We start from the raw sequence: 221,083 nt of genomic DNA, 5'->3' as shown, positions 1-221,083 counted from the left end.
TCAGCAGTTCGGGATCGCATTTCCACAGGATCTTCACGCCCGGATACAGATAGGCCTTGGAGCGCGCCATCTTGAACAGACGGGCCGGGCGGAAATGCGCGCCCTTGCCGAAGATCTGCTCGTCGGGATGGAAGGTGACCATGGTGCCGCGGCGATTGGGGGCGGCGCCCACTTTCACCAGCTTGCCCTGCGGTGTGCCGCGCGAATATTCCTGGCGCCAGAGTTCCTTCTCGCGCGCCACTTCCACGACCAGCTTGTCGGAGAGCGCGTTCACCACCGAGATGCCGACGCCATGCAGGCCGCCGGCGGTGGAATAGACCTTGGACGAGAACTTGCCGCCGGAGTGCAGCGTGGTGAGGATCACCTCCAGCGCCGACTTGTCCTTGAACTTCGGGTGGCGGTCGATCGGGATGCCGCGGCCGTTGTCGCTGACCTGCAGGCTGCCATCCAGCTGTAATGCCACCTCGATACGGTCGGCATGGCCGGCGACGGCCTCATCCATAGAATTGTCGAGCACTTCGGCGAACAGATGGTGCAGGGCGCGCTCGTCGGTGCCGCCGATATACATGCCGGGTCGGCGCCGCACCGGCTCCAGACCCTCGAGTACCTCGATGTCCTTGGCGGTGTAATCGTTGCCGCCCTTGCTTCCCTGTTGAAACAAGTCGTTCATTCTATTCACAGATTCGCTTTAAGGGGTGACTCGCTGTTGGGCCGCAGTATAGTAGGCCCCACGGGTGAAACAACCAACATGCAGTGACAAAGTCAGGGGTGACGATGAGCGAATCGGCACAAAACACGACGCCTGAGTCGCGCGGCGAACCGGTGATCCGCAGCGCGCCGATGCCGGCCGACATGAACGGCAACGGCGATATTTTCGGCGGCTGGGTGCTCAGCCAGATGGATATCGCCGGCGGCATCATCGCTGCGCGCCGCGCCCAGGGCCGCGTCGTCACCGTGGCGGTGGATGCGATGACCTTCCACCAGCCGATCAAGGTGGGCGACATCGTCTCGATCTATGGCCGCGTGATCCGCGTCGGCCGCAGCTCGATGGCGGTGAAGATGGAAACCATCGTGGCGCGGCGGCTCGATCCCACCGAGATCAAGGTGACCGAGGGCGTCTACACCTATGTCGCCATCGACGAACATGGCCGGCCGCGCCCGGTCCCTGAAAAACCATGACCAATGGCCGGACGCATTACGCCGCCGACGAGATCGTCGCCCCCGCACTGATCGCGTTGAAGGCCTGGTATGACGACGCGAAAGGCAGCCGCGCCATGGCGGCGTTTGCCGATCTGCCCGACCTGCAGACCCTGCCCGGTGTGACCGACCTCGCGCTGGTCGAGATCAGCGGCGACGGCCGCTATCCCTATCTCGCGCTGGGCGAGGGCTATCGCCGCACGGCGGCGGTGGGCGGCAGTGGCCTGACGGCCGGCGCCGATGGCGTGGTGCAGGAAACCCGGCCGGTGATCCGCCAGCATTTCGACCTGACAATCCGCCAGGCCGGCAGCTTCCATGTCAGCGTCACCCGCTGGGATGGGCCGAAGATCCTGCAATACGATCGCCTGATCCTGCCGCTGGACGACGGGCAGGGCGGCATCACCCATCTGCTGGTGGGTGAGGTCTTCCTGCGCGTGGCCAAGCCGGGCTGATCCGGCGCTTTTGACCCGTCCTGACGTCTCGCAACGCTTCGTTTTGCTTCGTTTCTAGTTACGCCAGAATAATGGCCCAAATTTTACCCGTTTTAATATAGGCCCTGTCTCATACTGGAACATACAATGAACATGGGCTGATTTCAAGCCGGGGCCGCAAATACCACAGCGACGCGAATAGTCACAAATAGTCGAGGCGATACCCGCGGATGCAGCTGATACAAGCTAGGGCATGGGTGCTGCAGCAGGGTATCGGACGGCGGTGATCGGACTTCACAGCCTGGCGGTCGCAGGGCTGCTGGCACTGGGACTGGCGCTGCCGGCCGGGGCGCAAAGCCCGTCGACGCAGGACGACGAAATCCAGTCGGCCAGCGCGCCCAATCCTGCGCTCCCCGATATTCCCTATGCGGCGATCATCGGCGTGCCGATGCCGACGCCGGTCGGCATCTGGCAGGATGACAGCGGTCGTGTCTGGGTGGAGATCGCGCCCTGCGGCGAGCGGCTCTGCGGCCGGCTGGTCTGGTTCAAATGGCCCGATGGCGACGATGGCCGGCCGCTGGTCGATCTGCAGAACAGCGATGCAGCGCTGCGCAGCCGCCCGCTGCTCGGCCTGACCATCCTGCGCGATCTGTATCGCACGGCGGATAACAGCTGGGAGGGTGGCGCGATCTACAATCCGGAAGACGGTATCGATTATCGCGCGAAAATGTCGATTGCCGACGACACGACGCTGCGGGTGCGCGCCTATGCGCTGCTGCCGCTGTTCGGCAAGACCAAGACCTGGACGCGGATGAAGTGAGCGATCTTTTCCGTCATGCCACGGCTTGCCGTGGCATCCGCGAGTATCCTTTCAAAGCGTTTCATAAAGATCATCCCAATCGGGATTGATCGCATGGATCAGCCGCACCTTGTCGGCCCGCGGCAGCCGCTTGAGCATTTTCTCGCGGCGGATCGCGTCGATGATGGCCCCATGTTCCTCGGCCCAGACCAGTCGCGTCAGGCCGTATTTTTTGCTGAAACCATCGATCAGGCCTTCGCGATGCTCATGGGCACGGCGTGGGAGGTCGGAGGTGACGCCGACATAGATCGTGCCATTGCGCCTGTTGGAAACGATATAGACCCAGCCGCCTGCCATGAGAGATGATTGTCGCGATGGCGAGTGGGAGGCAAGTGCGAATACTCGCAGGCACACGGAGGTATGCGCCAAAGTCGTGGATGCCACGCAAGCGTGGCATGACGGATGAGGTGGGGGTGAGTGGCGAGGCCGCGATGAGGCGGGGCGAGAAACGGTGCGATGTCGCTGTGCCGATGCGTGGCGCGGCTACTCTGCACTCACGCCGGTATACGGCACCGTCGGTGCGGCTGGCGCCAGCGCGTCCCGGCCGGCGCTGGAGATCGAGACGCCGACGCTCATGCCCAGGTAATCGCCGGGGCGACCGGTGAAGCTGCCGGCCACCGGCGTCAGTTCGGCCATGCCGCGCGCCACCGCCACCGGGATCAGGCCGTAGCTGCCATAGGTCTTGTGCGTCGGGTCGAAGGCGATCCAGCCCGCACCGGGCAGATAAATCTCCAGCCAGCCATGGGTCGAGCCCTCGCCATAGACGGCGTCATCCAGCCCGTCGCGCAGCGGATTGTAAAGATAGCCCGAGACCAGGCGCGCGCCGAAGCCGAGCCAGCGCACCGCATCGGCCATCAGTACCGCGAGATCGCGGCAGGAGCCCCAGCCGCGCTGCAGCGTTTCCAGCGGCGCCTGGGTGCCCTGGGCGTCGCGGCTCTGATAGGACACCCAGCCGGAAATGCCGGCATTGAGATCGCGCAGCAGCGCCAGCGTGTCGGTCGCGTCCTTGGCGATGAAGCCGCGCACCCAGTCGCGCAACTTGCCCTGCGGATCGGCATAGAGCGGCTGCGCCAGCGGGCCGAGCGCGTTCCAGTCGGCATCGCTGTAGCGGAAGGGATAGCGCATCGCTGCAGTGGCAATCGGGATCAGCGGCGCGGGCTCGGCCCAGGGAACATTGCCGTGATCGATGCGGATATGGCTGTCGATGGTGAGGCGGTCCGACGCCCAGAGCGGCGCGGCGATGGCCACGGCATTGCCATAGACATCCTCGCTCCAGGTCACCAGGCTGGGCGGATCGGTTTCGATATGGAAGGACAGCAGCCGGTTGGCGGCGCTTTCACGCGGCCGCAGCATCAGCCGATGGCCACCCAGGCCGACCGGCTGGGCGTAGAGATAGGTGGTGCGATGGTGGATGCGCAGCAGCATGTCAGGCCGGCGCCGCATCGGCGCGCAGCAGCACCGCCAGTTCGTCGGGCGTGACCGGCACCATCTGGCGCATGGCGCTGGCTGTGGCGATGGCGGGCAGCTGCAGCAGGGTGGCGGTGCGCTGGTAGGCCGGGAAGGACAGGCTGTCGATCCGCTCTTCTTCATTCACCAGCAAATAGGTGCCAGCCGGCTGCGCTTCATCCAGCGCGCTCAGGCGGAAGGGACGACTGAAGGTGAGGGTGGTCTCCGTGCTGCGGGTCGTCATGGCTGTCCTTCCTGGGCGGATATCTGCAGCCATTTGCAGGCCACCAGCGGCGGCCGCTGCGCCATTTGCGCAACGAAAAGCAGGGTGTAGGGGAATCGCCGTACCAGCCTCTGCCCTATGGGCGGGTGATGCAAGGGTATTCGGGGCGCCTAAATTTTCAGACACCTTCGGCCTGTGGTTGCCGTCTTTGGCGGTTTGCTGCACGCAAAGCGACGCCGTTATCGGCTTTAAACCTGATTTGCCGGCCGAATCCGCACAAGCTGCGAGCCGCAACGCCGTCATGCACCCTCTGGCCTGGCCGTTGCCGGAGACCGGCAGTCATGGCCCCCTATCGACAGATCGCGCAACAGTCCATCAGCCTGTTCACCGGCGCACCGGCTTTCTGGCGCGCCTCCGGTTTCTGGCGCGGCCGTGCCGGCCTGGTGGTCGTCTTCACCGCGCTGCTGGCCGGCTTTCTCGTCGCCATGGTCGCCTTCGAGATCAAGCGCCGCCACGATACCGCCATCGCCACGGCCGAATACCGCACCCAGGATCTGTCGGCGCTGGCCGCCGAACATCTGGCCCGCAGCCTGGAAGCCATCGACCGCACCCTGCAGGAAACCGCGCGCCTGGCCACCCCGCTGCTGGACGGCCATCGCGATGTCGACGACAGCGCCGCGATCGACATCGAGCGGATTTTCGGCAGTGCCACGGCGATCACCTGGATTTCCATTCACAGCAGCGACGGCGTGCGCGTTCTCGGGTCCAGCCGTGCCGGCGCGCGTGGCCTGAACGTGTCGGAGCAGGAGGCGTTCCAGTCGCATGCGGCGGTCGTCGACCTCCGCATGCATATCAGTCACCCCTTCGTCTCCAAGGTGACCCAGCGCAAGTCCGTGCTGGCCTCGCGGCGGGTCAATAGCGTCGATGGCGGCTTCCTCGGCGTCGTCACCGCGCGTCTGGATCTCGACCATTTCACCAAGCTCTATATGTCGCTGGCCCTGGGCGACAGCGGATCGGTGTTCGTCACGCTGGATGACGCCACCACCCTGATCCGCACGCCGGTCGACGACCGGCTGGTCGGCAAGCCGATTGCGCCGCCCGATGTGTTCGCGGGAGTGATGGCGCATGGCCGGGCCGGCACCGTGCATATGCGCAGCCCTATCGACGGGCAGAAGCGCGTGATGAGCTATCGCCGCGTACCCTATAATCCGCTGGTGATCGGCGTCAGCTTCTCGAAGGATGAGATCCTGAGCGTCTGGCGGCGCAACTCGATCATCGCCGCCTCCGTCATCCTGCTGACCGCGCTGTCCATCCTGGTCGGCGGCGTGCTGCTGGCGCGCAGCCTGTATCGCGGCGAACAGCGCGAACGGCAGCTCGATATCGCCAAGCAGGAAGCCGAAGCGGCGAGCCATGCCAAATCGGAATTCCTCGCCATCATGAGCCATGAGCTGCGGACGCCGATGAACGGCGTGCTCGGCTATACGAACCTGCTGTCGGAGTTGGACCTCGATGAGCGCGGCCGTGGTTATGTCTCTATCATCCGCGAATCCTCCACCAGCCTGCTGACTATCGTCAACGATATCCTCGACTATTCCAAGATCGAGGCGGGCAGGGTGACGCTGGAGAGCATGCCGATCGATCTGCATCGTCTGATCGACGACGTCATGGCGCTGAACCGGCCGGCTGCGACGGCCAAACAGCTTGACCTGCGCCTGAAATTCGACCCGCAGGTGCCCGGCCATGTGGTCGCCGATCCCACCCGTCTGAGGCAGATTCTGGTCAACCTGCTGGGCAACGCGGTGAAATTCACCACAGAAGGCAGCGTCGCACTATCGGTCAGTCTGGAAGCGGCGGGCCAGGGACGCAGCAGCGTGCGCTTCGCCGTGAGCGATACCGGTGTTGGCATTCGCGAGGCCGATATGCCCCTGTTGTTTCAAAGTTTCACGCAGGTGGATTCCACCGTCGGCCGCCGCTTCGGCGGCACCGGCCTTGGCCTGGCGATCTGCAAGCGTCTGGTCGACCTGATGGGCGGCACCATCGGCGTGGCCTCGGAACTCGAAGTCGGCAGCACCTTCTGGTTCACCCTGATCTTCACCGATGTGGTCCGGGAGGATGCTGTATCCGGGATGACGCAGCCGGCGGCGGATGATCTGCGCACCGGCCGGGTTCTGGTGGTGGATGACAACCTGACCAACCGCCGCCTGGTCTCGGCGCTGCTCACCCCGGCGGGCAATACGGTGATTACGGCCGCCAGCGGCGAGGAAGCCCTGCACCGGCTGTCGGAAGAAGATTTCGACATCGTACTGATGGACCTGAACATGCCGGTGATGAGCGGGCTGGAAGCCACCACCCGCATCCGCATGCTGCCCGAGCCGGCCGCCAGCGTCCCGGTGATCGCACTGACCGCCAGCGCCATGGCCGAGGAAGTCCTGCGCTGCCGCGCTGCCGGCATGAATGGCCATGTCGCCAAGCCGATCGACGCCGCCCATCTGCTGCGCACGGTCTCGAGCAGCATGCGCAAGGCCGCCTGAGCCATTAACCCCCTGAATAGACTGCGGCAAAAGCGCCGCAGTTGACGCCTGCGCCGCCACCGCTTAAAACCCGCCGCAGCAGGGCCGGCGCAGGATGATCGCCATTCCCTGATCGGCCCTGACGATGATGGGTGGGCCGCTGCTGATATTGCCGTCCCTGATCTCCCGAAAGACGTTTATTCCATGACTGATTTTGCCGGCGTTATTGCGCCGCTGTCGCTTGCGTTGACGCAGCGCGGCTACACCACGCTCACCCCCGTGCAGGCCGCCGTGCTGGAACCGCAGCATGCCGAAGCCGACCTGCTGGTCTCGGCGCAGACTGGCTCGGGCAAGACCGTGGCCTTCGGCCTCAATATCGCGCCGACCCTGCTGCAGGGTTCGGACGGCTTCGAGCCGTTCCGCGGCGGCAATGCCCGCGGGGGCGGCTGGCAGCCGCCGCTGGCGCTGGTGATCGCGCCGACGCGCGAACTGGCGCTGCAGGTCTGCCGCGAGCTGGAATGGCTGTACGAGCCGACCAATGCCCGCGTCGTCTCCTGTGTCGGCGGCATGGACATGCGCACCGAACGCCAGGCGCTGAATGCCGGTGCCCATATCGTGGTCGGTACGCCCGGCCGCCTGCGCGACCATATCGAACGCGGTGCCCTGGATATCAGCGGTCTGCGCGCCGTGGTGCTGGACGAAGCCGACGAGATGCTGGACCTGGGCTTCCGCGAGGATCTGGAATTCATTCTCGATGCCGCGTCGCCCGAGCGCCGTACGCTGCTGTTCTCGGCCACCGTGTCGAAGCCGATCGCCCAGCTGGCCAAGCGCTTCCAGAAGGATGCGATCCGCATCTCGACGGCGGCCGAACGCGAGCAGCATCACGACATCGAATACCGCGCCCTGATGGTGGCCCCGAACGAGCGCGAGAACGCCATCATCAACGTGCTGCGTTTCCATGACGCGAAAAGCGCCATCGTCTTCTGCGGCACCCGCATGGCGGTGAACCACCTGTCGGCGCGGTTATCCAATCGCGGCTTCGCTGTCGTGGCCCTGTCGGGCGAGCTGAGCCAGAACGAACGTACCCATGCGCTGCAGTCGATGCGCGATGGCCGCGCCCGCATCTGCGTTGCCACCGACGTGGCCGCGCGCGGCATCGACCTGCCGGGCCTGGAACTGGTCGTGCATGCCGATCTGCCGACCAACCGCGAAGCGCTTCTTCACAGATCAGGTCGTACCGGTCGCGCCGGCAACAAGGGCATCTGCGCCCTGCTGGTGCCGCATAACCGCCGCCGTGGCCTGCAGCGCCTGCTGGCCGAAGCCAATATCGAGGCGAAATGGGCGCAGCCGCCGAGTGCTGCCGAAATCCAGGCCGCCGACCGCAAGCGCATCCTGAACGACGAAACCCTGCAGGCGGCGCCGAGTGCCGAGGAACTGCCGTTCGTGACCGAGCTGCTGGCCAAGCATGGCGCCGAGAAGGTGGCCGCCGGTTTCCTGCGTCTGCAGATGGCGCGCCAGCCGGCGCCGGAAGAGCTGCTGGACGTGGGCTCGGAAGCGCCGGCCGCTTTCGGGGGGCGCGACGATGCACGTCCGCGCAAGGGCCGCGACGACTTCACCGGCAATGGCGTGTGGTTCCGCATCACCGCCGGCCACAAGCAGAATGCCGAGCCGCGCTGGCTGCTGCCGCTAATCTGCCGCGTCGGCCATGTCACCCGCAAGGATGTCGGCTCGATCAAGATTTTCCATACCGAAAGCCAGTTCGAGATTGCCGCCGGCGTCGCCCAGCGCTTCGCCGACCAGATCGCCCGCGAAGGCACCGGCGAGAAGCAGATCACCATTGCCCGCCTTGACGGTCCGCCCGGCATGGCCGGCGAGACCGGCGCGCCGGACGGCGATGGCGGCAAGAAGCCCTGGACCGGCAAGAAGGCCGGCGGCTTCACCCGCAAGGAATTCGGCGAGAAGAATGCCGCCACCTTCGGCGAAAAGAAGGACTGGGCCGGCAAGAAGCCGGGCTTCGGCAAGAAAGAGTTCGGCGGCAAGCCAGGCGAGAAGAAGAGCTGGGACGGCAATACCAGCCGTCCCTACAAGCCCGATTTCAAGAAGCCGGTTGCCGAGGGCGGTGCCGCTCCGGCAGGATCGGGCAAGCCGGCCTGGAAGAAAAAGCCGGACCACAAGTAGGACTGACCCGGCCGCGTGAAGCCGGGCGGTCTCCATGAGGCTGCCATGCTGCTCACCCTGTTCGACTTCGCCGGGACTTTCGTGTTCGCGCTCTCGGGCGCGACGGCCGGCGTGCGCCGTAGGCTCGATCTGTTCGGCGTGCTGGTGCTCAGCTTTGCGGCTGCCAGTGCCGGCGGCATCCTGCGCGATGTGCTGATCGGCGCGCTGCCGCCGGTCGCCCTGCGCGACTGGGCCTATCCGCTGATTGCCGCGGTGGCCGCGCTGCTGGTGTTCTGGCGCTACGCCCTGGTGGAAAAACTGAAGCATCCGGTGCAGCTGTTCGACGCCGCCGGCCTGGCGCTGTTCGCCGTGCTGGGCGCGCAGAAGGCGCTGGATTACGGCCTCAATCCACTGGCCGCGATGATGCTGGGCGTGCTCAGCGGCATCGGCGGCGGCATGGCGCGCGATATCATGCTGGCGGAAATTCCCACCGTGCTGCGTGCCGAGGTCTATGCGGTGGCCGCGCTCGCCGGTGCGGCCGTGGTGGTGGCGGTGTCAGCGCTCGGCCTGCCGCATCATGTCGGCATCATCGCCGGCGGCCTGTTCTGCTTTGCCGTGCGGGTGCTGGCGATCCGCCGCAACTGGCAGATCGCCGTGGCCCGTCCCGGCGACGACCCTTCGCCGCCAGCTTAGAATTCTTCCCAGGCGCCGTCGTCATCGGCCGGCGCCTTCGCGGCCGGCTTCGGCACGATTTTCAGGGCCGGGCGTTTCGCGGCCGGCGCCGCCGGCGGCTTCACCGTGATCACCTGCGTGACGACCGGCCTGGCGGCCGGACGCGGCGCGGCGGCCTCGTCGAGACGGTAGCGCTGCACCAGCTGCGCCAGCTCCTGGGCCTGGCCCGACAGCGCCTGGGCGGAAGCGGAGGTTTCCTCGACCAGGGCGCCATTGCGCTGGGTCATTTCATCCATGCTGGCGACGGCCGTGTTGACCTGTTCCAGGCCGGCGGCCTGTTCCTTCGATGCCGCCGCGATCTCAGCCACGATGTCGGAGACTTTCTTGATCGCACCGACGATCTCGGCGAGCGAGACGCCAGCCTGGTTGACCAGGGCGGCGCCGGTCTTGACCTGGGCATTCGAGGTCGAGATCAGCGCCTTGATGTCCTTCGACGCATTGGCCGAGCGCTGCGCGAGCGCACGCACTTCCTGCGCCACCACCGCAAAACCCTTGCCGGCTTCGCCGGCACGGGCGGCTTCCACACTGGCATTGAGCGCCAGCAGGTTGGTCTGGAAGGCGATTTCGTCGATCAGGCCGATGATGTCGGAAATCTTCTGCGCGCTCTGCTCGATCTGCGTGACGGCGGTGACGGCGTCCGACACCACGGTGCCGCCTTTTTCGGCCGTATCGCGCGCCACGGTGGCGAGCTGGCTGGCGGCCTGGGCGTTATCCGCATTCTGCTTCACGGTCGCCGTGATCTCGTGCATGGATGCCGCGGTTTCCTCGATGGAAGCGGCCTGGCTTTCGGTGCGCTGGGCCAGGTCCTGGCTGCCGGTGGAAATCTCGCCCGAGGCTTCCGCGATGGTGACGGAGGTATCGCGTAGATTGCCGATGATGCCGCTCATGGCATCGACCAGATCGTTGACCCCACTGCACAGCGTGGCGATCTCGCCGCTTTTGCCCTGCATGGCGATCCGCTGGGTCAGGTCATTGTTGCGGGTCGCATCGACCACGACCTTGACCTGCTGCACCGCCAGTTCGGTCATGCGCGCGGCCAGGATCTGCGCCGTGATGTCGGTAGCGTATTTCACCACCTTGAAGGGGCGGCCATTGGCATCCATGATCGGATTGTAGCTGGCCTGGATCCAGACCTCGCGGCCACCTTTGCCGACACGCTTGTACTGCGCGGCTTCGAATTCACCGCGGCCGAGCTTGTCCCAGAAGGCCTTGTACGCGGCGCTGTCGCGATAAGCGGGTTCGACGAAAATGCGATGATGCTGGCCTTTCACCTCGGCCAGCGTGTAGCCCATGGCGCCGAGAAAATTCTCGTTGGCATTGAGGATCACGCCATCCAGCGTGAACTCGATCACCGCCTGCGACTTGCCGATGGCGGCGATCTGGCCCTGGTAATCGGCCATGACAGCCTTCTGCGCCGTGATGTCGGTGGCGAATTTCACCACCTTGTATGGCCGCCCGCGCTTGTCGAAGATCGGGTTGTAGCTGGCCTGAATCCAGATGTCCTTGCCGCCATTGGCGATGCGCTTGTACTGCGCGGCTTCGTATTCGCCGCGGCCCAGCTTGGCCCAGAAGGCCTTGTATTCGGCGCTTTGCGCATAAGCCGGATCAACGAAGATGCGGTGATGCTTGCCCTTCACCTCATCGAGGCGATAGCCCACGGCATTCAGGAAATTCTCGTTGGCATGCAGGATGGTGCCGTCGAGGGTGAATTCGATGATGGCCTGCGCCTTGTTGATCGCGTCAAACTGCGCACGCAAATCGCTCGCAGCGGAACTTGCGGAAAACTGGAACATCTGGGGGAGTCCTTTTTGTGAATTTACGCCGGGTTATGCCGGTCTCTTTTTCGCCGGTCTCATGCTTATACGGACGATTTATAAGAAAGGATCGGTAGAATTACTAAATAAATACTTTGTTATTAGCAGTATTACCTAAGGTGGTGTAAAACGCAGTGAACAAGCCGGAGTTTTACAGTATTGGTTGAACCCATTACTTTGAGTTGAGGTTGCAGTAATGAGCGCCACTCATTTGCATGGGAGTGGGCAGGGTCGCCGTGGCCATATTGCCGGCGCGGCGACTCAGGCGCTGTCGCGCTCCACGATCGTGAAGCCGATATCGACCAGCTTGTGCTTCGGGTTGTGCCCGGCCGCGCGGGCGACCAGCATTTCCGCGGCGATGCGCCCGATGCCGGCGCCATCGGTGCGCACGCTGGTCAGCGGTGGATCGGTGTCCTTGGCAAACGAGAGATCGCCATAGCCAATCACCTTCAACTGCTGCGGCACCCTGAGGCCACGCGCCTTGGCTTCGATCAATGCGCCGAGCGCCAGGTTATCCGAGCCGCAAAAGACGCCATCGATATCGGGGTGATCGCGCAGCAGGGCGGCAAGGCCGCTGCGGCCGTCGCCCATCGGCGTGGGGGCCGGCGCCTCGATCACCGGAATCGGGCGGCTCTTGCTGCCGAGCTTGCGGAAGGTTTCGCTGAAAGCGCCGGCACGCAGGCGCGCGCGGCGATCATCGGGCGAAATAATTGCCGGCCGGCGGCAGCCGCGTTTGTACAGGTATTCGGCTGCCGCCTTGCCAATGGCCGGATGCGAGAAGCCGACCAGCATGTCGATCGGCTTGTCGGTCAGGTCCCAGGTTTCGACGACCGGAATACGGGCGGCGCGCAGCTTGCGCCTTACATCGGCGGAATGAACGATACCGGTGAGGATGATGCCATCGGGGCGGCGGCCGATCACGGCAGCCAGCAATTCGTCCTCGCGCGCATCATCATAGCCGGCCTGGCCGATCAGCAGCTGATAGCCCTGCGCCTGCAGATGTGCGGCGACGCTTTCCATCGTGGCGGTGAACATGGCGCCGGCAATGCTGGGCACCAGGGCAACGATCAGCTTGCTGCGGTTCGACGATAGCGAGCCGGCCAGCAGGTTGGGGGTATAGCCCTGGCGCCGGATGGCAGCGCGCACTTTCTCCAGCGTCTTGGGCGAGACCTGGTCTGGCGTATTGAGAGCGCGGGAAACCGTGATTTTGGTGACGCCGACCTCGGCCGCGATATCGGCAAGCGTCGGCGTTTTCGCAGTTGCGGTACGGCTTTTGGGCGCGGTCTTCACATTTCCAGTATAGCCAGCGGAATGATTCCGGGGTAGGCTCGGCCAATATGTTACCGGTAACATTTTCCAGCCAGCAGAACAGCCCAAGCCCCATGAACCAGATCGACCTGCATGCCAAACGCCTGATCGGCCCTGTGATCCGCCTGCATCCCGACGACAACGTGGTTGTCGCCCGCATCGACGTGGTGCCCGGTATTCCGGTGGAGGGCGACAATCGCCATCCCGGCTTCCTGATCCGCGACAAAACCCTGGCGGGTTACAAGATCGCCGCCCGTGACATTGCCAAGGGCGAGCCGATCCTGAAATACAACGTCACCGTCGGCTTCGCTGCGGAAGATATCCGCGTCGGCAGCATGCTGCATGGCCACAACACCGAATTCCGTGAGTTCGACCGCGACTATGCCCATGCCCAGGGCTACAGGCCGGTGGAGATGATCCCCGAGGCCGAACGCGCCACCTTCCAGGGTATCGTACGTCCCGATGGTCGCGTCGGCACACGCAACTTCATCGGTATCGTCTCCACTGTGAACTGTTCGGCCACCGTGGTGCATGCGGTCGCCCGGCATTTCACCGAAGAACGGCTGGCCGATTTCCCCAATGTGGACGGCGTGGTGGCCTTCAGCCATGCGCTGGGCTGCGGCATGGAGATGACGGGTGAGGCGATGGCGCTGCTGCGCCGGACGCTGGGCGGTTATATCCGTCATGCCAACCTCGCCGCCGTCGTGGTGATCGGGCTCGGCTGCGAGCGCAACCAGCTCGGCGGCATGATGGAAGAGCAGGGACTGGAGCGCAGCGCCAACCTGGTCACTTTCGTGATGCAGGAGACCGGCGGCACCCGCAAGACCATCGAGGCGGGCGTCGAGGCCGTGAAGCGCATTCTGCCGGCCGCCAACGATGTGAAGCGCACCACCGTGTCGGCCAGCCATATCAGCGTCGGGCTGCAGTGCGGCGGTTCGGACGGCTTCTCGTCGATCACCGCCAATCCGGCTTTGGGCGCGGCCATGGATATCCTGGTGCGTCATGGCGGCACGGCGATCCTGTCGGAAACGCCAGAGCTCTATGGCGTGGAGCACACGCTGACCCGGCGTGCCGTGACGAAGGAAGTGGGCGAGAAGCTGGTGGAGCGTATCCGCTGGTGGAAGGACGTCTATGCCGTCGGCCGCGACGTGCAGATCAACGGCGTGGTCAGCCCGGGCAACCAGGCCGGCGGCCTCGCCAATATCTTCGAGAAGTCGCTCGGCTCTTCCATGAAGGGCGGCACCGGGCCGCTGATGGATGTCTACAAATACGCCGAGCCGGTGAAGACCAAGGGCCTCGTCATCATGGATACGCCCGGCTACGACCCGTGCTCCGCCACCGGCCAGATTGCCGGCGGCGCCAATATCATTGCCTTCACCACCGGCCGTGGTTCGGCCTTCGGCGCCAAGCCGGTGCCATCGCTGAAACTCGCCACCAATTCACCGATGTACCGCCGCCTGGAAGAGGACATGGACATCAACTGCGGCCAGATCCTCGACGGCACCAAGTCGATGCAGGAAATGGGGCAGGAGATTTTCGAGCATATCCTGCGCACGGCATCCGGCGAGAAGAGCAAGAGCGAGCTGCTCGGTGTCGGCGACCACGAATTCGTCCCCTGGCAGATCGGTATCGTGGGGTAGCGAAAACCAACCGCTGAAAAACTAAAAACCGGAGGAAACGACAATGAAAAAAGTCATGCAGGGACCTGACAGGCGTCAGGTCCTCACGGGAACGCTTGCGTCCGCGGCCGTGCTGGCAGCCGGCAGTCTGGCCAGGCCAGCTTTCGGACAAGGCGCTTATCCCAACCGTCCGATCCGTTTTATCTGTCCCTGGCCGGCCGGCGGCACCGCCGATGCCACCATGCGCGCGCTTTGCCGCGTGGCGGCGACCGAACTGGGTCAACCGATCACGGTGGAGAACCGTGCCGGTGCGGCCGGCATGATCGGTGCCGCCGGCATCGCCACGGCGCAACCCGATGGCTACACCATCGGGCAGATTCCTCTGAGCGTGACGCGCTTCTCGCAGCTAGGCAGTTTCCAGCACGATCCGCGCAGCGACTTCACCTTCATTGCCCGCACCGCCGGTCAGACCTTCGGCATCGCCGTGCGTGCGGACTCGCGCTTCAAGACCATCCAGGATGTGGTGGCGGCGGCGAAGGCCAAGCCCGACACCGTGACCTATGCCACGTCAGGCGTGGCGGGGCAGACCCATATCGGCATGGAGGAATTCTGCCATGCCGCCAGGATCAAGATGAGCCATGTGCCCTTCAAGGGCGGCGCCGATGCCCTGCAGGGCGTTCTGGGCGGCCATGTGGAGGTGCTGGCGGATTCCAGCAGCTGGGCGCCGCTGGTGCGCGACGGCCGCTTCCGCCTGCTGGCCACCTGGAGCGAGCAGCGGCTGGCCGGCTTTCCCGATGTGCCGACCCTGAAGGAAAGCGGCTACAACGTGGTGATGCAGGCGCCGAACGGCGTCGGCGCGCCCAAAGGCCTCGATCCGGCGATCACGGCGAAGCTGCGGCAGGTGTTCCGCAATGCGGCTTTAAGTGTAGAGCATACTGAAACCTGCAACCGTCTCGATATGGTGGTGATGTATCTGGACGGCGAGGATTACCGCAAATTCGTTGCCCAGAATTACGAGGAAGAGAAAGTCATTATCGAACGGCTGAAGCTGAAGGAACTGCTGAGCAAGAGCTGACGCTCAGGTCGGCCGCGCTCGCCGTGCGCGGCACAAAAAAAAGCGGGCAGCAGAGACGCAGATCATAACCTGCTCCTGCTGCCCGCAACGTGTCGGTCGGGCGGTTGCGCCCGACCGTGACGGCTTAGAGGCCCGCCAGCTTTTTCTTCATCGTGATGAAGGTCGCATCGTCGTACTTGTTGTCGGCGCCGGCCGCGGAATCAATCGCCCAGCCAATGCCGCCGCCAGCAATGATGTTGCCGAAGGTTGCAGCCGAGGCATGCGATTTCAGGAAGGTGGTGCTTTTGTCATACCCATCGAGCTCACAGGTGACCTCGATGCCATGCTTGGTGCGGTCGATCCGCACGGCGCCCGGCGTTACAACTTTGCCGATCGGCAAGCCGTTCCGCATCAGGTTGCAGGATGCGCCGGCGGGGTCGGTGTTGAATGACAGGGTCTGAGAAGTATCGAAAACAATTCTCGCGTTTCAAGGGAAATATGCACTCATAAAGGGTAAAAATCCGCCATTCCATCCATTGATAAATCTGGACAAAGCCGGCTTTTCCCGCTCGCAATGGCTGTAGAATCAGGCGCGATAATCCGCCTGCTCGCGATCGAGTTCGCGCTTGATGCTCTCCAGATGCAGGCGCGCGGATTCGCCATCGCCGTCGCGCATCTGCCGGTAGGTGGCTTCGGCGATGTCGGGATCGACCGGCACCAGGCGACGGCCGGTCGATTGCGCGATCACCTGCACCTGGCAGGCGCGTTCCAGGTAGTAGAGGTCGTCCCAGGCCTCGGCGATGGTCTTGCCCAGCACCATGACGCCGTGCTGCTTCATGAAGACGATATCGGCATCGCCGACGGCGGCGGCGATACGGTCGCCCTCCGAGGTATCCAGCGCCAGGCCGTTGTAATGGCCGTCGACCTTGGTGCGGCCATAGAATTTCAGCGACGACTGGCCGGCAAACAGCAGCGGCTTGCCTTCGGTCATGCACAGCGCCGTGGCATAGGGCATATGAGTGTGGAAGGCGACGCGGGCGCGCGGCACGTTCAGATGCATGCGGGCATGGATGAAAAAGGCGGTGGCTTCCGGCACGCCGTCGCCCTCGACGACATTGCCGTGGAAATCGCAGATCACCAGGTTCGAGGCGGTCACTTCGCTGAAGGCCCGGCCATAGGGATTGACCAGGAACAGGTCGTCATGGCCGGGCAGCACGGCCGAGAAGTGGTTGCAGATGCCCTCATGCAGGCCGAGCTTTGCCGCCATGCGGAAGCAGGCGGCGAGATCAATGCGGGCCTGGCGGATCGCATCGGTCTGCAGGTCGGGACGGTTATGGCCGCTGAGCGGCCGGGCGTCGGAGGAAAGGGCGTGGGCCATGGGCGGTCCGTTCTTCTGAACTGATATGAGATCCAGTTTCTCACTTTCGTCGTTCCCGCGAAAGCGGGAACCCAGACTGCCGTTGCTCGGGATGTCCGCTTCCGGGGGGATGACGGAATGAATGCTGACAATTCCACGGTTGCCGGGCTGCGACGGCTGCGCCAGACTGGCAACATCCGCGCGACTGGCGAGACAAGGTGGACCACCACCGGGGAACGCGGATGCCGGTCTGCCGCTCGCCTGGGCATCGCTCTGACAATCCGTTCTGCCATGGAGGTGCTCATGTCTGCGCTGCATATCGGTTTCGCGCTGTTTCCCAATCTGACCCAGCTCGACCTGACCGGGCCGTGGGAGGTGTTCTCCAAGCTGCCGGATGCGCAGTGCCATCTGCTGGCCCATGACCTGCAGCCGGTGCGCAGCGCCAGCGCCGGACTGACCATCCTGCCAACCACCCGCTATGCCGATTGTCCGCCGCTGGACGTGATCTGCGTGCCGGGCGGGCCGGGGCATCTGCAGGCGATGGAAGATGCGGCGCTGCTGAATTTCCTGCGCATAAAGGAGAAGACCTGCCGGTATGTCACGGCGGTCTGCACCGGTGCGCTGGTTCTGGGCGCGGCTGGCCTGCTGCAGGGCTATCGCGCCACCACGCACTGGATGTCGCTGCAACGGCTGGGTGCTTTCGGCGCCATACCGGTGGCGGAGCGCGTGGTGACCGACCGCAACCGTGTCACCGGCGGCGGCGTCACGGCCGGTATCGATTTCGGCCTGGCGCTGGTGGCGGTGCTGGCCGGCGAACAGACAGCGCGCGAGATCCAGTTGCAGATCGAATACGAGCCGCAGCCGCCTTATGGCGGCAGCCTGCAGACTGCGGCGCCGGAAACGGTGGCCACTTTGCGCGGACGGCTGGGCGGTTATGCCGCGGCGATGGCGGAGACCGATGCCCGCGCGCTGGCGCGGCTAAAGCCTTGAGAGGAGAAACCATGGAAACGATTCAGCGCAACCCGACCAAGGGCGTCTATGCCGCGACGCCGGATTACATCCACGCCCTGGAGGTGCGCAATCCGACGCGCTTCCTTTACGTCGCCGGCACCATGGGGCTGGACGAGAGTGGCGCGGCGGGCAAGACGCTGGACGAGCAGCTGGTGCTGATCTGGTCGAACCTGCGCACGATCCTGGCCAGCGCCGACATGACGGTGGACAGCATCGTGCGGATCACCAGCTACCTGCGCGATGCGTCCTATGCGGAAGCGAACCAGAATGCGCGCGTAGCCGCTCTGAAGGGACGTGTCGTGCCAACCACCGCCATCGTGGTGCAGACCCTGCTGCCGGAATGGCTGGTCGAACTGGAGATCGTGGCGGCGGCCTAGGCCTTGCCGGTCGCTTCCGCTTCCTGCTTGGTGATATCCTTGTCGGTGAACAGGTAGTCCTTCAGCTGCTTTTCGAAGTCCTTGCTGTTGCGGCGCAGCCATTCGATCACCATGGCGGCATGCTCCATTTCCTCGCGCATGTTGTGCAGCAGGATGGCTTTCAGGGCCTGGTCGTCGCAGTCATCGGCACGCTGGCGATACCAGTCGACCGCCTCCATCTCCTCCATCAGCGAGGTGATGGCGTAATGCAGGTGCAGCGCCTCCTTGCTGAGGCGTTCGCGGGGGACATGCAGGTCTTCGCTGGACATGGGGACTCCTGAGGCTGAAGGTCCCTTTAGAAATGGCCGGAATCCCGCAAAGTTCCTTCTGAGAATAATCCTCAGAAGGCCAAGAGTCAGAAGGCCCGGGTCTCACCGATCTTCATCACCCCGGCCTCATCCGGGTGATAGCCCATGATGGCGGCTTCCTTCGCCAGGCGATCCGGTGCTTCGAACTGCGGTTCCTCGCTCAGCCGTACCGTGCCCCAGTGCATGCCGATCATGCGCCGTGCGCCAACGCGGCGCGCGATTTCCACCGCCTGTTCCGGCGTCGTATGGCTGCCGCGCATGATGCTCTGCGGTTCATAGGCGCCGATCCCGACCAGGCCGAGATCGAAGGGCCCGAGTTTCTCGCCGATCTCGCGGAAGACCGGACCGATGGTGGTGTCGCCCGAGAAGAACAGGCGCTTGTCGCCGGCGCGATAAACGAAGCCGGCCCAGAGCGTGCGGTTGCCATCGAACAGGCCGCGGCGCGAGAAATGGATCGCCGGTGTTGCCGTGACGGTGACGCCTTTACGCTCGACGCTCTGATACCAGTCGAGTTCGGTGACGTCGGTATAGCCCAGGTCGGTGAAATAGCGGCCCAGGCCGAGCGGCACGACGACGCTGATCCTGGTCTTGTTCGGCATCGCATCGAGGGCGGCAAGATCGAGATGGTCGTAGTGATTGTGGCTGACGGTAAGGATGTCGATCGGCGGCAGGGTCTGCGGATTGAGCGCCGGCGGCACATAGCGTTTCGGGCCGAAGCGGTTGAACGGCCCGGCATGGTCGGAGAGATAGGGATCGGTGAGCAGCGTGGCGCCGCCGATGCGGATCAGGAAGGCGGCATGACCGAGCCAGGTGAGGCTGTCGGCATTGTGATGCCGGGCCATGCCGGCCTGCACCTCGGCGGCCGGCAGCACGTGGCCGTCGGGGATCGTTTCCGTGCTGAAGCCAGCCAGCACCATGCTCCACCAGAAGGGCACCAGATCGCCAAAGCCCGGTGGCTCGACGGGGATCGAGTCCTGCGGGTTGCGGAAGCGGCCATCGCTCAGATGGTGATAGGGCTTGTCGGGCATCTGGGTCTCAGTGCGCGGAGCGCAGTTGCTGATGACCATCGCGGTCAGGAGGAGGGCGGCAAGGCGGTGCATGGTCGTCCTGACGCTAGACCGATCTCCCGGCAGGGCAATGCCACATGCAGAGCACAGTGACGACGGTCACTGGATGAAGGCTCAGGCGCGCCCCTTCTGCGCCACGGCGGTGCCCCGGCAGGCCAGGGTGTAGCGCGTGATGAGGTGGCTGCGCGGGCGGTCGGGGAAGCGTGTGCGCAGGGCCTCGGCATCCGCCTGCATGCCGGCTGCGGTGCGCAGGTCGCCGGTCTGGCGCAGGGCAGCGGCATATTCCTGCATGGCATCGGCGAGGTTGGCCGGATCGTCGCCTTCCAGCCCGAGCCGGCGCACCATCGGTACGGCTTCGGCGTAATAGGGCAAGGCCTGGGCGTAGTGCCGGCGGTCGTAGAACAGGCGTGCCAGCTCGAACAGGCGGCGCGAGATCTGCACGCTGGCCGGGCCGCTGGTTTTTTCCTCCAGCGCCAGCGAGGTGAGCAGCAGTTCGCGCGCTTCCTCGAATTTGCAGCCATGGCCCTTCATGCGGCCGAGATTGTAGAGGTTGAGCGACAGCAGGGCCGGCGGCACCTTTTCGGTGCCGGCCCAGACCAGTGCGCGTTCGTAATTCTCTTCGGCCGCAGAATAGTCGCGGCTCTGCTCGGCGCGCATGCCGGCATCATGGTAGCGCGCCATGTTGGTGGTCCCGAAATCCCTGGCGCAGCCGGCGGTCAGCACGGTCAGCACCAGAAGGGCGAGCGATGCCCGCATTGTTGTCTTCCCCCATCGCAAATGGCGACGACCTGAGTCTATGGGCTGAACGGGGCGAACGGAAGGGCAAAAAGAAAGCCCCGCCGGCAGGAACCGGCGGGGCTCGTTGGACACCCGGCTGCTGAAAGCCGTGAGCCCAGGGAAGGTCGTTCTTAGACCGAGTAGTACATCGAGAACTCGATCGGGTGCGGGGTGTGCTCGAAGGCGTACACCTCTTCCCACTTCAGTTCCATGTAGGCGTCGATGAAGTCGTCGTTGAACACGCCACCGGCCTTCAGGAAGGCGCGGTCCTTGTCCAGGGCTTCCAGGGCTTCACGCAGCGAGCCGCAGACCTGCGGAACCTTGCTCAGTTCCTCCGGCGGCAGGTCGTACAGGTTCTTGTCCATGGCCGGGCCGGGATGGATCTTGTTCTTGATGCCATCGAGACCGGCCATCAGCATGGCCGAGTAAGCCAGGTAGGGGTTCGCGCCCGGATCGGGGAAGCGGACCTCGACGCGCTTGGCCTTCTCGCCGGCGCCGAACGGGATGCGGCAGGAAGCCGAACGGTTGCGCGCCGAGTAGGCGAGCAGCACCGGAGCTTCGAAGCCGGGGATCAGGCGCTTGTAGCTGTTGGTCAGCGGGTTGGTGAAGGCGTTCAGCGCCTTGGCATGCTTGATGATGCCGCCGATGTAGAACAGCGCCATCTCGCTGAGGCCAGCATACTTGTTGCCGGCGAACAGCGGCTTGCCACCCTTCCAGATCGACTGGTGAACGTGCATGCCCGAGCCGTTGTCGCCCTTGATCGGCTTCGGCATGAAGGTCGCGGTCTTGCCCCAGGCATGGGCCACGTTGTGCACGCAGTACTTGTAGATCTGCATGCTGTCTGCGGACTTCAGCAGGGTGGCGAACTTGATGCCCAGCTCGTGCTGGCTGTTCGCGACTTCATGATGGTGCTTTTCGACGGTCACGCCCATGCCGGCGATGGTCGACAGCATTTCCGAGCGCAGATCGCCGCCCTGGTCGAGCGGGGCGACCGGGAAGTAGCCGCCCTTGATCGGGGCGCGGTGGGCCATGTTGCCACCTTCGTAGCTCTTGCCCGAGTTGTAGTCTCCTTCGATGTCGTCGAGGTAGACGAAGGTTTCGTTCATCGAGGTCTTGAAGCGCACGTCATCGAAGACGAAGAACTCGGCTTCCGGGCCGAAATAGGCCACGTCGCCGGTCTTGCTGGTCTTGATGTAGGCTTCGGCCGCCTTGGCGATCGAGCGCGGGCAACGGTTGTACGGGGTGCCCTCATGCGGCTCCAGCACGTCGCAGAACAGCACGGCGGTGGTCTGGGCGGAGAAGGGATCGTAGGTGAGGCTGTCGAAGTCCGGCTTCAGCAGCATGTCGGACTCGTTGATCGCCTTCCAGCCGGCGATCGACGAACCGTCGAACATGATGCCTTCCTTCAGGGTGGCTTCGTCGATCATGGTGATGTCGAAGGCGACATGCTGCCACTTGCCACGCGGATCGGTGAACCGGAAGTCAACGTACTTGACTTCCTTTTCCTTCAACTGCTTCACAATGGATTTTGCATCAGCCATGGCTGTTTTTCCTGCTCGTTCTTCCCTGGTTTAAAACGACTCACGGAGGGCTGCCCGTGGCGGGCGATACTCGATGAGATTTGGTGGTAGAGGCGGAGAGTTCCTGCTCCGCCGTCAGACCGCTTCCGCGCCCTTTTCACCGGTGCGGATGCGAATGACCTCTTCGACAGTGGAAATGAAAATCTTGCCGTCGCCGATGCGGCCGGTGCGGGCCGCCTGGGTGATGGCCTCGACGGCCTTCTCGACCATGCTCTCGTCCAGCACGACCTCGATCTTCACCTTGGGCAGGAAATCGACGACGTATTCGGCGCCGCGATACAGCTCGGTATGGCCTTTCTGGCGGCCGAAACCCTTGGCTTCAGTGACCGTGAGGCCCTGCAGACCGATTTCGTGGAGGGCTTCCTTCACTTCGTCGAGCTTGAACGGCTTGATGATGGCTTCGATCTTTTTCATGGGTGCGACAACACTTTGGCCGGAATGGAAATGACGGGGTTTGCAATGCACACTCTATGCCAGCATTAACCCGGGTTTAACCTGCAGGATTCCCCACTATGGTGGGGGGTGTGGGTAAGTCTTCGGGCTTTTTTGCATATAAAATACCCTATTTGATCAATATATAGGCTGAAAATAGCCTAATGTTTCGGCTTTTGCTGGCTAAGGAAGTCGGCGATGCGACCGAGGGCCTCGCTGATGGCCTGATCCGAGGCAGCAAACGACAGCCGGATATAGCCTTCGCCATGGCTGCCGAAGCTGGTGCCGGCGATGGTGGCGACACCGGCCTGTTCCAGCAGCCCATCCTGCATCTGGCGCGCGTTCAACCCCGTTTCGGTGATGTTGGGGAAGGCGTAGAACGCCCCTTCGGGCTTGATGCAGCTGATGCCGGGGATTTTGTTCAGCCCGGCGACGCAGAGATCGCGGCGGCGGCGGAAGGCCAGCCGCATTTCCTCCACGGCATCCTGCGGTCCGGTCAGTGCGGCGATGCCGGCGAACTGCGTCGGCGCGTTGATGCAGGAATGGGTGTTGATGGCGAGCTTGGTGGCCAGTTCGGCCAGCCGCGCCGGCCACAAGCCCCAGCCCAGACGCCAGCCGGTCATGGCATAGGTCTTCGACCAGCCTTCGAGAATGATGAGGCGATCCTGCAACTGATCGAGATACGGGATGAAGCTGGCGTAAGCGCCGTCGCCATCCAGCACCAGGCGCGAGTAGATCTCGTCGGCCATGATGGTGACATGGGGGAAGCGCTGCAGGCCTTCGACCAGTTTCTTCACTTCCGATGCGGGCGCGACGCCGCCGGTCGGATTGGCCGGCGAGTTGACAATGAGCAGCCGCGTGGCCGGCGTGATGCGCGCGAGCAGATCGTCGGCGCGGAAGGCGAAGCCGTCTTTCTCCAGCAGCGGGTAACCGGCGAGTTTGGCGCCGGTGTAGTTGACCAGCGATTCATAGATCGGGAAGCCGGGATCGGGATACATGATCTCGGCGCCGGGTTCGCCGAACATCTCGATGGCGGTGGCCATTGTCACCTTGCCGCCGGGCACCACGACGATGCGGTCGGGCGAGACGCTGACTTTGTAACGTGCCGCGATCTCGGCGCAGACAGCTTCGCGCAGCGGGAGAATGCCATTCGCCGGCGTATAGCCGTGATGGCCGTCGCGCAGCGCCTTGATGGCGGCTTCGACCACATGCGGCGGGGTGGGAAAATCGGGCTGGCCGATGCCGAGGTTGATGATGCTCTTACCCTGGGCCTCCAGGGCTTTCGCACGTGCGAGAACCTCGAAGGCGCTCTCCGAGCCCAGACGCGACATCCGCGCGGCAATCTGCATGCTTTTCCTCCCGCTGTAACCCGTCTGCTTATGCCGGGATTCCGGCGGGCAAACAAGGCAGGGCGACCTCACAAATGCAGGCCGGCGCCTTGCGAGGGCAGGCGGGCTTGCCTAGTGTTCTCAGCCTCATAACACCCTGCAAGGAAATCCCCATGCTGCTCGATGTCCGCACCTATACCTGCCGTCCCGGCACCATCAAGCTGCAGCTCGAACTCTACGAAAAGCTTGGCTTCAAGCCGCAGACCCGCCATCTGGGCCAGCCGGTCGCCTTCATGGTCACCGAGACCGGCCCGATCAACACCTATATCCATATCTGGGCCTATGAGAATGCCGGCGATCGCGAGACCAAGCGCGCCGGCATGCAGGCTGATCCGGAGTGGCAGGCCTTCATCAAGGCGAGCGGCGAGGCAGGGTATCTGATCAACCAGGTGAACCAGCTGATGACCCCGGCGGCCTTCGCGCCGATCAAGCGTTAATCCATACCAGCAGAGAGTACGCGTGATGAAACGCAGTGGCGGTCATATCCTCGTCGAGCAGCTTCGCATCCAGGGCGTCGATACCATTTTCGGCGTGCCGGGCGAGAGCTTCCTCAACGTGCTCGATGGTCTGCATGACCATACCAACCACATGCGTTTCGTGATCTGCCGCCAGGAAGGCGGCGCGGCGATGATGGCCGATGCCTATGGCAAGACCACCGGCAAGCCCGGCATCTGCATGGTGACACGCGGGCCCGGTGCGACGAACGCCTCGGCCGGCGTACATGTGGCCTATCAGGATTCGACGCCGATGATCCTTCTCATCGGTCAGGTCGGCCGCGACATGATCGAGCGCGAAGCCTTCCAGGAAATCGACTATCGCCGAATGTTCGGCCAGATGGCCAAGTGGGTGGCGCAGATCGACGATGCCGCCCGCATCCCGGAATTCATCAGCCGTGCCTTCAGCGTGGCGATGTCGGGCCGCCGCGGCCCGGTCGTGCTGGCGCTGCCGGAAGACATGCTGACCGATGTGGTTGAAACACCGGACGGCAAGGCTGCGCAGCCGGTGGAGGCACATCCATCCGATGCGCAGATGGCGAAATTGAAAAGCCTGCTGCAGGCGGCGAAGAAGCCGATGATGATCGTCGGTGGTTCGGGCTGGAGCGAGAGCGTGCGCGAGCAGGTGCAGACCTGGGCCGGTACCTCCGGTATTCCGGTCGGTGCATCCTTCCGGCGCCAGGATTACCTGGACAACGACTGGCCGAACTATGTCGGCGATGTCGGCATCGGCATCAATCCAAAGCTGCAGGCACGCATCAAGGACGCCGATCTGCTGCTGGTGATGGGCGCCAAGCTGGGCGAGATGACCACCGGCGGCTACACCATGATCGATATCCCGCTGCCGGGTCAGACGCTGGTGCATGTGCATGCCGGCGCCGAGGAGCTTAACCGCGTCTATACCGCCGAGCTGCCGATCAATGCGACCGCGGCCGGCTTTGCCGGTGCGCTGCAGAAGATGGGACCGGTGGATGGCAAGGCCTGGGCCGCCGATACCCGACAGCTGCGCGCTGATTACGAAGCCTGGCAGACCGTGCCGCCGTCGCCCGGCGATGTGCAGATGATGGATATCGTGAAGTGGCTGACCAAAACGCAGGGCGCGGACCTGGTGCTGTGCAACGGCGCCGGCAATTACGCCACCTGGCTGCATCGCTTCCACCGCTATCGCCGTCATACCAACCAGCTGGCGCCGACTTCGGGTTCAATGGGCTATGGCGTGCCAGCAGCAGTGGCGGCCAAGATCGCCAATCCGCAGCGCACGGTGGTGGCCTTTGCCGGCGACGGCTGCTTCCTGATGACCGGGCAGGAATTCGCCACCGCCATGCAGTATGACGCCGCCATCATCGTGGTGGTGGTCAACAACGGCATGTACGGCACCATCCGCATGCATCAGGAGCGCGAATACCCGGCGCGTGTGAGCGGGACGGAACTGAAGAACCCGGATTTCGCGGCTTATGCGCGTGCCTTCGGCGGCCATGGCGAAACCGTGCTGAAGACCGAAGACTTCGCACCGGCTTTCGAACGCGCCAAGGCCTCGGGCAAGCCATCGATCATCGAGATCAAGCTGGATCCGGAAGCGCTCACTCCGCGCATGACGCTCACCCAGATTCGCGAAGCGGCGGTGAAGGCCAAGGCGCATCACAGCGATCGCTAAGATACGACCATGAGAAAGCCGGACGCCTTGCGAAGGCGTCCGGCTTTTTTGTTGCCTACTTCTTCACATTCACGATCACCACGCCGCCCAGCGCCAATGCACCGCCGATCAGGCCGAGCGTGGTCGGCACTTCGCCAAGCCAGAGCCAGCCCATCAGCGTCGCCGTCGGCGGTACGCAATACATGAAGTTGGCGGCGCGTGCGGCCGGCAGACGCGACAGCGCCACCGTCCAGCTGCCATAGGCGATCAGGCTGGGCACCACGCCGAGATACAGCACCCACAGCAGGATGCCGGTGGAAGCTGCCTGCGCCTCGACTGCGGCGCTGGGCAGCCAAGGCAGCAGGAACAACGCACCGATCACCATATTCCAGGCCGAGACGGTCAGCGGCTTGTGGCGGGCGAATAGCGGCTTCTGCACGATGATGTTCACGGCGGTGCATAGTGCTGCGCCGAGGATCAGCAGCGCGCCGGTATCTAGTTGCAGGGTATCGAAATCACCGAGCGCGATTAGCCCGATGCCGGCAAAGGACAGCGCCGTGCCGATCCAGCCATAGATGTTGAAGCGCTCGCCCAGCAGCGCCATGGCCAATGCCGCGGTGATGATCGGATTGACGTTGATGATGAAGCTGGCAGCGCCGGCAGTGACGGTCATCTCGCCCATGTTGAGCAGGGCCGTATAGAGCGCGACGAACAGCAGGCCGCCCGAGACGAAGCGCCAGGCCTCGGCCAGCTTTGGCAGCGCCGGCCGGGTGATGGCCAGGAACAGGGCCGCCGGCAGGGCCGCGATGACGAAACGGGCTGCGCCCAGTTCCAGCGGGCCGAAACCAGCCAGGCCGGCGCGGATGGCGGGGAAGGCCGAGGACCAGGCGATCACCGTGATGGCGACCGCGGCGATGGTGACGGTATCCAGGCGGGGCCGGACAGGGGTGGCGGGCAGGGCGTCGCAGGCGGCGGACATGGCAAAACTCCAGTGGTTCCAGTCCCCTAGACATCGGGCGGAACCAGCTGATTGACAATCGAACAGATCGAGGATCAGCTGTGCGTATGGATCACAGCTTGCCAGCCCAGCTCCCCCCGCTCGATACGCTCCGCGCCTTCGAGGCCGCCGCCCGGCTGGGCAGCTTTTCGGCCGCGGCCGAGACCCTGAACCTGACTCATGGCGCCATCAGCCGGCAGGTCGCCAAGCTGGAGCGCTGGCTCAATGTGCGGCTGTTCGACCGGCAGGCGCGCGGGGTCGGCCTGACGCCGGATGGCCAGCGCCTCTACCAGCGCACGCGCGAGGCCTTTTCCCTGATTGCCGATTATGGCGACCGCTGGACCGATCCGCGCGGCTCAGCCGTGGTGCGGCTCAACTCCATTCCGTCGGTCACCGGCCGCTGGCTGATGCCGCGTCTGGCCGGGCTGGAAGCCGGGCCGCCGCAGCTGCGCGTGCAGCTGTTGATCGATCATCGCCATGTCGATCTGGCAGACGAGGGCGTCGACCTTGCCATCCGCTGCGGTCGCGGTTCGGTGCCGGGCCGCATATCGCTGCAGCTGTTCGAAGAACATTGCTTCCCGGTCGCTTCGCCCGCGCTGGCGGCAAAGATCGGCAAGGGCAGGCCCGAGCGCCTGCTGGATTATCCGCTGATCCATGATTCCAGCGCCACCGGTTGGCGCGCCTGGCTGAATGCCCAGGGGCTGGACTATCGCCCGCGCGCCCAAGACCGCCGCTTCGAAGATTACAATCTTGTGCTGGATGCGGCGGCCTGCGGACTGGGGATCGCGCTGGCGCGGCCGCCGCTGGCTCATATCGATATCGAGCAGGGCCGCATTGCCGCGGTGGATCATCGCACGGCGCTGAACTCCGTTTCATACTGGCTTGACCGGCCGCAGGGGCAGCTGCGGCCCGCCGCGGCTCAGCTGGCCGGACGACTGGCCGCACTGGCGGCGGTGTCGCAGCCGGCGCTGCAAGCATTTCTGAAAGACGACGCATAACGGCGCGGCTAGACTGCGTCGAATAAATCGCAGGGAGGCCGGTCATGGATCGTCGTGTGTTTCTCGGGTCTGCCGCCGCTGTCGTCGCCGGTGCCGGCGCGGCTGTGGCCCAGCATCACCTGCATCTGCCGGAAGCGAAGCCTTCTGTCGCGCCTTATGCCAATCTGGGCCAGGGCGGCGCGCCGCATCACATGACCGGCGAGCAGGAAGCCCAGCGCGTCACGGCTTCACCGGCCCCGCCCGGCGCGCCCGGCCGCTGGTTCACCCGCGCCGCCCTGCCGATCCCGCGCAGCGAAATGGCCTGGGCCACCGCCTGGGACAATCGTATGTACATCGTCGGCGGCTATGGCGAGGGCAAGGTCAACCGCAGCTACAACCATATCTACGATCCGGCGCAGGACCGCTGGTTCGACGGCGCACCGCTGCCGCGCGGCGCCAACCATGTGGCGGTCTGCGCCGATGCCGGCAAGGTCTATGCCTTCGGCGGTTTCACCGAGCAGAATCGCCTGTCGGATGCCAATGCCTATGTCTATGACATTGCCGCCAACAACTGGCGCAGCATCGCGCCGATGCCACGTCCGCGTGGCGCCGCGGCAGCCGTGGTGCTGCATGGCCGCATCCATCTGATCGGCGGCGCTTCCGAGCCGGCGCGCGAACGCGCCAGCGTCGGCTGGCATGAAGTCTACGATCCGCAGTCCGACAGCTGGCAGGCGCGCAAACCGCTGCCCGGTGCGCGCGACCATGTCGGCGCCGTGGCCTTCAACGGCAACATCCATATCATCGCCGGGCGTTTCAACACGTTCGAGTACAACACCGATCTGCATCATGTGTATCTGCCGCAGCAGGATACCTGGGAGACCCGCGCGCCGCTGCCGGTGTCGCGTTCGGGCCATGGCCTCGTGATCTATCGCGACCGCCTGTTCGCCATGGGCGGCGAGTCCGGCGTGATCGCCGGCGGCCAGATCACGCAGGCAAAAGTCTTCGGCCAGATGGAAAGCTACGATCCGGCAACCGACCGCTGGCAGAGTCACGCCGCGATGCCGACGCCACGTCATGCGGTGGGCGCTACCGTGTTGAACGATGCGATCTATGTGGCCGGCGGCGGCGCGGTCACCGGCGGCATGGTGCAGTCGGCCGTGCATGAGGCGTTTACACTGGGCTGACGGGAAAAGCGGGGGTGGGGGTGAAGATTTGGATTTATGCCGCGGCGGCGGTGCTGCTGCTTGCGGGGAGACCGGCGACAGCACTGGTGATGGAGGTGGCTGACACGCATGTCATCCTGTCGGGCTCGGTTGCCAGCGGCGATTACTATAAATTCAACACACTGCTGATCCGCAATCCGCAGGTCGATACGGTGGTGGTGCGCGATTCACCGGGCGGTCACGCGCCGAGCGGCTACAGCATCGGCTCGCTGATCCGCAGCCGCGGACTGAACACCGTGGTTTCGGGCTACTGCCGGTCGGCCTGTTCGCGCATTTTCCTGGGCGGCGTCGAACGCCGCTTTGCCGATGATACGCCGGTCGGGCAGACCTATGTCGCCTTGCATGGCAATTATGACGATAGCGGCCGGCTCAACCTCGCCAATGTCAATGAGCTGCGCCAGTACATCGTCAGGCACAGCGATGGCAAAGCCGACATGGCCCTGATCGAGCGCTGGACCACCATCGCGCAGACCAAGGGCTATATCTATTTTTTCGATTCCAATCGCCTGAAACGGAAGGACGGGATGTCGGTTTTCCTGTGTCAGGGCCATGAAGAGAAGAAATACGAGGATTGCGAAAAGATCGCCGGGAAGACGGGCTACGATCTGGGCATATTCACGGCGACCGATCTGGTGACACCGAAGAAACCGGGATAGGCCGGTTTATTTGATGCCGAAGGCGCGTTTGAAAATGTCGCCGATAGCCGTGCCGATATTGGCGTTCTGCGCCACGCTCTCGTAATTGCCGGTATACAGCTTGGTGATGATCGCCTCGCGCGGCGAGGTTTCCCCGAAGCGCAAATGTACGTGACTGCGCCCTGCATCGGTGACATGAGCGGTGGTCGGCCCGATTTCAGGGATATCGACGACGATCTCGGCATCGCGCAACTGCGGCGCCAGTGCCGGCGGCACTTCAAGCCGGGCGCCCGAGACCGACATGTCGAGCAGCCAGACCGGATAGGTCTGCCCGCGGCAGGAAAGAGTGACAGCCTCTTCGATATCGAAACGCTCCTCGCGGCGCATGCGCGGCCGCTCGACAGCCAGCAGCATGACCAGTGCGAGGATCAGGAGATTCCAGCAGCTCCAGAAGGTATAGAGCGTCGGGTCGCCGCCGTCGGCCAGCCGGCCTTCGACCAGGCTGCTGCGGAAGGCGAGGATGGCGAAGACCGTGAGCGCGAAGACCGTGCCGGCCTCAAGGAAGACCGGCCAGTTGATCTGGATGCGGTCGGTCATCACCCCCTTGCTGGTGACGCGGAACACCTGGGCCTTGCGGAAGATCAGCGCGGTCCAGACCGCCGGGGCAACGCGCGAGGCGCAGACGAACTCCGTCAGGTCGGTCAGGATCGGCATGATACGGCCGCTGGATACCCAGACGAACAGTGCGGTGGAGGAGAAGAAGGCCGGCATGAAATGATAGGCGTAGTCGCCCACGTCAGCGCGCAGGATTGAGATGCCGCCATACCAGTAGAGCAGGGGCGCAAGCAGGCCGAACAGGCAGAAGGCCGGCAGGCTGAGCCAGTAATTCGCTGTTTCCAGGAACAGGAAACGGTGCATGAGGTCGAGGTTGTTGCGGCCGAAGGGGCCAACCTTGACGAACAGCGACTGGATGGCGCCGATGCCCCACCGGCTGCGCTGCTTGATATATTCACCGATGGTTTCCGGCGCCAGGCCGTTGGACAGCTTTTCGTTCAGGTAGCGGGTGACGTAGCCGGCATCGATCAGCTTGAAGCTGAGCAGAATATCCTCGGTGATGGTTTCCATAGGATAACCGCCGATATCCTCGATGGCGGCGCGGCGGGCGACAAAGGATGTGCCGCAGCAGTATGACACGTCCCAGCCATCCTTGGCCGGCTGCAGGGTGTCGAAGAAAAAGCGCTGCTCGTCGACCCAGGATTCCGACAGCATGAAGTTATGCTGCAGCATGTTCGGATTGAAGAAGAACTGCGGCGTCTGCACCAGGGCGACGCGGGGGTCTTCGAAAAATCCAACCACGCGGCGCAGGAATTTCCGCTTCGGCACGAAATCGGCATCCAGCACCATGATGAACGGCGCATTGGTTTCGGTTTTCGAGATGTTCAAGGCGTGGTTCATATTGCCAGCCTTGGCGCCCTTGTTATCGTCACGCCGCAGATAGCGCACGCCCATGGCAGCACATTTATCGCGCAGCCAGTCGCGCCGGGTATCGTCGAGTACCCAGACGTTAAAGTTCGGATAGTCGAGGGCCCGGGCGCCGAGGATGCTGCGCTCCAGCACCTCCCAGGATTCGTTATAGGTGGGGATGAAGACATCGACCGCCGGCATGTCGATCCGGCTACGGCTGTTCTGTTCGTTCAGTTCGGCAGCCGGCGTGTTGTCGCGGTGACGCCAGAACGTCAGCAGGCAGACATAGGTGCTGAAGGCCAGCATCAGTTCCAGGGTCAGGAACAGCATACCGAAGATAAAGTCGGCCGGCTGCGCCATCGGCGGGATGGTCTCGGTGATGCGCCAGTACATGTAGCGCAGGCTGAGCAGAAGGACCGCTACAATGAAGCCGCGCCGCACCAGCAGGTTGCTGGGCCTGACCAGCGGCAGCAGCAGGATCGCGCCGGCCAGCAGGGCGATGCCGGGAACGGCGGCGAGCAGGTTGTTCACGGATCAGCCGAGGGTGAGGAGGCTGCTGAGGCGGCGGGTGATATTGTCGAGCACGGTATTCTTGATATGCAGACGACCGACGCGGCCGACCGGGCATGCTTCGGGCTGACTGACCAGAACCTGCGGGTTTTCCGCACTGGTGCCCGTGGCGAAGTCGACGGCGAAGATCCAGCGCAACTGGTCGACACCCGGCGTCGTGGTGATGGCGAATTCGCGGCGGTCGGCATCCTGATCGCCACGCAGACCGACGAGGCGGGCCTTGTGACTGACCATGCGGCCGTTGCGTTCGAATTCCACCATAGCGCTGTCGCCGATCGACAGGGTCTCGTCGGTACGGCGGTCGCGGGCCACTTCGAAGAAGATGCGCGAGCAATCGGCGACCTGCAGCAGCGGCACACTGGTCCCGATGGTGGCGCCATCGCTTTCCAGCATGCGCCAGAGCACACCATCGGCTGGGGCAACGATGGCGGCTTCGCCCATCTGCTGGCGCCGGCGCTGTTCGGCCTGGAGCTGGCGTTCGACCTGGGTCTGTTCGGCGACCAGGTCGGCCTTGCGGCTGGTCAGGCCCACGCGCTGGAGTTCGATCTCGTCGCGGCGCTGCTGGGAATAGGGGGCGTTATTGTAAGAGTCGGACAGATAAATGCCCTGGTCGGCGGCATTACGTTCCTGGCGCAGCCGGTCGAAGCTGCGGCGCAGCGTCGCCAGTTCGGCCTGTGCCACTTCGGCCTCCGAACGGCGCTTGTCGAGATCGGCAGTGCTGGCATAGCCCTTTGCGGCCAGCGGTTCGATCCGCTTGAACTGGGCATCGAGCAGGCGAGTGCTGGCTTCGGCCCGGCGGATACGCGCTTCGGCTTCGGCGAGCTGGGCATTCAGGTTCGATACAACGGCAGTGCGGAAGTTCTGGCTGTCGCCCCCAAGCCGCTGCAGAAAGGGTTCCAGCGCGGCGATCTGCTGGTCGATGCCGGTAATGCGTTCCACCAGTGCATCATTGTGGGCCTGCAGATTGGCCAGACGCACGTCGCGATCCGGAGAGTCGCGCAATATGGCCAGGGTCTGGCCGCGCTTCACCCGTTCGCCGATCTGCGTCTCGCCATAGCTGATCTGGCCATCGATGGGCGCACGCAGTGTGATGAGATCGGCATTCACCCGCCCGACCGGGACCTGGGCATAGAACACGCCCGGCACGATTGCGTAACCGAAGACGGCCAGCAGGAGCAGTCCAAGGCCGATGCGAAGGATGCGGCCGGGAATGGCAGGCTTGGTTTTGATTTTGGACATATACATGGCGGTTTGCGGGTTTCCAGCGAACTGGACGGAGTCATAGCGTGAGGCTTCTCAACTTCCGGCATTAAAATACCGTAAGTAGTTTTCTGTCTCGGAAACCTTATGGTTAGTGGAAGATTTACATCGGGAATGAATGACTTACCGCATTGCAATCTGAAAGCGGTGTCCTGGCGGCCGACTTTCGATATATCTACTCGCGCGGGTAAAACAGGCGAGGGTCACGGCCCTGCCGGACCCTTGTGCGGCTCTGATTGTTGCAGGTTGAAATATTGTAATTGTGTTCGATGGCGGTCGTGGCCGCCGGACGGAAGCGGGAAACGACATGCTTGCTACCATTGCCCCGGTTGGCGCCCTGCTGCTGAGCGTTGCCTTGCTGCTGACCGGAAACGGGTTGCAGGGCACGTTGTTGCCGATCCGCGCCAGCCTGGAAAGTTTCGGCGCGCTTTCGATCGGCATTCTCGGGTCGGCCTATTACATCGGCTTTGTCGCCGGCTGCATCGCCACGCCGAAGCTGATCCGACGCGTGGGGCATATCAGGCTGTTCACGGCGATGGTTTCGGTTGCTTCGGTGATTCCGCTGGCTCATGCCATGCTGGTGGGGCCACTGCCATGGTGGCTGCTGCGTGCCATGACCGGCATGTGTCTGGCCGGCCTGTATCTGATTATCGAAAGCTGGCTGAACGAACGTGCGACGCCAGAAAACCGCGGCACGATCTTCACCACCTATACCACCGTGAATTTCTCGGTGATTACCCTGGGCCAGCTGCTGTTGCTGGCCGATGACCCGATCCGCTTCCATCTGTTCAGCCTGGCTTCGATCCTGGTGTCGCTGGCGGCCGTGCCGGTGGCGCTGACCCGTTCACCGCAACCTGCGCCGATTTCCTCGGCCCGTCTCAGCCTGCGCGGCCTGTATCGCGTTTCGCCTGTCGGCGTGGCCGGCGTGCTGACCGTCGGTCTTGCCAATGGTGCCTTCTGGGGGATGGCGCCGGCCTTTGCATCCCAGGCCGGTCTCAGCATTCCCCAGGTTGCCTGGTTCATGAGCGCGACCGTAATCGGCGGCGCGCTGGCCCAATGGCCGTTCGGCCGGCTGTCCGACCGCATGGATCGCCGCAAGACCATCCTGCTGGCCTGCGGGCTGGCGGCCGGGGCCGGCGCCCTGATGATTGTCACGTATCTGACTCTGCCGGCGCTGATGATCGGCGCCGGTTTCCTGTTCGGGGTTTTCTCGTTCCCCCTCTATGCGATCAGCGTCGCCCATACCAACGACATGGCCAAGGATGTCGATTTCGTCGCCGTGGCTGGCGGGCTGCTGCTGATCAACGGAGCGGGCTCGGTGATCGGTCCATTGATGGCCGGTGTGGCGATGGACCGCCTCGGTCCCGTGGGGCTTTTTGGCTTCACTGCGGTGGTTCATACGGCGATGGCGGCCTTCGCCGTGCACCGCATGGGCCAGCGTGCGGCTCCGCCACAGGACCAGAAAGCCGATTTCGTGCCGATGCCCTCCACCGCGCCGGTACGGGCGGATCTGGATCCGCGCGCCGATGAGGTGGCCAACCAGGCCGCGAAGGCGGCTTAGGTCTGGCAACGGTCACAAAAAACCGCGCTGGCGGCAGGAAATCTGCCGGCCCGTCGTGTAGGCTGCAGCCATGACGATTCCGAATACAGAACATATGCCTGCCAGCGATATCCCCGTGGCGATGTGGCTGGTCAAAGCCGGGCTCGACGATGGCGTGCCGGCAGACCTGATCACCGAATTCTGCGACCGGCTTGTCGGCGTGGGGATTCCGCTGCAGCGGGTTTTCATTGGCATGGCCACATTGCATCCGCTGGTGCGGGCGCGTGGGTATACCTGGACGGAAAGCGGCGGCCTGATCGGCAACGATGCCATGCCGCATCGCGATCCCGACGACGAGCCGGCGGCCTGGACGGCGAGCCCGCTCCGTCACATGCTGGCCAACGAAGTGGGCGAGATGCGGCGCGCGCTGACCGGGCCTGACGCCACCTTCGATTTTCCCGTCCTGTCCGAATTCGCCGAGCAGGGCCTGACCGACTGGTTCGCCCAGGCCCACAGTTTCGGATGGGCCTTCAAGAATTCGCACCACATTACCGACCGCTATGCCGGCATCGGCATGATCTGCTCCTTCGCCACCGCAGAGCCGGGCGGTTTCGACGAGGATCATCTGACCCGCATGCGCCGCCTGATTCCGCTGCTGGCACTGGCGGTCAAGGCAGCGATCCTGACCCAGCTCAGCCGCGACGTCACGGCGGCCTATATCGGCGGCGACGCGGCCCAGCGTGTGCTGAATGGTGCGATCCGCCGCGGCCAGGCGGAGAAGGTGGAGGCGGTCATCCTCTACGCCGATCTGCGCGGCTTTACCGCCCTGGCCGACCGTCTGGCCATCGAACCGCTGGTCGAGACGCTGAACGCGTATTTCGATTGTCTGGGACCTGCCATCGAGGCCGGTGGTGGCCAGGTGCTGAAATTCCTCGGCGACGGGTTGCTGGCGAGCTTCCAGCCCGACCATCAGAATGCGCCGGCACAGGTCTGCGCCGCGGCCCTGCAGGCGGCGCGGGCGGCGCTCGATGCCGTAGATGAGCTGAACGCGGCGCGCGCCGCCACCGGGCTGCCGGTGCTGGCGCTCGACATCGCCCTGCATGAAGGACTGGTGATGTATGGCAATGTCGGTACCGGAGCGCGGCTCGATTTTACTTTGATCGGTCCGACGGTGAACGAGGCGTCGCGGCTGGAGAATCTCTGCACGGCGCTGGACCGCAACCTGCTGGCGTCTGAATCTTTTGTGCAGGCGGCCGGGCCGGGGACGGGGCTGGTCTCGCTGGGCCGCCATGTGCTGCGCGGCGTGGCGGAACCCCGGGAAGTCTTCGGCCTGCCCTGAACAGGCGGAGTCATGGCAGACAAAAAAACGGCGCCTTTCGGCGCCGTTTCCATTCGCGGATGATCGCGGGCGATCAGAGAACCTTGAGGTTCACCGCCGAGGTCTTGCCCTTCTGGGTGGCCAGTTCGTATTCGAGGTTCTGGCCCTCGTTCAGGGTCGACAGGCCAGCGCGTTCAACGGCACTGATATGCACGAAGACATCTGCGCCGCCGGCAGCCGGCTGGATAAAGCCGAAGCCCTTGGTGTTGTTGAACCACTTCACGGTACCGTTCGCCATAGGAAACTCCTGATAGGCATAGTCAAGGAAGGCATGCCGTCGGCATGCCCGGGTCTGCAGACGACCATGCCTTGCGGGCAGGGCCGGACAACCTGAATTCTGGAGAGCCTGGCGGCTGTCGCGGGGATGAAATCCATCGCGACGACCTGCATCAGCAGGCCAAAATACCGATTGCGGTGTTCATAAAGAAGGCAAGGTGCCTGCTTGTCAACGCATCGGCCGGTTGTCTGGGCAGGCTGGGGGCCAATTGAGGCAATATTGTGAATTCTTTGGCTTTTTTGCCCATATGCGGAAAGTAACCTTGAATTAACGCCGGATGTGCTTATCTTCAGTCCTGGTCGTCAAGACCAACGATGATCGCCGACCGTAAAGTGGGATGCAGTGACCCGCCGGCGTATCATCACCTTACCTTCCCCCTCCCTGACAATCTGAACGCTCTGCAATCCCGGCATCCGCTGCGGATTGTATTGGTGCGTTCACATCGCCGTATGGCAGGATCGCGACAGTTGGGCAATTCGACTGCCCGGGCGAGGGGACGCCTATGGTGTATAATACGACATCGACCACGCGGCGCCTGCTCGCACGCGATGGTCAGGCCCTGGCGGCCGATCTCACGGCCAAATTCCATCATGAACGCCTGCTTGGCTTTGTCGCCCTGTGGTCTAGCGCGATCGAGCCCGGCCGCAAGGTGCCCTCGCGGGAGGCTTTCACGCCGGAGCTGCTGCGCGACTATCTGCCCTATCTTGTCATCATCGGTATGGATGAGACCCGCCAGCGCTATCGTTTCCGTCTCGTCGGCACCGAGGTGGTGGCTATGAATGGCCGCGACGGTACCGGCAAATGGCTGGACGAACTTTATTCGCCCGCCGATATGGCAGCGCATCACACCGTCCATCAGGGCATCATCGCCACCGGCAGGCCAGTGCGGGTTTTCGGCACGCTGGGATTTGTTGACCGCAGCTATATCGCGCTGGAAGCAGCCGTGGTGCCGCTGGCGGCCAGCAAGCCGGACCATATCGACCAGTTCATGGTCTGCATGGCCTATGGTGAAATCCAGCCGCCGCGCCCTTAAACCAGTGCCGCGGCCACCTGATCGGTGGTTGCGGTCCAGCCGACGATGGCGCCCTGGGCACGGATCATCTCGATTGCAGCGGCCTTGAATTCCGGGAAATAGCTTTCGGTGGCGTCTTCCACCAGCAGGCATTCATAGCCGCGATCATTGGCTTCGCGCATCGAGGTCTGCACGCAGACTTCGGTGGTGACGCCGCCAAAGAGAAGATGCGTGATGCCGCGCTGCTTAAGGTCATCCTGCAGGCTGGTGGCATAGAAAGCGCCCTTGCCGGGCTTGTCGATCACCAGTTCGCCGGTCAGGGCGGCCAGCTCCGGTACCAGATCGTTCCCCGGTTCGCCGCGCACCAGGATGCGGCCCATCGGGCCGGCATCGCCGATGCGCAGGCTGGCATTGCCGCGCGTCAGCTTAGCCGGCGGGCAATCCGACAGATCGGACTTGTGGCTTTCACGCGTGTGGATCAATGGCAATCCGGCCTTGCGCCAGACAGACAGCAGCCGCGCCACGGTGGGCACGATCACGCCGAGCCGACTGACATCATTGCCAAGTGCATCGCCAAAGCCACCGGGTTCGATGAAATCGCGCTGCATGTCGATCATGACCAGTGCGGTCTTCTGCAAGGGAAATTCGTAAGGATAAGGTTTGGCGGCGGCGATGCTGGGCATGGTCAGTGCCCTGCCATATGGCGGCCGATGACGGTCAGGTCGGCGGCGGCGATGGCGTCCTCATAGACAATGCGGCCGGAGAACATCACGGCGATGCGATCCGACAGTTCGAACAGCTCGTCGAGATCCTCGCTGACCAGGAGTACGGCAGCGCCACGGTTGCGGGCTGCCATGATCTGGCCGTGGATATCGGCGACGGCGGCGAAATCGAGGCCGAAGCAGGGGTTGGCGGCAACCAGCACATTCACCTCGCCACCGATCTCGCGGCCCAGCACGGCGCGCTGCACATTGCCGCCCGAAAGCTGGCCGATGGCGGCATCCGGCCCTGGAGTCTTGACGCGATAGCGGGCGATAATCTGCTTTGCGGCCTCGCGGAAGGCGCCGGGCTTCAGCCACCAGCCGCCAGCCGCGAACGGCGCCTCGTCAAAGCGGCGGAAGGCCAGGTTCTCGGCCACACTCATGCCGGCGACACAGGCATTGCGCAGGGGCTCTTCCGGCAGGCAGGACAGCTTGTGCCGCTTCATCGCCGCACGGCTGCAGTCAAATGTCTCGCCATGCAAGGCAATGCTGCCATCCACGATCTTGCGCTGGCCGGCGATGGCCTCGACCAGTTCGCGCTGGCCGTTGCCGGAGACGCCGGCGATGCCCAGAATCTCGCCGGCGCGCACGCGCAGGCTGACGCCTTTCACCGCGGGCTGGCCGGCATCGTCGGTCACGTTCAGGGTCTTGATGGCAAGGCGGGTTTCGCTGCCGGCTTCGCCACTGCGAGGGGCGGGATCGGGCAGCTTCTGTTCGCCCATCATCATCTTCGCCATATCGTCGGCGGTCAGATCGGAGACCTTGCCGCTGCCGGCGAATTTGCCGCGGCGTAAAACGGTGACGCTGTCGGCAAAGGCAAACACCTCACGGAATTTATGCGTGATGGTCAGAACGGTGAGCTGCTGCGACTTTGTCATATCGCGCAGCAGACCCAGCACCTCGTCGGCCTCTCCCGGTGTCAGCACCGAGGTCGGCTCATCGAGAATAAGGAAGCGGCGCTTGAGATACAGCTGCTTGAGGATTTCGGTCTTCTGCTTCTCGCCGGCCGCCAGTGCCGCGACCTTGCGATCCAGCGGCACGCGGAAGGGCATGGTGGCGAAGAAAGACTCCAGATCGGCCTGCTCCGCCTTCCAGTCAATGACGCGTGGCAGGTCGGTCCGCGCCAGCACCAGATTCTCGGCAACTGTCATATCGGGGACCAGCGTGAAATGCTGATAGACCATGCCAAGGCCGAGCGTATGCGCCATGCGCGGACTGGAAATCGGCTGTTCATGATTGCTGACCATCACCTGGCCGGTATCGGGCGTGTAATAGCCCATCACACATTTGACCAATGTGCTCTTGCCGGCGCCGTTCTCGCCCAGCAGGGCATGGAAGCTGCCGGCTTCCACCTTCAGCGTCACATCGTCCAGCGCCTTGAGGGCCCCGAACTGCTTGCTCATCCCCAGCGCTTCCAGCGACACGGCGCCGGTGGCGGGCGGAGCGGCCGGATCAGGGACGAACATCACCATCAGGCGATGCCCTCCAGGAAGGCAGCCGAGGTGGCGACCGCACCGAACACGCCGCCCTGCATCTTGATCATCTTCAGCGCGGCGTCGTGGTTGCCCTTGTCGGTGGCACCGCAGCAGTCCTCCAGCAGGATGCATTCAAAGCCGCGATCGTTGCCTTCGCGCATCGTGGTATGGACGCAGACATCGGTGGTGATGCCGGTCAGCACGATATTGCGGATGCCACGCAGGTTCAGGATCAGTTCCAGATCGGTGGCGCAGAAGGAGCCTTTGCCGGGTTTGTCGATGATGACTTCGCCGGCTTTCGGCGCCAATTCGGGGATGATGTCCCAGCCCGGTTCGCCGCGGACCAGAATGCGGCCACAGGGGCCGGGATCGCCGATGCCGGCACCGATACGCTGCGAACGCCAGCGTTTGTTGGCCGGCAGGTCGGCCAGATCGGGGCGATGGCCTTCGCGGGTATGGATTATGTGATAGCCCTTGGTGCGCATGGCGGAGAGCAGACGCTGGATCGGTTCGATCGGCGCGCGGGTCAGAGAGAGATCGTAGCCCATGGCGTCGACATAGCCGCCTTTGCCGCAGAAATCGGTCTGCATATCGATGATGATGAGCGCCGTATTCTCCGGCCGCAGGTCGCCATTCCACGGCCAGGGATAGGGATCGGCGGCGACATGACGGCCGGCATTGGCTGTGGCGGTCTGGTAGGTCATCGGGTCACTCCCAGTTCACCTGGCGCGCCGGCAATCGTGCGGTCGCGTGAGCAGGTCAGGATCATGATCACAAGGGTGAGGAAATACGGCATGGCGTTGAACAGGTAATAACCCTGTGTGATGCCGACGGATTGTAAGGCGGGCCCGAGGGCCGCAGCTCCGCCGAACAGCAGCGACGCCCAGAAGCACAGCATCGGATTCCAGCGCGCGAAGATCACCAGGGCGACGGCCGTAATGCCCTGTCCGCTGGACAGGCCCTCGCTCCAGCTGCCGGGATAGGACAGCGAGAGGAACGAACCGCCGATGCCGGCCAGAAAGCCGCCACTGGCGGTGGCAAACATCCGCACCTGGTTGACGGCATAGCCCAGCGCACGGGCGGCATCGGCGCTGTCGCCGACAGTGCGCACGATCAGGCCCCAGCGGGTGTTGCGGAAAGCCCAGAGCAACACGGGTGCGAGCACCACGCCGATCAGGAACAGCGCGTTGATGCGCAGGGAGTCGCGCACCTGGGCATTGTCGCTCCAGTTGCCGAACGGGATCGAGGGCAGGTTCGGGGCCTGTGGCTGGATGAAAGGCTTGCCGAGGAAGAAGGCAAGGCCGATGCCGAACAGCATCAGCGCGATGCCCACGGCAATGTCATTGACGCGCGGCAGGCTGCAGATCAGGGCATGCACGATGCCGAACACGGCACCGGCGCAACCGGCAGCCAGTACACCGAGCCAGGGCGAGCCGGTGAGGTAGGACACCGCGTAGCCGCTCATGGCGCCCATCACCAGGGTACCTTCCAGGCCGAGGTTGATGCGGCCGCTTTTCTCGGTGATGCATTCGCCAAGGCTGACGAACAGGAATGGCGTGCTGACGCGAATGGCGCCGGCCAGCACCGCCAGCGGTACGCCCCACCAGCCAAGCAGATCGGCGCTCATGGCTTCATCTTTCGCGACAGCCACGGCAGCCGGCCGTACAGCACTTCGCTGGTCAGAATCGAGATGAAGATCAGGCCCTGCAGCACCAGAACGGTGGCGTCAGGCAGGCCCAGACGACGCTGCAACAGGCCGCCGCTGGCGCCGATACCGCCGAGCAGGATGGCGACCGGGATGATGGCCAGCGGATTATGGCGGGCGAGGAAGGCGACGAGAATGCCGGTATAGCCATAGCCGACGATCAGCGAGGCATTGGCCTTGCCATGCACGGCAGCCACTTCCACCATGCCGGCCAGGCCGGCCGCAGCACCGGCGAGGCCGCAGGCGACCAGCACCAGCTTGCCGACCGGCAACCCGACCATGCGGGCAGCCTTCACATTGCCGCCGGCCACGCGCATGGCGAAGCCGAACGTGGTGCGATAGATCAGGATATAGGCGAGCACGCAGGCGATGACACCATAAGCCAGGCCCCAGTGGATATCGGTGCCGGGTATGGTGCTCAGCATATTGGCGTCGCCGATATTCGGCGTGGATGGCTTGTTCAGGCTGGCCGGATCGCGCAGCAGGCCTTCGACCAACTGGTTAAATATGGCGATAGCGATATAGACCAGCAGCAGGCTGGAGATCGTCTCGTTGACGCCGCGCCAGTGCCGCAAACCGCCGGCAAGCGCGATCCATACCGCACCGCCCGCCATCGCGGCCATCGCCATGGCAAGCTGGACGACCAGCGGCGCCGCGTTGGGTAGGGCCTGGCTGATCGCGGCGGCCGCAAGACCACCGATTACCAGTGCACCTTCGCCGCCGATCACCACCATGCCAAGCTGGGCGGGCAGGGCGCAGCATAAGGCCGTGAGGATCAGTGGCGCGGCGCGGGTCAGGGTGTTCTGCCAGGAGAACCAGGAGCCGAAGGCGCCGGCATACATGAGGCTGTAAGTGTCGAAGGGATTGACGCCGGCCAGCGCGACGAAGATGCCGAACAGGACGAGGGCGGCCAGCACCGCCAGCAATGGTACGGCAACGGCCTCGGCACCGCTGCGCAGGATGTCCTGCCAGCGGGCCGTGCCATCGTCGAGTTTAAGCGGACTGGCCTCCACGGCGGTTTACGCGAGGGCGCCGAGCACGCCTTCGACCAGATAGTTCATCTTCTCCAGTTCGATATCGGTCTGGCCGCGCTCGGTACCGGCGGCGATCACCGTGGCGCCCTTGTTGTCCTTGATCGGACCCTTGAAGATCACATAGGAGCCGGCGGTCAGCTTGGCCTTGATGTCGTCGGCATGCTTGCGGGCCTTTTCCTCGACCAGCGGACCATAGGCCGAGGTCTTGACGATGCCTTCCTTGAGGCCGCCGCGCACCAGGTTCGGCAGCTTCTCGCCGCCCTGAACCGACTTGGCGAGCTTGGGATAAAGCGCTTCCCAGTTCCATTCGGCGCCGGTGAGATAGCCCTTGGGCGCGAGCTTGGACTGGTCGACGTGGTAGCCGCAGACCATGATGCCGCGCTTCTCGGCGGTCTCGACAATCACCTTCGGGCTGTCGACATGGCAGGTGACGACATCGACTCCCTGGTTGATCAGGCCGTTGGTGGCTTCGGCTTCCTTGACCGGCAGCGACCAGTCGCCGGTGAAGATCACCTGGGTGGTGACATTCGGATTGGCGAGCTTGGCTCCCAGCGTGAAGGCGTTGATGTTTCGCAGCACCTGCGGGATCGGCTTGGCGGCGATGAAGCCAAGCTTGCCGGTCTTGCTGGTGTAGCCGGCGACGATGCCGTTGAGATATTGCGCTTCGTCGATATAACCGAAATAGCTGCCCGCATTGACCGGGTCCTTGTCCGACCACATGCCGCCGCAATGCAGGAAGCGGACCTTGTCGTACTTTTTGGCCAGCTTGATCATATGCGGGTTGTAGTAACCGAACGAAGTCGGGAAGACCAAGGCGGCGCCGTCGAGGTTGATCATCGACTCCATGGTCTTCTCGACCGCGACGGTCTCGGGCACGTTCTCTTCTTCCAGCACCTTGAAGCCGCCGAGCTTCTTCAGTGCGGCCGCGCCCTGGGCATGGGCCTGATTGTAGCCGAAGTCGTCACGGGGCCCGACATAGATGAAGCCGATCGCGACATCCTTGGCGTGGGCCGATCCGAGCGGCAGACCAGCGGTGAGGGCGGCGGCGCCGAGCGCGGCGCTTCCCTGCAGCATGGAGCGGCGGCTGAGCTTGAATTCTGATGTCATGGCAAATTCCCCCTTGTCCCGTGGCAGAAGTCATCTTCGCTTTATACGGGCAGCAAGAGTTGTGCCGCTTCTTGTGCGTTGTAGAAAATTCTTTGTATCCAAGAGCTTGGCATAGAACGCCCGGCCCATTCGTATACATGCCTGGAGTGATTGTATAAAAAATAGCCAATAATTGAGAATTGTATGCATCTTTTATGCGCCAGTTCCGGGCCGATGGTTGCCGTGGCAGAAACATCGACCGACAATCTGTATACGCAACCGACTCCGGGGGCGGCTGACCGTTCATTTTCTGGCCCTGAGTTTTTCCATGATCCTTGGTATTCCCCTGAGCGAACTCGCCTGGCTTGCTGTGGCGCTGCTGGCGGCTGGCGCGGTGACCGGCGTGCTGGCCGGCGTATTCGGTGTCGGCGGCGGCGCTGTCATCGTCCCGGTGCTCTACGAGCTGTTCATTGTCATCGGGATACCGGAAGACGTGCGCATGCCGCTCTGCGTCGGCACCTCGCTGGCGGTGATCATCCCGACCTCGATCCGCTCCTTCAATGCGCATCGGCGCAAGGGCATGGTCGATATGTCGATCGTGAAAATCTGGGCTGTTCCGGTTGTTCTGGGTGTGGTGATCGGCGGCGTGATCGCCCGTTATGCACCGGCCGATCTCTTCAAGGCGGTGTTCGTGGTGGTGGCCGGCGCTTCGGCGCTGCGTCTGCTGTTCGGCAAGGAAAGCTGGAAAATCGCCGACGACATTCCGTCCAATCCGATCATGCGGGCCTATGGCGTACTGATCGGTATCCTGTCGGCGCTGATGGGGATCGGCGGCGGGCAGCTGTCCAGCCTGTTCATGACCTTCTACGGCCGGCCCATCCACCAGGCCATCGCCACCTCCTCGGGCCTCGGGGTCATCATCTCCATCCCCGGCGCGCTCAGCTACATCTATGCCGGCTGGCCGAAAGCTGCGGAGTTTCCCGACATCACCGCTCTGCAGCCGCCGCTCGCACTGGGCTACGTTTCGCTGCTGGGTTTCGTGCTGTTCGTGCCGACCAGCATCTGGACTGCGCCGCTTGGTGCCCGGCTCGCCCATGCCCTTCCCAAGCGGAAACTGGAAGTGCTGTTCGGCCTGTTCCTGGCGGCGGTCTGCCTGCGCTTCGTGATCAGCTTCTTCTGACCGGCCGGCTCTATCGGAACGCCCGGATTGCGGGTATTCCTTTTTGACTATTCTGCTGGGGTAAGGGGATGATGCAACAGGTCCTGAACGACAGGCGGGCCCTGGTGGGGTTGGTCACGGCATTGCTGGTGACCGGGTTTCTTGCCACATCGCTGGCGAGCTACTTCGTATCGCGCCAGTCGCTGCGCGATGCGGTGGTGCAGACCGAACTGCCGCTCACCTCGGACAATATCTATTCGGAAATCCAGAAGGATCTGCTGCAGCCGATCCTGATCTCTTCGGTGATGGCAACCGACACCTTCGTGCGTGACTGGGTATTGACCGGCGAGCAGCAGCCCGACCGCCTGATCCAGTATCTGCATGACATCAAGGGGCGCTACAGCGCTTTCACCAGTTTCTTCGTTTCGGAGAAGACGCGGAATTATTATCACGCCGACAGCCTGCTGAAGCGGGTGGACGAAGCCGAGCCGCGCGACGCTTGGTATTTCCGTGTCCGCGACATGATTCTGCCCTACGAGATCAATGTCGATCCCGATCTTGCCAATCAGGATACGATGACCATCTTCATCAATTACCGTGTCCTCGACTATCAGGGCAACTTCATCGGCGCCACCGGGATCGGCCTGACGGTGAATGCCGTGCGCAACCTGATCACCGAATACGAGCGCCGGTACGGCCGCACGGTGTATTTTGCCGATGAGCATGGACAGATCGTTCTGGTGGGCGAGGATAATGCTGTTCCCGAGAACGATGTCCGTATGCGCGGCCCGCTAGGGCAACTGATGCCGCAATGGTCGCGGCGCGACGTAAAGACTTTTGAATATGAGTATGGCGGCCAAACCCGCTTTCTCAATGTCCGGTTCATTCCGGAACTGGGCTGGTATCTGCTGGTCGAAAAGGAAGCCGACCGCGATCTCGCCCAGATCCGGCGCGCGCTTTATATCAACATCCTCATCTGCATCGTCATCACCGCGCTGGTACTGGCCGGGACCTGGCTGACCGTAACGCATTTCCAGAAACGGCTGGAAGCGATGGCCACCACCGACCGCCTGACCGGTGTGGCCAGCCGTCATGCTTATGACATCCTGATCGATCAGGCGATCCGCGATGCCCGGCGGTTCTCGCAACCGCTGTCAGCGATCATGATCGATGTGGATCGCTTTAAATCGATCAATGACGATCTCGGCCACACGGCCGGTGACCGTGTGCTCAGCGGCGTGGCGAATGCCATCCGTGCGGCCCTGCGTTCTTCGGACATCATTTGCCGCTGGGGCGGCGACGAGTTCCTGGTGGCGTTGCGCAACTGCGATCTCTTCAATGCCGAAAGACTGGCTGAGGCTATTCGCCAGACGGTGGAGGGCGCCAGTTTTACACTGGATGGCCACAGCATCCAGGCGACGGTGAGCATCGGTGTCGCGCCATTGCAGCATGACGATGATGCGACCGCTTTTGTCGCCCGGGCCGACGCGGCTCTCTATCTGGCCAAGCAGGCCGGCCGCAACAAGGTGAAGGTTGAAGACGCGGTCCAGGCCGCGGGCTGAGCGCTGCCTGCCGGCAGGTTGGCGGACAGGGTGAGATTCGAACTCACGGTACCCGTGAAGGTACGGCGGTTTTCAAGACCGCTGCCTTAAACCACTCGGCCACCCGTCCGTTGCCTGTCGTTATAAGCACTTAGCACTGATTTTCAAGTCGCGCGTCCAACTGAAAAACCGGAACGAGTTGGAAAAACGTCCAACTTTTCCGAGTGGCGCTGCTACTTAGTCGGGTCGGATGCGACAGCCTTCCTATGTGTGATCCGCTCCAGCTTCACGATAGCGTTGTCTGCAAAGTCGTTGTCCGGCCGCACATATCGCGCGACCACGTTGCGCGTGCGGTGGCCGGTGATCGAGCGGATTTCATCGTCGGTGCAGCCGGCCTTGCCCAGCATGGTCGCGCCGCTGCGACGGCAGTCGTTGAATTGCAGTTCCTTCCGCAGCCCGGCGGCCTGGCGTATCTCTGCAAACAGGTGTTGGAAATTGTCCTCGCCATAGGCGCGTTTGTTGCCCTCGCTGACGACGATGGGCCATGCCGCCAAGTCCTGCACGGTGTCGGTCGGCTCCGGCCGCTGCGTGCCGTCGAGCCATTCCTTGAGGTCAGGCAGGCAAGGAATGGAAAGCGTCTTAGCGCCTTTCTGCCGGTCGGTCTTGGCCTGCTTTAGTGTGATGCGCTGACCATCATAGGCTGTCCATTTCAGGGCGATCACGTCACCCTCGCGCTGGGCCAGGTAGTAGGCAAGGGTCAGCGCCAGCGCCATCGAGCGCCGGCCCATCTCGACGGCCTTGGCCCGGAAGATTTCAAATTCCTCGGCGGTCCAAACAACCTCGCGCTCGGCCGGTGTGGCGATACCGTGCTTTTCAAAGGGATTATCTGCGCGCCATTCCTCGTCGCGCGCATAGTTGAAAACGCGGCGGGCGCAACTGTAGACGTGGAACACAAAGGCCGGGCCGTGCTTCGTCTCGATTTCCTCCAGCCATTTCTTGGCAGCCTTGCGGCCGACCATCGCGGCGGGAACGTCGCCAGCCCATGTCTCCAGAAAAGGCAGGTAGTAATCGTAATCCTCTTTCGTGCGCGGCTTGAGCGCGAGGTACTTCTTGCTGGTCTGAAATGCCTTGATCAGCGCCGCGACGCTGTCGGCCTGTGGCGCGGCCTTGGGTGGCGTGCCGGCGTAAAACTCGTCAACGGTCTTGTTCAATTCCTCGGCCTGGCGCATGGCCTCCGCGAGGTCCTTGGATAGTGTGCGCGGCGCGAAGCCAGCAGCGCGCAGAGCAGCCGCCGGCTGCCAGTAGTATCGTTCTTGGCCGGGCTTGCCCTTGCAAACTAGATGGCGGATTTTTTTTAAGCGGCTCATGCGCTCAACCTGCCCAACAATAGGTCTGTGTAATCCTTCATGGTCTTGGGTGCTGGCGCTGCGCTCTGATCGTCGCGGCCGGTCCACGCCTTGACCTCGCTAACGAGGAAGAAATTACCTCCAAGGCGCGGCTTCGGGAAAGAGGAAAATTCCGGGTTGTTCGCAATCTGCTTCCGCAGCCACTGCGCCGACCGGCCGCCAAACTGAGCAGCGGTCTGTGCCCATGTCCAATAGAGCGAGTCGGCCGGCGCGGTCATAGCGTTTCGATGCTGGGGATTGCCGCGCGCCGCGCCTTCACATGCTCGCCGAATTCGGCGAACAAGTCGGGCCGCTCGCTGCGGATCAGGTTTAGCGTGCGCCGGTTGTCATGCAGCCAGGCGGTCATGGCCTCGTTGGACTCGACCATGTCGGCCGCCATGCAGGCGATCTTGAACAGGATCGGCACGGCGCGCGAAAGGGGAACGCCCGGCAAATCCTCGGGCGCGATCTGCGCAAGGGGATTGCCGGGCGCGTTCATGCGAGCAGCGCCGCGCAGTCGGCCTCGATCTGGGCGACGAGCGATCGTGCGTCCTGAATGGCGAAGCCGAGCGCGTCGGCTGCGTCCTTCGCCGAGGCCACGACCTGCGGGTGCGTATTGAAAAAGGCCGAGTAGTCGAGGATTTCCCAGCCGCCCTCAAGGCTGCTGCCCCGAATATAGGCGTGGATTTCAGCTTTGCCTTTCCGCACGCTGTAGTGCCAGCCGAGGTTTTCCCAGACACGCGGTGCCCAGCCGTCGCCGAGTTTTTCGGCGAGTGCTGCGGCTTCCTTCATGGCCTGATCGTAGGCTTTCCGGGTGCATTTGCCGCCGCATGCTGGCGAGCAGTACACCACGCCACGGGCGACAGGGTTCCAGTTGTCGGCCATGCTGTTACCTCGGGGCATAGCCTGCGGTACGCAGCGCGTCCCGCAGGTTGATCATGCCGGCAATCATGTCGTTGCGCTCGGTGTCGCCGTCGGCCAACTGGTTCGCGTGGTTCCACGAAAACCGTTTCGCCATCTGGGCCAAGGCGAACGCCTGGCCGTCGGACAGTTCGCAGGTCACGGTGACTGCTTCCGGTGTCTCGGATTCTGCCGGCGGCGTCGGCGGCTGGACGATCCGCGCCGGCACCAGCGGCCGGGGCTTCGGCCTGGCCGCTTCCTCGGCCTCTCGCGCCTCGGCCTGCTCCGACAATCGCTGGAACAGCGTAGCCGGCTCGTTCTCTGGCGGCTGCGCCGTGTTGGCAAGGGTGGCCTCGCGTGCGGCGTTCGCAGCGCGGACGGCACGCTCCAGCGCCTCGGCTGTCGGATAGCTGGCGAGGTTCTTTACCAGCAGGTCTTGCAGTTCCGCGTCTGCCTCGGTCAGCGCGCGGGCGCGCGTGAAGTCAATCACTCCCTCGCGCATGGCGTCCTTTACAGGTCCGATCAGCTTTTCAACCAAGGCGATGCGCTGCTGCACATACCGCTTTTTAAGGCCGACCTGCTGGGCGATCTGCACGCCATCAAAGCCCAGCGCCTTGATCTTGGCGAAGGCTTCGCCCTCATCCAGTACGTTCATTTCCGCGCGTTGTAGGTTTTCGGTCAGCGCGGCCAGCAAGTGCCCGAGGTCGTCTGTCGTCACCAAAACACAGCGGATATGCGTCGAGTCTTTATTTAGGTCGTTGTTGTCGAGCAGATGGCGGTAAGCGCGGTAGCGCCGCTCGCCTGCCACGATGTGATATTCCCCGCCGACCTGGCGGACGAGGATCGGTTGCAGCAGCCCGCGATACCGGATGCTCTCTGCCAACTCCTGAATGTCCAGCAGGCCGAACGTCTTGCGCGGGTTGAGCGGCGACGGATGCACTTTGCTCCAATGAATGTGCATCGGTATGCCGTCGGCTTCGGTGATAAAGCCGTAAATATAATCGGTCGGCACGCCGCAGATGCGCGCGGCGTTCTGAATGGTCAGGCTAGACGGGTCGTTACCCGCCAGCCTCGCGTTGCGGATCGTGTTTTCCGACTGCCCGGCCTCCCGGAGGAATTCGGTTTCCGTGCGACCTGTGGCTTTGATGATCCGCGACAGACGGTCGAGAATGTTTTCCTGTACGGCTGTCAAAGCACGGCCTCCGGCATTGTGCCCGCGTGCGCGTTGCCGGCTGCGGCGAGCAGATGGGCGACGGCGGTCTGCATCGCATCCGGGCAGCGCCGGAAGTCGTGCAACACGTCGAGTTCTTTCTTGGTCAGCTTGCCGGTATCGCCCGGCTGCGGCGCGTCGATGCCCTCGAAAAAGTAGCTGGGTGGCACGTTCAGGATTTCCGAAAACTGCTGCATGCGGCTTCCGCCGATGCGGTTCAGACCCTTCTCGTATTTCTGGATTTGCTGGAAGCTAAGGCCGACCTTTTCGCCAAGTAGGCTCTGGCTCATGCCGGCCAGGCGGCGCGCGGCATAGAGCCGGCTACCAATAGCCTTGTCGTGCGGGTTGGGCTGCCGGGGTGCAGTCTCGTTCATCGTGTCCTCACAGTTGGAATGTTTCGGCGTCAAAGGCCCGCCGTTCGGCCGGTGTCATGCCGGCATGGCCGGCGGCTACCCACTGGCGCACGCCGTCCACCCGGACGAGCGTTGCGTGCAGAGGAATTCGGACGATCAAGTCACCCTTGCGGCCATCGGCCAGCATGGTCTTGTCGCGGTTGTGATCGAGGGGCGGTGGAAGGTTGCTCACTGCACGGCCTCCTGTTTCTTCCAAGCTGCGCGCAAGGCGGCGTAGGTGCGAAAGCCGCGCGCGCGGGCGATGGCCTCAATAGCTTGGCTGTGGGTGCAGTCAGTCAGCACCTTGAGGTCGCGGGCTTGCTTCTTGATCTGGTCAATGTCGATTTTCTCGGTCATGTGCTGCCCTCAGATTGCGCGCTGTACAGCGGTCAGAATGTCCTCGGCCTGCTGTGGGCTGACCGCGTTGCCCAGCATGAAAATGCCCAGCTTGTTGTTCTTGCTTGGCGTCAGGTGCGGCTCGTTGGGCAGCAGGTAGTCGGGACGAAAGCCCATAGCGGCGAGACATTCGCGCGCGTGGATCATGCGCATACGGTCACCGTCAACGAGCGCCCAGCGTTCGCGCGTGGTGATCGTGCCGATGGGCCGCGACAGGCAGCGGCCAGTCAGCCCCGACCCGCTGCCGTAGTAAGGCATGATGAACCGCTCGCCGAACCTGCGCCGGCCGTCGGCCACGCGCGCGAGTGTCGCGGCGGCGCGGCCCTTCTTTTCAACTGGCGACCACTTAGGGAAATCCCACTCGGCGATGGTGTCGAAACCGACATGCGGTCTGTCCTCCAGCTTCAAGCTGATAGGCTTCCGGCTGCGGGTCAGGATAATGAACATGCGTTCGCGGTCCTGCGGCACGCCGTGGTCGGCGGTGTTGCGGATCACGATGCAGAGCGAATAGCCCAGCGCCTCGACGGCAGAGCGCCAGGCCGGGAACAGTGCCCATTTTAGAAACTCAGGTACGTTCTCGACCGCCGCGCCTTCCGGCCGGTGATATTCAAGCGCCGACACGACAGCCCATGCAGTCGAGCGCGTCGCGTCGTGGTGTGGTCTTTCTTTGCCGCGCGCATACGCATGCCCTTGGCAGGCAGGTGCGGCGAGCAGGAAGTTGTGCCGCGGAACCTGCCGCCAGTCGGCCTGGTGCAGGTCTTGGCATGCGTGTTCGGTGTCGGGATGGTTCGCGGCGTGCGTCTTAACCGCTGCCTGCCAATGGTTCGCCGCCCAGACGACCTTGATGCCTGCAAGCCTGGCGCCCTCGCTAAGGCCGCCTAAGCCTGCGAACAGGTCAACGGCGATCATGCCTCGCCCCCAAAGGTGACGTTGGGCAAGGGTTCGTCGTCTACGCGGCCATGCGCGATGTTGTCGAGGTCGCCTGCCGTGGCTTCCAATTCCTCGGCAATGGCGCTGAGTGTGTCGGCTTCTTCGGGTTCGTGCTGCTCGATGGTACGCAGCAACTGGACGCCGGCTTGCAGGCCGCGCACAACGGCCAGCAGGGCTTGAGCGTTCGCGGGACTCATGCGCGGCCGGCCCGAGCCAGCACTGCCTGGCCCTTGATGTAGGCGGCCTCGTCGGCGCGCTTGCTGTAGGCGCGCACGCCCTGCGCCAGCGCATGGCTGGCAACGCGATGGTCGCTGCTGGTGGTGTTCCAGCGGTCGCGGGCTTCGGTGTCGCCTTGTATGGCGCAAGCCTTGGCTTGCGCGCTGGCTTCTACGGCGAGGGCTTCATGGCCACGCGCCGCGATTTCTGCTTTGGTGAGCTGGTGCCGCTTGGGCTGCCGCGCACGGCGTGCGCCGCGATGGGCTGTAAAGCCGAAAGTGTGCAAGGTGGTATTCCTCTCTCGTCGTCAAACCGACGCGAGTAGGAATACGCAGAAACCGCGTAACCAGTCAACGCAGAAAACGCGTACTAAATATAATCAGTATACGCCAATTACCCGATCCTTAGCCCATGCTCGGCAAAATTCGCGCTATACAGGGCACAGACCAATAGCCAGGCGGCCAATTTGCTGCCCGATTTTTCCGGCGGACAAATCACCTCTGACGTGTCTGGATATACTACCGTATTCATAAGGCTTTCTGCCTCAAGCTGCGGCCCGCCATCGTCATCAACATCGCGCCAAAGCTTGGCAATCGCGTCGCTGACGTTAGCCCAAAGCCGTCTGTTGCTGGAAAACAAGACGCAAACTCCCCATTGTGCCCGCGCGCGGTCGCGCGGCGGCGGGCATGCACACTTGATCACTGTTGCGTGGCAGGAGTGGAGATTCCTGCGGCTCTGGCGAGGGGATATCGCCAACCCCCGCCGTCCTATGGTTGACGAAAATAATATTTCGGCGCGGGCAGGTAATTAACCCTCCCGCATGGGTGGTAGTCAACGCCGAAATTAAGAAAATTGCACCACTTCTACGGATGGTGTGCCGTCAGGCTTGGGGGCGCTTCCCCTTGATGGCGCGCTGACTGTGCGCCTGGCCTCGAATGAACAGGCGCATGCGGCCATAGTCCGGCTTCAGGCCGGCGTCACGGTCTTGCAGCGCGATCAGGTAGAGGCTGGCCGTCAGGTTGACGCGCTGCGCCTGGCTGGTCTTGCCAAGTTCCTTGTAGTTGGCGAGTTCCTTGGCCGTGAAGCCGTCGATTTCGGCCCATAGATCGGTGTCGAATTCGCGCAGTTCTTGCCCGTCTTCCCGCGCCAAGCGCAGCAATTCCGGGGGTGCGCTGGTGATCACCGCGTCCTCGGGTGCGAGCGCGGCAGCGATCTTTCGCACGCGCTCCTGTTCCTCGGGATTGAGGCGGCGATACAGCGACAGCATTGCGCGCTCGTCCTCGGGCAGGTCGGTATTCTGCGGCCCGAACATGAGTTCCAGCAGCGAAACCTCCAGCGCGCCGGCCAGCCGCTCGGCCTGCTCGTCGTAAGCCAGGTCGGTCTTGCCCAGTTCAAGGCGCGATATGGCGTCCTGCGTCACGCCGGCTAAATCGCCGAGCGCGCCCTGACTGTGGCCGCGCAATTCGCGCCAGTAGCGGAGGAAATGCTTGGGAGTCGGGGCAGGCGTGCTCATGCGCGCGATGCTTACGCGTCGCTCGCGTGAAGTATAACACTCAATTCGCGTTAGCCCGTCCATTTCAAATAGACAATAACGCGGAAATTGCGTATTCACCAGCCACGACATATAGCGGTGTTCCTAGTTCGGACCACTAAATACGCGAGGCATGCGTGATGAACCGGGGTAGTCAAAAGCTTTTTTCTTGGAGAACCGAGAAAAACATTTCACAGGACGCCGCCGCTGCCGCTGTCGGCACCATCCAGCAGACTTGGTCACGCTGGGAAAGCGGCGAATGTCAGCCGGGCCGCAGCTACCGGGCCAAGCTGAAAGACCTATGCGGCGTCACCGCTGACGATTTCGACGCCGATCCGATCCCTGCCGGGGGCCAAGCCGGCTTTTCCTCCCTGACTACGGCCGGCGGCGGCAGCGATGCCGCGCCGGCCGGACTTTCGGGAGAGTGACCGATGACCACGCCTGGCAACCCCGCGCAGTTCCACAAGCAGGGCTATACGGGCTGGCTGGTGCGCGACGATGCGCACGGCTGGCGTCTGGTGGTTCACCGCGACCTTGGCGGCGAGGTCGTCACCCTGACCCTGTATCCTGATTACAGGCTCGACACCGTCGAAATCTTTTTCGAGCGCACCGCTGACGCCCTGATTGCGAAACGCGAGGCGCGCGCCGTATGACGACCAAGCCGACAATGGATCAAGTCAACGCCGCTCTGATCGAGCGTATAGACGATCTATGCGAGCGGCTGTTCCCGCACGGCATTAGGGTCCGCAACGAATTCGAGGTCCACGATTTCTCCGGCGCTGCGGGCAACAACCTGCGGATCAACGTCGGCGGCGGCGCGAAGCGAGGATATTTCTGCCACTTCCCAAGCAAGGTCGGCGGCGACAAGCCGTTGAAACTGATCTGCCTGGCCGCCTGCGACGGCGACTGGAAAGAGGCATGGAAATGGGCATTGGCGTATCTCGGTTACACCGACGGCACAACGTCGATACCCAAACCCGACCCGGAAAAGCAGCGCAAGCGTGCCGAGGAAGCCGCTCAAGAGGCCGCGCGCATGCGCGCTCGCGCGCTCTACGTCTTTGACCATGCCAGTCCGATTTCGCGCGGCGATCTGGCTTGGGTCTATCTGAGCCAGGCGCGCGGCATCGACCTCGACAAGTTGTCGCCGCAGCCGAGCGCATTGCGTTTTGAGCCTAAGTGCTACCACGGCCCGACCGACGACAGATACCCGGCACTAGTTTGCCTCGTTGTCGGCGTGATCAACGGCAAGGTCACGCGCATGGGTATTCACCGAACCTTTCTGCTACCGGATGGCAGCGACCGTTTCCGCGATCTGCAAGGCGGCGACAAGCTGTTCTATGGCGGCACTTCCGGCGGCTTCATTCCGCTGTGGCGTGGCACCAGCGGCAAGCCGTTCCTGTCGCCGCAGCCTGACGGCGTGATCGTTGCGGCCGAGGGTATCGAGGACGCGCTTAGCGTGGCGATGGTCAAACCTGAATGGCGCACAGTCTCCGCCATGTCGGTCGGCAACTTCGGAAAGCTGTTGCTGCCAGACCCCGACGCTGCCGGCGAAATCGTTATCGCTGGGCAGAATGACGCGGACGGCAGCGACGCCGCGCGCCTGTTCCCTCCGCAGGTGCAGGCCCTTGCAGACCGCAAGTATGCCGTCCGCGTCGCCAAGCCGCCCGCCGCCTTCAAGGACTGGAACGATCTTATCCGCAACAAGCCGATGACATAGGGGGGCTGCATGCAGCAGGCGGGGGAATTCTGCGCCAAGACCCGGCGCAATCCGAAAATCGGTTACATCGAGAAACATCTAATCGTGCTGCTGCTCAACGGGCCGCGCACCAAGTCCGACCTGATCGAGGCCATATGGGGCGACGATCCAGACGGCGGGCCTTGGTGCGTGAACGGCAGCATGCGCAGTGCCGTCGCGCGCCTGCGCCGTCGGGGCTTCAATCTGACCCGGCCGACGCCTGACACGCTCGCTCTGAACATCGCCGCATAAAAACCAGCAAGTACCAGTGGGGAAAATCCGTGAGTGAAGTTCCGCAAGACGCGCTGCACGCCGCCGCATCTGCCCTCGATGATGCCGCGCCGGTTAAGCCCGACCCGCGCCAGCAGCAACAGCAGCCCAAGAGCGATCAGGAATGGGATGGCAAGGGCCTGCCGCCTGACTGTCCGGTGGTGCCGCTCGGCAAGAGCGAGGGGATTTACTACTACCTCGACTCCGCCTGCCAGTATCGCAGCCTCAAGGCGCGCGACCACAACAAGCTGAACCTCTATGACCTGACCTCGTCGGAAGACGAGGAATGGGTTTACAAGCATTACGAACGCCTCGGCAAAGGCAACCGCCGCACCGGCTGGCACTCCGACGAGTTTGCCGAGAACCTGATGAACGCCTGCGGCAAAAAGGCGATCTGGGACCCTCGCGCGCGCCTGCGCGGTCGCGGAGCCTGGCGCGGCGACAAGAACGAGCTGGTGTTGCATCTGGGCGAAACGGTGATCGTGCGCAGCGCCGATGCGCACACCGTCACGCGGCCAGGTCTTATCGGCTGGTATGTGTATCCATCCGGCCCCGCATTACCCGGACCCGCTGCGAAGGAAGGCAGCGCGCGCGAGGACGCGGCCGAGTTGCTGCGGCTGTTCGGTATGTGGTCGTGGAAACGCCGCGAGGCAGAACAGCCCGAGCGGTTTTCCAAGCTGCTGTTCGGCTGGGTTATGTGCGCCATGATCGGCGGCGCGCTCGACTGGCGGCCGATGATCTGGATTACAGCGCCGTTCGGTTCCGGCAAAAGCACGCTGCAAGACTGCATGGACGCCGTGTTCGGCAAGGGCGGCGTGCTGCGATCTGCCGACACGTCGGCGGCCGGCGTTCGCCAAATCCTGAAACTCGACACGCTGTCGGTGCTGCTGGACGAGAACGAGGGCAGCGCCGATAACAGCAAGATTGACGCGCTGGTGCAATTCGCGCGCCTGGCTGCCAGTGGTGGCCGCATGTGGCGCGGCGGCGCGGATCATGAAGCGGTCGAATTCGTCGCGCGGTCGTGCTTCGCCTTTTCCTCGATCCTTGTTCCGCCCCTGACCCCGCAGGATCGAAGCAGAATTGCGGTGCTGGAACTGGACCCGCTGCCAAAGGACGCGCCGGAGCCGCCGATTGATTTTGAGCGGTTGAACAGCATCGGAGAAACACTGCGCCACCGGCTTGTTAGCCGGTGGCCCGATCTACTCGACCGCATTGCGGCCTTTAAGGCCGCAATGCGGCGCTTAGGAGGACACAGCGCGCGCAGCGCGTCGCAATATGGAACCTTGCTGGCGGCGGCCGATCTCATGTTGAACGACGAGTTGCCGCAGGGCGACGAGGCATGGGCCGAGGCGCTGAAAGGATACAGCCGAGAGGATCTGCACTTTGTAGACGACGAGGATGGCGGCGACGCAATGAATTGCGTGTCGCACCTCAAGACATGCCTTATCGACCTCGGCAAGGGCAGCGAGCGCCGCACCGTTGCGGGTTGGGTCGAGAAAGCATTCGAGAACAAGGAAAGCGTCGAGGACCCTATGGCCTTGTGCAACAAGGCGCTCGGCATGTTCGGCCTTAAGGTCGTTGATAAGGGGCCAAAGCCCGGCCAGGTCTATTGGCTCGCCGTGGCGAACAGACACAGCCAGCTTGCGCGGCTATTCGACTATCCCGGCTCGCCGTGGCGCACGCCGGCCGGCAGCATGGGCGCTTGGGTCCAATCCTTGCGCCGCGTCAGCGGCAGCCAAGCGCACGGCGCAGTGAGGTTTGACGGCGCAGTAATTCGTGCTACGTTGCTCCCGCTTTCACTCATCATCCAGACCCCGACCCCGACGGTGAAAGCAGAATGAACGGGGACGCTGCACGCAACCATGTGTTGCCGTTGGGTCTGGGGAGTTACAGCAGCGTAGCGGTTTGCGTTACGCGCATATCTTCCAGAAATCATAGGCTTGGTGGTCGGTGTAACGCTGCAACGCAGTTGCAGCCGCATCCACATGCGCGCGCGCACACCTATGCATATGTCTCTCTCTCTTTTCATCGTTACAGCGTTACAGATGTCAATAAAGAGAGTCGGCCCAAGGGCTTAAGCCGTAACGCACGGCGTAACGCTCGCGTAGCAGCGAGCAGCAGGCGCGCTACAGCGCCGCGATCTCCTTCCGCGACCAATAAAATATGGGGGTTATATTCGCCATGACCGAACGCGTCGGCCTCAAGACGCATCTTGAGGACGCTCCGATGCCGGCTGATCAGCCGCAGGCGCAGCAGCTAACCTTGCTCGGGGCCATAGGCGGCGCGAGCGCGGCCGATTTGGAAAATCCCGAGGCTTCGCCTCGCGGTCGAGGTCGGCCGCCTGGTGCGAAGAACAAGCGCACGACGGCGATTGTCGAGGCCCTTGGCCGCATGTACGGCCTGCCGCTGGAGCGCGTGCTTAAGACGGCCACGGCCGACACGGTGCGCCTGGCCGCAGAGTTGCAGATGGACAAGGCCGACGTGTTCAAGCTGCAACGGCACTGCGATATCGCGGCGCTGCCCTTCATGCACCAGAAACTGCCGCTGGTGGTCGAGGTCGAGGACAACCGAGCGGCGCTGATCCTCAATCAGGGCGATAGCGAAGTGTCCGCAGAGGACATTGAGATTATCGAGGAAATTCAAGACTTTATCGGCGGAGGCTTCCCGCAGTTGGACGCGCCGCAGTTGGACGCGCCGCAAGATGTGGCGGAAAACGGGGAGAAATCGGAATGATTACGCCGGTTCGGATAACCGTCGGGCTGCTGCCGCTCGACTCCCAGCGCCGCGCCGCGCGCCGCCTGGCCGCTGCTCTCGCGCATCGCACGCGCCGACCGCACGCCAGCCCGCGCCGGTCGCCCCCCCACGCCTGCCAGCCCCCAGTGGCCGGGTCGCGCGCGTATTTTTCCTCGATCTGGAAAAAGCAACCGCGCGCGAATTTAGGATGCCCTTTCACCGGGGGGGAGGGGATGCGATGACCGCAACAGGCATCAACCTTACTCCGGTCGGTCCGGTATCGCGCCAATTCATTTATGACCGCGTGAACATCTGCCGGTTCATCATGGGGCCTTACGGCTCGGGCAAGACCATCGGTCTGCTGCAAGCGATGCTGCTGCATGTGTTCCGCATCAAGCCGTCGCCGCTCGACGGCGTGCGCTACATGAAAGTGATGATCGTTCGGAACACCTATCCGAACCTCAAGGACAAGACGATCCCCAGCTACAGCCAGTGGATTTCCAAAAACCTGCCTGGCTCGAAATTCACCAACGGCCCGCCGCCGCATCACGACGTGCGCCTAGACCTGGCGCTGCGCGACGCAGCCGGCGTCTGGCACAAGCTGGGCAAGGTGAACATTCTCGTTGAATTCCGCGCCATCGGTCCCGACGCGGAAACACCCGAGGACGTGTTCAAGGGCTGGGAGGGCAACCTTGTCATTTTTGACGAGGCCGACCAGATGCAGCCCGACGCGATCAGCCATGCCGTCGGCCGCGTTCTCGCGGGTCGCTATCCTGCTCCGCATCACCGGCCGACGCTGCCGAACGGCGAAGCCGAGCCGGCGGCCGGCGCGGTCCTCGGTGCGTTCAACCCGCCGTCGGTCGCGCACTGGATACATGAGCAATTCGTGGAGAAGCCCGTCGAGGGCTACAAGCTGTACCAGCAGCCAGGCGGTCGCTCGCCCTATGCGGAAAACCGGCTCCGGTCGCCGCTGTCGTATTACGAGGGCCTAGCCCGGACGTGGGCCAACGACCCCGATAAAATCAAGCGGTTCATTGACGGCGAATTCGGCGCCAGCCCCGAGGGTATGGCGATCACCCGCGAATTCCGGGCGTCGTTCATGGTCGCCTCGGAAACTTTCGCGCCGATCCCGCATTTGCCGCTTTATTTCGGTTTCGATGCTGGCGGCACGCCCGCGCTGTCTGTGCGGCAGGTTATGCCCGACGGCCAGCACCGCGGAATGTCGGTGCTGGCAGCGCCGCAGGGCGAATTCTGCGGGCCTGTGCGCTTCGCCGAAATGGTCAAGCAGCATATGGCGATCAGGTATCCGCAATGGCCGCGCCGCCTGATCCGGGCCTATGGCGATCCCTCCGCCGGGTATGGGGCTGACAAGCAGACCGGCGAAAAGACCTGGCTGCAAAAGGTCGGCGCGGAACTGGGGTTCTCGGTGCATCCGTCGAAATGCGGCAACGACCTCGACACCCGGCTTGAGGCGATCCGCTTCCCGATGCGGCAGAACATCGACGGCATGCCCGGATATCTGCTGGACCCCGATTGGTGCAAGCCGCTGATCTCGGCCTATAGCGGCAAGTATGTCGCCGACGAGGACGGCAAGCCGAAAAAGAATGCATCCAGCCACCCGGCCGATGCAGACCAGTATGCGGCGGTCGGCGCTTCCGACCTGGCAACCTTGCGCGGTCGGCAGAATGACCAGCGCACGGCGTGCGTTCCAGTGATGGCCCCCCATGACTTCACCGTCTGATCGTTGCCTTATCGTGTTCACGGATCACGCCGACCCGGAGCCGTCCGACGGCTTCGCCTGGCGCGCGCTGCACCGTGTGCTGTTGTGGACACTTAAGCCGGGGTTTCGGCATTGCTTCGCGGTCCTGCCTGATCCTGCGGGCCTGATCGTGCTGGACCCACGCTCTGACGGGTTGCGGGTTGTGCGCGCGGCGCATGCCTATCTCGATGATCTGCAATTCCTTGCCGACTGCGGCAAGCTGCGGATCGTGATAACCGAGCGGTGCGAGGATCGAGGAATGCGGTTCGGTTATCGGACCTGCGTCGGCTTTATCGAAAATCTCCTGCGTCTGCCGAGAAAACGACACGGCTGGCGTACACCGCATCGCCTATACGTCGATCTCCTACAGATGGGGATTTGCGATGGGCGGCAAGAGTCCGAAACCGCAGCAGGCTGACAACTCCGAACTGGAGCGACAGAAAGCCGAGGAGAAGGAAAAGAACGACGCCACGCTGCGCGCGCGTAAGCGCCGTGGTGCCGGTCTGTCGGCCTTCCGCTTCGGCAGTGAGGCCGGCATTGATCAGTCGGCGCTTGCACTCATGCGCTACGATCCGTCGGCCGGCGGTGGAAAAACCATCGGCTAACCCATGACCGGCGCTGACGACGACAGCAAGAATTTCCGCCGCCGCTACAAGGCGGCGCTTGAGGACGCGAGGCGATGGCACCCGCGTCTGAAAAAGGCGTATGAACTTCTGTTGCCGGCGCATTACCCCACGTTCAACGAGGGGCAAATTCCCGACAACGCGCAGGTCTATGACGCCGTCGGCGCTGACGCCGTCGAGCGCCGGGCGGGCGATCTGCACGACAAGCTGTTCCCGATGTTTGAGGAATGGGCAGATTTTGCCGGCGCGCAGGATACGCCGCCGATGAAAGCGCGGGCCAAGCTGTTGCGCGAGACGTTTCACGCGGCAATCGAAGGGTCCAACTTCCACACCGAAATTCAGACCTCGTTGCAGGAATGCGTTGTCTCGCTGGGCTGCGTACAGGTCTGCCGAGGGCCTACGCTCGACAAGCCGTTGCGTTTCGAGACGGTGCCGCTCGGTGAACTTTGCGGCGAGGACGGCCCCGACGGCTCGATTACCTCGACCTGGCGGACGCGCAAGGTGCAGGTCTGCTCGATGCAATGGCGCTGGCCTGGCATCAAGCTGACCGCGAAGCTGCAAGAGGACCTGCGCAAGGACCCGTACAAGCTGATCAGCGTGGTAGACGGTTTCGTTTACGATCAGTCCAAGCAGGACTGGGAACACCGGGTCTGCCTGGCCGATGATGAGGACGCCGCGCCGCTGCTGTTGCAGCGTCACCCAGTCAATCTGCGTCTGGCCTTCCGCATGGGCCGCTCGCTCGGTTCCTGCCTCGGCTTCGGTCCCGGCCTGCGCATCCTCCCGGATGCACTGACCGCGAACAAGGTCAAGGAACTCACGCTCAAGAACGCGAGCATTGCCGTTACCGGCATTTGGCAGGCCGACGACGACGGCGTGCTGAACCCGGCCAACATACAGCTTAAGCCGGGCGCAATCATCCCCAAGGCCGTCGGTTCGTCTGGCCTCCAGCCGCTCAAGCCGGCTGGCAGTTTCGACGTGTCGGCCATCGTCCTCAATGATCTGCACGCCCGCGTCGAGCAGGGTATTGCCGGCCCGCTGCCGCCTGAAAGCGCCAAGTCCTCGCGTCGGACTGCCGAGGAAGTGGCGACCGACGAGCGCCGTCATTCGCGCATCGACATGCCGAAAACCTTGCAGGTCAACTCGGAACTGCATGAGCCGCTGGTGCGCGCCGTGCTGTATGTCCTCGGTGATCCTGCAATGGCCGGCTCGCGGTATTTCGTGGAGCGCGAGTCCGTGCCGACCATCTGGCCGGTATCGCCAATGGTGCGCATGCGCAACCAGGCCAAGGCCCGCAGCATGCTTTCGGCATATGCGAACCTCGCCGCGATCAACCCGGAACTCGCTGCCAAGATTGTCGATGCTGACGGCTTCGGCCGTTGGTATCTCGATTGGGAAGGCTTCCCGGCTGAACTGATCCCAGAGCCGCAGCCCGAGCCGCCGCCGCCGTCGCCGCTGGAAGAAATTGCCGGCGCTGTTGCTGCTCCTGCCGCCAACGCTGCTGGCAAGGTGCTGGGCGAAGCCGCAGCCGAGAACGTAGTTGGGGCGATGCAGCCATGAGTGCCGCCGCCGACATTCCGCGCATTGCCGCCATGCTGTTCAGCAGCGGCCCCGGTGCCATTTACCTCGCTGATCTCCGCAAGCGCACGATTGAGCGCGAGCTGCCCCCCGGCGTCAGCGAGGCAGAGTTGCGTGACCTTGAGGGGCAGCGTCGCTTGGTGCGGATCATCGAGAACCAAATCAAGCAAGGCAACAACCCGCCGTCACCCCCGGAGGCATGAGCATGGACCCGAACACCAATCAGAACGATGACGCTGGCACTGGCGACGTGCCGGACCTGACCAGTTTCAATCCCGGCAGTGATGCTGCTGACAACGCGGGCGGTGCGCCCGATGCGGGCAAGCCGGCAGGCGACAAGCCCGCCGGCGACAAGCCGGTTGCCGGCGCTCGCACCTTCAAGGCTGCGGACGGTTCGGATATCGAGGTCCCGCTTGAACTGTGGGATGTAAACGCGAACGACGGCAAGGGCGGCGTGAACGTCGAGGCTGCGCTGAAACGCGGCGCGGACCTGCGCGGCAAGCTGGGATTGCTGGGCCAGGCTCCAAAGGGCCTCGTCCTCAATGTCGCCGACGGCCTCAAGGATCAGTTTACCGCTGACGACAAGCACCCGCTCGCGGTCGCCTTTGATAAAGGCATCAAGGAAAGCGGCGGCGTCATTACGCAGAAATTCGTTGACGACATGGTCAACGCCTTTGCGACGATGGAAGCCGGACGCGAAACGCCCGAGGCGAAAAAGCAGGCCGAAATGGCGGCCGACGTTGAACTGATCCGTGGCGAGAATACCAAGCTTGCGCAGGAACTCGGCGCGAATGCTCCGGTGCGGATCAAGGAACTGGATACCTGGCTCGGCGCAACCTTCGGCCATATTCCCGGCTTCGCCGAGGAAATCAAGATCACGCGCGCCTCGCGCGACGGGACCATGCTGCTTATGGCGGTCCGCGAGAAGCTGATGAACGCCAACGCGGCCGGCGGTGGTGGTGGCGGCAACGACATTCCCGAGCCGCTGACCGAGGACGATCTGAAAGCGATGCAAGCCGATCCCCGCTACTGGAAACAGAAAGACCCGACCTTCATGGCGAAAGTCACTGAAGGCTGGGAACGGCTCACCAAGAAATCCGCGTAACGAGTAAGCGGCGCTGCCCTCCGTGGCTGGACCGGCGCACAACGCTCTGAAAAGCCCGCCTGGCCGCAGCGTTATGCGGCCCGTGCGCAGCGGCTTTGCCGGCTGCGCCTCCGGGCTTTCTCTTTGGCAAGACCCCGGCAGTACCGCTCGCTGCTCGGCGCGATAGACGGGCGCAAGCATCAACTGTCTGCAAACCGGAGATAACCAAATGCAGCCGACTATCGAACAGTCCTTTGTCCGTCAGTTTGAGACTGACGTACACCAGGCGTATCAGCGTCTGGGCGCGAAGCTGCGCCCGACGGTGCGATCCAAGAACAAGGTTAAGGGTGCCTCGACCACTTTCCAGAAAGTCGGTAAGGGCACTGCCAGCACCAAGGCCCGTCACGGCAAAGTGCCGGTGATGAACGTCGATCATGGTTCGGTCGAGGTCCTTCTGCAGGACTACTATGCGGGCGAATGGCTCGACTCGCTGGACGAACTCAAGGTCGGCCACAACGAGCGCGACGTGATCGTGAATGCCGGCGCTTACGCGCTCGGCCGCAAGACCGACGATCTGATCATCCGTTCGCTGGACCAGTCGGCCAACTTTGCCGGTCTGGATACCGACGGCCTGACCAAGGCTAAAATCCTTACCGCGTATGAAATGCTCGGCAATGCCGACATTCCCGACGATGGCGAGCGTTATGCCGTCGTGGGCTGGCGTCAGTGGTCGCAGCTTCTGGAAATCCCGGAATTCGCCGACGCCGACTATATCGGCGACGACGATCTGCCGTGGAAGGGCGCGCAGGCCAAGCACTGGCTGGGCACGATGTGGATGGCGCATTCGGGCCTGACGCTGAACGGCACGGTTCGTAACTGTCACTGGTATCACAAGACCGCCGTGGGCCATGCCTCCGGCCTCGACGTGAAATCCGACATCACCTGGCACGGCGATCGTGCGGCGCACTTCATCAACAACATGATGAGTCAGGGCGCCGGTCTGATCGACGGTGCCGGCGTGGTGACGCTGCGCTGCAAGGAAGCCTAAGGGCTTCCTTGTTCCTCTCCGCTGCTCAATCTCGAAAGGAAACCTGAGCATGTTCGTTCGCAAGAACCTCGCGGTGCTGGCTTATGCCAACGGCTTTACGCTGTGGCACTACGCTACGCCGGACCTCGCCGCTGTGGTCGATACGCAGGGCTATTTCAACCAGGCCGCCGAGTGCCTGCGTCCGGGTGACTTCATCCTCGCCAACGTGGGCGTCGGTGTTGCCCCTGCGCAGGGCATTTTCGCCGTGGCGACCAATGCCGGCGGCGTCGTGGACGTGTCGGACCTGACCGCTGTCGGCGCTGCCGATACCGACTGACGAAACTGGGGCGGCTTCGGCCGCCCCAGTCCTCATCCCGTAACGCTTTCCGAGGATGCCATGAGCCGCCGCAAGCCTGCCCAGCCCGAACAGCAACAGACCCCGCAACCGCCCGAACAGCAGCAGGCCGCGTCGCTTTGCGCGCCGGAAGCCGAAACGGAACTGCCGCAGACCAAGCCGCGCATTCGTCGGTTCAAGACTGCCAAGCTGTCGTGGTTCTCGGCCTGCAATGCTTAGTCAGCTTGAGCAGGTCAACGCCGCGCTGCTCGATCTGGGCCTAGACCCAATCGACGACCTGAACGCGGACAATCCCGCATCCGAGGCAAAGGTTGCCCGTCGGCTCTATCCGATTGTCCGCAACGGCCTGCTGTCGGTTCATCGCTGGTCGTTCGCAACTGAAATCATTACGCCGACGCGGCTGCCGGTAAGCAACGAGATTGTCTACTACCAGTTTCCCAACGACTGCCTGCGCATCGTCGCCTTGCGCAATGGCAAGAGCAAGGTTCCGTATCGGCTCGAAAAGCCGCTCCGCATCCGTGCTGATACTGAGGCCGACGAGCTGGTGTTTATCAGCCGCGTTGACGAGGCATTGGTGCCGCCGTTTTTCGATAATCTCTGCATCACGGCGTTGTCGCACCGCTTCTGCCTCCCGTTGACCGAGAACGATACCCGCCGCCGTACCTTGGCCGGTGATCTGGAAAAGGAACTCGCGCGCGCCCGCCTGGCCGACAGCCAGCAGAACACGCCGGAGAAGCTTGACGATCAGGGCGAACTTATCGAGGTGCGCGCGTGACGCGCATCGCTACAAATGTATTCTCGCGCGGTGCGCTCGACCCCGACCTGTGGGTGCGCAACGATCTGGAGATTTACTACAAGGCCGCGCAGCGCATCGAGAACATGGCGAGCCTGCCACTCGGTGGCGTCTGCAACCGGCCTGGCCTGCGCACTGTAGCCGACCTCGGCCCCGACACGCTGGAACATCGTCTCCAGCCGTTCACGTTTGACGCAACGCTCGGGTCTACCCAAGCCTATTTGCATATCTTCATCGCCAACAAGGACCGCATTTTCCACGGTGACGAACAGGTCGCCGAGATTGATACCCCTTGGGGTGCGACCACTATCAAGGAATTGGATTTCGCGCAGGCGTTGGACACCATGATCTGCACGCATCGCAGCGTGCGGACCAAGCGGATTATCCGTCAGGGTAAACACGACGCTTGGAAGCTGGATGACGCGCCTTTCGAGAATATCCCCAACTTTGAATTCGGCCGTGTGTTCCCGCCGCTGTCCCTGTCGCTCACAAGCAATATCGGCAACCCGACTGCGACGGCCAGCGGCCCGTGGTTTGAGGCTGCCGACGTGGGCAGCACCATTCAGTCGGGCCTCGGTACGGCCTCGATTACGGCCTACCTGTCGCCGACGCAGGTCACGTTGTTTGCCTCGACCGGCTTTGCCGGCGTGAACTTCGGGCCTGGCAACTGGTCTTTCGACAAGTCCACTGCCGGCACCAAGAACGAGCCGGTATGGTCCGAGCGTCGCGGCTGGCCCGGCCTTGTCTGCCTGCATGACGGGCGCGGCTATTATGCCGCGTCAGCGTCGCGGCCCAGCACTCAGTGGGGGTCCAAGGTCGATGCATATTATAACTTTGCGACGACGGACAAGGCGCTCGATGACGAGGCGGTCGAGGCCACGCTGACCGAGCAGAACCCGACAATCCGCCGGCTGCAAAGTCTCGGCCCGTTGTTCTCGTTCACGTCGGCCGGCGTCTACTCGGTCAATTCCTTCCCGGTCACGCCCAAGGACTTTGCGCCGGCAAAGCAGACCTCCATTCCTTGCGCGCCTATCACGCCGCTGGAGGTCGAGAACGCGCCTGTATTCGTGCGTGCCAATGACGGAGACGCCGACAGCCAGCTTTATGAACTGGTTCTGTCGAGCGACGACACCAACGGCAACGCCAAGTATAAGGCAACCAATATCGCGCTGCATTCCGCTTCGATCATTCGGACGCCGGTCGTGCAGATTTCATACGCCTCCGGCACCGACAGCAACGCAGCCAATCAGCTATTCGTCGTGAACGGCGACGGCACGCTTGCCGTGTTCAATACGAGGCGTGACGAAAATATTGGTGCGTGGACGCTCTATACCACTGACGGGAAATTCCGCGGTGTCGCTGTTGTCGGCTCTAGGGTCTATGTCACGGTCGCTCGTTTCGGTCGCCTGTATCTTGAGCGTTTCGACAAGACTATGCGCTCCGATGCTTCCAAGACGCTGTTCGCCGATGCGCCTAAGACTGCATGGACCGGCCTTGAGTATCTGGCCGGCAAGGTGGTTGTTGCCTTTGGTGATGGCAAGCCGATGGGCCGCTACACCGTCGGCAACGATGGCGTTCTGAACCTCTCTCGTCCTGTCTCGGAACTGCACGTCGGCGTGCCTTTCACTTGGCGGCTTAAGCTGCTGGCCGATGAGGCGAAGGACTCGGAAGGGACGATGGTCGGTCGTCTTTATCGCGTCGTCAGCGTCAACGTGAAGGTGCGCGACACAGCCGAAATGTACATCAACGGCAGGCCCGTCAACTTCGCCAAGTTGCCGACAACCGACGCGCCGATCCCGACCTACACGGGACACATTGAGCAAACGCTGCTCGGCCGCACGCTCGGCGGCGATCCGAACGGCTGCGTTGAATTCTCGGGCATCAACTGTCTGCCCGCGCTTATCCAATCTGTTGTTCGTCACATTGCCGCATAGGAGTTGCTGTCATGGGTGCTAAGACTGTTCTGCCGCTTGTTGGTATCGCCGCTCTTGCGGTGATGACGGGCGGTTTCGGTCTGGCCGCTGCGCCTGCTGCCGCAGGCGCAGCCGGTGCCGGGGCCGCAGCGGGAGGCGTCGCCGCCGGGGAAGCCCTCGTTGGGGCTGGCGCGCTTGCCGCTGCGGAGGCCGGCGCTGTCGGTGCAACTGCCGCTGGAACGGCTGCCGCCACTGCTGGAACTGTCGCTGCGGCCGAGGGCGCGGCCACGGTCGGCAGCATGGCAGCGGCCGACGCGCTCGGCCAGGCGGCGGCTGTCGGCGCTACGCAGGCGTTCGGCTCCGGCGCTGCTACGGCTTCCACTAGCCTCTGGTCGCAATTCCTCGCCACTACCGGCCTGACCACGAAAGAGGCCATTGGCCTCGGTCTGTCCGGCACCGGCAGCGCCTTTAATGCTGTCAGTCAGTCGCGCCAGGCGTCCATGCTGGAAGCCTCTGCGGAGGCGGAGCAGTCCTACCGCGACCGCGCCGAATTGCTGGATGACATTGCGGGCGAGCAGGAACTTGCGCGCGGGCTGGCGGCGCAGAACGCGTTGTATGGCGCTGCCGGCGTTGAGGCCGGTTCCGGTTCGCCGCTCTCTGTCGCCTTGGCGACGCAGCGCCAGGCCGAGCAGGGTCAGCTTGCGACGGGTGCGCAGTATGACAATGCCAACGCCGTCGCGCTGCTTGAGCGTCGGTCTGTCCGCCGTTCGCGCCAAATGGCCCCGCTTAGTGGCCTGCTGCAATTCGGTGGTGACTTCGGCAAGACCTATCTCGGGCGGGTGTAATCATGGCGCTTCCTTTGTCCTATCGCGGCTCCAGCGTTCCGCGCCGGATCGGCTCGCCGTATGCGGCGCTCGGCAATCTTGGCAGCGTTGACAATGTCGGCAATGTCCTCGGCCAGCTTGCCGACGGGTTTATCCGTTCCGGCGCTGGTGAACGGGAGCAGCAGATTGTCGAGGTGGCGTCTGCCGAGGGCACCCGTGAGGGCCTGGCTGCGGCTGCTGCCGGCCGCGCGCCGAACATGCGGCGCGGGACCTCGGCTGGTGATGTGGCGTATTCTCGCGCGCTGGCGACCTCGTTCTTTGCGCGCGGTCAGATTGCGATTGACGATGCTGTTGCCGGCGCTGCGCAGAAACACTCGAAAAACCTTGACGGATACAACGATGCGGTTTCGCAGCTTCGGCCGCAGATACTTGCCAGCGTGCCGCCCGAGGTCCGGCCGGATTTCGAGTTGTACGCCGACAAGCAGATTTCCGATTTCCGTCTGCGGGTCGCCTCTGCGGTCAAGCAGGACGCCGAGGGCAAGGCGAACGCCGTCCACCTTGAGACATTCTCCCGAGCCAATGACCGCGCCGCCGCTGCGTGGCGCTCTGGCAATGTCAAGGAAGCCGAACAGCAAGACCTCGCTGCCCGCTCTGCTATCGAGAACCGTTCTGACCTGACGCCCCAGCAGAAAACCAAGGCGTTCCTCGATCTGGAAACCGATGGCCGCAAGCAATTCCTGCTGGGCGGTTTCGACCGCGCCAAGTCGCGCGGCCTCGATGCTGCCGAGCAGTATATCAAGGTTGTCCGCGACAACCCGGCCGTCGAGCCTGGCCTGCGCAACAGCGTCTCCGATTGGATGACTGCCCATCTGTCCGACCTGCGACGCGAACAGCGCGAGACGGAACACGACAACAAGGTGAAGGCCGACGACGCCCGGCAGCGGTGGCTCAGTGATTTCACCCTCAACTTTGACTCCGGTAAGGTGCGCGAAAGCGAAATCGAGACGGCCTATCAAAACGGCCTGCTCAAGCCGAACGAGCGCACGGAATTCCGTCAAAAGCTGACCAAGCGCGAGGGCGATTTTGGCCGTGTCGAGGCGGCCCTTGCCGGCGGGCGCGCGCTCGACCCCAAGGAAGGCGACGACCGCCGCGCCGTGGATGCGCATTACAAGCGCCGCACCGCACTGTGGGGTGAACTTGACGAGGGCAAGCGCGCGAGCGCGGAACTGGATTATGTCGGCAAGGTCGGCGTCGTGCCGGAAACCTTGCACTCCCGGCTGCGTACTGATCTGCGGCAGACTGATCCAGCGCGTATTGCGTCTGCTGCATCCTTCATGGATCGGCTGTTTGCCATCAACCCGGCTTTCCGAACCGATTTCAGCGACAACGAGCAGCATGTTGCGGACGCGACCGCCGTCCGCATGCGGCTGGGCGAAGCGCCGCAGCAGGCCGCACAAGCAGCCCTTGCCGCCATGTCTGTCAGCCCGAGCGACCGCAAGGCCCGTCAGGACGTGTTCAAGGAAGAAAAGCCCGAGGTCGCCCGGAAGTGGATCAAGGGCAAGACCACGGGCGGGCTGTTCTCGCCGCTGCCTGGCAATGTCGAGGACGCCCTAGTCGGCGATTTCACGGCTGCCTATGAGCAGGAATTCATGGCGCAGGGCAACGCAGACGTTGCCAAGGAACTTGCATGGAAGCGGGTCAAGTCGGTATGGGCAGAAACGAGCGCCGACGGTAGCGGCAAGCGGTGGATGCGCTATGCCCCTGAGGCGGTTTACGCCAACGGGCAGGACCCCGGCTGGATCGGCGAGCAGTTGCACGCCGATCTTGCGCGGGTCTCGATGTTTGACGGCGACGCCAAGGGCCGCGTCCGGCTGGAGCCGGAGCCGATGGCTGCCTATCAGGCGACGCAGTCTGGTCGGCCGCAGCCGTTCTACCGCGTCATGCTGAAAGGCGCGGACAACGCCTGGCGGCCGATGCTGGACGATAAGGGCGAGTATCTGCGCTGGCGGCCCGACTGGGAAAGCAGCCCGGCGCGTGGCCGCCTGAAATCCGCTGCGGCCAAGACGCTCGGCGCGAGCAGCGCCAACAAGCGCGATGCCGTCGAGAACATGGACGCGCTTGCAGCGCGCAACCGTGCTGTTGCACCAAACCAGCAGGACTAACCCATGCCTTTCCTGAACGATCTGCCGGCCGATCAGCAGCCGGTCATTGCAGCCACACCTTTTCGCATGCCCGAGCAGCGCGAGCCGGACCTTGGGTTCGGCGACGTGATCGGCGCGGCTTTCCGGCAGGACAACTTTATCGGCTCGGCTGTCGCTGCTGCCGGTCGGCCCGGCGTCGCCGCGCCCCTCAATCCCGAATTCGACGCGCTGCCGATGCTGGAGGACAAGTATCTCCGCCACGCAGCCGTGTTCGCCGAGGCCAACAGTCCCGATGATGTCGCCGCGCTCAAGCGGCGTATCGACGCCGAGGACGAGGACCGCCGCCTGATCTCGTCGGCCGGTGTCTCCGGCATCGCGGCGTCGCTTGCAGCCGGCGCACTCGACCCGATCAACTTTATTCCAGTCGGCGGACAGATTTACCGCAGTGGTCGTCTCGGCATGTCGGCCGCCAGGTCGGCGCTCTCGCTCGGAACTGCCGGTGCTGTCGGTGCCGCTGTCAGCGAAACGGCCCTGCATGCGACGCAGCTTACCCGCACCCCGGAGGAAAGCGCCGAAACCGTCGCGCTGTCCGCTGTTCTGCTCGGTACGCTGGGCGGCGTCGCGCCGCTTGCCATGTCGTCGCTGTCCCGCGCTCGCGGTCATGCGCCGGCCAGCCTGACGCAGGCCGTCGAGATTGCCGAGCGTGAGGCCGCCCGCGATCTTTCGCCGATGCCGGCCGGCACGCCGGACCCGCTAGTCGAAACGCACGGCGTGCGCATTTCTGCTGCCGACGCCGAGGCAAGCATTGCGGCCGAGCGTGCGGCGCTCAAGGCTGCCTATGACGAGGTGAAGGCGCGGCCCGATGGTCCCGCCGATGACCCGCTTGTGCTGATCCAGCCCAAGGATATCGAGGGCACGATTATCTCTCGCGGCGGTTTCGACAAGCACGGCGCGGCGGAGGTCACAGGCTCCGGCTGGGGCCTGGTCAAATTCATCTGGCGGCATGGCGAGAAATCCAACAAGGCCAAGCAGGTCGCAGAGGCCGACGTGCTTGGCTTCCCGAACATCATTCGTGAATACGAGCCGAGCGTGCGCGGTGACACCCGCGAGTGGGTCGTGCAGCGCGCCGATGGCGAGCGGGTCGTCTATGCGGATCGGAAATTCGTGGAGGATGGGCAGCGCCGGACGGTGACTATTCACGTCCTCGAAAAGCCGGATAGCAAGGCGCTGTCGCCCAAGCTGGACACCGGCCCCGCTGGTTCTCCCGGCCGAACTGTTCAAGGCCCGGACGGGGATACCTCTGCGGCGTCTTTTGCTCAACAGCCGCAGCGCCAGCAGGGGCCGGCAGAACCTAATATAGGCGCTCCGCCGGCCGGGAACAAGGCCGGTTCTGGCAGCCTGTCCGCCGCTGATCCCCGCGAAAACGTGTTGCATGAGCGGCTGAAATCCGCCCTAGGCGTGGAAAAGGCCGTTGCCTTTCAGTCGCCTATGATGCGCCTGGCTACCTCTGCCTCGGTTAAGGCCCGCCAGGTCCTCCAACTGGTGGCCGAAACGCCGTTCTATTACGACAAGAACGCGCTCGGCATAGCCTCGCCGATCTCGGCCGAAACGCGGGTCAAGTTGCGCCAGGCTCCGTTGGCTGCCGCGCTGGCCGATCTGGACAACGCCTGGCTCAAGCATCGCGGTATCGAGGGTGGCCGGCGACGGCGCGAAATCGCCGACATGATCCACGCGCCCGAGCAGGGTCAGCTCACCCGCAAGGCGTTCCTTGAGGAAGTCGGCCGCGCCATGCGGCGCGGTGACGATCACCAAATCCCAGAGGTTGCCGCCGCTGCCCGCAGCCTGCGCAAGCAGATTTTCGACCCGCTCAAGAATGACGCGATCCGCGAGGGCCTGCTGCCGGAGGACGTGTCTGTCGATACGGCGGTCAGCTACCTTAGCCGCGTGTACGATATCGAGCGCCTTAAGGCCCGTAAGCCCGATTTCGTGCGCGTCGTCGGCGGCTGGCTGGAGCGCGAGCAGGCAGACAAGTCGGCGCTGCAATCCCAACTCAAGACGCTGGACGCCGAGCGCGACGACCTTGTGCTGCTGCTGGACCGCACCGAGGCCAAGATTGCCCGCCGTGAAAGCGCGCTCGGCCGCGTGACCGCCAAGGCCGAGGAGGCCGGCCGCGCCCTCAAGTCGAATGTCGAGCGTCTTTTCGATCTGGCCGACCGCCGCGACGCAGCGGTGAAGCCCGCGGCGCGCGAAACTCCGCGTTACTCAGCCGCTGTCGGCGAAGCCGAGGCGCAGCGTTTCGCGGCAACCGATGCCGGCAAGGCTGCCGCATCTGCCGATCTGGAAAGCCGCCGTCTGCGCATCCGTGCCAATGAGGCGTCCTATCAGAACCGCCGGCTGTCCGAGCGGACGCAGGCTTTGCATGATCGGTTGAACGGTATCACGCATGACGCCGAGGCATTGCGCCTGTTGCGCGACGATGTTGCCGCGCGCCTGACCGACAATGGCAAGGCTATGGACGGCATTGTCGAGAAGTGGCCCGGCAAGTCCGACACACCCGAGGCCATCCTTAAGGCCGACACGGGCCGCGAGCGCATGGAACTCGATGACGTGGCCGAGCAGATTTACGACCACATTCTGCGCGCGCCTGGCGGCCGGGCGCCCTATGAGGCTGTGCCTGTTGTTGCCCGCGTCGGTGATCCGTCGGCGCGCGGTCCCATGAAGGCGCGAACCTTCAATATCCCGGACGCGCTGATCGAGGACTTTCTTGTCAGCGACGTTGACGTGATTGCCCGCCACTATACCCGCACGATGGCCCCGGACGTTGAACTCAAGCGCGCCCTCGGCAGCATCGACGGCGTGGAATGGCTGGGCAGTATCCGCGACGACTACAACCAGATGATCCGCGACGCCGGCAGCGAGAAAGAGCGCGCGGCGCTGGAAAAGCAATCGGCGCGCGCGGTGCGTGACGCCGAGGCGCTTATACAGCGTTTGCGCGGAACATACGCTGCGCCTGCCGATCCCGACCACTGGGCTGTTCGGACTTCGCGCATTGTGCGCGATTGGAACTATCTGCGCATGCTCGGCATGATGGCGACCAGCGCAATCCCGGACATGGCGCGGCCGGTGATGGTCTACGGCGTGCAGCGCGTGTTGGGCGATGGCCTGGCCCCGCTGCTCAAGGACCCCGCCGCGTTCAAGCTGCTGGGCAACGAGGCGAAGCTTGCCGGCGTTGCGCTGGACATGGTTCTCGACAGCCGCGCTTTGAGCCTGGCTGACATAGGCGACGACTACGGCCGCCTGTCGAAATTCGAGCGCGGTCTGAAAGCGATGGCAGACAGCTTTGGCGCTGTCACGCTCATGGCTCCGTGGAATGCGGCCATGAAACAGTTTGCCGGCGCTGTCGCCAGTCAGGCGTTCATTGACGGCATCCGGGCTGTGGAGAAAGGCGCGGCCGATGCGGCGATGATCGAGCGTCTGGCGATGGCCGGTATTGACGAGGGCCGCGCCCGCATGATCGGCCGCCAACTCGCCAAGCATGCAGAGGACCGCTCCGGGCTGGTGTTGCCGAATACCGAACGCTGGACCGACGCGGCAGCGGTCGAGGGCTTCCGCGCTGCCATCGCCAAGGATGTTGACCGGGTGATTGTCTCGCCAGGTATCGGCGACAAGCCGCTGTGGATGTCTACCGAACTCGGCAAGCTGCTCGGCCAATTCAAGTCCTTTGCCTTCGCCTCGTCGCAGCGCGTTGCCGTGGCCGGGTTGCAGCAGCGTGACGCCGCCGCTCTTAACGGCGTCCTGCTTATGACGGGTCTCGGCATGCTCACCTATGGCGTGCAGGGCACGCTTGCCGGGCGTGAACTGAGTGACGATCCCCGTATCTGGATTTCTGAGGGTATCGACAAGGCCGGCTGGACCGGCTGGCTGTACGACGTGAACAACATAATTGAGAAAACGACACGGGGCCGCATCGGCGTTCATGCCATTACAGGCGGGCCGCCGATCTCCCGTTATGCCAGCCGCAACGTGATCGGGGCGCTTCTCGGTCCTAGCGCCGGAACCGTCTCTGACGTGGTGCAGGTCTTGGGTGGCGCGGCTGCGCGAGAATGGACCGAGGACGAGACGCGAGCCGTGCGACGCCTGCTGCCCTACCAGAACCTGTTTTACCTGCGCCGGCTGATTGACGGCGCGGAGGCCAATATCAACGACGCCTTTGGGGTGCCGGCGAAATGACCTCAGAGAACCCGGTTGCGGCGATCCCGCCGCGCATCCAGCTTCTGGGCGACGGCGTCAAAAAGGAATTCGATTTCCCGTTCGCCTGGCTGGACGCGGCGCATGTCAAGGTTTGGGTCGGCAATCTGGCGTCCCCTGAAATCGTGGTCGAGGGCAGCGGCGCGGCCGGCTCCGGCAAGGTGCGGTTCGCGGAAGCGCCGGCCCTCAATGCGCGGGTTACGATTGCCCGCATGATGGAATTCGAGCGTAACGCCGCCCAGCAGGACCGCGTTGTCGAGGGCGATCTGAACGCCCTGACGATGATGGTTCAAGAGGTCGCCGACGCTGCCAGCCGTGCGGTGTCGTCGCCGCCGTATGACGACCCCACTGCGCCTATGACGATCCCTGCCGCCGAGCAGCGCGCCGGTCGCGTGCTGGCCTTTGACGCGCAGGGCAAGGCCATCCCGAGCGATCTCACGCTCGATGAGTTGCAGGCCGGCTCGCAAGCGCCAGGCCCGCAGGGTCCGCCCGGCCAGGTCGGCGCGCAGGGCGTGCAGGGTCCGCAGGGCGCGCAGGGCATCCAAGGTCCGCAGGGCCAGCAGGGCGTTGCCGGCCCGCTGGGGCCGCCAGGCCCGCAGGGGCAGCCTGGCCCGCAGGGTCAGCAGGGCTTGCAGGGTCCGCAGGGCCAGCAGGGCGCGCAAGGCCCGCAGGGACCGGAAGGCGTTGCCGGTCAGTCTTTCGTGCCCGACGCAGTCGGCACGCTCGCCGCTCGTGCGGCACACGATGCAGAGCCGGCCGGCTTCGCCTATCTGGCGGCCGATGCCGGCCTGCTGTTTTTCAAGCTGTCGGCCACTGCTGCCGACTGGTCCGACGGCGTCTATTTCGGTCGCGGCGAACAGGGTCCGCAGGGCATTCAGGGTCCGGTGGGTATCCAAGGCCCGCAGGGCGTGCAGGGGCCGCAAGGCGTGGACGGGCCGCAGGGTGTGCAGGGCGTCCGTGGCCTGACCTGGCGCGGCGCGTGGGCGGGCGCGACGGCCTATGTCGTTGACGACGCCGTGCAGCACAACGGGCATTCCTATATCGCGGTCGCTCCGAGCGTCGGTGTCGCGCCGCCTGGCGACGGTTCCAAGTGGCATGTACTGGCCGCCAAGGGCGACCAAGGCCCGCAGGGGCCGGTTGGTGCGCAGGGCGTGCAGGGCCTCAAGGGCGATCAGGGCGACCAAGGCCCGCAGGGCGTTCAAGGCCCCGTCGGTGCGACTGGTGTAGGCGTGCCGGCCGGTGGCGTTGCCGGCCAGGTCCTCGCCAAGTCCGGTCCCGCCGACGGCGCGACGGAGTGGCAGGCTCCGCCTTGGGTCGCCAAGGCTGGCGACACGATGACGGGCGCGTTGAACGTTCCCTCGGTTAAGACCGCTGGCACGACCGCGCTGGCGACCGGCGTCAAGCTGGCCGACAACACCGACGTTGGTTACGCGATCCTGCACACCACGCGGACGACGGTGCAGGAAGATGCGATTATCGCCAACTGCGCCGGCATCATCCCGACCGGCAACTGCTTTTCCAATCCGAACTGGGCGATGCCCGACGCCAACTGGTGGACGTGGGGGTTGGCGATCACGCGCGGCAACCCGCAAGGCTGGGATTTCGTCGGCGGCGTGCAGACCCGCAACGATCCGGTGCCGACGGTCAATTCCAAGATTTTCGGCGCGTATGCGCTGCATCATGTCGAGGTTGGTTTCGACGTGCAGCGGCGCAATGGCAACAACTGCAATTGCGGCCCGACGAACTGCTATTCCAACTGCAACTGTCAATGCAACTGCGCGTGTGACTGCAACTGCGGCGGGTCGAGCATGTGCTGCTGGCTGGAGGGAACGCAGGTCACTATGGCCGATGGCACGCTGCGGGGTATCGAGCATGTCCGCGTCGGCGACAAAGTGCTTGGCGCGTTCGGCGAGGTCAACGAGGTTCTGGCGCTCATGCCGACCACTGTTGGCAACCGTGCGCTGTGGCAAATCAACGACGCCCTGCCGACCACGTCTGACCACCCGCTGCTGGGGCCTGGCAACCGCTGGCACGCGGTCGAACCGGGCGAACTCGGTCAGGGCATGGGCGCAGTGCATGATGTGATCGAGGCCGGCGGGTTCGGCGATCCGATCACCGGCCAGGTGGTGCGTGACTACGCCATGCAGGACTGCGGTATCGACAAGCTGTCGGTCGGCTCGACGTTGTGGCGCGATGGCGAATTCGTGCGCGTTGACCGGCTGGACCCGATCTGGCTGCCGCCGCTGACGCCGCTCTACAACCTCGCTGTCAGCGGCAGCCATACCGTTCGCGTCAACGGTTATGTGGCCTCGGCCTGGCCGCGCGGCGATTTCGACTATGCGACGTGGACGCCCAAGGTGTGACATGCCCGGCCGCTATCTCTTTCCCATCCTCACAATCCCGTATGTGGTCGATATCTATGTCAGCGATCAGCAGGCCACTATTCGCCTGCTGGAGAAGGCGACCGGAGAAATCCCGCCCGTCTGGATACTGAACGACGTTTCGGCGGCTGACATGCTTGCCGTGCATGCGCCGCCGAATGTCGTCACCCGCGCCACGCCGCATGGTCACTGGTTCCGCGCTTCGGCGACGAACCGCGCAATGGTTGGCGACCTCGCGCCGGGCACACTGCTACGCGAAGTCGAGCAGATGGGCTTCAAGATTGATCCCGTCGCGCTCGGCTCGGGCGCGTGGTCTGATCGTGGCGTCTGGTTGTTCAATATGACATGGGCCGGCGGCCGGCTGCGCGCGCCGTTCAATCGCACCCTGCATACCGTCTACACCAAGGCGGTCGCCGAAATGGTCTATCGCGACCGGCAGGAATTCGGCCCGATGGTCATTGCTGTACCGTTTATGGAATACGGTTTCGACAAGTCCACGATCTACCTCAAGTACAACGCCGCGCAGGGCCTGTTGCACAATCTCGGCCCCGAGGCGCTGGTGATCGACAACCCCGGCTGCATCGAGGCGGGGCCTGGCGCGGACTGCGGCGAGCATTGCGGCGTGCCGGACTGCTGGCCGACGATCACAGTCACCGGCCCGGAAACCCTCGCGGCCGGCGCGACCGGCGAATACACAATCGAGGTCCGCCAGCCTGGCGAGGCTGGCGCGCTCGTCGCCGATGCGCAGCCGTGGGTCTATCTCGAAACTACGGGCGGTTATCTGCCCATCAATCGCGTGCAGGCCGTCGGCGGCCTGGCGTCCTTCCGTCTGAGTGCCCTCGGCCTTCTCCCCGGCGAGGCGATCAAACTCAAGGCCGGCTGGCGGCACTACAGCGGCGTTATCGAAAAAACAATTCCCATCGGAGCGGCAGCCTAATGGACTATCGACTGACTCTGGCGCGTGCTGACGGTTCCCGTCGCGTCGCCGTCTATCAACCCCACACCTCCAATCTGTTCTGGGCCGACACGAACGAGCCGGTAGACCTCGACCTTGTCGGGGCGAACGGCATGGCAGGCCGCGAATGGGACGTTGCATTCCCTGTCAGCCCCGACACGCCGGCAGGCAAAGCGCACGACGTGCGTTTGCTGAAAATCCAGATGGGCCTCAAGTGCAACTATTCCTGCCAGTATTGCAGCCAGGCGCACCAGCCGCACGATACGCAGGGTGATTTCGATGATGTCGAAACCTTCCTCGCCAACATGAACAACTGGCTGGAAGGCTCGCCGAAACAGATTGAATTCTGGGGTGGCGAACCTTTCGTCTACTGGAAGATTTTCAAGCCGCTGGCCGAGGCGTTGCGCGTCCGTTTCCCGAATGCGCATCTGAATGTCGTTACCAACGGCTCGCTGATCGACGCCGACAAAATCGAATGGCTCGACCGCCTCAACTTCGGCGTTGCCGTCAGCCACGACGGACCTGCCATGAAGTACCGCGGCCCCGACCCGTTCAACGATCCCGACAAGGCGGAGCAGCTTCGCGCGCTGTATGCGCGCCTGCGGCCCAAGGGCATGATCGGGTTTAACGCCGTTCTGCATCGCCGCAATACCTCTCTCGGCGAAATCCGCAAGTATATCGCCGACAAGCTTATGGTGCCTGCGGACACGCTGCCGCTGAACACCGAGGAAATCATGCTGCCGTATGACGACAGCGGCATGCGGCTCTCGCTGCGCAACGAGCGCGAGGCGCGCAGCTACATGGACACCGTGTTCTGGGAAACCGTGAAAGGTGGGGCGCCGGCTCTTGGCTGCACCACGATCCGCGAAAAGCTGCTCGGCTTTTTCCGTTCGCTCGGCGAGCGCCGGCCAGCGTCCGCGCTTGGCCAGAAATGCGGCATGGATGATCCCAAGAAACTCGCGGTCGATCTGAAGGGCTTCGCGCTGACCTGCCAGAACATGAGCAGCGACACCAAGCACCGGATCGGCCATGTGGATCAATTCGACGCCATCAGCCTCGATACGGCTTATCACTGGTCGGTGCGCGAGGAATGCCGCAACTGCCCGGTCCTGCAACTCTGTCAGGGCGCATGCCTGTTCCTTGAGGGCGATATCTGGAAGCAGGCTTGCGACAACTCTTACTGGCACAACCTCGCCGTCCTTGCGGCGGCCCTCTACTGGATCACGCGCTATCTGCTGGTCGAAATCGAGGGGCCGGCGCGGCGCGGTGGTCAGGTCGAGCGCATCGCGGTTATCACGCCGCCCGAAGTGGTGGCGGCGTGACATGCAGGGGGAAGTCAAGGACATGATCGAGAATGCGGCTGCCAAAACGCAGATGGCAACCGGCGTTGTGCTGGGGCTTACCCCGCCGGTTGCTTCGCTGCTGGATACAGTCAGCACCATTGCCGGCGTCGTTACCGTCGTCTGCGGTGCCATCATCGGTCTGCATGGCGTCTATCGCCTGATCCGCCCGAGCAAGAGGCGGTCGGCCCGTGAAAAAGCCTAGCCCCAAAGTGCTTACGCTGGTCGCCGCTGGCGCATCGGCGCTGCTGATTGCCTCGCAATTCATCGGCGAGCAAGAGGGCAATTCCCTCGTTGCGTATCAGGATGGCGCAAAAGTCTGGACGATCTGCGGCGGCCACACCAAGGGCGTCCGGCCTGGCATGACTGCGACCACCGAGGAATGTCACGCCTATTTCAAGACAGACCTCGGCCGCGCTTTCGCCGAGGTTGACCGGCTGGTGACGGTTCCCATGTCTGAGCCGCAGCGCGCCGCCGTGGCATCGTTCTGTGCGTTCAATATCGGTTCGACCAAATGCGCCACCTCGACGTTCCTGCGTAAGCTGAATGCCGGCGACAAGTCGGGCGCGTGCCGCGAAATTCTCAAGTGGACCTATGTCGGCGGGCAGAACTGCGCGGCTCCGGGCAACACGTCCTGCCGTGGCATCGTCGGCCGGCGGCAACAGGAGTATCAGCTATGCATGCTCTGATCCGCGCGGCGCTGCCTTATGCACTGACGGCGCTGCTCGTCGGTGTCGGGGTCTACAAGGTCACGGCCTGGCGCTACAGCGCCGAGATTGCCGGCATGAAGGCGTCGGCGGCCGAGGCGACTACCAAGGCGGTAAAGGCTGCGCTGGCGGCCACGGTCGCCGAGCAGGGCCGCATCGCTGAAATCGACCACGCCAAGAGCAAGGAACTGGACAATGCCAATCAGGAAATCGACCGCCTGCGCGCTGCTGTCGCTGACGGCTCTCGCCGCCTGCGCCTCGCAACAAAGCCTGCCGCCGTCGCCTGTGTGCCCGGAGAAGCCGAGCGCGCCGGCCTGGCTCCTGTCGCCGCAGCCCAGCTTACAGCCGACGCTGAACAGGCTTATTTCGATCTCCGGGCCGGGATAGAGCGCCGCGAGGTGATGCTGTCTGCCTGCCAAGATATGCTGCGCGGCCTGACCAGGCCCGCCGAATAGCCAAGAGGCGGCCGCTTGCGCGACCGCCTCAAGGTTAACCCAACCCCGGCCTAAGCCGGCGGAGGAAGGGCCGGATAGATGATTCGGCCTGGCCCGGTCAACGGGCGGCCCGGCTAATCTTTCTCCCCAGCCCCGAACCCCCAGACCGCCTTAAACGGCAACCGCTCTTGCACGATGCCGTCAGGCAGCACGGCATAGGCAGTGACGTCTTTCTGCTTGCAGGATCGGCAGCGCATGCGCCGTGCGACCTCGGCTGGGTTGGTGTGGCCGGGATAGGTCTTAAGCATGTCGCGGGCCTGCACCGTGGCGCTGACGCCGCAGCGGCAGCGGAACCCGATCTCCGCGCCGATCCGTCGATATGCTTGAAGGGTGAAAAGGTGGATGGGCATGCGGCAGAGATTCCATGTTCCGTAATTGTTCGCAAGCGGAATCTCCGTTTACTCAGTCGAATGAACGACCCCTGTGGATTGCGTTTTCTAAGTTATTGATTTGTGTGAAGAACTTACGCCCCTGCATAAAAGATGTGGATTACGGGGCTTTTGGACACCTTGTGCGATCAGAATCACACGCAGATGGATTATATTGCTGAGGCCATCAACCAGTAGGTAACACCTCGGCTCATTGGTAGCGCTGCCACTGAGCGACCGGACCTGGCCGCCGGGGGGAATATGGACTGATCGGGGCAGCGGAGGGCAAACCGCTAAACCGAAATCACGGGTGGCAAAAGAAAGGAGACGGCTAAGTTGAGTATCTACCAGAAAGTTGCCTTGGCAGTTGCCTTGGCGCAGTTGGTTGTCGCGGTCGCGGCACTGCTGATCTGAGCGTAGCTTAGGCGGGGGAAGGCCGGGTCCAGGCCCGGCCGACCTCTCCAAAAAGGAAGACCCCCCAGCAGGGCAATGCTGAGGGGTCTATATGGAGTTCTTGAAATTCTACTCTCTCCAATTTCGGAGACAGCTTTAGTCGTATCTACCGGGGGTCAATTTAGTAGCACTATCCCGGAATAGCAATACACCCGACTACATGGTGGGGCTGCATGGAACGCATAGGGACCGCCTGACACAGTCGGCCCGCGTCCAACTCGGGGCTAAAACCAGATAGGATTTGTGGGTAGTGAAGTTGGACAGGTCATTGAAAACATTAGGGTTCGTTCTGTTTTCAAGACCGCTGCCTTAAACCACTCGGCCACCTGTCCGGCGGGCCGGTCATACGGCTGGGCGGCGGGCTCGTCAACCCGGAGCGACGGGGTGGGTGGAGATAGCCGGCCCGGTCCGGGCCAGCCGATCCCGGCGGGTTCAGGCGTCCTGACGAACCAGCCGCAGCAGGTCGAAATGTCTCGCCGCACCGATCTTGCGATACAGCGAGCGGCGCTGAACCTTCAGCGTGTTGACGCTGACGTCAAAGCGCGTGGCGATGTCTTTCAGCTGTCCGCCAATAATCAGGGCCTCGGCCAGACGCAATTCTGCCCTGGTCAGATTGTAGCCGGCGAGTGCGGCCTGGGCGGAGGCCACCGGTCGCACCATGGGGTCGGTGATTTCGATTGCGGCGGCGATCTGGTTGCCCTCGAAATGCGCATCGCGGCCGGTCACCGGAAAAATCCAGAGGCTGTATGGCAGGTTACCGTTTTGGCGCCGTATGGTCATGGTGCTGCTGGCGGGTAGGGCGCGCGGATCGCTGGCCATCGTGGTCTCGCTCTGGCAACTGCGGGCAATCAGTTGCCTCAGGCGTTGATCGTCTGCGTGATCGGGCACCAGAAGGCGGTTATGTGCACTGCTCAGGCCGTCGTTGAGGGCGAGGATGCGCTCGGCTTCGCGGTTCATGGATACGATGCGGCCATGCTGATCGACACAGATCAGGCCTTTGCCTTTGGCGTCGAGGTATTGCTGGCTGACATCTTCGTGGCGTCCCATGCCGATCAGATGCTCGCGGATACGATAGGCCAGTGCCAGATGCGGCAGCAGTCCCTGCATCGCATCGATCTCTGCCGTTTCGAAGGCGCCGACGCGTCGGGACCGATGCACGGCGATATAGGCTGCGGTTCCCGCGCTGACCTTGAACACTGAGCCAAGCAGATAGCGGATGTCGTAGTCGGCGAGATAGTCGTTACAGAATTCGCTCTTCTCGAATTCGCTGGCAGCAATCATGCGATTGCAGCTCAGGGCCCGCCCGATATTTTCGCGCCTGAACAGGATCGGCCGCAGCGGGCTGACCCGGCTGAAATGTGAGGTATAGCGGTCGTACCAACTGCGATCAAAGGCGCGACTGGTGTGTTGCACAACCGGTTTGCCAGTCTTGGCGTTGACCGTGGCCAGCGAGCAGTTCACGCCGTCGAAGGTGGCGTTCAGAATGCGCAGGAAATCGGCCCAGTGCCCGTATTCGATCGCGCCTGAATATAGGTGAGCCAGCAGGCGCGACTGCTCATCCGTTGAGATATGCCCCATAACCAGAACTCCGTCCAACGCTCAGCGAACAGAGTCCTGATCGATCTGCATGTTCGCGATTGATGACGCTGCCTGATCCCGACGCAGGCCGCATTGTGCATGCGGCTTTATTCCCCATCGGCGCATGCTGGCGGCTGTATAGTCGGATTGGGTTACGCGACCAAGGCTTTTCACGCCCTGCACATGTAACAGTTATTTCAGCGGCGCGATCCCGCTGCATAATCTGGAATCGTTCAAAGGATTATGGCGATTCCAGATGGATTGTATGGGTGCAATGTGCGCCAGAATGCGTAGCTGATCGCGATCAGCCCTTCGTTGCGACGGCACTGTCGTTTTGGCCGATCAGCTTTTCCAGGCGTTCGACAGCCATGCGCTGGGCCGAAATCTTGAGCGTTAGTTCCGCGATGGTTTTGCGCTCGGCAATGGATTGCTGCTCAAGGTCAGTAATTCTGCGGCCACGACGCTGCAATTCTGCGGCATTCCAGCCATAGGCGAGATTGTGGCGTTTATGCGCGGCCAGAACCTGCAGCAGCACGAAAGCAATGCCGGGAATGCCGATCAGGCAGAAGGAAACAATCAGGATAAAGGTCATCATGACGCGGCTCCGGCCCTGTGCTGAACGCGGACCTCATCAATAGGCGGCGGATGCAGGTTTTGGCAATACTGCATCGGTCGAAGGCCGGGACTTCGCTGCAAATCGGGAATTTTGATTGGATTTGGCGCGAAAAATAGCAACCGTAAATAGTATAAAGCCGGATCGCGCTATGGCTTCAGTGCGGGCCGGGCAGCACCAGGGCAACCGGTTTCTGTGGCAGAGTGGTGCGAGACACCACCGTGCTCGGACCGGCATTGAGCTTGATCTCATGGGTGGCGCGCAGCCGGGCCAGGAAGCGCTCAAGGGTGCTCTCGCTGAAGTAATGCATCGGGATCACCAGCGGTGCGGCGAGCTGGGTGATGACTTCCTGCATATCGAAAATGTTGAGCGTCAGGCCGCCATCGACGGGTACGAAAACCACATCGATACGGCCCAGATCGGACAGATGGCCCGGGGTCAGCTTGTGATGCAGATGGCCAAGATGCGCGATGCAAAGATCGGCGACGTCGAACACGAAAATAGAATTCCCATCGTATTCGGTGCCGTTGAAATTGCGGATGTTGGTCGGCACGTTGCGCACGCGCATATCCTTGTACTGAATATTGTGACGTGCCGGCTTGTCCTGGTAAGTCCAGCCGCGCAGGACATGGGTTATGCCCGGTTCCGGGTGATCGGTGAAATGCGTGGTATGAGCATAATTCATCGTCACGATGTCGGGCCGTACGGCAGGGCGGATATAGTCGTTGTAGTCGGTCGCGGCCGTCACACCCATGGGCGTCTCGATCAGGAAGGTGGCGTGGCCGACAAAAGTGATGCGCGTGCTGCTGGCGGGAGCCGCTGCCAGCCGCATGCTGGCCGGCATGATTTGTGGCCGCCGTTCCGACACTGCTCCCAGGCAGGCCGCCCAGGACAGGGCGGGCAGCAGGGTGGTTGCCAGGCTTGCGAAGGCAAGGAGCAGGGCGGGGCGGCTGAGCATGACGCTTACCTCATGATCTGGGGGGCACGATCCATTTGTTTTTTGGCACGTTGTTGCGGCGATCTTCACGATCGTCCTGGCGCCGGCCAGGGTGATCGGGATTGTTCCTGCGGCGTCGGTCCGGTCCGGCATAATCCTTCGATTTGATGAAGCGCCGGGGACGCTCCAGCAACGAAGCCAGACAGCGTAACATGACTTCGGGCTGGACCGGCTTCACCAGAAAGTCATCGACACCGGCATTATGCGCTTCGGCCACCCGGTCGGGTTCGGCATGGGCCGTGATCATCACGATGGGGACATTCGGATTGCCCAGTCCGTCAGGTTGCCGGATCATCCGCACCAGCATCAGGCCATTGACGATGCCAAGCTGGAAATCGCACAGGATCAGGTCGAAGGCGCTCTGTTTCAGGGCTTCGATTGCGAGCGACATGTTCGGGGCAAGCGTGATCTTGCTGAAGCCAAGCGCCTGCAGGATGGCATTGAGCGTTGCCGCAGCGGGCGGATGATCCTCGATCAGCAGGATGCGGGCGCGCAGGTATTCTGTTTTCATGGTTCCGTTCGCATTACAGGAACCACGGCTCTTCCGGTGGCGAGGGCGCAAGTCTCGAATCGCCGCGCCGGCGCGCCAGGATGCCCTCGCGTTGCTGCTGCCTGCGGTCAGGCCCGAAATAGCTTTTGGTATCAACGAAGGGGCGGGCGCGCCCGAGGACAGACTGAATGGTGCCGTACAGCATATGGGCGCTGACCGGTCTGGACAGAAGCTCATTGATACCGGCCGCCCGGATCATGGCATAGCGCTCGGGTGGCATTCTGCCGGCGATCATGATGATCGGAGTGTAGCGGTTGGTCAGGCGGTTATCGCGTCGCACGGCTTTCACCAGGGACAGACCGTTGATGGTGCCGAGACTGAAGGCGCAGAGCATTAGATCGTAAAGCCGACCGGTCTTGAGCAGTTTGACCGCGCCGGGCGCATCGGACACGTGGTCGATCCGCAAGACTCCAAAGCCTTGCAGGATGCCGCTCAGGATCTCGGTCTGGGCCGGATCGCTTTCCACGATCAGAATCTTAAGTCTGCGAAAGTCGAGTGCCACGGGTTGCCTTGAGATCAGGTCATGTCGACCCTGATATTAGCCATGCGGCGGCGGTGCCGGAAGCTGCAATCCGCATGTCGACCCGGAATCGGGGCCGGCATCACTCCCACTGATCCGACGGATCGGTATCGCTTTTGCCACGATCGCCCTCGCGGCGCCCCTGCAGTCCCGGCTCATTGCGCCGCCGGCGGTCAGGTCCGAAATAGGCCCTGGTTTCGATAAAGGCCCGCGGGTTCTTGAGGATGGTCTCGATGGCGCGCAGCAGGGTTGGCGGATCGATCGGCTTCCCGAGGAAATTGTTCACGCCGGCTTCGCGCGCGGCAATGATGCGCTCGGGTTTGGTGTCGCCGGTGATCATGATAATCGGCATGTAGCGGTTGGTCAGCTGGTTGTTGTTGCGTACGATCTTGACCAGCGACAGCCCGTTGATTTCGCCGAGATTGAAATCACACAGCATCACATCATACAAAATGCCGGTCTTGAGATGGCGCACGGCCGCGGCAACGTCATCGGCACGGTCGATATGGCGCACGCCGATGGCTTGCAGCATGGCGATCAACGCCAGAGCATGGGCGTCATGATCTTCGACCAGCAGGATTTTCAGCTTCTCGTAACTTAACGACACCCTGCGGCCCCCGACCCAAACTACTGGGTGATTTTAAACAGGCCGTGGCAATGCGTATAGCCCAATTTAGGATTGCCATCAGCGGCGGCAGAGCGGCAGCTCGTTCGTCAGCAGGTTGCCCTGGAGCTTGGAGTAATATTTAAAGCCCGGCCACTTTTCCTTCTTGATGCGATCGATGATGTCATAGGTACTTTTGCAGACGCCTTCATTGGTCTGCAGCGGCTTCATGGTCGCAACGGCGGCGTCGGTCTCCCATTGCTGGGACTGAACGCGATTCGGATAGATGCGGGACAGGGCCTGGCGCCGCAGGTCGACGGCGGCTTTCAGGCGGTCGGTATTGTCGCGGTCGAAGGTGTACCAGTCATCAAGATAGGCCTGTCCCGCGGGGTCGACCTGGGCGCAGCGGCGCAGGATTTCGCGCAGCTGAATGCCGGTGCGGACTTCCGCTTCCGCCTCAGCTTCCTTCTTGGTGAAGCAGGCGGCATTGCTGGCGCCGGCGCGGGTGTTGTTCTGGCCTTGCGACCAGGCCGGCATGGCAACGATCAGCAGGGCGAACAGCAACAGAAAGCGCGTCATCATCACAATACTCATACCATCCGTTCGGGCAGGACAGGCAGTGGACCATCATCGGCCATGGCCAGGACAGCGGCGATAAAGGCGCCAGGGTTCTCGATGCCGCCGAATTGCAGCAGCATTGTGGCTTTATCCTGCATGGCGGCATCATCCAGCGGATTTTCCGGATCCCCGAAGGCATCGACCCGCTCGGCGGCCAACAGGCTGCCATCGTCAAGACGGATGCTGACCCGGGCGCCCCAGGCGCGCGGGTAGCGGTCGACGAACGGCGCCGTCGCCTCAATGGTGACTGCGGCCGTATATGGCGCCAGGCGTGCCCGGGCCGTGGGATCGAAGCTGCTGAAATCCACCTTGCCATCCTGCACGGCTGCGGCTGCCGTATGCTGCAGCGAAAACTTGGCCGCATACTCGCTGTCTGGTGCCGGGCGGTCGCAGACATCCAGCGCCGCCTGATAGGTGGCGACATGGATATGCTCGACCTGCCGGTTGCCGACCTGGCCGGCCAGTTCGATGGCGGCGTCGATGGTCGGGTGGGTGTGGCGGCAGCAGGGCCAGGGCTTGATCGAGGTCTGGCGCAGTTGCCATGGCGCGCCGGCTTCGGCCAGCACGCGCTCGGGCTGTGCATCGGTGCAGGTGGCTTTGAAAAACCCCTTTTCGCCTTCCAGGATGCGCGGCGGGCCGGAAAAACCGCGCGCCGCCAGATCGGCAGCCAGCAATCCGGCTTCGGCGGCACGCCCGGCATGCAGATGCTTGCTCATCGCGCCGGTATCGAGGAACTGCCACAAGCCCGATGACTGCGTGCCGGCATTGCCCAGCGCATCCGTCATGGCGGCGTGATCGAGACCGAGCAGATCACCGGCGGCATAGGCGGAGCCAAAGGGGCCGCAGGTGGCGGTGTTGTGCCAGATCCGGTAATGCGCGGGGCCGACCGCCATGCCGATACGACAGCAGGCTTCGAAGCCGCGCAGAACGGCAGCAAGAAAGGCGCGACCGCCGATGCCGCGGCGATGCGCCAGGGCATAGGCGGCAGGCACCACAACGCAGCCGGGGTGCACAACCGATGCCCGATGCAGGTCGTCGACTTCCAGAATATGCGTCAGGCCACCCAGCAGCAGGGCCTCGCGTCCCGAAGTGAGCGCTTCGGCGGCCGCCCATTCCAGCAGAATACGGCCCGGCTCGGTGTTGCGTCCGGCCAGGGCATTGGCCAGGGCGTCCAGCGTGAACAGCGCAGCGCTGCGATAATCCTCGACCGCGATCGGCTTGGCGGCGATCAGGGCGGCAAGGTGGCCGGTGAGGGAAAGCGGTGGAATGGCGGTCATGTCCGGGACTGTGGCGGGCTGTGCGGAAAGGGTTTAACCCAAATTTATCACTGGGCAGGCAGAATCCCACCCTCGTTTCCGCTCCCCATCGAATGCCTCCATGATGCAGGTTCTTTCCGTATTCGCCAATCTGGGCAGTCTGCTGTTCGGCCTCTTGCTGCTGGCGCTGCCGTTATCGTGGTGGAGCCGCAGCCGGCGGTTCGGTATCGGACTGGGTGGCCTGTTGCTGACCGGTATTCTGGTGCTTGGCGCGTTACCATTACAGGACTGGCTGCTGCGACCGCTGGAGGATTATTTCCCGGTACCGGATCTGCCGCCGCATGTTGATGGGATCATCGTGTTGGGCGGCTCGGAGCGACCGCGGATCATGGCCGCGCGTGGCTGGCCGGAACTGAACGGCAATGCGGATCGGCTGGTGGCGTTTGTTGCCCTGGGCCGCCGCTATCCGGAGGCGAAACTGGTCTTCACCGGCGGCGGTGCGGCACCTGCTCCCGACGACGGGGTCACCGAAGCTGATGTTGCGGCCCGTGTATTCGATCTGCTCGGATTCGATGCTTCGCGGGTGGTCTTTGAGCGGACATCGCGCAACACCATGGAAAACGCCCGGAACTCGGTCGGGCTGGTCCAGGTCCAGCCGGGCGAGACCTGGCTGCTTGTCACCTCCGCCTCGCATATGCCGCGTGCCGTGAACTGTTTCACGGCGGTTGGCTGGCCGGTTCTGCCCTATCCGGTGGATTTCGCGACCGGCCGGGCACAGGATCGCGATTTCGCGCCGTTTCGCAATCTCGCCGCCCTGAATGGCCTGAGCAAAGAATGGCTGGGCCTGATCGGTTACCGGATTATGGGGTATACCAATGATTTCCTGCCCCCGCGCAGGATGGATGCACAGAAACCGTGAATTATCACAGTTTGGCACTGGCGGTGGCGGTCCTGGCAGGTTAATGCCTTGAACGTCTTGCAGATTACGGATTCGGAGGGTTAGCGATGCGGCGGTTGCGGCTTGGCGCAGTTTTGCTTGGTTTCTGCCTGGTCGCGGCCTGTGGCATCCGGCCGTCCGGTCAGCCACGGGAAGGCGCGGCGGCGCAGACGCCGCCGGCTGCAGCACCTGTCGCAGCACCGGTGACGGCCAGCAATGTGCCTGCTCCGGCGGCGCCCCCTGCGACACCGACCGCCAATGCAGAACCGATTGCGCCGTTCAATCGCACCGATTTCGAAGCGTTCCTTGCCGAGGTGCGGACCGAAGCCCTGCAGAAGGGCATCAAGAGCGACGTGGTGAAACAGGCGCTGACCGGCGTCGAGCCGATCATGCGCATCATTGAGCGTGACCGTAACCAGGCCGAATTCAAGCTCAGCTTTGCCACCTATCGCGACCGTGTCATCACGCCGACGAATGTGGCGCGTGGCCAGAAGCTGCGGGATGACCACCAGGTGCTGCTGCGCCAGGTGGCCCAGCGCTATGGCGTACAGCCGCGTTTCATTCTGGCGATCTGGGGCATCGAAACGCGCTACGGTGCGGTAAAGGCGGATGTGCCGCTGGTGCACTCGCTGGCGACGCTGGCCTTCGACCGCCGCCGGTCCACCTATTTCCGCGGCGAGCTGTTCGCGGCGCTGACCATGCTTGATCGCGGCTATATCGATTTCCCCACCATGAAGGGGTCGTGGGCCGGTGCCATGGGGCAGCCGCAGTTCATGCCGACCAGCTATCTGTCCTATGCCGAGGATTTCGACGGCGATGGCAAGCGCGACATCTGGAACAATACCGGCGATGTCTTTGCCTCCATCGGCAACTATCTGGCCAAGCATGGCTGGAGCACGAATCAGACCTGGGGGCGCGAGGTGCGGATTTCCCCCGACCTGCAGAAGCGGCTGGGAGAATTCGCCCGCGAGGGCCGTTCCGGCTGTCGGGCCATCGACCAGATGACCCGCGACATGCCCCTGGATGACTGGAGTCGACTGGGGGTGCGGCGGGCTGATGGCGGGGAACTGCCCAAAGCCCAGCAGTCAGGTGCTCTGGTTCAGCCGGATGGGGCCGGGGGACCGACCTTCCTGGTCTATGGCAATTACCGCTCGGTGCTGCGTTACAACTGCGCCCATCACTACGCTTTGACTGTCAGCCTGCTTGCCGATCGCCTCGGCGACAGTTAATATACGCAACATCTAGACCATGAAGCGCCGTCGGCACGCCATCCCTTGCTCTACCGGGGGGGTCAAGGGGGACTCCCGGACCGCCTGGCAGAGGTATGCCCGCCTCGTGGCCGTTGCCCTGATGGGGCTGGGTCTGACAGCCTGCGCCGAGACCAAGCTGTTCAATCATACCGCCAAGTCGATCATGCGGACCGACCAGCCTGGCGGTGGCCCATCCACAGCGGGCAAAGGCGGCATCTACAAGGTGGGGAATCCTTACCAGATCAATGGCGTTTGGTATTACCCGAAAGAAGACCCGAATTACGACGAAACGGGCATCGGGTCCTGGTATGGCGAGCAGTTCCACGCCAAGACCACCGCCAATGGCGAAACCTTCGACATGAATGACGTGACGGCGGCGCATCCGACATTGCCGATGCCCTCGCTGGTGCGCGTCACCAATATGGAAAACGGCCGCACCATCGTTGTGCGCGTCAACGACCGCGGTCCCTATGTGAACGGTCGCGTGATCGATCTGTCGCGCCGCAGCGCGCAACTGCTGGGCTATGACCGCCAGGGCACCGCCAAGGTGCGGGTGCAGTATGTCGGCCCCGCGCCGTTGCCGGGCGATTCCGGCAGCACCATGGTGGCGTCGCGCAGTGTTGGCGGCGACGAGCGCCCGAGCGCTGCGCCACGTGGCGGTGTCCAGGCCGAGGCCCTGCCGCCGCCGCCGGGCGCCAAAGGCCGCAGTGGCGACGTGGTGCAGACTGCGCCGGCGCAGCCGTCGCCCATGCAGATTCTGTCGGCGCAGAATGCCAGCCAGGCTCCCCAGGGCGCGCAGACCAAGGTTGGCGATGTGGTTGCGGTGAACGACCTGTCGCAGCAGAAGGTCGAGGTCGGCCCGGCCCGTGGCGGCCAGATTTACGTTCAGGTCGGCGCTTTCACCCTGCATGAGAATGCCCATAAGCTGGCGGCGCAGCTGTCGCTGATCGGCCCGACCGGCGTCAGTTCGACATTCGTGAACAAGCAGGAATTTTTCCGCGTCCGCCTCGGACCCTTCAACCATGTCTCCGCTGCTGACCAGGCTTTGCAGCAAGCGATAAATAACGGACAGAGCAATGCGCGTATCGTTGTCGATTAAGTCTTTTGTCGCGGCGGTTGCCGTAGCGCTGGTGCTGGGCCTTGGCGTGGCTCCGGCCAGGGCACAGCTCGGCCAGGTCGAGACGGTCGCGCGCCAGATGCTGCTGATCGACTACGACACTGATACGGTGATCTTCGAGAAGAATGCCGACGAGCTGATGCCGCCGTCGTCGATGTCGAAGCTGATGACCGCCTTCATGGTGTTCGAACAGCTGCAGGCCGGCAAGCTGCGTATGGACGACATGCTGCCGGTCAGCGAAAAGGCCTGGCGCATCCAGGGTTCCAAGATGTTTGTGCCGATCGGCGGCCGCGTGAAGGTGGAAGACCTGCTGCGCGGCATGATCATCCAGTCTGGCAACGATGCCTGTGTCGTGCTGGCCGAAGGTGTTGCCGGCACGGAAGAGCGCTTCTCCGAACTGGCGACCGAGCGTGCGCGCCAGCTGGGCATGAAGAACAGCACCTTCCGTAATGCCTCAGGCTGGCCCGATCCGCAGCATATGATGACGACGCGGGACTTGGCCATCCTGGCCAAACAGCTGATCTCGCGTTTCCCCCAGTATTACCATTTCTACTCCGAGAAGGAGTTCACCTACGGTATCGACCAGGTGACCAAGAAGCCGATCACCCAGGGCAACCGCAATCCGCTGCTCTACAAGGATGTCGGCGCCGATGGCCTGAAGACCGGCCATACCGATGCGGCCGGTTATGGTCTCACCGTGTCGGCCAAGCGTGGCGAGCGCCGGCTGATCCTGGTGGTGAACGGCCTGAAGAGCATGAACGAGCGTTCGCGCGAGTCCGAGCGTCTGCTTGAGCTCGGTTTCAGCCAGTTCGACAATTACAGGCTGTTCACCGCCGGTGCGACGGTCGACGAGGCCGACGTCTGGCTCGGCGAGGCCCCGCGCGTGCCGCTGGTGATCGAAAAGAGCCTGGCGCTGACGCTGCCGCGCCAGAGCAAGGCCGGCGTCAAGGTCACGATCTCTTACGACAATCCGATTCCGGCACCTGTCGTGAAGGGCACGCCGGTTGCCAAGCTGGTGGTGGCCAACAAGGATGCCACGCTGATGGAAGTGCCGCTGGTTGCCGGCGCCGATGTGCAGCAGCTCGGCTTCACCGGCCGTATCAGCGCTGCGGTCAGCTATCTGCTCTGGGGCGCGAAGAAGCAGTGACCGCAAGTCCCAGTCGCTTTCCGGGGCGCTTCATCACGCTGGAAGGTGGCGAGGGCGCCGGCAAGTCGACCCAGGCAAAGCGCCTGTCGGCAAAGCTGGCGGAGCATGGCATCGAAACGGTGCTGACTCGCGAGCCGGGCGGCACGCCCGGCGCCGAGGCGATCCGCACGCTGCTGGTCACCGGCGATCCCGACCGCTGGGATGCCATGACCGAAACCCTGCTGCATTATGCGGCCCGTCGCGCCCATGTGGAGAAGACGGTGAAACCGGCGCTGGCGCGTGGCGCCTGGGTGATTTCCGACCGCTTTGCCGATTCAACCATGGCCTATCAGGGCTATGGCGGTGCCGTGGGGCGCGATACGATCGCCGCCCTGCACAAACTGGTGCTTGGCGACTTCGCCCCGGATTTGACCTTGGTGCTGGACCTGCCGGTCGATATTGGTCTCTCTCGCGCGAAAGCACGCATGCAGGGACAGACTGTGGCGGAAGACCGCTATGAGCGCATGGGCCATGAATTCCACGAAACCCTGCGCCGGGCTTTCCGCGATATCGCCACCCGCGAACCGCAGCGCTGCCGTGTGGTGGATGCCAGCGGCGATGCGGATCAGGTGGCCGCTGCGCTCTGGCAGGCGGTTGCTGCACAGTTTACCCTGACGCCATGAGTGGCTTCGATCCGCAACAGGCGGCCTCCTGGGGGCCGCGCCACAATGCTGCGCTGTTCGGCCATGCCGCGGCGGAGAAAACGCTGCTGGATGCCTGGGCATCCGGCCGGCTGCCGCATGCCTGGATGATTACCGGTCCGCGCGGTGTGGGCAAGGCGACGCTGGCGTTTCGTTTCGCCCGTTTCCTGCTCGCCACCGGTCCGGTATCCGCAATCGACAGTGGCCCGAGCCTGTTCGGCGACGCGCCGGTACTGCCCGAGAGCATTGCCGTGCCGGAGGAGAATCCGGTGTTCAGCCGTGTGGCCAATGCCGGCCATGCCGATCTGATCACGGTGGAGCGCAGTTACGACGACAAGGCCGATCGCTGGCGCGGCGATATTGTCGTGCAGGATATCCGCGCCGTGATCGACCGTTTCGCCATGACGGCAGCGGAGGGCGGTTATCGCGTCTGTATTGTCGATGCCGCCGATGACATGAACACCAATGCGGCGAATGCGCTGCTGAAAATTCTGGAAGAACCGCCACCAAACGCCGTGCTGCTGCTGGTCAGCCATGCGCCCGGCGGTCTGCTGCCGACCATACGCTCGCGCTGTCGCCGGCTGCCGTTGAAAGCCCTGGACGAGGCCGACCTGATGCCGGCGCTGGACCGGCTGCTGCCCGATCTGGATCCGGGCGAACGCCGTGGTTTGGCTGTGCTGGCCGAAGGCGCGCCGGGCCGCGGCATGATGCTGGCCGGGCAGGGAGGGTTGAAGCTGTTGCATGGCTTGCTGGACATGGTCGGGCAGTTGCCCAAACCCGATATCGCCAAGCTGCACGCCTTCGGCGATGCGCTGAATCGCGACCGCAGCGGGGCGGGCTTCCAGTTGATGACCGACCTGTTTCGCTGGTGGCTGGCCCGCCTGATGCGCGCGGCTGCAGCCGGCCGGATCGGTGGTAGTGGCTGGACCGAGATTTTCCCGGGCGAAACCGCCCTGGCGCAACGACTGGCGCAATGGCAGGGTCCGGACCGCTGGGCGGAGGACTGGGAAACCATCGGTCGCTTGCTCGACCGCGGGGAATCGGTCAATCTCGACCGCAAGCAGATGCTGCTGAACCTGTTCGCAGCACTGGCGCGGTCTGCAGCCGCGCGTTGATACGAAGTTTTTTTGGGCAGGGGGATTTTATGGCCAAGGCCGCCGCAGGCGCCAATACGCCCGACAGTCTGGAAAAGATCGACCTGCTTGCCGATCTCAGCCCGGCTGCGCGCGCGGATGTGGAGCGTGCCTGCCAGTGGCGTCGCTTCGCCGCCCACGAACAGATTCTCGACCGCAACAGCGACAGTCGCGATGTCTACTTCGTCGTCGACGGCACGGTTGAGGTGGTGAACTTCTCCGGCAATGGCCGCGAGATTTCCTACGCCCTGGTTTCGGCCGGCAGTTATTTCGGCGAGATCGCCGCCATTGATGGCGAGCGCCGCTCAGCCAGCGTGGTGGCGCAGACCACCTGCCGCCTTGCCGCCTTGCCGCCGAAGGCTTTTGAAGCGCTGCTGGCACGCGAGCCGGCGGTCGGTCTGAAAGTGATGCGCCGTCTCACCAGCATCATCCGTGCCAATAACGAACGCATCATGGATCTGGCGACACTGGGCGCCATTCAGCGCGTGTATCGCGAATTGCTGAAGCTGGCGCGCAAGGACCCGTTGAACAACGACGGCTGGATGATCTATCCGATGCCCAAGCAGCATGAAGTTGCCCGTCGCGCCGCCACCACGCGTGAAACAGTGGCGCGTGTGCTGGCCAACCTGCTGCATGGCGGTCAGGTCACCCGCAAGGATAAGACCTATTACCTGACCGACCGCGCAGCTCTGGAACAGGCAATCCAGCGGCTGGATGTACGCCAGGGCGGCCACGGCCTGGCGTAACGCCGGGCACCTGTTCCTTCAAAATACAAGTTGCTGCATTGCGGGGGCTCGCGGGGCCTCCGTTTCTGCGTTGCCCTGACATATGAGATAGGAGATAGTGACAGTGCCGTGGACAGGCGCGCGAACAAACGACGCGTCGACGTGGCACAGGAAACGCCAATCAGCAGGAGGGTAACCCATGCGTGGGTTCAAGGCATTCGTCACGAGTCTCGTCGCCGGCGCGGCATTGCTGGCAGCAGTCGGCGCGCAGGCCGCCTATCCGGATCGTCCGATCACCCTGATCGTGCCCTGGGGCGCCGGTGGCGGCACCGATGCGACGGCGCGCATCATCGCCAGCCTGATGGAAAAAGAGATCGGCCAGCCGGTCAATGTGGTGAACCGGACCGGCGGCAGCGGTGTGGTGGGGCATGCCGCCATCGCCCAGGCGCCGGCCGATGGCTACACCATCGGTCTGATCACCGTCGAGATCGCGATGATGCACTGGCAGGGTCTCACCGAGCTGAACCCGACGTCCTATACCCCGATCGCACTGGTCAATGCCGATCCGGCCGGTGTGCAGGTTGCCGCCGATGCGCCGTATAAAACCGTGAAGGAACTGCTGGCCGCCGTGAAGGCGAACCCGGGCAAGTTCAAGGCTTCGGGCACCGGGCAGGGTGGCATCTGGCATCTCGCCATCGCAGGACTGCTCAAGGATCAGGGCATCGACCCGTCCACCGTCGGCTGGGTGCCGAGCAACGGTGCGGCGCCCGGCCTGCAGGACATGATCGCCGGTGGCGTGCAGATCGCGCCGGTTTCGCTCCCCGAGGCCCGCGCGCTGATCGAAGCGGGCAAGGTGAAAAGCCTGGCCATCATGGATCCGAAGCCATCGGCCCTGTTCCCCAATGTGCCGACACTGAAAGCGGAAACCGGTAGTGACTGGACCATGGCCGCCTGGCGTGGCATCGCGGCGCCGAAGGGGCTGCCAAAAGATGTGGCCGACAAGCTGACGACCGTCGTGAAGAAGGTCTACGACAGTAAAGAGTATCAAGACTTCATGGCGCAGCGCGGCTTCGGCATCATCTGGGCTGGCCCGGAGGACTATGCCAAGTTCATGGCCAAGTCGGATGCCGATCTCGGCGCTGTGATGAAAGCGGTTGGCATCGCCAAGTAAACGCGATCGAACAGATGGTGCGCCGGCGCGACAAAGATTCGCGCCGGCGTTTCTTTCCGTCAAACAGGTAATCCCGCATGCGTATTCATGATGCTCTCAGCGGCGCTCTGCTGGCTATTCTCGCCATCGCCATTCTGATCACGGTCAGTCAGTATCCACCGATCCCCGGTCAGAATATCGGCCCCTCAGCTTTTCCCGGCCTGCTGGCCGTTCTGCTGCTGGGCTGTTCCCTGGCATTAATTTGGCGCGGATTTCGTGCCGAACGCCAGCCGCTGGTGCTGCTCGGCGCCTGGATGCGTTCACCGCACCATGCCGTGAACTTCCTGCTGATCGTGGCCGCGCTGCTCTTCTATATTTTTTGTGCGGATACACTAGGGTTTATTCTCTGTGGCATCGGAATCCTGAGCACCCTGTTCTACAGCCTGCGGGTCCGGCCGCTGTTGATTCTGCCGATTGCAATTGGCGTAACGCTGGTCATCCACACCATCTTCTACAAATTCCTGCGCGTGCCTCTGCCATGGGGCTGGCTGCAGGGTATTAGCTGGTAGGAGGCCCGCATGCTGCAGCATACGATGATGGCCTTCCAGCTGGTGTTCGATCCTTACGTCCTGATGGTCATTCTCTGCTCGGCCATATTCGGCCTGGTGGTGGGGGCCATTCCGGGCCTGACCGCGACCATGGCGACGGCCCTGCTGGTGCCGATCACCTTCTTCATGCCGCCGGTGCCGGCGATTGCGGCGATCGTGACCGCAACAGCCATGGCGATTTTCTCCGGGGATATTCCCGGTGCACTGCTGCGCATTCCGGGCACACCGGCATCCGCCGCCTATACCGATGAAGCCTATCAGATGACGCTGAAAGGCCAGGCCGAGGTGGCGCTTGGCGCCGGTCTGGTGTTTTCGGCCATTGGCGGACTGTTCGGAACCGCAGTTCTGATCACGGCCGCGCCGGCCCTGGCGGAAATTGCCCTGAAGTTTTCGTCCTTCGAATATTTCTGGCTGGTCGTGCTTGGACTTGCCGGCGCTGTCTTCATTGGCAGCAGCAGCGTCCTGAAGGCCTGTATCTCGCTGCTGATCGGCCTGCTGGTCTCCTGTGTCGGCCTCGACAATCCGGGCGGCTATCCCCGCTTTGCCTTTGGCAATACCGAATTGATGGGGGGCGTGAGCCTGATCCCGATGATGGTTGGCATGTTCGCCGTTTCGGAAATCCTGCGCTTTGTCGTGAACATGGACCCGCCAGCCCGTCCGCCGACCAAACGACTGGGCAATGTCTTTGCCGGCATGTGGGGATTGCTGGTGAAGTATCCCGGCGCGTTGCTGCGCGGCAGCGTGCTGGGAACGATCATCGGCATCCAGCCCGGTTCCGGCGCCGATATGGCGTCATGGATGTCCTATGCCATGAGCAAGAAGTTTTCCAAGGAACCAGAGAAGTTCGGCACCGGCCATGTCGAAGGGATTGTGGAGTCCGGCGCCGCGAATAACAGCTCTCTGGCCGGCGCCTGGATCCCGGCGCTGGTGTTTGGCATTCCGGGCGACTCCATTACGGCGATTGCCATCGGTGTGCTGTATCTGAAGGGACTCAATCCCGGTCCGACATTGTTCCTGCACAATCCGGAAAACGTTTACGCGATCTTCCTGGTGTTCATCCTGGCCAATATCATCATGGTGCCGCTGGGCTGGGCAACGATCCGGCTGGCCACCAACATCCTGCGCGTTCCGGGAAACATCCTGATGCCGGTGATCCTGCTGTTCTGCATGGTCGGCGCCTTTGCTATCAACAACACCGTGTTCGGTGTTCTGATTGTCCTAGTCTTCGGTGTACTTGCCTATGTGATGGAGGAAAACGGATTCGCGGTTGCGCCGGCGATTCTGGGTGTGGTGCTGGGCACCATGCTGGAGGAAACCTTCGTTACGTCGATGATCAAGGCCGATGGCAACCTGATGGTCTTCCTGGAACGGCCGATCTCGGCTGGCCTGGGCGTTGCCACATTCGTCATCCTGTTCTGGCCGGTCGGCAGCTGGCTGGTGCGGCGTTTGCGGGCTAGGCCGGCGCTCTGAGTACGGTTGCGCGCCGGCCGCGCCACCAGACCGTGAGCCGGAGAATGATCGCCGCGATCACCAATACCACAGGCAGCCAGTAAAGCGGCATGTCGGGCGTGCGCTTGCCGAAGGTGACGATGAACGACAGCGCGATATACCAGGCGCCGCACCAATGCAGGATGCGCCAGTTGCGGGCGCCCAGCCAGCGTGCGGCGCGGTCGAACGACGTGGCTGCCATCAGGATGATGAACAGATAGGCCGAGCCGCCGCTGATCAGCGTGCCCGTCGTGGTCATCTGGCTGAACTGTTCCGGATCCAGGCGGGCAAAGGCGATGATCGCAATGGCATGAATGCCGTGAGATACGGCAAAGCTGACGCCGAGATAGCGTCGGTTGCGGCGTAGCCAGCGTGTAAGGTTGCTTGGCCACAGAGCGACAAGCGCCGAGGCCGCAAAGACCGGCAGGAACAGGGCCAGTGAACTGCGTGCCGTGGCGCGGATCACCAGTCGGATGCCGTCAACTGAGAAATGCTCACCGGCAAATAGACCAAGGGCCATGGCAACCAGCAGGATCGAGATGGTGCCGGTCAGTTTCCAGCCATTGAGGTAGTGCGTCATGCCGCCGGGCCTCCCTGTTGAGCCGGCACGATCCTTCTGCCGCAATGGCCGGTCTGGCAAGTGACGGCCATTACAGCCGGCAGCGGGTCACAGGGACGTGATGAAATCCGTCAAGGCACGATTGAAGACGTCGGGTGTTTCCAGATGCGGGCTATGACCAGCCTGGTCGATGCAGACGCGCCTGGAGTTTTTGATGTTGGCCGCGATCCACTGGCTGACGGCGGGTTCATAAAGCTGGCTCTCGCCCCCGTGCAGGATCAGGACAGGCAGAGACAGGCGGGGCAGAAGCCCCCGATAATCCTGTCTGGCCATCGAATCCCAAAGAGCAGCCATGGCGTGGCCATCGTTGTGCGCGATTTCACCGCCGATCCAGTCTATCAGATCCGGCGGTAGATGATGGTGGCGGGCAAACAGCCTGGGCATGGCCTGCTGCGCGTAGGTCGCCCAGTCGGCGCGCATCGCCTGCGTGGCAACATTGCTTTGCGTCAGGTCGAAGCCGTTGCGAATCCCAAAGCGCCAGTCGGGCGCACCGGTTATCCGTACGGTCATATCCTCGATCACCAGTCCGGCCAGTCTGTCTGTGCCATGCCGGCCGATATAGTCCAGCGCCACCATGGCGCCCATCGACCAGCCGATCAGGACGGCATTCTGCAGATTGCGGGCGGCGAGAAGGTGATGCAGTTCATCCGCGATGCGCGGAATCGTTAGGGCTTCCGGCGCGGCTGGACTGTGACGATGGCCTGGCAGGTCGGGCAGCAACAGATGATAGCTGTTGGCCAGATGGTCGGTCTGGGGCGAGAAATAGCCGCCGTGACTGGACCAGCCGTGCAGAAAAATCAGCGGCTGGCCCTGGCCGGCTTCATCGACATGCATGACGGTCAGGCCCCGACATCCAGTGCCAGCACCAGCGCGCGTCCCCGGCAGATCACCTGGCCGGTTGCATCCACGCAGATGGTTGCCAGATCGACCAGATTCTTGTCCGGACGCAGGCGGGTGATCTCGACGGTGGCCGTCAGTTCCGTATCAAGCGCGGCCGGTCGTTCGAATTGCATATCCTGCTTGAGGTAGTTGGTGCCGAATCCCGGCAACTCAACGCCCAGCAGGTAGGAAAACAGGGCGCCGATCAGCGGCTCCGGCACAGCCTGCAGTCTGACACTGTCATCCCCGGCCAGATTCTGGAAGCGGGCGGCGTCTTCGGTGGTAAAGCGGCGGCGGATTTCAGCCTTCTGCCCCACCTGCATACCCTTATGTATTTCAGTCGTCATGACAGGGCGATCTCCGTCTGACCGTCCAGGACCACGGCATTATCCGAAACCCGGGTGACGATTGTCGCCAACACGCAGCATTCTCCAAGCCGTTCGACCTCGGTCAGGGAGAAGCGATGTGCTTCGCCGGCATAGGCGGGGTTGGGGAACATCAGACTCTGGCTGGTCTGGCGGGCACCGGGATAGTGCTTTTGCACCAGCCCCCAGAGCACGGTGTACAACAGCATGCCATGGCTGACCGTGCGGCCAAACCGCGTACGGGCCGAAAATACCGCATCGACATGGATCGGATTGTTGTCGCCGCTGACGGCGGCGAAGACATCGAATTCGTTCTGACTCAGGCTGCGCTCGATACTGATAGTCATACTGTTCACGACTGGGAAAACGACTGACGCAGGATGTGCTTCTGCACCTTGCCGGCCGCCGTGCGTGGAAAATCGGTGATAATGCGAAAGTGTTTGGGCACCTTGTAGGCCGCAAGATTCTGGCGACAGAAGCTGCGCAGGGATTCGGCATCCAGGCTGGCGTCGGGTTGCGGCAATACATAGGCACAGCCGACTTCACCCCATTTCTCGTCCGGCACACCGATCACCGCGCATTCCAAGACACCGGTGGCCTTGTACAGCACGATCTCGACTTCGGCCGGATAAACATTCTCGCCGCCGGAAATGAACATGTCCTTGATCCGGTCGACGATGTAGTAGTAGCCATCGCCGTCGCGCCGCGCCACATCGCCGGTGCGCAGCCAGCCATCGCGAGTGAAGGCGGCTTTCGTTGCGGCTTCGTTATTCCAGTAGCCCGGCGTCACGCCAGGACCGCGTATCTGCAGCTCACCGGTCGCCTCGTCCGGTAGTGGTGCATCACGATCATCCACCAGACGCACCTCGGCCAGGATCTGGGGTTTGCCGACCGAGCCGATCTTGCTTTCCGCATGAGCGGTATCCATCAGGAATACTGTCGGCCCGGTTTCTGTCATGCCCATGCCATTGCAGACCCTGACGCCGCGGGCAGCAAAAAGGCTGATAAGTGGGGCGGGCAACGGTGCTCCGCCGCAACCCCAGGACCGGACCTTCGACAAATCGGCACGGGCAAAGGCCGGATGCAGGCTGAGGGCCTGGTAGATGGCCGGTACGCCGAAAAAGGCCGTGCAGTCGCCGGCCTTCAGCGCTGCCATTACCGGAGCGATATCGAACTTGCGCAGCACCTTTACATGGCCACCCTGCATCAGGACGGGCAGGGTGTGCAGGTTTATGCCGGCGGTATGGAACAGCGGCAGGAAGTTGAGGGTGGTGTCCCGCGAGGTCAGGTCGATGGCCTGGCCGATATTGATGGCATTGGCGTATGCCATACCCGGCGTCTGGATCACGGCCTTGGGCGTGCCGGTGGTGCCGGAGGTATAGAGCATGTACCAGACGCGATCGCTCGGCCAGGCCGTATCGAAACGCACCGGCGGTGTGGCGGCCACCGCCATATCGTAATCAGCAAAGGACAGCAGCCGCAGATCGAGACCGGCGGCCAGCGCCGCATGCTCTGCATCGTGGATCAGCAGCTTCGGGGTGGAATCCTGCAGTACCGGTCGCAACTCCGGTGCCGGTTGCCGCCAGTTGAGCGGCACCAGCACGGCGCCCAGCTTGCCGCAGGCAAACAGGATTTCGAAAAAGCGCGCGTTGTTCAGGCACAGAATGGCAATGCGGTCGCCACTGACAATGCCGGATTGCTGCAGCCATGCGGCGAAGCGGCTGGCGCGATCGTCCAGATCGGCATAGCTCAGCCGGCGCCCATCATTGCTGTCGGTAAAGGCGATCCGGTCCGGTGTGAGTTCGGCGCGGCGGGCGGCGATATCGAAAACGAACTGCATGGCTGTTACGCTGTCCTGGCCAGAAAATGGGTCATCCCGGATTCGGCCTCGTCGCTGTCGCTTTGCTCTGCGAACTGATGCAACTCGGCCTCCAGGTCGGCGGCGTAATCCGGTCGTAACAGCGTCTTGGTGCGCCGGATACTGCTCGATTGCTTTGTCAGCAGCCTGTCCAGCCAGGCGTCGATTACGGCATCCAAGGAATCCGCCTCGGCCAATGCGGTCGCCAGCCCCAGTTGTACGGCCTCGGCGGCTGTAACGCGGCGGTTCAGCAACTGGATCTCCCGGGCGCGGGCCTGGCCGATACGAGCGGGCAGCAGGGCGGTCCAGCCACCATCGGGGCTGAAGCCCACCTGTGTGTAATACGGCTGGATGAAGGCTGCAGGCGTCATCGCGACCAGATCGCAGGCCAGGACAAAGCCAAGCGATCCACCGGTCACCGGCCCCTGTACGCGGCCGATCATCGGAATTGGCAGATCAAACAGCGCCTGTATGGCGCGGTTGAGCGAACCGACAACAGCTTCGGCATAAGCGCGACGCTGACCGCGCGGCTGCGCATGGAACCCGGCGATATCGCCACCAGTGGAAAAGCTGGGGCCAGCAGCCTGCAGCACCACAGCACGAAGCTGGGGCAGGGCGGCGATGCGGGCGAGGTCGGCATTCAGGCTGTCGAGCAGCGCCGGGATCAGGCTGTTATGTCGCTCCGGCCGGTTGAGCGTCAGTCGGGCCACCGGCCCGTCGATCTGCAGCAGGGTGAGAGTCATGGTCGGCGTGGTGGCTCGGCAACGATGCCATGGGCAACCATGGCGGTTGCGACATCGACGATGGGATCCAGCGGCGCTTTCGGGTCCCACAGGCCGTAACGCTGGCCGAGGAAAACCGCTATCCCCATAAGCATCCAGGCGCGGACTTCGGTCGCATGGCTGTTTTTGCCCGGTGCGATTTCACCGCGTTTCTCGGCTGCCGAGAGTGCGATGCGATAGGATTTGGCAAAGTCGGTGTAATACTGCCGATAAACCTTTTCGTCGACGAACTGCGACTCTTCCACCACCTTGTAGAGATCGGGGTTGCGGCGCACGAAGCCCAGAAAGGCATGCAGACCCTGCCGCTCGGCTTCAATGCGGCTCACGGCTTTTTCTGTGGCCTCGGTCAGATGATGGCGCAGCATGCGGCCCATATCGAGGACCAACTCGCGCATCACGTCTTCCTTGCTGCGGAAGTAGATATAGAAGGTGCCCTGGGCGACGCCGGCCTCGGAGGTGATTGTGGCAATCGAGGCTTCGGCAAAGCCACGCCGTCCGATTTCGCGCTTGGCGGCGTCGAGAATCTTGCGGCGGGTCTGTTCGCCGCGGCCGGTTTTCGGCAGCGGCAATGCACGTTTCCTCGGGTTCATGTGCGGCATGAATCTTTTGTGTCGTTATCCTCCGGAGGCGTCGTAACGGGTTTTCCGGCCCAAGGGCGGGAATCCAGCTTGACGGCTTCCGGCACTGAGAGTACGAATCTATGAAACATGAATCAACTGTCATGTTTGCGGATCGTCCAGCGGGCGCGATCTGCCACCGGCACCGGGGATCACCCGGGCCATGAAGAGGGAGGAGCCGATGTCGCACAAGCTGCATATCCGTACGCATGCCTGTACTCGCGTCTCCATCGTCATGTCCGCATCGTCGAAGGGAGAGAATACATGCAGCGCGTGATCAAGACGGCGGGTCTGGCCGTCGCACTGACTGCCGGGCTGGCGCTGTCAGCACAGGCCGCAGATCTGAAGATTGCCCTGATTACCAGCAAGACCGGTCCGCTTGAAGCCTATGCCAAGCAGACCGAGACCGGCTTCATGATGGGCCTGGAATATATGACCAAGGGCACGATGACCTGGCAGGGTCGCAAGATCCAGGTCCTGCTCAAGGACGACCAGCTCAAGCCCGATCTGGCCAAGTCGCTGCTGGAACAGGCCTATGCCGATGACAATGTCGATCTCGCGGTCGGCACCACGGGTTCGGGCGGCGCGCTGGCCATGCTGCCGGTTGCCGAAGAACACAAGAAAATCCTGATCGTCGAGCCCGCCGTGGCCGATGCGATCACCGGCGAGAAGTGGAACAGGTATATCTTCCGGACCGGCCGTAATTCCACCCAGGATGCCTATGCCGGCGCTGCCGCTTTCCCGATCTCCGGTGAAGTCAGCATCGCCACACTGGCGCAGGACTATGCCTTTGGACGTGACGGCGTGAAGGCGATGAAGGACGCGCTGGGCCAGTTGCGCCCGAACGTTAAGGTCGTGTTCGAGGAATACGCTCCGCAGCAGACCACCGACTTTACCGCTTCGGCGCAGCGCCTGTTCGACGCATTGAAGGACAAGCCGGGCAAGCGCGTCATTGCGATCATCTGGGCCGGCCCGCATCCGCTGCCCAAGATCGCCGATCTGAAGCCCGAGCGCTTCAACATCGAGATCGCGCCGGGCGGGAACATCCTGCCGGTGATGAAGGGCTATAAGCCCTATCCGGGCATGGAAGGCGCCGTTTATTATTACCATGACTTCCCGAAGAATCCGGTGAACGACTGGTTCGTGGCCGAGCACAAGAAGCGTAACAACGGCGCGCCGCCGGACTTCTTTACTGCAGGCGGTTTCGCGGCCGCTTCGGCGGCACTGACCGCCGTGCAGAAGGCGGGCGGCACCAATACCGAAAAGCTGATCGCTGCCATGGAAGGCATGGTCTTCGACACCCCGAAGGGCACGATGCTGTTCCGCAAGGAAGATCATCAGGCGCTGCAGCAGATGTATCACTTCAAGGTCAAGAAGGACGGCAAGGACGACAACGACCTGCTCGACCTGGTGCAGACCATCCAGGAATCGGCGATGCCGCTGCCGATCCGCAACAAACGCTAACACTGCGAAACGGCCGGGGCAGGCGATTGCTCCGGCCGCATTTTCTGTCTGGATGCCATGTCTGTCATTCCCACCTTGGAAACCCGCGACCTGACGATACGCTTCGGTGGTCATGTCGCTGTCAACGCGGTCAGCTGCGCGTTCCAGCCCGGCACGCTCACCGCCATCGTCGGGCCGAATGGCGCCGGCAAGACCACCTATTTCAACCTGATATCCGGTCAGCTAAAATCCACGGCCGGCCAGGTGCTGCTGCGCGGCGATGATGTCACGTCCATGAGCGCCTCGGCCCGCACCAAGCGCGGCATGGGACGCGCCTTCCAACTCACCAATCTGTTTCCAAACCTGACCGTGATGGAAAATGTGCGCCTTGCGGTACAATCCCGCGCCGGTGCGGGATTGCAGCTCCTGCAGCTCTGGAGTCATCGCCGCGATCTGATCGAGAAGGCCGACAGTCTGCTTGAATCCGTGCGCCTGGATGACAAGCGCAATGCCACGGCTGGCGCACTGCCGCATGGCGATCAAAGAAAGCTGGAGGTCGCGCTGCTGCTGGCGCTGGACCCCGATATTTTCATGTTCGATGAGCCCACGGCCGGTATGTCGGTGGATGAGGTGCCGACGGTGCTGGAACTGATCCACGGGATCAAGGCGCGTGGCGACAAGACCGTGCTGCTGGTCGAACACAAGATGGATGTGGTGCGCAGCCTGGCCGACCGCATCATCGTGCTGCACAACGGCAATCTGGTTGCCGATGGCGAACCGGCGGCCGTGATTGCCTCGCCGATCGTGCAGGAAGCCTATCTCGGCATCAGTCCGGAGGCGGCGGCATGAGTGATCTGCTCCGCCTTGAGGGTGTCCACACCCATATTGCCCAGTATCACATCCTTCATGGCGTCGATTTCGCCGTGCCGCGGGGCCAGCTTACCATGCTGCTCGGCCGCAATGGCGCCGGCAAGACCACCACGCTCCGCACCATCATGGGCCTGTGGCAGGCGAGTCAGGGCCGCGTTACCTTTGATGGCCAGGACATCACGGCGAAGCCGACGCCGGATATCGCGCAATCCGGCATTGCCTATGTGCCGGAAAATATGGGCATCTTCGCCGACCTGACGGTGCGCGAGAACATGATCCTCGCTGCCCGCGAAGGCGAGATCGACCTGGCGCGGCTGAAGTGGATTTTCGGGCTGTTTCCGGCATTGGAGCGCTTCTGGCTGCTGGCGGCCGGATCGTTGTCGGGCGGCCAGAAGCAGATGCTGGCGATTGCGCGCGCCATTATCGAGCCGCGCGCGCTTTTGCTGATCGACGAGCCGACGAAGGGGCTGGCGCCGGCAATCATCATGAACATGATCCAGGCCTTCAGGGAATTGAAATCGACCGGCGCCACCATTCTGCTGGTCGAGCAGAATTTCCTTGCCGCCAAACTGCTCGGCGACCATGTCGCGGTGATGGATGATGGCCGTATCGTCCATACCGGCGCAATGGCGGAACTGTCCGAGGACAAGAGCCTGCAGCAGAAGCTGCTGGGCCTGAGCATGGATGCGCATCAATGACCGCTGCTGTCGCGACAGAAACAACCACCCTGCCGAAGGTGCGCCTCGATATCCTGCCGGCACTGCTGGTGCCGATCCTGATGCTGGCCGCCCTGCCGCTGGTCGGCAGCTTTTCCAGCTGGGTGACGCTCACGGTGGCGGCGCTGGCCATGGGGATGATGATCTTCCTGATGGCTTCGGGCCTCACGCTGGTCTTCGGCCTGATGGACGTGCTGAATTTCGGTCATGGTGTGTTCATCTCGTTTGGCGCCTATATGAGTCTCGTGGCGCTCGGCCCGCTGGCCGGCTGGGTCGAATCCACCAGTATCTGGCTCAATATCGGTGTGCTGCTGGCCTGCATGCTGGTGGCCATGGTGGTGACAGGCGCGCTTGGCTGGGCCTTCGAACGCGTGGTGATCCGCCCGGTCTATGGTCAGCATCTGAAGCAGATCCTGATCACCATGGGCGGCATGATTGTCGCCGAGCAGATGATTCATGTGCTCTGGGGCGCGAGCCCGATCCCGCTGCGCCTGCCCGAGGGCCTGCGCGGCGCCATTGTCATTGGCGACGCTGCCATGGAGAAATACCGCGTCATCGCCGTGGTGCTGGGGCTGACGGTTTTTGGCGCCATGTATGCGGTGCTCAATCGCACCAAGATCGGCCTGCTGATTCGCGCTGGTGTGGAAAACCCCGAGATGGTCGAAGCGCTGGGCTATAAAATCCGGCGCCTGTTCGTCGGCGTCTTCATCGCCGGTTCGGCGCTCGCCGGCCTCGGCGGCGTGCTCTGGGCCTTCTATCGCCAGACCCTGACCGCCGGCATGGGCATGGAAGTCAACGTGTTGATCTTCATCGTCATCATCATCGGCGGCCTCGGCTCGGTCGGCGGCTGTTTCATCGGCTCCCTGCTGGTGGCGCTGGTGGCCAATTACACCGGCTTTCTGGCGCCCAAACTGGCGCTTGGCTCCAGCATCCTGCTGATGGTGCTGATCCTGCTGTGGCGGCCTCAGGGGCTTTACCCTGTGGCGAAGCGGTAAGGGGAGGCGACCATGCTGCCCAGTAATCCGATCCACAGCCTGCTGTCCGGCGATTACCCGCGTTCCAGGGTGCTGGGTGGCGTACTGTTCGTCATCCTGATCTGCCTGGCCTTCGCGCCCTTCCTGTTCCCCGGCAGCCAGCCGCTGAATGTGGCGGCCAAGATCTGCGTCTTTGTCATCCTGGTGGCGAGCTACGACCTGCTGCTCGGCTATACCGGCATCGTCTCCTTCGCCCATACGATGTTCTACGGCATCGGCGGGTATGGTGTGGCCATCGCCATGTACAATTTCGATGCCGGCTGGGGCGCGCTCGGCATCGGCGTGGTGGTTGCGCTGGTGCTATCCATGCTGCTGGCGCTGCTGATCGGCCTCTTCAGCCTGCGCGTACGGGCGATCTTCTTCGCCATGATAACGCTGGCGGTCGCCTCCGCCTTCGCCATCCTGGCATCCCAGCTCAACGAGATTACGGGGGGAGAGGACGGCCGCAGCTACCGGATTCCGGAATTGTTGCGGCCGGCCTTCCGTCTGTTCGATGAGCCGGTCATGGGCGTGATGATCAATGGTCGCATCCTGGCCTATTACCTGATTTTCCTCTCGGCGCTTCTGCTGTTCCTGCTGGCGCTGCGCGTCGTCAACTCGCCCTTCGGCCGCGTGCTGCAGGCGATCCGGGAAAACGATTTCCGTGCCGAAGCGCTGGGCTACCGCGTTGTCGTCTACCGTTCGATTGCCAACTGTCTGTCGGCCGGCATGGCCACGCTGGCCGGCGTGCTGATGGCACTGTGGCTGCGGTATACCGGTCCGGACACGACACTCAGCTTCGCCATCATGATCGACATCCTGCTCATGGTGGTGATCGGCGGCATGGGTACGCTGTATGGCGCCGTGCTCGGTGCCACGATTTTCATCCTGGCGCAGAATTACCTGCAGGTTCTGATGGGCCAGTTCAGCGCGGCGCTGGCTGCGGCCGGTATCCCGCTGCTGCCCAATCTGTTCCATGCCGACCGCTGGCTGCTCTGGCTCGGCATCCTGTTTGTACTCAGCGTCTATTTTTTCCCGGTCGGCATCGTCGGCAAACTGCGGCAGATGCGCAAATGATCCCACGTTCTCACTACATCACCCTGGCTGGCCGGAGCGTCCATCTGCTGGACTGGGGCCGGGAGGACGCGCCGCCGGTGATCCTCTGGCATGGTTTTGCCCGCAACGCCCATGACTTTGACGATCTGGCCGCGGCACTGGCCGCGCATTACCGTCTGATCGCCGTCGATACCATCGGGCGTGGCTTCAGCGAATGGAGCCCGCATCCCGATGCCGAATACACCGTACCCTTCTATGCCCGCCAGGCTATTGAGCTGCTGGAGCAGCTGAAGCTTGAAGCCGTGCGCTGGGTTGGCACTTCGATGGGCGGTCTGATCGGCATGGTCGCTGCGGCCACGGCGCTGAAAGGTCGCATCAGCCATCTGGTGCTCAACGATGTGGGGCCGGAAATCGCACCCGGTGCCGTGCAGCGCATTCTCTCTTATGCCGGCACGCCGCCTGCCTTTGCCACGCTGCCGGAGCTGGAACAGTATTTCCGCCAAATCTATACCCCCTTCGGTATTACCAGCGAGGCCGGCTGGCGCAAGCTGGCCGAGACCTCGGCGCGGCGGCTGCCCGATGGCCGCCTGACCCCACATTACGATCCGCAGATCGCGGCCGTGCTGGGGCGGCAGAGCGCGGGCGCTTCGGGGGATGCCTGGCCGGTCTATGACCTGATTTCGGCGCGCACACTGCTGATCCGCGGGGCCGTATCCGATCTGCTGAGCGATGAAACCGCCACCGCCATGACGCAGCGCGGACCAAAGGCCCGCCGGATCGACATCCCGGGCATCGGCCATGCTCCCGCCCTGGATACGCCCGAGCAAATCGCCCTGATTGCGGCCTTCCTGGCCGAATAGGGCGGCAGTTGGCCGGGCGCGGTCGCCGCCCTATACTGGTGGCATGTCCAGCGCGCCCCATATTTACGACCACGGTCATGGCCATGATCACGACGTCTGCATCACCGATGCCCTTACCCGGGCAGAGGCCCATTGTGCCGCCAAGGGCGCCAAGCTCACACCCGTGCGCCGCCGGGTGCTGGAGCTGATCTGGCAGAGTCACAAACCGGCGGGCGCCTACGATCTGCTGGCCCAGCTGGGCAGCGACGGTCAGAAGGCGGCACCGCCCACGGTTTACCGGGCACTGGATTTCCTGGTCGAACAGGGGCTGGTGCACCGGGTGGAAAGTCTGAACGCTTTCATCGGCTGTGCCGAACCCGGCCATGCCGTGCAGCAGGAAATATTCATCTGCCGCACCTGCGGCACCGCCATCGAGATCAACGACCCCGAACTGGGGCACCGCATTCAGCAGGACGCCCGGTCCCTGGGCTTCCAGGTCGAACGCCAGACGATCGAAGTCGTCGGCATCTGCCGCGACTGCCGGGCCGTCTGATCCGCGGTTTACCGGGCCGACCGCCAGTCCCAGCTTTGTCATTATGCCCAGGCATAAAACCGGCATAACCTGATGGCACCGGCGGATGCCGGGGGGAATAACGCACCGGCAGCCGCTACCCTTGCCAGAGGAGGGTTCCATGGCACTTGCAAGCAGTCTGCGTCAGTTTCTCGACCGTCATGATATTCCCTACGATACCATCGCCCATCCGCATGCTGCGACTATGCAGCAGGCCGCCCATTCGGCAGGTGTGCCGGAGTCCTGCGTGGTCAAAGCGGTTCTGATGGAGGATGATGACGGCTTCATGCTGGCTGCCGTGCCGGCCTGCTGCGATGTGGCGCTGCACAAGCTGTCGCGGGCCGTGAAGCGGCCGGTAGAACTCGCCACCGAAAGCGATATTCAGTCCCTGTTTCGCGATTGCGCACCGGGCGCGCTGCCGCCTTTAGGCAGCGCCTATGGCGTGGAAGTGGTGATCGACCGCAGCCTCGACGCGATGGATGACCTGTATTTCGAGGGCGGTGACCATTGCACACTGGTTCATGTCAGTGGCAAGGATTTCCGGCGGCTGATGCCGGAAGCCCGGCATGCACGGATCAGTGTCTCGCACTGAAGAATCAGAAAGGCCCGCAGAACTGCGGGCCTTTCCAGTATGACAACCGGTCAGTGTTTCTGCTTCTGACGGTCGCCGTCGATTTCGCCAGGCTTGCGACCCGGTTTGACGACACGACCGTCACCATCGGTGTCCTTGCCGATATAGTCGCTCTGCATGCGCCGCTGCTGGGCGCCATCAACATCGCCGGCCATATGGCCCGGCTGCACCACGCGACCGTCATTATCGGTGTCGCGCCCCACATCGCTGTGCGGGGCGCCTTGCGGCGCGGTCTTCTGGCGGGGCTGCTGCTGTTTATTGGGCATGATTTTCTCCCTTGTTGTTGAACAGGGAAAACCCGCCGGCAGCAGAGATGTTCCAGGATTTTTAATGCCCTGGAATCAGCCGAATTTCGGCGGCCGTTTCTCGAAAAACGCCGTCATGGCCTCGCGCGCTTCCGCGGATTGTAACTGGGCCCGGAAATGCGCACCCTCGGCCGCCATCTGGCTGGCGACATCGCCCTTGGCGCCACGCAGCAATTGCTTGGTCAGCTTGATCGCCGTTGGCGGCTTGGCGGCCAGCTTTCCGGCAATGGCGGTAGCTTCAGCCAGCAGCCGGTCGTCAGGGAAAATCGCATTGACGATGCCAAACTCCTTCGCCGTGGCCGGTGTGAAGGGCTCGCCCAGCAGGATCAGTTCAGCCGCACGCTGATGGCCGGTCAGTCTTGGCAGCAGCAGGGACGAGGCAGCTTCCGGCACCAGCGCGAGATTGACGAAGGGGAAGGAGAATTTCGCGCTTTCACTGGCATAGACCAGATCGCAATGCAACAGCATGGTCGAGCCGACGCCCACGGCCACGCCTGCGACGGCGGCGACCAGCGGCTTCGATGCCGTGCTGATGGCCCGCAGGAAGCGGAAGACCGGGCTGTTCTCGCCCTGCGGCGGATTGTTGAGGAAATCCTGCAGGTCATTGCCGGCCGTGAAGGCGCCGCCATTGCCGGCGAACAGGATCACCCGCACGGCGCTGTCCGTCTCGGCTGCCTCCAGTGCATCGGCCAGTGTCGCATACATGGCCGAGGTCAGGGCATTCTTCTTGTCAGGCCGGTTGAAGGTGATGGTCAGGATGCCATCGGCCTGGCTGGTCAGGATCTCGGTCATGGTTCGCTCCCTAGTCGGCGAACAGCAGGATGGCATAGTCGCCGACAGGGGTGAAGCCTAACGCAGCGTAAGCCGTCTGCCCGGCACGATTGTCTTCAGCCGTGAACAGGGTCGCCTGGGTCACGCCATTGCGACGGGCCTGCTCCAGCGCGCTGGCAATCACGGCGCGGGCATAGCCGCGACTGCGGAGATGTGGCGGCGTCCAGGCGTTGCCGACCTGCACGGTATCGGGCACGCGCGCATTGAAGCAACAGCCCGAGACCGGCAGGTCGCCATCCATCAGGATGAACTGTGCCTGCTCGGTTACCCAGAGTTTCGTCTCTTCGTGACAGCTCCGGGTCAGATCCTGCGATGGCGTTGCGCCAAGGCTCTCGCAACAGTAGTCGATGCGCCATTGCTGCAGCAGCGAGATATCTTCCGTCGTCGCCAGCCGGCACTGCAGATTCTGGTTTTCCAGCATCGGGTTCGGCATTTGCAGCCGGTCGAGCTGCAAAGCCATCAAAATCTCTTTCACGCGCAGCCTGTAATGCGTGACAGCCGGTTGCAGGGCATCCTGCGCATCCAGAGCCTGTTTCCAGGGGCCAAGAATGCCCACCGGTCGGCGATCGCCTGCAAGCAGGGCAGTTAGTGCCGCCACGTGCTGCGGCGCATACACTGCAAGGATGTCATTCCAGTAGCGGGCTACGGTGCCGATAATATCGCCGGCCTCGAAAGCGGCGGCGTAGCGGCCGTGGTAGGGCGTATTGCCATCCCGGATGCCGCTGTGGTGCAGGCTGGACCGCAGGACCATGGTTTCGACGGTGTGCCGGGCCAGGAAGGCATCCAGTGCCGGTTGGTCGGCCGGCTCCAGCAGGCGCAGGTCAGCCACCGTCAGCCCTGCGCTCTGTTCAGCCGGTCGAACCCGGCCTTGAGGTCGGCGATCAGATCGCCGGGATCTTCCAGGCCGATATGCACACGGATCAGCGAGCCGTGATTCTGCCAGGGCTCGGCCGTGCGCACGCCCTTGATCGCAGGCACGGAGATCAGGCTCTCGTAACCGCCCCAGGAATAGCCGATACCGAAGAGTTCGAGATGGTCGACGAATTCGGCGACGGCAGCCTCGGAATATTTCTTCTGCAGCTCGAAGGCGAACAGTCCGCAGGCGCCGAGGAAGTCGCGCTTCCACAAGGCATGGCCCGGGTCCTGCGACAGGGCAGGGTGGCGCACGCTGGTGACTTCCTCCCGGCCACGCAGCCAGTCGGCGATGGCAATGCCGCTCTCCATGTGGCGAGGAAGACGCACGGCCATGGTGCGCAGGCCGCGCAGGCCGAGATAGACTTCATCCGGCCCGGCATTGGCGCCGATGGCGCGCGCGGTCTCACGCAGGTCCGGCCAGCTTTCCTTGTTGGCGATCACGATGCCCAGCATCGCGTCGGAATGACCGACGATGTATTTGGTTGCCGCATGTACCGAGAGATCGACGCCATGGCTGAAGCTCTTGAAATAGAGCGACGTGCCCCAGGTGTTGTCCATCGCCAGCTTGGCGCCATGCTTGTGCGTGACCTCGGCAATCGCTGGCACATCGATCATCTCGAAGGTGAGCGAGCCCGGCGATTCAATGAAGACCAGCGAGGTATTGGCGCGGAAGCGCGCCTTGAAGCCGGCCATGTCGATAGCGGTCGGAAAATACTCGGTCTCGACACCCATGCGCTTGAGCACGGTGTCGCAGAAATGCCGGGTCGGGCCGTAGATGTTGTCGATGACCAGAATATGGTCACCCGATTTCACCACGCTCAGGATTGCGCCCGAACAGGCGCCGGCACCTGACGGATAAGCGATGGCGCGATAGCCGCCTTCCAGTTCGGCCAGCGTGTTCTCGAAGGCATAGGTCAGCGGCGTGCCGGCGCGGCCATAGGTGGTGACCTGCTCGTCCTTCATTTTCGCCGAATAGACGTCGGCCAGCGCCTTCAGGCTGGGCTGCAGGATCGTCGAGGCCCGGTAGACCGGGATATTGACGGCGCCGTGATGGCCTTCGGGATCGCGGCCCAGGGTGGCGAGCTTGGTTTCGTCTTTCATGGCGGACTCCAATGTGGTGTCCGACTATCGCAAAGACCTCGCTCAGTGAGAAGGCTTGGCGGGGGTATCTGCCTGGGCTTCCAGCCATAAAGCCGCCCCGAATGAAATCAGCGTCAAAACGCTGGCCGCCATGCGCAACGCATTCCACGCCATCCAGGGGTCGGCATAATCCTGCCAGACCGTCGCAGCCGCGGAAGACGCTGTGCCAATGGATGCCAGCATCTCATTCAGCGGGACATTGTAGGTCATGGTCACGCCGAACGCGCCCAGAGCGTAGAATGCGGTTCCTGTCCAGATCAGCCAGCTGGCGGGATCGCGTGGCCGGGCCATGGCTGCAAGGCTGGCCAGCAATCCGAAGAGCAGCGTCCCGAAAAAGCCGGCAGCGAAAGTCATATTGCGTACCGTGGCGTTTATCGCCTGCATGGCAGCGATGGCCACTGACGGATCGGCGGCGGTAAAGCCGACCATAACGGAACAGTGATAAGCATAGAAGAAACCGGCCATCAAGGCCGCGGTGAGTGCGGCGAGGCCGGTGACGGACAGGCGAAACGGTCGCAGCATGCTTCCCCCGAGATTGGCGACGCGATGGTTGCCTCCACGGCAGAGTGCCGGTTTTCCTGCGCGGAACATTTTCATTCTGCCATGGGTCTTGGCGGAGGCCTGTCTGGCGGCCTAAAACAGTCCGGTCCTTTCTGATGAGGTTGTCCCGTGACCCGCGCCGCCGCCATTCAAGCTGCCACTGCCTACCTGGACGAGGGCGGTTTTGCCGCCGATCTGACCCGCCGGGTGGCGATCCCGACCGAAAGTCAGAACCCAGACCGCGGCGCGGCCCTCGGCAATTATCTGGAACAGGAGATGCGCGGCAGCCTTGAGGCTTTGGGGTTCCAGTGCAGCGTGCATCCCAATCCGTCGCCGAAAGGCGGCCCGTTCCTGGTCGGCATCCGTCGTGAGTCTGGCGCAACCAAGACGGTGTTTTCCTATGGCCATGGCGATGTGATCCGTGGCCAGGATGCGCAATGGCGCAGCGGCCTCAATCCCTGGGTGGTCACGCAGGAAGGCGACAGGCTTTACGGTCGTGGCACGGCCGACAACAAGGGCCAGCATACGGTCAACATCGCCGCGCTGAGCGCCGTGCTGAAGGCGCGCGGTGGTAAGCTGGGGTTCAATGTCGTGTTGCTGATCGAGACTGGCGAGGAAGTCGGCTCGCCCGGCCTGGAGGCGTTTTGCAAATCCCAGAAAGACGCATGGCAGGCCAATCTGTTCCTGGCTTCCGACGGTCCGCGCCTGTCGCCGGAACGGCCGACACTGTATTGCGGCGCGCGTGGTGCGATGAATTTCGACCTCACCGTCGATCTGCGTCAGGGCGCACATCACTCGGGCAACTGGGGCGGCCTGCTGGCAGATCCTGGCATTATTCTCGCCCATGCCATTGCGAGCATTGCCGGTCCGACCGGCCAGATTCGTGTGCCGGAATGGGTGCCGAGCGAGCTGCCGGCCAATGTGCGGCGTGCGCTGGCCGATTGCGAGGTCAGCGGCGGCAGCGATGGTCCGGCCATCGACACCTGGTGGGGCGAGCCGGGCCTGACGCCGGCCGAGCGCGTCTATGGCTGGTGCAGCTTCGATGTGCTGGCCTTCAAGACCGGCAATCCGGAATTCCCCGTCAATGCCATTCCCGGTATTGCCACGGCGCATTGCCAGATCCGCTTCGTGGTCGGGCCGGACTCCTCGCAGTTCCTGCCAGCATTACGACGCCATCTCGACCGTCATGGCTTCCCGCAGGTGCAGGTCACGCAGGCCCGGGCCGAGGTCTTCCGCGCCACGCGGCTCGATCCTGACCACCCCTATGTGAATTTCGCGGTGGCATCGGTGGAGCGCACCATGGGCCGCAAGCCGGCCCTGCTGCCCAATCTGGGCGGTTCGTTGCCCAACGAGGTGTTCGCCGAAACCATGGGCCTGCCGACCGTATGGATGCCGCACTCCTACGCGGCTTGTTCGCAGCATGCGCCGAACGAGCACATCCTGCTGCCGGTGATGCGGGAAGGGCTGGCAATGATGGCTGGCCTGCTCTGGGATCTGGGCGAGGCCGACGCCGCCGTTCTGCCGTCCTGACAGTCTGCGGACGTGAGTTTCGATCCGACGGTCAGCCTGGGCGGCCTGTTCCTGTGGTCGCTGCTGGCGGCGACCCTGTTGCCGTTATCCTCGGAAGCGGCCCTGGCCGCCGCCCATGCCGCAGCGGCGGCTCCGCCGCTCATTCTTTTTGCGGTTGCGACAAGCGGAAATGTATGCGGTGCACTGATCAACTGGTTATTGGGAGGCTGGTGCCTGCGCTTTAAGCACAAGCGCTGGTTTCCGATCAGTGTTGTGCAGTTGCACAAAGCCGAAGAACGATTCCGCCGCTGGGGCGGTATTACGCTGCTTTTTTCATGGATTCCGGTCATTGGCGATCCGCTGACCTTCGCAGCGGGCACGCTGCGGTATCCGTTGGCCCGATTTTTGATAGCAGTAACCATCGGCAAGGCAGCCCGTTATGCGATGGTCCTGTGGATAACTGACGTTGTCTTGCCGGTTTTTGCGGCGTCGTGATAATTTAGCCACGGTAGCTGTGGAAACGCAGTACCCAGTCACAACAGGGAAGGGTTATATCCATGAAACTTTTGCAAACGGCCGCTGCCGCGGCTGCGCTCGTGTTTATTGCGCAGGGCGCGCAGGCGGGCGCCACCTTTGATGCCGTCAAGGCCAAGGGCTTCGTGCAATGCGGAACGAATACCGGTCTGGGCGGCTTTGCCGCGCCGGACAGCCAGGGCGTCTGGAAGGGCCTCGACGTCGACGTGTGCCGCGCGGTTGCTGCTGCAGTGTTCGGCGACGCGACCAAGGTCAAGTATACCGGTCTGACCGCCCAGCAGCGCTTCACCGCCCTGCAGTCGGGCGAAGTCGACGTCCTGTCGCGTAATACCACGCAGACCCTGACCCGCGACGCGTCGCTGGGTCTGATCGGCGCCGGTATCAACTATTATGACGGCCAGGGCTTCATGGTGACCAAGAAGCTGGGCGTGAAGAGCGCCAAGGAGCTGAATGGCGCCACCGTCTGCGTGCAGCCGGGCACCACCACCGAACTGAATCTCGCCGACTATTTCCGCTCGGAGAAGATGACCTTCAAGCCGGTGGTCATCGAGAAGCTCGACGAAGTCGTCGCCGCATATGCCTCGGGCCGTTGCGACGTCTACACCACGGACGCGTCTGGCCTCGCCGCCACCCGCGCCACGCAGCTGCCGAACGGCGACGATCATCTGATCCTGCCGGAAATCATCTCCAAGGAGCCGCTCGGCCCGATGGTTCGTCAGGGTGACGACCAGTGGCTGGTCGTGGTTCGCTGGGCCCTCAATGCGATGATCGAGGCCGAGGAATACGGCATCACGTCGGCGAATGTCGACGAAATGCTGAAGAGCGACAACCCCAACATCAAGCGCATCCTGGGCGTCACCCCGGGTGCGGGCAAGGCGCTCGGCGTCGATGAGAAGTGGGGCTACAACATCATCAAGCAGGTCGGCAATTACGGCGAAAGCTTCGAGCGTAATGTCGGCATGGGCAGCCCGCTCAAGCTGGCCCGTGGTGTGAACCAGATGTGGTCGAAGGGCGGCGCGCTGTACGCTTGGCCGATCCGGTAAGATCAGGTAGGGGAGGCCGGCAGCGAATACAGGGCGCTGCCGGCCACTCCATTCTCTACGCCTATATTCAGTTCTCTTAGCCATGGGGGGCACATGGCCGAAGATCGGGTAAGGGGGGCGCAAGCTGCGCCGCCGCGTCGTTTAAGCTGGTATGATCCGGATGTAAGATCCGTCGTGTATCAGGTTGTTGCTGTCGGACTGGTCGCTGTCGTCGCCTGGTTCCTGATCTCCAACACACTGCATAATCTTTCCATTCGCAATATTTCCACCGGCTTTGATTTCCTCAAGCGGGAATCCGGTTTCGCCATCGGCGAATCGCCCATCGAATTCGGGCCGGAAAACACCTATGCCCGCGCCATTCTGGTCGGCCTGCTGAACACCATCCGCGTGGCGGTGATCGGCATCATCCTGGCCACCATCATCGGCACGATCGTCGGCATCGCCCGGCTGTCGAAGAACTGGCTGGTGTCCAAGCTGGCGATGATCTACGTCGAGGTCATCCGCAACGTGCCGCTGCTGCTGCAGCTGTTCTTCTGGTATGCGATCATCACCGAGACGCTGCCGGGCCCGCGTTCGGCTATCAACGTCATGCCGGGCGTCTTCATGTCCAATCGCGGCATCAAGGTGCCGTCGCCGACCGACCATTTCGCCTTCGATCTCGCCGCCATCGGCTTCCTGCTGGCGCTGGTGCTGATCGGTGTGGTGGTTCACTTCGCCAAGAAACGCCAGGACGCGACCGGCCTGGCCTTTCCGGTCTATCGCACGGCCATCGCATTGCTGATCGGCATGCCGTTCCTCGGCTGGCTGATCGGCGGTGCGCCGATGGAGCTGAACGTACCGAAGCTGCAGGGCTTCAATTTCGTCGGCGGTGCCACGCTGACGCCGGAATTCGCCGCCCTGCTGTTCGGTCTTGTGCTCTATACCGCCGGCTTCATCGCCGAGGTGGTGCGCGCCGGCATCCAGGCGGTGAGTTACGGCCAATGGGAGGCGGCGAGTGCCATCGGATTAAGCCGCAGCCAGACCCTGCGGCTGATCGTGCTGCCGCAGTCGCTGCGCGTGATCATTCCGCCGATGACCAGCCAGTATCTGAACCTGACCAAGAACAGCTCGCTGGCGGTGGCGATCGGGTATCCCGATATCGTCTCGGTCGCCAACACCACGCTGAACCAGACCGGTCAGGCCATCGAAGGCATCCTGATCATCATGGCCGTGTATCTGACCATCAGTCTTTCGATCTCGATGTTCATGAACTGGTACAACAAACATATTGCGTTGGTGGAGCGGTAAGATGACGACAGCCACCGAATCCCTGCCGCCGCCGACCTCCACCACCGGGCCGATCGCCTGGGTGCGCGAGCGTCTGTTCTCTTCACCCCTGAACGCCATCCTGACCATCCTGTCGGTCTGGCTGGTGCTGATGTCCTTGCCGCCATTCATTGAATGGGCCCTGATCAAGGCGAATTTCATGGCGGCGACATCGCAGGAATGCCGCGGTACCGGCGGCGCCTGCTGGGCCTTCATCGGCGTGAAATACCGTCTGATGCTGTTCGGTCTGTATCCCTATGACGAACAGTGGCGTCCACTGATCGCCACCGTCCTGCTGATCGCGATGATCGTGATGAGCTGCGTGCCGCGGTTCTGGAATGCCAGCCTGCTGGTCATCTGGGTTGGCGGCCTGATCGCCGTCGCCGTGCTGATGTGGGGCGGCATCCTCGGGCTTAAATATGTTGAGGACACGCTCTGGGGTGGCCTGCCGCTGACCCTGATCCTGGCCACCTTCGGCATCGCCATCGCGTTTCCTTTTGGCGTCATGCTGGCGCTGGGTCGACGCTCGAAGATGCCGGCGATCAAGACGCTTTGTGTGCTCTACATCGAACTGATCCGCGGCGTGCCGCTGATCAGCATGCTGTTCATGTCGTCGGTGATGCTGCCGCTGTTCCTGCCGGAAGGCTTCAGCATCGACAAGCTGCTGCGCGCCCAGATCGCCATCATCCTGTTCGCGGCGGCCTATCTGGCCGAGGTGGTGCGTGGCGGCCTGCAGGCGATCCCGAAGGGACAGTATGAGGGCGCTGATTCGCTCGGCCTCAGTTACGGCCAGAAGATGAGCTTCGTCATCCTGCCGCAGGCCCTCAAGATCGTGATTCCGCCCTTGGTCAGCCTGTTCATCGCGGTGTTCAAGGACACCTCGCTGGTGGTCATCATCGGCATCTATGACCTGATGCAGTCGACCAAGGTGGCGCTCACCGATCCCGCCTGGCGTGGCTTCTCGATCGAAGCCTATTTCTTCGTTTCGGCGATCTACTTCGTCTTTTGCTATTCGATGTCCAAATACAGCCAGAACCTGGAAAAGCGTCTGGCCACCGGACACAAGCGCTGAAGGATCAATTGACCATGGCGAACAACGTTATCGAGCTGCAGAGCGTCAACAAGTGGTATGGCGAGTTCCACGTGTTGCGGAACATCAACCTCAACGTCAAGAAGGGCGAGCGTATCGTCGTCTGTGGCCCGTCGGGCTCCGGCAAGTCGACCATGATCCGCTGCATAAACCGGCTGGAAGAGCACCAGAAGGGCCATATCATCGTCGATGGCACCGAACTGACCAACGACCTCAAGAATATCGACGCGATCCGTCGCGAGGTCGGCATGGTGTTCCAGCATTTCAACCTGTTCCCGCATCTGACCGTGCTGGAAAATCTGACGCTCGGCCCGATCTGGGTGCTGAAGAAGCCCAAGGCTGAGGCCGAAGCGACGGCGATGAAATACTTGAACCGGGTGCGTATTCCTGAGCAGGCCGGTAAATTCCCCGGCCAGCTCTCGGGTGGCCAGCAGCAGCGCGTCGCCATCGCCCGCTCGCTATGCATGAACCCGAAGATCATGCTGTTCGATGAGCCGACCTCGGCGCTCGATCCGGAAATGGTCAAGGAAGTGCTGGACGTTATGGTCGGCCTGGCCGAGGACGGCGGCATGACCATGATCTGCGTCACCCATGAAATGGGCTTTGCCCGCAAGGTGGCGGATCGCGTGATCTTCATGGATCGCGGCGAGATCATCGAGCAGAACACGCCGAACGAGTTCTTCTCCAATCCGCAGAACGAACGCACCCAGCTGTTCCTGAGCCAGATCCTGCACTGATCGGTTAAAACCGTGCTATGCTCCTCCCCATAACAAACGGGGAGGAGCATCATGCGCAGTCTTGTCGCAGTTCTTCTTGTGCTTACGGCGGTCCCGGCGGCCAGCGGCCCCGCCTGGGCCCAGTTGCCGGCCATCGATCCGGTCGGGCAATACCGCCTGATTGGCCCTGCCGGCCGCAGTGACAGCCGCTGCATCGGCCGACCTGAAACCCCACTCTGTGCCGTTGAAACCCTGCTGGCCTGTTTCGCCCGCCGCGATACGGATCTCTGCCGCATCGTCTGGTCCGGTGCCAACGGGGCTGCCGGCAGTCTGATGACAATGTCGAATTCCCGGTACTGGTGGAGCTATCGCGTTGCCGCGGCCGAACAGTCTTCGGCGGACGAAGCGGTGATTGCCGTGGCCGGGCGCAACTGCGGCCTGCTGCAGGCCGAGCCGGACTGTGCCACCACGCCCGCGCCGCCCACCCGTTACCGGGTGCAGCGGATCGATGGCCGGTGGGCCGTGGTCGACTGGCAGTCGCAGGCGGGCGATCCCACACCGGTGCGATAGGCGAAGGAGAGCGGAACTGCGCGGCGATCCGCGCCGTTCTGCATGCGACGGTCAGGGCGTATAGTCGAGGGCCATGGAATCGAGGCAACGATGACACGGCTGTTTGACGCATTGCGCCATATCTCGGCTGGCTGGCGGCTGCTGATCTGTCTGATCGTCGGCAGTGCGATCTTCCTCTGGCCGTTTGAGCCCGACGACCCGCTGGTGCATGCCGGAGCCGCCTGGGTGGCTGGCGTGGCGCTGTTCCTGGGCTGGACCGCCTATGCGGTCAGCTGCATCTCGATTGCCCAGCTGCGCAAGCGCGCCCGTGAGCTGGATGACAGCGCCTGGGTCATATCCGTGCTGGTGGTGATTGCCGCGGTCATCAGCCTGCTGGCGCTTGGCCTGATCGTCTATGGCAAAGACAGTGCCCAGGGGCTCGTGCTGGCCCTTCGGCTGGGCTTTGGAGGCGCCAGCATGGTCGCAGCCTGGCTATTGATCCATACGGTGCTGGCATTGCACTACGCCCATCTCTATTACGGCGACACCGAAGGTGACGGGAAAAAAGAAGATCGTCGCGGTCTGGATTTTCCCGGCAAGGGCGACCCGGATTACTGGGATTTCTTCTACTATTCCTTCGTGATCGGCATGACCTGCCAGGTCTCGGACGTTTCGATCTCGTCGCGCGGCATGCGGCGGCTGACGCTGGCACACAGCATCGTGTCGTTCTTCTTCAATACCACGGTGATCGCGCTGACGGTGAACCTGATCGCCAGTAACTGAGGTCAGCTCAGGCCGGCATAGCGCAGGGCAATGGCGATAACCATGCCGATCAGGATGGCGGTCATCGACTTGCGCAGGATCAGCATCACCGCAACGGCGGCGGCCAGACCCGCCCACATGGCGGGATCGCCCTTCATGGCGGCCGCCACCACGATGGCGATCAGCACGCCGCCGGCAGTGTGGCGCAGGAAGCGCTCCAACCGGGGCGAGACGGTGACATAGCTCATCATCCAGAAGCCGCCGACGCGGGTCAGCAGCGTGGCAAGGGCCATGCCGAAGATGGCAATCACCGCTGTGAGATCGAAGGCGGTGAAGCTAGTCATGGCGGCTGCTCCACAGGCCGGCGAGGCCGGCGCAGAGGCCGCCGATCAGGATATACCAGTTGCCGGGCAGCCAGAGCAGGGCAGCCACGGTGCCGGCGATGGCGGCGATCCAGGGCAGGATGTCGCTGCGGCCGCGATAGAGCCCGACCACCGAGGTGGCGAAGACGCCGGCGATCAGGACATCGAGGCCCCAGCGTTTGACATCCAGCCCGCCGCTGCTGGCCAGCGCGCCAAGCGCTGTGCCGCCGACCCAGACCGGCCATTGCATGATGACGGTGCCGAGCAGGATGCCGAGATCGCGCCGGCCGTTCATCATCGCCTGCAGCGTAATGGCCCAGCCGGCATCGGTCATGCCGGCCGAGATCGGCAGCACCCAGCGACGCGGCAGGTTGGCGATATAGGGATGCATCGCCGCGCCCATGACGATATGGCGGGCATTGACCAGGAAACTGGTCAGCACGATGGCCGCCACCGGCAGCGGTACGGCGCTCCACAGGCTCAGCACGGCGAACTGCGCGCTGCCGGCAAAGGTGGCGGCACTCATCAGGATGGCTTCGCCCGGAGACATGGTGACGCCGAGCGCGGCCGCGCCGAAGGCGATACCGAAGGGCAGCGCGCTGAGGCTGTAGGGCGCGGTCAGCTTCATGCCGTGCCAGACGCCATCGGCGGTGAACACGGCCGGCGGGGACGCGGCAGAATCGGGAGCTTGGGCGTGCATGGGGCGGCAAACTAGGGGTTGGCGGCGGGGCAGTCAACCGGTATGATGGTTATATGGCGAAAGCGCTCCCCATCCTTGAACTCGGCTTGCTCGGCGGGCATCCGGCGCTGGATTACGTCAATACGCTGGACTGGCGTGACCGATCCGTAGACGAGGGTGGCCCGGTCGAAACCCTGGTCTCCTATGATGCGCTGCTGGCCTGGTGTCGGCGCTGCGGCATCATCGGGGTCGCCACCGCGACGGAGCTCGAGCATCAGGCCGCTGCCGATCCGCGACAGGCCGCTGCCGTGCTGAGCGAAGCAGTGGCGCTCCGCGAGGCGCTCTATCGTCTGGCGCGGGCGACACGCGCAGGCAAGGCGGCGCGGCCGGCCGATCTTGATATGCTCAATGGCTGTTTACTGCGCTATCCGGAAGGGCGCACGCTGGCGCCGATCGGTCATCGTTTCGTCTGGAAATCCCACGGCGATGGCATCGCCCTGGGCTCGCCGCTGGGTGCCGTTGCGCGGCTTGGTGCGGAACTGCTGGTAACAGCCGAGCCGGAAAGTATCCGCTGCTGTGCCGGTCCCGATTGCGGCTGGCTGTTCCATGACACCAGCCCGAACAAGCGTCGCCGCTGGTGTTCGATGGAAAGCTGCGGCAATCGCGCCAAGGCGCGGCGGCATTATCTGCGAGTCAAAACCCAGGCCTGACGATCCGCACGGAACTTTGTTGGCGAATTTTCATTGGAATCATTCCAAGGAAAAGACCAGCAGAGGTGGATCATGGCCAAGACAGCAGCACCGTCCAAAAAGGCGGGCCTGAAGACCGTTGCAGGCAAGGGTGGCGAAACGCACCAGCAGGCGACGGCGGCCGACGGTCGCGACCGTCTCACCACCAACCAGGGCACGGCGATTGCCGATAATCAGAATTCCCTGAAGGCGGGTGCGCGTGGACCGACGCTGCTGGAAGATTTCGTGCTGCGCGAGAAGATCACCCATTTCGATCATGAGCGCATCCCGGAGCGTATCGTGCATGCCCGAGGTTCGGGCGCCCATGGCTATTTCCAGGTCTATAAAAGCCAGAGCGCGCTGACCAATGCGGCCTTCCTGCAGAATCCGCGCGAGAAGACCAAGGTCTTCGTGCGCTTCTCCACGGTGGCTGGTGGCGCCGGTTCGGCCGACACCGTGCGCGACGTGCGCGGCTTTGCCGTGAAGTTCTATACCTCGGAAGGCAATTTCGATCTGGTCGGCAACAACATCCCGGTCTTCTTTATCCAGGATGCGATGAAATTTCCCGATCTGGTGCATTCGGTGAAGATGGAACCTGATCGCGCCTTCCCGCAGGCGGCTTCGGCGCATGACACCTTCTGGGATTTCGCCTCGCTGATGCCGGAAACCACCCACATGCTGATGTGGGCGATGTCGGATCGCGGCATCCCGCGCAGCTACCGCATGATGGAAGGCTTCGGGGTGCACACCTTCCGTTTCGTCAATGCCAAGGGCAAATCCACCTTCGTGAAATTCCACTGGCGGCCGACCATCGGCTCGGTCTCGCTGATCTGGGATGAAGCCGTGAAGCTGGCCGGCGCCGACTATGACTTCCATCGCCGCGATCTGTGGAACGCCATCGAGGCCGGCGATTATCCGGAATTCGAACTCGGCATCCAGGCGTTCGATGAAAAGACCGCCGATGCGCTCGGCTTCGACGTGCTGGATCCGACCAAGGTGATCCCGGAGGAAATGATTCCGGTGCAGATGATCGGCAAGCTGGTTCTGGATCGTAATCCGGACAACTTCTTTGCCGAGACCGAGCAGGTCGCTTTCCATCCGGGCCATGTCGTGCCCGGCATCGACTTCACTAACGATCCCCTGCTGCAGGGCCGGCTGTTCTCCTATACCGATACGCAGTTGAGCCGCCTTGGCGGCCCGAATTTCCATGAACTTGAGATCAACCGCCCGGTCTGCCCGATGCGTAACTTCCAGCGCGACGGCATCCATCGCATGGCGGTACCCAAGGGCCGCGTTGCTTATGAGCCCAACAGTCTCGATCCGGACAGCCCGCGCGAACACCCCACGGCCGGCTTCACCAGTTTCCCCGAGCCGTTGACCGGCGAGAAGCAGCGCATCCGGTCGGAGAGCTTCGCCGATCACTACAGCCATGCGCGGCTGTTCTGGCTCTCGATGACCGAACCGGAGAAGACCCATATCGTCAGCGCCTTTGCCTTCGAACTGGCCAAGGTGGAAACCATCGCCATCCGCAAGCGCATGCTGGGCCGCCTGAAGCTGGTGCATGACGATCTCTGCAGCCAGGTGGAAGCCGCGCTCGGCATGGAGGGGCAGGCGGAAAAGCTGACGCCCGCCGTTGCGGCCAAGACCATGAAGCCGTCGAAGGCGCTCAGCCTGATCGCCAAGGCCCTGCCCACCATCAAGGGTCGCAAGATCGGCGTTCTGGTCACCGATGGCGGCGATGCCAAGCTGCTGGCGGCCGTTCAGAAGGCGGCGCAGGACGAAGGCGCGGTGGTCGAGATCATCGCCCCCAAGATCGGCGGCGTGAAACTCAGCGACGGCAAGGTCACGCCTGCCAATCACACGATCTCGGGCGGTCCATCCGTGCTGTTCGATGCGGTGGTGCTGCTGCCCTCCACGGATGGCGTGAAGAAACTGGTGCGTGAGGCCGGTGCCGTGGCCTGGGTGCATGATGCCTTCAGCCATCTGAAGGTGATCGGCAATGTGGCCGCAGCCAAACCTCTGATGGACAAGGCCGGCGTCGAGAAGGATGACGGCATCGTGGCGCTCGAGGGTGGCGTTGCGGCCTTCATCAAGGCGGCGCAGCAGCACCGCATCTGGGCCCGTGAGCCCAAGCTGCGCAGTCCCGGCTGATTAGCGGCGCGGATCGAACAGCGCGTCGCGGGTCTGGTAGGGCCGGAAGCCGGTCTTCTGGTAAAGCGGCAGTGCGGCCGGATGGTCGAGGTTGCAGGTGTTCACCATCAGCCGTTGCGTGCCGTAGGAGAAAGCCTGCCGTACGCCGGTGCGCAGCAGCCATGGCCCCAGGCCGCGGCCGAAGAATTCCGGCGCCAGGCCGAAATAGGCGATGTTGATCGGCTTGCGCGGATCGCTGTCCTCGTCGCGGCGGTCGAGTTCGATATACCCGGCCGGCACGCCGCCGACATAGGGTACCCAGATTTCCACCAGCGGATCGCAGATCACCTGGCCCAGCGCGACATCGCTCATGCGGTGGCGATCGACCCAGTGCCAGGCGCGGCCGACCGTGTCGTAGAGGTAGCGATAGAAGCCGACGGTGGGCTTCTCCAGCCGCAGCAGCGCCAGCTTGGGCACCAGCGGCGGCCGTTCGCTGCCCTCGGGCAGGGCTTTCAGCATATCCAGATAGACGACCGTGACATTGTAGCGGCCGTCATCCAGCAGTTCGGCCGGGCGCAGCCGGAAGATCGCCGGCGCAACCGTGTTCTCGGTATCGCGGGCTGCGGCCATGCGGCGGATCGTTACTTGGCCAGTTCCGCCGGCAGGTCGGCGCGACCGCCCCATTCGGTCCATGAGCCGTCATAGACCGAAACCTGGCGATGCCCGAGCAGATGCATGCCCAGCGTGAGGATGCAGGCCGAAACGCCCGAGCCGCAGCTGTTGATCACCGGTTTGCTCAGGTCGACGCCGGCCTTGCCGAAGATGTCCTGCAAAACATCGGCCGACTGGAACAGGCCGGTCTGTGGATCGGTCATCATTGAGGAAGGCACGTTAAGCGAACCCGGAATGTGGCCGCCGCGCAGGCCGATGCGCGGCTCCGGCTCGGTGCCGTCGAAGCGCCCCTTGCTGCGGGCATCCACCACCTGTTCGCGCGGGCTGGCCATGTTGGTGCGCACCTGTTCCACGTCGCGCACCAGCATGTCGTTGCGCCGCGCGGTGAAATGCCGTTCGCGCGGCAGCGGCGGCAGGTCTTCTACCGGCCGGCCTTCCGCCTTCCACTTCTTGAAGCCGCCGTTCAGCACGGCCACGTCGGTATGGCCGAAGACGCGGAACATCCACCAGGCGCGCGGTGCCGAGAGATGCACGTCCGAGCCGTCATAGACCACGATGCGGTTGCCGTCGCCGATGCCAAGGCGCCGCATGCGGGCGGAGAATTTCTCCGGGCTGGGCAGCATATGCGGCAGCGGCACATCGGTATCGGCGATCTCGTCGATATCGAAGAACACCGCGCCAGGGATATGCGCATCGGCATATTCGGCCTTGCCGTTGCGGCTCATGGTCGGCAGATACCAGGAGGCATCGACGATGCGCAGATCGGGTGCCTTCAGATGCTCGGCCAGCCACTCGGTCGATACCAGCGCATCCGGATTGACGTAGTTCATGCGACTGCTCCCTGCTTGCGGTCTTTATGCCGCGAATTCGATGCTGACGCGGCGGTTCTGCCGGCCCTTGTTTTCGATCTTGCGCACGGCGACCGCGCCGATCTCGCCGGTCTGCTTCACATGGGTGCCGCCGCAGGCCTGCAGGTCGAGCGGCTTGTCGAGGCCGGCGACTTCAATGAGGCGCACCTTACCCAGGCCCATCGGCGGCTTCACCGCCATGGTCTTGACCAGGTCGGGGCTGTTGAGCAACTCCTCGTCGGTGATCCAGCGCGCGGTCACCGCATGATCGGCGGCAACCAGTTCGTTCAGCTTCGCCGTCAGCGTGTCCTTGTCGGGGATGCTGTCGGCCATGTCGAAATCCAGCCGGCCCTTGCCATCGCTGACCTGGCCGCCGGTGACCGGGAAGGGCACCAGCACCGACAGCAGATGCAGGCAGGTATGCATGCGCATCAGGCGATGCCGGCGCGCCCAGTCGATCTCCAGCCGGCCGCGAGCGCCAACCTTCAGCAGGGCCGAGCCGCCGGCTGGCACATGGACGATGCCCTCGGGGCCATCGCCCTTGCGGGTGTCGGCAATCGCGATGGCGTCGCCGCTCTCCAGCACGAAGCGGCCGCTATCGCCGGGCTGGCCGCCGCCGGTCGGATAGAACACGGTCTTGTCGGTCTGGAATCCGCGCTCGTCGATGGCGGTGATCACCGCATCGCAGTGGGTGAGATAGGCATCGTCGCGGAACAGGAACTCGGTCATGGCGCTCACACCATCCAGGCCGGAACCGGCAGGTTCTTGCTGCGCAGGAAGTCCGGGTTGAACATCTTGCTCTGGTAGCGCGCGCCGCCATCGCACAGGATGGTGACGATCGTGTGTCCAGGCCCCATTTTCTTTGCGAGGCGGATCGCGGCGGCCACGTTGATCCCCGACGAGCCGCCCAGCACCAGGCCTTCATGCTGCACCAGGTCGAACACCACCGGCAGCGCTTCCTCGTCGGGAATCTGGAAGGCGTCGTCGGGCGTGATGCCTTCAAGGTTGGCGGTGATGCGGCCCTGGCCGATGCCTTCGGTGATCGAGCTGCCTTCGGACTTCAGTTCGCCATGCTTGTAGTAGTGATACAGCGCCGCACCCATCGGATCGGCCAGCGCGACCTGCACCTTCGGATTGCGCTCCTTCAGCGCCATCAGGATGCCGGCAAACGTCCCGCCCGAGCCGACCGCGCAGGTGAAGCCATCCACCTTGCCGCCCGTCTGTGTCCAGATCTCGGGGCCGGTGGTGTGGTAATGCGCCGCGCGGTTGGCGATGTTGTCGAACTGGTTGGCCCAGATCGCGCCCTTGGGTTCGGTCTTCGCGATCTCCTCGGCCAGCCGGCCGGAATATTTCACGTAGTTGTTCGGGTCCTTGTAGGGGACGGCCGGCACCAGGCGCAGGTCGGCGCCGCACAGGCGCAGGAAATCCTTCTTCTCCTGGCTCTGGGTATCCGGCATCACGATCACGGTCTTGAAACCAAGCGCATTGCCCACCAGGGCCAGACCGATGCCGGTATTGCCCGCCGTACCCTCGACAATGGTGCCGCCGGGTTTCAGGGTGCCGCGCTTAAGCGCATCCTGCACGATATACAGCGCCGCCCGGTCCTTTACCGAACCGCCGGGATTCATGAATTCGGCCTTGCCATAGATCTCGCAGCCGGTGAGATCGGAGGCGGCTTTCAGGCGGATCAGGGGGGTGTTGCCGATGCTGTCGACGAAGTCTTTGCGAATGTCCATGCCGGGCTCGATATCCTGGGTCTCGGGCTGATATAGCGTCCCCCGAAACCCATCCTATACCGAGGGGGGGTTAGGGTCGCAACCCGCGGGGATCGGCCCATCTCTGCCGCAGCTTTTCGCGGTACAAACCGAGCCAGAGCAGGCCGATGGTCGCCGGCGAATTGGGCATTTTCCCGGCTTCCCATTGGGCAAAAGCCTCGGGGAAGGGCATGGCGAAGACCCGGATATCCTCATGCTCGGCGGCCAGTCCGTGGAAGCCGCCGGCCCGGCCGGCATCCACCTGGGCGCAGAACATGTGGAAGCGCTCGCAGCAGAAGCCCGGCGTGGAATAGACCATGCCGACCGGCAGCAGCGACCCGATGGCGTCCAACCCGGCTTCCTCCTTCAGCTCGCGGATGCCGACCTCCTCGGTCGACTCTCCGTCCTCGATCAGGCCAGCCACGGTTTCCACCATCCAGGCGCGGTCGCCATTGAACAGGGCGGAGGCGCGGAACTGCTCGATCAGCACCACCTCGTCGCGCTTCGGATCGTAGGGCATGACGCAGACGGCATCGCCGCGATACACCACCTCGCGGTCGATCTCGAGTGCACCGCCTTCAAAGCGACCATGCCGCAGCCAGAGCTTGTCGACTTTCAGGTGACCCCGGAAGACCTGCTCCTGCCGCGTGACCTCGACGGGATAGGGCTGGTGGCTGGTGCTTATCTGCTTGCGCATGGCATCGGACCCTGACTGTGAAGCAAATGAAGGAAGGCATCCTTATGGCTACGCTGCCAGCCTGCCAGATGCCAGTCGGTCTTGGCGGCGGGGAGAACAGGGCCGGCGGGCAGGAACACCAGGGCGCGCTGGCTGCCGGCGCCACTGGCTGGTCTCACCGGCAGGGCGCGGCTGACATATTCCGGACCTTCGTAACGGGCGAGGCGTCCGGCGTCTGTGGGGCGTGCCGCCCGGAACAGCAGGCCGTCGACCACGCCGCCGGGGGCGCGAATCAGCACGGGATAGCTGCGGCCCTGGGCCTGCTTGCGGCGGAAGCCGTGCAGCAGCGCCGGCTCAAGCTGCCGCGGGCCGGGGCGGTAGCCGAGAATCAGGGTCTGGATATCGGAGTCGCACAGCGTGCCGTAGAAAAAATACCGCATAGACAGCTGGCTTGACCTGCCGGGGGATTGATCCACATTGTGAAAACTTGCGTACATTACGATGTAATCCAAGCGTCAGGGTTTAGCAAAGATCATGTCTGTGACCGATTTGGCCAGCACCCAGCCCGCTTCGCGGGTACCGGAGCACCATATCCCCGCTGAGTTGCTGCTCGATTACGCCGGCGGCAATCTGGCGGAACCGTGGTCGCTGGTCGTGGCCTGCCACCTGACCCTTTGCCCCCATTGCCGCCGCGAACTGTCCGCCATCGAGCAGGCGGCCGGTGCCCTGATGGAGAACCAGACCCCACCGGTCGCGGCGGCGGGTTTTGCCGCCGTGGCGGCGCGTCTGGGCGCGCAGGAACCGGCAGCACCTAGGGCGGCCTCGCGGCCTGCCGGCGGCCTGCCCAAGCCGCTGCTCGACTATCTGGGTGGTCGCGGTGTGGATGACATCTCATGGCGCTGGAGCGGCGCCGGCCTGCAGTCGCATGCGCTGCCGGCAAACAAGTCGCAGGGTGGCATGGTCAGCCTGTTGAAAATCGCACCCGGCGCCGGCCTGCCGCTGCATACCCATCGCGGCAACGAAATGACGCTGGTGCTGAGCGGCGGCTATACCGACGAGCATGGCACCTTCCAGCGCGGCGATCTGGAGGTCGCCGATGGCAGTCTGCAGCATCGGCCGCTGGCCATGCTGGACCAGCCCTGTCTCTGCCTGGCCGTCACCGACGCGCCGCTGAATTTCAGCGGTCGCCTTGGCTGGTTCTTCAATCAATGGGCAAAAGTCTCGGCATAGCAGCCCTGGTCGCTGTGCTGGCTGCTGGCGCCGGGCGTGCCGGCGAGCTGGAGACGCGCGATTTCGAGGTGTTTCGCAATGGCGAACCCATCGGCCATCATCGCGTGGTGATCGACCGCGACGGCGATATCGCCCATGTGAAGATCGATATCGGACTCAGGGTCACTTTCGGGCCGCTCACGCTATTCCGCTATCTGCATGAGTCCGAGGAAGTCTGGCATGGCGATCGCCTGCAGGCCCTGAAATCCACCACAGACAATGATGGCACGGCCGAAACCCTGCAGGTGGAGGCCGATCCCGCAGGCAATGACCTGAAGGTGACGGGCTCGCGTTTTAGCGGCCGGCTGCCGGCCGATGCCATGCCCACCAGCTACTGGCGCAGCGACTTTGTCAGCCGCGCCACCATCATGGACAGCCAGAACGGTCGCGTGCTGGCCCTGCGCGTGCAGCCTGAACGGTTTGAAATGGCCTCGGCTCTGCGCAGCGAAGTGCCGGCGCGGCGCTACCAGGTGTTGGGCGATATCGATCTCACCCTCTGGTACGACCGGACTGGCCAATGGGTGAAGGCAGCCTTCCCTGGCAAGGACGGTTCGCGGATCGAATATCGCCTGCGCTAGTTGCGGCTGAAGCCGTACTGCACCACGTCGATGGTGCCGGCGTTGAAGCCGCCCTCGCAATAGGCCAGGTAATAACGCCACATCCGGCGGAAGCGCTCGTCGAAGGCCTGCAGCCGGCTGTCCATCGCGCGGATCTGCGGCCAGGCTGCTTCGAAGGCGTGATGCCACAGATTGAGCGTGCGGGCGTAATCGCGGCCGAAGCTGAAGGCATCGGCGATCTGCAGCCCGGCGGCCCCGGCCTGCTGCGTCACGGTCTGCGGCGACAGCAGCATGCCGCCCGGGAAGATATAGGCCTGGATGAAATCCATCGTGCCGCGGTAATCCTCGAAATACTTGTCGGCGATCACGATGGCCTGCACGCCGGCGCGGCCCTGCGGCTGGAGGCGATCGCGCAGCTGGCCGAAATACAGCGGCCAGTATTTCTCGCCCACGGCCTCGATCATCTCGATGGAGGCCACGGCATCATACTGACCCGTCAGGTCGCGGTAGTCGCACAGCTCGATGCTCACGCGCTCGTTCAGACCTTCGCGCTGCACCCGGGCCTGCGCATAGTCATGCTGCTCGCGGCTGATGGTGACGGCATGGACCTGCGCGCCGTATTCCTTCGCGGCCAGACAGGCAAAGCCGCCCCAGCCGCAGCCGATTTCCAGCAGGCGCTGCCCCGGTTTCAGCTGCAGGGTCTCGCCGGCGAGGCGGCGGTATTTGTTGAGCTGGGCTTCTTCCAGGCTTTCGCTGCCGCGCTGCCACAGGGCGGCGGAATAGGTCATCGAGGGGTCGAGCCAGCGGCTGTAGAAATCATTCCCCAGATCGTAGTGATAGGCGATGTTGCGTTTGCTGCCGCGCTTGCTGTTGGCGGCAAAGGCGAAGCCGATGCGACGCAGGGCCCGCAGCCAGGGCTGGCCCATTAGTGTGGAATCGAGGTCGGTGTTGATGCAGGCCCATTCGGTCAGTGCGCCGAGGTCGTCGCAGTCGAAATCGCCATCGATATAGGCCTGGCCGATAGCCAGGTTTCCGCCCAGCAGCAGGCGCTTGGCCATGCGATGGTCGTTGATGCGCAGGGCCGCGTCCGGCCCGGGTTGGCTGCCGCGGGCCTGCACGCAGCGGCCATCGGGCAGGGTGACGGTCAGGCTGCCATGGCTGACGCGCGGCGACAGCGACAGCATCAGCCGCGTCCAGCGCGGCAGGTCGGACAGCCGGAAGGCATCCTGCGCGGTTTTCAGTTGCACCGGTTCGTAGGATGGCGCCGGCAGGATGTCATGATGATGGTGCGTCAGGCCGGCCTGCGCCATCGCGTCGGCCGCCGCTTCCATCGCGGCTTCGGCAGCCGCGTTCAGCGGATTCTTGCGGTCGGCATAGGCTTCACTCATACAACGCTCCCATTGCGCTCAATCGACCTTGCTTTTCCCGGCGGTCACCGCCTCCGAAGGCGGCGCGCTCCAGCCGAAGAAGGCCGCACCCTTGCGCCAGAGCTGCAGCGCTTCCCAATGGATGCCAGCCATGACTTTTACGGTCATCAGGGGATGGCGGATGCAGGCTTTCAACAGACTGTGATCGGACAGCGTTTCGCGCCGGCCGGTCTGCGTGGCGATCAGCTGTAGCGCGCCTTCCGGACTGTGCTGATGGATCAGGATGCCGATCCTGTCGCCTGGCGGCTGCAGGCGGAAACGGTATTCGCCGCTCAGCGGCAGGAAAGGCGAGACATGGAAGCGCTTGGCCACGCTATGCTCCAGCGGCGCAGCGTTGCGCTGCTGCGGCACTTCGATCAGGTAGCTGTGCTGGTCGCCGAAGGTGTTCTTCACTTCATACAGCACGGCGCGCAGCCGTTCGGCGGCGTCGTAGCAGAAAAAGACGCTGAGCGGGTTGAACACATAGCCGAACAGGCGCGGGAAACAGAAGATGCGGATGCGGGCTGCGGCGTCGCTCAGTCCCTCGCGCGCCAGCGCGGCTTCCACCCAGGGCCGCAGGCCGGAGCCATCGCGCGGGCCATGGTCGCGCTCGTGGAAGCTCAGCAGGCCGAAGCGGTTGTGGCGGAACAGTCGCGAGCCAGCGGCGATGGCGGGCAGCGCGTCGATATCCAGCAGCAGCGAGAAGACCCGATAGCTGAAGCGGTGCCGGAACGGCAGGCGCCGTTCGTGCATCACCCGGCACCAGTAGAGGCTGGCGGCAGGCAGGACGGCGCCGCCGGCCGTCATTCTGCCGCCTCGCGCTGGGGCCGGGCCGCCTGATCGAAGGGCGCGGTGACACCGAGACCGGCGGCGACAGCCAGTCCGGCGCTGAAGCCGTCCTCATGGAAACCGTATCGGCACCAGGCGCCGCAGAACCACAGGCGGTCCTTGCCCTGGATCTCGTGCAGGCGGCCCTGGGCATCGACGGCGGCGCGATCGAACAGCGGGTGATCGTAGTTGAATTCGGCAAAGACCGTGTCTTTCGCCGGCTCGCGGATCGGATTGAGGGTCACGAACAGCGGCTTGCTCTCGTCGATCGACTGGAGTTTGTTCATCCAGTAGGTGAGGCCGACGCGGCGCTGCAGGTCGCGGCGCGGTTCCGACAGGTAGTTCCAGCTGGCCCAGACGCTGCGCCGCACCGGCATCTGCGTCGCGTCGCGATGCAGCACCGCGCGGTTGGGCTGGAAGCGGAAACAGGACAGGATGGCGCGTTCGGCTGGCATGGCTTGGTCGCCCAGCAGGCGCAGGGCCTGGTCGCCGTGGCAGGCCAGCACCACCTGGTCGAAGCGGCTGCTGCCGGCGGCTGTCGTTACGGTGACGCCGGCGTCTTCGCGGCGCACGGCCTGCACCGGCCTGTGCAGATGCAGGGTGAAATCGCCGGCGGCCAGCAGGCGCTTCACATATTCGCGGCTGCCGCCCTGCACGGTGTACCATTGGGGCCGGTCGTCGATGCTGAGCAGGCCGTGATTCTTGAAAAAACGCGCGAAGGTCTCGGCTGGAAAGTCCAGCATGCCGGCCAGCGGCGTCGACCAGATCGCAGCCCCCATCGGCAGCAGGTAATCCAGCATGAAGCCGTCGCCATAACGGCCCTGCGCCAGATAGTCGCCCAGGCTCAGGCCCGCCATGCGGCCGCTTGCCAGGTCGGTCACCGCGGTGCGGTTGAAGCGCAGGATGTCGCGCCACATGCGATGGAAACCGGGCTTCAGCAGGTTGCGCTTCTGCGCGAACAGCGTGGCGATGCTGCTGCCGCTCCATTCGAGCTGTCCTTCGCCCACCGATATGGCAAACGACATGTCGCTCTTTATCGAGGGCACCCGTAATTCATCGAACAGCCGCGTCAGGTTCGGATAGTTCCAGTCGTTGAAGACGATGAAGCCGGTATCGACCGCGATGGGCGCGCCATCGTAATCGATGGTGGCGGTGTTGCTGTGGCCGCCGGCATAAGCATTGGCCTCGAAGACGGTGACATCATGCTGGCGCGACAGCGCCCAGGCGGTGCCCAGTCCGGCGATGCCTGCGCCGATCACGGCGATGCGCTGCCGCCGTTCGGTATCGTTGCCTGTCATTCAGCCCCCGCTGCCTGGCGGTTATCTTCGCGTAAAGCGGCAAATGCCGCCAGTGCCGCCTTGCGGGCACCGTCATGGTCGACCACGGGGGCGGGATAGTCGCGGCCAAGCACCAGGCCCGAGTCGGCCAGCACCCTGTCCGGCGCCAGCCAGGGTTTGTGGATGTATTTGTCGGGCAGGGCGGCCAGCGCCGGAATCCAGCGCCGCACATAATCCCCGCGCGTATCGAACTTCTCACCTTGCAGGATGGGGTTGAAGATCCGGAAATAGGGCGCGGCATCGGCGCCGGAGCCGGCCACCCATTGCCAGCTCGCCGCATTGTTGGCGAGGTCGGCATCGACCAGCGTGTCCCAGAACCAGGCGGCGCCATGGCGCCAGTCCTGGCGCAGATGCTTCACCAGGAAGGAGGCCGCGATCATGCGAACGCGGTTGTGCATCCAGCCGGTGTGCCAGAGTTCGCGCATGCCGGCATCGACGATGGGATACCCGGTGCGGCCGCGCTGCCAGGCGGCGAGCAGGCCTGTGTTGGCGTCCCAGGGAAAGGCATCGAAGTCGCCGCGGAAATTGCGCTGCGGCAGCGCGGGGAAATGGAACAGCAGATGATGCGAGAATTCGCGCCAGCCGATCTCGGACAGGAATTTCTCTGCATTGCGGCCGACGCCCATGCCGCCGCGATCGATGGCCAGATGCAGCGCCTGCCAGATCTGGCGCGGCCCGATCTCGCCGAAATGCAGATGCGCCGACAGGCGCGAGGTCACGATGCGGTCCGGCCGGTCGCGGCCATCGGCATAGGCCGTCAGACTGTCATCGAGAAAAGCCTGCAGCCGTGCGGCTGCGCCGGCTTCGCCCGGCGTCCAGGTCTCGCGCAGGCCGGCGGCCCAGTCGGGCATCTGCGGCAGCAGCCGCCAGTCCGACAGATGATCGCTGGCCAGGGGCTGCGGCCAGGCCTGCGCCTGTTGCGGGGCGCGCAGCGGCGCGGCCGGCGCGGGCAGGGCGCGGCAGGCGCGCCAGAATGGCGAGAACACCTTGAACCAGCCCTGCGCCTGGGTCTTCACCGTCCAGGGTTCGAACAGCAGGCCGGCATTATGGGTGTCGACGGCGATGCCCCTGGTTTTGAGCGCGGTCTTGATCGCGGTGTCGCGCGCAATCGCCGCCGGCTCGTAGCAGCGGTTCCAGTGCACAGCATCCGCGCCGGCCTCGCGGGCCAGGGCGGGCAGGATCCGGGCCGGATCGCCGCGCCGCAGGACCAGTGCCATGCCGTAGCGCGCCTGCAGGTCGGCCGCGAGCGCCGTCAGGCTGTGATGCAGCCACCAGCGGCTGGCGCCGCCCATGGCCCAGTCCTTCGTTGCCGTGTCGAGGATATAGAGCGCCAGCACCGGGCGGCCGCTGGCGGCGGCGGCGGCGAAGGCCGGATTGTCGTTCAGGCGCAGATCCTGCCGGAACCAGACGATGACAGGAGAAGTGGTCGGGGGCGACGCCATGCTGTGCCGTATCTGCGATGCGCCGCGGCGGCAGAAGGCTGCCGCGGTCTTCGCTCAGTGATACGCAGATTGGCGGGAGCCGGATCACTGCCCGCAGGGCGGCGATCAGCGGTTGGTGGCGTCGGTGTCGCGTTCCAGCAGGCGCAGCGCCAGCGAGGCGGCCTGGGTGCGGTTGAACACCTGCATCTTCGCGAAAATCTGTCGCAGATGCGCCTTCACGGTGACTTCCTGCACGCCGAGCTTGATGGCGATGGCCTTGTTCGAGTCGCCCTGGCTGACCCATTTGAGCACTTCGCGCTCGCGGTCGGTCAGCGCGGCCAGACGCGGATCGGCTTCGGGCACCGGCGCCGGCGGCCGCGGCACGCCGTCATCGACCAGGCCGTCCAGTTCGTGCCGCAGGCTGCGCAGCAATTCGCGGTCGTCGGCGCCGGCCTTGGCGCGTTCGGCCAGGTTGGCGAACTTGGCGGCGGCGATATAGCTGGGCAGGAATTCCTCATACAGCCGCAGTGCCTTCACCACGGTGAGGATCATGCTCTGCTGCGTGATCTCGGTCTTTTCCTTGTAGTCATTGATGCCGTGGTTCGACACCACGGTCAGCGGCGGCGCCTGGCCCGGCTGGCCGGTGCGGATCACGATCTGCACCGACTTGTTGTCGAGGTCGGTGCGGATGAAGTCGACCAGCGCCAGACCGGCATGCTCGGTCTCCATCACCACATCCAGCAGCACCAGCGCGATGTCGGGATTGTCGCGCATCACATCGCGCGCCTCGGTGGCGGAAAAGGCGCTGAGGAAGCTGAGGCCGCGCTTGCGATAGTTGAAGTTGCGCAGCAGCAGCTTGGTCAGCGAATGGACATCGGGCTCGTCGTCGACGATCAGGACTTTCCAATGGCGGCGGTCGATCGGCGGACGGGTGTCGTCGCGCCGGTCGGACTTGTCATCGAGAAAGTGGAGTGAAGGTTCCGCCAAAGCCATCCGCCTCCAAGCGGTGGAGCATTGTAACGGATCGCTTCGCAAAAGAAACGACGGCGCCGCCGGGTTTCGCGCGCTTTTCGACCTAAGTGTTGATTACGCCACTTTTACGCGCGGCTGCAGGCGCGTATCGGCGGCCTGCAGCAGACGCCCGTCGGCGGCGCGCAGTTCCAGATTCCGCACGCGCTGACCGTTTTGGCGGTCGACCAGTTCGACCGGGCAGTCGTCGCCGGTAAACTGGTAGGTCTCGCCCCATTCGCGCATGGCCACCAGCACGGGGAACAGCGCGCGGCCCTTGGGCGTCAGTCCATATTCCTTCCAGGCGCTGCCCTTCGGATTGCCGCCTTGCGTTGCCGGGGCGGTTTCCAGGATGCCGGCGGCCACCAGGCTGCGCAGCCGGGCGCTCAGGATGTTTTTCGCCAGCCCCAGGCTTTTCTGCAATTCACCGAAGCGGCGCGGGCCGGGCAGGGTGTCGCGCACGATCAGCAGCGACCACCAGTCGCCGACCACATCCAGGGTGCGGGCAATCGGGCAGGTGGCGTCTTCCAGGCTGGTGCGTTTCATGGTCCGGGTCCTTTTCCGCGCCCGGGCCAGACTGTGAGGGCGGTCACGCGGGCGGGGCGGTCTATTGGTTGCAATATAAAACCACTATCGGTATTTCTCAAGTATGGTTTCATGATGAAACCAATAAGAACCTGGAGAAGTCCCATGAGGCTCAAGAACAAGACGGCGCTGATCACCGGCGGCAACAGCGGCATCGGCCTGGCCACCGCGAAAGCTTTCATCGCCGAGGGTGCCCGCGTCGCCATCACCGGCCGCAACAAGGCCACGCTCGATGCGGCCCTGGCCGAACTCGGCCCCAATGCCATTGCCATCCAGGCCGATGCGACCGACATCGCCGCCACCGAGGCTGCCGTGGCCCAGGCCGCGAAGACCTTCGGCAAGCTCGACATTGTGTTCGCCAATGCCGGCATCCCCGGCAGCACGCCGCTGGGCAGCAGCAAGCTCGAGGTCTTCGAGCAGATCCTGCGCACCAACGTCACTGGCGTCTTCTTCACCGTGCAGGCGGCCGTGCCGCATCTGAACGACAAGGCCTCGGTCATCCTCAACGGTTCGGTGATGTCGCAGCTCGGCTCGCCCGGCTCGTCGGCCTATGCGGCCAGCAAGGCGGCCGTGCGCGGCATGAGCCGCGTGCTGGCGTCCGAACTGGCGCCGCGCGGCATCCGCGTGAATGTGGTCTCGCCCGGCGCCACCCGCACACCGATCTGGAACTCTGCTGCGCCCACGCCGGAAGCGATGACGCAGTTGGACAAGCGCCTGAGCGGCATCATCCCGCTCGGCCGCCTGGGCGAAGCCGAGGAGATCGCCAAGACCGTGCTGTTCCTGGCGTCTGACGACTCGTCCAATGTGAACAGCGCCGAAATCTTTGTCGATGGCGGCAGCAATGGTTCGCCGGTCGGCGGTCCGGTGTTCAGAGGCTAACTGGATTTAACGGAACGAGAGGAGAGGGGCCGCAGGGCCCCTCTCTGTTTTTTACTGCAGGCGTGCCGTCAGGATCTTGAAGCCGGCATAGCCAAACGCCAGCGCGAAGATGCCCTCGAACCAGCGGCGCAGACGCAGATACACCCGCACCGCCGGCGCGCTGGAGAACAGCAGCGCATAGCCATGGAAGACCAGCGTGCTCTGCACGGCCACGGCGGCGATGATGGTGAGCAGCGTGAGCGGCGAGGTCTGCGCCGGTACGCCCACGGCATAGAGCGAGCCGAAGAACAGGATCGCTTTCGGATTGGTCAGGTGCAGCGCCAGGCCGCTGGCATAGGCGCGTTTCAGAGAACTGTAGGCGCCGCCCTTGGTGGTGATGTCACCGGGCTTAAGCGCCGAGCGCGCCGATTTGAAGGCCAGGAAGATCAGATAGCCGGCGCCGAAATAGCGCAGCAGTTCGAACACCCAGGCATTGGCCAGCATCACCGCGCCGAGACCGAAGGCGGCCGCCGTCGACCACATCAGCGATCCGGTGCTGACGCCCGACGCCATGGCGAAGGCATAGCGGCGGCCCGAGGTCATCGCCGTGCCGGCGATGTTGAGCGTGGCGGGACCGGGACTGCCGGTGGCAAGCAGGGCGGCGAGCAGGATGAGCGGGAGATTGATGTCGTTGAGCATGAAAGCAGAGTGGCTAAAGCGGTTGGGTGCAGGCAAGGGCGGAGATGTACCGGTACAAATGTGTGCGGGGCACTCAGGCCCATTGCACTTATAAATTCCACACGATTCGTCAAATAAAAGGTTATTAATAAATCAATTAAATACAATAACTTATGGATGATTGAATAATTATGTATTCGACAAAATATGCGTTGTATGCTGATTATTCGTTTCAATGGGTAATGCAATTCAACATTTAATATAAATTATTATATAATATCATATACTTATTTGAATATTATTAGCATATGTAGATTAGTTTTCGCTCACTATGAATAAACCATCTCCTTGAATTACCAGTTTTCTGGCTTAAATGGGGAGAGGTTATTCGAAGAGGGCTCAATGGACATGAATGAATCGTTGCTTCGAGCAATACTTGCTACCGTAGCTCGCGCTACTTTTCCCCAAAATGAAATCTATAAAATTGTTGCCCCGGTTGGCAGCGGGAACAAGCAGGTAGCTGCATACAATCTTTGCGATGGGCGAACCCCTCAAGCTGAAATTAGTAAAAAAACAAAACTCGATAAGGGAAGCCTTAGTCGGTCGATAGCCCGTTGGATCGAGGCCGGTATCGTTGTGCGCGTCGGTGCTGATCAGCATCCTTTGCATGTCTATCCGTTAAACAAGAATACTGCTTAGCTTTTCGGGTGGAGGTAGCGCAATGACTAATGAAATATCAGAAAAATTGGACATCCTGATTAAGCTCCAGGCGGCCGTTCTCACAGCAACAATAGAATCGTCTAAGGACAAAATTGTTTTTTTATCGAAAGCGGGTCTAAGGCCAACCCTAATTGCAGAGATAGTCGGAACGACGACAAACCATGTGAATGTAACGCTGTCTAAAGAGCGTAAGCCTGTCGGCACAAAGAAGAAATAGAACGCATATGAGGCACGAAATGAAAGATGATGATGTAAAATTACTTGTGCAGGAAATGCAGTGGGTGCGGAAGTTGCTCATGCTTCAGGTTCTGGCTGCAGGTTATAAACAGAAACACGTTGCTGCTGCGTTGGGTGTAAGTCCCGCGACAATGAGTAGAATGATGCCAAAGGGTTTGCCTAAGGAAGTCACTCTTGGGCGTTCTGTTAGTGTTGCGGGGGAGTAAATGACTGAGGAGCAAGCAAATCAAATTATTAAAGAATTGGAGATGCTGCGAAAGCTTCAGATTATGGAGCTGTTCGATAAGGGGTATTCACAAGCCCAACTCGCGCAAGTGCTTGGTGTTAGTCAGCCCACAATCAGTCGCATGGTGCCAAAAATAACGCCTAAGAAGGGCTAATTAAAATGGCGAGAACTTCTATCGTAAATATTTCTGGGGATCATGAGGAAACCATTCTTCAACTTGCGAAGCACCTTGGTGTAAGTAAAACGCGGCGCAAATTGTTCAACGCTATTTATGGGCGTGGTAGCCTTCCTCGATCTAAAAAACAAATTATGAAGCTAGCTGGCGTTTCTCTGCAAAGTAGTCAGCAAGCTCAAAATGAGTTGGACCACCTCACAAAGCATCATCTGATCGTTAGAGAAGAAAATGACGGCTCTGTCGATGATGGTAGTCGGTATCTATACCGCAAGGATCCGAGTGTCCGTGCGAATAGAGCGAAGATTATAAGGTATGCAGATAACCGTAGAGCTGCAGATAAGGTGCCGACAAAGAGGCGGCCACTCACGCAAGTTGTCTCGACTGTGCGCTCTGCGAAGAAGGGACTGCTGAGAAAGCGAGTGAGGTTAAATGTTCTGTATCTGACCGCTGATCCCGACAAGAAGCATTCACTTCGTGTCGATGCAGAGGTTCGTCGAGTGCAGGATGTTATTCGTGGCTCAGTGTACAGAGACAATATCACCGTCGAATATAAGCCGGCCGCTGGTTTAAAGACCCTTCTGGATGGACTTAATGATAACCGGCCACAAATCGTGCATTTTTCGGGTCATGGCGATGCCACTGGAGTCGCGGCAGATAATGCGAGAGTTGGAAAACGCGCAGACGAAGCGCTTTCGTTTGATCTTTTGGCAAAGGCGCTCTCCGCCACAGATGCGGTCCCAAAAGTCGTTGTATTGAATTCGTGCAGCAGTTCGGGCGCACGTAAAGCACTTCTGCCGCTGGGAATAACCATTGTTACTATGCGGACCTCAATATCGGATATTGCAGCAGTTGCATTTGCTCCTCGTTTTTATGCGGCGATTGCTGGTGGTCAATCAGTAAAATCTGCTTTTGCGCAAGGCAAGATTGCTGTTGAGGCTGCATCGATCAGTGAATCTGACACGCCTGAGCTTTTTCATCCAACCAACGTCAATCCAGCAAAATTGGTTTTAGCCTAATTTGCTTTGGTTGGTGCCGAGGCGTTGCGAGTGAAGCTCGCGGTCATTCTTGATGACAGGGAAGGGGCGTTCGATGAATAAAGTCGCGCGAAGAAAGACAACAGATGATATCTTAATCGATCTTCTAATTGTTCAGTGCGCAATAGCAGGTCTCAACAGGCCTTCAATACGCGCGATAGCCGGTGTTGATACAAATAGAGTAGCGCGCATTCTCAAGCACTTTAAACAGGAAGGTAAGAAGAATGCCTAAGGCTACTGCTTCGACGGAGGCGTTATTGGAGGAGTCGGTTCGACTGCTCCAATGTTTAACCGCGCGCGACATGGCTAGATCTGGCGTGACTCAAAAAGAGATTGCTAAGTTTCTGAAAACTGCAAAGGCCGATGTTGGGCCAATGGTTCAAGGCATTAAAAAAGCCAGGGAAGCGATATAAGTGATTGGCACGCTCTGGGTTATTTGTTGAAAAGTGGCTGCGCTATCGCTGGTGAGCCTAGGCCATTTTCTGACGCTTTCTCCATCACCTAGTATGGAGAATAAATGGCTCCGAGGGAGGGATTCGAACCCCCGACCGGGCGGTTAACAGCCGCCTGCTCTACCACTGAGCTACCTCGGATCAGTGCGGGCCGGAACCTAACCACCCCCGCCCTATCCCGCAAGAGCCGTGTTCAAAAATTTCGCGGCGGCCTTGGGCCGCGCCAATCCGGCTTTTCCCCTTGCCCGCCAGATGCTAAGCGGGAGGCGAGGGAGCCGCAGAACATGAAAATGACCAAGGCCGAACTGGAAGCCTTTCTCGATGCCGAATTCCCCCAGATGCGCCCACTGCGCATGCGAATCGAATCCTGGGATGGCGCGGTGCTGCGCCTGGCCATGCCGGTCGGCGAGCAGCAGCTGCGGCCGGGCGGCACGGTCTCGGGCCCGGCGATGATGACGCTGGCCGACTGCGCGGCCTATCTGCTGCTGCTCGGCCTGATCGGGCCGGTGGCCCTCGCGGTCACCACCAATCTGAACATCAATTTCCTGCGCAAGCCGGGGCTGGGCGACCTGCGGGGCCAGGCCACCATGCTCAAATTGGGCAAGACCCTGGCGATCTGTGAAATCGCCATCTATTCGGGCGAGGGCGCCGAGCCGGTCGCCCATTCGGTGCTGACCTACGCCATTCCGCCTAAAAAATAGGCGAAAATCCGACAAAAAGTGGTGGTGGAAACGTTATTACCGGATGGACCTTTTTATGTCTGGGTGCCGTTATCGGCCTGCACCCCTGTAAATGCCTGAATTTGCAGGCATAGAGCCGAGAATCACTGCTATATTCTAGCAAGAGTGGCGGCCAGCGCAGGGGAGGGGCATGCGCTACGAGTATAAACTTCCGATCCTGATCGGGGCGATCTCGTTGCTGGTCGGTCTGGCCGTGGTGGGTTCGATCTTGCCGACCACCGAGCGGGGCCTGCGCACGGCCGCGATCGACAAGTTGGACTCTGCGGCTGAAGGGCGCCGCGCCGCCGTAATCCAGTCGGTCACCGAAATCCGGCAGCAGGTGGCCCTCTCTGTCCGGCGTCAGGATATCCAGGATGCCACCCGCCGGCTGTCGAATGCCTTCAAGCGCATGACACCCGAGCAGGTCGATCAGCTGCGTCGTGCCTACGGTAGTGAATCGCGTTTTCCGCCCGCTGCGCGACATGCGGTGGACGATGCCGACGACGGCTCGCTCTATTCAACGATCCATCGCGAGGTCCACAATAATCTTCGCCGCCTGGCGCAGATCAAGGGCATCAGGGATGTGAAGCTGGTGAACGATACTGGCGACATCATCTACACGATCCGTAAGGACGACGATTTCGGCACCAATCTTCTGGATGGCCCTTATGCCGGAACCGAACTGGCCCGGCTGTATACGCGCGCCCTTGCCGATGTGCCGCTTGGCGAAACCGCCTTCGCCGATTTCTCGATATATGCTTCGGCCGGCGAAGGTGTTGCCTTCGTCGCTTCCAAGCTGAATGTCGATCTGCAGCATGCCATCGGTGCGCTGGTCATCTCGTTTGCCAGTGACAAGATCAGCCAGATCATACTCGATCCGACCGGGCTGGGCGAAACCGGTGAGGTCTATCTGGTTGGGCCTGACTATCTGCTGCGGTCTAACAGCAGATTCTATCCGGATGGATTTCTTTCGATGCGGATGGAGAATGACCTGATCCGCGGCGCGCTGAACGGCAAGGAGGCGCAGCAGCTCACCAAGGATGCACAGGGAAATACAGTCCTCGCGCTTTACAAACCCGTCGATCTCGATGGCGTTACCTGGGGGCTGGTGACGCAGGCCGGTACGCGGGAACTCTTTGCCTCTCTGGATGAAAGCCAGCGCACGGCAATTCTCAGCGCTCTGGCGGCAGTGATCCTGGTCGGATTGGTCGGTTTCGGAGTTGCGCGGGCATTGGTGCGCCCGATCCGAACGCTGTCGCAGGTGATGACCGGGCTCTCGACTGGCAATCTCGGCATTTCCATTCCCTATGTCGAACGGACGGACGAGATCGGGGCGATGGCCCAGGCGGTACGCAGCTTCAAGGCTGCGTACGAACGCAACGATGACCTGGCCCGCACCGTGGCCCAGAAGGAACAGCGGCAGTCTGAACTGCTGAATCGCACGCCGCTGGGCGTGCTGGTGGTTACGCCGGATCTGGAGGTGCGGTTCATTAACGACCGCGCGATTGGCATTCTCGGTTTGCCGCAGTCGGTGTCTGATCCCGACCATCTGGTGCGGGTGACGGCTTCTCTCGACTGGGCGCAGGTAGGCGACTATGCCAGGAAGGCCTTTGCCGCCGGCGGTCATGGTGCAAGGGATATCCAGTATCACCGGTCCGCTTCAAACGAGGCGCGGATACTGACCACGGTTGCAGGCCGCATCCGTTTCGGCGAAGAGGACTGCCTGATCTGCTTCCTCGACGATGTGACCGAGCGCCGCGATGCCGAGCGGCTTCTGGAAAAGGAACGCAATTTATCCGCGGCCCTCTTTGAAGGCGCGCCGGATGCCGCGGTGATCGTCGACAGCGATGGACAGATTGTCCATTTCAATCACATGGCCGAGAATCTGTTCGGCTATCGGCGCGCGGATGTAATCGGCAAGCCGGTGGAAGTCCTGATGCCGGAACGGTATCGGACCGGTCATGTCGCGATCCGCAATGCCTTTCTGAGCCAGGCAACCGCGCGCGCCATGGGCAGCGGCCGGCAGTTGAGTGCGCGCCGCAGCGACGGAAGCGAATTCCCGATTGATGTCAGCCTCAGTCCGATTGCGGGTGAAAAGCTGGTTGCCGCCTCGGTCCGTGATGTCACGCAGCGCAAGGAGGCAGAGCGGGCGTTATTGCAGGCCAAGGAAACGGCAGAAGAGGCGACGCGCGCCAAGTCGTCATTCCTCGCCATGATGAGCCATGAAATCCGCACGCCAATGAACGGCGTGATGAGCATGGTGGAAATGCTCGATTCCACCGAGCTCGATACGGATCAGCGCGACATCTCGCGGGTGATCCGGTCCTCCGCCGAGGCACTGCTGACCATCATTAACGACATCCTCGATTTTTCGAAGATCGAGGCCGGCAAGTTCGATCTCGAAGCCGTGCCCTTCGATCTTGCTACGGTTTCCGAAACCGCGGCTGAAATGATGGCGCTGAATGCCCATGATAAAGGTTTCCGCCTGCTGGTCGAAGTTGATCCTACCATTCCGCTCAAGCTGCTCGGCGACCCGAACCGGCTGCGCCAGGTGCTGATCAATCTGTTGAGCAACGCGGTCAAATTCACCGAGAAAGGCTATGTCTTCCTGAAGGCGCGGCGGTTGGCTGGCCGCTCGCGAAAGGGCGTTGAGACGATCCGTTTCGAGGTTAGCGATACCGGTATCGGCCTTTCGGATGAGCAGACGGGGCGGTTGTTTCAGGCTTTCCAGCAGGCCGATGCATCCACCTCGCGCAAATTCGGCGGCACCGGCCTTGGGCTCACCATTTCGAAGCGCATCGTCGAACTGATGGGCGGTGAGATTGGAGTCAGTTCAATTCTCGGTGAAGGCTCGACCTTTTGGTTCGAGGTCCCGTTCCAGGTGGTCGATCCGGCCGTCGATACACCTCCCGCCGACATTTCCGATATCGGCGTCGTCAGCATCGGCTTCGACGATACTGCCAGTGCCATCGTCAACCGTTATCTGGCGGCAGCCGGGGTGAGCCGGATCGAAAGCGCGGGCCACCACGATTTCGAGCAGGCCCTTTCCGCCATGTCCGGCGAGGTGCCGGTCGTGGTCGCCTTCCTGCTGCTGCGTGATTCCGTTCTCGCTGTCGAGGCTATGGAACGGATGCGGCGGCTCGGATTGCCCAATCTGCGCATCCTGGTGGCCACGCCGCGCGTGATGCTGTCCACCATGGGCCGCGTCAGGGACGATGGCGCGCGTGCCGTCCTGCCGCTGCCGCTGCCGCGACAGCTGTTCTGGCGCGGGCTCGCCTATGCTGCGGGCCGCGTGTCGGACATGGGCGAACAGGATATCCGGTCTTCGGCGGAGGCCGCCTGGCTGCCGCCTTCGATAGAAGCCGCGCGGGCTGAGAAGGCGCTGATTCTCGTGGCCGAGGATAACCGCACCAACCAGCATATCATCCACCGTATTCTCAACCGCATGGGCTATGCCCATGAGATCGCCGTCAACGGCGAGGAAGCGCTCCGGATGTACGAGCAGGGCGGCTATGGCCTGATCCTGTCGGATTATCACATGCCGGTGATGGATGGTTTCGCCATGACAACAGCGTTGCGAGAACGCGAAGAGGGCACCGGTACGCGCATTCCTGTGATCGCACTGACAGCCGACGCGATGGCTGCGACGGAGCAGCATTGCATTGCCGCTGGCATGGACGGTTTTCTCACAAAGCCGATCAACACCGTACTGCTGCGGTCGACGATTGAGCAATGGATGCCGCAGGGCCAGGGATTGCGCCGTCGGGATAACAATGAAAGGCCCTCTGCTGCCATACAGACACCGGCAGCAGGCAACACTGACGGGACTGTTTTCGATCTTGCGCGTATTGCTGAAATCTTCGGCGCCTACAACGCGGATGCCGCCGAACTGGTACAGGGCTTCGCTGGCGATCTCCCTGGTCGCATAGTCGCCATCGAGACTGAACTTGTGGCTGACGCCGGGCAGGCGCGAGATCTTGTGCACGCCCTGAAAGGTGCCGCCCGCAGCATCGGCGCCGTCCAGCTGGGCGATTGTGCCGCCGTCATGCAGGACGATCTGGATTCAGGAGACTCCGCGGCGGCGGCAGCGCGGATTGCCGAGCTGCGCATTCAGGTCGACAGGTTCATTGCTACGGTGGCATCCCTCAGGCCTGCCGCATAGATTGAGGATTCCGATGTCGAAGATTGATTATTCTCGCCTGAATATCCTTTTGATCGAGGATGAATCCTATACCCGCGTGATCACGCGGCGCATCCTGAATCAGATCGGCGTGCGGGAGGTGGCCGAGGCCAGAAACGGAATGGAGGGGTTGAGCGAGATTGTGCGCGCCCGACCCGATATCATTTTCTGCGACGTGAACATGGGATTCATGGACGGCTTCGAATTCCTCGAACAACTCCGCACAATTACCAGCGCCGATCTGGATCGGACCTGGGTGGTGATGCTGACCGCGGATGGAAGCTATGAGACCCGCCTGAAGGCGAGAGAGCATACCGTCGCTGGCTTCCTGCTGAAGCCGGTCAGTGTCAATCACATCCGCGAGCAGATCGATGCCATCGTTGCCAACGATGCTGAACTTGCCGCCCGTGTGCATCATGGTCTGCCGGTCGACTACAACAAAATGCGGATTTTGATTATCGATGATGAAGACTTGGTTCGGCAGACCCTGAACAAGATGCTGGCACAGCTTGGCCCGGTCACCACGGCAGAAGCCACCGACGGCATGAAAGCGCTGATGGAAGTGGCCAAGTTCAAGCCGAACCTTATCCTCTGTGACGTGCACATGAAGCCGATGGGCGGGCTGAAATTTCTCGAAGGGCTGCGGCAGCTCAATGTTAGGGGTATCGAAGACACCCCGGTTATCATGATTACCGGCGACAGCGCCGTGGATACCGTCAGCGAGGCCCAGCGGCTGAAAGTATCGGGCTATCTGATCAAGCCCACCAACATTAAGGACTTGCGCGCCCGCATCGAACACGCCATTCGCTCGACCCCCCGGCTGTTCAGCCAGGTCCGCCGATCTCTGTAGCTGGAAATGTCTTGGTGGGTTGAAACCCGATTTTCCGTTCCTATATTGTTCCGTAACGGGTGTTTGCTTTGGTCGAATGCACGCACAACCAGAAACGAAGCAAAACGAAGCCAATGGAACGCAAACGAAGCTGAAGGAAGCCCGAACGAAAGCGGGCGAAGCCAAACGAAGCCGCGCGAAGCGAAACGAAGCATTTCCATGTCTCGGCGCGCCCGCGACAGCGGGACTCCAGGTCTTTGGCCTCGTCCGTTGCAGAAAGTCTGGTTTCCCGCTTGCGCGGCCATGACGGAAAACGCAGTAAGCCTTTGATTTATATGAAGTGAAGCGGCGGTATAATAATACCGCTGTATAAGTATCTGATTTCATTGCGAAGATCGGGTTTGACAGCGCGCCAAAAATCCTCATAGTGCGCCCCGATCCGCCCGCCGGCTGTCCGGCGGGATTTTTACTACTCTGTCAGGACGTCAGATGAAGACCTTCACCGCCAAAGAGTCCGAAGTGGACAAGAAGTGGCTGCTGATTGACGCCGATGGCCTGGTGTTGGGGCGGCTCGCCTCCCTGATCGCCATGCGTCTGCGCGGCAAGCACAAGGCCATTTTCACGCCGAACTGCGATACCGGCGACAATATCATCGTCATCAATGCCGAGAAGGTTCGCCTGACCGGCCGCAAGGCCGCGAACGAGACCTTCTACTGGCATACCGGCCATCCCGGCGGCATCAAGGGCCGCACTCTGGGTGAGGGCCTTGCCGGCAAGTATCCCGAGCGCGTGATCCTCAAGGCCGTCGAGCGCATGCTGCCGAAGGAGAGCCCGCTGGCTCGCCGTCAGCTCACCAAGCTCAAGGTCTACAAGGGCGCCGAGCATCCGCATGAGGCACAGCAGCCGGTCAAGCTGGATGTCGCCGCGCTCAATCCGAAGAACAAGAGGAACGACTAATCATGGCTGAGTCCCGCACACTCGCCGATCTGAGCCTGGGCAATGCGCAGGCCGCCGTCGCCACCAAGGCTGTCGTTGAAGAGCGCAAGGTTGACAAGCTCGGCCGCGCCTACGCCACCGGCAAGCGCAAGAACGCCATCGCCCGCGTCTGGATCAAGCCCGGCACCGGCAAGTTCACCGTGAACGGCAAGGAGAGCAACGATTACTTCGCTCGTCCCGTGCTGCGCATGCTGCTCGCCCAGCCGCTGGTGGTGACCAACCGCTCCGGCCAGTTCGACATCTACGCCACCGTCGTCGGCGGCGGCCTGTCCGGCCAGGCCGGCGCGCTGCGTCACGGCATCTCGAAGGCGCTGACCTATTTCGAGCCGACGCTCCGTCCGGCTCTGAAGGCCCAGGGCTTCCTGACCCGCGACAGCCGCGTGGTCGAGCGCAAGAAGTACGGCAAGCCGAAAGCCCGCCGCAGCTTCCAGTTCTCGAAGCGTTAATCCTTACGCTGCATTTCTGCAGCGCTGCGAAGAAGGCCGGAGCCGCAAGCTCCGGCCTTTTCTCTTTATGGCGCTGTCGCTTATGATCGTCCGGCCCAGAACGGGAGCCCGTCAGGTTCATGGATTCCGAAGCCGCTTTCCTTCTTCTCGTGCCGGCCATTCTGCTGCTGCTCGGCGCCGGCGCGCTGGCCAGCTGGTTTGAGCGCATGGCCTATGGCTGGGCCATCGGCGCCGAGAGCCTGAGCGACGAGCATCACATCAATGCCCGGGTCGAGCGCGAGCATGCGCAGAAGCGCACCGAGTTCGCGCGTCTGCGCGATGCCAAGGCCGAGCTGGATGTCGAGATCAACCTGGCGCGCAAGGAGCGCGCCAGCCTGCAGGACCAGGAGCGGCGTCTCGCCGATCGCCAGGAGAACCTGGTGTCCGAGGCCGGCTATCCGGTGCCGGGCAACAAGGGCTTCTATCTCAGGCTGGAGGGCCCTGCCGCGGTGATGCCGTTTGCCGGCCTGTCCTCCATCCCCACCGATCTGGGTGGGCGTCGGCGCGTGCGCATGGTGGTCTGGGCCATCGGTCCGGCCGAGGCCCAGACGCTGGCGCAGAACTGGGCCGGCAGCGATGCGCGCATGCTGTCGATCCGGCCGTTTTACGGCACGCTGTTCTGGCACGAGGTCTGAGCCATGGATGACGTGCTGCCGATCCTGGCGTTGCTGATCGCGTTGGTGCTGGTGGGCCTGGCGCTGATCATCGCCGGCGACCGCGCGCGCCTGGGCTGGCAGCGCGCCGAGAATGAAAAGCTCGGTCGGCGCCAGCGCCAGACCGAACTCAGCGCCCGGCTCGAACAGCTCGACCGCGCCATCGCCGAGCAGACCGCCGCCATCGCCACGGCGGAACGCGAACTGGAGCGCGCGCGCACGGAGAATGATGGCCTGCGCGCCGGTCTGGATCGCGCCGAGCTGCCGTTCGTCTATACCGTCGTGCCGCTGGAAAGCCGCGACATGTATGCCCGCGTCTTCCGTTTCGCCGCGCGCAATCCGGCGCTGGGGGCGGGCTTTGCCGCGCCGGATCCGCTGGCCCAGTGGGACACCGGCCGGTTCTATGCGGTGGCGGCGACCAACCAGGCCGAGGCCCGGTCGGTGGTGGATCGCCTGCTGCCGCGGCAGAAGGGCTTCAATGTGGTTAACGTGGGCGAGACCGGGCCCGAGTCTCCGGCCGAACCGTCATAAAGCCGCATGGCTGCTCGCGAATCGGGCAGTCGACCGCGCAATTCCGACGAAACATTTCGTTGCGTTGGCAGGGCCTTTGCCTGACATTGGTCCGGGGCAACTGCTGGGAAGACCGTCGGCATGGACGCCGTCGATATCGTATCTGCGCTTCTGCCATCGCTGATCATGTTCTTCGCCGTGTCGCTCGGCGCGAACAGTCTGGAGCGGTATGTGCAGAATTATGCGCGTGGCCGTTTCGAGATCGACCGCATTGCCGGCGAGGTCGACCAGGCGCGCACGCGCATTGCTGAGATCCGCGTCGACTACGACCGCCTGCTCGAGGAGAAGGCGGAGCTCGACATGAAGCTCACCGAAAAGCAGTCCCAGCATGGCGACATGACCGCGCGCGAGGTCGAGTTCAGCGATCAGCGCCACATGATGGTCTACGAGATCGGCATTCCGCGGCCGCAGCAGACCGGCTGGTATGTCAAGCTGATCGGCCCCGAGATGCACGAGATGTTCAGCGGGCCGGCCTCGGGCGTCTGTCCGTTTCCCGGTCGTCGCGCCGCGCGCCTGATCGTCTGGGGCATCGACAATGAGGATCAGGTGCGCCAGCGCACCAAGAAGGTGTTCGGCGCGCTGTCGGAAATCATGGTGATCCGTACCTTCAGCGGCAAGCTGAGGCTGGGCGATGTTTGATTATTCCATGACCCAGTTCATCGGTATCCTGGCGGCGGGCGCCAATATCGCCATCGCCATCATGATTATCATGCTGCTGGGCGAACGCAGCCATGCGGCCTGGACGCGCATGCGGCTGCGCTCCGAGGAGCTGATGGCCCTGCGCGAGGAGATGCGGCGCAGCGTCGAGGAAAGCCTGCGCGTGGTGCAGCAGCAGCAGGAAGAGATCGCCACGGTGAAGAACCAGATCGTGCGCGCCGAACAGGATATCGAAAGCCTGCTCAAGCGCCATCGCGAGACCGACCTGCCGGTCGGCTATACCTCCACCCCGGTGGATGTGGTCGACCGCCGCTATCGCACCTGGCGGGTGGTGGTGCGCAACACCGACCTGGGCGCCGATGCCGGCTCGTTCAGCCATCCGGCGCATCGCTGGATCGAAGGCCGCTATTACGAGGTGCCGGCACCGAACATGGATTATGCGGTCTCCAACATGCAGAGCCGCTTCCTGCTGCGCGATGGCTTCATGGTCGAGGCGGCGCCGCTGCGCCAGCCGCTGGTCATGGTGGACGACGTGGTCGAGGCGATCTGACCGCTGGCGCAGCGCGCCGTCTTTTCCTACCATGGCGGCAGGACGCCCGGACTGACAACGGGCCGGAGGAACCGCCATGAGATACCTGTCCGCCATTGCCGCGGCGCTGGTCGCCGTTGCTGCCGCCACCGCATCCGCCCAGCCGGCCGCCTATCCCAACCGCACGATCCGCTTCGTGGTGCCGTTCGCGCCCGGCGGTTCGTCCGACATCATCTCGCGTTCGGTGGCAAGCCAGCTCTCGGTCACGCTCGGCCAGCAGGTCTATGTCGAGAACAAGGGTGGCGGCGGCGGCAATATCGCCATGGAAGAGGTCAAGCGCGCAGCGCCCGATGGCTACACGCTGATCCTCGGTCATATCGGCACGCTGGCGGTGAACCCGGCCATGTATGGCGCGAAACTGCCCTACGATCCGGTGAAGGATTTCCAGCCGGTCTCGCTGCTGGCCGTGGTGCCGAATGTGATAGCCGTGACGCCCGACCTGCCGATGAAAACCCTGGCCGATTTCGTGAAGGCGGCGAAGGACAAGCCGGGCAAGCTGAATTACGGCTCGGCCGGCAACGGCAGCGCCGGCCATCTGGCGATGGAATATTTCAAGCTGGAGGCCGGCGTCGACCTGGTGCACATCCCGTATCGCGGCACCGGACCGATGCTGGCCGATCTGCTCGGCGGCCAGCTCGAAGCCACCTTCAACGGCATCCCGCCGATCATCAGCCAGATCAAGGCCGGCAAGTTGCGGCCGCTGGCTGTCGGCTCTGCCGCGCGGGTACCTGCATTACCTGATGTGCCGACGATTGCCGAAAGCGGCTATCCGGGCTTCGAGACCTCGCAGTGGTATGGCTTGATGGCGCCGGCCGGCACGCCGCGCCCGATCATCGACCAACTGCAGCAGGCGGTGGCGAAAGCACTGGCCAGCGACGATACCAAAAAGCGGATCAGCGACGATGGCGGCGTGATCGCCGGCGGCACGCCGGAGCAGTTTGCGGCGCTGATCGCCAAGGAGAAGGAGCGGTGGGCCAAGGTGGTGGCCACCGCGAAGATTCAGCCGGACTGAACTCTAGCGGTTCAGCTCTTTCATCCCGCGTTCCAGGCCTTCGAGGGTGAGGGGGAACATGCGGTTGGTCATCAGCTGGCGCACCACCTGCACCGAAGGCGTGAAGTCCCAGTATTTTTCCTGCACCGGGTTGAGCCAGATCGCCTTCGGATAGGTGTCCAGCAGACGCTGCATCCACACCGAACCGGCTTCCTCGTTCCAGTGCTCGACGCTGCCGCCGGGCTGTACGATCTCGTATGGCGACATCGTTGCGTCGCCGACGAAGATGATCTTGTAGTCATGCTGGTAGGTGCGCAGCACTTCATGCGTCGGCGTGAATTCGCTGTGGCGGCGGCGGTTGTCCTTCCACAGCTTCTCGTAGACGCAGTTATGGAAGTAGAAGAATTCCATATGCTTGAATTCGGCGCGCGCCGCCGAGAACAGCTCTTCCGTCACCCGGATATGGTCGTCCATCGAGCCGCCGATATCGAACAGCAGCAGCACCTTCACCTTGTTGTGGCGTTCCGGCACCAGCTTGATGTCGAGATAACCGGCATTGGCGGCGGTCGAGCGGATCGTATCGGGCAGGTCGAGTTCCATCTCGGCGCCCTCGCGGGCAAATTTGCGCAGGCGCCGCATCGCCACCTTGATGTTGCGGGTGCCCAGCTCGACGCTGTCGTCCAGGTTCTTGTATTCGCGCTTGTCCCACACCTTCACGGCACGGCGGTTGCGCGACTTGTCCTGGCCGATGCGCACGCCTTCGGGATTGTAGCCATAGGCGCCGAAGGGCGACGTCCCGGCGGTGCCGATCCATTTGTTGCCGCCCTGGTGGCGGCCTTGCTGTTCTTCCAGACGCTGTTTCAGTGTCTCCATCAGCTTGTCCCAGCCGCCCAGCGCCTCGATCTGGGCTTTCTCTTCCTCGGTCAGCACCTTCTCGGCGAGCCGCCGCAGCCATTCTTCCGGAATCTCGGCGGAGATTTCCGCACCGGCTTCCCCGGCGCCGACAAACGAGAGCCCGTTGAAACACTGGCCGAAGACGCGGTCGAACTTGTCGAGGTTGCGCTCGTCCTTCACCAAAGCGGTGCGGGCGAGGTAGTAGAAATTCTCGACGCTGTATTCCGGCACGCCCTTGTGCATCGCCTCGATCAGGGTGAGGTATTCCCGCAGGGTGGCGGGCACCTTGGCCTTGCGCAGTTCGAGGAAGAAGGTGATGAACATGCCGGGGCGCCTTTCTCTGCCTTGGCTCCGGGGCTTAACCGCGTTCGCGCCGCGAGATGAAGGCCAGGCGCTCGAACAGATGCACGTCCTGCTCGTTCTTCAGCAGCGCGCCTGCCAGCGGCGGGATCAGCTTGCCCTGGTCCTTGCTGCGTAGCGCTTCCGGCGGCAGGTCTTCCGCCATCAGCAGCTTGAGCCAGTCGAGCAGCTCGGAGGTCGAAGGCTTCTTCTTCAGGCCGGGCGTCTCGCGGATGTCGTAGAAGACATTCAGCGCATCGCGCACAAGGCTCTTCTGCACGCCGGGGTAATGCACCTCGATGATCTCTTCCATCGTCTCGCGCTCGGGGAAGCGGATGTAGTGGAAGAAGCAGCGGCGCAGGAAGGCGTCGGGCAGTTCCTTTTCGTTGTTCGAGGTGATGATCAGGATCGGGCGGATCGCCGCCTTCACCGTCTCGCCGGTCTCGTAGACGAAGAATTCCATGCGGTCGAGTTCGAGCAGCAGATCGTTGGGGAATTCGATATCGGCCTTGTCGATCTCGTCGATCAGCAGCACCGGGCGCTGCTCGGCCGTGAAGGCTTCCCACAGCTTGCCCTTCTTGATGTAGTTGCGGATGTCGCGCACACGCTCGTCGCCGAGCTGGCTGTCGCGCAGACGCGAGACGGCGTCGTATTCATACAGGCCCTGCTGCGCCTTGGTGGTCGACTTCACATGCCAGGTCAGCAGCGGGGCGTTCAGCGCCTTGGCGATCTCGATGGCCAGCACGGTCTTGCCGGTGCCGGGCTCACCTTTGACCAACAACGGCCGCTCCAGGGTGATGGCGGCGTTCACCGCGACCTTCAGGTCATTGGTGGCGACATAGGACTCGGTACCGGTGAACTTCATGCGACGTTTCCCACTGGCGGCTGTAAGCAATGGCAAAGACGCTAGGTCGCAGGCCCCGCTGGCGCAAGCCGTGACGTAACGTCAATCGCAGCCGGCCCGCTAAGGGCGAGGGTCAGTTGGTGGTTTTGTAATTGACGCAGATCTTGGATTTTTCGATCTCGTCGATCGCGTCGCCGGTATTGCCGCAGACTCCCGCGGTGGCATCCTGCGCGTTGACGCAGAGCAGCGAGCAGTCCTGGCAGACGCCGAATTCCACCATCTGGTGGCGGGACTGCAGATCGTGCAGCAGGCGGGTCAGGCCCTTGACCATCTCGGCGCCCAGCTCGTCGGCAATCTCGGTGCTGGCCCGTTCCAGGGTCTGCATCGGGTCATTGCCCAGCATCGTCTGGCCGGCCTCGGTCAGGCAGAGATCCACCTGGCGGCGGTCGTCGGTTTTTTTGCAGCGGGTGATCAGGCCCTTGTTCTCAAGCGCGATCAGGGTCTGGGAGACGGTCCCTTTGGTGGCGCCGAGGTATTCGGCCAGGGCCGTGGGGGAGCGGGAATACTTGTTGGCCTGGGCGATGAACCGCAGGGCTTCCCATTGCGCCGGGTTCAGGCCATTGGCGAACTGCAGCTCGCGGGTGAGGCGGCTCAGGCGGTCAAGCAGGATGATAACACGTTGAGCGAGAACGGCTTTTCCGGCTCCGCCGGCGCCATGGCCCGGGTCATCGGTATCGATACGCGGTTGCGGGGTGACAGGCATCACAGTTTTGTTTCGACTCGCTAATACCGCTTGCTGTGGGAACAGGGCGAGGCGTATCGTGTTTTTGTAGCGACCCGATACTACTTGCCATTTGCCCGGCGACCAGCACCAGCAACCTAGTGCACCCTCGGGTAAAAGTCGATGGAGGACATACAAATGGCCATCGCATCTGCCCCCCGGACCCTGGACGGCGCCGACCGGCGCTATCTTTCGACCGTCATGACCAAGGCCCTGCTCAGCGAGGAAGAGGAACTCGACCTCGCCCGGCGCTGGCGCAACAACGGCGACCAGCGCGCCATGCAGAAGCTGGTGACGGCGTATCTGCGCCTGGTCGTGGCCACTTCGACCCGTTTCCGCAATTACGGCCTGCCGATGCCCGACCTGATCCAGGAAGGCAATATCGGCCTGATGCTGGCCGTGAACCGTTTCGACCCCGAGCGCGGCGTGCGGTTCTCGACCTATGCCGCCTGGTGGATCCGCTCGTCGATCCAGGAATATGTGCTGCGCAACTGGTCGATCGTGCGTTCCGGAACGTCCGCCGGCCAGAAGGCGCTGTTCTTCAACCTGCGCTGGCTGCGCGCCAAGCTGGAACGGGCCGGCGGCGGTACGGCCCAGCTGGACAATGCCTCGCGCGACGAGATCGCCAAGGCCCTGAAGGTTTCCGCGGCCGACGTCACCACCATGGCGCAGCGCCTGGCGGCCCGCGATCATTCGTTGAATGAGACCGTGGGCGGCGAGGAGGGCGGCGACGCCTTCCAGGATTTCCTGGTCGATCCGGGCCCGAATCCCGAGGAAATCGTCACCACCAAGATGGATGGCGGCCAGCGCCATGTCTGGCTGACGGAATCGCTGAAGGAGCTCAGCCCGCGTGAACAGCTGATCATCGTCGAGCGTATGCTCAACGATGAGAAGGCGACGCTGGAAGAGCTGGGCGGGCGCCTCGGCGTCACCAAGGAGCGTGTGCGCCAGATCGAGACCAAGGCCTTCCGCAAGCTGCAGATGGCCGTGCATCGCAAGGCCAAGCAGGCTGGCGAAAAGATCGTCGGCCAGCTGGAAGACCTGAGCGCCCTGAGCCCGGCCTGAAAACCCGGTCGCGGTTACCCTAAATTCGCCCACCCCTGCTTGACATCGGGGTGGGCGACGGGTAAACCGCCGCCTGCCGCGGGGGTGTAGCTCAGTTGGTTAGAGCGCCGGCCTGTCACGCCGGAGGTCGCGGGTTCAAGTCCCGTCACTCTCGCCATTTCCCCGCGGGCCCTTCTTCCCGAAAATCCGAACTGTCCTGACCGTCTCCGGGCCGGTCCGAATCCACTCCGCCGTAGGCGGATCGATTCGGCCATCGGTAAGTTGCGAGGCGTTCTCAGAAAGCCGAAAATCGGTTCTCAGCCGGCAACTTGCGGGCTTTTTTGCCGCACGGACGCGTGTTGCGGCGCGGCACGGAACCGGCTAGAACAGCCACGAACTCGGGCGGGGTGGGACCGGTCCGGGACTTAGTTGTTTTTTCGGAGGGGAATGACCGTGGACGCCCTGCTGCGGGAATATCTGCCGATCCTGCTTTTCCTTGGCCTTGCCATCGTGCTGGCTGTGGTTCTGGCCCTGCTGCCCTTTGTGGCCGCCAAACGCGCGCCGGACCCCGAGAAGAATTCCACCTACGAATGCGGCTTCGAGCCGTTTGGCGATTCGCGCAAGCAGTTCGATGTGCGCTTCTACCTGGTCGCCATCCTGTTCATTATTTTCGATCTTGAAGTGGCCTTCCTGTTCCCCTGGGCGATCAGCCTGGGCGAGATCGGCGTCTATGGCTTCTGGTCGATGATGATTTTCCTGGGCGTGCTGACCGTCGGCTTTATTTACGAGTGGAAGAAGGGGGCTCTGGAATGGGAGTGAGCAACACCATGCAGGTGGCCCCCAAGAACGCTCCTGGGACGAGCACGGCCATTCAGGCCGGCGGCTCGCAGGATGAATTCTTCAAGGACATTTCCGACGAGCTGGCCGACAAGGGCGTGGTGATTTCCTCGCTCGACAAGCTGGCCAACTGGGCCCGTACCGGGTCGCTCTGGCCGATGACTTTCGGCTTGGCCTGCTGCGGCGTCGAGATGATCCACGCCTATATGGCGCGCTACGATCTCGACCGTTTCGGCTCGATGCCGCGGGCCTCGCCCCGCCAGTCCGACGTGATGATCGTCGCCGGCACACTGACCAACAAGATGGCGCCGGCGCTGCGCAAGCTCTACGACCAGATGGCCGAGCCGCGCTACGTCATCTCGATGGGCAGCTGCGCCAATGGCGGCGGCTATTATCACTATTCCTATTCGGTGGTGCGCGGTTGCGACCGTATCGTGCCCGTCGACGTCTATGTGCCGGGCTGCCCGCCGACCGCGGAAGCGCTGATCTACGGTCTTCTGCAGTTGCAGAAGAAGATCATCCGCACCGGCACCATCGCCCGCTGAAGAGAGCCCCATGACCGACAGCAACGCTCTCCGCGATCTGGGTGACCATGTCGCCGCCCGTCTGTCCGGCGCCGTGCTGGACAGCGTGATCGCCCATGGCGAGCTGACCATCCAGGTGCCGGCCGAGCGCATCGTCGAGGTGATGACCTTCCTGCGCGACGATGCCAAATGCCAGTTCATCGAGCTGGTCGACATCACCGGCCTCGACTGGCCGGAGCGCGCGAAACGCTTTGACGTCGTCTATCACCTGCTGAGCATGACGCTGAACCAGCGCATCCGCCTGAAGGTGCAGACCGACGAAGAAACCCCGGTGCCGTCCATCGTCGGCGTCTACTCGGCCGCCAACTGGTTCGAGCGCGAGACCTGGGACATGTATGGCGTGATGTTCTCCGGCCATCCGGACCTGCGCCGTATCCTGTCGGATTACGGTTTCGAGGGGCATCCGCTGCGCAAGGATTTCCCGCTCACCGGTTATATCGAAGTCCGTTACGACGAGGCGCAGAAGCGCGTGGTCTACGAGCCCGTGCAGCTGACGCAGGAATTCCGCCGCTTCGATTTCATGAGCCCATGGGAAGGCGCGAAATACGTGCTGCCGGGCGATGAGAAGGCGGCGGGCGAGGGGCAGAAGTAATGGCCGAAGTCACGATCGCCAACTACATGGTCAATTTCGGGCCGCAGCATCCGGCGGCCCACGGCGTGCTGCGTCTGGTGATGGAACTCGATGGCGAGATCGTCGAGCGCTGCGATCCGCATATCGGCCTGCTGCATCGCGGCACCGAGAAACTGATCGAGCACAAGACCTATCTGCAGGCGGTGCCGTATTTCGATCGCCTCGATTACGTCGCGCCGATGAACCAGGAGCATGCTTTCGCCCTGGCGGTAGAGAAGCTGCTCGGGCTGGAAGTGCCGGCGCGCGGCCAGGCCGTGCGTGTGCTGTTCGCCGAGATCGGCCGTCTGCTCAACCATCTGCTGAACGTGACCACGCATGCTCTCGATTGCGGCGCCATGACGCCGGCGCTCTGGGGCTTCGAAGAACGCGAGAAGCTGATGGAATTCTACGAGGGCGTTTCCGGCGCCCGCATGCATGCGGCCTATTTCCGTCCCGGCGGCGTGCACCAGGATCTGCCCAAGGGCATGGACGAGGCCATCGTCAAATACCTGCCGCGCATGCTGAAGGTGATCGACGATATCGAAGGCCTTCTCACCGAGAACCGCATCTATCGTCAGCGCAACGTCGATATCGGCGTCATCAGCGCCAAGGATGCGATGGACTGGAGCTTCTCCGGCGTCATGCTGCGCGGGTCTGGCGTCGCCTGGGATCTGCGCAAGTCGCAGCCCTATGACGGTTACGAGAAGTATGATTTCGACATCCCGATCGGCAAGAACGGCGACTGTTTCGACCGCTATCTCTGCCGCATCGAGGAAATGCGCCAGAGCGCCAAGATCGTCGAGCAGGTGGTTGCCGCCATGCCGACCGGGCCGGTCGCGTCCGACGATCGCAAGGTCGTGCCGCCCAGCCGCGGCGAGATGAAGCGCTCGATGGAGGCGCTGATCCATCACTTCAAGCTTTACACCGAGGGCTATCACGTGCCCGAGGGCGAGGCTTATGCCGCCGTCGAAGCCCCCAAGGGCGAATTCGGCGTTTACCTGGTATCCGACGGCTCGAACAAGCCGTATCGCTGCCGCATCCGCGCGCCGGGCTTCCCGCATCTGCAGGCCACCGACTTCATGTCGAAGGGCTACATGCTGGCCGACGCGGTCTCCATCGTCGGCAACATGGATATCGTGTTCGGAGAGATCGACCGATGAGTGGCGTCCATATCGCACCGCCCGAGCTTCAGCCGGCCAGCTTCGCCTTCACGGCGGAAAGCATGGAACTGGCGAAGATGCATATCGCCAAGTATCCGGCCGGCCGCCAGCAGAGCGCGGTGATGCCGCTGCTGGATATCGCGCAGCGCCAGCATGACAACTGGGTGCCGCAGGCCGCGATCCGTTATATCGCCGATCTGCTGGGCATGCCGTCGATCCGCGTGCTCGAAGTCGCCAGCTTCTACACGATGTACAACCTGGCCCCGGTGGGGAAGCATTTCGTGCAGGTCTGCACGACCACGCCCTGCTGGCTCGCCGGTTCCGACAAGGTGCTGAGCGCCTGCAAGAAACATCTCGGCCTCAATCCGGGCGAGACCTCGGCCGACGGCCAGTTCACCGTGATCGAGGTGGAATGCCTGGGCGCCTGCGTGAATGCGCCGATGCTGCAGTATAACGACGACTTCTTCGAAGACCTCAACGAAGAGTCGACCGGCAAGATTCTGGAAGCGCTGAAGCGCGGCGAAACGCCGAAGCCCGGCCCGCAGAATGGCCGCCTGTCATCCGAGCCGTTCGGCGGCGCGACGACTCTCACCACTTTCAATCCTGCCGGCGCCGCTGGCGGGAATGACGACTGAGGCGGAGCCAGACCATGCTTCAGGATAAAGACCGCATCTTCACCAATCTCTACGGCCAGCAGTCGTGGCGCCTCGAGGCTGCCCGCAAGCGTGGCGACTGGGACAACACCAAGGCCATTCTCGACAAGGGCCAGGACTGGATCATCGAGGAGATGAAGAAGTCCGGTCTGCGCGGTCGCGGCGGCGCTGGTTTCCCCACCGGCCTGAAATGGTCGTTCATGCCCAAGCAGTCCGATGGACGCCCCAGCTATCTCGTCGTCAATGCTGACGAAGGCGAGCCGGGCACCTGCAAGGACCGTGACATGATGCGCCACGATCCGCACAAGCTGGTCGAAGGCTGCCTGGTCGCCGGTTTCGCCATGCGCGCAGTTGCCGCTTACATCTATATCCGCGGCGAGTTCTACCGCGAAGCCGAGAACCTGCAGGGCGCGATCGACGAAGCCTATGCCGCCGGCCTGATCGGCAAGAATGCCTGCGGTTCGGGTTACGACTTCGATGTCTTCGTGCATCGCGGTGCCGGCGCTTATATCTGCGGCGAGGAAACCGCGCTGATCGAAAGCCTGGAAGGCAAGAAGGGCCAGCCGCGCCTGAAGCCGCCATTCCCGGCCAATATGGGTGTCTGGGGCTGCCCCACCACCGTGAACAACGTCGAAAGCATCGCGGTGGCGCCGACCATCCTGCGGCGCGGCGGCGACTGGTTCGCCGGCATCGGCCGTCCGAACAATACCGGCACCAAGGTCTTCTGCATTTCCGGCCATGTGAACAAGCCGTGCAATGTCGAAGAGGAGATGGGCATTCCGCTCAAGGAGCTGATCGAGAAGCATGCCGGCGGTGTGCGTGGCGGCTGGGACAACCTGCTGGCCATCATCCCGGGCGGTTCATCCGTGCCGCTGCTGCCCAAGGCGATCTGCGACGATGTGCTGATGGATTTCGATAGCCTGCGCGCCCAGCGCTCGGGCCTCGGCACCGCGGCCGTCATCGTCATGGACAAGTCGACCGACGTGGTACGCGCCATCGCGCGCCTGTCGAAATTCTACAAGCATGAATCCTGTGGCCAGTGCACGCCGTGCCGTGAAGGCACCGGCTGGATGTGGCGCGTGATGGAGCGTCTCGTGCAGGGCAAGGCCGAGAAGCGCGAAATCGACATGCTGCTCGAAGTCACCACGCAGGTGGAAGGCCATACGATCTGCGCGCTCGGCGATGCCGCGGCCTGGCCGATCCAGGGCCTGATCCGGCATTTCCGCGGCGAGATCGAACGTCGCATCGATGCGTATCATACGGGCGCGCCGGTTCTGCCGGCGGCGGCCGAGTAGGCGGGGAAGGGTAAGCAATGCCCACGTTGACCATCGACGGCATCCAGGTAACGGTCGAGCCGGGTACCACCGTGCTGCAGGCCTGTGAACTGGCCGGCAAGGAAATCCCGCGCTTCTGTTACCACGAGCGTCTGACGATTGCCGGCAACTGCCGCATGTGCCTGGTCGAACAGGAGAAGGCGCCGAAGCCGATCGCCTCCTGCGCCATGCCGGCCGCCGACAATATGGTGATCAAGACCGACACGCCGCTGGTCAAGAAGGCCCGCGAAGGTGTGATGGAATTCCTGCTCATCAACCATCCGCTGGATTGCCCGATCTGCGATCAGGGCGGCGAATGCGACCTGCAGGACCAGTCGCTGGGGTATGGCAAGGGCAGCTCGCGCTACGACGAGAACAAGCGCGCCGTCAAAGACAAGTATATGGGTCCGCTGGTCGAGACCGTGATGACCCGCTGCATCCACTGCACCCGTTGCGTGCGCTTCGCCACCGAAGTGGCCGGCGTGCCGGAACTCGGCGCCATCGGCCGCGGCGAAGACATGCAGATCACGACGTATCTGGAACAGGCGATGACGTCGGAACTCTCCGGCAATGTCATCGACCTCTGCCCGGTCGGCGCGCTGACCTCGAAGCCCTATGCCTTCACGGCCCGGTCGTGGGAATTGCGCAAGACCGAAAGCGTCGATGCGATGGACGCCGTCGGTGCCAACATTCGTGTGGACGTGCGCGGCCGCGAAGTGATGCGCGTGCTGCCGCGCGTCAACGAGGACGTCAACGAAGAGTGGCTTTCGGACAAGAGCCGCTTCGCCTATGACGGCCTCAAGGCCCGTCGTCTGGATCGCCCCTATGTGCGCAAGGCCGGCAAGCTGCAGGAAGCCACCTGGCCGGAAGCCTTTGCTGCCGTTGCGGCTGGCCTGAAGGGCCTCGCCGGCAACCAGATCGCGGCGATTGCCGGCGACCTTGCCTGCGCCGAAAGCATCACGGCCCTGAAGGACCTGATGGGCAAGCTCGGCTCGGCCAATCTGGATTGTCGCCAGGATGGCGCGCAGATCGACCCGTCGAACCGCGCCGGTTATCTGTTCAACAGCGGTATCAGCGGGATCGATGAAGCCGATGCGATCCTGATCGTCGGCAGCAATCCGCGCCGCGAAGCAGCTCTGATCAATGCCCGTATCCGCAAGCGGTTCCTCACCGGCAAGGTGAAGATCGCGCTGATCGCCGCCGACCAGCCGCAGCTCACGTACAAATACGATTATCTCGGTGCCGGCGCTGCCACGCTGAAAGACATCGCCGAGGGCCGCCATGCCTTCGCCGAGGTGCTGAAGGGCGCGCAGAAGCCGATGCTGATCCTCGGCCAGGGTGCGATTGCCCGTGCCGATGGCGCTGCCGTGCTGGCGCTGGCCCGGCAGGTCGCTGACTCTGCCGGCCTCGTCAAGGACGGCTGGAACGGCTTCAACATGTTGCACACCGCGGCGGCTCGCGTCGGCGCGCTCGATCTCGGCTTCGTGCCGGGGCAGGGCGGCAAGGACGCTGCCGGTATTCTCGCCGGCGCGCAGTCGGGTGAGATCAAGGCGGTCTATCTGCTGAATGCCGACGAGATCGATACGACGAAGCTCGGTTCGGCCTTCGTGATCTACCAGGGCAGCCATGGCGATGCGGGCGCCCGTCGCGCCGATGTGATCCTGCCGGGCGCGGCCTATGTCGAGAAGGATGCCACCTGGGTGAACACCGAGGGTCGCGTTCAGCTTGGCCGTCGCGCCGCCGCCACGCCGGGCGATGCCCGCGAGGACTGGGCGATCATCCGCGCGCTGTCCGAGCCGGTCGGCCACAAGCTGCCCTATGACAACCTCGGCATGCTGCGCCGTCGCATGCTGGAACTGGCGCCGCATTTCTCCGGCGTCGATAAGGTCACGCCGGCTGCCTGGGGTGCCTTTGGTGCCGCGGGTGCGGTGACCGATGCGCCGTTCGTTTCGACGGTTGCCGATTTCTACCTGACCAACCCGATTGCCCGCGCCTCGGCCACCATGGCCGAATGCTCTGCCATCGCGCGCGGCGTCGCCATGCCGAAGACGGGTACCCATGACTGAGTCGCTCTGGCAAACCCTGTGGACCGGCTACGTCTTTCCGGGCGGGCTGATCCTTGTCCACATCCTGATGCTGACGGTGCCGCTGCTGATCGCGGTGGCCTATCTGACGCTGATGGAGCGTAAGGTGCTGGCGGCGATGTCGCTGCGCATGGGTCCGAACGTGGTCGGCCCCTTCGGCCTGCTGCAGCCCTTCGCTGACGCCGCCAAGCTGATCTTCAAGGAAACCATTATCCCGTCCGGCGCGAACAAGTTCCTGTTCATCGCCGCACCCTGCATCACTTTCATTCTGGCGTTGATCGCCTGGGCGGTGATTCCGGTGGGCGAGGGTCTGGTGATCGCCAATATCAATGTCGGCGTGCTGTACCTCTTCGCCATCTCCTCGCTGGGCGTCTACGGCATCATCATCGCCGGCTGGTCGTCGAACTCGCGCTACGCCTTCCTCGGCGCCCTGCGCTCCTCGGCCCAGATGGTGTCCTACGAAGTCTCGATGGGCTTTGTCATCATCAGCGTGCTGCTCTGCGTCGGTTCGCTGAACCTGAGCGCCATCGTGAATGCCCAGAAGACGGTATGGTTCGCCATCCCGCTGTTCCCGATGTTCATCGTCTTCTTCATCTCGGCGCTCGCCGAGACCAACCGCCATCCCTTCGACCTGCCCGAGGCCGAAGCCGAACTCGTCGCCGGCTATCAGGTCGAATATTCCTCGATGGCCTTCGCCCTGTTTTTCCTCGGCGAATACGCCAACATGATCCTGATGTCGGGCATGACCACGATCCTGTTCCTGGGGGGCTGGCTGCCGCCGTTCGACATCGCGCCGTTCAACTGGATTCCGGGCCTGGTCTGGTTCTGCCTCAAGATCTTCGTGCTGCTGTTCGTGTTCATCTGGGTGCGTGCCACTGTGCCGCGCTACCGGTACGACCAGCTGATGCGTCTGGGCTGGAAGGTCTTCCTGCCGTTCTCGCTGTTCTGGGTGGTGGCCACCGCGGGCGTTCTGCTCGCCTTCGACCTGCTGCCGAAAGGGGTCTAAGCCATGGCTTTGCTCGATCGCGGTGCTCGCACGATCTTCCTCTGGGAAGTGGTGAAAGGCCTCGGCCTGACCTTCGCGTATATGTTCAAGCCGCGCGCCACGGTGAACTACCCCTATGAAAAGGGTCCGCTCAGCCCGCGCTTCCGTGGCGAGCATGCGTTGCGCCGCTATGCCAACGGCGAAGAGCGCTGCATCGCCTGCAAGCTCTGCGAGGCGATCTGCCCGGCCCAGGCCATCACCATCGAGGCCGAGCCGCGCGATGACGGCTCGCGCCGCACCACGCGCTACGATATCGACATGACGAAATGCATCTACTGCGGCTTCTGCCAGGAAGCCTGCCCGGTGGATGCCATCGTCGAAGGTCCGAATTTCGAGTTCGCCACCGAAACCCGCGAGGAGCTGTTCTACGACAAGGACAAGCTGCTGGCGAACGGCGAACGCTGGGAATACGAGATTTCGCGCAATATCGCCGCCGACGCGCCGTACCGTTGAGCGCTGGGCTGGCGAGGGGGTAGAGCATGATTATCCAGGCCTTGGCCTTCTATCTGTTTGCGGCGATCACCGTGGCCTCCGGCTTCATGGTGATCTCGTCGCGCAATCCGGTGCACAGCGTGCTCTTCCTGATCCTGGCCTTCTTCAATGCGGCCGGCCTGTTCGTGCTGATGGGCGCCGAATTCCTCGGCATGATCCTGGTGATCGTCTATGTCGGCGCGGTCGCCGTGTTGTTCCTGTTCGTCGTCATGATGCTGGACATCAACTTCGTCGAACTGCGCCAGGGCTTCCTGCAGTATCTGCCCATCGGCGGCCTGATCGGCGCCATCCTGCTGATCGAACTGGCGCTGGTTGTCGGCAGCTGGGTGCTGACCCCGGCGGCGTTGTCGGGTGGCACCGATCCGATCCCGGCACTGACGCAGACCACCAATACCCATGCGCTCGGCGCCGTGCTCTACACGAAATACATCTACCTGTTCCAGGGCGCCGGCCTGATCCTGCTGGTCGCCATGATCGGCGCCATCGTGCTGACGCTGCGGACGCGCCCCGGCGTGCGCCGCCAGAGCATCAGCGTGCAGGTCAACCGCCTTCGTGAAGACGCCGTTGAGATCAAGAAGGTCGAGACGGGGAAGGGTATCTGATCATGACCATCGGCCTTGGACATTACCTGACCGTCGCTGCCATCCTGTTCACGCTCGGGATCATCGGCATCTTCCTGAACCGCAAGAACGTCATCGTCATCCTGATGTCGGTCGAACTGATGTTGCTGGCCGTCAACCTGAACCTGGTGGCCTTCTCGACCCATCTGAACGATCTGGTCGGCCAGGTGTTTGCGCTGTTCGTGCTGACCGTGGCCGCCGGCGAGGCCGCCATCGGCCTGGCGATCCTGGTGGTCTACTTCCGCAACCGCGGCACTATCGCGGTTGAAGACATCAATATGATGAAGGGCTGAGACGACGATGACGATGTACCATCTGATCGTTTTCCTGCCGCTTCTGGCCGCCATCGTCGCCGGCCTGTTCGGCCGTCGCATCGGCGACAATGCCGCCATGGCCGTCACCTGCGTGGCCGTGGTCATTTCCGCCATCCTCTCCTGGGTGGCCTTCTACATGGTCATCTATAACGGCCAGGTCGTCACCGTGAAGGTGCTCGACTGGATCGATTCCGGCAGCTTCAGCGTCGACTGGGCGCTCAAGATCGACCAGCTCACCGCCGTCATGCTGGTGGTGGTCAACACCGTGTCGGCCGTGGTGCATGTCTATTCCGTCGGCTATATGAGCCACGACGAGCATCGCCCGCGCTTCTTCGCCTACCTGTCGCTCTTCACCTTCGCCATGCTCATGCTGATCACGGCGGACAACTTCGTGCAGCTCTATATGGGCTGGGAAGGCGTCGGCCTGGCGTCCTACCTGCTGATCGGCTTCTGGTTCAAGAAGCCCTCTGCCAATGCCGCCTCGATCAAGGCCTTCGTGGTCAACCGCGTCGGCGATTTCGGCTTTGCGCTCGGCATCATGGCGCTGTTCCTCGCCACCAACGCCGTCACCTTCGATGCCGTCTTCTCGGCGGCGCCGGCGCTGGCCGGCAAGACCTTCCATTTCCTCTGGAAGGACTGGGACATCCTGACGGTCGCCACCTTCCTGCTGTTCCTCGGCGCCATGGGCAAGTCGGCCCAGCTCGGCCTGCACACCTGGCTGCCTGACGCGATGGAAGGCCCGACCCCGGTGTCGGCGCTGATCCATGCCGCGACCATGGTCACCGCCGGCGTCTTCATGGTGGCGCGCTGCTCGCCGCTGTTCGAATACGCGCCGGTCACGCTGAACATCGTCGCTGTGGTCGGCGCCTCGACAGCCTTCTTCGCTGCCACCGTCGGCCTGGCGCAGAACGACATCAAGCGCGTGATCGCCTATTCGACCTGCTCGCAGCTCGGCTACATGTTCTTCGCGCTCGGCGTCTCGGCCTATCCGGCCGCAATCTTCCATCTGTTCACCCACGCCTTCTTCAAGGCGCTGCTGTTCCTCGGCGCCGGCTCGGTGATCCATGCCGTCAGCGGCGAACAGGACATGCGCAACATGGGCGGCCTGTGGAAACACATCAAGGTCACCTATGTGATGATGTGGATCGGCAGCCTGGCGCTGGCCGGCTTCCCGATCTTCGCCGGCTACTATTCCAAGGATATGATCCTTGAAGTGGCCTATGCCGCCGGCGGCGTCGGGCAATATGCCTATATCATGGGGATGGCCGCCGCGATCCTGACGGCCTTCTATTCCTGGCGCCTGCTGTTCATGACCTTCCATGGCGCGCCGCGCGCCGACCATCATGTGATGGAACATGTGCATGAAAGCCCGATGATCATGCTGGCGCCGCTCGGCGTGCTGGCTTTCGGTGCGATCTTCGCCGGCATTGCCTTCCATGACGGCTTCATCGGTCATCACTGGAAGGAATTCTGGGGCAGCTCGATCCTGATCCTCGATAATCACAAGGCCATGGAAGACGCCCATCACGTGCCCTTCCTGGTCAAGGTCGGCCCGATCATCGTCGGCGTCATCGGCATCTTCATCGCCTGGATCGCCTATATCCGCGACACCACGCTGCCGCAGCGCGCCGCCGCCCAGCAGCCGATGCTGTACCAGTTCCTGCTCAACAAGTGGTATTTCGACGAGCTGTATGACCGCATCTTCGTGCGTCCGGCCTTCTGGCTCGGTCGTGTGCTGTGGAAGGGCGGCGATGGCAAGATCATCGACGGCCTCGGCCCCGATGGTTTTGCCGCCACGGTCATCCGCCTGGCCAAGCGCGCCAGCGTGCTGCAGACCGGCTATGTCTACCACTATGCCTTCGCCATGCTGATCGGCGTGGCGGCGCTGGTCACCTACTTCTTCAGTTCCATGGGGCACTAAGTCATGTCCAGCATGCCCTTGCTCTCGATTGTTACCTTCCTGCCGCTGATCGGTGCGCTGTTCATCTTCCTGGTGCGCGGCCCCGAAGAGCTGGTCGCCCGCAACGCCCGCTCGGTGGCGCTGTGGACCACGTCGATCACTTTCCTGGTGTCGCTACTGATCTGGTTCAACTTCGACAACGGCACGGCCAGTTTCCAGTTCGTGGAAAAGGCCGCCTGGGTCGGCGCCGGCATCAACTACCATATGGGTGTCGACGGCATCTCCATGCTGTTCGTCATCCTGACCACTTTCCTGATGCCGTTCTGCATCCTGGCCTCGTGGGAAGCCATCGACACCCGCGTCAAGGAATACATGATCGCCTTCCTGGTCATGGAAACCCTGATGATCGGCGTGTTCTGCGCGCTCGACCTGGTGCTGTTCTACCTGCTGTTCGAAGCGGGCCTGATCCCGATGTTCCTGATCATCGGCATCTGGGGCGGCAAGCGCCGTATCTATGCCAGCTTCAAGTTTTTCCTCTACACGCTGCTCGGTTCGGTGCTGCTGCTGCTGGCGCTGCTCTACATGTATTTCACCGCCGGCACGACCGACATCCCGAGCCTGATGAAGACCGGGCTGTTCTCGGCCCAGGCGCAGACCTGGCTCTGGCTGGCCTTCTTCGCCTCGTTTGCCGTGAAGATGCCGATGTGGCCGGTGCATACCTGGTTGCCCGACGCCCATGTCGAAGCGCCCACGGCCGGCTCGGTGATCCTGGCCGCCGTGCTGCTGAAGATGGGCGGTTACGGCTTCCTGCGCTTCTCGCTGCCGATGTTCCCGATTGCCTCGGAATATTTCGCGCCCTTCGTCTTCGCGCTCTCTGTCATCGCCATCGTCTATGCCTCGCTGGTGGCGCTAGTGCAGGAAGACATGAAGAAGCTGATCGCCTATTCCTCGGTGGCGCATATGGGCTTCGTCACCATGGGCATCTTCGCGCTCAACACCCAGGGCATCGAAGGCGCGATCTTCCAGATGCTCAGCCATGGCATCATTTCGGGCGCGCTGTTCCTTTGCGTCGGCGTCGTCTACGACCGTCTGCATACCCGCGAGATCGCCCGTTACGGCGGCCTGGCCAACAACATGCCGAAATACGCCACGGTGTTCATGCTGTTCACCATGGCCAATGTCGGCCTGCCGGGCACCGGCGGCTTCGTTGGCGAACTTCTCACCCTGGTCGGCGCCTTCCAGGCCAATACCTGGGTGGCGCTGATCGCCACCTCGGGCGTGATCTTCGCGGCAGCCTATGCGCTGTATCTCTATCGTCGCGTCGTCTTCGGTGAACTGACCAAGGCCGACCTCAAGGCGATGGTGGACATGACTCCGCGCGAGATCGCGATCTTTGCGCCGCTGGTGATCATGACGTTGTGGATGGGCATCTATCCCGCACCGTTCTTCGATGTGATGGCTGTGTCGGTCAAGCATCTGCTTGACCAGCACCAGACCGCGATGGCCGCCGCCAAGGCGCTGGCCACTGCTGCCCGTTAGGAGTTGACCCCGTGACTGCTGCCACCATGCCGCTTCTGGCGCCGGCCTATCCGGAACTCTTCCTCGCCATCGCTTCCATGGCGCTGCTGATGCTCGGCGTCTTCAAGGGCGACAGCTCCAGCCGCCTGGTTTCCTGGCTTGCCGTCGGCGTTCTGGTGGTGACTATCCTGCTGGTCGTCATGCAGCCGGCCGCCACCGCCATCACCTTCGGTGGCATGTTCATTTCCGATGCCTTCGGCCGTTTCGCCAAGGTGCTGATCCTGCTCGGCTCGGCTTTCGCCATCATCCTGTCGCTCAGCTATGTGCGCTCCGAGAAGATGGAGCGCTTCGAGTATCCCGTGCTGATCCTGTTGGCCAGCACCGGCATGCTGATGATGGTTTCGGCCAACGACCTGATCGCGCTGTATCTCGGCCTTGAGCTGCAGTCGCTGTCGCTCTATGTGCTGGCCGCCTTCAAGCGCGATTCCGGCCGCGCCACCGAAGCCGGCCTCAAGTATTTCGTGCTGGGCGCGCTGTCGTCCGGCATGTTGCTCTACGGCGCCTCGATGATCTACGGCTTCGCCGGCTCGACCAACTTCGCCCTGATCGCCAAGGCGCTGGCCGGCTCGCACCAGGGCTCGATCGGCCTGGTGGTCGGCATCGTCTTCCTCTCGGCCGGCCTGGCCTTCAAGGTCTCGGCCGTGCCCTTCCATATGTGGACGCCGGACGTCTATGAGGGCGCGCCCACGCCGGTGACAGCCTTCTTCGCCGTGGCGCCCAAGGTGGCGGCCATGGCGCTGTTCGTGCGCGCCATCCTGACGCCGTTCAGCGCCATCGGCGCCGACTGGCAGCAGATCATCATCGTGATCTCGGTGCTCAGCATGCTGCTGGGCGCCTTCGCCGCCATCACCCAGACCAATATCAAGCGCCTGATGGCCTATTCCTCCATCGGCCATGTCGGCTATGCCCTGATCGGCCTGGCGGCCGGCACCGAAGAGGGCGTGCGCGGCATCCTGATCTATCTGGCGATCTACCTCGCCATGAATGTCGGCACCTTCGCCATCATCCTGTCCATGCGTCGTGACGGGCAGATGGTCGAAGGGGTGGCCGATCTCGCCGGTCTCGCCAAGACCCATCCGGGTATGGCGTTGCTGCTCGCTGCCTTCATGTTCTCGCTGGCGGGGGTGCCGCCGTTGGCCGGTTTCTTCGGCAAGTTCTATGTCTTTATGGCCGCCATCAACGCCAAGCTCTATGTGCTGTCGGTGATCGGCGTGCTCAGCTCGGTGGTGGGCGCCTATTACTATCTGCGCATCGTCAAGCTGATGTATTTCGACGAGGCGACCGCGCCGCTGGCCAAGCCGATTGGCAGCGAGCTGGGCGTGGTGATGACCGTGACCGGTCTCTTCACCATCCTGTTCTTCGTCATCCCGGCGCCGATGCTCAATCTGGCCGGCGCGGCAGCCAAGTCGCTGTTCCCCTGATCTCCGTCACACACACCCGGGGGCTCCCATGAAGTGGGATCTCCGGGCGTTCGACACCATCGACAGCACCAACGAGGAGATCCGCCGCCAGGCCGAGGCCGGCGCGGGTGAGGGCCTTGCGGTGCTGGCGGCGCAGCAGACCGCCGGTCGCGGCCGGCGCGGTCGTGCCTGGGAATCGCCGCCGGGCAACCTGTTCCTGTCGCTGCTGCTCCGGCCTCGCGTGAGTCCCGCCCAGGCGGCGACCCTGTCCTTTCTCACCTGCGTGGCAGCGGCCGATGCGGTCGACCTGGCCGGCACGACATCGCCCGTCACCTGTAAATGGCCCAACGACCTGCTGGTCGGCGGCGCCAAGGTCGCCGGCATCCTGCTGGAATCCCGCACCACGCCCGAGGCTGCGCTCGACTGGGTCACCGTCGGCATTGGCGTGAACCTGAAGCATCACCCCGAGGGCACACCCTATCCGGTAACAGACCTCAGCCGGCATGGCATCGATGTCACGCCGCGGGTTTTCGCCGACTGGCTGCTGGCGCGGTACGGCTACTGGTATGGTCGCTGGCAGGCCGAAGGCTTCGCGCCGGTGCGCGCGGCCTGGCTCGCCCGGGCCCAGGGCCTGGGCCAGCCCGTGATTGTGCGGCTGCCGGACCGGGAACTGCAGGGCCGCTTTGCCGCTTTGGATGATGGCGGCGCGCTGCTGCTGGAATTGCCCGACGGTCGCATGCAGACTGTGACTGCCGGCGACGTCTTCCCAGTTGTCGATCCCGGCGTCTGAACCGAGAGGCATCCATGCTGCTCGCCATCAATGCCAACAATACCAACGTCAAGTTCGGCGTCATCGACGGCGACCGTATCGTCGGCGAATGGCGCCAGCATACCTCGGCCATGCGCACCGCCGACGAGCATGCCGTCTGGCTGCTGCAGCTCATGCAGATCGAGGGCATCGACCCGAAAAGCGTGCGCAGCGCCATCATCGCCAGCGTGGTGCCGCAGGCCACCTTCAACCTGCGCCGGCTCTGCACCCGCTATTTCGATACCGAGCCGCTGGTGCTCGGCGAACCCAATGTGAAATACGGCATCCAGGTGAAGGGGCAGGGGGCCGGCGCCGACCGCATCTGCAACACCGTCGGCGCCCATGTGCTGTTCCCGAAGACGCCACTGATCGTGGTCGATTTCGGCACGGCCACCACCTTCGATGTGGTGGACGAGGAAGGCAGCTATTGCGGCGGCGTGATCGCGCCGGGCATCAACCTCTCCATCGAGGCGCTGGTCAGCGCCACGGCTTTGTTGCCGCGCATCGTCGTGGAGAAACCCAAGAGCGTGATCGGCACCACGACGGTGGCCTGCATGCATTCCGGCGTGTTCTGGGGCTATGTCGGCCTGATCGATGGCATCGTCGCCCGCATCAGGGCCGAGTTCGGCCGGCCGATGAAAGTGATCTCCACCGGCGGCCTGGCGCCGGTCTTCGATGGCTCGACCGATGTGATCGAGCAGAACGTGCCCGATATCACCGTGCGCGGCCTGATCGAGATATACCGCCGTAGTACGATCTAATGTCCGCGCGCCTCGAAAACGACAGCCTGTATTTTCTCCCGCTCGGCGGCGTGAACGAGATCGGGATGAATCTCAATCTCTATGGCTATAACGACCAGTGGCTGATGGTCGATCTGGGCACCAGCTTTGCCGACGACAACATGCCCGGCGTCGATATGGTGGTGCCGGATGTGGCCTGGATCGCCGACCGCCGCGAGCAGCTGCTCGGCCTCGTGCTGACCCATGCTCATGAAGACCATCTCGGCGCCATCAGCCATGTCTGGGATGAGCTGCAATGCCCGATCTGGGCGACCGGCTTTGCCGCCTCCGTGCTGCGCCGCAAGCTGGCCGAGAAGGGCATGGAGGACGAGGTTCCGGTCCATATCTATCAGCCGGGCGACCTGATCGAGCTGGGGCCGTTCAGGATCCGCTCGATGAACATCACCCATTCCACGCCAGAGAGCCAGGCGCTGGCCATCGAAACGCCGCGCGGCGTGGTGCTGCATACCGGCGACTGGAAGCTGGATCCACGCCCGATGCTGGGGCCGGTCACCGAAGTCGAGGCGCTCCGCGGTTATGGCGACCGTGGCGTGCTGGCGCTGGTCTGCGACAGCACCAATGTGTTCAGCCGTGGCACATCCGGGTCCGAGGGCGCGGTGCATGACAGCCTGATCCCGCTGCTGCGCGACAAGCCCGGCCGCATCGCCGTGACGACCTTCTCGTCCAACCTGGCCCGGCTGGAAACGCTGTTCGCGGTGGCCAACGAGCTCGGCCGCCATATCTGCCTGATCGGCCGCTCGCTGCATCGCTTCCTCGCTGCGGCGCAGGAGAACAACTACCTCAAGCATATCCCCAATCTGGTCGACGACCGCGAAGCGGGGTTCCTGCCGCGCGACAAGATCATGTATATCTGCACCGGCTGTCAGGGTGAGGTGCGCGGTGCCATGGCCCGCATCGCCTTTGGCAACCATCCCCATGTGGTGGTTTCGCCCGGCGACACCGTGGTGTTTTCCTCCAAGATCATCCCGGGCAACGAACGCACCCTGTTCAAGCTGCATAACGAACTGGTCAGCCGCGGCATCGAGGTGATCACCGAGAAGGATGCCTTCGTGCATGTCTCCGGCCATCCCTCGCGCGACGAACTGGCCGAGATGTATGCCCTGGCCCGGCCGCAGATCGCCGTGCCGGTGCATGGCGAGCCGCGGCATCTGGTGGAGCATGCGCGCTTCGCCCAGAGCCTGCAGGTGCCGCATGGCATCGTGCCGCGCAACGGCGACCTGATCCGTCTGGCGCCGGGCCTGCCCGATGTGGTGGAGCAGGTGCCCGCCGGGCGCCTCGCCATCGACGGCGACGAGCTGATTCCGCTGCAGGGCGGCACCCTGCAGGCCCGGCGCAAGCTGGCCTTCAACGGCGCCGTTTCGATCAGCCTGGTGGTGGACCGCGCCGGCAGGCTGAAGGCGCCGCCCCGGGTCAGCCTGGCCGGTGTGGTGAATTTCGAGGTCGACGAGATCGAGGACGAGGTGGCCGAGGAGATTGCCGAGGCCATCGACGGGTTGGGAAACAGTATCCGGGACGACAGCGCCCTGGAGCAGGCGGCGCTCAAGGCGCTGCGTGGCTATATCCGCGAGCTGACCGGCCGCAAGCCACTGATGCATGTCCATATCCTGCGGCTGGCCTAGGGGCAGGCTGCGTCACCGAAGCATCTTGTCGGCGGGCGTTTCCGGCCTCATATTGCAGTGCAGAAGAGACCAGCAGGAAACGCAGACATGATCGGCCGCCTCAACCACGTCGCCATTGCCGTCCCCGACCTCGCCGCCGCCGCGGCGATGTATGCCGATACCCTGGGCGCGAAAGTCTCGCCACCGCTGGCCCAGCCCGACCACGGCGTTACCGTCGTCTTCGTCGAGCTGCCCAACACCAAGATCGAGCTGCTGCATCCGCTTGGCGAGGGCTCGACCATCGCCAAATTCCTGGCCAACAACCCCTCGGGCGGCATGCACCATGTCTGCTACGAGGTGGAAGACATCATCGCGGCGCGCGACAAGCTGAAAAAGCAGGGCGCGCGCGTGCTGGGCGATGGCGAGCCGAAAATCGGCGCCCACGGCAAGCCCGTGCTGTTCCTGCATCCCAAGGACTTCGCCGGCACTCTGGTGGAAATCGAACAGGTCTGATCAGGCCGTCCCAGCAAAGAGTCCGCGTCATGACCTGGTACAACAACGGCATCGCTTTCGTGATCATCTACATGGTCACGCTGTTCTGCGTGCTGCCGATCGGCGTGCGCACTGCGGCTGAAGCGGGCGAGGAGCTGGTCGAGGGGCAGGCGGATTCGGCCCCCTCGAATCCGCGGCTCGGCTTCAAATTCCTGCTGACCTTCGGCATCAGCTGGGTGATTTTCGGGATCTACTATGTGGTCGGTTATTACGACCTGCTGGGGCTGACCAGCCTGTTCGGACGCGGTAGCTAGGCTGCGTCGACACTTCTCTACTTTTGCGGGAATTTTGGGGAAGGGGTGCCCCAGAAAAAGAAAAGGAGCAAGGACATGCCTCGCTCCGTACCCCGTCTCGCACGGGTAAGTTTAAGCCTCCCCAGACTTGGGCCGCCTGTTACCAAGCGGTTGCGTAATTTATATACCGATTGATGAAACCGTTGTCATCCAAAAAGTTATAGGACTCTAACAAATTGGTAATAATGCCGGTCGAGGGTGGATGTATGCGGCTTTTTTCGATGATCGCCCTGCTGACTACCCTTACGGCAACCCTGCCGGTTGTGGCCCAGACTGCCACCCAGCCGGGTCAGAAGCCGGGCGACTCGGGTACGCTGCCGGTTGTTGTGGCCCTGAATGCCGCCGATTGCCGCCGCCTGATCGCCCAGCGGGGCATGGTGGTGCAGCACCAGCCCGATCCGGGCGTGAATTACCAGCCCGGCCGCGATGTCGACAGCAGAGGGCGGCCTATCGCGCCGGCCGACCTGCCGAGCAATGCGCCGGCTTATTTCGAGGGGCCGATCGAACTGCCGGTGGTGATCCCGCTGAGCGAACTGCCCGGCACCCGTCCGCCCGGTATCGGCCGCTCCGAACTGCCCGTCGGCAAGGTCAGCATCGATACAACGACCGGCAAAGTGGTGCTGAACGGCCAGCCCGTCACCCCGCCCACGGAAGATGCCCTGGCCGTGGCCTGCCGCGACTATCTGTCGAAACCGCAGCCGCGCCGCTAGTCATTGCCCCGGGGGAGGCAGGGCCTTAAAAACGCCCCATTATCCCGCCATCACCGCACGATCTCCAGGACAACCCGACGATGCGTCTCAGCACCTACTTCCTGCCCGTTCTCAAGGAAAATCCGAGCGAAGCCCAGATCGTCAGCCACCGGCTGATGCTGCGTGCCGGCATGGTGCGCCAGACCGCTGCCGGCATTTACACCTGGCTGCCGCTCGGCCATCGCGTGCTGAAGAAGATCGAGCAGATCGTGCGCGAGGAGCAGGACAATGCCGGCGCCCAGGAACTGCTGATGCCGACCATCCAGTCGGCCGAGCTGTGGCAGAAGAGCGGGCGCTATGAGGATTACGGCAAGGAGATGCTGCGCATCACCGACCGTCACGAGCGCCCGATGCTCTACGGCCCGACCAACGAGGAAATGCTGACCGACATCGTCGGCGGCGAGCTGAAGAGCTACCGCGACCTGCCGAAGATCCTCTATCACATCCAGTGGAAATTCCGTGACGAGGTGCGTCCGCGCTTCGGCGTCATGCGCGGCCGCGAATTCCTGATGAAGGATGCCTATTCCTTCGACCTGGACCAGGCCGGTGCGCGCCGGTCCTATAACCGCATGTTCGTCGCTTACTTGCGCACCTATGCCCGCATGGGTCTGAAGGCGATCCCGATGCAGGCCGATACCGGCCCGATCGGCGGCGATCTCAGCCATGAATTCATCATCCTGGCCGAGACCGGCGAGAGCGGCGTCTTTTGCGACAAGGCGCTGGTTGAGCGCGACGTGCTGGGCGAGGGCGTCGACTACAATGGCGACCTGCAGCCCATCGTGGATAGCTGGACCGCGCCCTATGCGGCCACCGAAGAGAAGCATGACACGGCCCGTTTCGAGGCGCTGCCCAAGGAGCGCCAGGTGGCGGCCCGCGGCATCGAGGTCGGCCATATCTTCTATTTCGGCACCAAGTATTCCAAGCCGATGGGCGCCGTGGTTCAGGGTCCGGGCGGTGAAGCGATCACGCTGGAGATGGGCTCTTACGGTGTCGGCGTGTCGCGCCTGGTCGGCGCCATCATCGAAGCGAGTCATGACGACAACGGCATCATCTGGCCGATGAGCGTCGCCCCCTTCCATGTCGGTCTGATCAATCTCAAGGTCGGCGATGCCGATTGCGACAAGGCCGCGGAAGACCTCTATGCGAAGCTGAAGGCCGCCGGGTTTGACGTGCTCTACGACGACCGCGACGAGCGCGCCGGCGCCAAGTTCGCCACCATGGACCTGATCGGCCTGCCGTATCAGGTCACCGTCGGCCCGCGCGGCGTCAAGGCCGGCACGCTGGAGGTGAAGAACCGCGCCACCGGCGAAAAGGAAGAGCTGACCGTCGATGCCGTGCTGGCCAAGTTGGCTGCCGCGCGCAACGCCTGATCCAACCAAGGATACCGGATGCCGTTCTTCTCGCGTTTCGAATGGATGCTGGCGCTGCGCTACCTGCGGGCGCGGCGGCAGGAGGGCTTCATCTCGGTGATCGCGGTGTTCAGCTTCCTCGGCATCATGCTGGGCGTGGCGACGCTGATCATCGTGATGAGCGTGATGAACGGTTTCCGCGCCGAGCTGGTCGGCCGCATCCTCGGCCTGAACGGCCATCTGACCATCCAGTCGGACCAGGCGCCGATCATTCGTGATTTCCAGTTCGTCACCGATGCCGTCAGCCAGATGCCCGGCGTGACTATGGCCAACCCGATGATCGAGGGCCAGGTGATGGCCACCGCCGACCGTGGCGCCTCCGGCGTCATGGTGCGCGGCGTGCGTCCGGCCGACCTGATGAAGGAAAGCGCCATCGCCAAGGGCATCCGCGAAGGCAATATCCGCGATTTCGATGGCGACGATGCCGCCGTGATCGGTCATCGTCTGGCGCGCAAGCTCGGCCTGCGGGTCGGCGACGACATCACCCTGATCTCGCCGCAGACCAACGCCACGCCGTTCGGCAGCGTGCCGCGCCTGGTGCGCTACAAGGTGGTCGCCGTCTTCGATGTCGGCATGTTCGAATATGACTCGGCCTTCGTTTATCTGCCCTTTGTCGCCGCCCAGACTTATTTCCGCCTGCAGAATGCCGCCAGCGGTGTGGAAGTGCGGCTGTCCGACCCCGATCAGGCCCGCGCCTTCGGCCGCCAGGTGCTGCAGCGGCTGGGACCGAACTACCGCATCTACGATTGGCAGCAGGCCAACGCCCAGTTTGTGAGCGCCCTGCAGGTCGAGCGCAACGTGATGTTCCTGATCCTGACCCTGATTATCGTGGTGGCATCCTTCAACATCATCTCCAGCATGATCATGCTGGTGAAGGACAAGGGGCGCGACATCGCCATCCTGCGCACCATGGGCACCTCGCGCGGCACCGTCATGCGCGTCTTCGTCATCGCCGGCGCCAGTATCGGCGTGCTGGGCACCGGCTTCGGCTTCGCCCTTGGGCTGGCCTTCTGCCTGAATATCGAAAGCATCCGCCAGTTCCTGCAGACGCTCACCGGCTGGCAGCTGTTTCCTGCAGAGATTTATTTCCTGTCGCAACTGCCGGCCAAGGTCGACAGCACCGAGGTGACCTATGTGGTCATCATGGGCTTGGCGCTGACCCTGCTGGCCACGCTCTATCCGAGCTGGCGGGCCGCCCGCCTCGATCCGGTGGAGGCGCTGCGCTATGAGTGAGATCGTCCTTCAGCTCGAAAACATCCAGCGCAGCTTCCGCCAGGGCGGCGAAGACATTGCCGTGCTGCGCGGTGTCGAGCTTGCCGTCAAACGCGGCGAGATCGTGGCGTTGCTCGGCCCGTCGGGCTCGGGCAAGTCGACGCTTCTTCACATCGCCGGCCTGCTGGAGCAGCCGTCGTCCGGCCGCATCGTCATCGGTGGTCAGGATTGCAGCGCCATGAGCGAGTCCGAGCGCACGCAGACGCGGCGCCATCGTCTCGGCTTCGTCTACCAGTATCATCATCTGCTGCCGGAATTCTCGGCGCTGGAAAATGCCGCTATGCCGCTGCGCGTGCGCGGGCAGGGGGCAGGCGAAGCGAAGCAGACCGCCGGCGACCTGCTGAAGCATCTGGGGCTCGGTCACCGCCTCGATCATCGTCCGGCGCGGCTGTCGGGTGGCGAGCAGCAGCGCGTGGCGATTGCCCGTGCGGTGGTGGGCAAGCCGGATCTTCTGCTGGCGGACGAACCGACTGGTAACCTAGACGAGAAGACGGCCGAGGTGGTATTTGGCGAGCTGACCGGGCTGGTGCGCAATACAGGCATCGGCGCGTTGATCGCCACGCATAATCTCGAGCTGGCGCAGCGTATGGACCGTGTCGTCACGCTGCATGAGGGGCTGCTGAAGGCGGCCTGATTCCTATGCCCTCCAGTCGCCCTGCGACCGACGCGATGTCTGTCGAAGCCGGTTACGAAGACGATCTGGCGCTCCGCATCAGCGGCGACAGCACCAAACGCGCCTTCGCTTTCGCCGCGCTGATCCTCGCCTTCAACATCTGGGACCGGTTCGTCGACGCCGTGCATGCCAACGAAGCGCTGTTGTGGCGCATCGGCACGGCCCTGGCCATCGTCCTGGTCCACAGCCTCTGGATCGTCTCGCAGAAAAAGACCTACGGGCTCTACCGCCGTCTGGTGCTGATCCATACGGTCACCGTGCCCTTCGGTATGGCCGGCGCGGTGTCTGCGCTGAATGACGGGCTGCTCTACGGCCTGTCCAATTTCGTCTTCATCTATCTCTGGATCCCGAGCGTGCTGCCGGTGCGGCGCGATGCTCTGCTCGGTGGTATTCTGGCGGCCATCGCGATCCTGGCCGTGGTGCTGGCCAAGGGCTATGGCGGCCTGGTGGTCGGCAATATCGTCATGCTGGCCGTGCTCGGCATCGTGCTGGCGATGGCGACCGCAGCCAAGTTCGAGGCGGCGCTGCAGCGCGCCTGGAGCCAGGAACAGGTGGCGGCCCGCGAGGCCCGCACCGACAGCCTGACCGGACTGGTCAACCGCCGGCGCTTTTCCGAGGTGGCGGCGGCGGAATGGAGCCGCAGCATCCGCTACGGTCGCCCGGCCAGCCTGATCCTGTTCGATCTCGACCACTTCAAGCGCATCAACGACGAGCATGGCCATGCCGCCGGCGACCTGGTGCTGCAGCAGGTGGCCGAGGTCTGCCAGTTCGAGATCCGCGACATCGACCTGCTGGCCCGCATCGGCGGGGAGGAATTCGCAGTGCTGCTGCCGGAAACCGCGCCGCAGGCCGCGCTCGGCCTGGCCGAACGCCTGCGCCGCTGCATCGAGCGGCTGCAGGTGCAGACGCCGAAAGGCATCATGCGGCCGACCGCCAGCTTCGGCCTGGCGCCGCTGACGGTGGAAGGCCATGACTGGACCGAGGCGCTCGATCTGGCCGACGGCGCGCTCTACCGCGCCAAGGAAAACGGCCGCAATCGGGTCGAGACGGCGATGGCGGCTTAAGCCCGCCGCACCTTCCACTGTTCTCTGCTCTGGCCCCACACCACGATCGCATGGTTGATCGGCACGGGCAGCCAGCCGTCGCGCAGGATGGTTGAGCCGAGCCGCTTTGCCACCGCCTGCGAGTTCACATTCTCCGGCGCGATGGTATGGACCACCTCGGTCCAGCCCAGGGTGTCAAACGCCCAGTCGATGGCCGCCGTTGCGCCCTCGGTGGCGTAGCCCTTGCCCCAGACATCGCGGATCAGGCCCCAGCCGACCTCGGTGCCGGGCCAGCCATGCGGCTGCCAGGGGCCTAGGCGGCCGACCCAGCGGCCGGTTGATTTCTCGATCACCGAGAACATGGAAAAGCCATTGATTGCCCAGGAGCCAGTCATGGTGCAGAGCGAGCGCCAGACCAGGGGCGGCGGCATCACGCCGCCCAGATGCGTCATGACCTCTTCGTCGGCACCCCAGGCGCACCAGGCTTCGAAATCTTCTTTCTGCGGCGGGCGCAGGATCAGGCGTTCGGTTTCCAGGCGGACCATCGGGGCATTCCTCGTCTTGTCGGGCGCGCATCCCATGGGAAGGTCGCCTGATGGTCAAGCCGGAGAAATGTCACCGGGACAATTCGGCAGGCGTCAGCTCCGCCAGCGCAGCACCGTGTCCTTGACCGCGTTCACGAAGGGCCGCCCCTCGGCCCGGGCGCGCTGGTATTCGTTCTTGAGCTGGTAATACCAGCGGGCCTGGGTGTCAGTATCGCGGATCAGCATCAGGGTGGGATCGTATTTCAGGCCGCGCTGCTGGCGGATCAGGATGTCGCGGTCCTGGCCCAGGAAGTGATCCATCAGGTAAAGCGCCACCGGTTTCAGCAGTCCCAGCCAGGGCATGGTCCAGAAGAAGATGTTGGTCACTTCGGTCTGGGTATCGTCGATGGGGGTCACCGCCGTGAAGTTCCAGACGCTGTTCTTGCCGATCCGGATATGCTCGACGCGCACGCCGGGCAGGCGGAAGCTGATCTCGGTTTCCGGTGCCGCGCCGAGGATTTTATAAGCCAGAGTCATCGCGGGTTTATGGCGCTTCATCACGAAACCATAAGGACTTGGACCGAATTCCTTCGCTTTCGATTTAAGTTTGATCGGGCCGGTGCGCCAGTACCAGGAACGGTGGATGAAGGGCACATGGGCCGGGTCCATCAGGCCGACGACCGCATGGTCCATCGCGCAGGGAAACAGCATCGCCTTGGTCAGGGCCGGCAGGGCGCCGGCCGGCAGTTCGGGCAGCGCCGGCGGATCTTCATCGGGCTCGGACTTGCTGTCCGCGGCCATCCAGATCCAGACCAGGCCGTTCTGCTCGCGCACCGGATAGCGTTTCACCCTGATCTTGGTGATGTCGAAATCCTGGCCTTCGACCAGGGACGGGATGTGGGTGCACTGACCCGACGCCCCGAACTTCCAGCCATGGTAGGGGCACTGGACGTCCTGGCCGTCGAAGCTGCCTTCCGAGAGCGGCACGCCGCGATGGGGGCAGATGTCGCGGACGGCGAAGACGTCTCCGGCCTTGGTCCGGCCGAACAGCACCGGCTGGCCCAGCAGCAGCTTGGTCGTCATGGCACCGGGCTTGAGCTGGCCGCCGGGCAGGGCGAAGTACCAGATATCGGTCAGCAGGAACTTGGGATCGCTCATGGAATCCGGGCCAGGGGCTGGAAAGCCCATCCCTAGCACGCGGCCCCTTGAACGGCCAGTCGTTCGCACTATGTTCCTTTAGGTAGAGCGATGAAGCGCGCCAGGCAAGGACAAGGCGAAACGAAGCAAAACGAATGCAAACGAAGCCCGGATGAAGCCATGGGAAGCGCGAACGAAGCCGCGCGAAGCCAAACGAAGCGGAACGAAGCCAAACGAAGCAAGACGAAGGCGCGGCGGCGCACAGGGGAATCGGACCTTATCCCGAAGCCAAGCCCTAGTCGGGATTTCTGCTTCGTTCGCCTGTATCTGGGATTCGTCCGCGGCTGTTCCTGAACTTGTACCTGAGGAACCGGGGTTATCCACAAGATATTGGGAATCAACACAATTTCGCCACACTCTCTTTGGGATTCGGATAGCAGGCGTTCTGGTTTCAGGGGCCTAGGTCGCGTATCGTAAGGCAGGAACAGGAATCGAATACGAGTCATGAGCCACGCCGACTTCGTCCATCTCAGGGTCCACACGGCTTACTCGCTGACCGAGGGCGCCATCCGCCTGCCCAAACTGGCCGAGCTGTGCCTCAAGCATGCCATGCCGGCGGTGGCCATCACCGACACCAACAATCTGTTCGGGGCGCTGGAATTCTCCAAGGAGATGGCGGGCAAGGGCATCCAGCCGATCATCGGCTGCCAGCTCAACCTCGCCCGCGCCGACCAGCAGCAGGCCTCCTTCGGCAAGACCCTGCGCAAGCCCGATCCCGACCGCCTGGTACTGCTGGCCCAGAACGAAGCCGGCTACGCCAACCTGATGAAGCTTTCGACCAAGGCCTATCTGGAGCCGCCGCCGGGCGAGGTGGCCCAGGTGCAGTGGGCCGACCTGGAACAGTACGGCGAGGGCCTGATCTGCCTGACCGGCGGCCCCCAGGGCGCCATCGTCCGGCTGCTGAACGAGGGTCAGGCCGATGCCGCCCGCCAGCAGCTCGAACAGCTCAGACAGCTTTTCCCCGGCCGGCTCTATGTCGAGATCCAGCGCCATGGCTGGGCCATCGAGACCAAGACCGAGCCGGCCCTGCTCAATCTTGCCTATGCGCTCGACCTGCCGCTGGTCGCCACCAACGACTGCTATTTCCCCGACGAGGATATGTACGAGGCCCATGACGCGCTGCTCTGCATCGCGGAAGGCACCTATGTGGGCGAGCAGAACCGCCGCCGGGTGACGCCCGAACACCGCTTCAAGTCGGCGAAAGAGATGCGCGCGCTGTTTGCCGATCTGCCGGAAGCCATCGACAATACCCTGGTGATCGCCCGCCGCTGTGCGGTCAAGTCAAACGAGCGCCAGCCGATCCTGCCGAATTTCGGCGACGGCACGGGTGAGTCCGAGGCCGATATGCTCCGCCGTATGGCGCGCGAAGGCCTGGAGCAGCGCCTGCAGCAGATCGAGGTGACCGATCCGGAGCAGGCCAAGGTTTATTACGACCGTCTGGAATTCGAATGCCAGACCATCATCAACATGAAATTCCCCGGCTACTTCCTGATCGTGGCCGACTTCATCCAGTGGTCCAAGCGCAACGGCATCGCCGTCGGGCCGGGCCGCGGCTCGGGCGCCGGCTCGGTGGTCGCCTGGGCGCTGACCATCACCGATCTCGATCCCCTGCGCTTCGGTCTGCTGTTCGAACGCTTCCTCAATCCGGAACGCGTCTCGATGCCTGACTTCGATATCGACTTCTGCCAGGAACGCCGCGAAGAGGTGATCCATTACGTGCAGAAGAAATACGGCGCCAGCAACGTCGCGCAGATCATCACCTTCGGCAAACTGCAGGCCCGTGCCGCCCTGCGAGACGTGGGCCGCGTGCTGCAACTCCCGCTTGGCCAGGTCGACCGCATCTGCAAGCTGGTGCCCAACAACCCGGCCAACCCGGTGACCCTGGCCCAGGCGATCAAGGAAGAGGTTCGCCTGCGCGAGGAGCGCGACGCCGACGAGGGCGTGGCGCGCATGATGGATGTCGCGCTGAAACTGGAAGGCCTGTACCGCAACGCCTCCACCCATGCCGCCGGCGTGGTGATCGGCGACCGGCCGCTGGTCGAACTGGTGCCGCTCTACCGCGATCCCCACGCCTCGATGGCGGCGACCCAGTTCTCGATGAAATACGCCGAGGCCGCCGGCCTGGTCAAGTTCGACTTCCTCGGCCTGAAGACGCTCGACGTGCTGGAAAAGGCGGTCGATCTGATCCGTGCGAATGGCACCGCCATCGATCTGGCCGCCATCCCGCTCAGCGATCAGCCGACCTTCGAGCTGCTCGGGCGCGGCGATGCGGTCGGCGTGTTCCAGTTTGAAGGCAGCGGCATGCGCGACATGCTGCGCAACATGAAGCCCGACGCCTTCGAGGACCTGATCGCGCTGGTGGCGCTGTATCGCCCGGGTCCGATGGAGAATATCCCGAGCTACATCGCGCGTAAGCACGGCAAGGAAAAGCCCGACTACCTGCACGACTGGCTCAAGCCGGTGCTGGAGGAAACCTACGGCGTCATCATCTACCAGGAACAGGTGATGGAAATCGCCAAGGTCCTGGCCGGCTACTCTTTGGGCGAAGCCGATAATCTGCGTCGCGCCATGGGTAAGAAGATCAAGGCCGAGATGGACGCGCAGAAGGACCGCTTCGTCAACGGTGCCAAGGACAAGGGCGTCGAGCCGGAGCGCGCCGCCTTCATCTTCGAACTGGTGGAAAAATTCGCCGGCTACGGCTTCAACAAAAGCCATGCGGCGGCTTATGCACTGGTCGCCTGGCACACCGCCTATCTGAAGGCGAATTTTCCGGTCGAGTTCATTGCCGGCTCGATGACGCTGGATATTTCCAATACCGACAAGCTGAACGTCTTCCGCCAGGAATGCGCGCGCCAGAGCATCAGCCTGCTGCCGCCCGATATCAACAAATCGAAGGTCGAGTTCTCGGTCGAATACGACAAGCACGAGAAGGGTGCGATCCGCTATGCGCTCTCGGCCGTGCGCAATGTTGGCGCCGCGCCGATGGCGCAGATCGTGGCCGAGCGCGAGAAGAACGGCCCGTTCAAGTCGCTGTTCGATCTGGCCGCCCGCGTCGAGCCCTCGGCGCTGAACAAGCGCATGCTGGAGAACCTGGCCAAGGCCGGCGCCTTCGACAGCATGGAGAAAAACCGCTCGAAGGTTCTGGCCGGACTGGAAACCTTGGTGCGCTACGCCCAGAGCAAGGCGGAAGAGCGCGCTTCCAACCAGGTCAATCTCTTCGGTGGCGGCAAGACCGAAGAGCGTCTGCCCAAGCTGCCCGAGGGCCAGCACTGGACCCCGATGGAGCAGCTGGCCAAGGAATTCGAGGCCATCGGCTTCTATCTTTCGGCCCATCCGCTGGATGCCTATCAGGCGACGCTGAACCGTGTCGGCGTCAAACGCTATACCGAGATGCTGAAGCAGCTGCACAGCAGCGACCAGATTTTCAAGATCGCCGGCACCGTGATCTCGAAACAGGAGCGCACCTCGCAGAAGACCGGCAACCGTTTTGCCTTCGTCCAGTGTTCGGATGCGTCGGGCATGTATGAGGTGATGCTGTTCTCCGAGGTTCTGGCGCAGTATCGCGACCTGCTGGAGCCCGGCACCAATGTGGTCTGGCGCATGTCGGCCAAGGTGGATGGCGAACAGCCCAAGCTGAACGGGCAGGGCGTCGAGAAGCTCGATGATGTGGCGGCGCGCGCCGCCGCCGGCATCAAGATCCTGGTCGACAACGCGCAGCCCTTCGAACAGATCAAGGGCCTGCTCGACAAGGCCGGCCGCGGCAAGGGCCAGGTGCTGCTGGGCCTGAAGTTGGAAGAGCCGGGCCTGCCCGGTGGACTGGAAGCCGATCTCAAGCTGCCGGTCGCCTATGCCATCACGCCGAATGTGCGCCACCAGATCCGGGTGCTGCCCGGCGTGGTCGAGGTTTACGATATCTGACGATCTTCGGAGTATACGATGTCCGCCGCGCAGCCCCAGACCATCCACCGCAAGGACTACCGCAAGCCGGATTACCGCATCGAGACGGTCGATCTGGAATTCGATCTGGCGCCCGAAGCCACCATTGTGAAATCGACCCTGGCGCTGACGGCGGAAACCGCCGGTGCGCCGCTGCGGCTGGATGGCGAGGACCTGGAGCTGCTGTCTATCGCCATCGACGGCAAGGCGCTGGACCGCGCCGCCTACACGACCGATGCCGAAAGCCTCACCATTTTCATTCCGCCAGCCAGCTTCACGCTGGAGATCGTCACGAAGATCAACCCGAAGGGCAACACCCAGCTTTCGGGGCTCTATCAGTCGGCCGGCACCTACTGCACCCAGTGCGAGGCGGAAGGCTTCCGCCGCATCACCTATTTCCTCGACCGGCCCGATGTGATGGCGGTCTATCGCACCACGATCCGTGCGGATAAAGCGACCTGCCCGGTGCTGCTGTCGAACGGCAATCTGGTGGAAGAGGGCGCCTTGCCCGATGGCCGTCATGTCGCCGTCTGGGCCGATCCGTTCCCGAAACCTTGTTATCTCTTCGCGCTGGTTGCCGGCGATCTGGCGGTGGCGGAAGACAGCTTCACCACGCAGAGCGGCCGCAAGGTGGCCCTGCGCATCTTTGTCGAACACGGCAAGCAGGACCGTACCGGCTATGCCATGGATGCGCTGAAACGCTCCATGCGCTGGGACGAGACTCGCTTCGGCCTCGAATACGACCTCGACCTGTTCAATATCGTTGCCGTCAGCACCTTCAACATGGGCGCGATGGAGAACAAGAGCCTGAATGTCTTCAACGACAAATACATCCTGGCCGATCCCGACACCGCCACCGATTTCGACTACGCCGGCATCGAGGCTGTGGTGGCGCATGAGTATTTCCACAACTGGACCGGCAACCGCATCACCTGCCGCGACTGGTTCCAACTCAGCCTGAAGGAAGGCCTCACCGTCTTCCGCGACCAGGAATTCACCTCCGACATGCGCGCCCGTCCGGTCAAGCGCATCCAGGATGTGCGCAACCTGCGCGCCCGCCAGTTCCAGGAAGATGCCGGCCCGATGGCGCATCCGATCCGGCCGGACTCCTACATTGCCATCGACAACTTCTATACGGCGACGGTGTATGAGAAGGGCGCGGAAGTCATCCGCATGATCCACACCCTGCTGGGCGAGGCCGATTTCCAGAAGGGCATGAAGCTCTATGTCGAACGCCACGATGGCGAAGCTGCGACCTGCGACCAGTTCGTCGACGCCATGGCCGATGCCAGCGGCGTCGACCTCGCGCAGTTCCGGCTCTGGTATGCCCAGGCCGGCACGCCGGAGGTCAGGGTGGAAGGCCGTTACGATGCCGGAGCCGGCGTCTATGAACTGACCGTGCAGCAGACCGTGCCGTCGACGCCGGGCCAGGATAACAAGCAGCCGATGCTGATTCCGCTTCGCGTCGGCCTGCTGGATGCGCAGGGCCAGGGCATTCCGCTGAAACTGGATGGCGAGGCCAAAGCCGCCACCAGCCGCGTGCTGCCGCTGACCGGCGCGAAACAGACCTTCCGCTTTGCCGGCGTGCCCGAGCCGAAAGCTGTCTCGCTCAATCGTGGCTTCTCGGCGCCGGTCAATATCGTCTCGAAGCAGGGCGGCGCCGAACGCGCCTTTCTGATGGCCCATGACGAAGACGCCTTCGCACGCTGGGAGGCTGGCCAGCAATATGCCACCGACCTGCTGCTGCAGCGGGTAGCGCAGCCGCGCCAGGCCTTCGATCCGGCCTTCATCGAGGCGGTCGGTCTGATCCTGAACGATCATGGCCTCGACAAGGCCTTTGTCGCCGAAGCCATCGCGCTGCCATCCGAAGACTATATCGCCGACCGCATGGCGGTGGTGGATGTCGAGGGCGTATATGCGGCGCGCAAGGCGCTGCGCCGGCAGATCGCCGAAACCTTCCGGCCGCAGTTCGAGCAGATCTACCAGCGCAACACCGTGCCCGGCGCCTACAGCCCGGCGGCCGGTCCGGCGGGCCAGCGTGCGCTCAAGAATGCCGCGCTGTCCTACCTCTCGGCCCTGGCGGAGGATGACTCCGGCCTGCGTCAGATGATTTTCACGCAGTACAAAACCGCCGACAACATGACCGACCGTATGGCCGCGTTGCGCCTGCTGGTCGATCTCGATGGCCCGGAGCGCCAGACCGCACTGGAGGATTTCTACACGCGCGCCGCCGGCGATGGTCTGGTGATCGACAAATGGCTGGCGCTGCAGGCGATCTCGTCGCTGCCCGATACGCTGCAGCAGGTGAAGGCCCTGCTGTCGCATCCGGCCTTCTCGATGCAGAACCCCAACAAGGTACGGTCGCTGATCGGCAGCTTCGCCGCCAACGCGCTGCGCTTCCATGCCGCCGACGGCTCTGGCTATGCCTTCCATACCGACCGCATCCTCGACCTCGCTGCCGTCAATCCGCAGATCGCCGCCCGTCTGGTGGCGCCGCTCGGGCGCTGGAAGCGTTTCGATACCGGTCGTCAGGCCAGGATGAAGGCGCAGCTGGAACGCGTGCTGGCGGTGCCGAACCTGTCGCGCGATGTCTTCGAGGTCGCGTCGAAGTCGCTGGTCTGATCAGGGCGCCCCTGACTTAAGGTGCTGGCGAGTAGGCGCGCAGGAAAGCCGTGACGGCGCTGTCGACGCGCTGGCGGATTTCCGCCTCGCTCAGGGGCGTCTCGCGGATATGCAGCAGGCGGCGCATGGCGTTATGACCGATCAGCATGCCGAAGAACTGCTCGGCGGCCAGGCGCGTGTCGCTGATGGTCAGCCGGCCGGATTCGGTTTCGCGCTGCAGATAGGCGGCGAGCAGGGTCAGGCCGCGGCCCGGGCCGTTCTCGTAGAAGGTCGGGCCGATGGTGGGGAACTGCGCGGCGGCATTGATCAGCAGGCGCTGCAGGTTGATCGAGCGTTCCGACGACAGCGTGCGCAGGAAGCCTTCGCCCAGCAGGGTCAGAACCTGATGCGGCATGGCGCCGGGCTTCAGGTCGGCCAGCGGCGCGGTGATGGTCTGCGACGTCGCCTGCACGATGGCGGCGAAGAGCTCGTCCTTGGAGGCGAACAGGTTGTAGATGGTCTGACGCGACACACCGGCTTCGGCCGCGATGACGTCCAGGCCGATGCCGTAGCCGTGTTCGAGGAACAGCCGGCGCGCGGTCTCCAGGATCGCCTCGCGCTTGGCCGGATCGGCCGGGCGGCCGCGTTTCGGAGCGGGGGCACTCAATGCGCATCTCCCGGCGCTGGCGCCTGCTTGGGCTTCTGCGCGAGGATGACGGCCACGGCGGCGGCGGCAAACAGGATCGACAGCAGGGTGAAGACGTCGATGAAGCTCATGATATAGGCCTGGCCCTGCACCTTGTTGCCCAGCATCTTCATGGCGAATGCGGTCGGGTCGCCGGCGATGCGGTCGCCGAACAGGTTGCCGATGTTGTCGATATACTGCTGTACCTCGACGCGGCCGGGATTGACGAAGTCGACCAGGCGGTTCCAGTGGAAGTTGGTACGCTCGGTCATGATGGTGTTGATGCCGGCCAGCCCGAAGGCGCCGCCAAGGTTGCGGGTCAGGTTGTACAGTCCGCTGGCATTCTTCAGTTCCTGCTGCGGCAGGGTACCCAGTGCGATCACGTTGATCGGCACGATACAGAACATCAGCGCCATGCCGCGCATGATCTGTGGCAGGAACAGCTCGTCGAACTGCCAGTCCCCGGTCAGGCCGGTCATGCTCCAGGTGCTGGCAGCCAGCAGGGCGAAGCCGAAGGCCAGGACCGGGCGCGGGTCGGGCACCTTGCGGGCGAGGAAGCCGGCGGCCGGCGCGGAGAAGAACTGCGCCAGGCCGGTGACGAACATGATCTCGCCGATCTGCAGGCTGTTCAGACCGCGCACGCGGCCAAGATACAGCGGCAGCAGGTAGACCAGGCCGTAAAGGCCGACGCCGATGGTCAGGCTGAACAGGCAGCCGGTGGCGAAGTTGCGGTTGCGGAAGGCCTTCAGGTCCACGATGGGATTGCTGTAGGTCAGGCTGCGCCAGAAGAACACGGCCGCACCGATGATGCAGGCGACCGTGAAGTTGCGGATCTCCGCGTCGGCGAACCAGTCGTTGCGGGTGCCTTCCTCCAGCACATATTCCAGGCTGCCGAGAAACACCGCGAGCGAGGCCAGGCCGATATAGTCGAAGCCCTTGAACAGCGCGTAGTTCGGCTTGTCGATATCCATGAAGGTCCAGACCAGCAGGCAGACGATGATGCCGGGGATGATGTTGATCAGGAACAGCCAGTGCCAGGAGAACAGCTGGGTCAGGTAGCCGCCGAGCGTCGGTCCGATGGTGGGAGCGAGCGTGGCGACCAGGCCGATGATGACGGTGGCGCCGGCCATCTTGTTGCGCGGAAAGATCATGTAGGTGCTGGCGAACACGGTGGGGATCATCGCGCCGCCGAGGAATCCCTGCAGCGCGCGCAGCACGATCATGGCCTCCAGGTTGGTGGTCATGGCGCAGCCGATGCTGGCCAGCGTGAAGCTGGCGGCCGAGATGGTGAACAGCACCCGGGTCGACAGCAGCCGCGAGAGATAGCCGCTGAACGGGATCATGATCACTTCGGCGATCAGGTAGGAGGTCTGCACCCAGCTGATCTCGTCGGCCGAGGCGGAGAGTCCGGCCTGGATCTCGGTCAGTGACGACGAGACGATCTGGATGTCCAGGATCGCCATGAACATGCCGAGCACCATGGCGAAATAGCCGATCAGCCGGCCTTTCGGCATCGCCGGCGAGTCGGCCGGCAGTACAGTCATGGTGGCAGCAGGGGCGGACATGGCCGGCTCAGTTGCTGGCGACGGTGCGGGCGTCGTTGACGGCGCGCAGGTCGACATCGACGACCACCGACATGCCGGGCACCAGCAGCGGCTGGGCCGAAACCTTGTCGAGCAGCAGCTTCACCGGCACGCGCTGCACGATCTTGGTGAAGTTGCCGGTGGCGTTGTCGGGCGGCAGCAGGCTGAACTTGGCGCCCGAGGCCGGGGCGAAGCTGTCGATGCGGCCCTTCAGCACCACATCGGGGAAGGCGTCGACATGGAAGGCGGCGACCTGGCCGGGCTTCATGCCCTTGAGCTGCGTTTCCTTGAAGTTGGCGACGACATAGACCGCCTCGGTCGGCACGATCACCATGATCTGGGTGCCAGGTTTCACATACTGGCCGGTCTGGCCGGTGCGATTGCCGATCACGCCATCGACCGGCGCACGGATCACGGTGTTGTCGAGATCGAGCCGCGCGGCGGCGAGGTCGGCCTCGGCCTGGACGATCTGTGCCTTGGCCTGTTCGTAATTGGCACGCAGCACGGCGATCTGGTTCTGCTCCAGCGATTTGCCGGCTTCGGCGCGGTCGACCGCCGCCCTGGTCTTGCGCTGGTCGGCCTGGGCCAGTTCCAGCTTCTGGTTGGAGACGTAGTTGCCGGCGGCGAGCGCGCGATAGCGCTTGAGGTCTTCCTCGCTGCGCACGGAGTCGGCGCGCGTGCTGCGCAGGGACGCATCGGCTTCGGCGATGGCGGCCTGCTGGCTGCCGATCTGCTTCTCGACCACGTCGAGCGCGGCGCGGCGTGCCTGCACGGCGGCTTCCAGTTGCACCATCTTGGCGCGGTAGTCGCTGGCATCGATCTCGAACAGCACGGTACCGGCCTTGACCTGCTGGTTGTCGGCCACCGCCATGTTGGTGATGTAGCCGGTCACCTTCGGCGCGACCACGGTGATATCAGCGCCGATATAGGCGTTGTCGGTGGTCTCGATGAAGCGGCTGTAGCTGTACCAGTGCCAGGCGCCATAGGCGCCGCCGGCGAACACGGCCAGGCCGGCGAGGGAGAGGATCAGTTTCTTCTTGGTCATCGCGCAAATCCTGCAAGCGAAAGGAAGTCCACGAGGTGACTTGTATGATTACTGTACGGGCCTGTCTAGGAATTAGCCGGTCACGGGCAGTGACCGGGGTCACAGGCGGGGGCGAACCATGACAGCGCAAGCTCCGGATAGTGCCCCCGGCGCCGGGCCGGCTATGTCAGCGGATACAGCCTGGAGGACCACATGTCGTCGATTAACCCTTTGCCGCGCTTATGCTTTGCCAATCTGGCGGCCAATGGCGCCGAGCAGCTCGGTCTGGCCGCCATCCCGCTGATGGCGGCGATGACCCTGGGCGCCACGGCGGAAACCATGGGGATGCTGAGCGCCGCCCAGACCCTGCCGTATCTGCTGCTGTCGCTGTTTGCCGGATTCTGGGCCGACCGGGTGTCGCGCAACCGCCTGATGGCCGGAGCCGAGGCGGGACGGGCGCTGCTGCTGGCCCTGCTGCCGCTGGCCGCGCTGGCCGGCTGGCTCGACATGGTGGCGCTGGCGCTACTGGGCTTTGCGCTGTCGGCAGCGACGGTGGTGTTCAACGTGGCGGCGCAGGCCTATCTGCCGGCCATCGTGGCGCGCGACGGCCTGCCGGCCGCCAATGCGAAAATCGAATTCACCCGCGCCGCCGCTGTGTTCCTCGGGCCCGGCCTGGCCGGTGCGATTGCGGCCTGGACGTCGCCGGTGGCGGCGCTGGCGGTTTCGGCCATCACCTCGGCCCTGACGGCCTGGATACTGATCGCGCCATCGATGCATCGGGATCTGCCGGTTGCATCAACACGCCTGCCGATGCGGCAGGCGCTGACGGAAGGTCTGGTCGTTGTCTGGCGCCATCCGCTGCTGCGGGCGATTGCCGCCTGCGCCATGGCGTGGAATTTCAGCTGGTTCGTGCTGATGGCAGTGTTCGTGCTGTTTGCCATGAATACTGTCGGGCTCGGTCCGGCAGAGATCGGCATGGCGCTGGGCGCGCAGGGCGCCGGCATGCTGTTGGCGGCGCTGGCAGCACCGGCGTTGCATGCGCGACTGCGGCTGGGCGTCATGATCCTGCTTGGCCCGGCGCTGTCGGTCTTTGCCGCGCTCTTCATCGGCGCGGCAACCTTAACCGGCGAGAAGGGTGCCGCCTTCGCATTGCTGGTGCTCGGCTTCTTCACCTTCGGCTTCGGCCCGATGCTGTGGACCATCGGCCAGACCAGCCTGCGTCAGGCTATCGTGCCGCTGCGCCTGATCGGGCGCGTCAGCGCCATCCAGCAGGTGGCGACACTGGGAATGCGGCCGCTTGGCGCCTTGGTCGGTGGCTTCGCCGGCCAGCATTGGGGTCTGAGCAGCGCGATCTGGCTGGCGGTGGCCGGCTATGGCGTGCAGCTGCTGGTGATCCTGCTGTCGCAGATGCCAGCGCTGCGGACTTTGCCGCCGGCGCTGGACGACGAGGGTGCTGCTATTCCGGCAGCTTGAAGCCGATCACGCCGCGCAGGTCGGCGCCTTCCAGATCGGCACCACGCAGATCGGCGTTGGTGAGATCGGCATCGAGGAAGGAGCAGCCGCGCAGGTTGGCGCTGCGCAGATCGGCCAGCGTCAGGATCGAGCGGTTGAACACCGCGCCTTCCAGATCGGCGCCCTGGAACTTTACCTGGGTCAGGTTGCACTCCTGCAGGGAGGCCGACTGGCGGCGGTTCATGGCGCCGGCGATGCTGACGGTGGAAAGCTTGGCGCCGCGGAAATCCGCATTGGTCATGATGGCGCGATCGAACTTGGCGCCCTGCAGGTTGCAGGTGGCGAAGTTGGCATTCAGCATCATCGCGCCGCGCAGGTCCGACAGCACGAAGCGCGAGCCGGAGAAATCGGTGTTGCGCAGGATGGCATAGGAGAAATCCCCGGCCGAGAAGTTGATGTTGTTCAGCTTCAGATCGGAGAGATCATAGCGGCTGAAATCCACCCGCATGCCCTGCTTGCCCAGCGTCTCGATCCAGGTGAGATGCTCTTTCACGATGAACTGCAGCGAGCGGTCCAGACTCTCCAGACTGCGCGGCATGATCGCCTTGGTGACATCGGCGTCGCGCAGATCGACCGGGCGGAAATAGGCCGCCGTCAGGTCAGCGCCATCGAAATTGGTTTCGTTCAGCACCGCGCCGGCCAGCACCGAGCCGTGCAGCACGCAATGCGACAGGTTCGAGCCGGTGAGGTCGGCGCCGGTGAACAGGCAGCCCGACAGGTTCGAGCCCGAGAGGTCCGCGCCATTCAGTTTGGCGTTGGAGAAGTTGCAGTTGCTGAGATCGGTGTTGCGACCGACCACCTTGCCCAGCTTGGCCGAGGTAAGGTTGGCGCCGGCCATCTTGGCATTGTCGATCGAGGTGGCGCGTTTCAGCACCGCGATCAGGTTGCCGTCGTCATCGGGCCGCAGCAGGACGCCGTCGCGGATATCGGCATTGGTGAGATTGGTGCCTTCCAGATTGGCGTTGCGCAGGTTGACGCCGCGCAGATCGGCCTTGGTCAGGTCGGCGCGGCGGAAATCCGCGCCTTGCAGGTCGGCGGCGAAGAAGGATGAACCGACCAGGATGGCGTGGCTGAAATCGGCATAGTTCATCTTGCTGCCGACGAAATCGGCTGAGGTCAGTTCCTTGCCGCTGAAATCGACCCGCGAGGCATCGCGGAAATGCATGACCATGCGTTTGCCGCCACGAACGCCACGCACATAGTTGGCGTGGTTTTCGAAGAGCTCGTCGACTTCGTACTGGGCAATGACCTTTACGGGGTTATTCATGCAGTCGTTTCTTTTGTTCTGTGCCCATCAGCCTAGCATAGCGCTAAGACAAATTCACGCCGGTTGCGCCCGAGAAGTCGGCGCCGCCCACATCGGCATCGCGCAGGTCGGCGCCGGTCAGGTCGGCCCCCCGGAAGTTGGCCCCCTTGAGGTTGGCGTTGCGGATGTCGGCATGCATCAGAATGGCGCGGGTCAGGTTGGCCCCCTCAAGGTCACAGGCGCTCAGGTTCGCTTGACTGAGATTGGCATTCTCAAGGTTGGCGTGCCAGCGTTTCCCATGCAGCGAGGTGATCGACATCGGCGACAGCTTGGCGCCACGAAAGTTGGTGCCGATCAGGTTGGCGCCGGCGAATTTCACGCCGCGCAGGTCGGCATCGATGAACTGCGCGTTGAGCAGCATGGCGTCGCCGAAATCGCACATGGTGAGGGTCGCGCCGGAGAAGTCGGATTCCACCAGGGTGGCCTGGACGAACAGGGCGGCAGACAGGTCGATCCGGGCCAGTTTCACCCCGGACATGTCGATGCGGCTGAAGTCGGCCCGCCGGCCCTTGGCACCCAGAGAATCTGCCCAGGCCAGATGCTCGCGCAGGATGATCTGCAGGGGCTTGTCCAGGTCAGCCACGGCCTTGGGCAGCATGGCGCCGGTCAGCCGGGCATCCTTCATTTCGGTGTGACGGAAGAAAGCGCCGGCCAGATCGGCGCCCTCGAATTTGGTACCGTTCAGCATGGCGCCGGCCAGAACCGCGCCTGACAGCGAGCAGCCGCTCATATTGGTGTTGGTCAGGTCGGCGCCGACGAAGATCGCGCCGCGCAGGTCGGAGTTGGACAGGTCGGCATCGACCAGTTTGGCATTGGCAAGGTTGGCGTGGCTCAGATCGGCCTGCTGGCTCATGATCCGTCCCAGCTTGGCGCCGACCAGCTTGGAGTGGGTCATCTGCGCGCGTTCGGTGACGGCGCCGCCGACCGCGATGGGTACAAGATTGCCGTCCTCGTCCGGCCTGAGCAGGCGCCCGTCGCGCAGGTCGGCCCCCGAGAGATCGGCAAATTCCAGGATGGCGCCACGCAGGATGGCACCGCGCAGGTCGGAGCGGGTGAGGTCGGCCGAGGTGAGGTCGGCGCTTTCAAGATCGGCGCCGTAGAAATTGGCCCCGGCCAGGTTGGCGAACTTGAACACGGCCGCCTTGAAACGGCCCCCGACCATGGCAATTTCGCGCAGGTCCCGGTTGGCGAAATTGAGGCCGCAGGCATCGCGAAACTGCAGGTTGAGCCGGATGCCGCCACGCATGCCCTTGGCAAACCGCTCCTGGCTTGCCAGCAAAGGGTCGAGATCTTTCTGCTGGATCAGCGCCGCATCGGACATGCTGCATATGACCATGGCAGCATATGGATACGCCAGTATCTGTTTGTCAGGACACGGAAAAATCTATGGTAAACGTCTGACCGGGCCAGCCTGGGGATAACCCTGCAAAGGCCCCCCGGATGCGGCTTGCGTTCCCGGTCTGAACCGGCTACAAGGCGCCCACTCAAACCCACACGCAGGCTTGCGCTGTTATCGGGGAGACATCCCGATCCAGTGTTCCGGTGTCCGAGTTCCACACGAGGAGCGAAGGACGTGCCTGCGGCGGCCCAACCGGAGAAGGATATATAGGATGACCTTACCGAGCTTTACCATGCGTCAGCTCATTGAAGCGGGCGTGCACTTCGGCCACCAGACCCATCGCTGGAACCCGAAGATGAAGTCGTATCTCTTCGGAGATCGCAACAACATTCACATCATCGATCTGCAGCAGAGCGTTCCGCTGCTGCATCGCGCCCTGCAGGCCGTGCGTGACACGGTTGCCGGCGGCGGCCGCGTGCTGTTCGTCGGCACCAAGCGCCAGGCCTCGGAAGCGATCGCGGAAGCGGCTGCCAAGTGCGGTCAGTACTACGTGAACCATCGCTGGCTCGGCGGCATGCTGACCAACTGGAAGACCATCTCCCAGTCGATCAAGCGCCTGAAGGAGCTGGAAGAGCTGCTGGGTTCGGGCGAGCAGGGCATCGCCGGCCTGACCAAGAAGGAAGTGCTGAACCTGACCCGCGAGCGCGAGAAGCTTGATCGCGCGCTGGGCGGCATCAAGGATATGGGCGGCCTGCCGAGCATCATGATCGTGATCGACACGGTCAAGGAAGACATCGCCATCGCCGAAGCCCGTACCCTGGGCATTCCGGTGGTCGCGATCCTCGACTCCAACTCGGATCCGCAGGGGATCACGTTCCCGGTGCCGGGCAACGATGACGCGCTGCGCGCCATCAACCTGTATTGCGATCTGTTCTCGCTCGCCATCCTGAGCGGCGTCGAAGAGCAGCTTTCCGCCAGCGGCGCCGACATGGGCGCGGCCGAGGAAATGCCGGTTGAAGTCATCCCGCCGGCGGCCATCGAAGGTGGCGAAGCCGCGGCCCAGGCCTAAGACGCCTGTTTCTGTTCGGTCGCGGCGCCTCTGTCGTTTTTCGACGGGGCGCCGCAGCCGTTTCTGTGACCCGACCGTTCAATACGGTTCAATGACATTGGAGAAGATTCATGGCTGAGATTACTGCGGCCCTGGTGAAGGACCTGCGCGAGAAGACCGGCGCGGGCATGATGGACTGCAAGAAGGCGCTGAACGAGACCGGCGGCGATCTGGATGCCGCCATCGACTGGCTGCGCAAGAAGGGCCTGTCGGCTGCCTCCAAGAAGGCCGGCCGTGTGGCTGCCGAAGGCCTGGTCGCGGTTGCCGTGAAGGACAACAGCGGCGCCATCGTCGAAGTGAACTCGGAGACCGATTTCGTCGGCCGCAATCCGCAGTTCCAGGCTCTGGCCGCCGGCGTTGCCACCGTGGCGCTGAGCGCCGGCGACGATGTTGCCAAGATCGAAGCCGCCGCCTTCCCGGGCAGCAGCCGCAACGTGAAGGACGAAGTGACCCATGCCATCGCCACCATTGGCGAGAACATGACGCTGCGTCGCGCCAAGAAGCTGACCGTCGATGGCGGCGTCGTGGTGTCCTACGTGCACAGCGCGCTGGCCGATGGCCTGGGCAAGCTGGGCGTGCTGGTTGCGCTCAAGTCGACCGGCAAGCGTGACGTCGTCGAGCAGATCGGTAAGCAGGTGGCGATGCATATCGCGGCCGCCAATCCGCAGTCACTGAGCACCAAGGATCTGGATCAGGCCCTGGTCGAGCGCGAGCGTCAGGTGCTGACCGACCAGGCCGCCGGTTCGGGCAAGCCGGCCGACATCATCGCCAAGATGGTCGAAGGCCGTATCCGCAAGTTCTATCAGGAAGTCGTTCTGCTCGAGCAGACCTTCGTGATCGACGGCGAGACCCCGGTGGGCAAGGCCGTCGAGAAGGCCGCCAAGGATGCCGGCGCGCCGATCGAGATCGCCGGTTTCGTCCGCTTCCAGCTGGGCGAGGGCATCGAGAAGAAGGCGGACGATTTCGCCGCCGAAGTGGCCAAGATGGCGGGCTGATCGCCCGTTATCGCTAATTCCGGTTCAGGGGGGCGAAAGCCCCCCTTTCCATGTCCGGGACCTGACCGGGGCGGGGCGGCCGGATGGAGCGCTGCCATGCTTTTTGCGGCCATGGTATAAAGCCGCCACAGAATCGCCGCGCTTTGCCGTCATCCCTTGGCCGCCGCGCCGGGAATCGCCTTCCGAGGACCTCATGAGCTTCAAATACCGCCGTGTCCTGCTGAAATGCTCGGGCGAGGCCCTGATGGGCCCGACACCTTATGGCATCGATTTCGATACGGTCGACCGCATCACCGCCGAGATCAAGGCGGTGCATGCCATGGGCGGCGAAGTCTGCCTGGTGATCGGCGGCGGCAACATCTTCCGCGGGGTCTCCGGGGCGACCCAGGGCATGCAGCGGGCCTCGGCCGACTATATGGGCATGCTGGCCACGGTGATTAACGGTCTGGCCGTGCAGCATGCACTGGAATCCCATGGCGTACCGAGCCGGGTAATGTCGGCCATCCGCATGGACACGGTCTGCGAGCCCTATATCCGCCGTCGCGCCATCCGCCATCTGGAAAAGGGTCGCGTGGTGATCTTCGCCGCCGGTACCGGCAACCCGTTCTTCACCACCGATACCGCCGCTGCCCTGCGCGCAGCCGAAATGGGCTGCGATGCCCTGCTCAAGGGTACCCAGGTGGATGGCGTCTACAGCGCCGATCCGAAGAAAGACAAAACGGCGACCCGCTACGATACCCTGACCTATATGGACGTGCTGCAGAAAGACCTGAAGGTGATGGATGCCTCGGCCATCAGTCTGGCCCGGGAAAACCGGATTCCGATCCTGGTGTTCTCCTTGCACGAGGCGGGCGGCTTCGCCAAAGTGCTGGCCGGCACCGGACGCTGTACCGTGATTGAAGGCGAGTAACCGGCGCATTCTCTTAAATATTTGGTATTGCTTAGAAAAAAGACGGGAGCAGGCAGGTGGCCGAACCGGATATCGACGACATTGAACGGCGCATGACCAAGGCGGTCGATGTGCTGAAACATGAATTCGCCAGCCTGCGCACCGGACGCGCCAGCATCAGCATGCTCGATCCCGTCCGCGTCGACGTTTACGGCAGTGTGATGCCGATCAACCAGGTGGGCACGGTCAGCGTGCCCGAGCCGCGCATGATCAGCGTGCAGGTCTGGGACAAGAGCAACGTGAAGGCGGTTGAGAAGGCGATTGCCGCCAGCGGCCTGGGCCTGAACCCGCAGGCCGACGGCACCCTGATCCGGATTCCGATCCCGGAGCTGAACGAGCAGCGCCGCAAGGAGCTGACCAAGGTGGCCGGTCAGTATGCCGAACAGGCCAAGGTGGCGGTTCGCGGCGTGCGTCGCGATGGCATGGATCACCTGAAGAAGTCGGAGAAGGACGGCGATCTCGGCGAGGACGACGTCAAAATGTACCAGGACGAGATCCAGAAGCTGACCGACGACGCCACCAAGAAGATCGACGATTTCCTGGCGCAGAAGACCAAGGAGATCCTGCAGGTCTAGCATGTCGCAGCCGGTTGCATCACAGGCCCTCGCGCCACCCGCACCGCGCCACATTGCCATCATCATGGATGGCAACGGGCGCTGGGCGAAGGCGCGCGGCCTGCCGCGCAACCTGGGCCACCGGCAGGGCGTCGACACCGTGCGCGAGGTGGTGCGCGGCTGCCGCGATCTCGGCATCGAATACCTGACGCTCTATGCCTTCTCGTCGGAGAACTGGAAGCGGCCGGAAAGCGAAGTGGCGGGCCTGATGGATCTGCTGCGGCTGTTCATCCGCCGCGAGCTGGACGATCTGGCGCGCAACGGCGTGTGCATCCGCATGATCGGCGACCGCAGCAAGCTGGCGCCGGATATCGTTTCCCTGATTGCGGATTCTGAAACGCGCACGCGCGACAACCGCAAGCTCACACTGACGATTGCGCTCAGCTACGGCGCCCAGGATGAGATCGTCGACGCCTGCCGGCAGCTGGCCGAACAGGTGGCGGCCGGCCATCTGAAGCCGCAGGACATCACGGCCGACATGCTGGCCGGGCATCTGCAGACGGCAGGCACGCCCGACCCGGACCTGATTATCCGCACCAGCGGTGAGCAGCGGCTGTCGAATTTCCTGCTCTGGCAGTCGGCCTATAGCGAGCTGATCTTCGTCGACAAGCTGTGGCCCGATTTTTCGGCGCAGGATCTGGCCGATGCCGTGCAGGCCTACCAGCGCCGCGACCGCCGGTATGGCGCCAGCGAGTGATGCCTTTATCCCGATGAGCGCTGTTGCCCTGAGCAGTTTGCAGCTCCGTATCCTGTCGGCCGCGGTCATGCTGCCCGTTGCCGTGGCCGCGGTCTGGTTCGGCGGCGCGGCCTTCACGGCGCTGGTGGCGCTGGCCGGCGTGCTGATGCTTTGGGAATGGTGGCGACTGCCGCGGCAGGGCGGTGCGGTTGCCGCCTGGACGCGCGGTCCGCTGTGGATGGCGCTGGGCCTTGTCTATGTGCTCGTGCCCTGCGCGGCGCTGGTCTGGCTGCGCGACACGCCGGAACAGGGACGCCATATCACCTTCTGGCTGTTCTGCGCCGTGTGGTCCACCGATACCGGGGCGTACTTCGCCGGTCGCACCATCGGCGGACCGAAACTGATCCCGCGCATCTCGCCGAACAAGACCTGGGCCGGACTGCTGGGCGGCATGGTCAGCGCCGCCATTGCCGGCGGTATGGTCGCTGCCATCGATCCCGCCATGCCGGCGCTGGCGCTGGCGGCCCTGGCCGGACTGGTGGCCGTGGTATCGCAGGCCGGCGACTTCACGGAGTCAGCGCTCAAGCGCTATTTCGGCGTGAAGGATTCCAGTCAGCTCATTCCGGGTCATGGCGGCGTGCTGGATCGTCTGGACGGCCTGCTGTTCGCCGCGCCTTTTGTCGCCGCCTGCGATCTGCTTTCGGGAAGGATGCTATGGGGATGACGGCTGCACGACGCGTCACCATCCTGGGCTCCACCGGCTCGGTCGGCCGCTCCACCATCGATCTGGTGACCCGCGAGCCTGACCGTTTCCCGGTCGAGGCGCTGACGGCTCAGAGCAATGTGGCGCTGCTGGCCGAACAGGCGATGCTGGTGAAGGCCCGGCTGGCCGTGATCGGTGATGAAAGCCTGCTCGCCGAACTGCGCCAGCGTCTGGCCGGCAGCGGCATCGAAACCGCGGCCGGGGCCGGGGCGATTATCGAGGCCGCGGCGCGGCCGGCCGAATGGGTCATGGCGGCGATCGTGGGGGCGGCGGGTCTGGAACCGACCCTGGCGGCGGTCCGTCGCGGGGCCCTGGTGGCCCTGGCCAACAAGGAAAGCCTAGTCTGCGCCGGCGCCCTGGTCATGCGCGAGGCGGCCTTGCATGGCGCCACCATCCTGCCGGTCGATTCCGAGCATAATGCGATCTTTCAGGTCTTTGACTTCGATGCCCCCGACAGCATCGACCGGGTGATCCTGACCGCCTCGGGCGGCCCGTTCCGCACCCTCAATCTCAGCGAGATGCGCGAAGTCACCCCAGCCCAGGCCATTGCCCATCCGGTCTGGAGCATGGGGGCCAAGATTTCGGTCGATTCCGCCACCCTGATGAACAAGGGGCTGGAAATGATCGAGGCCAGCTTCCTGTTCCCGGTGCCGGAACAGCGGATCGAGGTGCTGATTCATCCCCAGTCGGTGATCCACAGCCTGGTTTCCTACGTGGACGGCTCGGTGCTGGCCCAGCTCGGCACCCCCGATATGCGTACCCCTATTGGCGTTGCGCTCGCCTGGCCGTCCCGCATGGCCACGCCGGCCGCCCGTCTGGACTTGGCCGCGATTGCCAAGCTGACCTTTGAAGTGCCTGATTTTGCTCGCTTTCCGGCTCTGAACCTGGCGCGGCAAGCCTTGCAAACGGGGGGCGCTGCCCCTACTATCCTGAACGCGGCCAACGAAGTGGCCGTCGATGCCTTTCTGAATGGCCGGATCGGGTTCCTCGACATCACGCGGATTGTCGAACAGACCTTGGCCCGGGTTCCCTGCGGGGCCTTGGATGACCTTGCGGCCGTGCGCGAGGCTGATGGCGCGGCAAGGCGTTATGCGGCGCATCTGATCGATCCGACGGACGACGACCGGATCGTGCGGGTGCAAACGAGAGGACGGGGCCGGCGCTGACGCGCGGCCGTTGAGGTGCCATGGACTTCATTGCCAGTTTCGCCGGATACGTCATTCCTTTCGTCGTTGTCCTCACCATCATCGTGTTCGTGCATGAGCTCGGCCACTATTCGGTGGCGCGCTATTGCGGCGTCAAGATCGAGGTCTTTTCCATCGGCTTCGGCCCGGAGCTGTTCGGCTGGAACGACAAGCATGGCACGCGCTGGAAGATCAGCGCCGTGCCGCTTGGCGGCTATGTGAAGTTCTTCGGCGATGCCGATGCGACCTCCAGCACCGATAGCGCCGCCGTTGCGACCATGACCGACGCCGAGCGCGCGGTGTCATTCCATCACAAGACGCTCGGCCAGCGCGCTGCCATCGTGGTCGCCGGTCCCGCGATCAACTTCATTTTTGCGATCCTTGTTTTTGCGGCCATGTTCATGACGGTCGGCCAGCCGTTCACCCTGCCGGTGGTGGGTGAGGTGCTGCCGGGCAGCGCGGCGCAAGTCGCGGGCCTGCGTTCGGGTGACCGGATCCTCACGGCGGACGGATCGAAGGTCGACCGGTTCCAGGAACTGCAGACCTATGTGGCCCTGCGTGCGGAAACTCCGATCGTATTGCGCGTGCAGCGTGATGGCACCGAGATCGAATTGACCGTGATTCCGCAGCGTGTCGATGTAGTGGATGCCGCGGGTAACCCCCAGCGGCTGGGCCGGATCGGCGTACAGAATGGCAGCGGGCAGGAACTGGTTCGTCTCAATCCGGTCGATGCCACAGTTCAGGCCGTACGCGAAACCTGGCAGGTGGTGGCCAATACCTTCACCTATCTGGGCCGGATCATTAACGGCAAGGAATCCGGCGACCAGCTGAGCGGCCCCCTGGGGATCGCCAAGATGTCGGGCGATGTGGCGAAATCCAGCTGGCTGGGCCTGGTATTGCTGATGGCGACCCTGTCGGTGGCCATCGGGCTGATTAACCTTTTCCCGGTGCCGATGCTGGATGGCGGCCACCTGCTGTTTTACGGCATTGAGGCCCTGCGTGGCCGCCCGATGGGCGAACGGGCCCAGGAATACGGTTTCCGCATCGGTTTTGCCCTGGTCATGTCGCTGTTCGTGTTCGCGACCTGGAACGATTTGAACCGCCTGCCAATTTTCAATTTCCTCACTGGGCTTTTTTCGTGAATCCGGCTAAGTGAGAGGCGGTCTCAAGACGATGGGGATTGTGGCGGGGATGTTCCGAAACGACGCGTTATCCATGCTGCGCCGGCTGCTGATGTTGCCGGTGCTGGCCTGGCTTCTGGCCACGGGCCTCGGCACCGGGCAAGCCATGGCGCAGGCCGGTGGTCCGCAGATCCGCGATCTGGTGATCGAGGGCAACCAGCGTATCGAAATCTCCACCATCCAGAATTACCTCACCCTGCAGCCGGGCTCGGTCTATTCGCCGTCGGAGGCCGACAAGTCGCTGAAGGCCCTGTTTGCCACCGGACTGTTTGCCGACGTCAATCTGCGCCTGCAGGGCAGCAGCCTGATCGTGCGTGTGGTCGAGAACCCCGTCATCAATCGCATTCTCTTCGAAGGCAACCGCCGTGTGCAGGCGGACCAGCTGCGCAGCGAGCTTCAGCTGAAGGCGCGTCAGGTCTATACCCGCGCCAAGGTGCAGGCCGACACCCAGCGCATCCAGCAGATCTACCGCCGCACCGGTCGCTTTGCCGCCACGGTGGAGCCCAAGGTCATCCAACTGGAGCAGAACCGCGTCGACCTGGTCTTCGAGATCAGTGAAGGTCCGCTCACAGGCGTCAGCCGCATCCGCTTCATCGGCAATACCCATTTCAGCGACTCCCGCCTGCGCGAGGAAATCCAGACCAAGGAAACCGCCTGGTGGCGGTTCCTGAGTTCGGATGACAGCTACGATCCGGATCGGGTCACCTTCGACCGCGAGAAGCTGCGCAAGTTCTATCTCAGCAAGGGCTATGCTGATTTCGCGGTGAACAATGCGGTCGCCGAACTTCTGCCCAACCGTGAGAAATTCGTCATCACCTTCACGGTGGAAGAAGGCCAGAAGTACAAGTTCGGCAAGATGGATGTCGTCAGCGAGCTGAAGGGCATCGAAGGCGGCCAGCTCAAGGAATTCGTCGAGACCAAGCCGGGCGATGTTTACAATGCCGATCTGGTCGAGAAGACCGTGCAGGCGCTGACCACCGAGCTTGGCCGTTTCGGCTATGCCTTCGTCGATGTGCGCCCGGATGTGAACAAGGATCGCGAAAAGCGCATCATCGATATCACCTATCGGATTGGCGAAAGCCCGCGCGTCTTCGTCGAGCGTATCGATATCGTCGGCAATGTGCGTACGCTGGACAAGGTCATTCGTCGCGAGTTTCGTCTGGTCGAAGGCGATGCCTTCAATTCGGCCAAGCTGCGTCGCACCCGTACCCGTCTGCGTGGCCTGAACTTCTTCGACAAAGCCGAAATCGCCGAAAGCAAAGGCAGTGCGCCGGACAAGGTGGTGCTGACCGCCGAAGTGACGGAGAAGTCGACCGGCGAATTGTCGATCGGCCTCGGTTACTCGACAACGGAAAGCGTGCTCGGCGACATCTCGATCCGTGAGCGCAACCTGCTCGGTCGTGGCCAGGACCTCAAGATCGGTTTCAGCCTGTCGACCCGCCGGCAGCAGATCGATATGGGCTTCACCGAGCCGTATTTCCTCGATCGCGAACTGGCTGCCGGTTTCGACCTGCTGCGCCGCCGCACCGATCTGGAAAAGCGCAGCGGTATCGACCAGACCACGACGGCCGCCACGCCGCGCCTGTCATATCCGATCACCGAAAACCTGTCGCAGCTGGTCTACTACCGCATCCGGCAGGACAAGATCGACAACATCGTGTCGACGGCGTCGCGGTTCGTCAAAGCGCAGGAAGGCACCTTCCTGACCTCGGCCGTTGGTCACACACTGACCTATGACCGGCGTGACGACCGCATCGAGCCGACCAGCGGTTATGTGCTGCGCCTGACCCAGGAGGCGGCCGGTATCGGCGGTACCGAGTATTACTTCAAGAATGTTGGCACCGCGACCAAGTACTTTGCGGTCACCGATGACACGGTGTTCAGCGTTGGCGCCGAAGCCGGCATGATCAACGGTCTGAGCGACGACGTCCGCCTGCCGAACCGCTTCTTCATCGGCGGCGACACATTCCGCGGCTTCGAGACCGGCGGTATCGGACCGCGTGACCGCACCACAGGCGACGCCCTCGGTGGCGAACGGTATTACAAGGCCGAGGCAGATCTGGTCTTCCCGATCGGCCTGCCGAGCGAATTTGGCATCAAGGGGCGGCTGTTCTCAGAAGCCGGCACCCTCTGGAAGAGCAGCGATGTCGGCCCGGAAGTGGTTGACGAGAAAAGCATCCGCGTTTCGGTGGGTACCGGCGTGCAGTGGAAATCCCCACTCGGCCTGATCCGTGTGGATCTTGGCTTCCCGATTGTCAAAGAAGACTTCGATGAGAAGGAACTTCTGCGTATCAACTTCGGTTCCCGTTTCTAACGGTTTCTGTTTAGCAAGGTTTGATGGTTATGACTTCGATGTCCAAATTCGTATTTGCCCTGCTGGCGCTGGTCGCAACCGCGCTGCCGGGCGCAGCCATGGCGCAGGCCGCCGGCGGCAAGGTGCCGCCGACCGTTATCGCCGTTATCGACAGCCAGCGCGTCAATCGCGATGCCGCAGCCCTGAAGACTGCCCGCCAGCAGCTTGAGCAGTATCGTTTCAACTTCCAGTCGGAAATCGCCAAGGAAGAGGAAAAGCTGCGCGCCGAAGAGCAGGAAATCGGCCGGCAGCGCTCGGTGCTGTCGCCGGAAGCCTTCGAACAGAAGCGCCAGGCCTTCCAGGGCAAGGTGGTGGAGCTGCAAAAGCGCATCCAGGAGCGTTCGCAGTCTCTGGAAAAGATGCTGAACGGCGTACGCGAGCAGGTCACCTTGCAGGTCGTCGAAATCCTGAAGGGTCTGGCCACGGAGCGCGGTTTCAACATGGTGCTGGATCGTGCCCAGGTTCAGATTTTCATTGGCGACAGCATCGATATTACGCCCGAGGTGCTGAAGCGTCTGGATCAGCGCCTGCCGTCCGTCAAAGTGAATCTCCCCGCCGGGAAATGATGAATGGCGGATCCGCGCTTTTTCGAGCGGGCCGGCCCTTTCACGCTGGGTGATCTGGCGGCGCGTTGCGGCGCCAGGCTGGCGGATCCGGCGCAGGCCGCTTTGTCTGTCGACGATGTCGCCACACTCGATCAGGCCGGCTCCGGTCAGCTGACATTCCTCGATAATCCAAAATACGCCGAAGCCCTCTCGACGACCCGCGCCGGTGCCTGCATCCTGCATGAAAAGCATGTCGGCCTGGCGCCGCCCGGCGTGGCCTTGCTGGTCTCGCCCAAGCCGTATCTGTCCTATGCGCGCACGGCGCAGATATTCTACCCGGCCACAATGCCGGCCGCGGGTGTCCATCCCATGGCGGTTGTCGAGCCCGGAGCGATACTCGGGGCGGGCGTTTCGATTGCGCCCTGCGCTGTGATCGGTGCTGGCGCCGTGATCGGCGCTGGCACGGCGATTGGCGCTGGCACGGTGATCGGCGCCAATGTCCAGATCGGCGAGGGCAGCCGGATCGGTGCAAATGTCACGCTGAGCCATTGCGTGATCGGGGCCCGCGTTACATTGCATCCCGGCGTACGCATCGGTCAGGACGGTTTCGGTTTTGCGCCGGACCCGGCTGGTCATGTGAAGGTGCCGCAGCTCGGCCGCGTTTTGCTGGGTGACGATTGCGAGGTTGGCGCCAACAGCACCATCGACCGCGGCGCAGGTCCGGATACGGTGATCGGTCCGGGCTGTTGGATTGATAATCTGGTTCAGATCGGGCACAACGTGACGCTTGGTCGGGGCTGCATCATTGTGGCGCAGGCCGGTGTCGCGGGCTCCACCCAACTGGGCGATTTTGTCGTGCTGGCCGCGCAGAGCGGCATTGCCGGTCATCTGAAGATCGGCACGGGCGCACGTATCGGGGCAAAGTCGGGTGTGATGACCGACATTCCGGCCGGGGAAAGCTATTTCGGCATTCCCGCGACCAAAGTGAAGGAATATTTCCGTCAGGTGGCGACCATGCGTCGCCTGGCGCAGAAGAAAGGCCAGCGGGATGAGTGAGACCGAAAGCGGAGTGACTGTAGCAGCCATCGATGTGCTGCGGATCATGGAAATGATCCCGCATCGGTATCCGATGCTGCTGATCGATCGTGTCGTCGACCTGAAGGTCGGCAAGAGCGCGATCGGTATCAAGAACGTCACCATCAATGAGCCGCAGTTCACCGGTCACTTCCCGAGCCAGCCGGTGATGCCCGGCGTGATGATCGTCGAGGCGATGGCACAGACCGCGGCAGTTGTTGTGGTGCACAGCCTGGGCAAGGAAGCCGAAGGCAAGCTGGTTTATTTCATGACCATCGACGAAGCGCGTTTCCGCAAGCCGGTGACGCCCGGCGACCAGATGCACATTCATGTCAGCGCCATTAAGCAGCGCGGCCCGGTCTGGAAATTCGAGGGCAAGGCCATGGTCGATGGCAAGCTGGCCGCCGAGGCGATTTTCTCCGCCATGATTCTCGACCGGAAATAACCCATGGGCAGCATTCACCCCACAGCCATCATCGAGGATGGCGCCAAGCTGGGAGCCGATGTGAAGATCGGCCCTTATAGTGTGGTTGGCGAACAGGTTGAGCTTGGCGACGGTGTCGAGCTTCTGAGCCATGCCGTGGTTGCCGGCATTACGTCTGTCGGTTCGGGCACCAGGATTTTTCCTTATGCCTCGGTCGGGCATGCGCCGCAGGATCTGAAGTATCATGGCGAAGCGTCGCGGCTGGTGATCGGCAAGAACAACGTGATCCGCGAAGGCGTGACCATGAATACCGGCACCGAGGGTGGTGGCATGCTGACCAGTGTCGGCGATAACTGCCTGTTCATGACCGGTGCCCATGTCGCCCATGATTGCCATGTCGGTAATAACGTCGTGATGGCCAACAATGCGACGCTGGCGGGTCATATCGAGGTTGGCGACTTCGCCTTTGTCGGCGGTCTGGCCGCGATCCACCAGTTCTGCCGCATTGGCCAGCACGCCATGATCGGCGGCATGAGTGGCGTCGAGCAGGATGTCATTCCCTATGGTATGGTGATCGGCAATCGTGCGCATCTGACCGGCCTCAATCTTGTTGGTTTGAAGCGCCGTGGTTTTGAACGCGACGATATTTCCAAGCTGCGCGAAGCCTATGACCTTCTGTTCGCCAGGGGCGATACACTGAGCAAGCGACTGAACGATGTCGCGGCCCAGTTCGATGGCGCCAAGCTGGTCCAGGAGCTGGTCGAGTTCATCCGCAACGCCTCCAAGCGTGGCGTTTGCCAGCCGCAGGCGGATGGTAACGGCGCGGTCTGATACCGGGCATCCCAAGCTGGGACTGATCGCCGGCGGCGGCCAGATTCCGGCCCTGATCCGCGACGCCTGGCTTGCCCAGGGCCGGCCGCTGTTTATTGCAGCCCTCAATGGCTTCTGTCTTCCCGCCACCGTGGAGGGCACCGATCATGGCTGGTTCGACCTGCCGCAGGTCGGTGGCCTGCTCAAGGCGTTGAAACAGGCCGGTGTGAGCGAGGTCTGTCTCTGCGGCTCGGTCACCAAACCCGACTTCAAAAACCTGAAGCCCGACCTGAAAGGCGCGCTGTTGCTGCCGCGCCTGGTCAAGGCGGCGTTGAGTGGTGACGATGCCATCCTGCGTGTGGTGATTGAAACATTCGAGCAGGACGGTTTCCGCATCATTGGCATCGATGCCCTGATGCAGGAGTTGCTGGTGCAGGAGCAGATCTATGGCGGTCGCGCGCCGACAGAGAGCCAGCAGGCGGATATCGCGCTGGCCCTGCAGGCGGCCCGCGATCTGGGCGCGGCGGACAAGGGCCAGGCGGCCGTGGCGGCCGGCGGCCGCGTGGTAGGGCTGGAAGACGATGCCGGCACCGATGCGCTGCTGCGCCGGATGGCAGAGATACCGGCGGCGCGGGGCGGCGTGCTGGTGAAATGCGTCAAGCCGCAGCAGGACCGGCGTGTCGATCTGCCGACCATAGGCACCGTGACTGTGGATCAGGCCGCTGCGGCCGGCCTCAGCGGTATCGCTGTCGAAGCCGGTGCAGCGTTGATGGTGGATGCCGCCGCAAGTGCTGCGGCCGCCGACCGCCACGGCCTGTTTCTGATCGGACTGCCCCATGGCGGTTGAACCACGCAAATTGCGGGTGGCGCTGCTGGCCGGCGAACCATCAGGCGACGTGCTTGGCGCCAGCCTGATGCGCGCCCTGCGCAGCGAGACGGAAGGCGGGGTCGAGTTTATCGGCACTGGCGGTGCCCAGATGGAGGGAGAAGGGCTGCAGAGCCTGTTTCCGGTTTCCGATATGGCGATCATGGGCGTCGTCGAACTGCTGCCCAAAGCCCGGTTCCTGCTCGGCCGCATCGATCAGGCGGCAAGGTTCGTGCTGTCGGAAGCACCTGATGTGGTCGTCACCATCGACAGCCCCGGCTATACCCGTCGCGTGATGCAGCGGGTGCCGGGGCGGAGCTTTCCGATCGTGCATTATGTCGCGCCGACCGTCTGGGCCTGGCGTCCAGGTCGTGCCCGCCGTCTGGCACAACTGTGCGATCATCTGCTGGCGCTGTTGCCGTTCGAGCCGCCGTATTTCGAGGTGGTGGGTCTGCCGACCACATTCGTCGGCCATCCGGCAGTCGAAACGCTGGCCGCAGCGCGCCGTGCCGAATCCAAGGCAACCGCCGAAGGGCACGGCTTCCGTCAGCTTCACGGTATTTCTTCCGACGTTCGCCTGCTGGCATTGATGCCGGGCAGCCGCAAAGGCGAGGTGACGAAACTGCTGCCCGTGTTTACCGAAGCGTTGACCATGCTGAAGGCGCAGGGACAGGCGCTGCACCTGTTGATCCCGACAGTGGAGACGGTCGCCGATCTGGTGCGCGATGCGGTCGCGACCTTGCCATTTCCGGCCACCGTGCTGGATACAGCGCCGGAGCGCTATGCGGCCATGCTGGCGGCCGAGGTTGCGCTGGCGGCATCCGGGACGGCGACACTCGAACTTGGCCTCGCGGGCACGCCGACCGTGTTGGCTTACCGGATCAACCCGATCAGCGCCGCCATCATGCGGCGGTTCATCAAAATTCCCTATGTGGGGCTGGTCAATATCCTGCAGCAGCGCGAAGTCATGCCGGAATTCCTGCAGGAAAACTGCACGGCGGCAAAGATTGCGCCGGCCCTGTCGCAACTGCTGACCGATCCGGCCGTGCACCGGCGCCAGGTCGAGGATTGCGCCGCCGTTGCAGCTCAACTGGGCGCCGACGATCCGGTCCCGCCGGCCCATCGTGCGGCCCGTGCCGTTCTGGCCGTCGCGGCCAAGCGGTTGCCCGCGCCAGCCTGATCCCCCATATCATAGCCCTCAAGCCCCGGAGGATTGCCCGATGAACGAGACTGCCCCCATTAACAAACCCGCCGTCCAGGCCGGCAGTTTCCAGATGCTGCACACCATGCTGCGCGTGCTGGACCTGGAAAAGTCACTCGATTTCTATGTCGGCAAGCTGGGGATGACCTTGCTGCGCAAGACCGATTACCCGACCGGTGAATTCACCCTGGCCTTCGTCGGCTATGGCGACGAGAAGAGCAATACGGTGATCGAGCTGACCCATAACTGGGGGCAGAAAGAGCCCTATACGATTGGCAGCGGCTTCGGCCATCTCGCCCTTGGCGTGCCGGATATCTATGGCGTGTGCAAGGTGCTCGAAGAGGCCGGGGTGAAGATTCCGCGGCCGCCCGGCCCGATGAAGCACGGCGGCAGCGTTATCGCCTTCATCGAAGACCCGGATGGCTACAAGATCGAACTGATCGAGCGCAAGCCTGCATAAAGCAAAAGGCCCGGTTTGATCCGGGCCTTTTCATTGTCGCGGTCGCAGTGTCAGGGGCTGACGCTAACCGTGGCGCGCATCTTTGGATGGATGCGGCACTGGATAATATAGTCGCCGGCTTCCTTGAATGTGACGGCCGTTTCGGAATCGGGAGCCTGCAGGCCGATATCGAAAATCCCGCCCTTGCTGGGCGAGTAGACGTTATGGCCGAAGGGATCTTCGTTGCGGAAGGTCACCTGACCGCCGACCTTGACCTTCACAGAGCCGGGCTTGAAGGCAATGCCCTGCTGCAGGATGGTGGTGCCGGCCTGCGCCTCCGACCATGTCGAATACAGGCTGATACACAGGGCCAGCAGCAGGCTGCCGATCGCCACGGCGATGCCATTGTACAGCATCGTGCAGCGGTCTATTTGCGCGGCGTCAGGACGGCGATATCGATGATCGCAGTCTTGCCGCTGCCGATGGCGCCGATTTTCTTGGTCTTGCCGGTGCCGACATCGAAGCTGTGCAGCACGGCATTGCTGACGGCAAAGCCGAAGTAATTGTCCTTGGCATCGGTATAAATATCGATGGCATCGACAATCGTACCGGCGGGGATGCCGGTTGCGCCGACCGTGCGCAACACGCCGTCATTCGGCGGGTCCTGCACGACATAGGTGCCATTCATGCTGTCCATCTCAAACAATTGGGTCTGTGTGGCGCCGGCGAATGAGTTGATATAGGCGCCGGCGTAGACGCCGACCGGCTTGCCGGCATTGCGGTCTTGCTGCCGGTAGGCCAGCTTGCCGTCGACCACGGTCTGGCCGGTATCGACATTGGCGCGCAGGCTCTGGCCGGTGGATCCGATCACACGCATGCGGTCGGCCTGCGGGTTGAAGTCGACAATGACATGGTCGACAGAGTCGATAACCACCGAGAGCTTGGATTTGCGGGTGGCTGCACCGGTCATGGTATCAATGGTGTAGATCGTGCTGTCGGTGGTCAGTGCATACAGCTTGCCGTCCGCCGGGCGGACATCGATGCCGATGACCTTACCTTCGACACCGGTGATGGCGACCGACTTGACCTTGCCTGGCGCCTTGTCGCTGAACAGGACGATCTCATTGCGGTTGTTCAGGCCGGCGAAATCCAACGCCTGGGCCTGGCCGGCAAAGCCGGTCAGTAAGAAAACGGAACCCAGGGCCGCCGCAGTAATCTTGGAACGCATGAAATCCTCCTGGCCAAATGGCACGGTTTTGGTCGCATTGAAGATTGATAGATTGATCCGGTGGGCGGTCAAGGGTGGAAAATCCCATATTATCGGGAATTTAAGGCAGCTTTATATTAAACATGGCGGCAATCTTCTGCTGCAGCTGGGCCGCCGAAAATGGCTTGATGACATAGGCGTCGACCTTGTTGTTGCGGGCCGTGATGACAAAATCCTCGTTGGCATTTCCGGTCAGCATCAGGAAGGGCATGTTCTCCCAGGTTCTGCGCACATGCTTCAGCAGGTCCAGCCCGGTGACATGCGGCATGTTCCAGTCTGAAATAATCAGGTCAAACTGGATTTCCGATTCCCCCAGCATTTCGATAGCAGCCTGACCGTCCTTGACGACGGTCAGTTTGGTGACGCCCAGCTGACGCAGAACCGATGCCGCCAGCCGCTGGGCGAACATGTCGTCTTCGACAAGCAGGACGCGAAGGTTTCCCGCGCCGGGAATTTTGTTATCCAACATGCTTCAATCCGGCAGGCTCGGCCGCAGCGCTAGCCCAGTCGCGCAGCCATGTCGTGCCTGATTCGAGGGACCATTTCAGTTGATCAGTGTAGCGCCTTGTCTCTGCGGCGTCCCCGGAGAGGCCGGCTTTTTCCAGGGCCTCGGCCTGACGGCGCACCATGCGCAGGCCAAGGCTGGCGGCCGAGCTTTTCAGGCTGTGGCCCAGTTCGGCCATGCGATGGCAGTCATTGTCTTGTTCAAAGGCGGTCAGGCCGGCCGCCATTTCGCCAGACAGTTCGATGAAGGTTTGCACCAGGTCGATGGCGGTCTCCTGCCCCAGGTCGTCGACCAGGCTTTGCAGAACCCCGGAATCGAAATCTTCCTCGGCTGTGGCGCCACCATAAGGCGTTGGTTCCGCGATCTGGACCATCGGCTCGCCAACAAACCCCATGACCCGGCGGATCGCCTGATCCAGCGCCGCCGGCACGATGGGCTTGCCCACATAGTCGTTCATGCCGGCCGCCAGGCATCGCTGCACACCATCGGTGCTTAAGGAGGCCGTGACGGCAATAATACGGGTATCGCGCCATGGTTCGCGCAGTTTGCGGATTTCCTGGGCGGCCGTAATGCCATCCATTTCCGGCATATGCACATCCATGAGGATCAGGTCGAAGGGTGGCGTGGCCTGGCCGGCTGCTTCGAGAGCAAGCCGGCCATTGTTCGCAAAGGCCACCTGATGCTTCTGTTCCATCAGGATGCCGGCGGCCACCTTGCGGTTCACCGGATTGTCTTCGGCGACCAGAATCCGCAGCGAGGGCAGGGGAGTATCGACCGCATCCTTCTTCACGGCCAGCGGCTCATGGCCCATCAGCAATGGCAGGCGGAACCAGAAGGTACTGCCCACGCCCTGTTCGCTGTCGACGCCAATCGTACCGTCCATGGCTTCAACCAGCCGCTTGCAGATGGCCAGACCAAGTCCGGTGCCGCCGAAACGACGCGTAATAGAGGAATCCGCCTGCACGAAGCTGCCGAACAGTTTGCTCAGGCTTTCCTTGCTCATGCCAATGCCGGTGTCGCGGATTTCAAAGCGCAGCATGGCAGCGTTACCCTGCGCGTCCGGTTCATGGCGGACGATGACGTCGACGCGGCCTTTTTCGGTGAATTTGATCGCGTTGCCGATCAGGTTCAGCACAACCTGGCGCAGCCTGTTCGGGTCGCCCATCAAATAGGGCGGCAGGGTGTGGTCGATCGTTGCACCCAGGAGTAGACCTTTTTCTTCGGCACGATTTTTCATCAGCATCAGGGATGCGCTGATCACGCGCGCAAGGTCGAAGTCGATCTGTTCGACATCGACGCGGCCCGCCTCCAGTTTCGAAAAATCGAGGATGTCATTGAGGATGACCAGCAGGGCTTCAGCGGAATCGAGTACCGTGCCGGCAAGGTTGCGCTGTTCCGGATTGAGCGGTGTTTTGGTCAGCAGGCGGGTCAGGCCCAGCACGCCATTCATTGGCGTGCGGATTTCATGGCTCATCATCGCCAGGAATTCGGACTTGGCCTTTGTTGCGGCCTCGGCGCGTTCACGGGCGACCTGGAGATCTTCGAGAGCCTGACGGAACACTCGCAGCGATGCGGCCATCTGACCGATTTCGTCGCGTCGTTTGCTTTCCGGGACGTCGACACCGATATCGCCATCGGCCAGCCGGAACATGGTCTGTGTCATGGTGTTGAGTGGCGACACGATGTTCCGTGTCAGCAAGACCGAGACAACGAGAATGACAGCCGCCAGCGCCGCAATCATCGTCATGGTACGATCTTTGGTCGCCTGGATTGTGGCTTCGGCCTGCGTGCGGAACACGAAACCGTCCTCGGCAGCGATCTGGGTCAGGATTTCCAGATTTTCCGAAATCGCGGCGGCAATGGTTTCACGCGTGCGGATGTGCTCGCGGCGGGCCGCGGAGTCTGGCAATTCCTTCAGTGCATCCAGCGTCGACTGCAGCCAGACTTCATTCAGATCGCGAATTTTTGCGCCGTATTTGCGGATGGCTTCATTCAGTCCGCGCTCTTCCGCGATGCCCAGATCGGCCAAGAACTCTTCGTTCTTGGTCTTTATGTCCTCGGCATGTTGCTCGCTGTCCGCGATTTCACTCTCGGTCAGCAGTTCGCGGGTCGACAACTCCTGGGTGCCAAAATCGGTCTGAGCCAGACGGGCATAGTTGATCGCCATCAGCGGCTGATCGTACAGGCGCACCACAAGGTCGCCGACCGACTGGACCGCCCAGAGAGCAGCCACACCCAGGCCAGCCGCCGTCAGGACGGCGATGGCAAAGGCGGCGGCAAGTTTCAGGCGCACAGTGATGCGCATACGGAGAATCTATCCTGTTACGCGAACATAGGTTGGTTTTTTATCAGGTTGCCACGAGTCTTTGCGCGGACAAATGAAAAGGGCCGCCCGAGGGCGGCCCAAATCTCATCGGTTGCCTAATGGGTCACAGGCGAGCGACCAGCCAGGCGATCAGCACACCGGCACCGGCGATCCACAGCCAGAATTGCGGCTGTCGCAGCAGAATCCGTGGCGCGATCCGGTTGTCGTTGGAGGCCGAGGGCATCGTGACGAAACCAGGACGCATCCAGCCATACCCGGTTGTCCGGGTTCCCGTAGGGGGCTTGCCGCCATGCTGTTCCGCTCGTTTGCCCATTCGGCCCGCCTCCCGTCGGTGCCGTCAATCCACGTTAATAAAACGCGGATTACTTGCGCTTGTCGAGCGGAATATACGGCCGCTTGGTGGCGCCGGTATAGAGCTGACGGGGGCGGCCGATCTTCTGGGCCGGATCCTCGATCATCTCGTTCCACTGGGAAATCCAGCCGACGGTGCGGGCCAGCGCGAACAGCGCCGTGAACATCGCGGTGGGGAAGCCCATGGCGCGCAGGATGATGCCCGAGTAGAAGTCGACATTCGGGTACAGCTTCTTGGAGACGAAGTAATCGTCTTCCAGCGCGATACGCTCCAGCTCCATGGCCATCTTCAGCAGCGGCTCGTCCTTGACGCCCAGTTCGTCCAGCACCTCATAGCAGGTCTGGCGCATCACCTTGGCGCGCGGGTCATAGTTCTTGTAGACGCGATGGCCGAAGCCCATCAGGCGGAAGCCCGAGTTCTTGTCCTTGGCCTTCTTGACCGCTTCGCCGACCTTGTCGACCGAGCCGATCTCTTCCAGCATCTTCAGCACGGCTTCGTTGGCGCCGCCATGCGCGGGGCCCCAGAGGCAGGCAATGCCGGCGGCGATGCAGGCGAACGGGTTGGCGCCCGACGAACCGGCCAGACGCACGGTTGAGGTCGAGGCATTCTGCTCGTGATCGGCATGCAGGATGAAGATGCGGTCCATGGCGCGCGCCAGGACCGGGCTCATCTTGTAAGGCTCGGCCGGCACGCCGAAGGTCATCTGCAGGAAGTTCTCGGCATAGCCGAGATCGTTGCGCGGATACATGAAGGGCTGGCCGATCGAATACTTGAAGGCCATCGCCGCAATGGTCGGCATCTTCGCGATCAGGCGATGCTGCGCGATCATGCGCTGCTTCGGATCATCGTAGTCGGTCGCGTCGTGATAGAAGGCGGAGAGGGCGCCAACAACGCCGCACATCACGGCCATCGGATGCGCATCGCGCCGGAAGCCGCGGAACAGGAAATGGATCTGTTCATGCAGCATGGTGTGATTGGTGATCGAATTCTCGAACGATGTGCGCTGCTCGCCATTCGGCAGCTCGCCGTTCAGCAGCAGGTAGCAGGTCTCGAGGAAGGTCGAATGTTCGGCCAGCTCGGCGATGTCATAGCCGCGATACAGCAGCACGCCTTCGTCGCCATCGATATAGGTGATCTTGCTTTCGGTGCTGGCGGTCGAAGTAAAGCCCGGGTCATAGGTGAAGTGACCGGTTTCGGCATAGAGCTTGCGGATGTCGATCACCGACGGACCGACCGAACCATCCAGCATGGGGAGGGTAACGGTCTTTCCGGTGTTCGGATCGGTGAGCGTAACGGGCTTGCTGCCGGTGGTCATTCGGGTACCCCCAGGTTGGAGACTGTGTATCTGGTTGTGTTGCAAACAATTATAGGGTGGTGGCCGCGCCGGAGGAAAGTGTTCCGTCACTCGCAAAATACCCGACCTTGGATGAATAAAATTCCTGCAACTATCCGACGTTACGTCCGCGTAACTCCGGATTTCCAGTTGTGGAATGCCGTGCTAGGCGTAGCGACTGCCGTTCCCTGATTTGCTCCGGAGATAGACCGATGATCGACGCCGCTGCTCTCGACACCCTGTTCCGCACTGCCCGGACCCATAACGGCTGGCTCGACAGGCCGGTGAGCGATGCGCAGCTGCAGCAGATCTATGACCTGATGAAATGGGGTCCAACCAGCGCCAATTGCAGTCCGGCACGGATCGTCTTTATCCGTAGCCCGGAGGCCAAGGCCAGGCTGAAGCCTGCCCTGGGAGCCGGCAACCTCGACAAGACCATGGCGGCGCCTGTCACCGCCATTATCGGCTATGACCTGAAATTCTATGACCAGCTACCACAGCTGTTTCCCCATAACCTGGAGGCCCGCGGCTGGTTTGCCCATGATGCCAGGGCGGCAGAGGTGGCCGCCTTCCGCAACGGAAGCCTGCAGGGGGCCTATTTTATCCTGGCGGCCCGGGCTGTCGGGCTGGATACCGGTCCGATGTCAGGGTTCGACAGTGCCAAGGTCGATGAGACGTTTTTCCCGGGTGGGCAGGTGAAGTCGAATTTCCTCTGCAATCTCGGCTACGGCGATTCTACCAAGCTTTTCCCGCGCAGCCCCCGGCTGGCATTCAGTGAGGCCTGTCAAGTTCTTTGAATGTTCTCATATTTGGCGGGTGTCTATATGAGGCCCGCAAATATAAAACAGCCGCGAATCCTGCTGTTTTTGGGCTTTGGCGCCGATGCGACAAAACTTCACAGAAAGATGGGAAAACGCGCTTGACCGGGTAGGGTGCGGCCAGTATGTTCCGGCCCGCGAGTCGACCCGGTAGTAGGGATTTCCCTAGACACAGGTTGGCGAACAGCCCGGTTTCCGTAGCGCTCACGTCGAGGCTAGGCTTACGCAAGAGACATAATGACCCCTCTCCGCTGCCGATGGGCAGCAAGTGATGGGTCTGGAGCGGAATGCGAGGCGGATTGCCGGGCTGAAAGGCCGACGGTGGTTCGCCTTGAGTTGTTTTTTTATGTGTTGAACCAAAACTTGGCGGAGTTTCAACTCGTATGCCGACTATTAACCAGCTGATCCGCAAGCCGCGCTCGCCGAAGCCGGTCCGTGACAAGGTCCCCGCGCTGCAGGAATGCCCGCAGCGTCGTGGCGTTTGCACTCGCGTCTACACGACGACCCCGAAGAAGCCGAACTCGGCGCTTCGTAAGGTTGCCCGCGTGCGCCTGACCAACGGTTTCGAGGTCAGCAGCTACATTCCCGGCGAAGGCCATAACCTCCAGGAGCACTCGGTCGTCATGATCCGCGGTGGTCGTGTGAAGGATCTTCCCGGCGTGCGTTATCACATCGTCCGCGGCGTGCTCGACACCCAGGGCGTCAAGGACCGCAAGCAGCGCCGTTCGAAGTACGGCGCGAAGCGTCCGAAGTAAGGAGAGAGATCCATGTCGCGTCGCCACGCTGCTGAGAAGCGCGAGATTCTGCCGGATCCGAAGTTCGGTGATCTCGTCCTGACCAAGTTCATGAACATGCTGATGTACGACGGCAAGAAGTCTGCCGCCGAAGCGATCATCTATGGTGCGCTCGACCGCATCAAGGCGAAGTCCGGCAATGACCCGGTCAAGATGTTCCACGATGCGCTGAACAACGTGCGTCCGGCCATCGAAGTCCGTTCGCGTCGTGTCGGCGGCGCCACCTACCAGGTTCCGGTTGAAGTGCGTCACGATCGTGGCCAGGCCCTGGCGATCCGCTGGTTGATCTCGGCGGCCCGCGGCCGCGGCGAGAACACCATGATTGATCGTCTGTCGGGCGAACTGCTCGATGCCGCCAACAACCGCGGCGGTTCGGTCAAGAAGCGCGAAGACACCCATCGCATGGCGGAGGCCAACAAGGCCTTCTCCCACTACCGCTGGTAAGAAGCGGCTTAAGAGTCCCCGGAGATCGTCATGCCTCGCACTACTCCCTACGAGCGCTACCGTAATATCGGCATCATGGCCCACATCGATGCCGGCAAGACCACGACCACGGAGCGCGTGCTCTATTATACCGGCCGTTCGCACAAGATCGGCGAAGTCCATGATGGCGCTGCCACGATGGACTGGATGGAGCAGGAGCAGGAGCGCGGCATCACGATCACGTCTGCCGCCACGACCTGCTTCTGGAACGACCATCGCATCAACATCATCGACACCCCCGGCCACGTCGACTTCACCATTGAAGTCGAGCGTTCGCTGCGCGTGCTCGACGGTGCGGTCTGCCTGTTCGACGGCGTTGCCGGCGTTGAGCCGCAGTCGGAGACGGTGTGGCGCCAGGCCGACAAGTACGGCGTGCCGCGCATGTGCTTCGTCAACAAGCTTGACCGCATGGGCGCGAATTTCTTCCGTTGCGTTGACATGATCATCGACCGCCTGGGCGCCACCCCGGTGGTGCTGACGCTGCCGATCGGCGCGGAATCCGACTTCAAGGGTGTGGTGGATCTGGTGCGCAACCGTGCGATCATCTGGAAGGATGAGAGCCTGGGCGCCGAATTCTACTACGATGAAATCCCGGCCGATCTGAAGGATCAGGCAGCCGAATGGCGCCAGAAGATGATCGAAGCCGTGCTCGAGATGGATGATGCCGCTCTGGAGGCTTACCTCGAGGGCAAAGAGCCGGACGACAAGACTCTGACGGCCTGCATCCGCAAGGGCACCATTGCTTCGAAGTTCGTGCCCGTTCTCTGCGGCTCGGCCTTCAAGAACAAGGGCGTGCAGCCGCTGCTCGATGCCGTCGTCGATTACCTGCCGTCGCCGGTGGATGTCGCGGGCGTCGAGGGCCTGAAGCCCGAGAGCGACGACAAGCTGGTTCGCAAGACCTCGGATGACGAGCCGTTCTCGGGCCTCGCTTTCAAGATCATGAACGATCCCTTCGTTGGCTCGCTCACCTTCGTGCGCGTCTATTCGGGCGTGATCGAGAGCGGCGCCGGTGTGCTGAACACCGTGAAGGACAACCGCGAGCGTATCGGCCGCATGCTGCAGATGCATGCGAACAGCCGTGAGGAAATCAAGGAAGCCCGCGCCGGCGACATCGTCGCGCTGGCCGGCCTGAAGAACACCACCACGGGCGACACGCTCTGCGATCCGAACCATCCGATCGTTCTCGAGCGCATGGAATTCCCCGAGCCGGTCATCGAAGTCGCGGTTGAACCCAAGACCAAGAACGACCAGGAGAAGATGGGCCTGGCGCTCAATCGTCTCGCTGCCGAGGATCCGTCCTTCCGCGTGTCGGTCGACCATGAGAGCGGCCAGACCGTGATCAAGGGCATGGGCGAACTGCATCTCGAAATTCTCGTCGACCGTATGCGTCGCGAGTTCAAGGTCGAAGCCAACGTCGGCGCGCCGCAGGTGGCGTACCGCGAGGCCCTGACCAAGAAGGCCGAGATCGATTACACCCATAAGAAGCAGTCGGGCGGTTCGGGCCAGTTCGCCCGCGTCAAGCTGCGCTTCGAGCCGCTGGAGCCCGGTCAGGGCGTCGTGTTCGAAAACGATGTCGTCGGCGGTAACGTGCCGAAGGAATATGTGCCGGCCGTTGAAAAGGGCATCCGTCAGATCGCCGCTTCGGGCGTGCTGGCCGGCTTCCCGGTCATCGACTTCAAGGTGACGCTGTATGACGGCGCCTACCATGACGTTGACTCCTCGGCGCTCGCCTTCGAAATTGCCGCCCGTGCGGCCTTCCGCGAAGTGGCGCCGAAGGCTGGTGCCAAGCTGCTCGAGCCGATCATGCGCGTCGAAGTGGTTGCCCCGGAAGACTTCGTCGGCGACGTCATGGGTGACCTGTCGTCCCGCCGCGGTCAGCTGACCGGCACCGAGCCGCGCGGCAACGCGCAGGTCATCAACGCGATGGTGCCGCTGGCCAACATGTTCGGCTACGTCAACAACCTGCGCTCGATGACCCAGGGCCGCGCGCAGTACACCATGACTTTCGATCACTACGCCCAGGTGCCGCAGAACGTGTCCGATGAGGTGCTGGCGAAGCTCGCCGGCTGATCTCAGAAGAATACGAACGGCATCGATAGACACACATCCGATCTAGCGGAGAAGTAAAATGGCCAAGGCAAAGTTTGAGCGTAACAAGCCGCACTGCAACATTGGTACGATTGGTCACGTTGACCATGGCAAGAC

Annotated in this window: 227 protein-coding genes, 3 tRNA genes and 1 riboswitch (1 of these 231 cut by a window edge); of the genes, 140 read left to right on the top strand and 90 right to left on the bottom strand. The window is 63.1% G+C overall.

Annotation, left to right across the window (positions count from 1 at the left end; translation table 11 throughout):
* Positions 1 to 670: the 5' portion of a DNA topoisomerase IV subunit B gene (gene parE, locus AC1ROT_RS01150; RefSeq protein ID WP_492970568.1), read on the bottom strand. The gene continues 1,298 nt to the left of window position 1, outside the view; the window shows 670 of its 1,968 coding nt (coding positions 1-670); the start codon lies at positions 668 to 670; its stop codon lies beyond the left edge, outside the window.
* A 104-nt stretch (positions 671 to 774) separates the two neighbouring features.
* Between parE and AC1ROT_RS01145 the strand changes: the two genes are divergently transcribed.
* From AC1ROT_RS01145 to AC1ROT_RS01135, 3 genes are all read left to right on the top strand, one after another.
* The gene (locus tag AC1ROT_RS01145) at positions 775 to 1,179 is read left to right on the top strand and encodes an acyl-CoA thioesterase (RefSeq protein WP_492970569.1); all 405 of its coding nucleotides are present in this window, start codon (positions 775 to 777) and stop codon (positions 1,177 to 1,179) included.
* A complete protein-coding gene (locus tag AC1ROT_RS01140; RefSeq protein WP_492996937.1) occupies positions 1,176 to 1,649 on the top strand; it encodes a hypothetical protein in 474 nt (157 codons plus the stop codon). Before AC1ROT_RS01145 ends, AC1ROT_RS01140 begins: the two co-directional genes overlap by 4 nt.
* A gap of 232 nt (positions 1,650 to 1,881) precedes the next feature.
* A complete protein-coding gene (locus tag AC1ROT_RS01135) occupies positions 1,882 to 2,448 on the top strand; it encodes a DUF2147 domain-containing protein (protein ID WP_492996936.1) in 567 nt (188 codons plus the stop codon).
* 51 nt (positions 2,449 to 2,499) lie between these two features.
* On the opposite strand, the gene AC1ROT_RS01130 is transcribed toward AC1ROT_RS01135, so the two are convergent.
* The 3 genes from AC1ROT_RS01130 to AC1ROT_RS01120 form a co-directional block, all read right to left on the bottom strand.
* Positions 2,500 to 2,784, bottom strand: a complete 285-nt coding sequence (locus AC1ROT_RS01130) for a GIY-YIG nuclease family protein (RefSeq protein WP_492996935.1) — start codon at positions 2,782 to 2,784, stop codon at positions 2,500 to 2,502.
* Between the two features lie 186 nt (positions 2,785 to 2,970).
* Positions 2,971 to 3,912, bottom strand: a complete 942-nt coding sequence (locus tag AC1ROT_RS01125; RefSeq protein ID WP_492970573.1) for a transglutaminase family protein — start codon at positions 3,910 to 3,912, stop codon at positions 2,971 to 2,973.
* Position 3,913: 1 nt separating this feature from the next.
* Complete coding sequence (locus tag AC1ROT_RS01120) at positions 3,914 to 4,177, bottom strand: hypothetical protein (RefSeq protein WP_492970574.1); 264 nt, start codon at positions 4,175 to 4,177, stop codon at positions 3,914 to 3,916.
* A 320-nt stretch (positions 4,178 to 4,497) separates the two neighbouring features.
* Between AC1ROT_RS01120 and AC1ROT_RS01115 the strand changes: the two genes are divergently transcribed.
* The 3 genes from AC1ROT_RS01115 (at position 4,498) to AC1ROT_RS01105 (ending at position 9,516) form a co-directional block, all read left to right on the top strand.
* Positions 4,498 to 6,687 carry a hybrid sensor histidine kinase/response regulator gene (locus tag AC1ROT_RS01115; RefSeq protein WP_492996934.1) on the top strand — a complete coding sequence of 730 codons (2,190 nt, stop codon included), beginning with the start codon at positions 4,498 to 4,500 and terminating at the stop codon, positions 6,685 to 6,687.
* Between the two features lie 183 nt (positions 6,688 to 6,870).
* Positions 6,871 to 8,844, top strand: coding sequence for a DEAD/DEAH box helicase (locus tag AC1ROT_RS01110; RefSeq protein WP_492996933.1), 1,974 nt, complete (start codon positions 6,871 to 6,873; stop codon positions 8,842 to 8,844).
* 45 nt (positions 8,845 to 8,889) lie between these two features.
* Entirely contained in the window at positions 8,890 to 9,516 is a 627-nt protein-coding gene (locus AC1ROT_RS01105) for a trimeric intracellular cation channel family protein (RefSeq protein WP_492996932.1), read from the top strand.
* On the opposite strand, the gene AC1ROT_RS01100 is transcribed toward AC1ROT_RS01105, so the two are convergent.
* Complete coding sequence (locus AC1ROT_RS01100; protein ID WP_492996931.1) at positions 9,513 to 11,348, bottom strand: methyl-accepting chemotaxis protein; 1,836 nt, start codon at positions 11,346 to 11,348, stop codon at positions 9,513 to 9,515. The two genes, AC1ROT_RS01105 and AC1ROT_RS01100, sit on opposite strands and share 4 nt — an antisense overlap.
* 282 nt (positions 11,349 to 11,630) lie before the next feature.
* Entirely contained in the window at positions 11,631 to 12,659 is a 1,029-nt protein-coding gene (locus AC1ROT_RS01095) for a LacI family DNA-binding transcriptional regulator (RefSeq protein ID WP_492996930.1), read from the bottom strand.
* A gap of 92 nt (positions 12,660 to 12,751) precedes the next feature.
* On the opposite strand from AC1ROT_RS01095, the gene AC1ROT_RS01090 reads away from it, so the two are divergent.
* Positions 12,752 to 14,317, top strand: a complete 1,566-nt coding sequence (locus tag AC1ROT_RS01090) for a UxaA family hydrolase (RefSeq protein ID WP_492996929.1) — start codon at positions 12,752 to 12,754, stop codon at positions 14,315 to 14,317.
* A gap of 43 nt (positions 14,318 to 14,360) precedes the next feature.
* Positions 14,361 to 15,371 (top strand): Bug family tripartite tricarboxylate transporter substrate binding protein, encoded by a 1,011-nt coding sequence (locus tag AC1ROT_RS01085; RefSeq protein ID WP_492996928.1) that lies wholly within the window; start codon positions 14,361 to 14,363, stop codon positions 15,369 to 15,371.
* Between the two features lie 124 nt (positions 15,372 to 15,495).
* On the opposite strand, the gene AC1ROT_RS01080 is transcribed toward AC1ROT_RS01085, so the two are convergent.
* Positions 15,496 to 15,750: a hypothetical protein gene (locus AC1ROT_RS01080; protein ID WP_492996927.1), complete on the bottom strand. Its 255-nt coding sequence runs from the start codon at positions 15,748 to 15,750 to the stop codon at positions 15,496 to 15,498.
* A gap of 186 nt (positions 15,751 to 15,936) precedes the next feature.
* Positions 15,937 to 16,728, bottom strand: coding sequence for an aldolase (locus tag AC1ROT_RS01075; protein WP_492996926.1), 792 nt, complete (start codon positions 16,726 to 16,728; stop codon positions 15,937 to 15,939).
* A gap of 170 nt (positions 16,729 to 16,898) precedes the next feature.
* A riboswitch (ZMP/ZTP riboswitch) is annotated at positions 16,899 to 16,981 on the top strand.
* 29 nt (positions 16,982 to 17,010) lie between these two features.
* Here AC1ROT_RS01075 and AC1ROT_RS01070 point away from each other — a divergent pair.
* Both AC1ROT_RS01070 and AC1ROT_RS01065 read left to right on the top strand, forming a co-directional pair.
* Positions 17,011 to 17,697 carry a DJ-1/PfpI family protein gene (locus tag AC1ROT_RS01070; protein WP_492996925.1) on the top strand — a complete coding sequence of 229 codons (687 nt, stop codon included), beginning with the start codon at positions 17,011 to 17,013 and terminating at the stop codon, positions 17,695 to 17,697.
* A gap of 11 nt (positions 17,698 to 17,708) precedes the next feature.
* The gene (locus AC1ROT_RS01065) at positions 17,709 to 18,095 is read left to right on the top strand and encodes a RidA family protein (RefSeq protein ID WP_492996924.1); all 387 of its coding nucleotides are present in this window, start codon (positions 17,709 to 17,711) and stop codon (positions 18,093 to 18,095) included.
* Here the strand turns inward: AC1ROT_RS01065 and AC1ROT_RS01060 are convergent.
* From AC1ROT_RS01060 to AC1ROT_RS01035, 6 genes are all read right to left on the bottom strand, one after another.
* Positions 18,092 to 18,403, bottom strand: a complete 312-nt coding sequence (locus AC1ROT_RS01060; RefSeq protein ID WP_492970586.1) for a ferritin family protein — start codon at positions 18,401 to 18,403, stop codon at positions 18,092 to 18,094. The two genes, AC1ROT_RS01065 and AC1ROT_RS01060, sit on opposite strands and share 4 nt — an antisense overlap.
* A gap of 86 nt (positions 18,404 to 18,489) precedes the next feature.
* Entirely contained in the window at positions 18,490 to 19,470 is a 981-nt protein-coding gene (locus AC1ROT_RS01055) for an MBL fold metallo-hydrolase (RefSeq protein WP_492996923.1), read from the bottom strand.
* A 153-nt stretch (positions 19,471 to 19,623) separates the two neighbouring features.
* Complete coding sequence (locus tag AC1ROT_RS01050) at positions 19,624 to 20,265, bottom strand: tetratricopeptide repeat protein (protein WP_492996922.1); 642 nt, start codon at positions 20,263 to 20,265, stop codon at positions 19,624 to 19,626.
* A 152-nt stretch (positions 20,266 to 20,417) separates the two neighbouring features.
* Entirely contained in the window at positions 20,418 to 21,827 is a 1,410-nt protein-coding gene (gene glnA / locus AC1ROT_RS01045; protein WP_492996921.1) for a type I glutamate--ammonia ligase, read from the bottom strand.
* Between the two features lie 114 nt (positions 21,828 to 21,941).
* Positions 21,942 to 22,280 carry a P-II family nitrogen regulator gene (locus AC1ROT_RS01040; RefSeq protein ID WP_492970590.1) on the bottom strand — a complete coding sequence of 113 codons (339 nt, stop codon included), beginning with the start codon at positions 22,278 to 22,280 and terminating at the stop codon, positions 21,942 to 21,944.
* Between the two features lie 179 nt (positions 22,281 to 22,459).
* A complete protein-coding gene (locus AC1ROT_RS01035; protein ID WP_492996920.1) occupies positions 22,460 to 23,647 on the bottom strand; it encodes a pyridoxal phosphate-dependent aminotransferase in 1,188 nt (395 codons plus the stop codon).
* A gap of 152 nt (positions 23,648 to 23,799) precedes the next feature.
* Here AC1ROT_RS01035 and AC1ROT_RS01030 point away from each other — a divergent pair, with 152 nt between their 5' ends.
* Positions 23,800 to 24,123: an NIPSNAP family protein gene (locus tag AC1ROT_RS01030; protein WP_492970592.1), complete on the top strand. Its 324-nt coding sequence runs from the start codon at positions 23,800 to 23,802 to the stop codon at positions 24,121 to 24,123.
* 25 nt (positions 24,124 to 24,148) lie between these two features.
* A complete protein-coding gene (locus tag AC1ROT_RS01025) occupies positions 24,149 to 25,834 on the top strand; it encodes a thiamine pyrophosphate-binding protein (protein WP_493001121.1) in 1,686 nt (561 codons plus the stop codon).
* Between the two features lie 55 nt (positions 25,835 to 25,889).
* Here AC1ROT_RS01025 and AC1ROT_RS01020 read toward each other — a convergent pair whose 3' ends face one another.
* Positions 25,890 to 26,792 carry a DMT family transporter gene (locus tag AC1ROT_RS01020; protein ID WP_492996919.1) on the bottom strand — a complete coding sequence of 301 codons (903 nt, stop codon included), beginning with the start codon at positions 26,790 to 26,792 and terminating at the stop codon, positions 25,890 to 25,892.
* Positions 26,793 to 26,890: 98 nt separating this feature from the next.
* On the opposite strand from AC1ROT_RS01020, the gene AC1ROT_RS01015 reads away from it, so the two are divergent.
* From AC1ROT_RS01015 to AC1ROT_RS01005, 3 genes are read left to right on the top strand one after another with little or no spacing between them, the layout of a single operon-like run.
* Positions 26,891 to 27,808, top strand: a complete 918-nt coding sequence (locus AC1ROT_RS01015; protein WP_492996918.1) for a LysR substrate-binding domain-containing protein — start codon at positions 26,891 to 26,893, stop codon at positions 27,806 to 27,808.
* Positions 27,809 to 27,852: 44 nt separating this feature from the next.
* Positions 27,853 to 28,971, top strand: a complete 1,119-nt coding sequence (locus tag AC1ROT_RS01010; RefSeq protein WP_492996917.1) for a Kelch repeat-containing protein — start codon at positions 27,853 to 27,855, stop codon at positions 28,969 to 28,971.
* 20 nt (positions 28,972 to 28,991) lie between these two features.
* On the top strand, positions 28,992 to 29,666 hold the full coding sequence (locus AC1ROT_RS01005) for a hypothetical protein (protein ID WP_492996916.1): 675 nt from the start codon (positions 28,992 to 28,994) through the stop codon (positions 29,664 to 29,666).
* A gap of 6 nt (positions 29,667 to 29,672) precedes the next feature.
* Here AC1ROT_RS01005 and AC1ROT_RS01000 read toward each other — a convergent pair whose 3' ends face one another.
* Positions 29,673 to 31,640, bottom strand: coding sequence for a glycosyltransferase family 2 protein (locus AC1ROT_RS01000; RefSeq protein WP_492996915.1), 1,968 nt, complete (start codon positions 31,638 to 31,640; stop codon positions 29,673 to 29,675).
* Between the two features lie 3 nt (positions 31,641 to 31,643).
* Complete coding sequence (locus AC1ROT_RS00995) at positions 31,644 to 32,924, bottom strand: HlyD family secretion protein (RefSeq protein ID WP_492970598.1); 1,281 nt, start codon at positions 32,922 to 32,924, stop codon at positions 31,644 to 31,646.
* A gap of 322 nt (positions 32,925 to 33,246) precedes the next feature.
* Here AC1ROT_RS00995 and AC1ROT_RS00990 point away from each other — a divergent pair, with 322 nt between their 5' ends.
* Positions 33,247 to 34,500 (top strand): MFS transporter, encoded by a 1,254-nt coding sequence (locus AC1ROT_RS00990; protein ID WP_492996914.1) that lies wholly within the window; start codon positions 33,247 to 33,249, stop codon positions 34,498 to 34,500.
* Positions 34,501 to 34,570: 70 nt separating this feature from the next.
* Complete coding sequence (locus tag AC1ROT_RS00985) at positions 34,571 to 35,818, top strand: adenylate/guanylate cyclase domain-containing protein (protein ID WP_492996913.1); 1,248 nt, start codon at positions 34,571 to 34,573, stop codon at positions 35,816 to 35,818.
* Between the two features lie 73 nt (positions 35,819 to 35,891).
* Here AC1ROT_RS00985 and AC1ROT_RS00980 read toward each other — a convergent pair whose 3' ends face one another.
* The gene (locus tag AC1ROT_RS00980; protein WP_492970601.1) at positions 35,892 to 36,095 is read right to left on the bottom strand and encodes a cold-shock protein; all 204 of its coding nucleotides are present in this window, start codon (positions 36,093 to 36,095) and stop codon (positions 35,892 to 35,894) included.
* A gap of 541 nt (positions 36,096 to 36,636) precedes the next feature.
* On the opposite strand from AC1ROT_RS00980, the gene AC1ROT_RS00975 reads away from it, so the two are divergent.
* Complete coding sequence (locus AC1ROT_RS00975; protein ID WP_492996912.1) at positions 36,637 to 37,167, top strand: PAS domain-containing protein; 531 nt, start codon at positions 36,637 to 36,639, stop codon at positions 37,165 to 37,167.
* Here AC1ROT_RS00975 and AC1ROT_RS00970 read toward each other — a convergent pair.
* Genes AC1ROT_RS00970 through AC1ROT_RS00945 form a run of 6 tightly spaced genes read right to left on the bottom strand, consistent with a single transcriptional unit; the run spans position 37,164 to position 43,228 of the window.
* Positions 37,164 to 37,829 carry a cysteine hydrolase family protein gene (locus tag AC1ROT_RS00970; protein WP_492996911.1) on the bottom strand — a complete coding sequence of 222 codons (666 nt, stop codon included), beginning with the start codon at positions 37,827 to 37,829 and terminating at the stop codon, positions 37,164 to 37,166. The two genes, AC1ROT_RS00975 and AC1ROT_RS00970, sit on opposite strands and share 4 nt — an antisense overlap.
* Positions 37,830 to 37,831: 2 nt before the next feature.
* Entirely contained in the window at positions 37,832 to 39,379 is a 1,548-nt protein-coding gene (locus AC1ROT_RS00965) for an ABC transporter ATP-binding protein (RefSeq protein ID WP_492996910.1), read from the bottom strand.
* Positions 39,379 to 40,086: a biuret amidohydrolase gene (gene biuH, locus AC1ROT_RS00960; protein ID WP_492970605.1), complete on the bottom strand. Its 708-nt coding sequence runs from the start codon at positions 40,084 to 40,086 to the stop codon at positions 39,379 to 39,381. The genes AC1ROT_RS00965 and biuH overlap by 1 nt, the downstream gene beginning before the upstream one ends.
* A complete protein-coding gene (locus tag AC1ROT_RS00955; RefSeq protein ID WP_492970606.1) occupies positions 40,083 to 41,009 on the bottom strand; it encodes an ABC transporter permease in 927 nt (308 codons plus the stop codon). Before AC1ROT_RS00955 ends, biuH begins: the two co-directional genes overlap by 4 nt.
* Complete coding sequence (locus AC1ROT_RS00950) at positions 41,006 to 42,100, bottom strand: ABC transporter permease (RefSeq protein WP_492996909.1); 1,095 nt, start codon at positions 42,098 to 42,100, stop codon at positions 41,006 to 41,008. Before AC1ROT_RS00950 ends, AC1ROT_RS00955 begins: the two co-directional genes overlap by 4 nt.
* A 6-nt stretch (positions 42,101 to 42,106) precedes the next feature.
* The gene (locus AC1ROT_RS00945; RefSeq protein ID WP_492996908.1) at positions 42,107 to 43,228 is read right to left on the bottom strand and encodes a BMP family ABC transporter substrate-binding protein; all 1,122 of its coding nucleotides are present in this window, start codon (positions 43,226 to 43,228) and stop codon (positions 42,107 to 42,109) included.
* 307 nt (positions 43,229 to 43,535) lie between these two features.
* Here AC1ROT_RS00945 and AC1ROT_RS00940 point away from each other — a divergent pair, with 307 nt between their 5' ends.
* Positions 43,536 to 44,387 (top strand): sulfite exporter TauE/SafE family protein, encoded by an 852-nt coding sequence (locus AC1ROT_RS00940; protein ID WP_492996907.1) that lies wholly within the window; start codon positions 43,536 to 43,538, stop codon positions 44,385 to 44,387.
* Positions 44,388 to 44,455: 68 nt separating this feature from the next.
* A complete protein-coding gene (locus tag AC1ROT_RS00935) occupies positions 44,456 to 45,928 on the top strand; it encodes a sensor domain-containing diguanylate cyclase (protein ID WP_492970610.1) in 1,473 nt (490 codons plus the stop codon).
* Positions 45,929 to 45,947: 19 nt separating this feature from the next.
* Here the strand turns inward: AC1ROT_RS00935 and AC1ROT_RS00930 are convergent.
* From AC1ROT_RS00930 to AC1ROT_RS00870, 13 genes are all read right to left on the bottom strand, one after another.
* Positions 45,948 to 46,037: transfer RNA gene (locus AC1ROT_RS00930), tRNA-Ser, on the bottom strand.
* A gap of 103 nt (positions 46,038 to 46,140) precedes the next feature.
* Complete coding sequence (locus AC1ROT_RS00925; protein ID WP_492996906.1) at positions 46,141 to 47,274, bottom strand: tyrosine-type recombinase/integrase; 1,134 nt, start codon at positions 47,272 to 47,274, stop codon at positions 46,141 to 46,143.
* Complete coding sequence (locus AC1ROT_RS00920; RefSeq protein ID WP_492996905.1) at positions 47,271 to 47,531, bottom strand: hypothetical protein; 261 nt, start codon at positions 47,529 to 47,531, stop codon at positions 47,271 to 47,273. The genes AC1ROT_RS00925 and AC1ROT_RS00920 overlap by 4 nt, the downstream gene beginning before the upstream one ends.
* Positions 47,528 to 47,791, bottom strand: coding sequence for a hypothetical protein (locus AC1ROT_RS00915; RefSeq protein WP_492996904.1), 264 nt, complete (start codon positions 47,789 to 47,791; stop codon positions 47,528 to 47,530). The genes AC1ROT_RS00920 and AC1ROT_RS00915 overlap by 4 nt, the downstream gene beginning before the upstream one ends.
* Positions 47,788 to 48,177 (bottom strand): hypothetical protein, encoded by a 390-nt coding sequence (locus AC1ROT_RS00910; RefSeq protein ID WP_492996903.1) that lies wholly within the window; start codon positions 48,175 to 48,177, stop codon positions 47,788 to 47,790. The genes AC1ROT_RS00915 and AC1ROT_RS00910 overlap by 4 nt, the downstream gene beginning before the upstream one ends.
* A 4-nt stretch (positions 48,178 to 48,181) precedes the next feature.
* Complete coding sequence (locus AC1ROT_RS00905; RefSeq protein ID WP_492996902.1) at positions 48,182 to 49,384, bottom strand: DUF7706 family protein; 1,203 nt, start codon at positions 49,382 to 49,384, stop codon at positions 48,182 to 48,184.
* Positions 49,381 to 49,776, bottom strand: coding sequence for a helix-turn-helix domain-containing protein (locus AC1ROT_RS00900; RefSeq protein WP_492996901.1), 396 nt, complete (start codon positions 49,774 to 49,776; stop codon positions 49,381 to 49,383). The genes AC1ROT_RS00905 and AC1ROT_RS00900 overlap by 4 nt, the downstream gene beginning before the upstream one ends.
* A gap of 7 nt (positions 49,777 to 49,783) precedes the next feature.
* Positions 49,784 to 49,987: a hypothetical protein gene (locus tag AC1ROT_RS00895; RefSeq protein ID WP_492996900.1), complete on the bottom strand. Its 204-nt coding sequence runs from the start codon at positions 49,985 to 49,987 to the stop codon at positions 49,784 to 49,786.
* Positions 49,984 to 50,151 carry a glyoxalase superfamily protein gene (locus AC1ROT_RS00890; RefSeq protein WP_492996899.1) on the bottom strand — a complete coding sequence of 56 codons (168 nt, stop codon included), beginning with the start codon at positions 50,149 to 50,151 and terminating at the stop codon, positions 49,984 to 49,986. Before AC1ROT_RS00890 ends, AC1ROT_RS00895 begins: the two co-directional genes overlap by 4 nt.
* Before the next feature lie 9 nt (positions 50,152 to 50,160).
* Positions 50,161 to 51,099, bottom strand: a complete 939-nt coding sequence (locus AC1ROT_RS00885; RefSeq protein ID WP_492996898.1) for a DNA cytosine methyltransferase — start codon at positions 51,097 to 51,099, stop codon at positions 50,161 to 50,163.
* Positions 51,096 to 51,317 carry a hypothetical protein gene (locus AC1ROT_RS00880; protein ID WP_492996897.1) on the bottom strand — a complete coding sequence of 74 codons (222 nt, stop codon included), beginning with the start codon at positions 51,315 to 51,317 and terminating at the stop codon, positions 51,096 to 51,098. The genes AC1ROT_RS00885 and AC1ROT_RS00880 overlap by 4 nt, the downstream gene beginning before the upstream one ends.
* Entirely contained in the window at positions 51,314 to 51,622 is a 309-nt protein-coding gene (locus tag AC1ROT_RS00875; protein ID WP_492996896.1) for a hypothetical protein, read from the bottom strand. Before AC1ROT_RS00875 ends, AC1ROT_RS00880 begins: the two co-directional genes overlap by 4 nt.
* Before the next feature lie 594 nt (positions 51,623 to 52,216).
* Positions 52,217 to 52,849: a helix-turn-helix domain-containing protein gene (locus tag AC1ROT_RS00870; RefSeq protein ID WP_492996895.1), complete on the bottom strand. Its 633-nt coding sequence runs from the start codon at positions 52,847 to 52,849 to the stop codon at positions 52,217 to 52,219.
* 158 nt (positions 52,850 to 53,007) lie between these two features.
* On the opposite strand from AC1ROT_RS00870, the gene AC1ROT_RS00865 reads away from it, so the two are divergent.
* From AC1ROT_RS00865 to AC1ROT_RS00740, 26 genes are all read left to right on the top strand, one after another.
* The gene (locus AC1ROT_RS00865) at positions 53,008 to 53,295 is read left to right on the top strand and encodes a helix-turn-helix domain-containing protein (RefSeq protein ID WP_492996894.1); all 288 of its coding nucleotides are present in this window, start codon (positions 53,008 to 53,010) and stop codon (positions 53,293 to 53,295) included.
* 3 nt (positions 53,296 to 53,298) lie between these two features.
* A complete protein-coding gene (locus AC1ROT_RS00860) occupies positions 53,299 to 53,520 on the top strand; it encodes a hypothetical protein (protein ID WP_492996893.1) in 222 nt (73 codons plus the stop codon).
* Positions 53,517 to 54,584, top strand: a complete 1,068-nt coding sequence (locus tag AC1ROT_RS00855) for a DUF7146 domain-containing protein (RefSeq protein ID WP_492996892.1) — start codon at positions 53,517 to 53,519, stop codon at positions 54,582 to 54,584. Before AC1ROT_RS00860 ends, AC1ROT_RS00855 begins: the two co-directional genes overlap by 4 nt.
* Positions 54,585 to 54,593: 9 nt before the next feature.
* Positions 54,594 to 54,854 carry a hypothetical protein gene (locus AC1ROT_RS00850; protein WP_492996891.1) on the top strand — a complete coding sequence of 87 codons (261 nt, stop codon included), beginning with the start codon at positions 54,594 to 54,596 and terminating at the stop codon, positions 54,852 to 54,854.
* A 29-nt stretch (positions 54,855 to 54,883) separates the two neighbouring features.
* A complete protein-coding gene (locus AC1ROT_RS00845) occupies positions 54,884 to 56,713 on the top strand; it encodes a hypothetical protein (protein ID WP_492996890.1) in 1,830 nt (609 codons plus the stop codon).
* 340 nt (positions 56,714 to 57,053) lie between these two features.
* Positions 57,054 to 57,605, top strand: a complete 552-nt coding sequence (locus AC1ROT_RS00840) for a hypothetical protein (RefSeq protein WP_492996889.1) — start codon at positions 57,054 to 57,056, stop codon at positions 57,603 to 57,605.
* Positions 57,574 to 59,346 carry a hypothetical protein gene (locus AC1ROT_RS00835; protein WP_492996888.1) on the top strand — a complete coding sequence of 591 codons (1,773 nt, stop codon included), beginning with the start codon at positions 57,574 to 57,576 and terminating at the stop codon, positions 59,344 to 59,346. Before AC1ROT_RS00840 ends, AC1ROT_RS00835 begins: the two co-directional genes overlap by 32 nt.
* A complete protein-coding gene (locus AC1ROT_RS00830; protein ID WP_492996887.1) occupies positions 59,330 to 59,782 on the top strand; it encodes a hypothetical protein in 453 nt (150 codons plus the stop codon). Before AC1ROT_RS00835 ends, AC1ROT_RS00830 begins: the two co-directional genes overlap by 17 nt.
* A complete protein-coding gene (locus AC1ROT_RS00825) occupies positions 59,748 to 59,969 on the top strand; it encodes a hypothetical protein (protein ID WP_492996886.1) in 222 nt (73 codons plus the stop codon). The genes AC1ROT_RS00830 and AC1ROT_RS00825 overlap by 35 nt, the downstream gene beginning before the upstream one ends.
* Positions 59,970 to 59,972: 3 nt before the next feature.
* Positions 59,973 to 61,544, top strand: a complete 1,572-nt coding sequence (locus tag AC1ROT_RS00820) for a portal protein (protein WP_492996885.1) — start codon at positions 59,973 to 59,975, stop codon at positions 61,542 to 61,544.
* Positions 61,541 to 61,765: a Bbp19 family protein gene (locus tag AC1ROT_RS00815; protein WP_492996884.1), complete on the top strand. Its 225-nt coding sequence runs from the start codon at positions 61,541 to 61,543 to the stop codon at positions 61,763 to 61,765. The genes AC1ROT_RS00820 and AC1ROT_RS00815 overlap by 4 nt, the downstream gene beginning before the upstream one ends.
* Positions 61,766 to 61,767: 2 nt before the next feature.
* Positions 61,768 to 62,667, top strand: coding sequence for a hypothetical protein (locus AC1ROT_RS00810; protein WP_492996883.1), 900 nt, complete (start codon positions 61,768 to 61,770; stop codon positions 62,665 to 62,667).
* A 208-nt stretch (positions 62,668 to 62,875) separates the two neighbouring features.
* The gene (locus tag AC1ROT_RS00805; protein WP_492996882.1) at positions 62,876 to 63,694 is read left to right on the top strand and encodes a phage capsid protein; all 819 of its coding nucleotides are present in this window, start codon (positions 62,876 to 62,878) and stop codon (positions 63,692 to 63,694) included.
* 49 nt (positions 63,695 to 63,743) lie between these two features.
* Complete coding sequence (locus tag AC1ROT_RS00800) at positions 63,744 to 64,010, top strand: hypothetical protein (RefSeq protein ID WP_492996881.1); 267 nt, start codon at positions 63,744 to 63,746, stop codon at positions 64,008 to 64,010.
* Positions 64,011 to 64,070: 60 nt separating this feature from the next.
* Positions 64,071 to 64,247 carry a hypothetical protein gene (locus tag AC1ROT_RS00795; RefSeq protein WP_492996880.1) on the top strand — a complete coding sequence of 59 codons (177 nt, stop codon included), beginning with the start codon at positions 64,071 to 64,073 and terminating at the stop codon, positions 64,245 to 64,247.
* Positions 64,240 to 64,803 (top strand): phage connector family protein, encoded by a 564-nt coding sequence (locus tag AC1ROT_RS00790; protein ID WP_492996879.1) that lies wholly within the window; start codon positions 64,240 to 64,242, stop codon positions 64,801 to 64,803. Before AC1ROT_RS00795 ends, AC1ROT_RS00790 begins: the two co-directional genes overlap by 8 nt.
* Complete coding sequence (locus tag AC1ROT_RS00785) at positions 64,800 to 66,755, top strand: phage tail protein (protein WP_492996878.1); 1,956 nt, start codon at positions 64,800 to 64,802, stop codon at positions 66,753 to 66,755. The genes AC1ROT_RS00790 and AC1ROT_RS00785 overlap by 4 nt, the downstream gene beginning before the upstream one ends.
* Positions 66,756 to 66,766: 11 nt before the next feature.
* Positions 66,767 to 67,579, top strand: a complete 813-nt coding sequence (locus AC1ROT_RS00780) for a hypothetical protein (protein ID WP_492996877.1) — start codon at positions 66,767 to 66,769, stop codon at positions 67,577 to 67,579.
* Positions 67,580 to 67,581: 2 nt separating this feature from the next.
* Positions 67,582 to 69,720: a hypothetical protein gene (locus AC1ROT_RS00775; protein WP_492996876.1), complete on the top strand. Its 2,139-nt coding sequence runs from the start codon at positions 67,582 to 67,584 to the stop codon at positions 69,718 to 69,720.
* 3 nt (positions 69,721 to 69,723) lie between these two features.
* Positions 69,724 to 73,929, top strand: a complete 4,206-nt coding sequence (locus AC1ROT_RS00770) for a hypothetical protein (protein WP_492996875.1) — start codon at positions 69,724 to 69,726, stop codon at positions 73,927 to 73,929.
* Entirely contained in the window at positions 73,926 to 76,310 is a 2,385-nt protein-coding gene (locus AC1ROT_RS00765) for a Hint domain-containing homing endonuclease (protein ID WP_492996874.1), read from the top strand. The genes AC1ROT_RS00770 and AC1ROT_RS00765 overlap by 4 nt, the downstream gene beginning before the upstream one ends.
* Position 76,311: 1 nt before the next feature.
* Positions 76,312 to 77,265 (top strand): hypothetical protein, encoded by a 954-nt coding sequence (locus tag AC1ROT_RS00760; protein ID WP_492996873.1) that lies wholly within the window; start codon positions 76,312 to 76,314, stop codon positions 77,263 to 77,265.
* Complete coding sequence (locus tag AC1ROT_RS00755) at positions 77,265 to 78,605, top strand: radical SAM protein (protein ID WP_492996872.1); 1,341 nt, start codon at positions 77,265 to 77,267, stop codon at positions 78,603 to 78,605. The genes AC1ROT_RS00760 and AC1ROT_RS00755 overlap by 1 nt, the downstream gene beginning before the upstream one ends.
* Position 78,606: 1 nt before the next feature.
* On the top strand, positions 78,607 to 78,828 hold the full coding sequence (locus AC1ROT_RS00750) for a hypothetical protein (RefSeq protein ID WP_492996871.1): 222 nt from the start codon (positions 78,607 to 78,609) through the stop codon (positions 78,826 to 78,828).
* The gene (locus AC1ROT_RS00745) at positions 78,815 to 79,312 is read left to right on the top strand and encodes a lysozyme (RefSeq protein ID WP_492996870.1); all 498 of its coding nucleotides are present in this window, start codon (positions 78,815 to 78,817) and stop codon (positions 79,310 to 79,312) included. Before AC1ROT_RS00750 ends, AC1ROT_RS00745 begins: the two co-directional genes overlap by 14 nt.
* Positions 79,300 to 79,785, top strand: coding sequence for a lysis system i-spanin subunit Rz (locus tag AC1ROT_RS00740; protein ID WP_492996869.1), 486 nt, complete (start codon positions 79,300 to 79,302; stop codon positions 79,783 to 79,785). The genes AC1ROT_RS00745 and AC1ROT_RS00740 overlap by 13 nt, the downstream gene beginning before the upstream one ends.
* 113 nt (positions 79,786 to 79,898) lie before the next feature.
* On the opposite strand, the gene AC1ROT_RS00735 is transcribed toward AC1ROT_RS00740, so the two are convergent.
* The 9 genes from AC1ROT_RS00735 to AC1ROT_RS00695 all read right to left on the bottom strand — a co-directional run bounded on the left by AC1ROT_RS00735 (position 79,899) and on the right by AC1ROT_RS00695 (position 87,402).
* Positions 79,899 to 80,174, bottom strand: a complete 276-nt coding sequence (locus AC1ROT_RS00735; RefSeq protein WP_492996868.1) for a hypothetical protein — start codon at positions 80,172 to 80,174, stop codon at positions 79,899 to 79,901.
* Positions 80,175 to 81,077: 903 nt separating this feature from the next.
* Positions 81,078 to 82,223: a helix-turn-helix transcriptional regulator gene (locus AC1ROT_RS00730; protein WP_492996867.1), complete on the bottom strand. Its 1,146-nt coding sequence runs from the start codon at positions 82,221 to 82,223 to the stop codon at positions 81,078 to 81,080.
* 304 nt (positions 82,224 to 82,527) lie between these two features.
* Entirely contained in the window at positions 82,528 to 82,818 is a 291-nt protein-coding gene (locus AC1ROT_RS00725) for a hypothetical protein (protein WP_492970612.1), read from the bottom strand.
* A gap of 175 nt (positions 82,819 to 82,993) precedes the next feature.
* Entirely contained in the window at positions 82,994 to 83,794 is an 801-nt protein-coding gene (locus tag AC1ROT_RS00720) for an MBL fold metallo-hydrolase (protein ID WP_492996866.1), read from the bottom strand.
* A 10-nt stretch (positions 83,795 to 83,804) separates the two neighbouring features.
* Entirely contained in the window at positions 83,805 to 84,344 is a 540-nt protein-coding gene (locus AC1ROT_RS00715; protein WP_492970614.1) for a response regulator, read from the bottom strand.
* Between the two features lie 13 nt (positions 84,345 to 84,357).
* Complete coding sequence (locus AC1ROT_RS00710) at positions 84,358 to 84,849, bottom strand: response regulator (RefSeq protein ID WP_492996865.1); 492 nt, start codon at positions 84,847 to 84,849, stop codon at positions 84,358 to 84,360.
* A gap of 136 nt (positions 84,850 to 84,985) precedes the next feature.
* On the bottom strand, positions 84,986 to 85,510 hold the full coding sequence (locus tag AC1ROT_RS00705; RefSeq protein ID WP_492970616.1) for a response regulator: 525 nt from the start codon (positions 85,508 to 85,510) through the stop codon (positions 84,986 to 84,988).
* A 78-nt stretch (positions 85,511 to 85,588) separates the two neighbouring features.
* Positions 85,589 to 86,089 carry a hypothetical protein gene (locus AC1ROT_RS00700; RefSeq protein ID WP_492970617.1) on the bottom strand — a complete coding sequence of 167 codons (501 nt, stop codon included), beginning with the start codon at positions 86,087 to 86,089 and terminating at the stop codon, positions 85,589 to 85,591.
* Between the two features lie 8 nt (positions 86,090 to 86,097).
* On the bottom strand, positions 86,098 to 87,402 hold the full coding sequence (locus tag AC1ROT_RS00695; RefSeq protein WP_492996864.1) for an MmgE/PrpD family protein: 1,305 nt from the start codon (positions 87,400 to 87,402) through the stop codon (positions 86,098 to 86,100).
* A 154-nt stretch (positions 87,403 to 87,556) separates the two neighbouring features.
* Here AC1ROT_RS00695 and AC1ROT_RS00690 point away from each other — a divergent pair, with 154 nt between their 5' ends.
* From AC1ROT_RS00690 to AC1ROT_RS00645, 10 genes are all read left to right on the top strand, one after another.
* The gene (locus tag AC1ROT_RS00690; protein WP_492996863.1) at positions 87,557 to 88,300 is read left to right on the top strand and encodes a YdcF family protein; all 744 of its coding nucleotides are present in this window, start codon (positions 87,557 to 87,559) and stop codon (positions 88,298 to 88,300) included.
* An 86-nt stretch (positions 88,301 to 88,386) separates the two neighbouring features.
* The gene (locus AC1ROT_RS00685; RefSeq protein ID WP_492996862.1) at positions 88,387 to 89,547 is read left to right on the top strand and encodes a lytic murein transglycosylase; all 1,161 of its coding nucleotides are present in this window, start codon (positions 88,387 to 88,389) and stop codon (positions 89,545 to 89,547) included.
* 106 nt (positions 89,548 to 89,653) lie between these two features.
* Positions 89,654 to 90,667 (top strand): septal ring lytic transglycosylase RlpA family protein, encoded by a 1,014-nt coding sequence (locus AC1ROT_RS00680; RefSeq protein WP_492996861.1) that lies wholly within the window; start codon positions 89,654 to 89,656, stop codon positions 90,665 to 90,667.
* Entirely contained in the window at positions 90,657 to 91,832 is a 1,176-nt protein-coding gene (locus tag AC1ROT_RS00675; protein WP_492996860.1) for a D-alanyl-D-alanine carboxypeptidase family protein, read from the top strand. The genes AC1ROT_RS00680 and AC1ROT_RS00675 overlap by 11 nt, the downstream gene beginning before the upstream one ends.
* Positions 91,829 to 92,494 carry a dTMP kinase gene (gene tmk, locus AC1ROT_RS00670; RefSeq protein WP_492996859.1) on the top strand — a complete coding sequence of 222 codons (666 nt, stop codon included), beginning with the start codon at positions 91,829 to 91,831 and terminating at the stop codon, positions 92,492 to 92,494. The genes AC1ROT_RS00675 and tmk overlap by 4 nt, the downstream gene beginning before the upstream one ends.
* Positions 92,491 to 93,627, top strand: coding sequence for a DNA polymerase III subunit delta' (locus AC1ROT_RS00665; RefSeq protein WP_492996858.1), 1,137 nt, complete (start codon positions 92,491 to 92,493; stop codon positions 93,625 to 93,627). The genes tmk and AC1ROT_RS00665 overlap by 4 nt, the downstream gene beginning before the upstream one ends.
* 29 nt (positions 93,628 to 93,656) lie before the next feature.
* Positions 93,657 to 94,391, top strand: coding sequence for a Crp/Fnr family transcriptional regulator (locus tag AC1ROT_RS00660; RefSeq protein WP_492970625.1), 735 nt, complete (start codon positions 93,657 to 93,659; stop codon positions 94,389 to 94,391).
* A 178-nt stretch (positions 94,392 to 94,569) separates the two neighbouring features.
* Positions 94,570 to 95,541 carry a tripartite tricarboxylate transporter substrate binding protein gene (locus tag AC1ROT_RS00655; RefSeq protein WP_492970626.1) on the top strand — a complete coding sequence of 324 codons (972 nt, stop codon included), beginning with the start codon at positions 94,570 to 94,572 and terminating at the stop codon, positions 95,539 to 95,541.
* A gap of 77 nt (positions 95,542 to 95,618) precedes the next feature.
* Complete coding sequence (locus AC1ROT_RS00650) at positions 95,619 to 96,089, top strand: tripartite tricarboxylate transporter TctB family protein (RefSeq protein WP_492996857.1); 471 nt, start codon at positions 95,619 to 95,621, stop codon at positions 96,087 to 96,089.
* A gap of 9 nt (positions 96,090 to 96,098) precedes the next feature.
* Entirely contained in the window at positions 96,099 to 97,598 is a 1,500-nt protein-coding gene (locus tag AC1ROT_RS00645; protein ID WP_492970628.1) for a tripartite tricarboxylate transporter permease, read from the top strand.
* Here AC1ROT_RS00645 and AC1ROT_RS00640 read toward each other — a convergent pair.
* From AC1ROT_RS00640 to AC1ROT_RS00610, 7 genes are all read right to left on the bottom strand, one after another.
* On the bottom strand, positions 97,582 to 98,196 hold the full coding sequence (locus AC1ROT_RS00640) for a ferric reductase-like transmembrane domain-containing protein (protein WP_492996856.1): 615 nt from the start codon (positions 98,194 to 98,196) through the stop codon (positions 97,582 to 97,584). The two genes, AC1ROT_RS00645 and AC1ROT_RS00640, sit on opposite strands and share 17 nt — an antisense overlap.
* A gap of 87 nt (positions 98,197 to 98,283) precedes the next feature.
* Positions 98,284 to 99,069, bottom strand: coding sequence for an alpha/beta fold hydrolase (locus AC1ROT_RS00635; RefSeq protein ID WP_492996855.1), 786 nt, complete (start codon positions 99,067 to 99,069; stop codon positions 98,284 to 98,286).
* A 5-nt stretch (positions 99,070 to 99,074) separates the two neighbouring features.
* Entirely contained in the window at positions 99,075 to 99,461 is a 387-nt protein-coding gene (locus AC1ROT_RS00630) for a hotdog family protein (RefSeq protein WP_492996854.1), read from the bottom strand.
* Positions 99,458 to 99,826, bottom strand: coding sequence for a MaoC/PaaZ C-terminal domain-containing protein (locus tag AC1ROT_RS00625; protein ID WP_492970633.1), 369 nt, complete (start codon positions 99,824 to 99,826; stop codon positions 99,458 to 99,460). Before AC1ROT_RS00625 ends, AC1ROT_RS00630 begins: the two co-directional genes overlap by 4 nt.
* Before the next feature lie 5 nt (positions 99,827 to 99,831).
* On the bottom strand, positions 99,832 to 101,319 hold the full coding sequence (locus tag AC1ROT_RS00620; RefSeq protein WP_492996853.1) for an acyl-CoA synthetase: 1,488 nt from the start codon (positions 101,317 to 101,319) through the stop codon (positions 99,832 to 99,834).
* A 5-nt stretch (positions 101,320 to 101,324) separates the two neighbouring features.
* Entirely contained in the window at positions 101,325 to 102,080 is a 756-nt protein-coding gene (locus AC1ROT_RS00615) for an enoyl-CoA hydratase/isomerase family protein (protein ID WP_492996852.1), read from the bottom strand.
* On the bottom strand, positions 102,077 to 102,709 hold the full coding sequence (locus AC1ROT_RS00610) for a TetR/AcrR family transcriptional regulator (protein ID WP_492970636.1): 633 nt from the start codon (positions 102,707 to 102,709) through the stop codon (positions 102,077 to 102,079). Before AC1ROT_RS00610 ends, AC1ROT_RS00615 begins: the two co-directional genes overlap by 4 nt.
* Positions 102,710 to 103,000: 291 nt before the next feature.
* Here AC1ROT_RS00610 and AC1ROT_RS00605 point away from each other — a divergent pair, with 291 nt between their 5' ends.
* The 8 genes from AC1ROT_RS00605 (at position 103,001) to AC1ROT_RS00570 (ending at position 109,836) form a co-directional block, all read left to right on the top strand.
* The gene (locus tag AC1ROT_RS00605; protein ID WP_492996851.1) at positions 103,001 to 104,200 is read left to right on the top strand and encodes a substrate-binding domain-containing protein; all 1,200 of its coding nucleotides are present in this window, start codon (positions 103,001 to 103,003) and stop codon (positions 104,198 to 104,200) included.
* Between the two features lie 57 nt (positions 104,201 to 104,257).
* Positions 104,258 to 105,028: an ABC transporter ATP-binding protein gene (locus AC1ROT_RS00600; RefSeq protein ID WP_492970638.1), complete on the top strand. Its 771-nt coding sequence runs from the start codon at positions 104,258 to 104,260 to the stop codon at positions 105,026 to 105,028.
* Positions 105,025 to 105,747 (top strand): ABC transporter ATP-binding protein, encoded by a 723-nt coding sequence (locus AC1ROT_RS00595; RefSeq protein WP_492970639.1) that lies wholly within the window; start codon positions 105,025 to 105,027, stop codon positions 105,745 to 105,747. Before AC1ROT_RS00600 ends, AC1ROT_RS00595 begins: the two co-directional genes overlap by 4 nt.
* Positions 105,744 to 106,760, top strand: a complete 1,017-nt coding sequence (locus tag AC1ROT_RS00590; protein WP_492996850.1) for a branched-chain amino acid ABC transporter permease — start codon at positions 105,744 to 105,746, stop codon at positions 106,758 to 106,760. Before AC1ROT_RS00595 ends, AC1ROT_RS00590 begins: the two co-directional genes overlap by 4 nt.
* A gap of 12 nt (positions 106,761 to 106,772) precedes the next feature.
* A complete protein-coding gene (locus AC1ROT_RS00585) occupies positions 106,773 to 107,855 on the top strand; it encodes a branched-chain amino acid ABC transporter permease (RefSeq protein ID WP_492970641.1) in 1,083 nt (360 codons plus the stop codon).
* Positions 107,852 to 108,694 carry an alpha/beta fold hydrolase gene (locus tag AC1ROT_RS00580; RefSeq protein ID WP_492996849.1) on the top strand — a complete coding sequence of 281 codons (843 nt, stop codon included), beginning with the start codon at positions 107,852 to 107,854 and terminating at the stop codon, positions 108,692 to 108,694. Before AC1ROT_RS00585 ends, AC1ROT_RS00580 begins: the two co-directional genes overlap by 4 nt.
* 43 nt (positions 108,695 to 108,737) lie before the next feature.
* Positions 108,738 to 109,226 carry a Fur family transcriptional regulator gene (locus AC1ROT_RS00575; protein WP_492996848.1) on the top strand — a complete coding sequence of 163 codons (489 nt, stop codon included), beginning with the start codon at positions 108,738 to 108,740 and terminating at the stop codon, positions 109,224 to 109,226.
* A gap of 139 nt (positions 109,227 to 109,365) precedes the next feature.
* Complete coding sequence (locus AC1ROT_RS00570) at positions 109,366 to 109,836, top strand: aminoacyl-tRNA deacylase (protein WP_492996847.1); 471 nt, start codon at positions 109,366 to 109,368, stop codon at positions 109,834 to 109,836.
* 50 nt (positions 109,837 to 109,886) lie between these two features.
* Here AC1ROT_RS00570 and AC1ROT_RS00565 read toward each other — a convergent pair whose 3' ends face one another.
* From AC1ROT_RS00565 to AC1ROT_RS00545, 5 genes are all read right to left on the bottom strand, one after another.
* On the bottom strand, positions 109,887 to 110,141 hold the full coding sequence (locus AC1ROT_RS00565) for a hypothetical protein (RefSeq protein WP_492996846.1): 255 nt from the start codon (positions 110,139 to 110,141) through the stop codon (positions 109,887 to 109,889).
* A 75-nt stretch (positions 110,142 to 110,216) separates the two neighbouring features.
* On the bottom strand, positions 110,217 to 110,972 hold the full coding sequence (locus AC1ROT_RS00560; RefSeq protein WP_492996845.1) for an enoyl-CoA hydratase: 756 nt from the start codon (positions 110,970 to 110,972) through the stop codon (positions 110,217 to 110,219).
* Between the two features lie 10 nt (positions 110,973 to 110,982).
* A complete protein-coding gene (locus tag AC1ROT_RS00555; RefSeq protein WP_492996844.1) occupies positions 110,983 to 111,840 on the bottom strand; it encodes a GNAT family N-acetyltransferase in 858 nt (285 codons plus the stop codon).
* 2 nt (positions 111,841 to 111,842) lie between these two features.
* Positions 111,843 to 113,027 carry a cystathionine beta-lyase gene (gene metC, locus AC1ROT_RS00550; protein ID WP_492970648.1) on the bottom strand — a complete coding sequence of 395 codons (1,185 nt, stop codon included), beginning with the start codon at positions 113,025 to 113,027 and terminating at the stop codon, positions 111,843 to 111,845.
* A gap of 42 nt (positions 113,028 to 113,069) precedes the next feature.
* Positions 113,070 to 113,663: an anthrone oxygenase family protein gene (locus tag AC1ROT_RS00545; protein ID WP_492996843.1), complete on the bottom strand. Its 594-nt coding sequence runs from the start codon at positions 113,661 to 113,663 to the stop codon at positions 113,070 to 113,072.
* 72 nt (positions 113,664 to 113,735) lie between these two features.
* Between AC1ROT_RS00545 and AC1ROT_RS00540 the strand changes: the two genes are divergently transcribed.
* From AC1ROT_RS00540 to AC1ROT_RS00505, 8 genes are all read left to right on the top strand, one after another.
* A complete protein-coding gene (locus tag AC1ROT_RS00540) occupies positions 113,736 to 115,136 on the top strand; it encodes a M20 family metallopeptidase (RefSeq protein ID WP_492996842.1) in 1,401 nt (466 codons plus the stop codon).
* Positions 115,137 to 115,148: 12 nt separating this feature from the next.
* On the top strand, positions 115,149 to 115,610 hold the full coding sequence (locus AC1ROT_RS00535; RefSeq protein ID WP_492996841.1) for a YqaA family protein: 462 nt from the start codon (positions 115,149 to 115,151) through the stop codon (positions 115,608 to 115,610).
* A 62-nt stretch (positions 115,611 to 115,672) separates the two neighbouring features.
* Positions 115,673 to 116,692, top strand: coding sequence for an amino acid ABC transporter substrate-binding protein (locus AC1ROT_RS00530; RefSeq protein ID WP_492970652.1), 1,020 nt, complete (start codon positions 115,673 to 115,675; stop codon positions 116,690 to 116,692).
* A gap of 174 nt (positions 116,693 to 116,866) precedes the next feature.
* Complete coding sequence (locus AC1ROT_RS00525) at positions 116,867 to 117,979, top strand: amino acid ABC transporter permease (protein ID WP_492970653.1); 1,113 nt, start codon at positions 116,867 to 116,869, stop codon at positions 117,977 to 117,979.
* A gap of 1 nt (position 117,980) precedes the next feature.
* Entirely contained in the window at positions 117,981 to 119,069 is a 1,089-nt protein-coding gene (locus AC1ROT_RS00520; protein WP_492996840.1) for an amino acid ABC transporter permease, read from the top strand.
* Between the two features lie 14 nt (positions 119,070 to 119,083).
* Positions 119,084 to 119,824, top strand: a complete 741-nt coding sequence (locus AC1ROT_RS00515; RefSeq protein WP_492970655.1) for an amino acid ABC transporter ATP-binding protein — start codon at positions 119,084 to 119,086, stop codon at positions 119,822 to 119,824.
* Positions 119,825 to 119,875: 51 nt separating this feature from the next.
* The gene (locus tag AC1ROT_RS00510) at positions 119,876 to 120,373 is read left to right on the top strand and encodes a hypothetical protein (RefSeq protein WP_492970656.1); all 498 of its coding nucleotides are present in this window, start codon (positions 119,876 to 119,878) and stop codon (positions 120,371 to 120,373) included.
* Between the two features lie 90 nt (positions 120,374 to 120,463).
* Entirely contained in the window at positions 120,464 to 121,135 is a 672-nt protein-coding gene (locus AC1ROT_RS00505; RefSeq protein ID WP_492970657.1) for a DUF1345 domain-containing protein, read from the top strand.
* A gap of 2 nt (positions 121,136 to 121,137) precedes the next feature.
* Here AC1ROT_RS00505 and AC1ROT_RS00500 read toward each other — a convergent pair whose 3' ends face one another.
* Positions 121,138 to 121,458: an AzlD family protein gene (locus tag AC1ROT_RS00500; RefSeq protein ID WP_492970658.1), complete on the bottom strand. Its 321-nt coding sequence runs from the start codon at positions 121,456 to 121,458 to the stop codon at positions 121,138 to 121,140.
* Positions 121,451 to 122,176, bottom strand: a complete 726-nt coding sequence (locus AC1ROT_RS00495; RefSeq protein WP_492996839.1) for an AzlC family ABC transporter permease — start codon at positions 122,174 to 122,176, stop codon at positions 121,451 to 121,453. Before AC1ROT_RS00495 ends, AC1ROT_RS00500 begins: the two co-directional genes overlap by 8 nt.
* A 53-nt stretch (positions 122,177 to 122,229) precedes the next feature.
* Between AC1ROT_RS00495 and AC1ROT_RS00490 the strand changes: the two genes are divergently transcribed.
* Both AC1ROT_RS00490 and AC1ROT_RS00485 read left to right on the top strand, forming a co-directional pair.
* A complete protein-coding gene (locus AC1ROT_RS00490; protein ID WP_492996838.1) occupies positions 122,230 to 122,865 on the top strand; it encodes a CGNR zinc finger domain-containing protein in 636 nt (211 codons plus the stop codon).
* 72 nt (positions 122,866 to 122,937) lie between these two features.
* Positions 122,938 to 125,034, top strand: coding sequence for a catalase (locus tag AC1ROT_RS00485; RefSeq protein WP_492996837.1), 2,097 nt, complete (start codon positions 122,938 to 122,940; stop codon positions 125,032 to 125,034).
* Here the strand turns inward: AC1ROT_RS00485 and AC1ROT_RS00480 are convergent, their stop codons facing one another.
* From AC1ROT_RS00480 to AC1ROT_RS00455, 6 genes are all read right to left on the bottom strand, one after another.
* Entirely contained in the window at positions 125,035 to 125,643 is a 609-nt protein-coding gene (locus AC1ROT_RS00480; RefSeq protein WP_492996836.1) for a GNAT family N-acetyltransferase, read from the bottom strand.
* An 11-nt stretch (positions 125,644 to 125,654) separates the two neighbouring features.
* Positions 125,655 to 126,515, bottom strand: a complete 861-nt coding sequence (gene sseA, locus AC1ROT_RS00475) for a 3-mercaptopyruvate sulfurtransferase (RefSeq protein WP_492996835.1) — start codon at positions 126,513 to 126,515, stop codon at positions 125,655 to 125,657.
* Positions 126,516 to 126,539: 24 nt separating this feature from the next.
* Positions 126,540 to 127,262 (bottom strand): alanyl-tRNA editing protein, encoded by a 723-nt coding sequence (locus AC1ROT_RS00470; RefSeq protein WP_492970664.1) that lies wholly within the window; start codon positions 127,260 to 127,262, stop codon positions 126,540 to 126,542.
* A 5-nt stretch (positions 127,263 to 127,267) separates the two neighbouring features.
* Positions 127,268 to 128,269, bottom strand: coding sequence for a cysteine synthase A (locus tag AC1ROT_RS00465; RefSeq protein ID WP_492996834.1), 1,002 nt, complete (start codon positions 128,267 to 128,269; stop codon positions 127,268 to 127,270).
* Between the two features lie 70 nt (positions 128,270 to 128,339).
* Complete coding sequence (locus AC1ROT_RS00460) at positions 128,340 to 128,984, bottom strand: NUDIX domain-containing protein (RefSeq protein ID WP_492996833.1); 645 nt, start codon at positions 128,982 to 128,984, stop codon at positions 128,340 to 128,342.
* Complete coding sequence (locus AC1ROT_RS00455; protein ID WP_492996832.1) at positions 128,969 to 129,460, bottom strand: gamma-glutamylcyclotransferase family protein; 492 nt, start codon at positions 129,458 to 129,460, stop codon at positions 128,969 to 128,971. The genes AC1ROT_RS00460 and AC1ROT_RS00455 overlap by 16 nt, the downstream gene beginning before the upstream one ends.
* 37 nt (positions 129,461 to 129,497) lie before the next feature.
* Between AC1ROT_RS00455 and AC1ROT_RS00450 the strand changes: the two genes are divergently transcribed.
* Complete coding sequence (locus AC1ROT_RS00450; protein WP_492996831.1) at positions 129,498 to 130,193, top strand: ChrR family anti-sigma-E factor; 696 nt, start codon at positions 129,498 to 129,500, stop codon at positions 130,191 to 130,193.
* Positions 130,172 to 130,810 (top strand): DUF6134 family protein, encoded by a 639-nt coding sequence (locus AC1ROT_RS00445; RefSeq protein ID WP_492996830.1) that lies wholly within the window; start codon positions 130,172 to 130,174, stop codon positions 130,808 to 130,810. The genes AC1ROT_RS00450 and AC1ROT_RS00445 overlap by 22 nt, the downstream gene beginning before the upstream one ends.
* Here the strand turns inward: AC1ROT_RS00445 and AC1ROT_RS00440 are convergent.
* The 6 genes from AC1ROT_RS00440 to AC1ROT_RS00415 form a co-directional block, all read right to left on the bottom strand.
* Entirely contained in the window at positions 130,807 to 132,177 is a 1,371-nt protein-coding gene (locus AC1ROT_RS00440; RefSeq protein WP_492996829.1) for a class I SAM-dependent methyltransferase, read from the bottom strand. The genes AC1ROT_RS00445 and AC1ROT_RS00440 overlap by 4 nt on opposite strands.
* An 18-nt stretch (positions 132,178 to 132,195) precedes the next feature.
* Positions 132,196 to 133,002, bottom strand: a complete 807-nt coding sequence (locus AC1ROT_RS00435) for a DUF1365 domain-containing protein (RefSeq protein WP_492996828.1) — start codon at positions 133,000 to 133,002, stop codon at positions 132,196 to 132,198.
* Entirely contained in the window at positions 132,999 to 134,321 is a 1,323-nt protein-coding gene (locus tag AC1ROT_RS00430; protein WP_492996827.1) for an NAD(P)/FAD-dependent oxidoreductase, read from the bottom strand. The genes AC1ROT_RS00435 and AC1ROT_RS00430 overlap by 4 nt, the downstream gene beginning before the upstream one ends.
* Positions 134,318 to 135,802 (bottom strand): cryptochrome/photolyase family protein, encoded by a 1,485-nt coding sequence (locus tag AC1ROT_RS00425; RefSeq protein WP_492996826.1) that lies wholly within the window; start codon positions 135,800 to 135,802, stop codon positions 134,318 to 134,320. Before AC1ROT_RS00425 ends, AC1ROT_RS00430 begins: the two co-directional genes overlap by 4 nt.
* 105 nt (positions 135,803 to 135,907) lie before the next feature.
* A complete protein-coding gene (locus tag AC1ROT_RS00420; RefSeq protein ID WP_492996825.1) occupies positions 135,908 to 136,768 on the bottom strand; it encodes a LuxR family transcriptional regulator in 861 nt (286 codons plus the stop codon).
* A gap of 99 nt (positions 136,769 to 136,867) precedes the next feature.
* Positions 136,868 to 137,335, bottom strand: coding sequence for a winged helix-turn-helix transcriptional regulator (locus AC1ROT_RS00415; protein WP_492996824.1), 468 nt, complete (start codon positions 137,333 to 137,335; stop codon positions 136,868 to 136,870).
* Positions 137,336 to 137,479: 144 nt separating this feature from the next.
* Here AC1ROT_RS00415 and AC1ROT_RS00410 point away from each other — a divergent pair, with 144 nt between their 5' ends.
* Positions 137,480 to 138,253 (top strand): SDR family oxidoreductase, encoded by a 774-nt coding sequence (locus tag AC1ROT_RS00410; RefSeq protein WP_492996823.1) that lies wholly within the window; start codon positions 137,480 to 137,482, stop codon positions 138,251 to 138,253.
* Positions 138,254 to 138,304: 51 nt separating this feature from the next.
* Here the strand turns inward: AC1ROT_RS00410 and AC1ROT_RS00405 are convergent, their stop codons facing one another.
* A complete protein-coding gene (locus AC1ROT_RS00405; RefSeq protein WP_492996822.1) occupies positions 138,305 to 138,931 on the bottom strand; it encodes a LysE family translocator in 627 nt (208 codons plus the stop codon).
* Positions 138,932 to 139,312: 381 nt separating this feature from the next.
* On the opposite strand from AC1ROT_RS00405, the gene AC1ROT_RS00400 reads away from it, so the two are divergent.
* The 4 genes from AC1ROT_RS00400 (at position 139,313) to AC1ROT_RS00385 (ending at position 141,284) form a co-directional block, all read left to right on the top strand.
* Positions 139,313 to 139,609, top strand: a complete 297-nt coding sequence (locus tag AC1ROT_RS00400) for a MarR family transcriptional regulator (protein WP_492996821.1) — start codon at positions 139,313 to 139,315, stop codon at positions 139,607 to 139,609.
* A gap of 257 nt (positions 139,610 to 139,866) precedes the next feature.
* Complete coding sequence (locus AC1ROT_RS00395; protein ID WP_492996820.1) at positions 139,867 to 140,073, top strand: hypothetical protein; 207 nt, start codon at positions 139,867 to 139,869, stop codon at positions 140,071 to 140,073.
* On the top strand, positions 140,074 to 140,247 hold the full coding sequence (locus AC1ROT_RS00390; RefSeq protein ID WP_492996819.1) for a helix-turn-helix domain-containing protein: 174 nt from the start codon (positions 140,074 to 140,076) through the stop codon (positions 140,245 to 140,247).
* A gap of 5 nt (positions 140,248 to 140,252) precedes the next feature.
* Complete coding sequence (locus AC1ROT_RS00385; RefSeq protein WP_492996818.1) at positions 140,253 to 141,284, top strand: CHAT domain-containing protein; 1,032 nt, start codon at positions 140,253 to 140,255, stop codon at positions 141,282 to 141,284.
* 536 nt (positions 141,285 to 141,820) lie between these two features.
* Here AC1ROT_RS00385 and AC1ROT_RS00380 read toward each other — a convergent pair.
* A tRNA-Asn gene (locus tag AC1ROT_RS00380) sits at positions 141,821 to 141,895 on the bottom strand.
* A 143-nt stretch (positions 141,896 to 142,038) separates the two neighbouring features.
* Here AC1ROT_RS00380 and AC1ROT_RS00375 point away from each other — a divergent pair.
* The 10 genes from AC1ROT_RS00375 (at position 142,039) to AC1ROT_RS00330 (ending at position 152,444) form a co-directional block, all read left to right on the top strand.
* The gene (locus AC1ROT_RS00375; protein WP_492996817.1) at positions 142,039 to 142,455 is read left to right on the top strand and encodes a PaaI family thioesterase; all 417 of its coding nucleotides are present in this window, start codon (positions 142,039 to 142,041) and stop codon (positions 142,453 to 142,455) included.
* Between the two features lie 169 nt (positions 142,456 to 142,624).
* Positions 142,625 to 146,635 carry a PAS domain S-box protein gene (locus AC1ROT_RS00370; RefSeq protein ID WP_492996816.1) on the top strand — a complete coding sequence of 1,337 codons (4,011 nt, stop codon included), beginning with the start codon at positions 142,625 to 142,627 and terminating at the stop codon, positions 146,633 to 146,635.
* A 13-nt stretch (positions 146,636 to 146,648) separates the two neighbouring features.
* Positions 146,649 to 147,503: a response regulator gene (locus AC1ROT_RS00365; RefSeq protein ID WP_492970681.1), complete on the top strand. Its 855-nt coding sequence runs from the start codon at positions 146,649 to 146,651 to the stop codon at positions 147,501 to 147,503.
* Between the two features lie 468 nt (positions 147,504 to 147,971).
* Positions 147,972 to 148,439 carry a 50S ribosomal protein L13 gene (rplM, locus tag AC1ROT_RS00360; RefSeq protein ID WP_492970682.1) on the top strand — a complete coding sequence of 156 codons (468 nt, stop codon included), beginning with the start codon at positions 147,972 to 147,974 and terminating at the stop codon, positions 148,437 to 148,439.
* A gap of 2 nt (positions 148,440 to 148,441) precedes the next feature.
* Entirely contained in the window at positions 148,442 to 148,924 is a 483-nt protein-coding gene (gene rpsI / locus AC1ROT_RS00355; protein ID WP_492970683.1) for a 30S ribosomal protein S9, read from the top strand.
* A 119-nt stretch (positions 148,925 to 149,043) separates the two neighbouring features.
* Complete coding sequence (locus AC1ROT_RS00350; protein WP_492996815.1) at positions 149,044 to 149,598, top strand: hypothetical protein; 555 nt, start codon at positions 149,044 to 149,046, stop codon at positions 149,596 to 149,598.
* A gap of 3 nt (positions 149,599 to 149,601) precedes the next feature.
* Positions 149,602 to 150,147, top strand: a complete 546-nt coding sequence (locus AC1ROT_RS00345; protein WP_492970685.1) for a hypothetical protein — start codon at positions 149,602 to 149,604, stop codon at positions 150,145 to 150,147.
* 120 nt (positions 150,148 to 150,267) lie between these two features.
* The gene (locus AC1ROT_RS00340) at positions 150,268 to 150,825 is read left to right on the top strand and encodes a hypothetical protein (protein ID WP_492996814.1); all 558 of its coding nucleotides are present in this window, start codon (positions 150,268 to 150,270) and stop codon (positions 150,823 to 150,825) included.
* Between the two features lie 7 nt (positions 150,826 to 150,832).
* Positions 150,833 to 151,393 (top strand): hypothetical protein, encoded by a 561-nt coding sequence (locus AC1ROT_RS00335; protein ID WP_492996813.1) that lies wholly within the window; start codon positions 150,833 to 150,835, stop codon positions 151,391 to 151,393.
* 76 nt (positions 151,394 to 151,469) lie between these two features.
* Positions 151,470 to 152,444, top strand: coding sequence for a Bug family tripartite tricarboxylate transporter substrate binding protein (locus tag AC1ROT_RS00330; RefSeq protein WP_492970688.1), 975 nt, complete (start codon positions 151,470 to 151,472; stop codon positions 152,442 to 152,444).
* Between the two features lie 3 nt (positions 152,445 to 152,447).
* On the opposite strand, the gene AC1ROT_RS00325 is transcribed toward AC1ROT_RS00330, so the two are convergent.
* The 3 genes from AC1ROT_RS00325 to AC1ROT_RS00315 form a co-directional block, all read right to left on the bottom strand.
* Positions 152,448 to 153,641 carry a vWA domain-containing protein gene (locus AC1ROT_RS00325; protein ID WP_492996812.1) on the bottom strand — a complete coding sequence of 398 codons (1,194 nt, stop codon included), beginning with the start codon at positions 153,639 to 153,641 and terminating at the stop codon, positions 152,448 to 152,450.
* 34 nt (positions 153,642 to 153,675) lie between these two features.
* Positions 153,676 to 154,521 carry an AAA family ATPase gene (locus tag AC1ROT_RS00320; RefSeq protein WP_492970691.1) on the bottom strand — a complete coding sequence of 282 codons (846 nt, stop codon included), beginning with the start codon at positions 154,519 to 154,521 and terminating at the stop codon, positions 153,676 to 153,678.
* A 112-nt stretch (positions 154,522 to 154,633) separates the two neighbouring features.
* Complete coding sequence (locus tag AC1ROT_RS00315) at positions 154,634 to 155,263, bottom strand: MarR family winged helix-turn-helix transcriptional regulator (RefSeq protein ID WP_492970692.1); 630 nt, start codon at positions 155,261 to 155,263, stop codon at positions 154,634 to 154,636.
* A gap of 156 nt (positions 155,264 to 155,419) precedes the next feature.
* On the opposite strand from AC1ROT_RS00315, the gene AC1ROT_RS00310 reads away from it, so the two are divergent.
* The 26 genes from AC1ROT_RS00310 (at position 155,420) to AC1ROT_RS00185 (ending at position 180,133) form a co-directional block, all read left to right on the top strand.
* On the top strand, positions 155,420 to 156,346 hold the full coding sequence (locus tag AC1ROT_RS00310) for an RNA polymerase factor sigma-32 (RefSeq protein WP_492996811.1): 927 nt from the start codon (positions 155,420 to 155,422) through the stop codon (positions 156,344 to 156,346).
* Positions 156,347 to 156,426: 80 nt separating this feature from the next.
* Positions 156,427 to 156,503 (top strand) — tRNA-Asp (locus AC1ROT_RS00305).
* 275 nt (positions 156,504 to 156,778) lie between these two features.
* The gene (locus AC1ROT_RS00300; protein ID WP_492970768.1) at positions 156,779 to 157,144 is read left to right on the top strand and encodes an NADH-quinone oxidoreductase subunit A; all 366 of its coding nucleotides are present in this window, start codon (positions 156,779 to 156,781) and stop codon (positions 157,142 to 157,144) included.
* Positions 157,135 to 157,707, top strand: coding sequence for a NuoB/complex I 20 kDa subunit family protein (locus tag AC1ROT_RS00295; RefSeq protein ID WP_492970694.1), 573 nt, complete (start codon positions 157,135 to 157,137; stop codon positions 157,705 to 157,707). Before AC1ROT_RS00300 ends, AC1ROT_RS00295 begins: the two co-directional genes overlap by 10 nt.
* Before the next feature lie 10 nt (positions 157,708 to 157,717).
* Positions 157,718 to 158,338 (top strand): NADH-quinone oxidoreductase subunit C, encoded by a 621-nt coding sequence (locus tag AC1ROT_RS00290; RefSeq protein WP_492996810.1) that lies wholly within the window; start codon positions 157,718 to 157,720, stop codon positions 158,336 to 158,338.
* The gene (locus AC1ROT_RS00285) at positions 158,338 to 159,516 is read left to right on the top strand and encodes an NADH-quinone oxidoreductase subunit D (protein WP_492970696.1); all 1,179 of its coding nucleotides are present in this window, start codon (positions 158,338 to 158,340) and stop codon (positions 159,514 to 159,516) included. The genes AC1ROT_RS00290 and AC1ROT_RS00285 overlap by 1 nt, the downstream gene beginning before the upstream one ends.
* Positions 159,513 to 160,151 (top strand): NADH-quinone oxidoreductase subunit NuoE, encoded by a 639-nt coding sequence (nuoE, locus tag AC1ROT_RS00280; RefSeq protein ID WP_492996809.1) that lies wholly within the window; start codon positions 159,513 to 159,515, stop codon positions 160,149 to 160,151. The genes AC1ROT_RS00285 and nuoE overlap by 4 nt, the downstream gene beginning before the upstream one ends.
* 14 nt (positions 160,152 to 160,165) lie before the next feature.
* Complete coding sequence (nuoF, locus tag AC1ROT_RS00275; RefSeq protein ID WP_492970698.1) at positions 160,166 to 161,464, top strand: NADH-quinone oxidoreductase subunit NuoF; 1,299 nt, start codon at positions 160,166 to 160,168, stop codon at positions 161,462 to 161,464.
* A 17-nt stretch (positions 161,465 to 161,481) separates the two neighbouring features.
* Positions 161,482 to 163,548 carry an NADH-quinone oxidoreductase subunit NuoG gene (gene nuoG / locus AC1ROT_RS00270; protein ID WP_492996808.1) on the top strand — a complete coding sequence of 689 codons (2,067 nt, stop codon included), beginning with the start codon at positions 161,482 to 161,484 and terminating at the stop codon, positions 163,546 to 163,548.
* On the top strand, positions 163,541 to 164,572 hold the full coding sequence (gene nuoH / locus AC1ROT_RS00265; protein WP_492970700.1) for an NADH-quinone oxidoreductase subunit NuoH: 1,032 nt from the start codon (positions 163,541 to 163,543) through the stop codon (positions 164,570 to 164,572). The genes nuoG and nuoH overlap by 8 nt, the downstream gene beginning before the upstream one ends.
* A gap of 3 nt (positions 164,573 to 164,575) precedes the next feature.
* Positions 164,576 to 165,064 carry an NADH-quinone oxidoreductase subunit NuoI gene (gene nuoI / locus AC1ROT_RS00260; protein WP_492970701.1) on the top strand — a complete coding sequence of 163 codons (489 nt, stop codon included), beginning with the start codon at positions 164,576 to 164,578 and terminating at the stop codon, positions 165,062 to 165,064.
* Between the two features lie 26 nt (positions 165,065 to 165,090).
* The gene (locus AC1ROT_RS00255) at positions 165,091 to 165,705 is read left to right on the top strand and encodes an NADH-quinone oxidoreductase subunit J (RefSeq protein WP_492970702.1); all 615 of its coding nucleotides are present in this window, start codon (positions 165,091 to 165,093) and stop codon (positions 165,703 to 165,705) included.
* Positions 165,706 to 165,707: 2 nt separating this feature from the next.
* Positions 165,708 to 166,016 (top strand): NADH-quinone oxidoreductase subunit NuoK, encoded by a 309-nt coding sequence (gene nuoK / locus AC1ROT_RS00250; protein ID WP_492970703.1) that lies wholly within the window; start codon positions 165,708 to 165,710, stop codon positions 166,014 to 166,016.
* 13 nt (positions 166,017 to 166,029) lie between these two features.
* Positions 166,030 to 167,958 (top strand): NADH-quinone oxidoreductase subunit L, encoded by a 1,929-nt coding sequence (gene nuoL, locus AC1ROT_RS00245; RefSeq protein WP_492970769.1) that lies wholly within the window; start codon positions 166,030 to 166,032, stop codon positions 167,956 to 167,958.
* A gap of 3 nt (positions 167,959 to 167,961) precedes the next feature.
* A complete protein-coding gene (locus tag AC1ROT_RS00240; RefSeq protein WP_492996807.1) occupies positions 167,962 to 169,476 on the top strand; it encodes an NADH-quinone oxidoreductase subunit M in 1,515 nt (504 codons plus the stop codon).
* Between the two features lie 26 nt (positions 169,477 to 169,502).
* A complete protein-coding gene (gene nuoN, locus AC1ROT_RS00235; RefSeq protein WP_492970770.1) occupies positions 169,503 to 170,936 on the top strand; it encodes an NADH-quinone oxidoreductase subunit NuoN in 1,434 nt (477 codons plus the stop codon).
* Between the two features lie 28 nt (positions 170,937 to 170,964).
* On the top strand, positions 170,965 to 171,705 hold the full coding sequence (locus AC1ROT_RS00230) for a biotin--[acetyl-CoA-carboxylase] ligase (RefSeq protein WP_492970705.1): 741 nt from the start codon (positions 170,965 to 170,967) through the stop codon (positions 171,703 to 171,705).
* Between the two features lie 14 nt (positions 171,706 to 171,719).
* Positions 171,720 to 172,484 carry a type III pantothenate kinase gene (locus tag AC1ROT_RS00225; protein ID WP_492996806.1) on the top strand — a complete coding sequence of 255 codons (765 nt, stop codon included), beginning with the start codon at positions 171,720 to 171,722 and terminating at the stop codon, positions 172,482 to 172,484.
* On the top strand, positions 172,484 to 174,142 hold the full coding sequence (locus tag AC1ROT_RS00220) for a ribonuclease J (RefSeq protein WP_492996805.1): 1,659 nt from the start codon (positions 172,484 to 172,486) through the stop codon (positions 174,140 to 174,142). Before AC1ROT_RS00225 ends, AC1ROT_RS00220 begins: the two co-directional genes overlap by 1 nt.
* Positions 174,143 to 174,229: 87 nt before the next feature.
* Positions 174,230 to 174,634 (top strand): methylmalonyl-CoA epimerase, encoded by a 405-nt coding sequence (gene mce, locus AC1ROT_RS00215; protein ID WP_492970708.1) that lies wholly within the window; start codon positions 174,230 to 174,232, stop codon positions 174,632 to 174,634.
* Between the two features lie 29 nt (positions 174,635 to 174,663).
* Positions 174,664 to 174,927 (top strand): DUF1467 family protein, encoded by a 264-nt coding sequence (locus tag AC1ROT_RS00210; RefSeq protein WP_492996804.1) that lies wholly within the window; start codon positions 174,664 to 174,666, stop codon positions 174,925 to 174,927.
* A gap of 245 nt (positions 174,928 to 175,172) precedes the next feature.
* Complete coding sequence (locus AC1ROT_RS00205) at positions 175,173 to 175,676, top strand: hypothetical protein (protein WP_492996803.1); 504 nt, start codon at positions 175,173 to 175,175, stop codon at positions 175,674 to 175,676.
* Positions 175,677 to 175,756: 80 nt separating this feature from the next.
* The gene (gene proS, locus AC1ROT_RS00200; protein ID WP_492970711.1) at positions 175,757 to 177,085 is read left to right on the top strand and encodes a proline--tRNA ligase; all 1,329 of its coding nucleotides are present in this window, start codon (positions 175,757 to 175,759) and stop codon (positions 177,083 to 177,085) included.
* Positions 177,086 to 177,103: 18 nt separating this feature from the next.
* Complete coding sequence (locus tag AC1ROT_RS00195; protein WP_492970712.1) at positions 177,104 to 178,357, top strand: lipoprotein-releasing ABC transporter permease subunit; 1,254 nt, start codon at positions 177,104 to 177,106, stop codon at positions 178,355 to 178,357.
* A complete protein-coding gene (locus AC1ROT_RS00190) occupies positions 178,350 to 179,030 on the top strand; it encodes an ABC transporter ATP-binding protein (protein WP_492970713.1) in 681 nt (226 codons plus the stop codon). Before AC1ROT_RS00195 ends, AC1ROT_RS00190 begins: the two co-directional genes overlap by 8 nt.
* A gap of 35 nt (positions 179,031 to 179,065) precedes the next feature.
* On the top strand, positions 179,066 to 180,133 hold the full coding sequence (locus tag AC1ROT_RS00185) for a GGDEF domain-containing protein (RefSeq protein ID WP_492996802.1): 1,068 nt from the start codon (positions 179,066 to 179,068) through the stop codon (positions 180,131 to 180,133).
* On the opposite strand, the gene AC1ROT_RS00180 is transcribed toward AC1ROT_RS00185, so the two are convergent.
* Together AC1ROT_RS00180 and AC1ROT_RS00175 are read right to left on the bottom strand one after the other, a co-directional pair.
* Entirely contained in the window at positions 180,130 to 180,657 is a 528-nt protein-coding gene (locus tag AC1ROT_RS00180; protein WP_492996801.1) for a GNAT family N-acetyltransferase, read from the bottom strand. The two genes, AC1ROT_RS00185 and AC1ROT_RS00180, sit on opposite strands and share 4 nt — an antisense overlap.
* A gap of 93 nt (positions 180,658 to 180,750) precedes the next feature.
* Positions 180,751 to 181,794, bottom strand: coding sequence for a Rieske 2Fe-2S domain-containing protein (locus AC1ROT_RS00175; protein WP_492996800.1), 1,044 nt, complete (start codon positions 181,792 to 181,794; stop codon positions 180,751 to 180,753).
* A 483-nt stretch (positions 181,795 to 182,277) separates the two neighbouring features.
* On the opposite strand from AC1ROT_RS00175, the gene dnaE reads away from it, so the two are divergent.
* Positions 182,278 to 185,751, top strand: a complete 3,474-nt coding sequence (gene dnaE / locus AC1ROT_RS00170; protein WP_492996799.1) for a DNA polymerase III subunit alpha — start codon at positions 182,278 to 182,280, stop codon at positions 185,749 to 185,751.
* Positions 185,752 to 185,769: 18 nt separating this feature from the next.
* Positions 185,770 to 188,391, top strand: coding sequence for an aminopeptidase N (gene pepN, locus AC1ROT_RS00165; protein WP_492996798.1), 2,622 nt, complete (start codon positions 185,770 to 185,772; stop codon positions 188,389 to 188,391).
* A gap of 16 nt (positions 188,392 to 188,407) precedes the next feature.
* On the opposite strand, the gene AC1ROT_RS00160 is transcribed toward pepN, so the two are convergent.
* The 3 genes from AC1ROT_RS00160 to AC1ROT_RS00150 are packed head-to-tail and all read right to left on the bottom strand — an operon-like array spanning position 188,408 to position 191,683.
* Positions 188,408 to 189,037 (bottom strand): TetR/AcrR family transcriptional regulator, encoded by a 630-nt coding sequence (locus AC1ROT_RS00160; protein ID WP_492970719.1) that lies wholly within the window; start codon positions 189,035 to 189,037, stop codon positions 188,408 to 188,410.
* On the bottom strand, positions 189,034 to 190,620 hold the full coding sequence (locus AC1ROT_RS00155; protein ID WP_492996797.1) for a DHA2 family efflux MFS transporter permease subunit: 1,587 nt from the start codon (positions 190,618 to 190,620) through the stop codon (positions 189,034 to 189,036). The genes AC1ROT_RS00160 and AC1ROT_RS00155 overlap by 4 nt, the downstream gene beginning before the upstream one ends.
* 7 nt (positions 190,621 to 190,627) lie before the next feature.
* Positions 190,628 to 191,683, bottom strand: coding sequence for an HlyD family secretion protein (locus tag AC1ROT_RS00150; RefSeq protein WP_492996796.1), 1,056 nt, complete (start codon positions 191,681 to 191,683; stop codon positions 190,628 to 190,630).
* A gap of 192 nt (positions 191,684 to 191,875) precedes the next feature.
* Between AC1ROT_RS00150 and AC1ROT_RS00145 the strand changes: the two genes are divergently transcribed.
* Entirely contained in the window at positions 191,876 to 193,135 is a 1,260-nt protein-coding gene (locus AC1ROT_RS00145; RefSeq protein WP_492996795.1) for an MFS transporter, read from the top strand.
* Here the strand turns inward: AC1ROT_RS00145 and AC1ROT_RS00140 are convergent.
* Together AC1ROT_RS00140 and AC1ROT_RS00135 are read right to left on the bottom strand one after the other, a co-directional pair.
* On the bottom strand, positions 193,119 to 194,441 hold the full coding sequence (locus tag AC1ROT_RS00140; RefSeq protein ID WP_492970723.1) for a pentapeptide repeat-containing protein: 1,323 nt from the start codon (positions 194,439 to 194,441) through the stop codon (positions 193,119 to 193,121). The genes AC1ROT_RS00145 and AC1ROT_RS00140 overlap by 17 nt on opposite strands.
* A 43-nt stretch (positions 194,442 to 194,484) precedes the next feature.
* Positions 194,485 to 195,801: a pentapeptide repeat-containing protein gene (locus AC1ROT_RS00135; RefSeq protein ID WP_492970724.1), complete on the bottom strand. Its 1,317-nt coding sequence runs from the start codon at positions 195,799 to 195,801 to the stop codon at positions 194,485 to 194,487.
* 289 nt (positions 195,802 to 196,090) lie between these two features.
* On the opposite strand from AC1ROT_RS00135, the gene rpsB reads away from it, so the two are divergent.
* The 16 genes from rpsB (at position 196,091) to gloA (ending at position 211,021) form a co-directional block, all read left to right on the top strand.
* Positions 196,091 to 196,888 carry a 30S ribosomal protein S2 gene (gene rpsB, locus AC1ROT_RS00130; RefSeq protein ID WP_492970725.1) on the top strand — a complete coding sequence of 266 codons (798 nt, stop codon included), beginning with the start codon at positions 196,091 to 196,093 and terminating at the stop codon, positions 196,886 to 196,888.
* A 110-nt stretch (positions 196,889 to 196,998) separates the two neighbouring features.
* Positions 196,999 to 197,922 (top strand): translation elongation factor Ts, encoded by a 924-nt coding sequence (gene tsf, locus AC1ROT_RS00125; protein WP_492996794.1) that lies wholly within the window; start codon positions 196,999 to 197,001, stop codon positions 197,920 to 197,922.
* Between the two features lie 193 nt (positions 197,923 to 198,115).
* Positions 198,116 to 198,832: a UMP kinase gene (gene pyrH / locus AC1ROT_RS00120; protein ID WP_492996793.1), complete on the top strand. Its 717-nt coding sequence runs from the start codon at positions 198,116 to 198,118 to the stop codon at positions 198,830 to 198,832.
* A 92-nt stretch (positions 198,833 to 198,924) separates the two neighbouring features.
* Positions 198,925 to 199,446, top strand: a complete 522-nt coding sequence (gene frr, locus AC1ROT_RS00115; RefSeq protein ID WP_492970771.1) for a ribosome recycling factor — start codon at positions 198,925 to 198,927, stop codon at positions 199,444 to 199,446.
* 1 nt (position 199,447) lies between these two features.
* A complete protein-coding gene (locus tag AC1ROT_RS00110; protein ID WP_492970728.1) occupies positions 199,448 to 200,182 on the top strand; it encodes an isoprenyl transferase in 735 nt (244 codons plus the stop codon).
* A 13-nt stretch (positions 200,183 to 200,195) separates the two neighbouring features.
* A complete protein-coding gene (locus AC1ROT_RS00105; protein WP_492970729.1) occupies positions 200,196 to 200,885 on the top strand; it encodes a phosphatidate cytidylyltransferase in 690 nt (229 codons plus the stop codon).
* Positions 200,882 to 202,090, top strand: coding sequence for a 1-deoxy-D-xylulose-5-phosphate reductoisomerase (locus tag AC1ROT_RS00100; protein ID WP_492970730.1), 1,209 nt, complete (start codon positions 200,882 to 200,884; stop codon positions 202,088 to 202,090). The genes AC1ROT_RS00105 and AC1ROT_RS00100 overlap by 4 nt, the downstream gene beginning before the upstream one ends.
* A 20-nt stretch (positions 202,091 to 202,110) precedes the next feature.
* Positions 202,111 to 203,250 (top strand): RIP metalloprotease RseP, encoded by a 1,140-nt coding sequence (rseP, locus tag AC1ROT_RS00095; RefSeq protein ID WP_492996792.1) that lies wholly within the window; start codon positions 202,111 to 202,113, stop codon positions 203,248 to 203,250.
* A 73-nt stretch (positions 203,251 to 203,323) separates the two neighbouring features.
* Complete coding sequence (gene bamA, locus AC1ROT_RS00090; protein ID WP_492970732.1) at positions 203,324 to 205,603, top strand: outer membrane protein assembly factor BamA; 2,280 nt, start codon at positions 203,324 to 203,326, stop codon at positions 205,601 to 205,603.
* 38 nt (positions 205,604 to 205,641) lie between these two features.
* A complete protein-coding gene (locus tag AC1ROT_RS00085; protein ID WP_492970733.1) occupies positions 205,642 to 206,208 on the top strand; it encodes an OmpH/Skp family outer membrane protein in 567 nt (188 codons plus the stop codon).
* Between the two features lie 3 nt (positions 206,209 to 206,211).
* Positions 206,212 to 207,243 (top strand): UDP-3-O-(3-hydroxymyristoyl)glucosamine N-acyltransferase, encoded by a 1,032-nt coding sequence (lpxD, locus tag AC1ROT_RS00080; protein ID WP_492970734.1) that lies wholly within the window; start codon positions 206,212 to 206,214, stop codon positions 207,241 to 207,243.
* The gene (fabZ, locus tag AC1ROT_RS00075) at positions 207,236 to 207,706 is read left to right on the top strand and encodes a 3-hydroxyacyl-ACP dehydratase FabZ (protein ID WP_492970735.1); all 471 of its coding nucleotides are present in this window, start codon (positions 207,236 to 207,238) and stop codon (positions 207,704 to 207,706) included. The genes lpxD and fabZ overlap by 8 nt, the downstream gene beginning before the upstream one ends.
* Positions 207,707 to 207,709: 3 nt before the next feature.
* On the top strand, positions 207,710 to 208,516 hold the full coding sequence (gene lpxA / locus AC1ROT_RS00070) for an acyl-ACP--UDP-N-acetylglucosamine O-acyltransferase (protein ID WP_492970736.1): 807 nt from the start codon (positions 207,710 to 207,712) through the stop codon (positions 208,514 to 208,516).
* The gene (locus tag AC1ROT_RS00065) at positions 208,497 to 209,342 is read left to right on the top strand and encodes an LpxI family protein (RefSeq protein WP_492996791.1); all 846 of its coding nucleotides are present in this window, start codon (positions 208,497 to 208,499) and stop codon (positions 209,340 to 209,342) included. Before lpxA ends, AC1ROT_RS00065 begins: the two co-directional genes overlap by 20 nt.
* The gene (lpxB, locus tag AC1ROT_RS00060; RefSeq protein ID WP_492996790.1) at positions 209,332 to 210,540 is read left to right on the top strand and encodes a lipid-A-disaccharide synthase; all 1,209 of its coding nucleotides are present in this window, start codon (positions 209,332 to 209,334) and stop codon (positions 210,538 to 210,540) included. Before AC1ROT_RS00065 ends, lpxB begins: the two co-directional genes overlap by 11 nt.
* A gap of 40 nt (positions 210,541 to 210,580) precedes the next feature.
* A complete protein-coding gene (gene gloA / locus AC1ROT_RS00055) occupies positions 210,581 to 211,021 on the top strand; it encodes a lactoylglutathione lyase (protein ID WP_492996789.1) in 441 nt (146 codons plus the stop codon).
* 50 nt (positions 211,022 to 211,071) lie between these two features.
* On the opposite strand, the gene AC1ROT_RS00050 is transcribed toward gloA, so the two are convergent.
* The 6 genes from AC1ROT_RS00050 to gltA form a co-directional block, all read right to left on the bottom strand.
* The gene (locus AC1ROT_RS00050) at positions 211,072 to 211,416 is read right to left on the bottom strand and encodes a cupredoxin domain-containing protein (protein WP_492970740.1); all 345 of its coding nucleotides are present in this window, start codon (positions 211,414 to 211,416) and stop codon (positions 211,072 to 211,074) included.
* Positions 211,417 to 211,427: 11 nt separating this feature from the next.
* Complete coding sequence (locus tag AC1ROT_RS00045) at positions 211,428 to 212,228, bottom strand: DUF4394 domain-containing protein (RefSeq protein ID WP_492996788.1); 801 nt, start codon at positions 212,226 to 212,228, stop codon at positions 211,428 to 211,430.
* A gap of 100 nt (positions 212,229 to 212,328) precedes the next feature.
* On the bottom strand, positions 212,329 to 212,736 hold the full coding sequence (locus AC1ROT_RS00040) for a response regulator (RefSeq protein ID WP_492970742.1): 408 nt from the start codon (positions 212,734 to 212,736) through the stop codon (positions 212,329 to 212,331).
* Positions 212,726 to 215,077: an ATP-binding protein gene (locus AC1ROT_RS00035; RefSeq protein ID WP_492996787.1), complete on the bottom strand. Its 2,352-nt coding sequence runs from the start codon at positions 215,075 to 215,077 to the stop codon at positions 212,726 to 212,728. Before AC1ROT_RS00035 ends, AC1ROT_RS00040 begins: the two co-directional genes overlap by 11 nt.
* Before the next feature lie 124 nt (positions 215,078 to 215,201).
* Positions 215,202 to 215,342, bottom strand: a complete 141-nt coding sequence (locus AC1ROT_RS00030) for a hypothetical protein (protein ID WP_492970744.1) — start codon at positions 215,340 to 215,342, stop codon at positions 215,202 to 215,204.
* Positions 215,343 to 215,460: 118 nt separating this feature from the next.
* Positions 215,461 to 216,765 (bottom strand): citrate synthase, encoded by a 1,305-nt coding sequence (gltA, locus tag AC1ROT_RS00025; protein WP_492970745.1) that lies wholly within the window; start codon positions 216,763 to 216,765, stop codon positions 215,461 to 215,463.
* A 230-nt stretch (positions 216,766 to 216,995) separates the two neighbouring features.
* Between gltA and AC1ROT_RS00020 the strand changes: the two genes are divergently transcribed.
* The 4 genes from AC1ROT_RS00020 to fusA all read left to right on the top strand — a co-directional run bounded on the left by AC1ROT_RS00020 (position 216,996) and on the right by fusA (position 220,948).
* Positions 216,996 to 217,580 (top strand): malonic semialdehyde reductase, encoded by a 585-nt coding sequence (locus AC1ROT_RS00020; protein WP_492996786.1) that lies wholly within the window; start codon positions 216,996 to 216,998, stop codon positions 217,578 to 217,580.
* 404 nt (positions 217,581 to 217,984) lie between these two features.
* Positions 217,985 to 218,356: a 30S ribosomal protein S12 gene (gene rpsL / locus AC1ROT_RS00015; RefSeq protein WP_492970747.1), complete on the top strand. Its 372-nt coding sequence runs from the start codon at positions 217,985 to 217,987 to the stop codon at positions 218,354 to 218,356.
* A gap of 12 nt (positions 218,357 to 218,368) precedes the next feature.
* Positions 218,369 to 218,839, top strand: coding sequence for a 30S ribosomal protein S7 (gene rpsG / locus AC1ROT_RS00010; RefSeq protein ID WP_492996785.1), 471 nt, complete (start codon positions 218,369 to 218,371; stop codon positions 218,837 to 218,839).
* 30 nt (positions 218,840 to 218,869) lie between these two features.
* Complete coding sequence (fusA, locus tag AC1ROT_RS00005; RefSeq protein ID WP_492970749.1) at positions 218,870 to 220,948, top strand: elongation factor G; 2,079 nt, start codon at positions 218,870 to 218,872, stop codon at positions 220,946 to 220,948.
* Positions 220,949 to 221,083: the final 135 nt, after the last annotated feature.

The sequence above is a fragment of the Ferrovibrio sp. GW821-FHT12E11 genome (genome assembly GCF_058806975.1).
Note: the sequence above shows the minus strand (reverse complement) of the source record. Positions and strands in the feature narration are given on the sequence as shown.

Bases quoted from the DNA above. Each gene is read 5' to 3' on its own strand.
- AC1ROT_RS00135 (WP_492970724.1), bottom strand. From the start codon at position 195,801: ATGTCCGATGCGGCGCTGATCCAGCAGAAAGATCTCGACCCTTTGCTG.
- AC1ROT_RS00185 (WP_492996802.1), top strand. From the start codon at position 179,066: ATGTCTGTCGAAGCCGGTTACGAAGACGATCTGGCGCTCCGCATCAGC.
- AC1ROT_RS00110 (WP_492970728.1), top strand. From the start codon at position 199,448: ATGTCGCAGCCGGTTGCATCACAGGCCCTCGCGCCACCCGCACCGCGC.
- AC1ROT_RS00405 (WP_492996822.1), bottom strand. From the start codon at position 138,931: ATGCTCAACGACATCAATCTCCCGCTCATCCTGCTCGCCGCCCTGCTT.
- AC1ROT_RS00560 (WP_492996845.1), bottom strand. From the start codon at position 110,972: ATGACCGAGATCCTGACCAGCCAGGCCGATGGCATCCTGACCATCACC.
- AC1ROT_RS00365 (WP_492970681.1), top strand. From the start codon at position 146,649: ATGTCGAAGATTGATTATTCTCGCCTGAATATCCTTTTGATCGAGGAT.
- AC1ROT_RS00970 (WP_492996911.1), bottom strand. From the start codon at position 37,829: ATGCCCAGCATCGCCGCCGCCAAACCTTATCCTTACGAATTTCCCTTG.
- AC1ROT_RS01025 (WP_493001121.1), top strand. From the start codon at position 24,149: ATGAAACGCAGTGGCGGTCATATCCTCGTCGAGCAGCTTCGCATCCAG.
- AC1ROT_RS00625 (WP_492970633.1), bottom strand. From the start codon at position 99,826: ATGACTATCAGTATCGAGCGCAGCCTGAGTCAGAACGAATTCGATGTC.
- AC1ROT_RS00145 (WP_492996795.1), top strand. From the start codon at position 191,876: ATGTCGTCGATTAACCCTTTGCCGCGCTTATGCTTTGCCAATCTGGCG.
- AC1ROT_RS00425 (WP_492996826.1), bottom strand. From the start codon at position 135,802: ATGGCGTCGCCCCCGACCACTTCTCCTGTCATCGTCTGGTTCCGGCAG.
- AC1ROT_RS00350 (WP_492996815.1), top strand. From the start codon at position 149,044: ATGGATTCCGAAGCCGCTTTCCTTCTTCTCGTGCCGGCCATTCTGCTG.
- AC1ROT_RS00850 (WP_492996891.1), top strand. From the start codon at position 54,594: ATGCAGCAGGCGGGGGAATTCTGCGCCAAGACCCGGCGCAATCCGAAA.
- nuoK (WP_492970703.1), top strand. From the start codon at position 165,708: ATGACCATCGGCCTTGGACATTACCTGACCGTCGCTGCCATCCTGTTC.
- AC1ROT_RS00985 (WP_492996913.1), top strand. From the start codon at position 34,571: ATGACGATTCCGAATACAGAACATATGCCTGCCAGCGATATCCCCGTG.
- AC1ROT_RS00205 (WP_492996803.1), top strand. From the start codon at position 175,173: ATGCGGCTTTTTTCGATGATCGCCCTGCTGACTACCCTTACGGCAACC.
- AC1ROT_RS00840 (WP_492996889.1), top strand. From the start codon at position 57,054: ATGACCGAACGCGTCGGCCTCAAGACGCATCTTGAGGACGCTCCGATG.
- AC1ROT_RS00190 (WP_492970713.1), top strand. From the start codon at position 178,350: ATGAGTGAGATCGTCCTTCAGCTCGAAAACATCCAGCGCAGCTTCCGC.
- AC1ROT_RS00495 (WP_492996839.1), bottom strand. From the start codon at position 122,176: ATGCACGCCCAAGCTCCCGATTCTGCCGCGTCCCCGCCGGCCGTGTTC.
- AC1ROT_RS00395 (WP_492996820.1), top strand. From the start codon at position 139,867: ATGAAAGATGATGATGTAAAATTACTTGTGCAGGAAATGCAGTGGGTG.
- nuoH (WP_492970700.1), top strand. From the start codon at position 163,541: ATGACTGAGTCGCTCTGGCAAACCCTGTGGACCGGCTACGTCTTTCCG.
- AC1ROT_RS00295 (WP_492970694.1), top strand. From the start codon at position 157,135: ATGGGAGTGAGCAACACCATGCAGGTGGCCCCCAAGAACGCTCCTGGG.
- AC1ROT_RS00570 (WP_492996847.1), top strand. From the start codon at position 109,366: ATGGCACTTGCAAGCAGTCTGCGTCAGTTTCTCGACCGTCATGATATT.
- AC1ROT_RS00620 (WP_492996853.1), bottom strand. From the start codon at position 101,319: ATGCAGTTCGTTTTCGATATCGCCGCCCGCCGCGCCGAACTCACACCG.
- AC1ROT_RS00045 (WP_492996788.1), bottom strand. From the start codon at position 212,228: ATGCGTTCCAAGATTACTGCGGCGGCCCTGGGTTCCGTTTTCTTACTG.
- AC1ROT_RS01130 (WP_492996935.1), bottom strand. From the start codon at position 2,784: ATGGCAGGCGGCTGGGTCTATATCGTTTCCAACAGGCGCAATGGCACG.
- AC1ROT_RS00480 (WP_492996836.1), bottom strand. From the start codon at position 125,643: ATGGCCGCAGCCCGCGATACCGAGAACACGGTTGCGCCGGCGATCTTC.
- AC1ROT_RS00955 (WP_492970606.1), bottom strand. From the start codon at position 41,009: ATGAGCGCCGATCTGCTTGGCTGGTGGGGCGTACCGCTGGCGGTGCTG.
- AC1ROT_RS00790 (WP_492996879.1), top strand. From the start codon at position 64,240: ATGCTTAGTCAGCTTGAGCAGGTCAACGCCGCGCTGCTCGATCTGGGC.
- nuoF (WP_492970698.1), top strand. From the start codon at position 160,166: ATGCTTCAGGATAAAGACCGCATCTTCACCAATCTCTACGGCCAGCAG.
- AC1ROT_RS00150 (WP_492996796.1), bottom strand. From the start codon at position 191,683: ATGACCAAGAAGAAACTGATCCTCTCCCTCGCCGGCCTGGCCGTGTTC.
- dnaE (WP_492996799.1), top strand. From the start codon at position 182,278: ATGAGCCACGCCGACTTCGTCCATCTCAGGGTCCACACGGCTTACTCG.
- AC1ROT_RS00030 (WP_492970744.1), bottom strand. From the start codon at position 215,342: ATGCGTCCTGGTTTCGTCACGATGCCCTCGGCCTCCAACGACAACCGG.
- AC1ROT_RS00520 (WP_492996840.1), top strand. From the start codon at position 117,981: ATGACGACAGCCACCGAATCCCTGCCGCCGCCGACCTCCACCACCGGG.
- AC1ROT_RS00310 (WP_492996811.1), top strand. From the start codon at position 155,420: ATGGCCATCGCATCTGCCCCCCGGACCCTGGACGGCGCCGACCGGCGC.
- AC1ROT_RS00195 (WP_492970712.1), top strand. From the start codon at position 177,104: ATGCCGTTCTTCTCGCGTTTCGAATGGATGCTGGCGCTGCGCTACCTG.
- AC1ROT_RS00465 (WP_492996834.1), bottom strand. From the start codon at position 128,269: ATGGACATTCGCAAAGACTTCGTCGACAGCATCGGCAACACCCCCCTG.
- AC1ROT_RS00980 (WP_492970601.1), bottom strand. From the start codon at position 36,095: ATGGCGAACGGTACCGTGAAGTGGTTCAACAACACCAAGGGCTTCGGC.
- rpsL (WP_492970747.1), top strand. From the start codon at position 217,985: ATGCCGACTATTAACCAGCTGATCCGCAAGCCGCGCTCGCCGAAGCCG.
- AC1ROT_RS00315 (WP_492970692.1), bottom strand. From the start codon at position 155,263: ATGCCTGTCACCCCGCAACCGCGTATCGATACCGATGACCCGGGCCAT.
- AC1ROT_RS00510 (WP_492970656.1), top strand. From the start codon at position 119,876: ATGCGCAGTCTTGTCGCAGTTCTTCTTGTGCTTACGGCGGTCCCGGCG.
- AC1ROT_RS00600 (WP_492970638.1), top strand. From the start codon at position 104,258: ATGTCTGTCATTCCCACCTTGGAAACCCGCGACCTGACGATACGCTTC.
- AC1ROT_RS00320 (WP_492970691.1), bottom strand. From the start codon at position 154,521: ATGAAGTTCACCGGTACCGAGTCCTATGTCGCCACCAATGACCTGAAG.
- AC1ROT_RS00435 (WP_492996828.1), bottom strand. From the start codon at position 133,002: ATGACGGCCGGCGGCGCCGTCCTGCCTGCCGCCAGCCTCTACTGGTGC.
- AC1ROT_RS00155 (WP_492996797.1), bottom strand. From the start codon at position 190,620: ATGTCCGCCCCTGCTGCCACCATGACTGTACTGCCGGCCGACTCGCCG.
- AC1ROT_RS00590 (WP_492996850.1), top strand. From the start codon at position 105,744: ATGACCGCTGCTGTCGCGACAGAAACAACCACCCTGCCGAAGGTGCGC.
- AC1ROT_RS00430 (WP_492996827.1), bottom strand. From the start codon at position 134,321: ATGACAGGCAACGATACCGAACGGCGGCAGCGCATCGCCGTGATCGGC.
- AC1ROT_RS00455 (WP_492996832.1), bottom strand. From the start codon at position 129,460: ATGTACGCAAGTTTTCACAATGTGGATCAATCCCCCGGCAGGTCAAGC.
- AC1ROT_RS00865 (WP_492996894.1), top strand. From the start codon at position 53,008: ATGAACCGGGGTAGTCAAAAGCTTTTTTCTTGGAGAACCGAGAAAAAC.
- AC1ROT_RS00020 (WP_492996786.1), top strand. From the start codon at position 216,996: ATGATCGACGCCGCTGCTCTCGACACCCTGTTCCGCACTGCCCGGACC.
- nuoI (WP_492970701.1), top strand. From the start codon at position 164,576: ATGGCTTTGCTCGATCGCGGTGCTCGCACGATCTTCCTCTGGGAAGTG.
- AC1ROT_RS00285 (WP_492970696.1), top strand. From the start codon at position 158,338: ATGGCCGAAGTCACGATCGCCAACTACATGGTCAATTTCGGGCCGCAG.
- AC1ROT_RS00765 (WP_492996874.1), top strand. From the start codon at position 73,926: ATGACCTCAGAGAACCCGGTTGCGGCGATCCCGCCGCGCATCCAGCTT.
- rpsG (WP_492996785.1), top strand. From the start codon at position 218,369: ATGTCGCGTCGCCACGCTGCTGAGAAGCGCGAGATTCTGCCGGATCCG.
- AC1ROT_RS00225 (WP_492996806.1), top strand. From the start codon at position 171,720: ATGCTGCTCGCCATCAATGCCAACAATACCAACGTCAAGTTCGGCGTC.
- AC1ROT_RS00870 (WP_492996895.1), bottom strand. From the start codon at position 52,849: ATGAGCACGCCTGCCCCGACTCCCAAGCATTTCCTCCGCTACTGGCGC.
- pepN (WP_492996798.1), top strand. From the start codon at position 185,770: ATGTCCGCCGCGCAGCCCCAGACCATCCACCGCAAGGACTACCGCAAG.
- biuH (WP_492970605.1), bottom strand. From the start codon at position 40,086: ATGACCTACCAGACCGCCACAGCCAATGCCGGCCGTCATGTCGCCGCC.
- AC1ROT_RS00925 (WP_492996906.1), bottom strand. From the start codon at position 47,274: ATGAGCCGCTTAAAAAAAATCCGCCATCTAGTTTGCAAGGGCAAGCCC.
- sseA (WP_492996835.1), bottom strand. From the start codon at position 126,515: ATGAACTACGTCAATCCGGATGCGCTGGTATCGACCGAGTGGCTGGCC.
- gltA (WP_492970745.1), bottom strand. From the start codon at position 216,765: ATGACCACCGGCAGCAAGCCCGTTACGCTCACCGATCCGAACACCGGA.
- AC1ROT_RS01065 (WP_492996924.1), top strand. From the start codon at position 17,709: ATGGAAACGATTCAGCGCAACCCGACCAAGGGCGTCTATGCCGCGACG.
- AC1ROT_RS00610 (WP_492970636.1), bottom strand. From the start codon at position 102,709: ATGAACCCGAGGAAACGTGCATTGCCGCTGCCGAAAACCGGCCGCGGC.
- AC1ROT_RS00040 (WP_492970742.1), bottom strand. From the start codon at position 212,736: ATGTTGGATAACAAAATTCCCGGCGCGGGAAACCTTCGCGTCCTGCTT.
- AC1ROT_RS00900 (WP_492996901.1), bottom strand. From the start codon at position 49,776: ATGAACGAGACTGCACCCCGGCAGCCCAACCCGCACGACAAGGCTATT.
- AC1ROT_RS01090 (WP_492996929.1), top strand. From the start codon at position 12,752: ATGAACCAGATCGACCTGCATGCCAAACGCCTGATCGGCCCTGTGATC.
- AC1ROT_RS00760 (WP_492996873.1), top strand. From the start codon at position 76,312: ATGCCCGGCCGCTATCTCTTTCCCATCCTCACAATCCCGTATGTGGTC.
- AC1ROT_RS00375 (WP_492996817.1), top strand. From the start codon at position 142,039: ATGAAAATGACCAAGGCCGAACTGGAAGCCTTTCTCGATGCCGAATTC.
- AC1ROT_RS00140 (WP_492970723.1), bottom strand. From the start codon at position 194,441: ATGAATAACCCCGTAAAGGTCATTGCCCAGTACGAAGTCGACGAGCTC.
- AC1ROT_RS00400 (WP_492996821.1), top strand. From the start codon at position 139,313: ATGGACATGAATGAATCGTTGCTTCGAGCAATACTTGCTACCGTAGCT.
- rseP (WP_492996792.1), top strand. From the start codon at position 202,111: ATGGACTTCATTGCCAGTTTCGCCGGATACGTCATTCCTTTCGTCGTT.
- AC1ROT_RS00390 (WP_492996819.1), top strand. From the start codon at position 140,074: ATGACTGAGGAGCAAGCAAATCAAATTATTAAAGAATTGGAGATGCTG.
- AC1ROT_RS00460 (WP_492996833.1), bottom strand. From the start codon at position 128,984: ATGCGCAAGCAGATAAGCACCAGCCACCAGCCCTATCCCGTCGAGGTC.
- AC1ROT_RS00085 (WP_492970733.1), top strand. From the start codon at position 205,642: ATGTCCAAATTCGTATTTGCCCTGCTGGCGCTGGTCGCAACCGCGCTG.
- lpxD (WP_492970734.1), top strand. From the start codon at position 206,212: ATGGCGGATCCGCGCTTTTTCGAGCGGGCCGGCCCTTTCACGCTGGGT.
- AC1ROT_RS00880 (WP_492996897.1), bottom strand. From the start codon at position 51,317: ATGAGTCCCGCGAACGCTCAAGCCCTGCTGGCCGTTGTGCGCGGCCTG.
- AC1ROT_RS01020 (WP_492996919.1), bottom strand. From the start codon at position 26,792: ATGTCCGCCGCCTGCGACGCCCTGCCCGCCACCCCTGTCCGGCCCCGC.
- AC1ROT_RS00345 (WP_492970685.1), top strand. From the start codon at position 149,602: ATGGATGACGTGCTGCCGATCCTGGCGTTGCTGATCGCGTTGGTGCTG.
- AC1ROT_RS00775 (WP_492996876.1), top strand. From the start codon at position 67,582: ATGGCGCTTCCTTTGTCCTATCGCGGCTCCAGCGTTCCGCGCCGGATC.
- AC1ROT_RS00780 (WP_492996877.1), top strand. From the start codon at position 66,767: ATGGGTGCTAAGACTGTTCTGCCGCTTGTTGGTATCGCCGCTCTTGCG.
- lpxB (WP_492996790.1), top strand. From the start codon at position 209,332: ATGGCGGTTGAACCACGCAAATTGCGGGTGGCGCTGCTGGCCGGCGAA.
- AC1ROT_RS00490 (WP_492996838.1), top strand. From the start codon at position 122,230: ATGGCGAAAGCGCTCCCCATCCTTGAACTCGGCTTGCTCGGCGGGCAT.
- AC1ROT_RS00935 (WP_492970610.1), top strand. From the start codon at position 44,456: ATGATGCAACAGGTCCTGAACGACAGGCGGGCCCTGGTGGGGTTGGTC.
- AC1ROT_RS00820 (WP_492996885.1), top strand. From the start codon at position 59,973: ATGACCGGCGCTGACGACGACAGCAAGAATTTCCGCCGCCGCTACAAG.
- glnA (WP_492996921.1), bottom strand. From the start codon at position 21,827: ATGGCTGATGCAAAATCCATTGTGAAGCAGTTGAAGGAAAAGGAAGTC.
- AC1ROT_RS00240 (WP_492996807.1), top strand. From the start codon at position 167,962: ATGTCCAGCATGCCCTTGCTCTCGATTGTTACCTTCCTGCCGCTGATC.
- AC1ROT_RS00410 (WP_492996823.1), top strand. From the start codon at position 137,480: ATGAGGCTCAAGAACAAGACGGCGCTGATCACCGGCGGCAACAGCGGC.
- AC1ROT_RS00595 (WP_492970639.1), top strand. From the start codon at position 105,025: ATGAGTGATCTGCTCCGCCTTGAGGGTGTCCACACCCATATTGCCCAG.
- AC1ROT_RS00720 (WP_492996866.1), bottom strand. From the start codon at position 83,794: ATGCTCAGCCGCCCCGCCCTGCTCCTTGCCTTCGCAAGCCTGGCAACC.
- AC1ROT_RS01135 (WP_492996936.1), top strand. From the start codon at position 1,882: ATGGGTGCTGCAGCAGGGTATCGGACGGCGGTGATCGGACTTCACAGC.
- AC1ROT_RS01085 (WP_492996928.1), top strand. From the start codon at position 14,361: ATGAAAAAAGTCATGCAGGGACCTGACAGGCGTCAGGTCCTCACGGGA.
- AC1ROT_RS00470 (WP_492970664.1), bottom strand. From the start codon at position 127,262: ATGACCGAGTTCCTGTTCCGCGACGATGCCTATCTCACCCACTGCGAT.
- AC1ROT_RS00805 (WP_492996882.1), top strand. From the start codon at position 62,876: ATGCAGCCGACTATCGAACAGTCCTTTGTCCGTCAGTTTGAGACTGAC.
- AC1ROT_RS00325 (WP_492996812.1), bottom strand. From the start codon at position 153,641: ATGTTCATCACCTTCTTCCTCGAACTGCGCAAGGCCAAGGTGCCCGCC.
- AC1ROT_RS00665 (WP_492996858.1), top strand. From the start codon at position 92,491: ATGAGTGGCTTCGATCCGCAACAGGCGGCCTCCTGGGGGCCGCGCCAC.
- AC1ROT_RS00500 (WP_492970658.1), bottom strand. From the start codon at position 121,458: ATGACTAGCTTCACCGCCTTCGATCTCACAGCGGTGATTGCCATCTTC.
- AC1ROT_RS00975 (WP_492996912.1), top strand. From the start codon at position 36,637: ATGGTGTATAATACGACATCGACCACGCGGCGCCTGCTCGCACGCGAT.
- AC1ROT_RS01140 (WP_492996937.1), top strand. From the start codon at position 1,176: ATGACCAATGGCCGGACGCATTACGCCGCCGACGAGATCGTCGCCCCC.
- AC1ROT_RS00605 (WP_492996851.1), top strand. From the start codon at position 103,001: ATGCAGCGCGTGATCAAGACGGCGGGTCTGGCCGTCGCACTGACTGCC.
- AC1ROT_RS01100 (WP_492996931.1), bottom strand. From the start codon at position 11,348: ATGTTCCAGTTTTCCGCAAGTTCCGCTGCGAGCGATTTGCGTGCGCAG.
- AC1ROT_RS01070 (WP_492996925.1), top strand. From the start codon at position 17,011: ATGTCTGCGCTGCATATCGGTTTCGCGCTGTTTCCCAATCTGACCCAG.
- AC1ROT_RS00825 (WP_492996886.1), top strand. From the start codon at position 59,748: ATGGGCGGCAAGAGTCCGAAACCGCAGCAGGCTGACAACTCCGAACTG.
- rpsI (WP_492970683.1), top strand. From the start codon at position 148,442: ATGGCTGAGTCCCGCACACTCGCCGATCTGAGCCTGGGCAATGCGCAG.
- AC1ROT_RS00335 (WP_492996813.1), top strand. From the start codon at position 150,833: ATGACCCAGTTCATCGGTATCCTGGCGGCGGGCGCCAATATCGCCATC.
- AC1ROT_RS00575 (WP_492996848.1), top strand. From the start codon at position 108,738: ATGTCCAGCGCGCCCCATATTTACGACCACGGTCATGGCCATGATCAC.
- AC1ROT_RS00255 (WP_492970702.1), top strand. From the start codon at position 165,091: ATGATTATCCAGGCCTTGGCCTTCTATCTGTTTGCGGCGATCACCGTG.
- nuoE (WP_492996809.1), top strand. From the start codon at position 159,513: ATGAGTGGCGTCCATATCGCACCGCCCGAGCTTCAGCCGGCCAGCTTC.
- AC1ROT_RS00990 (WP_492996914.1), top strand. From the start codon at position 33,247: ATGCTTGCTACCATTGCCCCGGTTGGCGCCCTGCTGCTGAGCGTTGCC.
- AC1ROT_RS00330 (WP_492970688.1), top strand. From the start codon at position 151,470: ATGAGATACCTGTCCGCCATTGCCGCGGCGCTGGTCGCCGTTGCTGCC.
- AC1ROT_RS00585 (WP_492970641.1), top strand. From the start codon at position 106,773: ATGCTGCCCAGTAATCCGATCCACAGCCTGCTGTCCGGCGATTACCCG.
- AC1ROT_RS00180 (WP_492996801.1), bottom strand. From the start codon at position 180,657: ATGGTCCGCCTGGAAACCGAACGCCTGATCCTGCGCCCGCCGCAGAAA.
- AC1ROT_RS00175 (WP_492996800.1), bottom strand. From the start codon at position 181,794: ATGAGCGATCCCAAGTTCCTGCTGACCGATATCTGGTACTTCGCCCTG.
- AC1ROT_RS00740 (WP_492996869.1), top strand. From the start codon at position 79,300: ATGCATGCTCTGATCCGCGCGGCGCTGCCTTATGCACTGACGGCGCTG.
- AC1ROT_RS01145 (WP_492970569.1), top strand. From the start codon at position 775: ATGAGCGAATCGGCACAAAACACGACGCCTGAGTCGCGCGGCGAACCG.
- AC1ROT_RS00655 (WP_492970626.1), top strand. From the start codon at position 94,570: ATGCGTGGGTTCAAGGCATTCGTCACGAGTCTCGTCGCCGGCGCGGCA.
- AC1ROT_RS01010 (WP_492996917.1), top strand. From the start codon at position 27,853: ATGGATCGTCGTGTGTTTCTCGGGTCTGCCGCCGCTGTCGTCGCCGGT.
- rpsB (WP_492970725.1), top strand. From the start codon at position 196,091: ATGACCTTACCGAGCTTTACCATGCGTCAGCTCATTGAAGCGGGCGTG.
- AC1ROT_RS00910 (WP_492996903.1), bottom strand. From the start codon at position 48,177: ATGGCCGACAACTGGAACCCTGTCGCCCGTGGCGTGGTGTACTGCTCG.
- AC1ROT_RS00940 (WP_492996907.1), top strand. From the start codon at position 43,536: ATGATCCTTGGTATTCCCCTGAGCGAACTCGCCTGGCTTGCTGTGGCG.
- AC1ROT_RS00860 (WP_492996893.1), top strand. From the start codon at position 53,299: ATGACCACGCCTGGCAACCCCGCGCAGTTCCACAAGCAGGGCTATACG.
- AC1ROT_RS00800 (WP_492996881.1), top strand. From the start codon at position 63,744: ATGTTCGTTCGCAAGAACCTCGCGGTGCTGGCTTATGCCAACGGCTTT.
- AC1ROT_RS00050 (WP_492970740.1), bottom strand. From the start codon at position 211,416: ATGCTGTACAATGGCATCGCCGTGGCGATCGGCAGCCTGCTGCTGGCC.
- AC1ROT_RS00715 (WP_492970614.1), bottom strand. From the start codon at position 84,344: ATGAAAACAGAATACCTGCGCGCCCGCATCCTGCTGATCGAGGATCAT.
- AC1ROT_RS00920 (WP_492996905.1), bottom strand. From the start codon at position 47,531: ATGACCGCGCCGGCCGACTCGCTCTATTGGACATGGGCACAGACCGCT.
- metC (WP_492970648.1), bottom strand. From the start codon at position 113,027: ATGAAAGACGAAACCAAGCTCGCCACCCTGGGCCGCGATCCCGAAGGC.
- AC1ROT_RS01110 (WP_492996933.1), top strand. From the start codon at position 6,871: ATGACTGATTTTGCCGGCGTTATTGCGCCGCTGTCGCTTGCGTTGACG.
- AC1ROT_RS00890 (WP_492996899.1), bottom strand. From the start codon at position 50,151: ATGACCGAGAAAATCGACATTGACCAGATCAAGAAGCAAGCCCGCGAC.
- AC1ROT_RS01050 (WP_492996922.1), bottom strand. From the start codon at position 20,265: ATGCGGGCATCGCTCGCCCTTCTGGTGCTGACCGTGCTGACCGCCGGC.
- AC1ROT_RS00795 (WP_492996880.1), top strand. From the start codon at position 64,071: ATGAGCCGCCGCAAGCCTGCCCAGCCCGAACAGCAACAGACCCCGCAA.
- AC1ROT_RS00650 (WP_492996857.1), top strand. From the start codon at position 95,619: ATGCGTATTCATGATGCTCTCAGCGGCGCTCTGCTGGCTATTCTCGCC.
- AC1ROT_RS00635 (WP_492996855.1), bottom strand. From the start codon at position 99,069: ATGCATGTCGATGAAGCCGGCCAGGGCCAGCCGCTGATTTTTCTGCAC.
- nuoG (WP_492996808.1), top strand. From the start codon at position 161,482: ATGCCCACGTTGACCATCGACGGCATCCAGGTAACGGTCGAGCCGGGT.
- AC1ROT_RS00885 (WP_492996898.1), bottom strand. From the start codon at position 51,099: ATGATCGCCGTTGACCTGTTCGCAGGCTTAGGCGGCCTTAGCGAGGGC.
- AC1ROT_RS00485 (WP_492996837.1), top strand. From the start codon at position 122,938: ATGGCCAAGACAGCAGCACCGTCCAAAAAGGCGGGCCTGAAGACCGTT.
- AC1ROT_RS00755 (WP_492996872.1), top strand. From the start codon at position 77,265: ATGGACTATCGACTGACTCTGGCGCGTGCTGACGGTTCCCGTCGCGTC.
- AC1ROT_RS00530 (WP_492970652.1), top strand. From the start codon at position 115,673: ATGAAACTTTTGCAAACGGCCGCTGCCGCGGCTGCGCTCGTGTTTATT.
- nuoL (WP_492970769.1), top strand. From the start codon at position 166,030: ATGTACCATCTGATCGTTTTCCTGCCGCTTCTGGCCGCCATCGTCGCC.
- AC1ROT_RS00700 (WP_492970617.1), bottom strand. From the start codon at position 86,089: ATGATGACGCGCTTTCTGTTGCTGTTCGCCCTGCTGATCGTTGCCATG.
- AC1ROT_RS00945 (WP_492996908.1), bottom strand. From the start codon at position 43,228: ATGACATCAGAATTCAAGCTCAGCCGCCGCTCCATGCTGCAGGGAAGC.
- AC1ROT_RS00640 (WP_492996856.1), bottom strand. From the start codon at position 98,196: ATGACGCACTACCTCAATGGCTGGAAACTGACCGGCACCATCTCGATC.
- AC1ROT_RS00660 (WP_492970625.1), top strand. From the start codon at position 93,657: ATGGCCAAGGCCGCCGCAGGCGCCAATACGCCCGACAGTCTGGAAAAG.
- AC1ROT_RS00545 (WP_492996843.1), bottom strand. From the start codon at position 113,663: ATGAAAATGTTCCGCGCAGGAAAACCGGCACTCTGCCGTGGAGGCAAC.
- AC1ROT_RS00565 (WP_492996846.1), bottom strand. From the start codon at position 110,141: ATGCCCAATAAACAGCAGCAGCCCCGCCAGAAGACCGCGCCGCAAGGC.
- AC1ROT_RS00340 (WP_492996814.1), top strand. From the start codon at position 150,268: ATGGACGCCGTCGATATCGTATCTGCGCTTCTGCCATCGCTGATCATG.
- bamA (WP_492970732.1), top strand. From the start codon at position 203,324: ATGCTGCGCCGGCTGCTGATGTTGCCGGTGCTGGCCTGGCTTCTGGCC.
- AC1ROT_RS00685 (WP_492996862.1), top strand. From the start codon at position 88,387: ATGCGGCGGTTGCGGCTTGGCGCAGTTTTGCTTGGTTTCTGCCTGGTC.
- AC1ROT_RS00415 (WP_492996824.1), bottom strand. From the start codon at position 137,335: ATGAAACGCACCAGCCTGGAAGACGCCACCTGCCCGATTGCCCGCACC.
- mce (WP_492970708.1), top strand. From the start codon at position 174,230: ATGATCGGCCGCCTCAACCACGTCGCCATTGCCGTCCCCGACCTCGCC.
- pyrH (WP_492996793.1), top strand. From the start codon at position 198,116: ATGAGCTTCAAATACCGCCGTGTCCTGCTGAAATGCTCGGGCGAGGCC.
- AC1ROT_RS00035 (WP_492996787.1), bottom strand. From the start codon at position 215,077: ATGCGCATCACTGTGCGCCTGAAACTTGCCGCCGCCTTTGCCATCGCC.
- AC1ROT_RS00735 (WP_492996868.1), bottom strand. From the start codon at position 80,174: ATGCCCATCCACCTTTTCACCCTTCAAGCATATCGACGGATCGGCGCG.
- AC1ROT_RS01055 (WP_492996923.1), bottom strand. From the start codon at position 19,470: ATGCCCGACAAGCCCTATCACCATCTGAGCGATGGCCGCTTCCGCAAC.
- AC1ROT_RS00810 (WP_492996883.1), top strand. From the start codon at position 61,768: ATGGACCCGAACACCAATCAGAACGATGACGCTGGCACTGGCGACGTG.
- AC1ROT_RS00730 (WP_492996867.1), bottom strand. From the start codon at position 82,223: ATGGGGCATATCTCAACGGATGAGCAGTCGCGCCTGCTGGCTCACCTA.
- AC1ROT_RS00815 (WP_492996884.1), top strand. From the start codon at position 61,541: ATGAGTGCCGCCGCCGACATTCCGCGCATTGCCGCCATGCTGTTCAGC.
- AC1ROT_RS00915 (WP_492996904.1), bottom strand. From the start codon at position 47,791: ATGAACGCGCCCGGCAATCCCCTTGCGCAGATCGCGCCCGAGGATTTG.
- AC1ROT_RS00220 (WP_492996805.1), top strand. From the start codon at position 172,484: ATGTCCGCGCGCCTCGAAAACGACAGCCTGTATTTTCTCCCGCTCGGC.
- AC1ROT_RS01060 (WP_492970586.1), bottom strand. From the start codon at position 18,403: ATGTCCAGCGAAGACCTGCATGTCCCCCGCGAACGCCTCAGCAAGGAG.
- AC1ROT_RS00835 (WP_492996888.1), top strand. From the start codon at position 57,574: ATGTGGCGGAAAACGGGGAGAAATCGGAATGATTACGCCGGTTCGGAT.
- nuoN (WP_492970770.1), top strand. From the start codon at position 169,503: ATGCCGCTTCTGGCGCCGGCCTATCCGGAACTCTTCCTCGCCATCGCT.
- AC1ROT_RS00370 (WP_492996816.1), top strand. From the start codon at position 142,625: ATGCGCTACGAGTATAAACTTCCGATCCTGATCGGGGCGATCTCGTTG.
- AC1ROT_RS00750 (WP_492996871.1), top strand. From the start codon at position 78,607: ATGCAGGGGGAAGTCAAGGACATGATCGAGAATGCGGCTGCCAAAACG.
- AC1ROT_RS00770 (WP_492996875.1), top strand. From the start codon at position 69,724: ATGCCTTTCCTGAACGATCTGCCGGCCGATCAGCAGCCGGTCATTGCA.
- AC1ROT_RS01040 (WP_492970590.1), bottom strand. From the start codon at position 22,280: ATGAAAAAGATCGAAGCCATCATCAAGCCGTTCAAGCTCGACGAAGTG.
- AC1ROT_RS00230 (WP_492970705.1), top strand. From the start codon at position 170,965: ATGAAGTGGGATCTCCGGGCGTTCGACACCATCGACAGCACCAACGAG.
- AC1ROT_RS01035 (WP_492996920.1), bottom strand. From the start codon at position 23,647: ATGCAGATTGCCGCGCGGATGTCGCGTCTGGGCTCGGAGAGCGCCTTC.
- AC1ROT_RS00065 (WP_492996791.1), top strand. From the start codon at position 208,497: ATGGTAACGGCGCGGTCTGATACCGGGCATCCCAAGCTGGGACTGATC.
- rplM (WP_492970682.1), top strand. From the start codon at position 147,972: ATGAAGACCTTCACCGCCAAAGAGTCCGAAGTGGACAAGAAGTGGCTG.
- AC1ROT_RS00440 (WP_492996829.1), bottom strand. From the start codon at position 132,177: ATGAGTGAAGCCTATGCCGACCGCAAGAATCCGCTGAACGCGGCTGCC.
- AC1ROT_RS00515 (WP_492970655.1), top strand. From the start codon at position 119,084: ATGGCGAACAACGTTATCGAGCTGCAGAGCGTCAACAAGTGGTATGGC.
- AC1ROT_RS00105 (WP_492970729.1), top strand. From the start codon at position 200,196: ATGAGCGCTGTTGCCCTGAGCAGTTTGCAGCTCCGTATCCTGTCGGCC.
- AC1ROT_RS01120 (WP_492970574.1), bottom strand. From the start codon at position 4,177: ATGACGACCCGCAGCACGGAGACCACCCTCACCTTCAGTCGTCCCTTC.
- AC1ROT_RS01075 (WP_492996926.1), bottom strand. From the start codon at position 16,728: ATGGCCCACGCCCTTTCCTCCGACGCCCGGCCGCTCAGCGGCCATAAC.
- fabZ (WP_492970735.1), top strand. From the start codon at position 207,236: ATGAGTGAGACCGAAAGCGGAGTGACTGTAGCAGCCATCGATGTGCTG.
- AC1ROT_RS00725 (WP_492970612.1), bottom strand. From the start codon at position 82,818: ATGATGACCTTTATCCTGATTGTTTCCTTCTGCCTGATCGGCATTCCC.
- AC1ROT_RS00100 (WP_492970730.1), top strand. From the start codon at position 200,882: ATGACGGCTGCACGACGCGTCACCATCCTGGGCTCCACCGGCTCGGTC.
- frr (WP_492970771.1), top strand. From the start codon at position 198,925: ATGACCAAGGCGGTCGATGTGCTGAAACATGAATTCGCCAGCCTGCGC.
- AC1ROT_RS00505 (WP_492970657.1), top strand. From the start codon at position 120,464: ATGACACGGCTGTTTGACGCATTGCGCCATATCTCGGCTGGCTGGCGG.
- lpxA (WP_492970736.1), top strand. From the start codon at position 207,710: ATGGGCAGCATTCACCCCACAGCCATCATCGAGGATGGCGCCAAGCTG.
- AC1ROT_RS01030 (WP_492970592.1), top strand. From the start codon at position 23,800: ATGCTGCTCGATGTCCGCACCTATACCTGCCGTCCCGGCACCATCAAG.
- AC1ROT_RS00450 (WP_492996831.1), top strand. From the start codon at position 129,498: ATGTCTGTGACCGATTTGGCCAGCACCCAGCCCGCTTCGCGGGTACCG.
- AC1ROT_RS00855 (WP_492996892.1), top strand. From the start codon at position 53,517: ATGACGACCAAGCCGACAATGGATCAAGTCAACGCCGCTCTGATCGAG.
- fusA (WP_492970749.1), top strand. From the start codon at position 218,870: ATGCCTCGCACTACTCCCTACGAGCGCTACCGTAATATCGGCATCATG.
- AC1ROT_RS00995 (WP_492970598.1), bottom strand. From the start codon at position 32,924: ATGTATATGTCCAAAATCAAAACCAAGCCTGCCATTCCCGGCCGCATC.
- gloA (WP_492996789.1), top strand. From the start codon at position 210,581: ATGAACGAGACTGCCCCCATTAACAAACCCGCCGTCCAGGCCGGCAGT.
- AC1ROT_RS01125 (WP_492970573.1), bottom strand. From the start codon at position 3,912: ATGCTGCTGCGCATCCACCATCGCACCACCTATCTCTACGCCCAGCCG.
- AC1ROT_RS00615 (WP_492996852.1), bottom strand. From the start codon at position 102,080: ATGACTCTCACCCTGCTGCAGATCGACGGGCCGGTGGCCCGACTGACG.
- AC1ROT_RS00385 (WP_492996818.1), top strand. From the start codon at position 140,253: ATGGCGAGAACTTCTATCGTAAATATTTCTGGGGATCATGAGGAAACC.
- AC1ROT_RS00290 (WP_492996810.1), top strand. From the start codon at position 157,718: ATGACCGACAGCAACGCTCTCCGCGATCTGGGTGACCATGTCGCCGCC.
- AC1ROT_RS00445 (WP_492996830.1), top strand. From the start codon at position 130,172: ATGGGCAAAAGTCTCGGCATAGCAGCCCTGGTCGCTGTGCTGGCTGCT.
- AC1ROT_RS00830 (WP_492996887.1), top strand. From the start codon at position 59,330: ATGACTTCACCGTCTGATCGTTGCCTTATCGTGTTCACGGATCACGCC.
- AC1ROT_RS00580 (WP_492996849.1), top strand. From the start codon at position 107,852: ATGATCCCACGTTCTCACTACATCACCCTGGCTGGCCGGAGCGTCCAT.
- AC1ROT_RS01105 (WP_492996932.1), top strand. From the start codon at position 8,890: ATGCTGCTCACCCTGTTCGACTTCGCCGGGACTTTCGTGTTCGCGCTC.
- AC1ROT_RS00630 (WP_492996854.1), bottom strand. From the start codon at position 99,461: ATGACGACTGAAATACATAAGGGTATGCAGGTGGGGCAGAAGGCTGAA.
- AC1ROT_RS01115 (WP_492996934.1), top strand. From the start codon at position 4,498: ATGGCCCCCTATCGACAGATCGCGCAACAGTCCATCAGCCTGTTCACC.
- AC1ROT_RS00645 (WP_492970628.1), top strand. From the start codon at position 96,099: ATGCTGCAGCATACGATGATGGCCTTCCAGCTGGTGTTCGATCCTTAC.
- tsf (WP_492996794.1), top strand. From the start codon at position 196,999: ATGGCTGAGATTACTGCGGCCCTGGTGAAGGACCTGCGCGAGAAGACC.
- proS (WP_492970711.1), top strand. From the start codon at position 175,757: ATGCGTCTCAGCACCTACTTCCTGCCCGTTCTCAAGGAAAATCCGAGC.
- AC1ROT_RS00965 (WP_492996910.1), bottom strand. From the start codon at position 39,379: ATGGTGATGTTCGTCCCTGATCCGGCCGCTCCGCCCGCCACCGGCGCC.
- AC1ROT_RS00210 (WP_492996804.1), top strand. From the start codon at position 174,664: ATGACCTGGTACAACAACGGCATCGCTTTCGTGATCATCTACATGGTC.
- AC1ROT_RS00695 (WP_492996864.1), bottom strand. From the start codon at position 87,402: ATGACCGCCATTCCACCGCTTTCCCTCACCGGCCACCTTGCCGCCCTG.